Origin of the sequence: Proteiniclasticum aestuarii (assembly GCF_017368455.1) — a bacterium.
Classification (GTDB): domain Bacteria; phylum Bacillota; class Clostridia; order Clostridiales; family Clostridiaceae; genus Proteiniclasticum; species Proteiniclasticum aestuarii.
Map to the genome: position 1 here is coordinate 1 of NZ_JAFNJU010000006.1, position 230,686 is coordinate 230,686.

Genomic DNA, 230,686 nt, shown 5'->3' on the forward strand with positions numbered 1-230,686 from the left:
AATCCTCTCCTTACTCACAGTTTTAACCCTGGCTCAGCAAGCTCAGCTGAGGATAAAACCAATCCATTGAGAAGATTATCTCATAGTTTTATTTCACATAGAATCCATGCATTTATTGAACGCTTACGATTGATATTCTTTGTCCATTCCATACTCACGAAGAACGCTTCTAATAGAAGATGTAGGCAGAAATGAAGGTTGGCAATGGGTAGCATCCTGATCACCTTCCGACGCGACATCATCTGGATGCGGAGGCGTGGCTTCTTTCTGTTATTCACGGAAAGCTGAAGTGCATAGGTTGGAAATGCAGAAGGATTCCGAGAAGTTTTTGCGGTGCTTGAAACTGTCAAAATGAGAAAAATAATCCCTGAAAAATATGAAATTCAGTGATATCACCACTCTATGTTAAAGAATTATTGATGTGTGAACTATTCCTTAATTTTGTAAATGCCAACGATTACAGTGATTAATTGAATGAATTTCTTCCTGTCTGATTTCAATCTATTAAAAATTCTTGTGAATATTAAATACTCTTACAGTGATGTTATAATATAAAGGTATTGTTGAAAGAATGAGAATAATTTTATAAAATAATCATCACGCATCTTCCGATATCCGGAACAAACTCAAAAGTAATACTTTCTATGAAAAGAATAGAATTCTATTTGAGCTGGAGAGTAAAAATTATTTTTCCTATAGAAGTCGAATGGAACAATGGATTTCCAGGAAGAACAATACTACTCATTTTATTTCCTGCGCATTCAAACAGGAGATAAGAATGAATCTCAATTGCGAAAGTATATTCCTATGAAATATTTAACTTCTGCTTAAATTCATGGTGGATGGATGCAGATAATGTAGAGCAAAAGCTCAGGAATATAGCCGATAGTATGATATACTGATATTTCGACTGCTGCTTTTTCAAGCGGCACCCTATAATAAATCATGGATACTTTAAAGTAGAAGGAGCAGGTAATGAACATGAATGAAGAAACCATTGATCTTGGAACCCTTTGGCTGATCATACGAAAGAAGCTTGGTCTGATTATAGTAGTAACGATTCTCATGACCATGATGTCAGGAATCTTTACTTTTTTCTTTGTGGAACCGGAATACCGTTCCACTGTGTCGGTGTTCATCAGTGATGAAAGAACCGGCAGTCAGGTGATGGAAACCATCAATGACATCAACATGTACCAGAAACTGGTGGACACTTACGCGGAGATTGCAAAATCCAGAACCGTGGCTGAGGATGTCATGGCGAATCTGGAGCTGGATATGACCGTGGGTGAGATTCAGGATATGATCACCACTTCCCCTAAGGGGAACACTCAGTTTCTGAATCTTTCCATCACCTCCACCGACAGAGAGCAGGCGTACAACATGGCCAATCAGATGGCAAGAAGCCTCAAGGCTGTCAGCAGAGAACTAAGGGGTACAGACATCGTGCAGATTCTCGACCCTGCCAATGTACCTGGAGGACCCTCCTCCCCGAACATTCAGATGAATCTGGCCATAGGATTCGTACTGGGGCTGATGCTGTCGGTGTTTGTGGTATTCCTATTGGAATTCCTGGACAAGACCGTGAAGGATCCAGAGTTCATATCCAACGAATTAAGATTGCCGGTACTGGCTGCTATACCCTACACAGAACACGAATCCTTTAACTAATCAGAAAAAATAAAGCTAAGGAGATGATTCCTTTGATTCTAATGAAATTCAGACAATACAAGAAAATAGTGATGTTTGTCAGCGACATAGGAATCATTTTTCTCTCGTATTTTCTGTCCGCTCTCCTGATTCATGATTTTAGTCTCCCAGGGGGGGATGGGAATGGATTCTACGGGTATGTCTTGGTCATTTCGCTGATCTATGAATCAGTATTCTGTTTCTTCAGGCTCTATGGAAGCCTGTGGACAGTGGCAGGGTATTACGATTATATGAACATCGTTCTGGCCAATCTCATGGCAGCTGGCCTGGCGGCGATTTACGACTTCATTATTCTAAAAGGAGCGCTATCTCTGCCCCTGATCATCATTGCAGGCGGTGGGATTCTTCTAGGGACGCTGGGGAACAGGATGTTCTTCAGAATCTACAGGAGGCTGCTTTACGAGAAGAAGAACGTGAAGGGAGCAAATCCTTCCAGACGAAAGAATATTCTTCTTGTGGGAGCAGGAGAGGCGTCAGCACTTATCATCAAGGAAATCCGGAACCATCCGGAGCTTGCCATGAACATTGCAGGCCTGGTGGATGACTCTGAGTTCAAGCAGCATGCCAGAATCAGCGGACACAAGGTTCTCGGCAAGGTGAAGGACATTCCGTTTGTAGTGAAGGAATATGGGGTGGATGAGATCTTTCTGGCCATACCCAGCGCTACCCATGAGGAGCGAAGAATCATACTGGATGTGGCCAAGACCACACCAGCGAAGCTCAAGACTCTTCCGGGTGTCTATGAGATGGTGGACAAGGGACTGAGCATTAAGTCCATCCGAGATGTGGAAATATCAGATCTTTTAGGCAGAAAGGAGATTCATCTCAACAATGAGAAGATTTCCGAGTATATAGAAGGCAAGACGGTGCTTGTTACTGGAGGAGGCGGCTCCATCGGCAGCGAGCTCTGCCGGCAGATCGCAGCCCTTCATCCGAAACAGCTGATCATCGTGGATATCTACGAGAACAATGCCTATGCCATAGAGAATGAACTGAAGAGAAATCATCCGAAGCTGAACCTTCTGGTGCTTATCGCTTCAGTGAGAGATAAGAGAAAGATCAACTGGATCTTTGATGCCCACCGTCCGGAGACGGTGTTTCACGCGGCGGCTCATAAGCATGTGCCGCTCATGGAGACCAGCCCGGAGGAAGCCATCAAGAACAATGTGTTCGGTACGCTGAATGTATCGGAAGCGGCGCACAAATATGAGGCGGAAAAATTCATCCTTATCTCCACAGACAAAGCGGTGAATCCCACCAACATCATGGGGGCTTCCAAGAGGCTCTGCGAGATGATTGTGCAGACCATGGATGCAACCTCAGAAAAGACGGACTATGTGGCCGTGCGATTCGGAAATGTTCTAGGGTCCAACGGTTCCGTGATTCCACTTTTCAAGGAGCAGATCCGAAACGGTGGACCAGTGACTCTGACCCATAAGGACATCGTCCGGTACTTCATGACGATTCCGGAAGCGGTTCAGCTGGTGCTGCAGGCAGGTTCCTATGCCCAGGGGGGAGAAATCTTTGTGCTGGATATGGGAGACCCTGTAAGGATCTATGATCTGGCGGAGAATCTCATCCGGCTTTCCGGTTATGAGCCTCATAATGAGATCCAGATCCGAATCACTGGATTAAGACCTGGGGAGAAGCTCTATGAGGAGCTCTTGATGGCGGAAGAAGGTCTGGAGAGTACGCCTAATGAACTGATCTTTGTGGGCAGACCCAACGGGTTTGACAAAGAGGGTCTAAAGAAGACCCTGGAGCAGCTGGAGAAGGATGTTCATGATGAACAGATTTCAGGGGATATGCTGAAGGAAATCATTCATGGGATTGTACCTACATATAAACCGGACTTAAAGAAGAATGAACATTCCGCCGTGTAAAGCAATTGCTTAGAACGATGCTGGATGAATCGTGTTTCAGTAATATTTAAAGATGTGTAGAAGTGATCTGTTGACTTAGTTATTTCACTCAGAATTATGGAGTATCTCATTTGATTAAAAGAGGTGCGGTTTTTATGAGAAAAGTGATGAATGAAGACAATGGTCAGTCAAAAGTAGAATATGGACTGATTCTGATGCTCATTGCAGTATCTGTGGTGCTTATACTGAGTAGTCCAAGATTCAGATGCGCGATTAAAAGTTTGTATATGAATGCAGCATATAGCTTTTATCTTGCGGGATCTGGTGCGGAGGATAGTGAACAGCTGTTTAATCAGTTCATGATTGAAAATGGATTGGATTCATCAGAGTATGATTACAACGATGGGAAGATAAACTGTGGTGGTGCCCCTGGTAGCGGTGAACCTGATCCTGATCCTATACCGGACCCAGTTCCGTGGTTGTGATTGGATGAAGAGACCGACGTGAGTATACTAATAGGATTACAAGATATAGTAGCTCAAAAATATCGGACCACAACATGTAGTTACTAAGTTCTCACAAAAGTGGTACATAAAAAACTATCGACCACCGTTGAAAGTTAGTGATATCAATGGTTTCAGAAAAAGGTGGTAGATGGTGGTAGATAAAAACTCACAAACTGTGAGAATTATGTGTTTTCGACGTGAGTATATCAAAAGAATGAAACCACAATATATTGTGGGTCAAAAATATCGGACCACAATATGTAGTTTCGTAAAATTTGATTTTGTAGTCTATAAAAAAGTCAGACTACAGGCTCTAAGCCACTAAAATCAATGGTTTCAGTATTTTTGTAGTCTATGTAGTCTGAGAAATCGCAAACTTTTATGTATTTAACGCCGATTCGACGTGAGTATGGTGAAAGGATAAAGAGGCTGTAAGTCAGTGATATCAAGGGTTTCAGCATAACTCCAAAATGTACTAATGTTACGGAAGCATTATACGTAGTCTCATCCAATCAAAGTATACATTTATGCAAGATATAGTGCTGAAAATTAATCAAAACACTACATATAGATCAAGAAAATAAGGTGTTCTACACACCACAAACATACATAACCGAAGCAGGAGGAACTATCATGGTTTACTTAAAAATCAAAAGATTAATAGATATCATACTTTCAACTTTAGGACTTATCATATTATCTCCTGTATTTTTAATTTTAATCATCGCAATTAAATTAGACTCGAAAGGTCCAGTACTTTTCAAACAGAAACGTATAGGCATCCATAAGAGTCATTTTAATATATTGAAGTTTAGAACTATGCGTATTGATACACCGAAGGACACGCCAACACATCTTTTAGAGAATCCGGATCAGTGGATTACAAAGGTAGGTAAGTTCCTACGTAAGACTTCTCTAGATGAGCTACCACAAATCATCAATATTTTTAAGGGTGAGATGAGCATCATCGGTCCTAGACCAGCACTCTGGAATCAATATGACCTGATTGAAGAAAGAGACAAGTATGGTGCGAATGATGTGCCGGTTGGCCTTACTGGATGGGCGCAGATTAATGGTAGAGATGAGCTGGAAATTGATGTGAAGGCTAGACTTGACGGAGAGTACGCTGAGAAGATTGGACTTTTGATGGATATTAGATGCTTTTTTGGTACGGTGATAAGCGTACTTAGGACTGAAGGTGTTGTTGAAGGTGGGACTGGGACGAAAAAAGCTGATAAAGAATCAGTGAAACATTAGGGGTGAGCAGATGTTATTAGTGACAGGAATTACAGGACATACAGGCAGATATTTTCTACAGGAACTTATTAATCACAAATATGAAGGACCAATCCGCTGCATCGTTAGGGAAACATCTGACACTTCAATGTTGGATAACAGCGGATTAAATATTGAGAAGGTTTATGGAGATATCCATAATGAAGCATTCTTAGATGAAGTAACAATGGGTGTAGATGAAATTGTTCATATCATAAATATCAGACATACTTTAAGGGTTTTAAAGGCTGCAATTAAGAATGATGTGAAGCGTATTGTCAGCGTACATACGACTGGCATCTATTCTAAGTTTAGAATTGCATCTGAAGAATATGTAATCATTGAAAAGAAAATTAAAGATATTCTTTCTAAGAACGATATCAGCATGACAATATTGAGACCAACAATGATTTATGGTGATGTGTGTGATAGGAATATGAGCAAGTTCATAAAGATGGTTGACAGATTTAAAATCTTTCCTGTGATTAATCATGGTAAGAGCCTGATTCAACCTGTGAATGCTAGAGACTTAGGCAAGGCTTATTATGATGTGCTGATGATGCCGGTAGAAAAAGCTAAATCAGAATATATCCTATCTGGTGAAAAGCCTATCACAATGCTTGAGGCATTTAAATTGATAAGCAATAATCTCGGTAAAAAAACAACATTCATAAGTTTTCCGCTAGGTTTTGGTGTGATCATGGCGAGAGTTCTTAAAGGAATTACATTAGGTAAAATCGATTATGTTGAAAGAGTACAAAGAATGAGTGAAGATAGAAGCTTTTCACATGAAGAAGCAACTGCCGACTTTGGATATAAACCTGAATCTTTTGAAGTAGGCATTGCAAGGGAAGTTAAAGAATATCTTGGAAGATTGTAGGTGTAATGTAATGGGAAAGAGAATTTTGATTCTGTCAAATCATTTTATAACCTTATATAATTTTAGAAAAGAACTGATTAAAAGACTAAATGATGAAGGACATGAAGTTTATATCTCTATGCCAAAGTCAGATGATAATAACTTCTTTGAGGATATGGGCTGCAAGATTATTGAGACCCCTGTTGACCGAAGAGGAATCAATCCTGTAAGAGACCTTGGTTTGATTGTGTCATATACAAGGATCATGAAAGAAGTAAAACCGGATATAGTATTCTCTTATACCATTAAGCCAAACATTTACGGCTCTATAGCTTCTAATATTACAAAAAATAAGCAGGTTAATAATATCACTGGTACTGGCGGTACTTTCTTGAAAAAGAACTTTGTTAGTGAAGTTGCAAAGCTTCTATATAAGTTGTCAATTAAAAAATCTTACAAGGTGTTTTTTCAAAACAGTGGAGATAAAGATTTATTCGTCAAGAACAATATGGTTAAAGATAACTATGCTATGCTTCCGGGATCTGGCGTTAATTTAGAACAGTTCCAAGTAAGCGACTTACCCTTAGATGAAGAGATAAACTTTATTTTTATTGGAAGAGTTATGGCGCTAAAAGGTATAGATCAGTATCTAGAAACAGCAAAAGCAGTGAAAGCTGAATACCCAAACACTAACTTTTTCATTGCAGGCTTTATTGAGGAAGAAAAGTACAAGCCTATTATAGATGAATATGATTCAAAAGGAACTATAAAATACATAGGCTTTCAAAAAGATATTAAGTCTTGGATTGAGAAATGCCATTGCACAATTCTCCCGTCTCATGGTGGAGAAGGCGTGCCAAATGTTCTTCTTGAATCCGCAGCTATGGGAAGAGTATGTATTGCTTCAACAATTAATGGTTCTAAGGATGTTATTGAAGATGGATTGACTGGATACTTGTTTGAAACAGGAAGTGCTGAATCCTTAACAGATAAAGTGAAGAAGTTCTTAGACTTAAGGTTTGAGAATAAAGTCAGAATGGGGTTAGCTGGAAGAACGAAGGTTGAGAGAGAATTTGATAGGCAGATAGTTATTGATATGTATCTAGATGAGATTAACATACTAAATTAGGAGGTGTTGATGTGAATTATAAGAAGTTGATAAAGAGTCAAAAGTTGAGATTAAGACTATTAAAGGTTCTTGATTTTTTACCGGACAGATTAATGATAAAACTTCAATATAAAATCAGCACTGGAAGAAAATTAAATCTTAAATCTCCCATGAGATTTACAGAAAAAATCCAATGGTACAAATTGAACTATAGAGACCCGTTAATGGTTCAGTGTTCGGATAAGTATGGAGTCCGAGAATATGTAAAATCAAAAGGATTAGAAGATATTTTGGTTCCAATTTATGGTATTTATGACCGTGCTGAAGAAATAAATTTTGATGAGTTACCTTCATCTTTTGTTTTGAAAACGACTAATGGGAGCCATACCAATATCTTGTGCAAAAATAAAATTGATTTAGATATTAATAGTACAATACTAAATTTAAATCGCTGGCTAAATGCGTGGGACGGTAAGGTCGGGCGAGAATGGGCATATCACAATATAAACCCCAAAATAATATGCGAAAAATACTTAGAAAAAGACAAGAATGACGATCTTATAGATTATAAATTTTTTTGCTTCAATGGAGAACCATTCTATTTATATGTAATTACTGAGAGGTTTTTGGATGGTGGAGCAAAGTTGGGGGTTTTTGATTTAGAATTTAATCAATTACCTTATAAGAGAGTGGATATACCAAAGTTATCAAAGAAAGTTGAAAAGCCAGAAAATTTCAATGATATGATTGAAATAGCAAGAAAGCTATCAAAAGATTTTCCTCATGTTAGAGTGGATCTTTACAATATTGATGGAAAGATATATTTTGGAGAGTTAACGTTCTACAACGGCAGTGGATATAGGGGTTATGAGCCTGATGAGTTTGACTTAACTGTAGGCAAAAAATTTGAATTACCAGAAGTAAAGAGATAAATGAAATGAGAATCTTATTACATTTATTGTGTAATAATGAGATATTGAGGTGTTGAAAATGAAGATTGCGTTTATTGGTGATATAGCATTAATAGGAAAATATGATATTACTAAAAATCCGGAAGCTAAAAACAGATTAAATGTTTTAGCTGATAAATTAAAGGGATACGATTATATAATTGGTAATCTTGAGTCTCCATTAACAGAAGTTAATAGGACTTTGGTGTGTAAATCCATGCATTTAAGATCGCCAATGGAGAATGTTGAATTATTAAAACACCTAAATATTGATGCTGTATCATTAGCTAATAATCATTTATTTGACTATGGAAGGGCTGGATTGGAAGAAACAGTTGAAGTGCTTGAGAGAAATAATATTGCTTGGTTTGGAGTTGATAAGAAGAATATTGTAACAGTTATTGAAGGTGAGAAAATATCTATAAGTGGATATGCATGTTACAGTACAAATGGTTCTGGTTATGGGAATAAAAATCGCACATCAGGTATTAATCCACTTACTTATGAATCGATAGAGGAGCAACTAGAAGAAGATAGAAAAAATAGTGCATTTAGCATTTTGTCTTTCCACTGGGGGGATGAACATACTAATTACCCGAAGTATGAGCATATTGAACTAGCCAAAAAACTCGTTAACAATAAAGATGTAATTATTCATGGTCACCATCCACATGTAATTCAAGGAGTTCAGAAATTCACGAATTCGATTATATCGTATAGTTTAGGCAATTTTATTTTTGATGATTGCATTTCTATAAATGGCAAATTCATTTTAAAACAAAATGAACAAAACAAGAAATCATTTATTTTGGGAGTTGAAATTGAGAAAGGGACAATTATTGGGACTTCATTTATTGGATTCAAAGAAACTAATGATGATTTTGAATTTTTTGATATTAATGAAGAAATAAATGGAATTTCATCGAAACTAAATCAAATTAGTTCAATTGATGAATATGAGAATCTTAGATCAATGCAAATAAACAATGTAAGAAAAGAAAAGTTTGGTAAACGTGATTTTGAATGGTTAATGAGTAGACTAAATTACTATTCAATTGGTGCTAGAATTACAGCTATAATTCGAAAAAGAAGATATCATGAAATCTCCCAAAAATTCAAATAGGGGTTTATATCGATGAAAAAAATAATTTATATTGGCAATTTTGCATTTCCATTAGGAAATGCAGCCGGAAAAAGAGTATATGGAAATGGTAAGTTGTTTAAAGAACTTGGTTATGAAGTTGTTTTTATTGGAGTAGATCGAAATATTGAGAGCTATTGTAAACTTGAAGAAACTGAGAAAGAATATGATGGCTTCAAGTATTACAATTTTTCTTATCCTAATAACACTATTTCATGGATTAAATATAATAGGTTGTTCAAAACACTTGTTGAATTTATTAACGAGAAAATTGGTATTAAAAATATTGATATGATAATTTACTATGGTAGTCCGTCACTATCATTATTCATTTATAAATTAATTCGTTTTTGCAGACATAACAAAATTAGAATCATTTCTGATTGTGTTGATTGGCTTACTGTTAAGACGAGCAATCCAATTTTCAATTTAGTTAAATGGGCAGATAATACATATCAAAAGGCCTACTTAAATAAGAGAGTAGATGGTGTTATTGCTATTAGTAAATACTTAGGAGCATATTATAAAAAAGCTGGCGTTAAAACTGTAGTCGTACCTCCTTTATCCCCGGTTAAGTATGATTTTGTATATGGAAATAACCCAAGCAAAACAATTGTGTATGCAGGACTCCCATTTAGAAAAGGTGAAGTGATTAGAGATTTAAGTTCACTTAAAGATAGAATTGATATAACAATTTTTTTGCTTTATAAAGCAAAAAAGAATGGAGCCAAATTTGTCTTCAATATTTATGGGTTTACAAAAGAAGAGTATTTACATTCGATACCATCTCAAGCGGAATATGTAGAGGGGTTAGCAAATAGTATTAAATTTAATGGAATGAAAGCAAATAATGAAGTTACTGAAGAAATATCAAAAGCAGATTTCACAATATTAGTTAGAGATGTTAATCGCGATACGACTGCGGGCTTTCCAACTAAAGTTTCTGAAAGCATTAGTTGTGGAACGCCAGTTATAACAACTAAAACTAGTGATTTGGAAGATTTTATTATTGAAGGTGAATATGGCTTCTTCATAGATGCATTGAATTATTCTAAATCAGCTGATAGGTTAAAAGAGATTTTTGATATAGACAAAGATAGTATTTATGAAATGAAAATGAAATGCCTCAACTCAGGTGTTTTTAATTACAGAAATTATAAAGAAAGTATTAAGGAACTCATTGATTTATTCTATTAAAAGTTAGGAGATGAAAAAATGTTTAAAAATAAAACTCTATTAATAACAGGTGGCACAGGATCTTTCGGAAATGCAGTAATGAAAAGATTCTTAAATACAGATATTAAAGAAATTCGTATTTTTTCTCGTGATGAGAAGAAACAAGATGATATGAGAAAGTTATATAAAAACGACAAATTGAAATTTTATATTGGTGATGTTAGAGACCTTTCAAGCGTTAAAAATGCTATGCATGGAGTAGATTATATTTTTCATGCAGCTGCTCTTAAGCAAGTACCTTCTTGTGAATTCTTCCCGCTTGAGGCAGTAAAAACTAATGTATTAGGAACGGATAATGTATTATCTGGAGCTATTGAGATGGGAGTTAAAAAGGTTATTTGCCTTTCCACAGATAAGGCAGCCTATCCGATCAACGCAATGGGAATTTCAAAAGCAATGATGGAGAAGGTCTTTGTAGCTAAAGCAAAGACTGTTGATCCTGAAAGAACTCTTATTTGTGGTACGAGATATGGTAATGTCATGGCTTCAAGAGGCTCAGTAATTCCATTGTTTATAGATCAGATTAAAAACGGACAACCACTTACGGTAACTGATCCAAGCATGACAAGGTTTCTAATGAGCCTTGAAGAAGCTGTTGAACTTGTTGTATTCGCTTTTCAAAACGCTGAAGCAGGAGACATTATGGTTCAAAAGTCGCCAGCATCAACTATCGGGGATTTAGCACAAGCAGTTAAAGAACTATTTAAAGCTGACAATGAAATTAAAGTAATCGGAACTCGTCATGGAGAAAAGCTCTATGAAACACTTCTTACAAAAGAAGAACATGTAGTTGCGAAAGACATGGGCGGTTTTTATCGAGTTCCTGCTGATAAGAGAGATCTTAATTATGATAAGTATTTTGTTGAAGGAGATCAAAAGCTCTCTTCTGAGGATGAATACAACTCACATAACACAGAAAGGCTTAATATCGAACAGATTAAAGAGAAATTATTACAGCTTGATTATGTAAGAGAACAATTGGAAAGTTGGGATAGATAATGAGGATTTTAGTCACTGGGGCAAAGGGCTTCATAGGAAAAAATTTAATTGCAGAGTTGAGAAATAGAAAGTATGACGATATTTTTGAGTATGACAGAGATACAGATCCGTCATTACTTGATGAGTACTGTAAGGAAGCAGACTTTGTATTTCATCTAGCAGGGGTAAACCGACCAAAAGAGCAATCTGAATTTATGGAAGGTAACTTTGGCTTTACATCTGATTTGTTGAATTCTCTTAAGAACCATAAAAATACCTGTCCAGTGATGATTTCGTCTTCCATTCAAGCTGAGCTAGACAATCCTTATGGTGAAAGTAAGAAGGCGGGAGAGGAGCTCATATTTGCTTATGGTAAAGAAACTGGATCTAAAGTGCTTGTTTACAGATTTCCTAACGTCTTTGGAAAGTGGTGCAGACCAAACTACAACAGCGCAGTAGCTACGTTTTGTCATAATATCGCACATGATTTACCTGTTCAAGTAAACGACCCAAGTGTAGTAATGAACCTTGTTTATATAGATGATGTGGTTAATGAACTGATAAATACTTTAGAAGGAAATGAGAATAGAGATAATCTGTTCTGCAAAGTTCCGATTTTGCATACCCTAACACTTGGTGAGATAGTTGATTTGATTTTTTCATTTAAAAAAAGTAGAGAAGAAAAATCAGTTCCCAATATGTCGGATGCTTTTACTAAAAAGCTGTATAGTACATATTTAAGTTATCTGCCAAAGAATGAGTTTAATTATGATCTGAAAATGAATGTAGATGATAGAGGTTCTTTTACTGAATTTATAAAAACCCACGATAGAGGACAGGTTTCAGTAAATATATCTAAACCAGGTATCACTAAAGGTAATCACTGGCATCATTCAAAAAATGAGAAGTTCTTAGTTGTTAGTGGTATAGGAGTTATTCGATTTAGAAAAATTGATTCAGATGAAATACTGGAGTACTTTGTAAGTGGAGACAAGATGGAAGTCGTTGATATCCCAACGGGCTATACACACAACATAGAGAATCTTGGTGATACAGATATGGTCACGATTATGTGGGCAAATGAGCCATTCGATCCTGAAAAACCGGATACTTACTTTTTAAAAGTATAATTGAAGAAGAAATTACAATATGTGTCATAGGATATTAAGTTAGAGTCTAGAAGTAAATTTCGTGTTTTGCTCTAATAAAAGATGAGTATTTAGTAGTATTTCTAAAAAAAACGATATCTTTGATTAAGTAAACAATAAAATAGTGGGTTTCGAAATGTCTACATGTAAGATGTTCAAGCGTATATTCAAAACGTAGATTTTACAATACTTTGGAGAGATAAATTAAGTAATGATGGCATACTTTCCTACAAAGAGTTGGAAAACATCTTATTACGAACCACACTAATAACTACGAAAATGAGTAATTTATCATCATATATTATCTAAAGAAAAATGATTTTTTTGTGGATATAGATAATACTGAAATAATTATAAACCATTTGCTCAATATTTTGAAATACCAAGCGAACATAAAAGTTCATAAAGAATAGATGTAGTTCGAACGATGATTTTTTGTATACGAAGTTAAAAAAGCAGAGTAATTGCTTCTTGAAGAAAAGATTATAAATGAATTCAATATTTAATTATGTAGATATGTCATTTGAAATGGAGGAAAAGGTTTGTATTTGCAAAGAAATCAACTAAGCACAAAAATATTATATTTATTAATGTTTTTTGTCATCTTTTTTTATCCTACTTCTGCAGATGGGATTATTCTAAAATCTAATAGCTATGTGTTTATTTATTATGGAATTTGTATAATTCTTGTTATGTGGTATGTGATAGGAAAAAAAATCAACATAAATTCTATTTTAGGAATACTAGCGGTTATGGTTTATATGTTTGTTGCTTCTATCGTTTCATCAAAAGTTTTAGAAGGAACAATAGATATTGCTAGATTTGTATATATATTACTGCCATTAGTTATTTTTTTATTTAACTCTGATAAGAAAGTGCCTGCTAAATTTGTGCTGATTATTAATGAAGTGTTAACAATTATTATTATAGTTTGGAATAGTTTCCTTATTTTTAATGTTGAACTTATTCAAAACTTCACCACGAACTATTATTCACAATTCAACTGGTTTACTACAAGAACATTTGTTGAAAACAGTAAACCTGTGTTTACTTTCGGAATATATAGCTATGGTGCCTTCTTTTATGCTATGCTTTTTATATTTTGGGTGTATGTTATATTTTCTAAGATAAAGAAGAACGATCCCTTCAAAAACAGATACTATATATATGCTTTTTCGTTCATATTATTTCAAATCTTAATGAGAGGAAGTACAGCATTACTACTTGGAATTATTATGTTAGTAGCTTTCTTGAGAAGGATTGGAAAAAGTAATTGGAGTTTTTTAGTGGTTCCACTATTTATAGCTGTTGGTGTGTATTTTATATATGTGCAAGACTATGACTGGACCCGTTTAGTTATTGGAACTTCTACAAATGGGTTTGCATCAAGATACCTTTCAACTTGGTTTCAAAATAATTTCCAGGCTGTTAAAGAAACTATTCTAGGGATTGGATTTACAATCCCAGCAACTCGTAATTTGGTTTATTCAGATTCAGGATATGTTGTGCTGTTTACAATGGGTAATATTATTCTGCCAGTTGTTCTTTACGTAAATTTATACAAAAGTTTTAGAAGAAATTTGCCAAAAGAAATATTTTGGTTAACATGGATAGTTATTATGCTTTTTGAATTAGCTTTACCGGGATTACTATATTCAAAGGAAATAATATTTATAGCATATTTTTATATGTCTGTTCAAGCTGTTAGAGATAAAAATTATTATGATGCTATAAGCGACTAATAGTTAAATTGTTATTGATGGAGGATCGGAATGAAAGATATAAATATACTGTTTGTAGGTGGAATGTTTCCTAAAGAAATGGAAGAGGAAATTATTAGCAAGAGCCGGAATAATGTTCAGCTTGCAGCTAATAATTTTCAATGGGATCTTATTAATGGATTTGATGAAGTTCTCAGTAGTCCCGTTACAATTATGAATAAAATGTTTATTGGATCGTATCCTAAAAATTATAAAGACTGGGTTATTAAAGAGACTGAATTTTCGCATGTTACAAATGCTGTAGATACGAATCTAGGCTTTGTAAACATTACTATTCTTAAACAGTTACTGCACCCATTTCGTGAAAAAAAAATTATTAGACGCTGGTTACAAACTCATCCCGCTAATAATGCTGTTTTTATATATTCATTGGATATTAGATTCGTGCGAATAAGTCGCTACATTAAACAAATATCTCCTAAAACACCGATTGTTATTTCAGTTATGGATTTACCGGAGCATATAATGAAATCAAAAGAACGCAATATTGCGGTTAGAATTTGGAAGAAATATATCACAAATAAAGTTTATAGAGGGTTGAAGTTAATTGATGGCTGCATGATAGTGGCAGAAAATCAAATTAAAAGAATTTCAAAAAAGGATTCAGATTGTGTATTAGTCGAAGCTCTAACAAATCCCAAAAGTAGAAAATATGAACCTATTAGAGAGAAAGATAGAAAGCGAGTCGTATATGCTGGTACACTTGCCAGGCAGTATAATATTTTAAATTTGGTCCATGCATTTATGCAGTTGTCTAACGTAGATATAGAATTGGACATTTGTGGTGATGGAGATACAAAAGAAGAAATAATTAAAGCATCAAAAAATGATCCAAGAATCAATTATCTTGGAGTTTTAGGCAAGGATGAGGTTGTTTCGTTAATGAAAGAAGCTTGGGTCTTGGTTAATCCTAGAAAGAAAGGACAGGATTTTACTGGTTTTTCGTTTCCAAGTAAAACTATTGATTATTTATTAAGTGGAAGACCTGTTATATGTCAAAAATTAGAAGCAATCCCCAATGAATATGATGAGCATCTAATATATTTTGAAAATTCTGTTGATGATGCAGACTTATCAAGAAAACTTAATGAAGTTTTAAATTATGATTTAGACAAAGCAAATAGTGTTGGAAGAAAAAATTACTTGTTTGCTGCTAATGAAAAATGTTCAAAGAAGCAAATTGATAAGATTCTACAATTAATAGAACGAAAACGCAAAGAATTGGAATAGCGTTTTAGACTTGTGTTTTTTAAGGAGGTGATTATTATTGCAGCATAAATTAAGCAACAACGCACGTAATTTGCTTTCCGTTTTAGGAGCAAATTTTTTCGTTATGTTTGTTGGGATAATTCAATCTTTTTTGTTTCCAAAGTTGATGGGTCCTAATCAATATGGGTATTGGTCTATGTATTTACTGTATATAGGATATGCTGGTTTCTTCAATTTAGGTGTTTCTGATGGGATTTATTTATTATTTGGAGGGGAAAATTATAATGATCTTGAAAAAGGAAAATTCAAAGCATACTTTAATATTATTTTATTCTATTTATCAGTATTTTTAATAATTTGGGTTTTGTATTGTTTTTTTTCACAGCAAGTCACACAACAGTTGTTAATTATGCTTGCTATCGGGTTATCATCTTTTTTGGCATGCTTGATAAATTATGTAGTAATGATAGATCAGGCAACCTCAAGATTTAATATATATTCAAAAGGTCATATTATTGAAAAAATAGCTATTATGGCGGGAACAATAATATTAATTAAATTGAGAAATCCACTTGTAGTTATAATGGCTTCTATAATTGGTAGGATGATAACTGTATTTTATTATTATGCTAATTCAAAGCCTATTTTATATGCCAAACATAGTCCATATAAAGAAGCATTGAAAGATATGGCAACGTTTTTTTCTGCCGGAATTTGGATGACTTTAGCAGCAATTGGAACTACGGCTATGACTGGGATAGGGAGATTCTTTATACATTACCAACTAGGGGTGACAGAGTTAGGTTATTTTTCGTTTGTTTTATCAATTTCAGGATTGTTTACTATCTTTTTTTCAGCAATTGCAACGGTACTATTTCCTATGCTAAAGAGAAGTACTGGAGAAGCATATAGGAAGCAAATGATAATCTTAGATAATCTTTTGGACTGGGTTGGTATCTTGATTTTACTATTATATTTTCCAGCAAAAAGTATGCTAAGCATTTTGTACCCCCAATATGAATCTGCCCTCAAGATCTTAGTGGTTTTGTTTCCACTGGTTCTACTACAAGGAAGAACTTCAATGGTATATTATACAATTTATAAAGTTGAACGGTTAGAAAGACAGTATGTCTATAATTTAATAATAGCGCTACTGGTTTGTGTAATATTTAGTATGAGTTCACTAATGGTTGTAAAAGACATTACAAGTGTCGCAGTTGCTACATATGGTGCATTTGTAGTGTGGTGTATAGTTATTGTTGCACTATATAACAAAAATTCTGACATTAAATTAAAGTATCATTTTGGGAATTTATTGCTTTCAGTAATTTTTCTGACTATTAATCTTGTTGGTCTTCCAAATGGCCTAGATGTAATTGTGACTTATTGTGTTTATATTCCAATTGCAATATACTCAACGATTAAAGCGATTCCTGACATCAAACACTTGAGATACTATTTATAACAGAGAGGATAAAATAATATGTTTGTATTTACTAGAAAAACTGGGAGGTATACTAGATGAAGAAATTAAAAGTGATGACAGTAGTTGGGACTAGACCTGAGATTATCAGACTATCAGCTGTTATTAATAAATTAGATGAATCAGAAGCAATAGAGCATGTACTTGTTCATACAGGACAGAACTATGATTATGAACTTAATGAAGTATTTTTCAATGATTTTAAATTAAAGAAACCAGACTTTTTTTTAAATGCTGCAACTGGAACTGCTGTTGAGACGATTGGTAATATTCTAGTTAAGATTGATCCAATCCTTGAGGAAGTAAAGCCTGATGCATTTCTAGTGCTTGGAGATACAAATAGTTGTTTATGTGCAATAGCAGCGAAGAGAAGACATATCCCAATCTTCCATATGGAAGCAGGAAATAGATGCTTTGATCAGAGGGTTCCTGAGGAGACAAATAGAAAGATTGTTGATCATACAGCAGATATCAACCTAACTTATAGCGATATTGCTAGAGAGTATCTTTTAAGAGAAGGTCTTCCAGCAGATAGAGTAATAAAAACGGGTAGTCCGATGTTTGAAGTTCTTAATTCGAGAAAAGACGATATTGAGAAGTCAGATGTTCTGGATAGATTAAGATTAGAAGAAGGCAGGTATTTTGTTGTATCTGCTCATCGAGAAGAGAACATAAGTTCCGAGCAAAATTTTATGGATCTTATAGAAAGCTTAAACACAATAGCAGAAAAATATCAGCTGCCGTTAATTGTTAGTACACACCCAAGAACTAGAAAGATGATCGAATCAAAAGGAATTGAGTTTAATCCATTGGTTAAAACCATGAAGCCACTTGGATTTAATGAGTATGTGAAGCTTCAAATGCATGCTAAGGCGGTTCTTAGCGATAGTGGGACTATTAGTGAAGAATCTTCAATTCTTGGCTTTAAGGCACTGAATATTCGACAAGCACACGAGAGACCTGAGGCTATGGAAGAAGCTTCAGTTATGATGGTAGGGCTAAAGAAAGAAAGAATCCTTCAGGGGCTAGAAGTACTAGAGACACAAGAAAAAGATGCTTTAAGATTGGTTGCAGATTATAGTATGCCAAATGTGTCTGATAAGGTACTAAGGATTGTCCTATCTTATACTGATTATGTGAATAGGGTTGTTTGGGGGGAAATAGGATGAAAATACTAATAACAGGTGCAGCCGGCTTCATAGGATTTCACCTTTCAAAGAAATTACTAGATGAATCCTCTCAGATCATAGGAATTGATAACCTGAATGATTATTATGATCCAAGCCTAAAACAATCTAGGCTTGAAATCCTTGGTAAGTATAATAACTTCAACTTTCATAAAGTAGATTTAAAAGACAAGTCAGCGGTAGATCATATCTTTGAAACCTACCAGCCTACTCACGTCATAAATTTAGCGGCTCAAGCAGGAGTGCGATACTCCATTGAGAATCCCTATGCTTATGTGGATTCAAATTTAACTGGTTTTATGAATATCTTAGAGGCTTGTAGAAACTATCCTGTGGAACATTTACTTTATGCTTCTTCTAGTTCTGTTTATGGCGGCAATAAGGTAGCTCCATTCTCTACAAATCATAATGTGGATCATCCTGTGTCTCTTTATGCAGCAACCAAGAAGTCAAATGAGTTGATGGCCCATACCTATAGTCACCTTTATGGTATTCCGACAACTGGACTTAGATTCTTCACAGTTTATGGTCCATACGGAAGACCTGATATGGCTTACTTCTCATTCACAAAAGACATCTTAGCTGGTAAACCTATCAAAGTCTTTAACCACGGTAAGATGGAAAGAGACTTCACCTTTATTGATGATATTGTTGAAGGTATTGTGAAGCTGATTGAGAAAGCGCCTGTTGTTAATAAAGAGTGGGATGAAAGCAAAGACGATTTAAGTACGAGCTTTGCCCCTTACAAAATCTATAACATCGGAAACAACAACCCAGTACAACTAATGAGATTTATTAATGCTTTAGAGTCTGCACTTGGGAAAGAAGCCGAGAAAGTATATATGGATATGCAGCCTGGAGATGTTTTAAGAACTTATGCTGACGTATCTGATCTTGAAAGGGACATTAACTTCAAACCATCTACGAGTATTGAGGACGGACTTCAAAAGTTTGTGGATTGGTATGAGGCGTATTATAAAGTTGAGAAGTAATGCTCTGAACCGGGTATAGGGCAAATGATAATGAAAGCCACTATGGATTACAAACGGAGGTCTTCGAGTCTAAGATTTTACAGAAGTGAAAAGGGGGAATGTACACCATGAAAATAACAATAGCTGGAACAGGCTACGTTGGTCTGTCTAATGCAATACTTTTAGCACAACACAATGATGTCATCGCTTTAGATATTATCAAAGACAAAGTTGACATGATAAACAATAAAAAGTCTCCAATAATTGATCCTGAGATTGAGGAGTATCTAGCAACAAAAGATCTCAACTTAATTGCGACTACAGATAATTTTGAGGCTTATAAAGATGCAGAGTATGTCATCATTTCAACACCAACAAATTATGATCCAGAGAAGAACTACTTCAACACAAGAACAGTTGAAGCGGTAATTGCAAATGTATTATCGATCAATCCAGATGCTGTAATGGTAATTAAATCTACAGTGCCTGTTGGATACACAGAGAAGGTAAGAGAAATGTTTGATACTGAGAACATCATCTTCTCGCCAGAGTTTTTAAGAGAAGGAAAAGCTTTATATGACAATCTTTACCCATCAAGAATTGTAGTGGGGGAGCAATCTGAAAGAGCTAAAGTGTTCGCTGAACTGCTAGCTCAAGGCGCAATCAAGAAGGACATTCCTATTCTTTATACAGATTCAACAGAAGCAGAAGCTATCAAACTTTTTGCTAATACTTATCTTGCGCTACGTGTTGCATACTTTAACGAGCTTGACTCATATGCTGAAGTGAGAGGGCTGGATACTAAGCAAATTATTGAAGGAGTAGGGCTCGACCCACGTATAGGTACTCATTACAACAACCCTTCATTTGGTTATGGTGGTTACTGCTTGCCAAAGGATACAAAGCAATTATTGGCCAATTACCAGAATATTCCACAAAACATAATGACTGCTATTGTTGATGCTAATCGCACAAGAAAAGATCATATCGCTGACATGATCATTAAGAGACAGCCTAAAATAGTAGGAATCTATAGACTTACAATGAAGATGGACTCTGATAACTTCAGACAATCTGCTATCCAGGGAGTAATGAAGCGTATTAAAGCCAAAGGTATTGAAGTGGTGGTATTCGAACCTGCATTACATGAGGATGAATTCTACCACTCAAGAGTGATCAAAGACTTTGATGAGTTCAAGAAGATCTCTGATGTCATCGTTGCAAACAGACTATCTGATGAGATCAAAGATGTTGTGGACAAGGTCTACACAAGAGATTTGTTCAGTAGAGATTAATAGACTAGACTTGATTCCTGCTGTCCGGCTAGTTCCCTAGTCCCCAAGAAACTATTCCTCCACATGGGGGATTTGGGAATCTTATATGAGGCGTTAGAAGCAACAGTGGGATGAACGTGACATTCGAGATATGCAGAGATGATACTTCAAAGAGAATGGGGTATTTGAACTGATTCTGATTGATATCGTGACATCAAGATCGGTAGTGACGCTGGATTTTTCAGGTAGTGAATTTTGAGATACGCATGATTACTTTGACACCCAGATAAGCAGTGATGGTAACTTTTCAGATAAGCAGTGAAAGAGGACGGGCATTTTTAGAAGCAGAGATGTCCGTTTTTTTAAGAAGATGAGTTTACAGAATATTTTGTTGATGGGTATGGTGTGGAGAGGGGCTTTAATCAGAAAGGAAGTTGATGCTATGGTACATAACAGTTATATCAAATGTAGAGTTTGCAATAGCATCACTAGGGTGCGATTACAAGTAGGTTGGTTGGAACAACATCCGATAGTTATAGCCTGTGGCAAATGTGGTGTATCTCTTTCGGGTAAAGTAGACATCGGTCAAATGCAGCCTGGACTTAAATTTGAATTTGAGAATGCTGACATTCTTAATAATGACGAAAAGCCAGATTTTATTGTAGAATGCTCTGGAGAGTTTCCAACAAACAAGCAGAATGCAGAAGAACAATCCATCGCAAACATCACCACACCTTTCATGACGAATGTGTCGAGAATGTCGGATGACGGTTATAATAAGTTTACTAAGAGTGTACAGACTTTCATTCGAACAGCAGGTAGATGGAAAGATTTCAAACGCATTATCGATTTAGCTCAAAATGGAAATAGAGAATACCTTCTTCAAGAGATAAGAAAAGTATTCCCTGAAAATATCATGCCATGTAGAAATGAGTTCGAAATCATGAGAGCAATTCACATGGTAGAAGTTCATGGGTTTCTCTCGCCATTAAGAGGTGATCTTTTAGAAGATCTTTCGTTTAGCAGTGATATTCTAAAACTTAACAATATAGAACTGACAAAGCTTATTGATTATCTAAATAATCACGATGGATATGGCTTGGTTGATTTACAAGCTTTGATATACAAAGTGCTTGATGGTTTCATTAAAAATTACCAATCGCTTATTCCAGCATTTTCAATTCAGTTTTATCAGGAAGCTGCCATTATTGATTATGATGTTGAGGGATCCTCAACTAGCGATTTTGATTCTGTAAAACAGTTTTATCTTGATGCATACGAGGCGTTGGGGAACCTTATGATTTTGCCTGTTGCACTAGACAATATAAAGTATCGTGGTAATTTTGAATCAGTTCAACCCATTAACGAGAAGATAAAAAATCTTGATGGTTTTATAGCTGCGTCAAAAGGTACAAGGTATCATTACTGCAATAGTGATGAAATATACGTTGATAAGTTGAATTTACAGGTTAATTCAAAGTTGAGAAATGCAATAGGTCATAACGATGTTGAATACAACACCATAACACAGCAAATAACATATATACCTAATCCAAAAGATAGAAGCAAACAACTGACAAAGTATCTACTCGAATTCGAAAATGAAGCAATTCATTTGATTCAAGCTATTATTGTGATTTCTGAGTATTTATATAGACTACGAGAAATTGAGTTAATGATTAAGGGTCATATACCAATTATTCCACATGAGCCTAATAAAACGTCGAAAAAAATCGGCAGGAACGATCCATGTCCTTGTGGTTCGGGAAAGAAATTCAAAAAGTGCTGCCTGGGGAATCAGGAGTAAACTCATAAGTTGTTTGAATTGACTCTTTGCTTGAATTTGAAGTAGGGCTATTTAGAGACATCTAGGACGGACATGAAGAGATAAGTAGTGTCCGTTTTTAAGAAGAATAACTGTCAGAATATAGTATCAAAGGAAAAATATAATCATTTACTTAGGATGGATTTCCCTCAAGATCCAATGGATGGACGAAACAAGCCAGTGAAGCTTATGAAGGAGGGATGCCTTATGATAATTAGAGGTATTAAAGGTTTAATAAAATCGAACAGACTTACAGGCTATTCAATTAACTTAGGTTTTATTGGATTGAATTTTGCTGGAAGTTCATTCTAAGTGAATGATACAAATATTGGCTTAATAACTGAGGGAGGTGTTACTTGTGGATTATTTTGAGGCCTGTAAAGCAAGGTATTACTCAAAAGGAAATAAGAATGAAGTTATTCAAGAGTTAAACTCAAAGTTGAAATTGAACGTTAAACATATTTCCGATGAGTTCCTATGTCTATTTAATGAACTACTATTTAATGAACCAAATTATTATTGGAATCAGCAGATATTTGAACAAACATATAAAGAGCTAGAAGATGTGTTCAAATTAAATCAGCAACTGATTAACTTTGACGAGACTATTTTGGAACATTTTTTAATTGGATATCATACGTATTCTCAACTCTCTGATATTATAAAAGACCTCTCAGAACTTAATGACAGCCCGATTATTAAAAATAGATTGTATAGGATTCCTACATATATATCTATTGTAGAGGGGTGCCTCACAAATTTATTTCGAGGAATTTTATTAATCATCGATAAAACCACTTCAAAAGATTTCTCAACACAAAACAAGTTGAAACCAATCTGTGAAGCCTTGAGTAGTAATGGTTTTGAAAAGTTGGTACAGTATGTTGATATAGACATTAGAAATGCAATTAATCATGGCAATGTAGTTTTAAGAGACAATGGAAGAGATATTAATTTTACCTATTCAAAAAACAGGATAGTTGAATCCAAAACGCTGAAGACATATGAATTTGATAAATTGTTAGATAATGCATATGACACAGCAAGTGCAGTTCTTTTGGGCTTTGCTTTATTCATAAATAATCATATTGATAAAATAAATATAAATAGACATGAAGAAACTTTCCCGGCATTAGGACTATTTTCGATGGAGCTTAGTCTTCCCTCTATTAGGGTGACAAATGTTAATGGTGTTGATACTGCAGACCAACATAAGCAACTAAACATTGATGTATACATTGAAAACCTGGATAGAACATTTATATTGCAAACAGCTGTTGAAATTGGAATTCTTGCGTACAAAAGGTATTGTGATTACGACAAATACTTCATTTCATTTAGTAATGAAAGGTTACAAACGAGCTGGGTGCGTTTTACCCATGAAGAAATTGAAAGTGTTTTGACACATAGATGTGAAATTGTTGAGGCGGTTCAATCAGCTTTAGATCGCAATGATGTTATTGTATGGGATCCTGCTACACATGAAGTTGATATGCAGGAATATAAATACTATAGGTATCCTAATTATTCTACTGATAAGTTTAAAATCAATAATGTGCAAGATGCTAGTTTAGAAGATCGAAAAAGATTGAAAGCGCATTTATTTGTCGGAAACATAAATGATAAGAAAGAGCTTCTTGTGATGTTTGAAGAAGCGATTAACTGGTTAAAGTCTGTACGAAATATTCAAAACCCTACAATGGCAATCAAAAATGGATCGATGGAAGCAGATGCTCTGTATATCAATGTTTATAGGAATGATTCAAGAAGTAATAAGGAATTAATGCCTAAAAATGAGAACTTCGTGTGCTTTATTGATTATAATGCAAATGGGGAGACTACTCTTAAAAACGGAGGGTTGCCTGAGATCATTTGGCGGGATTTATACCATGAGAAAGTAAATAACATGGATTTAGCTTGGCGAGATGGAAAGCATGCAGTTGTAATGAAAGTAAAGCTACCAGGTAGAAATGATCCATGCCCATGCGGGAGTGGTAAAAAGTACAAAAAATGCTGCATAGACAAAAAGTAAGGTATTAGTTTGTCATGCAGAAGCAATATCTTCAGCAGGAATTGAGGTGAAGTAGTGGCAGAGAAAACAGACTTTTTGTTAAAATGCATAGACTGCGGAGCTGGTTTTTTCACAGTAGGAGAACAGGATTTCTATCTCAGTAAAGGTCTTGAAACGCCTAAACGATGTAAGCCATGTCGTGATAAAAAGAAGGCCGGGCTTAAGCGAGAGAAAGAAAGAGTAGAACTCGAAGAGGTTCTTTCCGCTTTACCATTTATGCCTATTGAAAAGGCAGAAATACCTTTGAATGATTCTGCTACCTCACTTTTCATAATAGGTAATGGATTCGATATAATGCATGGTGTTAAATCCAGCTATTACAATTTTAGAGATTCTATTGGTAGAAAAAACATATTGAGATTCACATTGGAAAACTATATCAGACAAGAAGATGTATGGGGTAATTTTGAGGATGGCTTGGCATACTTGGATCGAGAAATGATGCTAGGAACTCTTGATGATTGGCTAGATGATTTTGATGTGCCTGATGAAGACGATGATGATTTTTCAGCTGCGGATTACTTTGCTGCCCAAGATATCGCTACATCCCAAATATATATTTTAACTCAAGAGCTTCCTAAGAGATTCAGAAAGTGGATAAGCACTTTAAAACCACTTAGCCTCTCGAAGCCTGTAGATAATATAATCAAAATGGATGCTCGATATATCAATTTTAACTATACTGAGTTTTTGGAAACAATCTATGGAGTACCTCAAGAGAATATTTTATATATTCATGGGGATAGAAGAGATAAGAAGAACCAGCTTGTATTGGGGCATGGGCATGACATAGAAGAAGTCTTTGAAGAATGGTACCAAGCAAATAAAAACCGTAAGGAATTTCAGCCAAGACTGTTGGAAAAAGATCGACGATATGATCATAATGACAACCCAGTTTATTTAGGATATTTCTTAAAAGACGAAACAAAGGGGAATTGGAAGAGTCAAATGAGATACGATGCAATTAATAATACTGTTGGTCTCATTGAAGATTATTATGAAAACTCAGCCAAGAAAACCAGTGAAGTTATAATCAAGAATAAGTCTTACTTCAAATCGCTGGAAGGCATCAAAAACATTGTTGTAATTGGACATTCATTATCAAAGGTTGATTATCCATACTTTAAAGAGATTATTAAGTATAATACCAGTAGCGCTGATTTGAAATGGTTCATAAGCTGGTATAGTTCAGATGGATTAAGGAAAATAACTGAATTTGTGTCAGAGATGAAAATACCAAATGAGAATGTTAAGCTTTTTAGGGTATGATTATAATTGGAATATAGGGCAACAAATGAAATTGAAATGAACGGAGAGATGCAATGAACCAATTAATACAGTATATAATCGCATTAACAAATCTATATGGAATGGTCCATAAGGATAAAATTGTAGAAATCTACAATAGCCAGAATGAAGATCAGATCAATTGTAGCGCAGTTGATAAGATATTAGCCAATCCTCCGCAAGAGTTAGAGGACAATTTCGTATTCACTCACAAGGATTACTTTGTAATGGAAACCATCATTGATAACAATGAATTTGACTTGATGCTCAGAAAGAAAGCAGATAAGCCATACTATGTTCCTGCTAAAGAGGAGCTTCTTAACTATGTTGATGAAAGTTACTTTGAGAAATCAAAGCAATATAATAATCTGCTGAGTTATCTGCAGAAGAACTTCTTTAAGCCGGGAGATGAAAAGGCTGAATGGCTGGCTGAGGATATCCAAGGAATGTGTCAGTTTGGCGTGAACATGCAGGTAATATTTGATTCCTTCAACAAAATGAAGATAAGCTTTGAAGACATGAACCAGACTAATGAAGTCATGCAGCTCATTATGGATCTCTCAAATAACATTAGGATATGGGAAAACAACGGCCACACTCCAAATGAAATCTTTGAGAAGTTTGAAAAGCCAAACCTGAGACCACTTCCGGATAAGCCATTTGACTTTGGTGGATCTAATGTAATCGACATGAAGTCGAGACAGAAAATTGGCAGAAACGATCCATGCCCTTGTGGGTCTGGAAAGAAATATAAGAAGTGTTGTCTGGGGAAAGATGAAAGTTAGCATACATAAAGGAGGTGCCGCCAACAATGATCATACCAATCAAGACTGATGCAAATATAACTGTAGATGAAATGGATATAACAGAGACCAGTTTCAAGTCTTTAAATCTTAAAGAATCACATATCGAAGAGTTCATCAGGACAAATATTGAACTTCTTTTAACTGATGAATCTCTCCTAATTATCGGAAGCCAGGTCACCAATAGTGAAAAGGGACGAAGCGATCTCACTGCTATTGATGAAAATGGAAATCTTGTTCTTATCGAGATTAAGCGTGATGTTGAGGATATCAAGTCCAGAAAAGAAGAGTTAGAGTTTCAGGCCATCCGTTATGCAGCAGGCTATGCAAAGATTAAAACACCGGAAGAACTGGTGGATAAGATATTTGCTCCATATGTTATGAGATATGCACATGAATTCGATCTTGGTGGTTTGACACCTCACGAAAAGGCTACGAGGATCCTAGAGTCTTTCCTGGAAAAGAACAATGCCATGAAAACATTTAATAAGAAGCAAAGAATTATTTTGATCGCTTCATCGTTTGACCGTCAAACCGAATCGGCAGTCGCTTGGCTCATTGCCAATCATGTAGATATCAGCTGCTTTACTTTGAAGCCTCTGAAGGTTGGAGAAGGATTGTTTTTGGAGATAAATAGATTACTCCCACCACAACTGCTTGAGGATTTCTATGTTGAAATCAGTGAAAAGAAAACTGTTGAGGTTAGGACCGAAGGGGCTACCGGTATTACTAGAACCTATCTGCCAAGAATGGATAAGCTGTTTGAGTGGGGACTTCTTAAAGCGGGAGATACAATTGTTATTAAAAACTTCGATAATTCTGAGGCATTTGTAAAAGACTCTAGATCGGTTGAATTTCAAGGGATAGTGATGACCTTTAATAACTGGGCGGAAAAAGTTACTGGATGGTCAGCGGTTAATATTTATGAGTGGACTCTTATTAAAGGTGAAACTAAAACTCTAGATCAGAAGCGCCGAGAAAAGATGGCAGAGTTAGAGGAATAATTTAGAGCAGCTGAAATGAGTAAAATGCGATATTTGAAATTTTCGAATAAAAATATCTGAAAAATCTTCCATTTGGTAATTGACGTGGAAGATATTTTCATGATACAATGTTCGCATAGAAGCATACACGCAATCTTGAAAGGGGTGGTCGATTGATCTCACTGGATTTTAGAACCAAGAAAAATGGTGTGCCTATTCTCTCAAAAAAAGAGATTGAAGATATAGCAGAGCAAGTCTTATATTCATATAAACCTACTCTTGTTACAGAACCAGGAGCTTTGGACGTAGAACTTTTCGTAGAAAGTTATGCAGGGTTGGAGATGGACTATAAAGATTTGACGCATGATGGTTCAATACTGGGCATGATTGTCTTTAACGACTGTCACATACCTGTTTATGATGCCGAGAGAGAGAAGGCAAAACGAATACCTATCAACGAGAAAACAATAATCGTTGATAACAGATTACTTGAAGAGGACCAGTTAAGGCGTGGAAGATTTACATTAGCTCATGAAACTGCTCATTGGTTTCTGCATAGGCATCTGTATTTACAAGATAAGAGTCAGATTTCTCTTTTCGATGTAATGAAAATTGAAGATAAGAAATTACCACTAATCAAGTGTCGAACGTCAGATATTGAAAGTAACGGTAGGAAAGAACTAGGTACAGATGATGACTGGATGGAGTGGCAAGCTGATTATTTGGCTTCAACCATTCTTATGCCTCAGCGGGCGTTTAGTAGAGTTGTTAAAGGCAAATTTAAATTAGCAAAACTTAAGGAAGGTTGTTATCAATTAGGTACTGACTTTGAGAAAGACTTATGGGTAGATGTTATGGCTCGTGAACTGGCGGATTTGTTTGATGTATCTTTAGCAGCTGCAAAGATTCGCTTGAAGAGCCTGGGTTTTGTAAAAGAGCAGCAAGATCACCAACAGCATTTGTTTTAAATTGCGTGAAATGTGAGAAGGCTAATACCTATAATAAGGTGTTGCTATATAGAATGGAGGTGAATTTTGTGAGTCCTAATCAATTTGGAGAATTTGTTGCAAACAAGAGAAAAGAGAAGGAAATCAGTTTAAGAGGTATGGCAGAATTGCTAGATCTATCACCAGCTTATTGGAGTGATATCGAGAAGGGAAGAAGAAACCCACCTAACCTCAATACACTTCAAGAGTTAGCGAAAATACTAGGATTAACTAATGGTGAATTTGATGAGATGGTAGATATGGCATCAGTTGACAGAGACGAGATACCGATGGATTTACCAGAGTATATCAAAGACAGTGAACTTGCCAGAACTGCACTTAGAAAAGCTCGTAAAAAGAGCGAGGCAAGTGGTACTGATTCAACTAAGAAGGCATGGGAAGACTTTATTAAAGCGCTGGATGATGAAGAATAAGGAGGGCATCGGATGACGGAGATGTTCAAAGAAATATTGCAAAGAGATTTCTATCAAGAGATATTTGACGCGTTGAATGAAGAATTAACAGATAACTATGATGAGTATGATCTCACCATTCGTGCAAATGTTGTTAATGAAGTCCTGGAAGCATCCTTGGATGACATTCAGATACTGCGGGTTTTTAATTTTAACCAGGAAGATGACGAATTTGAGTTTGATGTCCTTGTAAATTGTGACGTAGAAATCGGTGACTATTTTGCAAAAGAATCAATTCAAGAGTCAGTTCCACAGTGGTTCCAGTTAAACTGTAGCGCAGTACTTGAAGGCCATTCATTTGATAACTTTTCAATCAACAGTATAGAAGTCTACAATAAGTAAGGAGGGGTTGCCTATGAAGTTGAACAGCGATTTTGTGCCGATTATCAGCAAGAAAGAGATGGATATAGAGGCCACAAAGTTTCTGCGTAAGTATTATCCAGAAGCATTAGAGCGTCCAATGCCGGTTCCTGTTGAAGATATCGCAGAGCTTAAAATGGAACTTGAGATTGATTATGTCAATATCGATGAAGCTTGTGAAACATTAGGTATGATGATATTCTCTGATGGAGCTGTCGAGTTATATGACCCTGAAAATGACCAATATGTTCTAAGACCATATAAGAGAGGTACACTACTTGTGGAGAGTAATATTGGTGATGTAAGTAATAGAGGTCGTGAGCGTTTTACAATAGCACATGAAATTGTTCACTGGCATATCCACAAATTACGGTTTACAATGATGGGATTGAAGGATAAGTCTTTAGCAAAGGCCTGTCGATGTCCGCAAGAAAAAGCCTACAGTCCTAAAACACCTGAAGAATGGATGGAATGGCAAGCCGACAATTTAGCCGCAGCAATTCTAATGCCTGCAGAGATGTTTAGAAAGAAAGCGATGGAGATAAAGGCGAACTATAAAGTGGGTAGTAAAATCAATGATCATATGTGGTTAGGATTTAGCCCAACTATTATCAATGAACTCATCATTGATGCCTTGGCTGAAGCTTTCCATGTATCTAAACAAGCTGCGGAAATTCGTGTGAAAACATTAGACATAAAGCTCATGGGATCATAACTGAATATTCTTGTTTAGATGTACCATGAATCCGGTGCGGTGGATACCGCTTGTCCTGACTCATGATACCGCTTAATGGATATTATTCACTGGCAGATTGGTCCAGGCCATATAGTTGTCTCATGGAAATGTCCTTTTCAGGGTCTATTGGCTCTATGTGTATTTTGTAGGCATCATGAACAATTCGGTCAAGGATAGCATCAGCGAGGGGGTTTTCATCTCCACTCAACTGTTCATACCAGCCTTGGTGACGATATTGTGAGCAAATGATCGTGGAAGATTTTTTCCTCCTATGATGCAGCAATTCGAAAATATCCACAATCTGGCTTTCTGTTGGTTTAGTCAACAACCATTCATCAATGATGAGCACAATGGGATTGGTGTATTTACTCATGACTTTCTTGTAAGTTCCATTGCTTCGAGCATATTCTAAGTCGATCAAGAAATCAGGAAGACGGACATATTTTGTTTTGTAATACTGTTTGCAGGCCTCCATGCCGAAGGCACACCCAAGATAAGTCTTCCCACTACCTGTAGCCCCTGAGATGAATATATTTCTGTTATCAGCTATATATTCACACGTTGCAAGTCTCATAATAAGATCTCTGTTCAATCTACGACCGGAATTATAATCTATATCCATGATATTGGCATCGGCCTGATCGAATTCTGCATTTTTGATTAAGCGATCTAATCGATTGTTCTTTCTTCTGGTGTACTCAATATCAACCATCATCCCAAATCGATCTTCAAATGCAACTTTATTCATATGTGGATCACTTAACTGATGCCGAAAGGCATCGGCCATTCCTACCAGTTTCATTTCAATAAGTTTCTCAATTGTGCTTCTATTTATCATTTCCATTACCTCCATAATATTTTGCTCCACGGGTCATCCCATAAACATTCTTTTTCGTCTCTGGAGGGTCTGGCGGTAAGGGTTTGTCATTCGATGTTGCTAGAATATTCTTTATGATTTTTAAACTCGGACTTCCTGTGAATCCCATCGCCTTTTCACAGGCAGCTTCCAGTCTTCTCTCTCCATATTTCTTGGAAAGCTGCAGAAGTCCCATACAGGATCTGTAACCTTGCTGTTCCACCTTATAGTAGGAAAGCATGGAGTTTATGACTATAAGAGTGTGAGGACCTATTTTTTCAGCCCATTTCCTGAATCTGTTTCCGTCCCATTCCACATATCGTTGATGATCAGGAGGCATATGTTCAGGAATAGTGCTGTATTGCCCTCTACGCCCGTAGAGGCGCCTGTGCGAAGCAATACGGTTCTGGTTGTAGAAGGCCTCAATGATAGTCTCTGTAATTCTTACATCCACTTTCTTCTTGATGTATTCAAAAGGAACGGAATATAGCATTCCCTCCACGGATATGTGATAATTGAACTGAACTGTAGCTTGTTTCCAAACTGCGAGTTCATATGGGGAAGTAGGAAGTGGGAGTAAGAACGGCATTTCTTCGTTACGGAAGAGACTTAACCTGCTTCCTTCTTTCTTTTGGAACTCTTTACGGTTCAGCGCATTCAGTTTCTTCATTATGGCACTGTTTAGTTCAGTCAAGGAGAAAAACTGCTCATTACGAAGCGCTCCTACGATCCATGTGGAAATATGGCCTACTGCGCCTTCTGCATTGGGCTTATCCTTGGGGCGTCTTACCCTTGCGGGTAGGATTGCTGCACCGTAGTGCTCCGCCATTTCGTGATAGGATCTGTTCAACTTCGGTGTATACCAATCTTTATTGTGATCTACTGCAGTCCGAAGATTATCAGGCACCAGAATTTTAGCCACACCGCCAAAATAGTTATACATGTGGATATGGGCCGTAATCCAAGCCTGCTGTTTCTCATTCAAGAATCCTTCAGCATAGGCATACTGACTATAAGACATGGTTGCAACGAAGATGGAAACATCTGTAATTTCTCCCGTGTCAGGATCAATGATGTGTGCTGGATCTCCAGCCCAATCAACTTCTATCTGTTCTCCCGGCTTGCGGCTGATGTGCATTGAAGCACGATGTTTCTGTTCCTCTTTCTGGATGTGGTGACAGAACTGAGAGTACATTAGTGGAGTCTGATTGTTCATCTTGCACTCTTCCATATACTCTACCCAGAGCAGCTTTTTCGTAACACCGCTTCTCATAAGTTCCTTACGAATATATGCGAAGTCGGGTTTGGGGCTGGCGTCTTCGGGCTTGCCCGAAGGAGTGGAAAACAGCTTTGCCAGGACACCATTGGTCTGGTTTTCATCAAGCGGCCAGACAATGCCAAGTTCCTTGGCTTTCTTAAGAACTCGGCTGACTGTGGTTTTTGAGGCATGACAGCTATAGGCAATGTTTCTTTGACTAAAACCCATAGAATGCAGTCTCAAAATTTCTCGATACTCGGTCATATATATGACCTCCTTATAATATATTTACATCTTACGATGTATGAATATATTATAAGTTAACGATTTCAAAGCTGATATACCGGTATCCCAACTCTGGAATGGTGGTACTCTATGACCGGAACTACGGTATCGTTACACCGGACAGGTGGGTCAATTTATCCCGGAATACCCAGTGAGTTTGAGCTACAAGTTATATTTCAGATAATAGGCCAAAGATTTAGAAATAAAATACCGATTATGATAACGTTCCCTCTTGACTGATGGAAACGTTATCGCTATACTTAGGTAAGTGGTTATATCAACATAATGACATAAGGATGTGATGTGTGAAATGGATAATACTTATGAAATGGCCCCGAAGTATTATGTGGTCAAAAAGAAACTGATTGAGCTGATTAATAGTGAAGCTTTTGCGGAGACTCAAATGATTCCCAGTGAACGAGAACTGATGAAGCAGTTTAATGTTAGCCGGATTACAGCTAAGAGAGCTGTAGATGACTTGGTCAATGAAGGATACCTGTACCGAGTCCAGGGAAAAGGTACGTTTCTACGAGAAGAAGAGGCAGAGCATGACTTAGTCTCTATTATGAGCTGTACAGAAGACATTATAAAAATGGGGATGACTCCCACGAAAGCATTGATTAAAGAAGAGGTTATAGAGGCGGATAAGACCAGGCAGAAAAGGCTGCATCTTGCGAATAATGAGATGGTCTACATGGTGAAGAGAGTGTACTACGCAGATAAAATACCGGTGAACTACACCACTACATATCTACCAATCAAATATTTTCCTGGCATCGAGGAGCATGACTTCTCGAAGGAATCCATCTACGATGTTCTGGAAAACATCTATAATGTTAAGATTACTTCAGCGAAAAGAACGCTAGAAGCAGTTTTGGCTTTAGATGAAGTAGCCACACTGCTAGATATCAATCAAAAGCAACCGGTTATACTTTTTAGAGCCATTACCTACGGTATCGTCAATGGTCGAGAGATTCCAATTGAAACCTTTAAAAGCTATTATCGATCTGATCGATTTAAGTTTTATATCAATCAAAACAAATAAAAAACAGGGGGGAAATCAAAATGAAAAAAACTAATCTTGTGAAAAAAATTGCTGCCACTTTTATGATGTCCATCATGCTTATGACTGCCGTTGCATGTGGGTCAGTTGATGATGAGAAAAAGGATTTGGGGGTAGCTTTAATCACATCTGCTGCTGGACCCAATGATAACGGCTACAATGCTTCTGCTATTGATGGACTTGAAAAGATGAAGAAAGATATGGGCATTGATTATCGAGTTGTGGAAACTACAGATATTCCAGGAAGTCTAGATGAACTAGCTAAAGCGGGATATAAGTTGATTTTTTCATTAGAATACAATTTTGATGCACTGATTAATGGTGTAGGAGGAAGCAAGCCTCTAGCAGAGCAATATCCCGATACCACCTTCGTAGTTTTCAATGAAAACCCTAATGTGAAGGAAGATGGTACCCCAATGCATGACAATGTGGTTTCCGTGCTTTTTGATGTTCATCAAGCATCTTTCCTAGCTGGAGCTTTAAGTGTTCTAGTCAATGAGAACAAAGACGAACTTTTTGAAGCAGGAGATTATTCTTTCACTGAAGGTGACGCAGGGCGTAAGGTTGGATTTTTCGGAGGAACCAAGTCCAATGGAATCACTGTATTCTCCTATGGTTATGCAGAAGGGATCAACTATGAAGCAGAAAAGCTGGATGTTAATTATAGCTTCATCACCGATTACAACGTAGGATTTAGTGATTCTGCTGCAGGGTCCACCAAAGCTAACACATTTTACTCTGATGGAGCCAATATTATCATATCTGTAGCGGGAGCTGTGGGAGATGGGGTTACTTCAAAGGCTAAGGAAGTTAAGAAACTAGCCATAGAAGTGGATGCAAATAAAGATGCAAACCAACCTGGACATATTCTAACCAGCGTTCTTAAGAATACAGAAGTTCCTGTTTACTCTATAGCCCAGAAGTTCAAGGACGGAAACCTAAGTGAGATTGCCGGAGAAGCGCTTTATTATGACCTAGGGTCTATGGCTACAGGAATTACAGACCTGGCTACTATTGAATCTTTCGTCAAAGCTTCCGGTGAAGCCAAGTGGGCAGAAATCAAGGCTGAGATTGAAGATGTAAAGAGTAAGATTGTCTCTGGTGAGATTAAAGTCACCAACGCCCAAATCGGAGAAGAAATTGACTTTGGAAGCCTCACTCATTTAAGTACCAGCGGGAATTAAGTTAAGAGAAGGAGAAATTATGTCTAAGATCGAAACCGTAAACTTGGTAAAGAAATTCGGAGAGTTTATCGCCAATGATCATATCAGCATGAAGATCCAGGAAGGAGAGATCACTGCCATAGTAGGGGAAAATGGGGCAGGGAAAACTACCTTGATGAACATGCTCTATGGATTATTAGAACCTACCAGTGGAAAAATACTCATCGACGGCAAGGAAGTGGTCTTAAAGTCTCCGGTAGATGCCATTGCTCATGGGATTGGGATGGTGCACCAGCATTTCAAACTGGTGCCCAGCCTGACCGTCTATGAGAATATCATGTTAGGTACGGAAATTACGAAGAGTATAAAGATTGGAGACAAAAAGCTGAAGGGCTTTTTTATCAACGAAAAGAAAGAGAAAGAGGAAGTCCAAAAAGTCATCGACTTCTATAAATTTGACCTAGACCCTGATGATGTTGTGAAAAACATTTCCATTGGGGCAAAACAGAGAATAGAAATCTTAAAGATGCTTTATCGGAATGTGGATATATTAATCTTTGATGAGCCTACAGCAGTACTTACCCCGCAAGAGGTGGATGAGCTGCTGGAGAGTTTCAGAGAGCTTAAGAAACAAGGAAAGACCATAATCTTGATTACCCATAAGCTGAGAGAAGTTATGGAAATAAGTGATCAGGTCATCATCATTAAACAGGGGAAGTTAATCAATACAATGAGAACAAAGGACACCAATGCCCAAGACATTGCAACCTCCATGGTGGGAAGAGAAGTGGTGGCGAGTATTAACACAGATAAGGATGCTTCTAAGAACTCAAGAGTAATCTATGAACTCAAAGACATCAGCACGGAGTCTTCTCCTGGAGTGAAATGCTTGAAAAAGATCAACCTGACCATAAAAGCAGGAGAGATTCTGGGGATTGCTGGAGTGGAGGGGAATGGTCAGAGCGAGCTGGTTAAAGTCATAACAGGACTCATGGAGTCCACTGAAGGAGCGATTCTTCTAAATGGGCTCGACATCACGAATACCTGGCCCAAGGAGATTAGAGCCTGCGGCATTGGTATCATACCAGAAGACCGATATGCTCAGGGGTTATGTGTAGACATGTCCTTAGATGATAACTTTATTGCTGGGCAGTATAAAGACAAGGATTATTTCAATAGAGGGTTCCTGAACTTTAAGGAGATTGAAAAGAAATCCTCAGAACTCATAAACAAGTATGATATCCGCATTTCCCAACGTAAGTCCAATGTATCTTCCCTATCGGGTGGAAATGCTCAAAAGATCATCATTGCCAGGGAATTTGAGTCGAATCCCAGCCTGCTCATTGCATCCCAGCCCACTCGGGGAGTAGATATCGGATCCATTGAGTTTATACATGGAAAAATATTGGAGTTGAGGGCTAAGGATAAAGGGATTCTGCTGATCTCGAGCGAACTGACGGAGATTATGAATCTCTCCGACCGAATTGCGGTTATGTACAAGGGAGAAATTATAGGGATAGTTAATGCTAAAGACACCAGCATGAGTGAACTAGGACTACTCATGGCAGGTATACGGGTGAATCGTCCTGAAGGGGTGGTGGAAGTTGATGGATAAGGGAAATCTAAGAAGAGTCTTAATATCTACATTCATTCCCATCTTCGCTGCATTTTTAGTTGGTGCGATCATGATACTTGCCATTGGAGAAGATCCGATTCTAACCTATCGGGTCATGGTTGAGAAATCCCTGTTGAATTGGGATGGCCTCCTTAAAACGCTGCATCTGGCTTCTCCTTTGATTCTGACGGGATTAGCTATTGCAATTACCTTTAAAGCGAATATTTTTAACATGGGAGTTGAAGGTGGAGCTATTCTGGGAGGATTCTTTGCCGGAATTGCAGGATTTACCTTTAATGGTCTACCGGCGCCCCTTCATATCTTCTTGTGTCTTTTAACAGGGGCAGTGGTTGGTATGCTCTATGCATTAATCCCTGCCATTCTTAAAGCCTATTACAAGATGGATGAGATGGTGGTAACTTTAATGCTGAACTACGCTGTGGTGGTTCTAGTCACCTTCCTGTCCCAAGGTGTCTTTAGGGATCCTTCCTCAGGATATGTGGCCACTTACGCCATTTATGACAGTGCCATGTTCACGAAGATACTTGGGACCAATCTAACATACTTCTTTTTCATCTCCATGGTGGTCTTTGTGATGCTGTACATTCTGTTCAAGAAGACTAAGCTGGGTTATGAAATCACCGCCATTGGTAAGAATACAGAGTTTGCGGAAGCTATGGGCATGAAGGTTAGGCAAACCATCATTAAGATCATGCTGATCAGTGGAGCCTTAAGTGGTCTGGCGGGAGCGGGATACTTAATGAGTGAGAAATTCAGGTTCACCTTGGATTTTTCAGGGAATCCTGGTCTAGGATGGGATGGTATGCTGATTGCACTTTTGGGAGGACATGACCCTATAGGAGTGCTGATTGCCTCCATCTTCTATGCAGCCTTGAAAACCGGTAGCGAGTACATAGGTATTTATACCAATGTGCCCAAAGATATTGTAGCCATCATTCAGGGCATTCTGATCCTCTTCCTGTCAGTGAAATTTATTTCCGCACGACTGGGACTGGTGAAAAAGTTTAAAAATAGCCGTACTAAGCGTAACAAGAATGGGGAGACCAAAAAGGTAGAGGAGGAGATATCATGAATTTAGTTCAAAATATTCTATATGATACCATCTATCATGCTACTCCATTATTATTAGCTGTTCTCGGTGGACTATTCGCTTATAAGGCTAATGTGCTGAACATTGGACTAGAGGGCATGATTATAACAGGGGCTTTCTCATCATCTTTAACCATTTATCTTACGGGAAGCTATTATCTAGGAGTGTTTGTGGGAATCCTATCTACTTTAGTTGTGGGGTTGGTGTTCTCCTTCTTTAGCATCACAATGAAAAGTAACTTTATTATTACAGGATTTGGATTAAATCTACTCATGGCGGCAATTGGAACATTTGTACTGAAGTACATGAATCTATCCAATATTAATCTAAGCCAGATGATCAACGTCAATGAAATGAAAATCAGTATACCGGTAATTAATGAAATTCCAATATTATCTTCCATCTTAAGCAACCACACATTGATTACCTATCTGTCGTTCGTTCTCATCTTTGTGGTCTATCTGGTCTTGTATAAGACCAGATTTGGTATCCATCTTCGAGTGGTGGGAGAGAGTGAAGAAGCAGCAAAATCTGTGGGACTAAAGAGTAACAGGATGAAATACGCTGCTATCTTAATCGGGGCTGTGCTGTGCGCATTGGCAGGAACGAATCTATCCGCAGAGAGGCTGGCGCTCTACACGGACAACATGGTGGCAGGGCGTGGATTCATTGCGATCGCAGCCATTTACTGTGGGAAGGCAGATCCAGTGAAATCTTCTGTATATGCAATTTTATTTGGCCTGGCTAGAGCGTTGGCCATAAACTTAAGTTTATATGCAGGACCCATATCAGGATTATTTGATATGATTCCATACTTGATGATTGTTGGAGTGCTATTTATTGTATCGTATATGGAATCTAAGAAGACGAAAGTTAGGGGGTTTGGAAAGTAATGACAAAAACAGCACTGTTGATTGTAGATATGGTGAAGGATTTTACAGACCCTAGCGGTCTGGTGTTCTATCCACAAAATAGAGAAGTTCTTCCACGAATAAAGAAGGTGTTGGACAAATGCAGGGAGCACGATGTACTCACTATATTTTTCAGACATAGTTATCGAAAAGATAAGTTTGATCAGAACTTAGTGAGTATGCGTCCTAACTGCATTTCCGGGACTGGAGGCGACGAGATTGATTCCATGTTGGACGTGGACCCCGTGAAGGATTATGTCATTAAGAAGAGAAGGTATAGTGGTTTTTTCGGGACAGACTTGGATCTGATTCTACGGGAGAATGGCATTGAGCATCTGATCATCGTGGGCACGAAGACCAATTGCTGCATCCGTGCAACGGTAACAGATGCCTACTACTTAACCTATAAGGTCCATGTGGTCTCTGATTGTGTGGCCACTAATGATGAGGTGGTGAATCAGGTGCACCTTACGGATATCAGGAAATACTTTGGTCAGGTTCACACTTCAGAGGAACTCTTTGAAATGCTTGATAAAGGGGAGTTGTAGTATGTTTGATATTGTCACCAGTGGATACATGAGTATCGACAGGATTATTAAGATTAAATCCCCTCTAAAAACAGGAGAAACATCCATAATTCGAAATGCAGACAATACTAAACCGTACTACGGAGGATGTCCTATAAATGTCTCTTACCTACTGGCAAAAATGGGGAAGAACCCATTGCCTATTCTGAGAGTAGGAGATGATGAAGAGACGAAAGGGTTTCTATCTTACCTGAAAGAGGCCAATGTGAGTTTAAAGGGCCTAGAAACGATAGAAAATGAATCATCATCTAACTGTTACCTGATATCAGATGAGAGTCATGACCATGTCACCATCTTCTACCCAGGAGCGATGGATTCGAAATATGCCGCTGAACCTTCAGATGAATTCTTTAAAGATGCAAAGATGGCGTTGATTACCGTGGGTTCGTACCAGGATAATAAGCAGTTTTACAGAAAATGTCTGGAGTATAATCTTCCCATTGTGTTTGGAACGAAACTGGATTTTGATGCTTTTCCTGAGGAGTTTCTCAAGGAGATTATCCTAAACAGTAAGATTATCTTCTCGAATGAGAATGAGAGGCAAGAAATCTTGGAACTGTTCGGTATTACAAAGATAACAGATCTCTTTCGCATGGGAAAGACGAAGATTATTGTTACCACGCTGGGAGAGAAGGGGAGTGAGTATTTTCAATATGTTGAAGGTGAAGATGGAGAAAGAGATAATCAACATCAAGGGAGATTGCCTATTTATCCGGTAAAACAAGTGGTGGATTCCAGCGGGGCTGGAGACGCCTATATAGCAGGATTCTTGTATGGTTACCTCGATGGCAAGCATACTAGCGCTTGTTGCGAAATGGGTAGTGTCATGTCTTCATTTGTCATTGAAGCCGTTGGTTGTACAACTGGAGCCCCCAGCAAGAAAGACTTTGAGGGGAGATTAAAAGAATTTAAGAACATTGTTGCGATGGACAGGATTAGGGAGGAAATATGAGCACATTATATTTGAAAGCAGATCAGGAGACGATATCGAAGTATGTTATTTTTTCAGGAGACCCTTGGAGAGTGGAGATGCTGCAAAAACTCTTAGATGACCCAAAACATGTAGCATTTAGTCGAGAATTCAATACATATACGGGTACCTATCAGGGGGTTCCAATCACCATATCTTCTACAGGAATTGGAGCACCCTCTGCAGCCATTGCCATGGAAGAACTTTATGACTGTGGTATGGAAGTGGCCATTCGTATGGGTACCGTCATGGGGCTTAAGGAAGGAATGCTGGGGAAAGTCTTAATCCCCAATGGAGCCATGAGACTAGAATCTACAAGTGATTCCTATGTGCCTAAGGGGTTTCCCGCTGTGGCCAGTATTGATCTCATTAATGTTATGAATCAGAGTGTGAAAAATAATAACAGAGAGTATCTTAATGGAATCTCCGCCACTATGGATGGATTCTACAGCCAGATGAGAGAATCCAGATTATCCAAGAAGATGAACACGGATATTCTGAAGACCTTTGATGACCTTGAAAAATTCAATGTGTCTGGAGTAGATATGGAAACCAGCTTAATGCTGGTGTTAGGTAATCTCATGGATATTAAAGTGTGCAGTGTCACCATGACCACAGTGCTCAGGAACCTGTCTAAGGTGCTAGAAGGGGAAGAGAGAACAAAGGCGGAGCAGGATCTATGTAAGATTGTACTAGACGGAATTGTACTGCTGGACCAAGGAGAAAAACAGTCATGAAGAAATTAGATTTTAATAAAAAACCCATCATTGGAATGGTGCATTGTCTACCCCTACCGGGAACCATGAAGTTTAAAGACAATTTACCGGAAATTACAACCCAGGCCATACATGATGCTAAGACGCTGGAGAAAGCCGGTGTGGATGCCATCATTATCGAAAACATGGGGGATGACCCTTTTGGAGTAAAGCTTGATATTGCTCAAGTGACTGCACTTTCAGCCATCAGTGCATTGGTGGCGAAAGAAGTGAGTTTGCCCATTGGCATCGATGCTGCCATGAATGATTATGAAACATCTCTATCTTTAGCTAAAGCAATAGATGCTGATTTTGTAAGAATTCCTGTTTTTGTCGATACCGTCGAGTTTTATGGAGGGATTATTAATCCGGTAGCAAGAGAAGCCACATTGTTTAGAAAACAGATTAATGCGGAAGACATTCTGATCTTCGCGGACATTCAGGTTAAACACACCCATATGGTTCTGTCTTCAGTGTCCATAGAGGATTCTGCTAGAAGTGCCATGGACTGCGGAGCGGATGCGATTATCGTAACCGGAACCCATATCGGAGTGGAAACCCCCATGGAGATCATCAAGAAAGTTAAAAGCATTGCCAATATTCCAGTGATTATTGGCAGTGGTGTAAAAGCCATGAATATAAAGAGTCAATTGGACCTGGCGGACGGAGCCATTGTAGGGTCTAGCATGAAAGAGGGTGGCATCATTAGTAATCCTATCTCATATAAATTAGCAAGAGATGTGGTGGAAGCGAGAAACAAGGAGAGTGAAGCATAATGATGAGACCTATGAAATTAGCGGGCGAAGAGCTTATTTTTGGTGCGGGATGTTTATCCCATTTGTCTACCATGAAGGGGAATAGGGCTGTAATTGTTACCGGTGGAAGCAGTATGGAGAGAAGCGGAATATTGCAAAAGGTGATAGACTATCTTAAAGATACTGGAATTGAGAGTAAAGTGTTCTCTGGAGTAGAACCAGATCCACTCTTTAGTACAGTGATGAGAGGTAGAGACGTGATGATAGAATTTCAACCGGACTTGATTGTAGGTCTTGGAGGAGGTTCAGCTATGGACGCCGCAAAAGCAATGTGGATCTATTATGAGAATGAAGATTTTACTAGCCTAGAGGATATCCTGCCCCCAAATAATTTTCCTGAACTAAGAAAGAAAGCGAAGCTGATCTGTATTCCATCCACATCTGGTACAGCAAGTGAAGTAAGTCGGTCCATCGTCATCACAGAAGATAGTACCCATACCAAATATGGGGTTGGAAACATGGAAATGATGCCGGACTTCGCAATACTAGATCCTGAAGTTACAGTAACTCTTCCATTAAGCATCACAGCAGAAACAGGTATGGATGCGCTAACCCATGCCATGGAGGCTTGGGTATCTAGACGGGCTAATTATCTCAGTGACATTTTGGCTGAAGCTGCCATTAAGGATATATTTGAGTATTTGCCTAAAGTAATGGAAGAGCCTAAGAATCTAGACTATAGAGAGGTCATGCTAAATGCTTCCATGACGGCAGGAATGGCTTTTACTAACGTATCTTTGGGGATTATCCATTCTATGGCCCATACTCTTGGCAGTGTGTTTGAACAAGCCCATGGAAGATTAAATGCTATTCTTTTGCCTTACGTCATTGACTTTAATAGTCAAGACGAAGATACCAGAATCAAGTATAATCACTTATCTAGGGATTTAGGTTTTGATGGAGATATGGCGACACTGGTAAGACGTCTAAATGAGCAGGTAAAGATTCCTAAGACCTTAAGTGAGATTATTCCAGACGAAAAGAAGTTTAAAGAAAACATGGAACGTCTTATTGATGCTGCCTTGGCGGATGGATGTACCAAGACCAATCCGATCATTCCTACAAGAGATGAGTTCAAAGTATTGTTTAATGAAGCCTATTTTGGCAGAAAAAGTGAGGTTTGAGATGAAACTGATTTGTTATCTATCTAATGGTTATCCTACTATTGACGAAAGCATAAGATTGGCTAAGGTCTATGGAGACGCAGGGTGTGATGTGATCGAAGTGGACTTTCCCTCAAGAGATCCGTATCTAGAGGGAGAACTTATCTCTAGTCGTATGAAAGAAGCGCTTAAGACATGTGCTGACTTTGAGAAATATATGGATGCCATTAAGATCATGAAAAAACAGAATAGTAATACGAAGATTCTTCTACTTGCCTATGACAATACCATTAAGGACATTGGAGAAGATAGGTTCATCTCTTTTTGTCAGAAAGAGAACTTGCTAGATATGATTTATGTCGGAGAGGATCAGGATCTTCAAGGTAGACTCATGGAAGCCGGTCTTAAGATTTCTTGTTACGTAGAATTTAGACTTCCTGAAGAACAAATTGAAGCTGCAAAAAATTCCAATGGTTTTGTCTATCTTCAGGCTGTGGCAGAAGATGGGAAGATTAATCCCAAGTTTCCTAAACTAGGAGACTGTGTAACTTATCTTAAAGAGCAAGGGATCACAAGAGAAATTTATGCGGGTGTAGGTATAAGAGGGGAAAATGAGATTAAAATGGCTAAAGATGCTGGATGTGATGGGGTCTTTGTAGGGAGCACTATTCTGAAGCTTTGGGACAATGAAGCAAAGCTGACTGAAAAGATTAAGGAACTGAAAGACGCAACGATTTAAGACTGAATAAAGTTTAACAATAGAGAGCCGGATCTGGAAGAGGGATTATGTATATTAAAATACATAATATAAACCAATGATGGTTAACTAAATCTTGAACGAAGACCTACGGGTCTTTTTTCTTTGCAGTAAATAAAGGAGAAAAAGGTTATGGCGGGTAGAGAAAGACCACTAAAACCCCGATTAGAAGGTGATCTGGCACTTATGAGGCACTGACTGACGCGGATATGGATGTTTTTGCCGACCGTGTACTGTGTAGTGCTTTAGGAGATGGAAAGAAGCTTAGGCGTTCATCTCAGACCTGAGTTCCTTTTCTCCTCATAACAGTTCGCAAGGACATCAGAACCATCAACTTATGTACGGGTACTTTGTCATGCTTGCTCGAAAACAAGACTCAAGAAATATCTTTAAGCATTCGAGGGATGACTTGTCTTATATTCAAGAATCACTTCGGTCGTTTTATAGTGGTTATGATCCGGTGGATGTAGAAGTTCAACTTACTGATTCGACTAGTGTACGTTTCAGTCCTGCTAAATACCTGAAAAAGCTTCAAGGTGAGTATGACATGACACCTGCTTCTTTCATTTTTGCAACTAAAGATGGAGATCCAATCTATTTAAAATCTGATGGTTCTAATACAAAGGAATACCTGGCTCTCCGAAATCGGAATAATCAACCAACCGCTGAATTAGAGATTTATGAAAGCAAAGGATACATAAAGAACTTAGAGTGTGATGTTATCATTGGCATACTCTAGGTCTGGCAGATTCGTCTGGATTCAAGACGTTACTATTTCGCTACAAGTGAAGCCATGATGAAATTCGTTACTGTTCATCCTTCTTTCTAGCTGCATGCTATTGCCATAGAACGTTCTCTTCTAGACTATAGCTATAATCTAGAAATACAGTACTTGTAGCTGGCATCTGTTTCATAAATTAAAATCGATGCTATGAATGAAGGGGTAAAAAGTGCAGTCAGGCAATCGGCTTATAAGGGAAGACAAGCGGATGGAATGAACACTCATTAACGCGAATTACACTAAGTCCAATAAGGTTCTTTCAAAACAGAATACACTAGTGCACATGGAGCTTCTCTGTTTCAAGATAGAGGAGCTTCTTTTAATGTGACAAACTGCTGATGCTATGAAGAAATTCTAGATTTGATTATTATTGAATCATAGTAATGTTATAAAATTATATCACTAAAGTCGAAAGCATATAGAATGATGTCATATTAACCGCGCAAAATCCAGACAATATGTCGAATAATTGTTAACAATTAGTGTATTACTTAAAAAATATTGCTGTATAATGTCGGATAAAGTAGAATAATAGTAATGAAAATAATAGCAATATATCATAGAGTGGCTTTATTCCGAATAAAGAAGAATGTGTAGTTGGCACATAGAACTTATATTAATTTGGAAGGTGGGTTTTTAATGAAAATTGAACGAATGATGCGGTGGTTTCTGAGTATTTTCTTATCGGTGCTGCTTGTTTCTCCGTCTGCTTTGAAGGTGCATGCGGAAGAAGGACCAGTCTATTCTCTGGAGGCAGGAAGTTCAATTGTGCTGGTTTCAAGTGATCCGGGTTCCACAAACAGTCTCACGACAGTCAGAGCAACCTGGACCAATGAAGGGTTCGCCTATCTTCTTATTGAAAGCTCAAAAGAGCTGACGAGCGTCAGCATGGATGGGATTACTGCAACAGGAGGGGATCTCAAAGAATATGCCAAAGGACATGCCATAACGGTTGGTGCAACCTTATTTGCTCCTGTAAAGAACAACTCGTTTCTGACCGTGGCAAGATTTCCTGTAGCTGCTGTAAGCAGTGCAGCAACCCATACCATTGCCGCCAGCGTTGTGGGGGATGGACATGAACTGGGTGAAGAGGTAGCATTTCTGGTCCCCAAACTGGAGATCACCATCACGAAAGAATGGACAGGCGGACCAAAGAATCCTGTAACGGTCCATCTGAACAGAGCCGGTTACAGTGCCCCCATCGGGACCTATGAACTGAGCACCGCTGATTCTTCTGAAGCGGTGACGGATCTGTATTATACCGATGGTCTCGGACGAGTGATTGATTACAGTGTCACAGAAGATCAGACTACAGTAGAAGATGGTTACTCTGTATCAGTGGGTAAAGACTATTCCTATGCTGAAGGACTTCATAAATACGCGTTCACCATCACCAATACCTACACCAGGCCTGCAGTGGACATTGTGGTGGAAAAGAAGTGGTATGGGGACAATAAAGTGGACAAACCTAATTTCATTACGCTGAATCTCTATTATCTCGATGATCAGGAAGTAAGAGTGGATGTAGCATCAACAGATGTATATCCCGATACAGACGGACTCTGGAAACATACATTTGAGAATCAGTATAAATACGATGAAAATTATAATGAGATAAACTATAAGGTGGAAGAGGAAGCTGTACCGGGATTCAGCACACATATTGAGAAAATCGATGCTGTAAGTTTTTTCGTGCACAATACAGAGCTCTTAACCATTGAAGGCATGAAAACCTGGATCGATGATCCGCAAACCAGCGCGACCACCAGACCGGATTCCATCACTGTAGAACTATATAGAAATAATGTGCTGTACAGATCCAAAACCGTGATGCCTGATGCATCAGGAAACTGGACCTACAGATTTGACTCCCTGAAGGAACTGGATGCCGAAGGAGGGGCCTATACCTATACCATCAAAGAAGCTGACGTGGATGGTTATACCAGCAGTGTCAACGGATACGACCTGGTAAATATCCAGACCATGGAAATCCATGGAACCAAAAGATGGCTGGATGAAATGGAAACGGAAATGAGACCGGACTATATTGAAGTGATTCTTCTTCAGAACGAAGAAGAATACAAGACAATGAAAGTCATGCCTGATGGAGAAGGAAACTGGAAGTATTCCTTCATAGATCTTCCGAAATACGATGCCAATGGTGCACTTTATAAGTACAGCATTGATGAAGTGGAAGTAGACGGGTATGAGACTGAAACAGACGGATACGATCTTACCAACATCAGAACAGACATCACCAGCGTAACAGGAACCAAAATCTGGATGGATGAACCAGAAACAGAGATGAGACCTGAATCCATTACAGTAGTTCTGCTTGAGAGCGGAGAAGAATATAAGACGATGGAAGTGACCCCTGATACAGATGGAAACTGGACGTACACATTCAATGATCTTCCTCAGTTCGATGAATATGGTGTGGTTTATCAATACAGCATCGATGAACTGGAAGTGGAAGGCTATGAAACTACAGTGGAAGGTTTTGATCTCATCAATACAAGAGTTGGAATGACTTCAGTATCAGGAACCAAGACTTGGATGGATGAACCGGAAACACAAATGAGACCGGAATATATTGAAGTGGTTCTGCTTCAGAACGAAGAAGAATTCACAACCATGAAAGTGATGCCGGATCAGCAAGGAAACTGGACGTACACATTCAATGATCTTCCTCAGTTCGATGAATATGGTGCGGTTTATCAATACAGCATCGATGAACTGGAAGTGGAAGGCTATGAGACCACAGTGGAAGGGTTTGATCTCATTAATACAAGAGTTGGAATGACTTCAGTATCAGGAACTAAGATCTGGATGGATGAACCGGAAACGCAAATAAGACCGGAGTATATTGAAGTGATTCTTCTTCAGAACGAAGAAGAATACAAGACAATGAAAGTCATGCCTGATGGAGAATGGAACTGGACCTATGCATTCAATGAACTTCCTCAGTTCGATGAATATGGTGCGGTTTATAAGTACACTATCGATGAACTGGAAGTGGAGGGCTATGTCACTACGGTAGAAGGATATGATCTGTTTAATACCAGAGTAGGAACGACATCGGTGTCAGGAACCAAGACCTGGATGGATGAACCAGAAACAGAGATGAGACCTGAATCCATTACAGTAGTTCTGCTTGAGAGCGGAGAAGAATATAAGACGATGGAAGTGACCCCTGATACAGATGGAAACTGGACGTACACATTCAATGATCTTCCTCAGTTCGATGAATATGGTGCGGTTTATAAGTACAGCATCGATGAACTGGAAGTGGAAGGCTATGAAACTACAGTGGAAGGGTTTGATCTCATCAACACAAGAGTTGGAATGACTTCAGTATCAGGAACCAAGACCTGGATGGATGAACCGGAAACGGAAAAGAGACCGGAATATATTCAAGTGGTGCTGCTTCAGAATGAAGAAGGATACAGGACCATGAAAGTACTGCCGGATGAGCAAGGAAACTGGACCTATGGCTTCAATGAACTTCCTCAGTTCGATGAATATGGTATGGCTTATGAATACGCTATAGATGAACTGGAAGTGGAAGGCTATGAGACCACGGTAGAAGGGTTTGATCTCATCAATACAAGAGTCGGAACGACATCTGTATCAGGAACCAAGACCTGGATGGATGAACCAGAAACGGAAATGAGACCGGAATATATTGAAGTAGTGCTTCTTCAGAACGATGAAAAATATGAGACGCTGGAAGTTATGCCTGATCCAGAAGGAAACTGGACATATACATTCAGTGATCTTCCAGAGTTTGATGCAGAAGGCAAACCTTACGCATACTCCATTGATGAATTGGAAGTAGAAGGATATCTTTCCACTGTAGATGGATATGATCTCATCAACACCAGAACAGGGAGCGTAAGCATCTCTGGAGAAAAAACATGGGATGATCTTTCTGATAGACCGGAAGAAATAACCGTACTGCTTCTAGAGAATGGGGTAGAAGTGGATAGAATGAAGGTAACGCCTAATGCAAGTGGAGCATGGCTATACACCTTCTTAAATCAGCATGAATTTGATGAGGAAGGCATTCCATGCACCTACAGCGTAGAAGAACTGCCCGTGGCAGGCTATGAAACCACGGTGGACGGTTATGACCTGCACAACAGACAGCAGAGAGGAATGATCAGGATTCTGAAGACCGATAACTTCAATGAGCCCCTGGAAGGTGGGGAGTTTGAAATCCATGATGAAAAGGGTGTGCTTGTCTATAGCGGTATTTCCGATGAAAACGGGATAGTGGAAGCCTTGCTTCCGCTGGGCACCTACAAGGTCATGGAAGTGGAAGCGCCGGAAGATTTCATTCTGGATGAAACACCCAAAATGGCAGTGCTGGATATAGATGGAGAAGTCATTGAGCTGTCCTTCGTCAATGATCCGGAGATCAATGAACTGCCGGATACGGGTGGTGACGAAGATCCGGAGGAGGAAGAACCGGAAGAGGAAGATATCAAGGACAAGACAGAGGATGAGAAGCCTGAGCTTCCAAAGACGGGTGGCATTCACTACAGCTTCTGGAGCCTACAGGGTATACTGCTCATCATGGGTGGACTGCTGCTTCTGAAGAGACGAAAAACCGCATAGCAATAACAGAAAAGCCTATTTTGGAGGCTGCTTGTGAAAGCGGCCTCTTTCCCATGTTCAACTGATTCTGGTTTTGTTTTCATTCTGAAAAATATAAAGGGGTCTGAATATTCATGCGGGACTTTGATATTTTTTTGTTAAGAGCCTGGTATTAAGATTGATAACTATAAGTAGCTTGTGGTATGATAAAAAAGACATTATATATAGAAGCATAACACTTTAAAATACACACAAGGGTATATAACTTTGAAACTGAGGTTGAAGGATGTTCATTTACATACTGCTGGCAGCTGTTGTGGCCAGAATCAAAGGATACAGCATAAAACCTGTCACAAGAGATTACTCCTTATACCCCTTGTTTCTGGCAGAAGCCATTTATCTGTTTCTGCAGATCTCTGTATTCATGGGACAGTATGATTACATTAAATATGCAGGGGTGTTCAAATCCATCTATCTCTATACCCTGATCGTTCCCATAGTCGTCCATCGATTATACAAGACAGGAATCTACGGGTCCATGATCTTAACCATCGGCTCCATCCTGAACAAGTTCGTCATGAGCCAGAACGGAGGAAAGATGCCGGTCTATGCGACCCTGTCAAAATACACAGGGTACTTTGATGAAAGCGTTCTGGGAACAGCAGATCAGATCCATGTCTTAGGCAATGAGGCAACAAAGTTCAAGATTCTAACAGACTACATCGATGTAGGGTACAGTATCCTCAGCATCGGAGATGTACTCATCCATGCATTCATATTTCTGGTGGTCTATGCCACCATCAAGGCAAACAATTCTAAATCGGATCCATATTCAATAGACAAAAAGGGGAAGGCATAAAATGGAATTTAGCACAATGATTCTGACAAAGTATATTCTTGGGTTCGCCCTACAGAGCTTTATTCTGGTTCTAGGCGTCTATATATTCAATAAGCAGAAACTGATTCTCAGAGATTATCTGATCACATCAGTACTTGTGACCTTCGTCACTTTCTTCATGAAATCACTGCCCATCTCCGTAGGTGTTCAGACCATCATGAATATGATCTTCATGTATCTGATCTGTGTGGTCTATCTGAAGATGCAGCCCTATATCACCATCAGGTCCACAGCCCTCTGTGTAGTCCTGATCCTTATATCTGAAATGATTGTCACAGCAGGTATCGTCATGATGTATGGTCAGACTCAGTTTCAGAGCATTGTGAGCAGCGGCTCCCAGAGACATTACATCGGAACCATGGCAAACATTGTATTTACCATCATCATCATAGCACTGTATTTCATCTTGGATCGAAAGGGTGAGTATCATAGAAGCATTAGCAAGCAGGATAGCTGACGGGCTCGCTTCTCAGCTGAATCTGGATCAGGAAAAACGCTCTGTCATCGCCTATGGACTCATCGGAATCCTTCAAGTCACATCGCTCTTTCTCATGATCACCGTCATCGGTCTGATGACAGGGACCTTGTACGAAAGTCTGATCATATTCTTCAGTGTAGGCTATATCAGGAAATCCACTGGAGGAGCACATTCAAGAACCATGTGGGGATGCAACACTGTAAGTGTGGCATCCATTACGCTACTAGCCATATTATCGAGATATCTGTTTGGCATCCCCCTTGACGTCTACGTCAATGCGGGTATCACCATGGCAGTGTTTCTTGCAGGATTCATCATTTTCCACAAGCGTGTTCCAGTGGATAGTCCCAACAAGCCCATTGTATCCTCTGAAAAGATCAGAAGATTGAGGAGAGAGAGCTTCGGTAAGCTTTGTCTGTTTCTTCTGCTGACAGGGGCTGCCATTGCACTGGCGGAGAGTTCTGAAAGGTTATACAGCATCGCCTCCAGTATCCGCATGGCCATGGTCTGGCAGGCCATCACACTGACTGAAACAGGAGGATCCTTATTGGCTAGAGTGGATCGCGCAATCAACTCTGTATTATAGAAATGAATACACCGCAGGGTGTCAGCCCTGCTTACGTAGCTGGATATTTAAAATATAACAATTCCTTACTGAAAGGAGGGGAGAAAAATGAAAAAGAAGAACTTATTAACACTAGTGGCTGCATTCGCAACAGTAATTGCAACGAGCATGGCAACTTCAGCTTGCATATTCTACTTCTACCAGCCAGAAGAACCAGAATCTCTAAGAGATAAGTAGTAGTTTAAAGCGAAAAGACTTGTTTTTAACAAGTCTTTTCAACATTTAGATAGAGAAAGCAGGGGTAACTATGTGGAACGAACTCCCATCTTTAAACAGCAGAAAAAGAGAACAGATCAGAATGATGTTCTTCACAGTGAAGATTCTGGCGCTTTTCTTCAGTGCCATTCCCATACTGGAGTACTTCAACATACAGAATCATGGATATGATCTCTTAAGCATATATTATATCGGTATCACGTTCAGTGCCTTCAGTCTGATCATGGTGTTTCTGCTATTCATATACAATCGAAAAGAACACAATCAGCTTTACTACATCGTGGAAGTCGTCACATTCATCATTGTGTTTGTCGTGTCCATCTATGTGAGCGGAGCAAATAAAAGCGAGAACAAGTACATCTTCCTTTTCATCATCATTTCCTATACCATCGAGTACGGTATGAAGACGGGACTTTTTGTTTCGGGTATCGCCACAGTGGTTATAGCAGGAATGGACCTGTTTCTGGGAAACAACAGCAATGTGAACATTCAGTTCCAGAACGATCTGGCTCTTTTTGCCATGTTCTTCCTGGTAGCCTGGACCATAGGACACTATGCGAGACTGGAACAGAAACACATCAAGGAACTGGTGGATTATGCTAATATTGATGGCCTCACCGGTGCATACAATCATCGCTATTTCTATGAGATCATAGAAAGGCTCTTTGACCAGCATAAGAAGAAAGGCACTCATCTTTCCCTGGTGATGATGGACCTGGATTATTTCAAGAAATACAACGACATCTATGGACATGCTCAGGGAGATGCCTTCCTCAAGGAAATCACTGGGGTGATTCAAAGCTCCATCAGAGAGCGGGATATCCTATGCCGATACGGTGGAGATGAATTCTGCGTGATTCTGCCAGATACAGATAAAGAACAGGCCTGCGAAATTGCAGATGAATTGAGAGAAGCCGTCTGCAGCTACGAGTATCGAGGCAAGGAGAATATGAACAATAGGGCCATGACAGCCTCCATAGGGGTTTCCACATCCGGCCCGCAGATGGAGAGGCACATGAGTCTCATCGAGAATGCGGATATGGCCCTATACAGGGCGAAGTTCCTGAGGCGTAACAAGGTAGAGGTCTACTCCTCCATCTTTGATCATATCATCGAAAGAGAACCCAACGAGAACCTTCTCGATGAAATCAAGCCGCTGAAGACCCTCATGACCGTCATCAACTCCAGAGACACCTATACATTCAACCATGTGGAACGGGTCTTCCACTACTGCAGAATCGTAGCGGATCATCTGAAGCTCTCATCAGAGGAGAAGCGGTCCCTGCTCTTTGGAGCCTACCTCCATGATCTGGGGAAGATCAATACGTCAAAGGAGACGCTGATCACCAATGCAAGACTCAGCAACGATCAGTGGGAGGAACTGAAGAAGCATCCTCAGGACAGTGCGGACATCGTCAGCCAGATCAAAGGATTCGAGGACATTGTTCCCGTGGTGCTTCAGCATCATGAAAAATACGATGGTTCCGGCTATCCTCTCGGCCTGAAAGGCAATGAGATCAATTATCTGGCAAGAATCCTCACCATTGTGGATTCCTTCGACGCCATGACCAACCAGAGGCCCTATCAGAAGACCAAATCCTTCCAGGAAGCCTTTGATGAGATTGAAAGATGCAAGGGCACACACTTTGACCCTGTCATTGCCGACGGATTCATGGAAGCGCTGAAAGAGATGTAGATGCATGGAGAAGAGCTTTATTCGTCTGCTTTGAAATTTAAAACACATCGTACAGAAATAGTGGAAAAGCTGGTATCAAGATCATAATGATACCAGCTTTTCTGCTTTCATTTTCTGTTGTAGACATGAATGGATCATCGTTGCTCAACGTTAAAGGCAAATCTGTCATGGACCATAGAAAGTGGTCAGATGGAGCCCACGCTGTTTCTTTTGATCAGCTGCGTGTCAATGATGATATTCTCTGAGTAGTGGGGATCTTTCAGAGATAGATCAATGACGCGCAGAACTTCATCCATGAGGCTGTTCATATCCTGATTCACAGTAGTGAGGCTGGGATTCAGCATTTCAGAAAAGATCACATTGTCATACCCGCTGATTGAAATATCATCTGGAAGCGTCAATCCTCTCTCAATGGCTCTATTCATGAGACCATAGGCCATCATATCGTTGGCTGCGATGATGGCCGTATAAGTATGCTGGTCATAAATCGCATCAAACAGAGCATAACCGCTTTCGAAGGAATAATCTCCATCGTAGATGTCCTTCTGATCCACAGCGCATCCATGGGCTTCCATGGAGGCCAGGAATCCCTGGATTCTGCCCGCGGTTCTAGCCATGTTCATATCTCCGTTGAGAAAGGCGATCTTTCTGTGATGGTTATCGATGACGTATTCCGTCAGCTTATTCATACCGGAGAAATCATCGAAGCGGATCTTTGACCCTTTGAACTCCTTGATGATTCGGTCGATCATGATGGCTGGTACGGAAAGATCCTCCAGCATGGAAAGATATTCCTCTGGGTGATTCTGCGCAGCGTTAGAGACCGAAATGGCCAGCAGATCAATACCTCTACTGACCAGAAGTCGTATGCCTTCCAGATCATTTCTGATTTCATCATTGGAAGTCACCACCAGCACAAAATACCCGCGTTCTCTCATCTTGGCCTGAAGCCTTGAAACCATGCTTGCAAAGAAATAGTTCTCAAGATCCGGTACGATAATGCCGATGGTGTTGGATTTATTGGTGGCCAGCTGCCTGGCGGTGTGATTGGTCACATACTTCTTTTCCCTGGCGATCTTCTTGATTTTCTCTCTCATGGCATCGGAAACACGACCAGGTTTGTTGTTCAGTACATGAGAAACGGTGGCAATGGATACCTTGGCCTCTTCTGCGATATCCTTCATTGTAATCTTCATAAAAATCAGTTCCTTTACTTTCTTCAATCTCGATATAGTGAATTATACGCTAAATATATGGAAATGTTAAGTTCCGGCAGAATCTGCACCATTTTACAGCTCGAGGCTTCTTAAAACACGAACAATGACTGCTATTTTATGAAAAAAAATATGTATATTTTTCATGGTTTCGTTTACAAAGTTCTTGACAGAAGGAAAAATGATGATATACTAATTTTAGTTAAACGCTTAACTTAGGAGATGTGAAATGAATAAACGAATCTTAGTCATTGGGAGCATCAATATCGATCTGAGCATCGCCAGCAGTTGCTTCCCGAAGAAGGGAGAAACGGTGAAGGGGAAAGATTTCTTCAAGACCGTCGGCGGAAAAGGGCTGAACCAGGCAGTGGCCGCTCATAAGTTCGGTCAGAACGTCTGCTTCTGCGGAAACATCGGATTCGATCATGATGCAGCCATGGTGTATGAAATCCTGGAACGGTATGGCTTGGGTACAGAGCATATCAAAAGGGATGGACAGACCCATACCGGCAGCGCCATAATTGTCAGGGCTGAGGAAGACAACGCCATCATCATCGATGAGGGAGCCAATGGAACGCTGGATTTTGGCAGTGTCAGAGAAACCATTGATTCCGTAGCACCGGACTATGTGATGCTGCAGTTCGAGCTGTCTCATGAAGTGAACATGAACATCATCCGCTACTGTTATGACCGAGGGATCAAAGTGGTTCTGAACACCGCTCCCGCATCGGACATGGAAGAAGAAGTGCTGAAGTGCATAGACACGCTGATTCTCAATCAGACGGAAGTAGAGTACTACACAGGAAACTATCCCTCATCAGAAACAGAAGCATTTGCTGCCAGCCAGTATTTCCTCGACAGAGGAGTAGTCCATGTAGTCGTCACATTAGGTGATCATGGAAGCATTTACGCCGGAAAGGAGAAGAGAATTTTCCAGAAGGCATACAAGAGCAACGTCATCGACAGCACCGGTGCAGGAGATGCCTTCACAGGAGTCTATGTCAGTGCCATCAGCAAATATGGTGATGTGAAAAAAGCCCTGCAGTTTGCCAACGCGGCAGGAGGGCTCACCTGTGAAAAAAACGGAGCCATCATAGCAAGTCCAACCTATCGTGAAATCGAAAATAAAATTCTGGAGGAAGAAAACAATGAAAAAAGCGTATAAACTCTTATCAGCCCTCATGGTGTCCATACTGGTTTTAGCCGGGTGCAGCACTGCCGAGACCGATTCTGATGCCTACAAAGTTCTTCTGCTCATTCCTGGAAATCTAGGCGATAAATCCTTCTTCGATGCAGCCAATAGAGGACTGGAAGAGCTTGCGGAAAAAGGATACGAGACAAAAGTCATCGAAATGAGCCAGGATGAAACCAAATGGGAACCTGCTTTCCTGGATGCCGTTGATGAGAACTGGGACCTGATCATCAGCGGAAACGCAGCCAGTCAGCTGATGAACAGCATCGCCATGGACAATCCGGATCACCGGTTTCTAAACTTCGATTTTGACAGCTCGGACATCGAAACGGCTGATAATCTGTACTCCGTATCCTATGCCACCAACGAAGGATCTTTCATAGCAGGAGCCTTTGCTGCCATGATCACTTCAGACACCTCCTTGGAGAATGTCAACGAAGAAAAGGTCATCGGATTCCTCGGTGGTATGGACATTCCTGGAATCAACGACTTCCTTGTAGGATATATCCAGGGGGCACTTCATGTAGAGCCTGAAATCAAAGTCCTCACAACCTATGCAGGATCCTTCGTAGACCCTGCAAAAGGAAAAGAGTTAAGCCTGGCCATGTATCAGTCCGGCGCAGACATCGCCTTCAATGTGGCAGGACAGACCGGTCTTGGTCTGATCGATGCTGCCTTTGAGTCTGAAAAATATGCCATTGGCGTTGACTCTGACCAGTCTGCACTCTATAGAGAAACCGAACCAGGTAAGGCAGACAGCGTATTGACCTCAGTGGTGAAGCAGATCGACAGAGTCATTGTAGACAGCGCTGAAAAAGCGAAGTCTGGTGAACTGGAATTCGGAAAACATGAGCTCATCGGATTATCCGAAGATGCCGTGGGACTTGCCGACAATGAAGTCTATCAGAATGTACCCGAAGCGATCCGAACTGAAATAGCCAGAATTTCTCAGGAAGTCATGGATGGTGCAATCGAAATCAAATCCGGTTTCGCCATGTCTGCCCAGGAAATCACAGAATACAAAGACAGCGTAAAGCCATAATCAAAGAAGGGGAATGCAGCTTGCATTCCCCGTTTGACTATCAGATGAACGAAAAGCATGATGAAATTATGTATGAGGCAGCAGATTTGAACGGAAAATCCGAATGTGGGGAGAAATTCATGAGTAAAGGGATATTGGAATTAAAAGATATTACAAAAGTCTATGACAACGGAATTGTTGCAAACAAGAAGATCGATCTGGAAATATGGGAGAATGAGATCCATGCCATCGTAGGAGAAAATGGTGCAGGGAAATCAACCCTTATGAAGATCATTTTCGGCATGGAGCAGCCCACCATGGGCAAGTATTTTCTTCATGGAGCCGAAACACAAATGAACAGCGTGGAGCAGGCCATCAGAAGCGGAATCGGCATGGTCCATCAGCATTTCATGCTGGTGGAATCCATGGATGTGGTGGACAACATCATGCTTGGCATCGAACCGAAAAAAGGAATGCTTATGGACAAAAAGGCAGCCAGGAAAATGGTCCAGGACGTGGCGGAGAAATACAGGTTTCAGCTGAACTATGATAAGCCGGTTTCTGAAATCTCCATCGGTATGAAACAGAAAGTGGAGATAATCAAAGCACTGATCAGAGGGGCGAAAATCCTGATTCTGGATGAACCCACAGCAGTACTGACACCTCAGGAGACCCAGGAACTCTTTGTTCAGCTGAAGATGCTTACAAAGCTTGGGCATACCATCTTGTTCATTTCCCATAAGCTGAAAGAAGTGAAGGAGATCTCAGACCGGATCACGGTGATCAGAAAAGGAGAAACGAGAGGCACCTTCCCTACGGAGGATCTGGAGATCAGAGAGATATCCAATCTCATGGTGGGAAGAGATGTATCTCTGAACTATGAGAAAACAAGGTCTCAGTATGGTGAAGTGCTGCTGGAGATGAAAAACGTCACCAGCAAGACAGACAGTGGAAAGATGCTCAAAAACATCAGTTTCGCGCTTCAAAGAGGCATGATTCTTGGCGTAGCCGGCGTGGAGGGCAATGGCCAGTCGGAACTGGTGGAGATCCTCACCAAAAGAGGGGAAAGCTATGATGGTGAAATCAGAATCTTTAAGGAGAGGCTGAAGAATCACTCCATAAAGTCTCTTAGATCCAGAGGATTGGGTTATATTCCGGAAGACCGGATGACCCAGGGCATCGCAGCGGAAGAAACCATATCGGACAACCTCATCAGTACCCGATTCCATAGCAGGAAGTTCGGGAAGCGTGCACAGCTGGATAAAAACGCCATCCTTTCCTATGCCGATGAAGCCATCCGAAGCTATGAGATCTCCTGCCATGGCAATGATCACATTGTCGGGTATCTGTCCGGAGGAAATATCCAGAAAGTAGTTGTAGGGCGTGAATGCGATGAGGATGTGGAACTGCTCATCGCAGAGCAGCCCACCAGAGGCGTAGACCTGGGGGCTGCAGAGCTCATTCATCATAAGCTTCTGGACATGCGGGAAAGAGGCGCAGCCATCCTTCTGATCAGCGCGGATATGAATGAAATCGTGGAACTGAGCGATCGGTGCCTGATCCTTTACGACGGCGAGATCGTTGCGGATTTCCATGAACCGAAGAACCACTCCGAGCAGGAATTTGGAGAGTACATGCTCGGACTGAAGAAGCAGGGAGAATAGAGATGAAGAAAGTACTTAAAAAATTTGAAACGATGCGGACACTGGCAGCGGTAGGTATTGCACTGGGCGTAGGCTTTGTGATCATTCTGCTGTTAAGCGATAATCCCATGGAGTCCATCTTCAATTTCATTGTGGGACCGCTCACGAAATTCAGATACATGGGCAACGTCATCGAAACCGCCATTCCACTGATTTTCTCAGGACTGGCAGTTTCGCTGCTGTTTCAGACGAAACTGTTCAACATGGGTACCGAAGGGATCTTCTACATCGGAGGACTCATCGCTGCCATTGCCGGAATCACCCTCACGCTCCCGGCAGGAATCCATCCGGTGGTGGCCATACTGGCATCAGCGGTCTTCGGGGCTCTGGTCATGGGAATCGTGGGCTATTTCAAGGCGAAATGGGATGTCAGCGAACTGGTCCTGTCTCTCATGTTCAATTCCATTCTCTATGGCGTCGGGCTTTACATCCTGAACTACTATTTTCGGGAAGAAAGCACAGTGGTACTGAAATCCGTTCCCATAAAGGAAACCGCCTTGCTGAATGATATTCTGCCTGGCACCAAAGTGCATTCAGGCATCCTTCTTGCTGTGGTGGCTGTTTTCGTCTGTGACTGGTTTCTGAACAAGTCCAAACTCGGTTATGAGATTCGTATGACCGGCGCCAACAAAAGTTTTGCGGAGTATTCCGGCATCAACACAAAAAGAGCGATCATACTGGTCAGTATGATCGCCGGGTTCATCGGAGGCATCGGCGGTGCCGTGGAAGTCATCGGCATGTATGATGCATTCAAATGGGTTTCTCTGCCAGGGCTGGGTTTTGACGGTGCGCTCATTGCCATGCTGGCCAAGAACAAGCCGAAAAATGTGATTTTTTCCGCCTTCTTCCTGGCCTATATCAGGATCGGGGCAGACCTGATGTCCAGACTGACAGATATTCCGGCTGAGATGGTCGGGATCATGCAGGGGCTGATTATTCTTTTCATATCCGGAAGAATGTTCCTGCAGTTCTATCGCAACCGACTGATACTCAAGGAGGCTGAAGTAAAATGAACATCATAGAACAGCTACTGACATCCACTTTCTTCTATTCTGTCATCCGAGTTTCTGTGCCTTTACTGCTGCCTGCTCTGGGGGCTCTGGTTACCAATCGTGCAGGCGTGCCCAATATCGGACTGGAGGGGATCATGCTCATGTCCGCCTTCTTTGGCGTTGTGGGCAGTGCCTTTTCCGGTTCCGCCATGGTGGGACTTCTGGCAGCCATATTCATGGGCATCGTCATGTCTTTGTTTCTGGCCTATTTCACACTGAAACTGAAAACCAATGTGATCCTCGGCGGAATCGCCCTGAATCTGTTCTCCTCCAGTCTGACGGTATTTCTCCTTTATATCCTTACCGGTGACAAGGGGACATCCGCTTCGCTGGCCAGCAAGACCCTACCCTCCATCAGGCTGCCCATCATTGAAGATATCCCCTTCATCGGAGCCGTGCTTTCCAACCACAATGTGCTGGTCTATGTCACCTTTGTGATTGTGGTGCTCGTTTATATCCTTCTTCAGAAGACACCACTGGGACAGCATATCAAAGCGGTGGGGGAAAATGAAAATGCGGCAGCATCCGTGGGAATCAATGTGAACCGGACCCGAATCATTTCATTTATCATCTGTGGCGTTGTGTGCGGCATAGCAGGAGCATTTCTTTCCATGGGATACGTTTCCTGGTTCTCCAGAGACATGACCTCTGGAAGAGGATGGATTGCCCTGGCGGCAGAAGCCATGGGCAGAAATACCATGGTCGGAACCGTCCTGTCCTCCATGCTCTTCGGGTTTGCCTCAGCACTGGCCAATATCCTGCAGCTTCAAGGCCTGCCCACAGAACTTGTGACCATTCTGCCCAATATCATTACTGTGGTGGCGCTGGTTTCCTATTCCGTCATGAAATCCAAAGGAGGTCGTAAGTATGAATAAGATGATCATCGACTGCGATCCAGGTCACGATGATGCCCTGGCCATTCTTGTGGCCTGCAGCGAAAAACACATCTTCGACATCAAGGGTGTGGGCACAGTGGGAGGCAATCATCATGTGGAGAGAATCACGGACAATGCTCGGCTGATTCTCCAGACCATCGAAGAAAAGATTCCTCTATTCCAAGGGTGTCATAAGCCCCTTCAGAGAGAACTGGAAGTGCAGCCCCATGCCCATGGCGACAGTGGCATGGATGGTCTTGCAGAGATACCTGAAATCATTTATCCGGTGGAAGAAAAACATGCTGTGGAAGCCTACAGAGATATTCTGAAGACACACAAGGACGTGACCATCGCAGCGCTGGGACCCTTGACCAATATCGCCATGCTTCTTCATCTGTATCCGGAAGTGAAATCCTCCATCCAGTGCATTTCCCTTATGGGCGGAGGAATTCATCATGGAAACATAACACCCTATGCGGAATTCAACATCTATGCGGACCCTGAAGCGGCAAAGATGGTATTCTCAAGTGGCGTGCCCATCATCATGAGCGGACTGGATGTGACGGAGAAAGCCTATCTGGAATGGAAGGACATCGAGCCGCTCAAGGATTGCGGGGCAGTGGGGTTTTTCTCCCATGAGCTTCTGAAGTTCTATCATGAGTCTGGAAAGCAGTTCGGATTCGATGTATCCGCGCTTCATGATATCTGTGCGGTGGCGGTGATCTCTAGACCGGATCTCTTCACCTGGGAGGATCTGCATGTGGAGATTTCATGCGAAGGCATTACAAGAGGCATGACCTGTGCGGATCGCCGCCTGAAACCTTCCCGGGAAGGGAAGGTCAGGGTCGTGATGGATGTGGACCAGAAGGCTTTCGCAGCTTATGTGCTGGACTGCATCCGGTCTTATGAAAGGAAGTGAGAAATTGGATGACCTACTAGAAAAGATCTATAGTGGTCTTCTGGGGAAAGCCATCGGGGTCCGCCTCGGTGCACCCATCGAGCCTTACCAGTGGGATTACGAGCGTATCAAGGAAAGTTTCGGAGACATCAGAGGGTATGTGAAAAACTCGGAGCGGTTTGCGGCAGATGACGACACCAACGGACCGGTTTTCTTCATACGCGCCATGGTGGACGAAGAAAACCTTGATATCACCACGGAAAAGGTCGCCAGAGCATGGATGAACTATACACGAGACGGCCAGGGCATGTTCTGGTGGGGCGGCGAAGGCGTAAGCACGGAACATACCGCATACAGCAACCTGAAGAAGGGGGTCTCCCCGGACAGGAGCGGTAAAAGCATACAAAATACCGTCTCCCTGTCGGAACAGGTGGGCGGACAGATCTTCATAGACAGCTGGGGCCTGATCCATCCAGGGGACATGGAGAAAGCCATGGATGCCGCAGAGACTGCCGCTGCCGTCTCCCATGACGGAGAAGCCCTTGTGGGGGCTCGATTCATCGGCGGACTCATCGCGTGCGCCTTCGTGGAAAAAGACATCGAAGTCCTTGTGTCCAAAGTGCTTACAAAGCTTCCTTCATCCAGTCTATACAGACAGGCCATGGAGGACATGAGGCGTTTTCACAGGGAGCATCCGCAGGACTTCAGAGCGGCCTATGACTACGCCCAGAACCGATACAGCTACGCTCATTTTGCAGGAATGTGTCCGGTGATTCCCAATGCCTGCCTTGTGCTCATCGGTCTCCTATACGGAGACAATGACTTTGCAAGAAGCATAGAGATCACCTGCATGTGCGGATGGGACACAGACAGCAATGCCGGTGTCGTGGGCACCATCATGGGTGTGCTGAAAGGCATCGATGGCATTCCGGAGCATTACAGAAGTCCGGTGAATGATCTGATCATCGGGTCCAGCATGAGCCCAACACTGAATGTGATCAATCTCCCTGTATTCGCGAAGTTTCTTGCGGGCATGGCAGAGGGACAGACGAATGAGGCACACGAGCTTTCTTTGGATTTTTCCCTGAAGGGCAGCACTTCCGGACTGAGGATCAGAAATGATTTCAGACTTCTTCGGGATCAGCGTTCTCGAAGAAGCAAAGGAAGCTACGACATTCTAGTGGACAATCTGGTCAAGGGAGATGAGGCTGCCTTATACTATCAGACCTTCTATCAGACGAAGGATTTCGGAGACAATCGCTATGATCCGGTGTTTGCACCTCTTGCCTATCCTGGCCAGAAACTGACTGTTGAGCTGGAGAGCGAAATCAGCTTTCTTGATGATCTCTGGATAGCACCCTATGTGCGGTATGCCAATGGAGATGAAACCACCGATGAATTCAGGCCGCTAACGGATAGAACTCTTGAAAAAGTGGAATACACTCTTCCAGAGCATGGTGGCCGCCTGATCAGAGAAGTGGGGATAAAGGTCAGAACAGACAGCGCGCCTGTGGATGGCAATGGTCTGCTGGGGCGCATTCGAATAAGAACCTTTAGCCTCACGGGAACTGCGTCGTATTCTCTGAATCAATTCTCCTTCGAAGAAGGTTTTCTTAGGAATGTGGCCCCCTTCTCCAATCACAGAATCACCACAGAGCTATTCCAGAGCCAGATCCGTTTCGAAGCGAAGGAAGAGCAGGGCATCAGTCTCACGGGCCACTATTTTGCAAAGGACGTGGAACTGTGCTTCAGACTGGAACAGTGCAAGGGTGGAAGCATCCTTGTGCCTTTCAGAGCGAAAGGGCTGGAGAACTACTACTTTGTGCGAATAGAAGAAAACGCTCTCTCCATCGAGCAGAGACTACATGGCAGCTATAGGGTGCTTCGAAAAAGCAAAACCTCGGTGAATTTTCATGAGTCCATGCATCTCCACCTGATCGTCAAGGGAGACCAGGTAATCTTCCTCCTCAATGATGGAGCCGCCGTCCTTACTTGCGAAGGCATCGAGAATGCTTATGGGCACTTCGGGCTCGGAGGAGAAAACGCTTCGTTCCAGATATCCAGCCTCCAGGTGACGGCAGAGACATAGCGTACAGCTCCTCCCTTCAGAACTAAAAACGGGCCATGGCGGCCCGAACAGAGATTTTCTTTTCCTTCAGATGAATTGCGTGAAAAGAGAAAAGAGAAGAAAGTCATAATCGAAAACAGGTCCCGGCAGATGGAATACACCCCTTCCACTGCCGGGACCTTGTCGACTGTACTGCTAAGGATTGGAAGAGCAAGAAGGGTATGATCCCGGATTCCCGTGAGCGCTGACCTGGGTTTCCGAAAGACACTGGTAATCCGGACAGGGAAGGGGCTTTTTTCAGGAAGGAAAAGAAGGAGCGCTCTTTCTCCTCACAGAAGACCACACTCCGTGCATCTTCTGCATCAGAAAGAAAAAACATGGTACAGAAGCTTCTATCTGGCGTATACTGAAGATAGATTCAATCAGTAGATGCAACTCGCCAATATATTCATCCGAAAGGAGCAAAGGAAATGAAAGCCATCCTGCAGGAACATTACGGAACCTATGAAGTCCTGACCATGGAGGAAACAGAAAAGCCCCAGATCCAAGAAGGAGAGGTTCTGGTGGAGGTCCAAGCGGTGTCCCTCAACGCACCGGATTGGAGACTGCTCAGCGGAAAACCCCTTCTCATGAGACTGGTCTCCGGCATTTTTCGGCCGAAACACAGAATCAGAGGAACAGATCTCTCTGGAACGGTGGTGGAAGCCTCTCCCGACTGCAGAAATCTGAAAGTCGGGGATGAAGTCTATGGAGACCTTTCCGGTGCAGGGTTTGGCGCTTTTGCTGAGTATGTGGCCGTGAAAGAGATGCTGCTTTCCCTGAAGCCGAAGAACCTGAGCTATCTCGAAGCCGCTGCACTGCCCATGACATCGGTGACGGCCCTCCAAGGCCTCCGTCAGGAGGGGAAACTGCAGCAAGGAGAAAAGGTTCTTATTCTAGGCGCATCAGGCGGTGTAGGTACCCTGTCCCTGCAGCTGGCTAGAGCCTTGGGCGCGGAGGTCACGGCGGTGACCTCCATCAGCCACATAGCCCAGTCCATGTCCTTAGGAGCCCACCATGTACTGGATTATCAGGAGACGGATTTTGACCGCTTGGAGGAATCCTATGATCTGGTTCTGGCCGTCAACGGCTATTATCCCTTCAGTACCCTTGGACATCTTCTGTCAGAAACGGGAAGAGTGGTCCTCATCGGAAGCAGCTCGGTCTACCAGCTGATGGCTGCTTCGGTACTGGGTGGGCTTCTGCTCGGAAGAAAGAGGGAAAGCCTCAAAGCCCTTCTGGCTAAACCGCGGAAAGAGGATCTGGACTACATCACGTCCCAGGTGGAACACAAAAACATCAAGCCGGTCCTCTATAAAGAGATTCCTTTCCAGGACATTCCAGAAGGACTGAAAGAACTGCACAAGGGTCATGCAGGAGGAAAGATTGTGGCCTGGGTGAAGCCTCAACGACTATAGCGGCAGAATAAGAACCGATGAAAGAACCCGGTAGATGGAAGGCACTACTTTCCATTTCAGGGTTCTTTGCTTCGAAAAATCTGAATGCTATATGAATAGTGCATCAGTAGAGAAAAACGGATCTGGATTTGAGAAAGGAGAAAGCCTCTGCATGCCCGTAAAGGGAAGTGCAGAGGCTTCGAAGCGGAGAATATATTCTTTTAGACTGCACCCAGAATCTTGGCTTTGACCTTCTTTCTGACGATGCGGACCTTACGCTTCATGACGTTCCGTACAATGAGAGGCTTCAGCTTGGGAAAATCCACTCCTTTGGCGTCATAGACCTTCGTAAGATTTATGGCATCGAACTTGCAGCGGGTGCTGCAGGCTCCGCAGCCCACGCAGAGAAACTCATCCACCACGGAGATGCCGCAGGAGAGGCAGCGCATGGTCTCCGCTTTGATCTGATCCTCCGAGAGAAGACCACGGGCATCGGTGAAGACTCCGGCCAGGGTATCGGAGTGGACCGTGTAGACCCGTTCCCTCTGCACCGTATCGTAGCCGCTGTAATCCACATTGGTAAGATCCACAGGGATGAAGGCTTTGTTGCTTCTGCCATAGACCAGGCTCTGTCCTTTGTTCACGAAACGGTGAATGGAGATGGATGCTTCTTTTCCGTGAGCGATGGCATGGATGGCATATTTGGGCCCCGTGGCAGCATCGCCGCCGGCAAAGATATCCGGTACACTGGATTGGAGCGTCTTGGGGTCCACCTTGATGGTTCCGTTTGGATGAAGGGCGACGCCCAGTCCCTCCAGAAGGCTTCCCCAGTGGATGGCCTGCCCCACGGACAGGAGAATCGTATCCGCTTCCACCAGGAGGTAGTCCTCTTCATCAAAGAGAGGGGAGAATCTACCATTCTCGTCCAGAGTGCGGATGCACTTTCGAAACTCGATGGCATAGGCTCTACCGTCTTTGGCCAGAATTCTTCTGGGACCGTAGCCGTTCGTTATGACCACACCTTCCTCCAGGGCTTCATGGACTTCATCCTGCAGTGCGGGCATGGCTTCTCTTTCTTCCAGACAGAACATGGAGACGCCTTCCTGGTCCATTCTCAGGGCGGAACGGGCCACATCGATGGCCACATTGCCGCCGCCGATGACTATGGTTCTGCCTAGGGACTTCTTTGGCGGCTCCACGGCGGATTCCCGCAGGAAGTCCACACCAGCAATCACATTCTCGGCCTGGTCTCCTTCAATGGAGAGGCTGCGGCCCTTCTGAGCGCCGATGGAAACATAGAAGGCTTCATAGCCTTGGCTACGCAGCTCCTTTATCGTCACGTCCTCGCCCACGGTCACACCGTTTTTGAAGATGACGCCCAGGGATTTCAGTACGTCGATTTCCGCCTGGATCACATCCTTCTGGAGACGGAAGGCAGGGATGCCGTAGCGCAGCATACCGCCCATGTCCTTCTCCTTTTCGAACACCGTCACCGGGTAGCCCTCTACAGCCAGATAGTAGGCGCAGGTCAGGCCGGAAGGCCCACCGCCGATGATGGCGATCTTCTTTTCGTGGGTTCTCCTGATTTCCGGGAGGAACCGGTCTTCCTTCTTCAGATCCAGCTCCGCGATGAACTTCTTGATGTCATCGATGGCCACGGAAGCATCCAGACCGTTCCTGGTGCAGGCGCTTTCGCACAGAGCCGGACAGATTCTTCCGCAGACGGCGGGGAAGGGGTTCTCCTTCTTGATCATTTCCAGCGCTTCATCGAAGCGCCCCTGGGAAGCCAGCTTGATGTATCCGGGAATGGAGATGTGCGCAGGACATTCGCTCTTGCAGGGGGCGGTCCCTGTTTCCAGAGTCTCTTTTCGATTGATCCGGTAATCCGGGTTCCACTTGTCCGGACCCCATTCCGTATCATGGGGGAAGTCCTTCCGCTTCAGCAGAGGCACTTCACTGTTTACGCAGAGGCGATGCCCCAGCTGGATGGCATTGGTGGGACAGACCTCCACGCACTCTCCGCAGCCCACGCATTTGTCCTTGTCGATGGTGCTCACGTAGTTGGAGCGCATCATGTCCGGGTTGTTGTACATGTTGGCGGCGCGCAGGGCATAGCAGCTGCATCCGCAGCAGTTGCAGATGGCGTGGGTATGTCCTTCGCCTTCGGTGTTGGGAATGGAGTGCATGAGGCCGTCCCGCTCGGCTTTCCGGATGATCTCAAATGCTTCCTCTTTGCTCACTTCTCGGCCGCGACCGGTGCGGATGTAGTACTCCGCCGCATCATCCAGCTGGAGGCACATGTCTTCCTTCAGATGACCGCAGCCCTGATTCATGACCTCCCGGGAGGTTCGACAGGAACAGTCGGACACGGAAATCAGACGGGCTCCCCGGATGTAGCCGGACACTTCCTCGGAAGAGGCTTTCCGGGAAGACCCGTCGATGGAGGACTCGATGGGGATGACCCGCATGAGGCCCAGTCCCACGGGAAAGTTCCCCGCTGCGATGGGATTGCGCATGAGGCCATAGTCATCAAAGGCTTTTCCGATCTGAGGATATTTCGCCACATTCTCCTTGTGGTTCACCACCAGCTCGAAAATACCCGGCACCCAGGTCTCATACCAGTAGGTGTCCACGTCTCCTCCCCGCTTGATGAGAGAAACGCCCACATCCACCAGCTGATCCAGGAGATGCTTTGTCTCCGCCAGAGGCTTGCCGCATTTTGCTGCAATCTCCTCCGCGGTGCGATGGCCACGGTATTCCAGGGACAGCGCCACCTCGGCCATCTCTTCTGTGACGATCTTCTCCAGCAGTTTAAACCGCGGGTCCTCTTCCGTCACGCCGTTTTTCGAGCCCATTCTCGTATTGGACACCTTATTCACAAATTCAAGCAGTCTGATCTGATCCGTCATTGATAGTCCCCCTTGTGGCTTCGTGGAAGCCGTAATATTTTTCAGAGTATTTCAGGACATGGTCCTTATTCCGATAGGTTTTGAACCAGTAGAAGAGGTAGCCCGCATGGAGAGCCAGATTCACCATGCCCCAGAGGTTCAGAAAGGATGCGCTGAACCAGGCGGTGGAGTCCATCACCGGGGTGAAGATGTCATAGGATGCCCGGATGAGAAGGTGCACCGCCAGGGTGTAGACTCTGGCCATGAGCCACAGATCCACGCGCTTTGTGACCAGCATCCAGATCTGAGGCACCAGCAGGATGCAGAGGCTGGAAGCGAAGTAGGCGATGTTCTCTCCGTAGACGAAAGCCGCATTCCAGGTCACATAGAGGAGACACCAGGCCAGGGGAAGATCCGCCAGGATTTCCGAAAAGGTGTTCTTTCCGTCGTTACCGCCCACCCGCCAGTGCTTCACAGGCAGCGGGATGGTGATGCATAGAATCAGTCCGCAGAGGGCATTGTAGTAGTAGCCCCCGCTCATGTCCTGGAGCATGGCTTCGATGATATTCAGCATGAGAATGGCATAAAGGATCCACATGGGCCATTTCTTCTTCAGAGCCATGAGGCGGTCCTTATGGTGTCCGTCATTGGATATACGGATGTAGTTGAAGAAAAGAAGCGGGATCAGGATGCTGATGGTCTTGGCCCATCGGAACCAGGAATCGATGTTCAGAAACCATAGAGGAAAAGAGCAGATGGCTACAATGGAAAACCATTTGTAGAACTGCTGCTTTTCTCTGGAATACTCCAGAAAAAGAAACAGAAAGAGCATGTAGAAGGCCATGGAGACAAAAATACTTAATAACGGCATGATATCCCTCCTAATATTGTTATGAATTTCACAATAAGAATACTAAATAAGTGGTAGCAATACAATAGCAATCCGGACAATTAACTTAGCTTGATTGTCATATTATTATCATGATAGAATGATGGGACAATGAAACCCCACAGGAGGAGACAGTGGATGAAGCAGGAATGCATCGATGTATTCAAAGACCATGACCTGCCCTTTGCGTGCTATTTCAACGCGGACATGAACCATGAGGAGACCACCCATGACGAGATCGAATTCGTCTGGCTTCTGGAGGGCAGTGCCACCATCTGGTGCGAGGGGGAAACCTACCATCTGCTGCCCGATACGGTATTCATCTTCTATGTGCATCAGCGTCATGCCATGCGCTCTGAGGATAAAACCATCTCCGCTTCCTTTCGGTTCCGGAAGGACTACCTGAAGAGTCTGCATCTCTATTTTGAACGACTACCCTTCCGGAATCGGGTGTTCTCCTTTGACGAACTGGCCCATAAATACCCGGAAGTGCCGCTGATCATGTATCAGCTCATTAAACTGATGCAGTCTCCGGGGTCTTCCATGCATACAAGATATCAGCTCATCGGATACTACAACATGTATGTGTTTGATCTCTACTCCGTCCGCCTCAAGGAGAAGTATCTGGACATCAAGAAGAAGAACTATGACACCTATCTGGACAGGCTTACGAGGATCAGCGCCTATGTGGAAAGCTGTTACAAAGAGAAGATCACCCTGGAGGCCTTGGGAAAAGTTGCGGGCATCAGTCCTTCCCGGCTGTCCCATTTCATCCGGGAAAGACTGGGTATCTCCTTCCAGGAGTACCTCTTGAAAGTCCGCCTGGAAAAAGCGCTCCATGCATTAAAGCATACGGAACTGCCCATCAGAGACATCGTCCGGGACTGTGGCTTCAGTGACCAGAAGTATCTCAACGCCATTATGAAGGAACTGTTTCACCTGACGGCTTATCAGTACCGGAAGATCATGAAGGACGAGATTCATTTCGGAATCAGGGATTTCAACTATCCGGACATGCTCCATGAATTCACGAAAAAACTGCATCAGATCCGAGATGGGGAAAAGAAATCTTCTACAGCTCATGAACAGGGCTCTGGCGCTTTGATGGAACAATAGCTGGAGTCAGTGGGAGACAGGAGCAGAAGCGTCGAAATGAAGAATTGGATTCACCCATTGTGCCGGTTGGCACTGATCCCATAGGCCACGGGATAACAATATCGGTTATTTAAGGAAAGGCTGATGAGCTTTGGCTGGTATCAGATCTTCTTTTCATGGAAGAGAACGGACTGCCCATCCTGTGATTGAATAAAGGAAGTCGCTTCAGTGACTACAGGAATAGGATAGATATTTCTTCAGGACCCAATGTGGAAGTCAGTATGTCCAGATTGCCATTTGGGACAGATCTGAGAAAAATACTGGGAAAATTGTCCGGTTGAGGGTAAAATAAGAGTAGGATGAATTGCCTGAATATTGGGAAATATGAAGGGGTTCAGAATCACATAAAGGGGAGGGAGTTCATGTACATTTCTGATATAGAAGAGATCCGCGAAAGCAGCAGGCCGTCCATAGAGGAAATCAGGACCCAGTGGTCCAGAACCTACAGCAGAGAAGGAAAGCCGGACTGGTCCCATATTTTTCCCTATTATCATGAGGACATCGTCTTTCAGGATTCCATCCAGAGGATTGAAGGGAAAGAGGACTTTGTGGCCATGTGCAGAAGACTCACAAAGCGGTGTCGAAGTCTTCATATGGAGATCCATGAAATGACGGAAGAGGGGAACACCATCATGATGGACTGGACTATGACCATGTCTTTCCGCATGTTTCCCTCCAGTCCCATCTATGGAGCCACGAAACTGCTTTTCAACGAGGAGGGGCAGATTATCCACCAGAGAGACTACTATGATCTCTGGGGAGACATCTACGACGGCATTCCATTCTATAAACCGTTTTATCGATGGTACATGAGAAAATTTTTCGGGTAAGGTGAGCAGTATGAGATTTGAACTACCAGAAGAACTGGTCTTTCTGAAAAACGGAAGAGCAAAGCAGAAAAAAAGCACCACTTCCATGAAGGGGAAAACGGCCGTGGTCACAGGCGCCACCTCCGGTGTCGGCTATGAAGCGGTGAAAGCCCTGGCTGCGGGTGGGTGCCGGATTATCCTTGTTGCAAGAAACGAGCGGAAAGCCCAGGCGGTGAAGGAAGAACTGGAGAAGAAGTATGCCGTCTCCGTAGCGTATTACATCGCAGACTTTTCAGACCTAGCATCCGTAAGAGCGGCAGCTGAGGAGATTCTGAAAGACCAGGAGAAGATCCATGTGCTGGTCAACAGCGCAGGCATTCATTCCACAAAGAAGACCTATACCAGAGACGGCTTTGAGAAGGTCTTCTGCGTAAATCATCTGGGCTCTTTTCTTCTGACTCGAATGCTTCTGGAGAGAATGAAGGCATCATCTCCATCAAGAATCATCCAGGTGAACTCCGAAGGACACCGGTTCAATGGACTGGACCCGGAGGATCTCAATTGGCACAGGAGAATCTATACAGGTCTTCGAGGCTACGGGGCTTCCAAGACCGCCCAGCTGTTGACGGTGTGGCAGATGGCAGAAGAACTAAAAGGCACCGGCGTCACCATCAACGCCATGCATCCGGGCGGAGTCCGGACCGGCATCGGCAGCAACAATGGCTTTCTGTACAGATGGTTTCTGCGCCATGTCACCTGGCATTTCCTGAAGGATCCTGTGATCTCCGGAGAAGCGGTCTATTACCTGGCTTCCGCACCGGAGATGGAGGATGTCAGCGGAAAGTTCTACAATCTCACCGTGGAAGAGAAACCGGCGAAACATGCCTTAAGCAGAAAGAATCAGAAAAAGATCTGGGAAAAGAGTCTGGACATGACAGGTCTGAGCGAAGAGAAAAGGACGGATGCGATATGAGATATGATGCGATCATTGTAGGAGGAGGCATAGCAGGTCTCACCAGTGCCGCCTTTCTGTCAAAGGAAGGCTACAAGGTGCTGCTTCTGGAAAAGGAGAAACAAGTGGGCGGCCTTGTGAATTCATTTACCGTAGACGGCTTTCTTTATGATGCAGGTGCCAGGGGCATCGTGGATTCAGGCATCGTGAAGCCCATGCTCAAGGCACTGGACCTTCAGGTGGAGTTTCAGAAAAGCATCGTGACCATCGGGATTGAAGATGCCTTTGTGAAGGTGGAGAATCTGGAGAGTCTCAAGGCGTACAGAAATCTTCTTGCAAAGCTCTATCCCGAAAGCGAAAATGACATCGATGAAATCATGAAGCGGATCCGCCAGGTCATGGACTACATGGATGTGCTCTATGGCATTGAAAATCCCCTCTTCAAGGATCTGAAAAAGGACAGGGAGTATCTCCTGAAGACCCTGATGCCCTGGACAGTAAGGTTTCTTCGAAAAGCCCGGAAGATCAAGAGCTACAATCAGCCGGTCTATGACTATCTGGATGCCATCACAGAGAACAAGTCCCTGGTAGACATCATCAGTCAGCATTTCTTCCAGGAGACGCCGGCCTCCTTTGCCCTCAGCTATTTCAGTCTGTATCTGGACTATGAATATCCCCTGGGAGGAACAGGCCAGCTTGCTGAAAGGATGAGAGAGCGGATCCTTGAATCAGGAGGACGCATAGAAACGGAATCGGAAGTGAGGAAAATCCATGTGGACAGCAGAACCCTTCTGGATCAGAAAGGGAGAACCCATGCCTACGACCAGCTCATCTGGGCGGCAGACCAGACGAAGCTCTATGAGGCTGTGGACATGAATAAGGTGGGAAAGGATGAGGTGAAGGGGAGAATCGAAGAGAGAAAAAGCCTCCTTGAAGGAAAACGCGGAGGCGACTCCATTTACTCCATGTTCCTGGCCGTAGACCTTCATCAGGACTTCTTCAGGAGAAGATCCACAGGTCATATGTTCTATACGCCCCGGAAGGAGGGGCAGTTTCAGGTGTTTTCAGGCCTTCAGGAAATCCGCGCTTCCAAGAAGAAAGAGGAGATTCTAGAGTGGATGAATGACTACCTGGAGTACACCACCTATGAGATCGCCATTCCATCCCTTAGGGATCCGCGCCTGGCTCCCGAAGGGAAAACGGGACTCATCATCAGCGTCCTCATGGACTACGACTTCATACGAAACATCAGAGACCTGGGATTCTACGAAGCGTTCAAAGACTTCTCGGAGAAGAAGATCCTGGACATTCTGGATCAGCATCTCTATAAAGGCATAAAGGATGCGGTGATTCATCGTTTCAGCTCCACGCCATTAACCATCGAGAGGCTCAGCGGAAACCACGATGGAGGCATCACGGGATGGGCCTTCACCAATGATGGGATACCTTCCGTCTCCGAAATGACGAAGATCACCCAGTCGGTCCTGACCCCCATACCGGATGTGCTGCAGGCAGGCCAGTGGACCTACAGTCCCTCGGGCGTACCCATCAGCATTCTTACAGGAAAGATCGCCGCTGACCGTGCATCAAAAGCCCTCACGAAAGGAAGAAAGAGATGAAAAACATAGTGCTCTATAAAAGCAGGTATGGCAATACGAAACAGTACGCAACCTGGATGGCGGAAGCCCTTCAGTGGGAACTGAGAGACTTTTCCGATTTCAGAAAGAGCGAAATCGGTGACTACGAAGGAATCATCTTCGCCACAGGCGTCTATATGGGGAAAATGAATGCCCTTGCCAAAGCGCTGCAGTGGTTCGAGAATAAACCCATCGTCATCGTTGCCTGTGGAGGCAACAACAATGACCCCGATGAGATCGAGGTCATCAGGAAGCGCAACTTCACCGAGTCCCAGCTTGCCTTTCACCGGTTCTTCTACGTGCCCGGAGGGGTGGACTTCTCCAAGGTGAAAGGACCCTTCCGTCTCATGCTGGGGGTGTTCCGAAAAGTCATGGAAAGGAAGAATAACAGGACAGCCGATGAGGACGCCATTCTGGAAGGATTCACAAACCCCACGAACTTTGTGGACAGGAAGTATATCGAGCCCATTCTGGAGGCTGTCCGGAATGCATCTTCCGGAGAAGGTAAAGTCTGAGACCGGTCTTTAAAATGTGAAATATTCATCACCTCCTGTTATTTTTTATCAAACCAGCGAAAATATGAACAAGAATCAGACGAAATATTATTGCAAATGTTTTCTGAATATTGTTGAACATATGGGCCAGTGATATAATAAGTTATGCTCGAAAAGAGCAGGAAGGAGCGTGTAACAATATGGAAGCCTTAAAACTCATCGGTGTTCTTGTGGTGGTTCTCGGATTCGCCTTCAAGAAAGACACCATCGCAACAGTTGTCGTCGCAGGCGTCGTCACAGGTCTTGTGGCAGGTATGACGCCCATGGAGATTCTGGAGGTGCTCGGAAATTCCTTCATCACCCAGAGAACCGCCACACTGTTTGTTCTGACACTGCCCGTCATCGGAATCAGTGAACGATACGGTCTCAAGGACAAGGCCGTGGATTTCATCGGCAGCATCAAAGGAGCCACCACCGGTAAGGTCCTGTCCATCTATCAGGCCATTCGTGCCGCTGCCGCCGCTTTCTCCGTAAGACTGGGTGGACATCCTCAGTTCATCAGACCGCTCGTCAATCCTATGGCTCAGGCTGCCGCCATCGCGAAGTACGGCAAGTTCGAGACCAAGACGGAAGATGAAATCAAAGGTGCTGCCGCCGCATCGGAAAACTACGGAAACTTCTTTGCGCAGAATGCCTTCATGGGTGCATCAGGAACTCTTCTCATCGTGAGCACCATGGCAGAGCAGGGGTACACGGAAGTCACAGCGCTGAACATCGCCCTATGGTCCATTCCAATCGCTGTGATCTCAGTCATTCTTGGTTTCATCAAGAATTATCTGCTGGACAAGAAGCTTGCCGCAAGACTTTCCAACAAGAAGGAGGTATAGCAGATGGATCTTAATACAGGAATCGGCGAATTTTTCTACATCATCATCGGAATCATATTCATCATCTGCGGAATCTACGCATTAAAGGACAAAGCACTGAAAACAAGAATTCCTACGGCCATCTTCTGGTTTATTCTGGCGTTCACCTTCATCGTGGGACCTCATATTCCTCGCTGGATCACAGGCGTCTGTATTCTCATCATCGCAGCCCTCACATCCACAAATCAGGTGAAGCAGCCCAAGACCGACGTGCCTACGGAAGAATTCACCCGTAAAAGTGCGGACAGAATCGGGAACAAGATCTTCATCCCAGCGGTTTCGCTGGCAGTGGTCGCCGTGGGCGTCGCCTATGTTCTGGTGGAACTGGGACTCAGCACGAACCATGCCATCGGTATTTCCGCCGCCATCGCACTGGTCATCGCTTTCCTCATCACCAAAGCGCCCGCCAAGTATGCGGTTGTGGATGGTACAAGGCTCATGATGAACGTGGGACCTGTGGGAATCCTTCCTCAGCTTCTGGCAGCACTGGGTGCACTGTTCACCGCAGCTGGCGTCGGAACCGTCATCGCCAGTGGCGTGGCCACGGTCATTCCTGACGGAAGCAGATTCATCGGCGTTGTGGCCTACTGCCTGGGCATGGCGCTGTTCACCATCATCATGGGGAACGGGTTTGCCGCTTTCTCCGTCATTACAGTGGGCATCGGTATTCCATTTGTCATCCTGCAGGGCGCAAACCCCATCGTAGTAGGTGCCCTGGGCCTTACAGCAGGATACTGTGGAACCCTTCTGACCCCTATGGCGGCGAACTTCAACATCATGCCGGCAGCGCTCCTGGAGACGGAAGACAAGTATGCCATCATCAAGTCCCAGGCACCTATGGCTGCAGTCATGCTCGTGGTCCATATCTTCCTGATGTACTTCCTGGCGTTCTAAAGAAAGAAAACTTTCACACTGACCAAAGGAGGTCGATAAACCATGAAAATACTCGTAACAGCTTTTGATCCGTTTGGCGGTGAATCCATCAATCCCGCTCTGGAAGCGGTGAAGCTTATGAAAGACACCATTGAAGGGGCAGAAATCGTGAAACTGGAGATTCCCACGGTGTTTCGAAAATCCATCGACAAGACCAGGGAAGCCATCGAAAAGGAAAACCCTGATGTGGTCCTCTGCGTCGGACAGGCAGGCGGACGCTTTGAGGTGACACCAGAGCGTGTGGCCATCAATGTGGACGATGCCAGAATACCCGACAATGAGAACAATCAGCCCATTGATGTGCCCATCTATGAAGATGGAGAGCCTGCTTACTTCTCCACCCTGCCTGTGAAGGCCATGGTGGAAGCCATCAGGAGTGAAGGGCTGCCATCGTCTCTTTCAAACTCCGCAGGAACCTTCGTCTGCAACCACATCATGTACGGAGTACTCTATACCATCGATAAGATGGGTAAAGACATCCGCGCAGGATTCGTCCATGTGCCGTTTATTCCTCAGCAGGTGGCAAGAAGACCTGCCCCAGCGCCTTCCATGTCCATGGAAGACATTGCCAGGGCGCTGGAAGCTGCCGTGTCCGCCATTGTGAAGAATGAGGAAGACATTGTGGCCGTGGGCGGGAAAATCGACTAGTATATATAATCATGATCGAATAAGAGGTTCGTCATTTCTTTGGAGTGACGAACCTCTTATTTTATTATCGCCATGAAACGTAGCTCCCCCTGGAGCTGCCAGCAATGTAACATCTTTTCAGAAATGTTCTTAGCTGAGTAGGTTTTGAGGGACTGTTTGTCATACATAGTTCAAGGTATTGTATCCATCAAATCGAGTGAAGCTAGACATTTTTATGATGTCAATGTGAAAGGAGCAAAAATAGGAATAACGAATCAGCTCAGTATCTTTCCACAGTAATTCGTTCTGTGCACAGTATCCATGGCAGAGTTTTCCTATAGCGTACTGACAAAGCCACCGCTTTATCTCTGGGACTCGATCATCACTCAGAGATGAGAAAGAAAGAGCTTCTCAAGAGGAAAGACATTCCGTCTGATGCGGAAAATGAAGATAAATAGAGGAACCCATATTATCGAATTTGGCGTAATTATTTTCAATTTACATACAAACGATTGTCTGAAGAAGGAAAGATTCTGGAATCGAAAGATGGAGAATATCGATGTATGAATACAGGTCTGCTAGAATCCGATTCTATCTGGGAAGAAGAAATTTCAGGTTGACTACGGGACAACATCACTATATAATAATTTAAGAAGACAGATTAATAAGATAAAAAATAAAATACATAAGAGAACAATAGAAAATAATACGCTAAAATGAAATGCAGAATAAAATACAAGATAATAATACAAAGTTTACGAGAGCAGAGACATCTGCTCTCTATTTATTTGATATGAATTTGGGTTCATTGACAATATCATATGAAAATAATGTATATTGATCATTACGGACATGCTTGTTGAGAAGATACTGGATCAGGGGGTCACTGCTTGAAGAATATCCTGCCATAAACATAAAATGCTCTGGAAGCAGCCATGTACTGCTGCTTCCAGAGCATTTTATGTGGTTAATCGCTTTGATTGCATAAAGAGGATGCAAGTATAGTATGCCTCCTGGAGAAAGCAGTCTAGATTCTCAAGAAGACTTCACCGCAGCTTAAGACTGAAGAGTGACTTCAGCCCTAGGCTGAGAAAATCTTCTGGTGATGAAGCCTATACTGCTGATGATGACGAACAATGATATCAGTGAATAAACAGATACCATGTAGTTTCTGCTGATCAGTCCGGATCCGATGATCACAATTCCGTCAAGAATGAACAGAATGACCGGCAGTTTCAGCTTTGTCATGACTTTGTTGATCAGCATAGCCAGAAGATCCGTTCCTCCAGTGGCGCAGCCTCTGATAATGGCAATGCCGATGGAAATGCCTACAAGAAGGCCCCCAAGTACTCCCGCAAGTAGAAGGTTACTTGTCACATGGGTCTGAGGGATGATTTTCAGAAATAGCGGCGCGGTGAGTGTGATATATAGTGTTTTAATCCCAAAACTCTTTCCGAGAAACAAGATCCCCATGATGAGCAGAGGTACAGATATGCCAAGGGAAACATATTCAACCGGGAATCCAGTCAAGGCATTTACCACGATGGACATTCCTGTGATTCCACCCGGAGCAAGCGTGTGCTCTTTGAAGAACAGCATGACGGCTAGTGCCATCAGAAGGCTTGAAAATGTGATGAGGATATAATCTAAAATGAACTCATTTTTTTGCATGATAGGATCTCCTTACTTGTTATGATCATCTGATTGCTGTGACATGGGCATATTTTCGCATCAATAGATTTTTATTAGCCCAATGTATTGGAGTAGATTTTTATCCTGAACCACTCCTTCACAGCGTCAACTGAAAACTGTGAAATTGAAATGCTAATTAATGATAACGTGGGTGATCCATGCAGTCAATGACCATGGTATACATCATATTTACCTTTTCAATATGGTGAAAAATACATTATGGGATGTCAGCGCCTTCAGGGCTGGCAGTACAGGAAGGACTGCTGTAACCAAATAGGAACATAGAATCAGAAAGATGCAAGGAAACCGAAAGGAAAACATAGAGGGAGACAGAGCAGATTGCTACGGTGCATTCTTCCTGCTGGTGCTGGAAGAATGCAGATTAATGTGAAGCAATAAGTGAAGGGGATGAAGAGGATGGTCAGGAGCCGTAATCCGGCAGAAGGCAGTTATGAGACACTTCTTGGGAACAGATACAAGCGAGGAGATAGAAACCACAGAATCATGGTGTTGTTCGCAATGAAATGGTCAAGGCCTGTATAGGATAAAAAGGGATGAGATGGCGGCAGATTGACTATAAATTGCTATATTGTTCAGGCAATGATTGTCCTTGGCATTCGGTTGAAAGTTCTGGAAATAGTTAATATAATCGTAAAGAAACCTATAAACGGAAAATATACCATAAATGGAGGCGAAGCAATTGTTTCATTACTTTCAACCAACAAGAATACATTTCGGACTGGGAGAGCTGGAAAACCTGGCAAAGATCTCTGCGCCCTATGGAAAAAAATGTCTCCTTGTCACAACGCCAAATGTCATGCCGCTGGATAAGCTCTTTGACAGAGTCAAGAATATCCTTTCCGGATCCAATATAGATGTGGTCCATTTCGATAAAGTACTGCCCAATCCCACCTGCGATATGGTGAAGGAAGGGCTTCTTCTAGCCAATGAAAACAAAGTCGATTTTGTATTGTCCGTAGGAGGCGGGTCCAGTATGGATACAGCCAAGATCATCGCCTTGAATTATGGACTAGATGATATCGATTGGGATACGCTTTTTGCTACAGGGTCCAGCCCTTTCAGCAAGCAGGAAGTTGTGAGTCAGAAGAAACGGTCATTACTTCTGGTTCCGACCACATCGGGAACAGGAAGCCAGGTGACACAGGCAGCGGTGATCACCAGAGGTTCTGAAAAGGTAACGATCTTCCATCAGGACAACTTTGCCGATGAGTGCATCATCGATCCGGAACTCATGAAAACACTTCCACCTAGAATCACGGCTTCAACAGGATTTGATGCGTTCACCCATGCTTTTGAAAGCTACATCAGCAGGAGAGCATCTGTCCTGACGGAAATCCAGGGAGTGAAGGCCATGGAACTTGTGATTGAGAACCTGCCCAAAGTACTGGCGGATGGACAAAATTCCGAATACAGAGAAAAACTCGCCATGGCCGATACCTTGGCAGGAAGCAGTCTGGCCAATGCAGGGGCAGCCGCTCCACATCCACTAGGAGAAATCATCGGCGGCCTGACAAACATTTCCCATGGGGAAACACTGGCCATTGTATTCCCTGCATTCATAAAGAGCAGCCGAGCGGCCAATGAAGAGAAGTTTGCCCATGTTGCTCGATTATTCAACAAGGAACTGGAGAAAGCAGATGACAGACAGGCATCGGAAGCCTTATATGATGAGATTGTAGGATTTCTTCAGACCATAGGTCTCTATAAGAACCTGAGAGACTTCGGGGTGAGTGAAGCACAACTTGAAGAAATCATGGATCATCCGGTTCTAGGCGTCCTGCCTTTCGCAGGGAAAGAGGAACTGCAGGAAATGCTCAGAAAGTCCTTTTAGAGGACGAAGGGATCATCAGGTCTTCAAAAAGGAACAGAATCGATAGATAACATCAGCATACGAGCCTGGACATGGCAGTGTCCAAGGTTCGTATGTTTTTATTGGAAGCAATATGGAACAAAAACCACACTGCATGATATGATAGAAAAAAGGTGTTCCACCTGGAAATGTGAGGGTAAGGGCCATTGCAGATCGAGCATTTATCATGCTGAAGATACATCTGCATTGAGAAACCTGTATCCTGAAGTCAGGACAGAAATAGACCGTGTCGATGTTACTACGTGTAAATAACACCATCAGAAGGAGTGAACCCGGAGAATGTTGAGGTTCAGCGCTTCTTGAAACAAATGGCGTACCTGGGAAGAAGGAGGACTATGTGAAAGAGGATCGGATCGTTAAGATATTGAAAATACTGATTGAAAATCAGGATTATATGACCATGCAGACTTTATCGAAGAAGCTCAGTGTATCCCCCAAGACCATTCAGCTGGATCTGGCAAAACTGGAAGACTGGCTTCAAGGAAAAGAACTGAAGCTCGTGCGTAAGACAGGTCAGGGGATTCTGCTGGAAGGAGAGATGAATAAAAAACTGGAAATCAGAAAAGACATTGAAATCGATCGTAAGATCGAATCCGACTATACGCCAAGCAGCAGAGTGAATTATATCGCCATGCGCCTTCTGGCGAGCTCCGATGAGGTGAGAATCTATGACCTGGCAGACAGTCTGTTTTCCAGTAGAGCCACCATTCAGAAAGACCTGGAAAGAGTAAGTAAGCTGCTGGCGCAGTTTGAGATTACATTAGTCAGGCAGAAAAATCGTGGTCTTCGCATTGAGGGGAAAGAGCGTAAAATCAGAAGCTGTCTTTTAGATCTTCTTCTGAACAGTGGTGAAATCAAGAATGTGGTAGACCTCATTACAGGGACAACAGACGGGAAGGATACAGAAAAGCCTTTTCAAAGTCTGGAGATGACAGGGGAGGATGTGAACCGTTTTATTCATGCCCTGAAAAGAGGGCAGTCAAGCTTCATTGAAGATCTGCCCCTTCAAGCTTTAATCACTGTTTTTCTGATGTCCTTTATCAGCTTTCAGCGCTATAACGAAGGAAAAACCGTGGTTCTTTCCGATCCGTTCACAGAAAGCCTCAAAGGGGATGCTTTCCGGAATGAAGTGGACCATCTGGCCCATGTCATCGACGAGGAATATGGCGTAAAGCTTCCAGAGGATGAAAAAAGCTTTCTCCAGGTTTATTTCCTAAGTCAGAGCAGATATGGAGAGCGGCATAAAGCGGATCAGGAAGAAGCGAAGAAGCTCTCAGGAAGCCTTGTCAAGTACTGGGAGCAATGCTTAGGGCATACCCTGGAACAGAAGGAAAAGCTCCTGGAATCACTCACTGCACACCTCATACCAGCGCTGACAAGGTTTCGTCATGGAATCTACATGGAAAACCCCATCCTGTCGGAAATCAGAGAGATTCATAAAAACACCTTTCAGATCGTAAAAAGCGGGAAAGAGATTATTGAAGCTCGTTATAAAAACCAGGTATCCGATGATGAGCTGGGGTTTCTTACCCTGCACCTGGCTGCGGCCATCGATCGGATGAAAACACCTCTTTCCGTACTCCTGGTCAGTCATCTGGGGCTTGGGGTAAGAAATCTTCTGGAAGAGCGGCTTTCGCGAAAGATTCCAGAAATTAGGATCGAGAAAACAGCCAGTTATTTCTCCATCTATGATCAGGACCTGGAAGGCATTGATCTTGTCTTCACCACCATCGAGCTGAAAGGCATAACGGAAGTGCCTGTACTGCATCTGAATCCACTATTTGACAGCAAAGATACGGACATACTGAGAAAGCTTGTGAAACCATTTTTCGACAGAAAGAATGATCCCTACCGGCTGAGATGATTACTTATTTTTTACCATATCATTACAGTATGCATTGCCGTGTTTCACCGGTTGCCATGGGCTTTTGTATGCTCTAAAATGGAGTTAATGAAACGGAAAAATGGAGGAACAGGAAATGAAACATATTAAAATTGCAGCAGGTCTTGCGCATGTCAATTACGGTCGTATTGCGGATGTGGTGAAGGAAGTCAGTGAAGCGGGTGTAGACATCATCCATTCAGATGCCGCAGACATGCATGATCTTCAGAACATGAAGCTCATGGGCGGGCATCAGATTGTGAGCGCCATCAGACCTGAAACGGAGCTGCCCATAGAAAATCACATCTATACCGTCAGCATGGACAAGATGTACATTGAACAGATGTATGATGCCGGGGCCAACATGATTATTATTCCCGCAGAGCATTTCATCGGAGCACAGCTGGCCTACATCATCAACTGGTGCAGAGAAAGAAACATGAAAGTGGGACTGACCATCGGCTGTTATGCACCACTCAGCTTTGTAGAAGAGTCCATCTATGACATAGACAGACTGCATATCGTCACCCACGGAGTGGATGAGACCGATGGACTGGACAACTGGGGATGGAGAAAGAGTGTACTAGACCTTGTAAGAAGAGCGAGGAAAATGATTGATGAGAAAAACCCGCGCTGTGAATTGGCCATAGATGGTGGACTGAGAGCAGACAACATGGACCTGCTCATTGAATGCAATCCGGATGTCATCGTCTTGTCTTCCGCGATCTTTAAAGATCCAGAAGGCTACAGCGCTGGCGTAAGAAGATGCAGAGCAGCCATCGATCAAGCGGCAAAAAAATTCAACCTGGAATAATAGAAGCAGAAATTGGGTTCCTTCGGAATCCTTTTTTTGCATGAAAGGGATGTGAGCATAAATATGAAGCAGCAGAGAAAAAGCAGGATTACCATGGTGGTATCGGATTTGGATGGTACGCTGTTGTCCTCAGATGGAACCCTCTCCAAAGAAAACAGAGATGCGGTAAGACGATTCCTGGCAAAAGGGCATCGCTTCTATCTGGCCACGGGAAGGCCATACGCCTTTGCCGAGGTCATTCGAAATGAGATTTCAAAAGAAGTCGGGATCATCTCCTATAATGGAGCCTGCATCGAGTATTCAGAGAAAGATGTGGTGAAATATCCCTTACCTGAAGAGACCGTCGGCATGATCGGAGAGAAGCTGAAAGGTTTCTCCGGAGAGGCCTATTTCAAAACCTTTTCCCGGATCTATGCATGGAAGGCCAAAAGTGGTCTGTTTCTCTACCCGGAAGAAATGATTCCGACCGTCCATATTGGCGCCATAGAAGAAATACCAAGGGAGGAGAAGATCCTGAAGATGCTGTTCTATTCCACAGAAAACGCAGAAATCCTGGCGCTCCGAGAGTGTCTTCAGAAGGAACATCACTTTACCCGAACCGATTACGGGAACCTGGGGTTTGAGATCGTCAGTGGAGACCATAATAAGGGGACAGCCCTTCTGGATGTGATGAAAAGGCTCCATGTGCCAAAAGAAGAAGTCCTGGCAGTGGGTGACGGCAGGAATGATGTGGACCTGTTTCACGCGGCCGGATACAGAGTTTCCATGGGAAATGGGGATGAGGTGCTGAAATCCATAGCAGATGAAGAAATCGGTCACCATGACCACGGTGGTATTGCAAAGCTGCTGGATGAGATCATGGCCTCTTCCTGATGCAGAGTAGAAAATGAGATGGTTTAAGGAGAAAGAACATATGAGCAAGATCAATCTGAACACGTTTAATGAAGAGGATGCACTGACAATCCTTGCATACATTCGGGAGATGAACAAGAAAGCGGCGGTGGAAGTTTATGTCAGAGGAAGAAGAGCCCTTCTCTTTATTCCAGATGCCATGGCGCAAGACAAGGAGGACTGGCTAAGAAGAAAACGCAATAGTGTACTTTATTTCGGGCTTTCCACCCAGGCTCTATTTGAAAAGCAGCGGGGGGACGAAGGGAAGATAGAAAGCAAGTATGGGAAATCCATAGCGGATTATACCTTCACACCGGGGGGAATTCCCATCGTCCTTCAGGATGGAGGCATTATCGGTGCACTTTCTGTCACGGGACTTCTTCCGGAGGAAGACCATGCACTGGCTGTATCCCTGATGGAGAGGCTCCTTAAGGAGAAATCCGATGGCTAGAAAGTACCAGAAGCAAATCGAAGGCTATACAGAAGAGTTTTTAAGAGATCTTAAGAACCTGGTGGGCGTGCGCTCCCATAGAGACCTTTCCACGGCGGGAGACAAGGCGCCTTTTGGCGCGGGCATCGCAGAGGCTTTCCAGATGCTGAAGGAAAGAGCGCTGGAGATGGGCTTTCAGGTCCAGGAAGAAGATGGTTATGCCATGGACATCCGAACAGGCGATGCGCATCCCTATATCGGCATTCTTTGTCATATCGACACTGTGGAAGCCATCGAAGAAGAAAAATGGAACAGTGACCCTTATACCCTTACGGAAAGGGAGGGGGTTCTCTATGGCCGCGGTGTCAATGATGACAAAGGACCATTGCTGGCCAATCTCTACGCCATAAAAATCCTTACCGAGGCGAAGAAGCTGAAGTATCCCATCAGGCTCATTGTGGGGGGCGCAGAAGAAACCACCTGGGAATGTATGGAATATTATTTTGCCCGCCACCCGCAACCGCTTTGGGCATACTCACCAGATGGTGATTTTCCCATCGTCAATGGAGAAAAGGGCATCCTCATGGTGGATCTCTGTTTTCCGGGGGAAGGATCCAATGCGTCCAGGGAGATCTCCATTGACCACACTTCAGAAGAAGGGTTCACATTAGAAGCCCTCAGGGTTTCTGGGCGCCTTCTTTCCACTACTGAAGAATTTATCGGAAAACGCGCCATGTCTCGTCACCCAGATCGAGGAGTGAGTCCTTTAAAGGACTTCATGGCCTGGTTTGATCAGGAAAAGCTGGATGCTGTCTTACCTGAGGAGAGTGTGGTGTTAAAGCTTTGCCGTGCTGCAGAGATTCTTTTCGATTCAGAACAGGATCTTCTCGGCTTGCAGGCGGAGGACCCGGAAATGGGGAATAGCTCCCTGGCGCTGACGGGTTTTAAAGGTGATTCAAATGAAGCGCACCTGTCCATAGATATAAGGTATACGAGGGCGCAGTCTCCGGAAAAGATGCTGGAAAACCTGACTACACTGGCAGAAGGCTTCGGTGGAGAAGTGAGGGTGAAAAAAGATCGAAAGCTTTTATATCAGGAGAAAGACTCCAGGCTCATTGCCACCCTGAAAGACGCCTATGAATCCGTCACAGGGGATGCGACGGAAGTGCTGACAAAAGGGGGCGCATCCTATGCCAGAACCTTAGACCATGGGGTGGCCTTTGGTCCTACTTTTCCAGGCGAGACGGCAAACTCCCATCTTGAGAATGAGAGACTGTCGTTACGTTCCATTCAGTGTGCCATGGAGATCTGGATCCAGTCTCTTGAAATCCTGACTGAAGCGAAGTCAGAATAAAATTAGGGTAGAGATGAGACGCATTACCGATCCCATTATTCCACGGTGAGCTGAATACTAAGAAGAAGCCAGAGAGAATGTCATTGACGGCTCTAGAGCATAGAGCCCTCATTAGGATTCCCCCTTCATGATGAACAGCGTTTTCCATATCACTGCTCATCATGAAGGGGGGCTTATTGTTGTAAAGAAAATCTACAGGTATCTCGTTTTCATCTCTTCCGGGAAGCTTTCCGATGGTTCCCTCTCACAGTGTCGCAGGGAACAGACAGACCCTTCCCTGTAAACATCATGGAAGGGAAAGAATAAGTAATAATTACCAGAATGATAAGGTGGTCTTCTTCCCGTTTCGCTATATGGTGCTTATGAAATCGTTATGATAAAATGAATACAAAATAAGGAGGAATGACTAATGAAAAACTTTCAAGCAAAAATTCAGACTTTTGCAGGCGCCATGATGGTACCAATTATTCTATTTGTCCTCGTTGGTTTCTATGTTGGTATCGGTGCTGCATTTACAAACTACATCGTTGAAGAGGGAAGTATCCTTCATACCGTGTTTTCACTGATCACCAGCTTAGGATTCATGTTCATGAACAATCTCCAGATCTGGTTTGCAGTAGGCATCGCATTTGTATTGGCGAAAAAAGAAAAAGGATGGGCAGCTTTCTCCGGAATCATTATGTATTTTTCGCTGCTTACCATCATCAAGACATTTGCTGGCCTACAGGGATTCACCGCTGATACCGTAACCGTGGAAGCGCTTATGAGTGCAGGATACGCGGAGAAAGCAGCGATGAACTTCAATGCGCTGTGGGGCACTGCCCAAGGGATCTTCGGTTACAATATGGGCATCTTCTCCGGCATTCTTTCCGGTATTGCAGCTGCGCTGATCCACAACAAGTGGGTAGACAAAGAGCTTCCTGCCATGCTCGGATTCTTTGCAGGAACGAAATTTGTAGTCATCATGGTTACGCTGATTTCAATCCCCTTTGGTGTTGCAGTATACTACGTCTGGCCTTTCATCGGGATGGCGCTCCAATCCATCACAGGATTCATAGGCGGGTCAGGACTGATCGGTACCTTCGTATTCGGAACCCTGGATAAACTCCTCCTTCCATTTGGCATTCATCACCTGATTGCCTTCCCCATTGAATATTCCAGTGTCGGCGGTACGCTGCTGGTGGATGGTGTGCTGTATGAAGGCGTAAGAAACATCATCAACGGGCAGGCTGCAAGTGCTGAAGCTACAGGATATCTGATTCGAAACTTCACATCAGGAAGAATACTATTCCAGCTTGCAGGACTTCCAGGCGCAGCGTTCGCCATGTATAAAACTGCACGTCCGGAAAACAGAAAGAAAGTCGCATCGATTCTGATCCCTGCAGTCATCACACTGGCGGTGGTAGGAATATCAGAACCCATTGAATATACATTCCTCTTTGTAGCACCTGCTTTATACTTCCTGGTTTATGCGCCATTGGCGGGATTAAGCTATGTAGTTGCAGAACTCGCGCAGATTTCAATCAATGGACATGCACTGCTCTTCATGGTTCCAAACCTGTTCCAGCCTCATAAGGTGCATGCGATTCATCTTCTGTGGTTACTGCCAGTCACATTCTTTGTTTACTTCTTTATCTTCAGGGCAGTGATCGTAAAGTTCAACCTGAAGACACCCGGAAGAGGAGAAAAGGAAGAATCAGTGAAACTCATCAGCAAGAAAGAGTATCGTGAATCTAAAGATACACCGAATGATGAATCTTTAGAAGTGAGAATCATCGAAGCACTAGGTGGCAAAGATAACATTGAAGCAATTTCTGCTTGTGCCACAAGACTTCGTGTAACAGTAAAAGATGAAAGCCAGGTTGCATCAGATGATGCGTTTAAGGATCACCTCGAAGCCATGGGGGTAGTTCATGGCAAGAATTCCATTCAGATCATTTATGGAGTTAGAGTAGGAACGATTCTGACTAAAATCAATGATATTGTGAAGTTTGAATAAAAACCTTACACCCTTATCTATCAGGTAAATGTTCAAACTTCAACAATAGATCCACAGCACTTCCAGACGGAGATGAATCCATCTGGAAGTGCATTTTTTATTGAAGCAAAGTATGAAATGATCAGTGGAATGATCATTCCTGCAGTTCTGTAGTGGCATTATTGCGACCACTTTGAATCCATCCGGTATAAGAGCATGTTCTTCTGGAACGCTGCTATTTTCACGCAAAAAGCCCCGCAGTATGGACAACCTCCACGTCTGTAGTACAATGAAAGCAAGAACAGAAGAGTTGGAAGTGAAGAAATCCATGAAGACGGACAGAATCCCATGCAGGGAATATTATGATTCTTAGAGGGAGATGAACGGGATGAATCAGCTCTATATCGTTACCGGTGCCAATGGACATCTGGGCAATGTGGTGGCCAGAAAGCTTATTGAAAGAAAAGAGCGGGTATGGCTCTTTCTTCTCTATGGAGAAAAGCCCGTGGTGGAGGGGGCGGAGAGAATCTATTATGGCGACGTGACAGAAAAAGAGACGCTTCTTCCGCTTTTTCTGGATGCGGTGGGGGAGAAGGTGGTCTTCATTCACTGTGCAGGCATCGTCTCCATCAAGTCTCCTTTCACAAGGCGCCTCTATGACGTCAATGTGCTGGGAACAAAGAATGTGGCGGATCTCTGCCTGGAATACAAGGTGGAGAAGCTTCTCTACGTCAGCTCTGTCCATGCCATACCGGATAATCTCCATGGAGAAACCATTCAGGAGACTGCAGTATTTGATTACAACAGGGTAGAGGGACACTACGCGAAATCCAAGGCCATGGCCACGAGGTATGTGCTGCAGACAGGCAGAAAAGGACTTCCTGTGAATGTGGTTCATCCCTCCGGGATCATCGGACCCTACGACTTCGGAAGAAGTCATACCACCACGCTTATTGAAGACTTTCTCAATGGCAGACTACGGGCGGTGATGGCTGGGGGATATGATTTTGTGGATGTGCGGGATGTGGCAGATGGTATCCTTTCCTGTGCGGAAAATGGAACACCTGGAGCGTGCTATCTTCTGACCAGCAGATATTACAGCTTGGGGGAACTCTTTGAGATGCTGGCTGAGATCACCGGAAGAAGAAAGCATCTTGCAGTTCTTCCCCTCTGGTTTGTGAAAGGCACGGCCTCCCTGGCGGAGCTCTATTACAAGATGCTGAAGCAGCCGCCCTTATATACCCGATACTCCATCTTCACCCTGGGCACGAATAACCGCTACAGTCATGCCAGGGCAACAAAAGAGCTGGGCTATGCACCCAGAGAGATGAAGGAAACCCTAGAGGACACCTGCAAGTGGCTCTATGAAAGTGGACGGATCCAGGCGACGGGGTTGATGCCGTCCCCTTGGAAGCGGAATGGATAGATTGATATTGCGTTGCTGATGAAGAGGAAGAGTCCACCACAAATCAGAAGAACAGTAGAAGGTTATAGCAGTGCGGAGTCAGGAACATCATCTTGTGAATCAGAGGAGGAAAGAAAATAAGGGAGTATAGAACCATGTATTTCGCTTACGCTTCTTTGTCTTCTGGAGCATCTGGATAGCACAATCCCGCCATCAGATTCGATTTGCCATAACCCATGCATTTATATCCATAAACAAGGCCCAAAATGGGTGCAATCTTTACGCATCCCCTGAAAGATCATACAGAAAGAAGTTTCAATGAGTCTGACATCTCACCTCATGAGTGTCAGGCTCATTTTTCATGGCGTTATTTATGCCTAATATGGTTCTACTCATCCAGGAGAACGTATCAATCTGCAGGTTGATAAGGCTACAAATTTACTGGTACTGACTCCTGAAAAAGGGGGCGATGCGTTGTGCTGAAGAAAAACACGTCATAAAATGGTGAATTATCAATATAACTGGTTAGATTAGTTATATTGATAAATAGACTTATACTGTTGTATTGATAACAAATTTCATGAATTTCGCTGCGAAATTCTTAGTGGATTTTGCTCTTCGTAGGAGAACAGATATGGATCATTGTTCGTGATTCAGGAGGATTCCTCAATATATGGATATCACTATGACTTTGAACAATATATATCAATCAAAAAATTCAGAGGATTCTATTATTGTTACGTAATTTAACTACAGAACAATCTGACACGATCTGTTGCTTGAAAACAGTCATTGCTGGGGGCATCAGATAATTTTCTGACAAAATAATCGTTTTCACTGAGAAGGGTATCCTTTACATGCGGACAAATGTGTTTATATGTGATTTTCAGAAAAGCGAATTGCACAAATGTGTTTTCTGGTTAAAATTTTAATCAAATTATAAAAAGCATCATACTGATGAGCGTGAATGAATATAGAGAGACTTTTGTGTATGTTGATAATTTAGCAAAATATAGACTCTATTATTATAAAATAATCATAAATAATTCTGTAATTTGCCTATGCAATCATAAAACAGCATGATATAATCGAAAATATTAAAATTTGAGCATCAAACAATCTGACGTATTATGAATGATTGATGAACGTGAATCTATAATATTTCAGAAAGTTTCTGTTTAAAATTACAAATCACTTAATCTAATTTGAAAACGGGAGGAAAACAAATGAAAAAGAAGAAAATATCAAAATTGTTCGCTGGCATTCTTGTATCCGCACTCCTTGCTGCCTGCGGCAGCAGCGCCGCAGAGACACCAGATCCTCAAGCAGCAGTATCGGGTGCAGGAAAAGAGGTCTTCCAGTATATTGCGCAGCAGCTCGTAGGCACCATTGATCCAGCTCAGATCAAGGATGAGACGGAAGTCATTGCCGCCATCAATCTTTATGATCCTCTTTTCTATCCCGATGTGGAAAACAGTTCCATGTCACCAGTACCTTTCGTGGCAGAATCCTATAAGGTGGATGATACTGCAAAAATCTACACCATAACCATCAGAGACGGCATCAAGTTCCAGAGCGGAAATCAGCTGACCGCAGAAGATGTGGCCTACACCATGGAAAGAATGATTGCCATAAACAAAGGTAATGCATGGCTGTGGAGTGATGTACTGGAGAAAGTGGAAGCAACCGATGAAAAAACAGTGGAATTTACCTTGAATAATCCATATGCGCCATTTATCTCCACACTCACACAGCTGTTTATTATAGATTCCCAGCTTCTCAAGGACAATCAGGCTGAGGGGGAGTTTGGTGACCAGGGCGATTTCGGCATGGCCTATATCGCCGAGAACAGTGCGGGTTCAGGTCCCTATAAGCTGGTGAACTGGGACAGACAGTCCTTCCTGGAATTCGAAGCTTTCGAAGACTACTGGAGAGGATGGAAGGAAGGGCAGCTGAAGAAAGTGAAGATGCTGACCATCACAGAGGAGTCTACAGTGAAAACACTTCTGGTTTCGGGGGAAGCGGACATGATTCATCAGTGGCTTTCCGTATCTGCCTATGAAGAACTGAAAGGGCAAAGTGGAGTCGTTGTGGAAGAAGATCCTAGTGCGAAACTGCAGTACTTTCCAATGAACATGCAGAAAGCACCGACAGATGATAAGAACGTCAGAAAAGCCATAGCCCTTGCCATTGATTATACAACTGCTCTTGAAGATATCCTGGGCAATAGTGCAGCAGCAGCTGGAGCCGTTCCGGTCATTGTGCCTGGGGCAAGCAAAGCAGTACTGCCAGTAAGTCAGGATCTTGAAGCGGCGAAGGCCGCTCTAGCGAAATCAGGCTATGCCGGACAGCCCATAAAAGTGTCTTTCATGTACCTGGGAGATACAGCGCAGCAGAGGCAGTTTGCACAGCTTTTCGCAGCAAATCTTGCGGAAATCGGGATTGAGGTGGAACAGACACCAGTGAACTGGGCACAGGTCGCAGAAGCAGCAGTTTCTCCTGAGACCACAGCCAACATCACCGTGATCTCAGACAGCCTGAAGTATCCACATGTGGACAGCCATACCTATGGAATCTATCATTCTTCCGCGAAAGGGTCTTATAGAACCATGAGCTGGTTCAGCGATCCGGTGGTGGACGAAATACTGGTGAATGCCAGAAAAGCAGCCACAGAAGAAGAGCAGATGGCTTTATACGAAGAGTCCCAGAACCTCGTAACAGCAGAATATCCTGCCATCTATATGGCAAACCCTACACACTATATCGCTTACGGAGACCATGTGGAAGGGTATGAGTTTGTTGGACTCATGGGTTATGATGTTGCATTCTACAGTCTCTCCGTAAAGTAACACAGCTTCCATTAATCAATAGAAAATCTGTCTTTGAAAGCGAAGATGTTTCATCTTTGCTTTCATTTACTCATAATCCGTAATCCGATTGAACAATTCAACAAGGAGGAAATCCGATGAAGAAATACTTGCTAAAAAGAATACTGGGGATCCTGCCGGCACTCATCGGGCTGTCGGTGCTGATTTTTCTGCTCACAAGGCTGATGCCGGGAGATTCCATCAGACTGGCCGCAGGAACAGACGCCACACAGGCGCAGATTGAAGCCCTTCGCGAGGAGATGGGTCTGAATAAACCTCTGTTTGTTCAGTATATCGACTATATGAAGGGTCTTTTCACGGGAGACTGGGGATACTCCCTTCGCACGAAGCGAAACGTGTTCCTGGACATCGGCGATACATTCGCCGCCACATTCGAACTGAGCCTTTTGGGCATGATCTTCGCTGTGGTCATCGGAGTTCCACTGGGGGTCCTCGCGGCAGTTAGAAACAACCGCTTTTCCGATCAGCTGATCCGTCTCACATCCCTTTCAGGCATCGCCATTCCCAGGTTTTTCCTTGCCATTCTCCTTCAGTTCGTCTTCGCCTATCTTCTGGGATGGTTTCCCGTCATAGGCAGAGGAGACATGGTGCCAGCAGACATCACGGGGCTTCGGCTTCTCGACAGTCTTCTGACACTGAATGGCCAGGCCTTTGCAGACAGCTTCCGTCATATTCTGCTTCCTGCTCTGGCTCTGTCCGTCGCTTCAGCAGCACAGATCATGAGACTGACCCGAACCAACATGATGGAACAGCTCAGCAAAGAGTATATTGTAGCGGCCTATTCCTACGGACTGCCGAAAAATCTCATATTCAACAGATACATGCTGAAAAATGCATTCATCTCCGTGCTGACAACCATAGGCATGCAGTTCAGCTCACTGATTGGAAGCGCATTTCTCGTGGAGACGGTGTTCGGATGGCCAGGAATGGCTTCTTACAGCATCGCTGGTCTTATGTATAAGGATTATAACGCCATCATCGGCGTGACACTGGTCATCGGTGCAATTTTCGCCATATCCAATCTTCTGGTGGACATCGCATACGGCATCATAGATCCCCAGATCAGACTGGGGAAAGCGTAAGGAGGAGAAAAAATGGAAAACATCATCGAGCAGACATCAGAAATGAACCATTCAAGCAGAAAGAAGATGAGAAAGAGATTCTTCCGAAACAAGATGACCATTGTGGGGCTTATCATTGTTACCGTCGTGGTGCTTCTTGCGCTCTTAGCTGAATTCATTGTGCCTTACCCTGATGCCAATACCATAGCGGTGAATTTCAAGGAAATGAACAAAGCGCCCAGCGCGCTGCACTTTTTCGGTACCGATGAAATCGGACGGGACGTTCTCAGTAGAACCATCTACGGTGCCAGGTATTCTCTTATGATGGCTGCAGTGGTACTCAGCATTGCGGTAGTCATCGGCGTTCCCCTGGGGCTTCTGGCTGGATATCATGGAGGCTTTGTGAATTCCGTCATCATGCGTATCACGGATATCTTTCTGGCCATTCCATCACTCATTCTTGCACTGACGGTGGCGGCGATCTTAGAGCCCAGTCTCATGAACTCCATGATCGCCATCTCTTTCGGATGGTGGCCCTGGTTTACAAGACTCACCCAGGCGGAAACCTTAAAGATCAAGAATGAGCAGTTCATTATTTCTTCGGAAGGGATCGGTGCCAGTGCGACGCGCATCATGTTCAAGGAAATTCTTCCAAACTGCCTGCCAACCATCATCGTTAAGATTTCCACAGATATCGGATTCGTCATACTCACCGGCGCAAGTCTTGGATTTCTCGGCCTAGGCGCACAGCCACCGACACCGGAATGGGGCACCATGATTTCCGAAGCGAGAGTGTATCTCCCCAGTATCTGGTGGTCTTCTGTATTTCCAGGTCTTGCGATTCTTGTGACCATTCTAGGGTTCAGTTTTCTGGGGGATGGAATCAGAGATGCTTTTGACGTGCGATCCCAGTAAGGAGGTTAGAACCAATGGAAAAAGAAAGACTGCTTGAAATCAACAATCTCTCCGTCAGTTTCAAGACCGACGAAGGGGTCATATCAACCATCGATCAGGTGAACATTCATGTAAACGAAGGAGAAATCATCACGCTGGTGGGAGAGTCCGGAAGCGGGAAATCCGTGACCATGCGTTCTGTCATGAGGCTGATTGCCACACCGCCAGCTGTTTATACGGGTGGAGAAATCCTCTACAGGGGCAAGGATATACTGAAGTCCTCGGAGGAGGAGATCAGAAAGCTTCGCGGAAGCGAGATCTCCATGATCTTTCAGGATCCCATGACAGCCCTGAATCCTGTATTCACCATCGGAAAGCAGATGGAGAACATCTATCTGTATCAGGGTCAGAAAAGCACCTATGCAAAACTGCCTAGAAGCAGAAAGGTTATGAAAATGGAAGCGAAGGAGCGTGCGGTGGAACTGTTTGAAAAGATGAGTCTGCCGAATCCGGAAAGACTGCTGCACATGTATCCCTTTGAACTTTCCGGTGGCATGAAGCAGCGTGTCATCATCGCCATGGCACTGATCAAGACGCCCAGACTGCTTCTGGCAGATGAACCCGGCACATCCCTGGATGTGACGGTTCAGGCCAGCATCAATGCGGAACTGAAAAGACTGGTGCAGGAGGAGAAGATATCCATGATTTTCATCACGCATAATCTGGGAGTCGCCAAACAGATCGGCGAGAGAACCTATGTGATGAAGCACGGACAGGTGGTGGAAGAAGGAAAAAGCGAGGACGTGTTCCTGCGCCCTCAGGTGGAGTACACCAGAAAACTTCTGGATGCTCTGCCAAGGATAATATGAAGGAGGTGCAGTATGAAAGAACCAATGATTGAATTTCAGAATGTGCAGAAATTTTTCCAGCTGTCTCAGAATGGATTCGGACGCACCAGGACCATGGTGAAAGCAGTGAATGAGGTGAGTTTTACCGTGCCACGGGGTCAGACATTTGCCGTGATCGGAGAATCCGGGTCAGGAAAGACCACCATGGCGAAAATGCTCATGAAATTTGAAGACCTGACAGGAGGGTTGATTCGAGTCGATGGACAGGACATCAGCAAGATCAAGGGGAAGGAAGCTCTGAAGGCCTACAGAAGAAAAGTGCAGATTGTACATCAGGATCCCACCTCTTCTCTGAACCCGCGAAAAACCATAAAGGAAATCATTGAAGAACCACTGATTGTCCATGGCATGGGCACCAGAAGCGAGAGACTGCAAAGGGTCAGAGAACTGATTCAGGTCGTGGATCTGCCCTTGTCCTATCTGGATCGGTATCCGCATATGCTGAGCGGGGGACAGAAGCAGCGTGTAGGAATAGCCAGAGCCATAGCGCTGAACTCCAAGCTCATCATTCTGGATGAGCCGACTTCTGCACTGGACGTATCTGTACAGAGTAAAGTCATGGATCTTCTGAAGAAGATTCAAAAAGAGTTTCAGCTCACCTATTTCTTCATCACCCATGATCTCGCACTGGTGAAAAACTTTGCGGATTATGTGATCATCATGGAAAAAGGAGCTCTGGTGGAAGAGGGGAAAACGGAGCAGCTGTTTCACAATCCTCGGAATCTCTATACAAAGAATCTGCTGAAAGCGATTCCTGTCATCGGAGAAGAGGAGCAGAGATTTCTGGACCGGATTCAGATCGAGGATACGACCTATTCAATTCAAGGAGGCTGAAAATGAAGCTAAACAAAGAAAACATAGAAGCTCTGGCTCTTGGTGGACTCATTCTGGGGGCAGGCGGAGGTGGGTCCTCTGAAATGGGAAAGGCAACGGGACTGGAGTCCCTCACCTATGGCGAGCCCATCATGATGAAAGCCTCTGAGCTGAATGAGGATGACATCGTCGTGACAATCTCAGGCGTAGGTTCACCAGCTTCCACGCAAGCCTATGTGGAAAATGAATACTACAACCGCATTCTGGAAGAACTGACCAAGGAACTGGGGAAAAGACCTGCCGCCTTAATCCCCAGTGAAATGGGCGGTGCATCCTCCTTTGGGCCCTTCATCGCCTCGGCGATCAATGGGATTCCCATTCTGGATGCTGCCTGCAATGGGAGAGCGCATCCCTTAGGAACCATGGGTTCCATGGGGCTCCATGAGAAAAGGGGATATCAGACGATCCAGGTGGCCATGGGTGGTGATCCGACGAAGGACAGGTTCATCAGAATGACTGCATCTGGCAGTGTAGGAAACACGGCATCCCTTGTTCTTTCCGCAGCCATCCGCGCAGGAGGACTAGTAGCAGTGGCAAGAAATCCTGTTCCGGCAAGTTATGTGAAAGAACATGCCGCCATAGGCTGCTACAGCCAGTCGCTTTCGATCGGAAAGGCGTTTCTTTCAGGCAGGACACCGGATGAGAAAATCGGGAAGGTGCTGGAAGTTCTTAATGGACGAATCATACGAGCGGGAAAGATTTTAGGGTATACACTGGAGACACGGAGCGGACTGGATGTGGGCTGGTTTACCATGGAAGGGGAGACTGAACTGAAAGTATGGTTCTGGAATGAATATATGGCCATAGAGGAAGATGGGAAAAGAATACATACTTTTCCGGATTTCATGATGACCTTTGAAAAAGAGGAAGGGACTCCCCTGACCACCGCAAACATAAGAGACGGGATTGAAGTGGTGCTGGTTGCAGCGGATCGGAAAAACCTCTTGCTCGGAGCTGGCATGCATGAAGCATCCGGGTATCGTGCAGTGGAAGAGGCACTGGGTATTCCTGTCTTGCCTTATGTAAGAGATCTGATCCAAGACGCAAATGAAGATACAAGGAGGAAAATACATGTTAATGAAGCAGATACTTGAGGTCTATGATATTCTGGACAGTCCTTCCGCCAGTGGAGAAGCAGTGCGGGACTATCTTCTTTCGGTGAAACCGGATGCAGATGTTGAGACCTATAAACTGGAAGGTCCCAAGGGGTCCACAGACATGCTGAAAGTGAGGGTTCCGGGTCGAAACGGAAAATCAGGAGGAGGCACTGCGCCCACCATCGGACTTCTGGGAAGGCTTGGCGGTCTTGGTGCAAGACCGGAGCAAATCGGATTTGTTTCCGATGGAGACGGCGCTCTGGCGGCCATCGCAGTGGCGGCAAAACTTCTTGATATGCAGAAGAAGGGAGATCTTCTGGATGGGGATGTATTCATCTCCACCCATATCTGTCCCGATGCACCCACCGAGCCTCATAAACCGGTTCCTTTTATGGGGTCTCCTGTGGAGATGGCCCAGGTGAACAAAGAAGAGGTGTCGCCTGAGCTGGATGCGGTGCTTTCCGTGGATACGACAAAAGGCAACAGAGTCATCAACACCAACGGATTTGCGATCTCTCCAACTGTGAAAAGCGGTTATATTCTCAAGGTGTCAGAGGATCTGCTCAGCATCATGCAGACAACAACGGGTTGCCTGCCTCATGTTTTTCCTCTTTCCACCCAGGATATTACGCCCTATGGCAATGAACTCTATCACCTGAACAGCATCCTGCAGCCAGCCACAGCTACAGAGGCTCCGGTGGTGGGCGTTGCGATCACGACGGAAATGATGGTGGCAGGCAGTGCAACCGGTGCAAGCCACTTTGGCCACTGCGAGTCCGCCGCAAGATTTATGCTGGAAGTGGCAAAGTACTACGGCAGAGGAGAGGTTCACTTCTATGATGCGTCGGAGTTTGAGAGAATCGAGAAGCTCTATGGTTCCATGAAGCACCTTCAGACCCTCGGAAAAGACGTGTCATGAAAATAGGCGCCATCACCGTAGGACAGTCGCCTCGAACAGATGTGACGCCGGATCTGTACCCGATTTTAGGAGAGAAGGTGGAAATCCTGGAAAAGGGAGCGCTGGATGGTCTCACCGATGAGGAGATTCAGGCTTTCCAGCCGGAAGAGGGAGACTATGTACTGGTGTCAAGACTCCGCGATGGAAGATCCGTCACCTTTGCGGAAAAGCACATCCTGTCAAGAATCCAGACTCAGATCACAAGTCTTCAGGAAGAGGGGGTGGAGCTGATCCTGTTCTTATGCTCCGGAAACTTTCCGGTGGCGTTTCAAGCGTCCATCCCGCTGCTTTTTCCAAAGGAGCTTCTTGGAGCCCTTGTCCCGTTATTCACGGTGAAAAGCCATATTACGGTACTTGTCCCATCAGAGCTCCAGATCCTGCAGGCCAGTGAGCGGTGGAGAAAGCTTGTGGATAAGGTGGATGTGATTTCCGCCTCTCCCTATAAGGGAATCGAAGAGATTCATCGGGTGAAAGAGCAGGTGAAAGCATCCCGGGGAGATCTCATTGTTCTGGACTGTATCGGATATACACAGGAGATGAAAGAGTATCTCGGCGCCACAGTGAGGAAAAAGGTGATTCTTCCTCGTACACTGGCAGCCAGAATCATTACTGAAATTACAGACCGGTAAATGGAGCGAGGAGATTCCTGCAAGGATCCTTCTCTGATTGTCAGATAACAAATAAAAAGGCGAATTAAAACGTTTTTAGAAAAAATTTCCAAAAAATATATTTTTTTGGAAATTTTTTCGTTTTTCTATTGAAGTTCACGTTTTCATATGGTAAATTGAGTGTAATAGTTTACAAGTTATTCACAAGAATGAAGTAAACAATAAGATCAAGGGGGAAAACAATGAAAAAAGTAGTAAGTCTTTTACTGGCATCCATGATGATGCTTGGTGTATTAGCAGGATGCTCCAGCAATGAAGATCCGGCCGAAACACCAGAAACACCTGGCGCAGAAACACCGGGGGAAACTCCAGAAGAACCTGCTGAAGGTGGCGTAATATACTCCAATGGGGGGCCAATTGAATTTTTCGAACATCCATGGCTGAATCCTGGTTCCTTCCTTTACAACAAGACACTGTTTGATCATCTGATTGTTGCAGATGAGAACCTGAATCCTGAAGAAGGACAGCTTGCAGCAGACTACAACATTTCCGAAGATGGTATGAATCTTGAATTCAACCTGAAGGAAGACCTCTTCTGGCACGATGGCGAAGCCATCACAGCAGATGATGTCAAGGAATCCATCGAATATGCACTGAAGATCTCCGGTCTGAATGCAGTATTCGCTTCCACCTTCAACGCCATCAAGGGCGCAGAAGAGTTCGTGGCAGGAACAGCAGATGAAATTGCTGGAATCGTGGTGGATGGAAACAACATCAAGATCGAATTCGCGAAACTTGCACCAGATGCACTGCTCACCTTCACACAGTTTGCACCACTGCCAATGAAGCATTTTGAAGGAGAAGATCCTCTGAACTTCCAGCAGTCCGCATTCTGGCAGAGCCCAGTAGGTAGTGGACCATTCATGGTGGAGGAAGTGAAGCTGAACGAGTACACCACCCTGAAGCCCTTCGACAAGTACCATGCAGGAGCACCAAGCTTCAGCATCTACCTGACACCAAGCCCTGGGGACTCCGATCCGAACCTTGTGACCAATGCACAGGCCGGCATGGTGGACTACGCCTTCACAAAGAGCGTAGAAGCAGCCAACAGCCTGAAGGAAGTGGAAGGACTCAATGTGACACAGGTAGACATCCGTTACACCAGACTTTTCTATCCAAACAAGTTCCCTAAGGCAGATGGAACCCCATCACCTTTAGCGGATGCAAAAGTAAGACAGGCCATCGCTTATGCCATCGACATGGCAGCCATCGCAGAGAACCTCTTCAAGGGTGCTGCAGTACCAGCGAACTCCCTGTCACCAAACGAAGCAACCAAGGCAACAGGCCTGAACGACTATGACTACAACCCAGAGAAAGCAAAGGAACTTCTTGCAGAAGCGAACTGGGATGAAGATTATGAACTGGATGTCGTGTACTACTACACAGACCAGCAGACCGTAGACTTCATGGCAGCCATCCAGTCCTACCTGAAAGATGTAGGCATCAAGATGAACTTCAGACTTCTTGAAGGAGATCTCGGATCCCTCCTATGGACACCACCAGCGGATCCAGTAAACGGACCAAGCGCAGTGGAATGGGACCTTGCTTATGCAGCAAACGCTGCACTGTCTCTGCATGAATACTATGACAGATACCAGACAGGTTCCTCCTCCAACTCCCATACACCAAGCGATCCAAAGCTTGACGAGCTGATCGAGGCAACCAACTCCACATTCGATACCGATGAAATCGTTGCTGCATTCCAGGAACTTCAGAAGTATGAGAATGAAACACTGTTCACCATTCCACTATACTATCAGCCAACATTCGTCATCGAATCTGATAAGATCGTGAAGGGTGCTCCAGCATACGGAAATCCTCAGTTCAACTACAACTGGGAAATCCAGAATTGGGAAGTCAAAGCAGACTAAAGATAAGTAGAGAATCTTATAGGATATAGCTGTGGTTCTCCACAGCTATATTTATTGAAAGGAGAATACCATGTTTTCATATGTTATCAGAAGGATCCTGTCTCTGATTCCCATGATCTTCATCATAACCTTCCTGATCTATTTCGGTCTGGAACTGACACCAGGAGACGCTGTTTCCCACCTTATTCCACCGGATGCACTGGCAAACGTCAGTCCCGAGCAGCTGGAGGCGGTGAGAGAATCCTTCGGCCTCAATGACCCTTTTCTTGTTCGTTACTTCAGATGGCTTGGAGAAATGCTCCAGGGGAACTTCGGTTTCAGTATTTCCTCCGGTGTGAGCATTTCGGAAATCGTCATGAGAAACCTGTCCTCCACCATCGAGCTGTCCGTAGCGGCGCTCTTCATCTCCACGGTCCTTGGCAGTATACTGGGTCTTCTCAGTGCACTGAAAAAAGGAACCCTGGCAGACAATGTGCTTACCGTGGCAGGTATGATCGGTGTGTCCATTCCGCAGTTCTTCTTCGGACTGGTGTGTATTCTGCTCTTCGTACTGAAGTGGAGAATCTTCCCCATCAGGCTTCTTCCCCATCAGACCTCCTTCGTGGATGAGATGAAAGTCCTCTTTCTTCCCGCCATGGTCCTTGGCATCTCCCTTACTGCAGGTGTCATGAGATATACAAGAAGCAGTATGCTGGACGCCCTGAATAAAGACTACATCAAGACGGCAAGAAGCAAGGGACTTTCCGAATGGAGAGTGAACCTGGTACACGGATTCAGAGTGGCCCTCACACCTGTGGTGGTTCTCATCGGATTCAGACTGCCCATGCTCATCGGTGGTTCCGTGGTCATTGAAAGCATTTTCCAGAGACAGGGCATCGGAAGCACCTTCGTCACAGCGGTGCGTGGACAGAACTATCCCCTGGTCATGATGATTGCACTCTTCAGCGTCATCGCAGTGCTTGTATCAAGTTTTGTGGTGGATATCCTGACAGCGGCACTGGACCCTCGAGTAAAGTTAGAATAGGTGATGAGATGATAAGCAGAAAATTAGATAGAAAATTTGACCGAATCCTTGAAAGAGAAGAGAAGGGGCTAAACGGCGGTAAAACCATGAACCGTTCTCTTAGAAAATTCCTGAAGAACAGACTGGCCATCGTGGGTGTCGTGCTCTTTGCACTGATCCTTCTGGCGTCCATCTTCGCACCGCTTCTCACAAGCTACGACCCGCTGGGGGTCGACATGTCTTCGGTGCTAGAGGCGCCTTCGAGGGAACACATTCTGGGAACGGATAAGATCGGAAGAGACATCTTCTCAAGAGTCCTCTACGGGGGAAGAATCTCCATTCTGGTAGGACTTGGAAGCGCTCTGGGCGCAGCCTTCATTGGCGTCCTTCTTGGGGCCTATGCTGGCTATAAGGGCGGAAAGATCGATAAGTTCATCTTAAGAGTGTCCGAAATCTTCATGTCCTTCCCTCAGATTGTACTGGTTCTTCTTCTTGTGACCATTCTGGGACAGAGTCTGACGAATCTTCTCATCATCTTCATCCTTACAGGGTGGGGAAGCGTATACCGTATGACCAGAGCAAGAATGCTCTCCATCAGAGAAGAAGAATACGTGCAGGCATTAAGAGCTTTCGGACTCAATGACTTCATTGTGGCCTACAAGCATATGCTCCCCAATGCCATTGGACCGATTCTTGTCAACATCACCCTGTCCACCGCCATGTTCATCCTGGAAGAGGCCGCATTGTCCTTCCTGGGATTGGGTGTGCCACTGGAAATCGCCACCTGGGGAAATATCCTAAACGCTGCCCAGGACCAGTCCGTGCTTCTGAACAACTGGTGGATCTGGCTCCCAGTGGGTGTCGTCATATCCCTGTTCGTCATGGCCGTGAACTTCATGGGCGATGGCCTGAGAGATTCCACAGACCCCACACAGCAAGGGTAGAAGGAGGTAAATTATGGAAAAAGAAACAAGAGAAAATGATGTCATCTTAAGAGTAAAAGACCTGAAGACCTTCTTTTACACCAACAATCGATGCAACCGCGCCATCAACGGCGTTTCCTTCGACATCAGAAAAGGAAAGACCTTAAGTATTGTAGGAGAATCGGGATGCGGCAAGAGCGTGACTGCTTCCTCCATCATGCAGCTGCTGCCCGAACTCTCCAGAATCGAAGAAGGGGAAATCACCTATTTCTCCAGCGACGGAGAAGTGAACATAGAGAAGCTTCCGAAGAACGGAAAGAAGATGAGAAGCCTTCGAGGCTCCGACATCGCCATGATCTTCCAGGATCCCATGACGGCGCTGAATCCTGTGTACACCATCGGCTTCCAGATCGTGGAAAACCTTAGAGCGCATATGAACATGTCAAGAAAAGACGCGAAGAAAAGAGCCGTGGAACTGCTGGCCCAGATGGGCATTCCCAATCCGGAGCAGAGAGTCAACGAGTATCCCCATCAGTTCTCCGGCGGAATGAGACAGCGTGCCATGATCGCCATGGCCATGAGCTGCAACCCCAAAGTGCTCATCGCCGATGAGCCCACCACGGCGCTGGATGTGACCATCCAGGCACAGATCTTCGAGCTCATGATGAAGCTGAAGGAAGATTTTGATACCGCAATACTACTCATCACCCATGACATGGGTGTGGTGAATGAGGTATCTGATGATATGGCCGTCATGTATATGGGCAACATCGTGGAAAGCGGAGAGACCAGAGATGTCATAAAGCATCCCGCTCATCCATACACCAAGGCCCTGCTCCAGTCCATTCCGATTCTCGGAAAAGGACGCAATCAGGATCTGGAACCCATCCGAGGATCAACACCGGATCCCTACAACAGACCCGTAGGCTGTCAGTTCAGAGACCGCTGCGACTACATGACCGAGAAATGCGGTGAAATGCCACCGGAAGAAATGGTCTCAGAAGACCATATGGTAAGATGCTGGCATTGGAAAGAGGTGCTGAAATGATGAAGAAAGAAAGAGAAGTATTACTGAGCCTTAATAATGTGAAGACCTACTTCCCCGTGAAGAAAGGCGTCATGAAAAAGACCGTGGGATACGTCAAAGCCGTGGATGACATCTCCATCGATGTGTACAAGGGAGAAACCCTTGGCCTGGTGGGAGAATCCGGATGCGGAAAGACCACCCTTGGAAAATCCATTCTGCAGCTGGTACCAGCCACGGACGGAGAAATGAACTACAACTTCGACGGCGATGTGAAGGACCTCCGAACCCTTGACAGAAAGAGCCTGGATGCGGCCAGAAAGAGAATGCAGATTGTCTTCCAGGACCCGCACTCCTCCCTGAATCCGTCCTTCACCATCTATCAGTCTCTCTCTGACCCTCTGAAGAAGTTCGGAGTGGAGAAGAAGGAAGACCGAAGAAAGATCATCGGTGATCTGTTGGAAGCCGTGAATATGAGAGCGGAGTACATGGACCGGTATCCCCATGAGTTCTCCGGCGGACAGAGACAGAGAATCGGCATCGCCAGAGCCCTCAGCGTCAATCCGGAGCTCATCGTCTGCGATGAGGCCGTAAGCGCACTGGATGTATCCATCCAGGCCCAGGTGCTGAACCTTCTGAAGAAGCTGAAGGAAGAAAGAGACCTGACCTACATCTTCATCACCCATGACCTTTCCGTGGTGGAATACATCAGTGACCGCATCGCGGTGATGTACCTGGGAAGAATTGTGGAACTGGCTGAAGCGGACGAGCTCTACAAGAACAAGCTTCATCCCTATACCCAGGCGCTCCTCTCTGCCATCTTCGTGGCTGAGCCGGACAGAAAGACCAATAGAATCATTCTGGAAGGGGATGTGCCAAGCCCCATGAACCCACCTTCAGGATGTTCCTTCCATCCACGATGCAGCTACTGCATGGATGTGTGCAAAGTGGAAAGACCAGCCCTCAAGAAATATGAAATAGACGGAACCGATCACTATGTGGCCTGCCACATGGTAGAACAGAAGAAAGAAGGAAAATATAATGGCGAAATTTAACTTTAAAGAAATCACAGGTGTCATCCCAGCGCTTCTGACCCCCTTCGACAAGGACGAGAATCTGGACGAGAAGGGCCTAAGAGCCCTCATCGCGAAGCTTCTTCAGGACGGTGTGCATGGACTGTATCTCACCGGCTCCACAGGAGAAGGCTTCCTCATGAGCCAGGAAGAGAGAAAGCAGGCGGTGGAAATCGCCATGGACGAAGTGGCAGGAAGAGTTCCAGTCATCGTTCATGTAGGCGCCATCTCCACAAGACTGTCTCTGGAGCTGACCCATCACGCCGCAGAAGCGGGAGCGGATGCCATCTCCTCCGTACCGCCTTTCTACTACAGATTCGCTGAAAAGGAAATCATCGAATACTACAGAGAACTGGCAGCAGCCACAGAGCTTCCCATGATCGTGTACAACATTCCCCTGGCAGGACTCATGGGCTATGACACCATCTTAAAGCTGGCAAAGCTTCCAAACGTCATCGGCATCAAGTATACCGCCACCAGCCACTTTGAGATCACAAGGCTCAAGAGTGATGTGGGAGAAGACTTCATGATCTATTCCGGTGCCGATGAAATGGCCCTGTCAGGTCTTCTGGCCGGAGCAGACGGCATCATCGGTTCCACCTACAATGCCATTCCCGACACATTCATGGACCTGTACAGTGCCTACACGGAAGGTAGACAGGAAGAAGCCAGAGACATCATGAAGGAAGCCGTGGCCGTGATCATGCAGATGCTCTCCTATGGCAGCCTCATGGCGGTATTAAAGGCCATCAGCAGATGGAGAGGTGCCGATGCGGGTTATGTGAGAAAGCCTTTCACAAACTTCAGTCTGGAAGAAGAAGAGGCCATGAAGAAGGACTTCCTTGCACTGAATGACAAGATGAACTTTAAGCACGTGGGCTTCATCGCGGAGCTGGCGAAGAAATGATCATGGAGAAACAGCCGGATACAGATGTTCTAGTCATAGGATCAGGCATCGCCGGTCTATCTGCCGCCATCTATGCGGCGAAAAACGGAACTCGTGTCACTTTAAGTGCTTCCGTGAATCTCTTTTCCGGTTCCACGTTTTTCCCCGGAACCTGGGGATTCGGCCTGGTGGGACCGGAAAACGAGAAAGACGAGAAAGACCTGATTGAAACCATCGAAAGACTCGGACAGGGTGTAACAAGCAAGCACCTGGTGGAGACCTTTGTGAGAAACCTCAATGAGAGCGTGGATCTTCTGGAGAAGATGGGCATCACCCTGGAGAAGCCATCAGAAGAAGCGAAGGGTCAGAAGGAGTACATTCCCTGCTTTGACCACAAGCACCGCAGATGGAGAGGTCTCACCAAGAAGAATCTTCTGGAGACCCTGCCGAAGATTCTGAAGGACCTGGGCATCCGCCTCCTTCCTGACTTCGAAGTTATTGAGCTTCTGAAGGAAGGGGAAAGGGTCACAGGGGCAGTGGGCATCCGTGAAGGAAAAACCATGGAAAGGATTCAGGCGAAAGCCGTGATCCTTGCAACAGGAGGCCTCGGAGGGCTCTACAGCTATAAACTCACAACCGATGACGTCAATGGAAGCGGTGTGGGTCTTGCTCTTCGGGCAGGAGCCAGTGCCATCAACATGGAGTTCATGCAGATCATGCTGGGCTTCGTGAAACCGGGATTCAAAACCGTCCACAACGAGAAGACCTTCTTCGCCTCACAGTTTCACACAAAAGAGGGAAGAAACCTGCTCGAGGAAAGACTGCCGGAAGGACTCACCCAAGAGGAAGTGCTCCGTGCCAGATCCCTTCACGGTCCCTTTTCCAGTGAAACTGTCAGCAGATACCTGGACCTGTCGGTCCATGAGGAGATCACAAAAAACAATCTTCCCGGTGTCCCCATGACCTATGATCTGGAAAAACTGAAGGAACCGGCGGAATTTGTGAAGACCTACTTCCGCTGGCTGAAGGAAGAGAAGCATGTCAGTATGGAAGAGGAGATATTAATCGCTCCCTTCATGCATGCATCCAATGGCGGCCTCTTCATCAGTGAAGAGGCGAAGACCCCTGTCCCAGGCCTTTTTGCTGCAGGTGAATGCACCGGCGGCATGCATGGCGCAGACCGCATCGGTGGACTGTCCACAGCCAATGGCATCGTCTTCGGGAAAATCGCCGGAGAAAAGGCAGCCCTGTATTGCAGCACAATAGAAGAAACTGAAACAAAAGAATCGGATCTACTGTTCAGACTGCAGACAACAGAGGAACCTGCAGAAAAGCTGAAAGAGATGAGAAAAATCATGTATCAGCATGCCTTTCTGAAACTGGAAGAAGAAAGCATCCGGTATGCAAGAAACTCCTGGGAAGAGATTCATTTCGAAGAAATGAACATTGGACAGGAGAAAGAGACCATGGGAATAAAAGAGCCTGAGATCAAGCACATCCGAGACAGCTACAGGCTGCTGAACGGAAAAGCGGCAGCTTCGGCGCTGCTCACCGTGCAGCTCATGAGAAAAGAGAGCAGAGGATCCTTCTACAGATCTGATTATCCGGTGAAGGACGAGGCGCATTTCAGAATGCCCCTTATGGTACGGCTCACGGAAAAGAAGAATGAAAAGATGGAAGAGCGGCTCTTTGAAGTCATGGTGGAGAAACCGGGAAGAGAGGAAGAGATAAAATGGTGAGAATCGGAATTGCTGGCATCGGCCAGATCGCGGAAGACTATATTTCTCTTTTTGCCGAGGGAAAGATCATAGAAGGAAAGATCACGGCCCTTTCCTCCAGAAACCAGGACAGAGTGAAAAGTATCATAGATGCCTACGATCTGGAAGAGGTCAGGACCTTCACCTCCCTGGAGGACATGCTGAAGGAGGATGCAGTGGATGCGGTGATCATCACAACGCCCCATACGCTGCACCCCACCATGGCAGAGCTGGCTTTAAATCGCGGAAAACACGTACTGGTGGACAAGCCTCTGGGCATCAAAGCCTCGGAGCTCACTGAACTTGTAAGGCTTGCGAAAGAGAAATCCCATCTGGTATCGGCTGTGATGCTGAACAGGCGAAGCAGCGACCTCTACCAGAAAGTGAAGGACATTGCAGAAAGTGGCCAGCTGGGCGAGCTTCGGCGGGCACTCTGGCAGATCACCAATCTCTACCGGACCTACGCCTACTATGGCACCAGCACCTGGAGAGGAAGCTATCTCACGGAAGGGGGAGGCGTGCTCATGAACCAGGCGGTGCATCAGCTGGATCTTCTTCTGTGGATCATCGGGATGCCAGAGAAGGCCCATGCTTTCATGAAGGAAGGCTTTCACCGGCCTATGACCACAGAGAACGATGTGATCCTGAACCTGTTCTATGAAAGCGGTGCCTCTGCCACGTTTCTGGCCTCCACCCATGAAAGCCCCGGAACCAACAGACTGGAGCTGTCCTTCGATAAGGGGCAGATGGTGGTGGAAGAGGACAGGGTCCTGACCGTAAGAAGACTGTCTGAATGCGAAGAGGACTTCGCGAAGAAGGAAAGCAGCTATTTCACTCATGTGCCCTGTGAAGTGGAGCAGTTTGAAATCCCTGTAACATCCAACAAGGTGGAGCAGGCCAGAACCATCAATAACTTCATTGCGAGCATCCTCGGTAAGGAAAAGATCCTGGCTTCTTTTGAAGAAGGCCTGAAGAGCGTTCAAGTGATCAACAGCGCCTACCTGTCCGCCTGGTCCGAGAAGACCGTGGATCTGGACTTTCTCCAGGAGGAATACGATCAGTACTGGGAAAGAAAGCTGGCACAGCAAGATCAAGACAACAGAAGATAAAGAAAGACCATACAGAAACTGAAGAAGAGGGGAAGCACAAGGGAACCTATGCTCCTGCTCGTAGTCCATAGGTCCTGTGCTTTTTGAGAGAGTACATGAGCATGACGAAATCTAGAAAGAGGAGGATGACTCATCAAGAGTCATAGACGAATATGAAGAGTAAAGAAGAAATACTTGAATCCATAAAGGGAGGTCTGGTGGTATCCTGTCAGGCTCTTCCGGAAGAGCCGCTTCACAGCTCCTACATCATGGGCAGAATGGCCTATGCGGCCTTTGAGGGCGGTGCCATCGGCATCCGTGCCAACACGGTGGAAGACATACAGGAAATCAGAAGAACCGTGGATCTTCCTATTATAGGGATCATCAAGAAAGTCTACGGAGACTGTCCCGTGTTCATCACACCGACCATGGTGGAAATCGATGCCCTGGCGGAAGAAGGCGTTGAGATCATCGCTCTGGATGCCACAGAAAGAGTAAGACCCGACGGGAAGCTCATCGAAGAAGTGTTTCCTGAAATCAGAAGAAAATATCCCGACCAGATCTTCATGGCGGACTGCGCCACCTATGAGGATGCAAAAAAGGCAGTAGAGCTTGGCTTTGACTGCATCGGAAGCACCCTGGCAGGCTATACGGAAGAGTCTAAAGAGAGAAGTCTTCCGGACTTTGATCTCATTGGGAGAATGGTCACAGATTTCGATGTACCCGTCATTGCAGAGGGAGGCATCTCCACTCCACAAGAGCTGAAGAAGGTTATGGACCTGGGTGTCCATGCGGCGGTGGTAGGCTCTGCCATCACAAGACCTCTGGAAATCACAAAGAAATTCGTCAGTGTAGTGAAATAGTTTGCATATTCCCTTATAATAAAAAGCAGGTGGTGATTCTATGAAAATCCTTTGCGCCGATATCGGTGGTACATCCATCAAGGCAGCGATCATTGAAGAGACAGGAAATACAATTGAATTTAAGGAAGCGCCCACGGAAAGCGCCCTGGGCGGAAGCCATGTGATGGAGAATCTCATCCGGCTTCTCCGAAGCTATGAAGAAGAGTACGAGGCCGTCGGCATCTCCACGGCCGGACAGGTGGACAGCGTGAAGGGGGAGATCATCTATGCCAATGAGAACATTCCCGGCTATACGGGGATGAAGGTGAAAGCCATGCTGGAAGAGGAATTCTCCCTGCCTGTAAGGGTGGAGAATGATGTGAACTGTGCAGCCCTCGGAGAAGCCTGGTTCGGGTCCGGAAAAGAATCCACGGATCTCATCTGCCTGACCTATGGGACAGGCATCGGCGGGTCCATCATCATGGATCGAAAGGTCTATGGAGGCGAGAGCGGCATCGCCGGAGAATTCGGCCATATGGTCATTCATCCGGGCGGAAGAGACTGCAACTGCGGAAAGAAAGGCTGCTATGAATCCTATGCTTCCGCAAGGGTTCTGGTGAAGGAAGCCATGAAGATGGATCCAGGCTGCGACAATGGCAGAAAGCTCTTCCAGAGAATCCAGGAAGGCGATGTGCTCATGACAGAACTTCTGGATGCCTGGGCCAAGGAAGTGTCCTATGGCCTGGTGAACATCATCCATATCTTCAATCCGGCACTGATTGTTCTAGGCGGTGGGGTTCTGGAACAGGACCTGGCCTTTGAAGCCATCAGGAAGCACACCTTCAGTCAGATCATGAACAGCTTCAAAAATGTGCGGCTTGTGAAGGCATCCCTTGGGAACAAGGCAGGATTACTTGGCGCAGCATCTCTTTTTCTAAACAGTTAATGGGGGAATATGATGAATAATGTAGACGTATTTGACCGTATCAGCACCTTGTACAATTCGTTCACCAAATCGGAAAAAAGACTGGCGGACTATATCCTGAAAGAGCGGGACCAGATCATGTTCATGTCCATCACGGAACTGGCAGAAAAGTCCAAAGTGGGCGAGTCCGGCATCTTCCGGTTCTGCAAGAATCTGGGACTGAAGGGCTATCAGGAGTTTAAGATTTCTGTGGCCCAGAGCATCAATTCCGAGGAGAATGACACCACAAGAAACATCGATACGGAGATTCTTTTAAACGATAGTCTGGAAGTACTGGCCGGCAAGGTGAAGCAGACCAATATCAGTGCCCTGGACCAGACCTATAATCTGCTGGATTATGAGGATCTGGACAAGGCGGTGGAGAAGATCATCACGGCGGATAGAATCCGGTTTTTCGGCATCGGTTCCTCGCTCATCACGGCCATGGAAGGGCAGAACAAGTTTCTTCGTGTAACCAATAAAGCGGAAGTCATCATCGACAGTCACTTTCAGGTCATGACGGCAGCCCAGATGAACGAGAAAGAAGTGGCGATTATCATTTCCTACTCCGGTCAGACCAAGGACTCCATTGAAGTGGCCAGGATGGCCAAGGAATCCGGAGCCTTCGTCATTGCCATCACCAGATTCTCCAAGTCGCCTATGACCGCCTACGCGGACGTGACGCTTCTGTGCGGAGCCAATGAGGGGCCTCTTCAGGGTGGTTCTCTTTCGGCGAAGATCTCCCAGTTGTATCTTCTGGATGTGCTCTACTTCGAGTATTTCAAGAAGACCTTCGAGGTTTCCAAGGAGAACAAGGAAAAGACCGCCAGAGCTGTCGCGGACAAGCTGGTATAGAACGTAGTAAAAGTGAAACGAATAACAGAAGAAAAGCGAGGATAAAAGAGATGATAACAGATCGTCTGGAGAACCTGACAAGATACCGTTTTGAAGATCCCAATATGGAAGAAGCCAGAAAGTTTCTTCTGACCTTCGATGTGATGAGTCTGGAGCGAAAAAGACATGACATCAAAGGGGATGAGATCTTCATGAATCACAGAGATGCGATGCAGATTCCACTTACAGAGGCGCGCTTCGAAGCCCATGAGAGGTATGTAGATATCCACATCACTCTGAAAGGCACGGATTTCATCCGAACCACGGAAAAGAGAAATCTTGTGCATACAACAGAGTATGACAGGGAGAATGATTTCATCCTGGGAGACTATGATGGTGCCCATTATACAGACAGCTACATCGGAGAAGGCTCCTTCGGAATCTATTTTCCTGAAGATGCGCATCTGGTGAATGCATCCCCAGGTGAACTTCAGAATGTGGAGAAGTTCATCGTGAAGGTGAAAATCAGATAGTTAAAAAAGAAGATCATCTTTATGATCCTTTAGCGGGGATTATGAAGATGGTCTTTTATTATGCTAAAGAAGATGTGAGGGTCACCATGAATGATGGAGCGGTTATATAGCCATTGTATACATCATGGTCTATAAGATTCTTGAGAGGCTCCATCTTAACTTTACAGCAAGAAATTATTTTGTGGCTGTAATGGACGAATGTTTTATATCTGGCTGTTCATATGAATTTATTAAGCGAATAGAAGTTCTTAATAAACAATAATGTAATTCACCTCATTAATGTAGATAAAATAATTCTTTATCAGATCTTTTGATATAGTGGAAGTCAAATTATAATAGAGTATATTTAATTATTTAGAAACTATGATATTATTAATACAAAAGATAAGATATCACATATATTTCTAAGAATTAGAATTATATTGATGTTGAATGAAACGAGGGAAATATGGAAATTAATAATGTGAAAATCGAAATTTCAGAGGAAATGCAGAAAGCTTTAGCAGAAATAGTAAGATGTGATATAGATGATTTGAGCGTAAAGCTTTCAAAAGTTGCATCGGCAGCAACTCAAGAATATGTAAAAATGATAATTGGAGAGAAAATATTTACTCGTGGTTCAGATATTAGAGAATATAGACTTTATTTATTGATTATTAATTATTTTGATGGAATTATTCCGGATGAGAGTACAATTTCAACCCTCTTTCAAACAACAAATTCTGAGAGTAAATCATTGTTAAGATCAACGCTGGCTAAATATCATTTTCTTCTAAAGCAGCCGATTAATGAGACTATCATTAAAATACTAAGTAGAATAAAACCAAAAGGAGATGAGAGTTTTTATGTCATAAAGAATATTCCAATTAATATGATAGATGAAATGAATAAGATAGTCAGTGAAATCGATGGGTCTCATGACCAAATTCGAAAACAGAGGGGAACGTTACAGGGGTATGAGATACCAAAAGCAACATATGATGAATTAATGAAATTTTTGGGGGTAACTAAATGAATGACATAGTTGCTGTTTTCGGTATATTATTAGCGGTATACACCTATATTGATTCACTCTATAGAAACGCCATTAATGCAATACTTGATGAAAAAGGATCACCCAAGGCTGCCAATAATGTATCACTTAGAAAAAAATTGAAGGATGAAAGGAATTATAAGGCAACACCACTGCTTATATTTTCTGCTTTGGTCCTATTGATGATGCTACCAGACACTTTGCGAATAATTAGTAAGTCAGCAAGAGGAATCTTCGTGGATAGTAGTTATGTTTACTCGATCAGTTCTGCGACTATAATATTTGTATTTTTTGTCTTTATCTATTGGTTTATAATCGATGTAAAGTTAATCTTAGATATTAATATGAAATTAGAAAACCTATCAAAAGATAGAGGATAGTCAAAGTGACAAACCAACATAATAACCTTATTTAATCATAATGCTAATATAAAGCGTGAATAAATGCTCAGCATTTATTAAACTAGTATCAACTTAAATCCGCGGTGCTCTTTAGACGGATTATCACATAACTATTATCATATTTAAAAATTATCGTTGATAATATCACAAAAATTTTCAGAATTATTGAACTGAGAGCATAATAGTGATATCATTGTACACAAGGAAACGGTTACATGAATCCACAACGGAGTGGTGTTATTGAATAGACGAGCAATGGGGCTTCAAGAGATAAACTTTATGTTTTATTTTTTGAGCCATTTTTTATAATGAAGGAGATGACGGGGTGGAGTCTAAAACAAGGATCATACAGGAATTCGTTCCTGGCAAGCAGATCACAATTGCTCATATCATAGCCAATCCCAGACAGGAGATCTACCGTAAAATGGGTCTTGTGGAGGAAAGCTCCGGTGCCATCGGCATTCTGACCATCACGCCTTCGGAAGCATCCATCATTGCCGCGGATGTGGCATCCAAGGCAGCGGGCATCGAAGTGGGATTCATTGACAGGTTCAGTGGAGCACTCCTCATCACAGGAGATGTGTCCAGCGTGGAAGCTTCCATCGTACAGATCGTGGAAGTTTTGACCAACGTCATGGGCTTTACACCATCCCCAATAACGAGGACATAGGAGGCAGCTACGTGAAGAAAATGATGCTTATTGGAAGAACAGACAGCGGGAAGACCACCCTGGCGGATGTTCTTCAGAAAGGGTATTCCGATGCAAGGAAGACCCAGTCCATCGAGAGAATCGGGACGGTGGTGGATACACCGGGGGAATTTGTGGAGAACAGAAGGCTCTACAGAGCACTGCTCATCACTTCCTATGATACGGATGTGGTGGCCATGGTCATGGATGCCACGGAAAATCACACACTCTTTCCACCCAACTTCGCCATCGCATTCAATAGAGAAGTCATCGGTATTGTCACCAAAGTGGATCAGGACGTGTCGACGGACTATGCTGTATCGAGTCTGAAGAAAGCAGGCGCGGAGAAAGTATTCATCGTCAGCGCTGTATCGGGAGAAGGACTGGAAGAACTGAAATCTTATTTAGCATGTGAGGGGGAATCCTGTTGAGACCTAGAATTGTTATCGCGGAAGATGAATCCATCACCAGGATGGATCTGGCGGAAATACTGACAGAAGCAGGCTACCAGGTGGTAGGCCAGGCCGCAGACGGCTTTGATGCCATCGAGATCTGCAAAAGACAGAAACCGGACCTTGTGATCATGGATGTGAAGATGCCGGTGATGGACGGGCTTCAGGCCACGGAAAACATCATGGAGGAGAACCTGGCCGGATGCGTACTGATGCTCACAGCCTACAACGACGGAGAATTCGTCAACAGAGCCAATGACCTGGGCGTCATGGGCTATCTGGTGAAACCCATAGAAGAGAAAACGCTGCTGCCTGCAGTGAAGATCGCACTGAGAAGAAATCAGGAGATGCACGAGTACAGAAACAAAGTCATCGAAGTGGAAAAGAAACTGGAAGAGCGTAAATGCATTGAGCGGGCGAAGGGCATACTGATGAAGAAGGACGGGTTTTCGGAAGAGGAAGCCTATGCGTATCTTAGAAACATCAGCATGAAGAAGCGCTGTAATATGGGTAAGATCGCAGATATGATCATACGCTCCACCGTATAGAGGAGAACATCATGCTGAGAAGTCTCTGTAAGACCCATACACAACTAAATGATGCCGAAATCACCTATCTGGAGACACTGGAAGGATTTCTTCCACTCATCGCGGAAATGGTGGATGCGGATATCTTCATCGACTGCATCACAAGAAATCCCGATGCGGCCATCGTCGTGGCGGAAGCCAACGCCAAGCATTCCATGTATCAGGACACCGTGGTGGGGCAGCTGGCCTACAGGAAAAACGAACCTGCAGCCCTTCGAACCCTTGATATCGGCATTCCCACCTTCGAACTGAAGGCCATCACCCAGGAAGACATCACCGTGAAGCAGAATGTGGTAGCCATCCGGTGGGAAGGAAAGGTCATCGGCGTGCTCATCATGGAAAGAGACGTCACTAGAGACTATGCGGATAAAAGAAACATGCAGATCCTGGCCGAAACGGCTGAGCAGCTGGCTCAGGCGCTGATGGTCCAGAATGCGACCCGAAATAATGCAAATCATATCACAAATTATGTGGCCGATGCCATCCTCATAGCGGACCAGACGGGACACGTGATCTACAGCAATCCCGGAGCACAGAAACTCTATGACTCCCTGGGATACAGAGAATCCATCGTAGGCATGCATTTTGACAATGTGGTGCTGGACAACAGCACACTGAAGGAAATCCGGGACAAGGAGTATCTGGAGATCGATGAAGTGCGCATTGGAAGCCTCACACTCAATATAAAATATTCCATCATGAAGCAGAACAATCAGGAAGTGGGTCTGGTGGTCCATATCCGGGACATCACGGATGTGAAGAACAAGGAAAAGGAGCTGATCCTGAAATCCGTGGCCATCCGGGAGATCCACCACAGAGTGAAGAACAATCTCCAGACCATCGCATCCCTTCTTCGGATCCAATCCCGAAGAATCACCGATGAGAACGCCAAGAAGGCCTTCACCGAAAGCATCAACAGAGTGCTATCCATCGCCGTGACCCATGAGCTTCTGGCTCAGAACGGGGTGGATGATGTGGACATCAAGGATATTCTGACGAATATCGTGAAAGGGGCCATGCTGTTCAGTAACTCCATGCATTTCCAGCTCAACGTGGAAGTGCGGGGCGACAGCGTAAGCATCAATTCCGAGAAAGCCACCTCCATCGCGCTGGTGGTCAACGAACTGGTGCAGAACTGTGTGGAATACGCCTTTGTGGGTCGTACGGAAGGCAATATCTTCATCGACATTGAAAAAGGGGAATACATCTCCACAGTCACCGTTGCCGATGACGGCATCGGATTCCAGACCGATAAGGTGAAGATGGGCAGCCTTGGGCTGAGCATTGTGGAGCAGCTCATCAAGGACAAGCTGAAAGGGGATTTTTCCATTGCCTCCGGCAAGGAAGGAACCAGCATAAGGTTCGACTTTATGCATTAAAATGATTGAAAACTTTCCGTAACCGGAAGGGTTTCTATATATACTTAAATGAAACACAACGGGGTGTTTTACAAGTGGCAATGGAGCCGCGAAAGAGCAAAGTATGCTTTTTTGCGGCTATTTTTTCGCTGAAAAGGGGGGAGCATAATGTGAGAGAAACACTGGTCAGTGTAGGGATTGATGTGGGTACATCCACAACCCAGATCATCTTCTCCGAGATCCAGGTGGAAAACATGGCATCCGGTGCAAGAGTACCTGAATTCACCATCGTGGACAAGAAAGTGATCTACAAAGGGGACATCTATTTTACGCCCCTGGCTTCCAGAACGCAGATAGATGCCGTGAAGCTCAAAGAGATCATCAGTGGGGAATACGAGAAGGCAGGAATTCAGCCCGAAACCGTGGACAGCGGCGCTGTGATCATCACAGGGGAGACGGCGCGAAAGGAGAATGCCAACAAGATCATGAACATGCTTGTAGGTTATGCCGGAGAATTCGTCGTGGCCACAGCTGGACCGGATCTCGAGGGCATACTGGCAGGGAAAGGATGCGGAGCGGCAAAAGCTTCCGACAAGGAAGGAAAGCATGTGGTGAACCTGGACATCGGCGGAGGAACCACCAACATCGCCGTCTTCAAAGACGGAGACCCGGTGGATACGGCGTGCCTGGATATCGGTGGTCGACTCATCTACTTCGATGAGGAGGGAAGACTGGACTACGTATCTGAAAGCATCCTGAAACTGGCAGAGCATAGAGGCATCGACCTCTATGAAGGCATGGTGCGAGACGAAAAGACCCTTTCATCCATCGTGAAAGCCATGGCGGATGTGCTCTATGAATCCGTCACCGTGAAGGTGAATAAGGCACTGGAACTTGTGGTCAGCAGGAAGGGGAAACTTCTGAAGAAGGAAACCCCCATCGAGATGGTAAGCTTCTCCGGAGGTGTATCAGACTACATCTACTTCAACGAAGAGGAAAAGGATGTCTACAGATACGGGGACATCGGCATCCTTCTCGGACGGGCCATCAGAAAGAGATTCGATGAAAGCGCTCTTTCAGTGATGATTCCGGAAGAAACCATCATGGCCACCGTGGTGGGGGCTGGTACCCAGACCATGGAGATCAGCGGAAGCACCATCACATTCACGGGCAATCTATTTCCCATCAAGAACATTCCCATCGTGGCGGTGACGCCCGAAGAGGAAAAATCGGGCAATCTCAAGGAAATCCTGAGAGAAAAACTTTCCTGGTACACCCTGGAAGACGGAAAGCAGTGGATTGCAGTATTCCTGAAAGGCGAGAAGAACATGCCCTACAGGAAAGTGCAGGAACTGGCTTCCATGCTTACGGAGGTTCTGGAAGAGCACTTCAAGGAGGAAGAACCCTTCCTGGTGCTGATAGAAGAGGACTTAGCGAAGGTTTTAGGCCAGAGCATACTGCTCAGCCTGAAGAAGAAGAGAGATGTGATCTGCATCGATGGCATAAGAGTGTCAGGAGGTGACTATATCGATATCGGGAAGCCCATCGGCAACGGATCTGTATTACCCGTCATCATCAAAACTATTGTATTCAATTATTGAAAGAGGTGAAAAAACACATGAATTTGAAAACCAAGTTGTTTGGGACCGTCTATCAGTTCAATTCTGTGAAAGAAGTCCTTGCGAAAGCCAACGAGGAAAAATCAGGGGATCAGCTGGCAGGCATTGCCGCTGAAAACACAACAGAACGTGTGGCTGCGAAAGAAGTTCTTTCCCATATGCTGCTCAGTGACCTGAGAAACAATCCTGTGGTGCCCTATGAGGAAGACGAAGTCACAAGGGTCATCCAGGACAGTGTCAATGAGACCATCTACAATGAGATCAAGAACTGGACTGTGGGAGAGCTGAGAGAATGGCTCTTAAGCTATGAGGCCACACCAAGAAAGATCAGACATGTGAGCAAGGGCCTCACCAGTGAAATGGTCGCCGCAGTCTGCAAGCTCATGAGCAATATGGACCTGATCTATGCAGCCAAGAAGATCAGAGTACCTGCAACCTGCAACACCACCATCGGACTGGACGGAACCTTAAGCATCAGACTCCAGCCCAACCACACCACGGACAATCTGGATGGAATCGCCATTTCCGTCTATGAAGGCTTAAGCTATGGCGCAGGAGATGCGGTCATCGGACTCAATCCCGTAGACGACACCGTGGACAACGTGAAGAGAGTGCTGGAACTGTTCAAGACCATCAAGGACAAGTGGGAAATTCCCACTCAGGCCTGCGTGCTGGCCCATGTGACCACACAGATGGAAGCCATCCGTCAGGGTGCGCCAACGGATCTGATCTTCCAGAGCATCGCCGGTTCGGAGAAGGGGAATGAAGCCTTCGGTATCGATGTGAAGATGCTGGATGAAGCAAGAGAACTGGTACTGAAATACGGTACAAGCCATGGCGAAAACGTCATGTACTTTGAAACCGGACAGGGCGCGGAGCTGTCCTCCGATGCCCACCATGGAGCCGACCAGGTGACCATGGAAGCTAGATGCTACGGTCTTGCCAAAAGATATAAGCCATTCCTGGTCAATACAGTGGTAGGATTCATCGGACCGGAATATCTCTATGACAGCAAACAGGTCATCCGTGCAGGTCTTGAAGATCACTTCATGGGCAAACTGACAGGAATCCCCATGGGCGTCGATGCCTGCTACACCAACCATATGAAAGCGGATCAGAACGACATCGAAAATCTGGCCATCCTTCTGACTTCCGCAGGATGCAACTACTTCATGGGTATCCCCAATGGAGATGACATCATGCTGAACTATCAGTGTACAAGCTATCATGATGCACCAAGCTTAAGAGAACTGATGAACCTGACACCAATCAGGGAATTCGAACAGTGGATGGAAAAAATGGGCATCCTGAAAGACGGCAAGCTGACAGAACGTGCCGGTGACGCATCCATATTCTTGGATTGAAAGGAGGGGGAATAAATGATAACTGATAACGAATTAAAAGTGCTGATCGAGAAAGTCATGAAAGAAATGAACAAGGAAGATGCTCCGAAGGCAGAGTCCAGAAACGACAATGACGGAGAAATCAGAGACATCACGGCGAAGCCCATCCAGGAAGTCTTCTATGTACCGAATCCCAAGAATCGCGACCAGTATCTGAAGCTGAAGAAGAAAACCGCAGCAAGAGTGGGAATCTGGAGAACGGGACCAAGAAACACCACGGAAACGCTCTTGAGATTCCGCGCAGACCACGCAGTGGCTCAGGACGCCGTATTTAGCTATGTGGATGAGGATTTCCTGAAGGAAATGAATCTCTTCACGGTAAAGACCAAGGTCACGGACAAGGATGAATACATCACCCGCCCGGACCTGGGCAGACAATTTGATGAGGAGAACACAAAACTCATCAAGGAGAAATGCAAAGCGAAACCCCGTGTTCAGATCATGGTTGCAGATGGACTCAGTTCCACTGCCATTGAAGCCAATCTGAAGGATATTCTTCCAGCCATCACATCAGGGCTCAAAGGATACGGCATCGATTATGGCACCACATTCTTCGTGAAATACGGCAGAGTAGGGTCCATGGATGCGGTCTCCCAGGCACTGGACGCAGAGCTGACCATTCTTCTCATCGGTGAAAGACCTGGTCTTGCCACAGGAGAGAGCATGAGCTGCTATATGACCTATAAAGGCTATCCAGGCATTCCGGAAGCGAAGAGAACCGTCGTATCCAACATCCATAAGGAGGGTACGCCAGCAGCAGAAGCAGGTGCCCATATCGCATCTGTCATCAAAGTGATACTGGAAAAGAAAATGACCGGTGTAGGTCTGAATCTATAAGGTTAAAGGAGGGAAAACGAAAGTGAAATATGACGCATTGAAACCCAGCATACTCAGTATGAAAATCATTCCTAACGTCAATCCGGATATGGTCACTGAATTCAAACTGCCAGAAGGACACATGAGCCTTGGGCTCTTCACATCAGACTGTGATGATGTTTCCTATACAGCACTGGATGAAGCGACGAAGAAAGCCGATGTGAAGGTGGTTTATGCCAGATCCTTCTATGGTGGTGCAGCCAATGCCAACACAAAGCTCGCCGGTGAAGTCATCGGAATCATTTCCGGACCAAACCCTGCAGAAGTCCGAAGCGGCTTAAATGCCATCGTGGACTTCATCGAGAATGAAGCCAGCTTCTACAGCGCCAATGAAGACGACACCATTGCCTACTATGCCCACACCATTTCAAGGTCCGGTTCCTATCTGTCCGAAGTGGCAGGGATTGCCGAGGGAGAGGCCATCGCCTATCTCATCGCACCACCTCTGGAAGCCATGTATGCACTGGATGCGGCCATGAAAGCCGCAGATGTGAAAATGGCCGCCTTCTACGGACCTCCATCGGAAACGAACTTCGGTGGCGGACTCCTGACAGGAAGTCAGTCAGCATGTAAGGCAGCTTGTGATGCATTTGCTGAGGCCGTCTGCTTCGTGGCTGACCAGCCTACGAAATATTAGTCGCCATAGGATGGTGATGATATGAAAAACAGCGCATTGGGGCTCATCGAGACATACGGATATGTGGGCGCTGTGGAAGCGGCTGATGCAGCCTTAAAAGCAGCGGATGTATCCCTGGTGGATCTTGTGAAAGTACGTGGAGGAATCATGACACTGACCCTCATGGGGGAAGTGGCGGCGGTGAAGGCATCGGTGGATGCCGGAGCGGCTTCCGCCGAAAGGCTGGGGGTTCTGCTCACCTCCCATGTCATAGCAAGGCTGGATGAAGAAGTCTGGTCCATTGTGGAGCCCGAGGGGGATGACCCTGAGGACGATCCGGACCCTTCCGATGAAAAGGAGAAGGAGATGGAGGAAGAGGAGTCGGAAGAAACTGAGCCGTTGACGGGGAAAGAAGCGGAAGAGCAGTCGCCCGATGAACCTTCACCACAGCTGGGGAATGAAGAGCCTACAGAAATGGAAAAGAATCTGCCGAAAGAAGAAGGCTTTTCCAGAGAAACACTGAAGAACCTGAAGGTGGTCGAGCTTCGAAGGATTGCTCGAAAACTTGACGGCATCAACATACCGAAAAATCAGATCAAATTCGCCAATAAAGCCGAACTGATGAGAGAAATCAGCGAGGCCCAGGAAAGGAGGAGTAAAGCATGACAACTTTAGACCGAGATCTGGCCTCCTTGCAGGAAATGAGAGACCTGGTGAGAAAAGCCAAAGCCGCTCAGAAGGAATATAAGAACTGTTCCCAGGAAAAGATCGACCAGGTTGTGAAAGCTCTGGCCATGAGAATGGAAAGAGAGTCTGAGAATCTGGCGAAGCTTGCGGTGGAAGAAACCGGATACGGAAATGTGCCGGACAAGACCGTGAAGAATCTTGTGGCATCGAAACTTCTTTATGAGAGCATCAAGGATATGAAAACGGTGGGATTCATCAATGAGGACGACGAGAAGAAGATCTATGAGATCGGCGTACCAGTCGGTGTCATTGCCGGACTTGTTCCTTCCACCAATCCCACATCCACAGCCATCTATAAAGCCATCATCGCTTTGAAGGCCGGAAATGCCATCGTTTTATCACCCCATCCTGCAGCCAAAGGCTGCATACTGGAATCGGTGAAGGGCATGAGAGCGGTGCTTGTGGAAGAAGGCGTGCCGGAAGATCTCATCGCCTGTATCTCCATACCCACCATGGAAGCCACAGATGGTCTCATGAAGCATGATGATGTGAATCTCATACTGGCCACAGGAGGCTCCGCCATGGTGAAGGCGGCTTACAGCTCAGGCACACCAGCCCTTGGCGTGGGACCCGGAAATGTACCTGTCTTTGTGGAAAGAACTGCGGATCTGCCGCTGGCGGCAAAGCGTATCGTCCAGGGAAAATCCTTCGACAATGGAACCATCTGCGCATCGGAACAGGCACTGGTAGTGGAAGGCGCTGTCTTTGAACCCATGCTGAAGGAACTGAAGAAGCAGGGATGTTACTTCCTGAATGCGGAGGAAAAGGCGCTCATGGACAAACTGGTCCAGAAGCCCCATGGAACTCTGAATACGAGAATTGTAGGAAAATCAGCTGTGGAAATCGCGGCCATGGCAGGCATCAAGGTGCCTGAAGACACCAAGGTGATTCTGGCGGAGGAGAAAGGCGTGGGAAAAGAGTTTCCGTTCTCAAGAGAGAAGCTTTCACCGCTCCTGGCCCTCTATGTGGAACCGGACTGGCAGAGAGCCTGCGAAAAATGCATCGAGATTCTGGAGTACGGCGGAGAAGGACATTCACTGGGGATCCATTCCAACAATGAAAAGATCATCCGTGAATTCGCCCTCAGAAAACCCGCTTCAAGAATTCTCGTGAACACATCCACCACGCATGGCGCCGTCGGTGCCACGACCAATCTCATGCCTGCACTGACCCTGGGCTGTGGAGCCATAGGCGGAAGTGCAACCTCAGACAACATCAATCCCATGCATCTCATCGACATCAGGCGTATGGCCTATGGCGTGAGAGAAGTGGAAGATGTGGTGGATCTAAGTGAAACACTCATCGGAAAAGAAGGACCAGAGGAAAACAGGGATTATGACCTGGAACAGGTTGTAAGAAAGATCCTTTCCGAAATGATCCAGTCCAAATAACAATCTGTAAGCAAACAACAATAATAACAAAATTTTAGGAGGAATAAAAAATGGCTAACACAAACGCATTAGGTATGATCGAAACTAAGGGACTCGTTGGAGCAATCGAAGCAGCAGACGCCATGGTCAAGGCAGCCAACGTCACACTCATCGGCAAGGAACATGTGGGTGGAGGACTTGTAACAGTTCTTGTACGTGGAGATGTAGGCGCAGTCAAGGCAGCTACAGATGCAGGTGCAGCAGCAGCAGAAAGAGTGGGAGAGCTGATTTCCGTTCACGTGATTCCAAGACCACATCAGGAAGTGGAACTGATTCTGCCAAAGAAAGCTGAACTTTAAGACGGGAAAAGGCGCGGACCGCTTCTCAGGCGGTCCGGTAAGTCCACTTAAGTAAGGATGTGAAAAGATGGCAGTACTAACGGAATCTCTGCTTAGATCTAAGTGGAAAAACGAAAAATTTACTGAATATGTGGCCAGAAAAAACGAAGTCATCACTCCATCTGCCCGTGAATTTCTGAAAGAAAAGGGGGTGGAGCTGAAGTTCGGTGAAGCCGCATCTTCAGACGAGGACAGAAAACACGTCCACAGAGTACCCCATCCTGTTCGTGAGAGAGAAGCCACTTCCAATGTGTCCGATGACCCGAAACGCTACAAGAACTACTATACAGACGAGTACTACAGCAAGAAACCGGAGTTCATGACCCAGATCAGGGCCGATCTTCTGGTCTTCAAGGATGATCCGAGGATCATCTTCCGAGGCAGAATCGATTCCCTGGAGGCGGAAATGCTCCGAGGCATGCTTCTCATGAGGCATGAAAAGAACGCGGACCTCTTCAAGGGACTGAAGGACATCTATCTTCACCTGAGAAAGATCATGCGTGCGGAAGTGCTGGGAGAACCCATCAAGAGTTTCAGCGTGCTGGGCAAGGATTATGAGGAGATCAGAAAAATCACCCACAGTCCCAGTGACCATTTCCCGGGAGGGCATCTGGTCATGACTGGAGAGGAAAAGCCTGCCGTGATCCATCTCAATGTGCTCCGAGCAGCCGTGAGAGAAGTGGAGATCGTGGGCGTCACCGCCTTCAAAAACGGGACCGAAGTGGAGAGAAATGATATCATCGAAAGTCTTAACAGACTTTCCAGTGCACTGTATTATCTGATGATGATCGCCCACTATGGAAATGGTCAGTAAAAGAAGAAATCTCATGGAAGGAGGGAGAAGATGCAGATTGAAGTCATCATGAAGAAGGTGCTGGAAGAGATCAGGAAGATGGAAAGCGCAGAGAAAGACCGGGAGAAAATGCTGGTCATCGGGGAAGCGCAGTGCTTCGAGAAAGAACTGAGAAATAGATACGATTCCCGCTATGAACTGGAATTCGCATGCTGTTTCGATGAAGATGTGCAGTTTGATGTACTGCTTCTAGCGGAAATCTCTCCCAATACCCTGCAGAAGCTGGCCATGGGGATGAATCCGAGAGTGGGACCTGTGATGGAAGCGCTCATGAGCGGAAAGGAAGTCCTCTATCTCAGTGAAGGTCTACTTCACCGGAAAATGGCGAAAACCTGTCCGAAGATGCTCTACAGACTCTATGAGGACTCGGTGAAAAAGATCGCCTCCTTCGGCATCCGGCCGGCAGAGACGAGAAACCCCAGAAGAGGGGAAACTCCACCAGCTGGAGCAGCGAAGAAGCGAGGACTCATCGGAGAGAAGGAGATCCTTTCGATGGTGGGGAGCGGAGAAAGAATCCTCTATACAGAAGGAACACCGATCATTACACCACTGGCCAGGGATCTCATGAGAAACCATGGCATCACACTAGAGAAACGGGAAAGGAGGGAATAACCATGCAGACAGCAAGAGTTGTCGGGAACGTGTGGGCAACGAGAAAAGAACCTTCACTGAATGGTTTGAAGCTCCTCATTGTGGAACCGTACGATCCCAATACGGGAGAAAAATCCAAAGCCATCGTGGCAGCGGATGCAGTCGGTGCAGGCATAGGCGAGCTGGTCATCGTGGTCAGCGGAAGCACGGCCAGAAAAGCGCTGAAGAAGGACGACATCGCCGTAGATGCCACCATTGTGGGCATCATCGACGAAGTGGAAGTGGAAGAAGGTGAGAAGGGTTGACTTTTCTTGAAAACATTTATGAGGCAGGCGTCATCGGAGAAGGAGGCGCAGGGTTTCCGACCCATATCAAATATGCGGCCAGTCCCAGGTATCTCCTGATCAACGCAGCCGAATGCGAACCCCTTCTTCATACGGATAAGTACCAGATGGAAATCTTCTACAAGGAGATGCTCGAGGCCATTCAGGAAGCGAAGAACTTTCTGAAGGCGGAGCGGGCGGTCCTTGCTACCAAGAAGAAATATCAGGATCTCATCGCGTTATTCGAACAGGAGATCCGGGATAAAAGCTATGACATCGAGCTGTTCTCCATGGATAATTTCTATCCTGCAGGAGATGAGCAGATCACCATTTACGAAGCCTTTCAGAAAGCGGTTCCGGCAGGGGGAATTCCCCTTCAGGTGGACATCGTGGTATCCAACATCGCCACCATGAAAAGCATCTATGATGCACAGAAAGGGCTGCCCGTGACGGAGAAGTACATCACCGTCACAGGAGAAGTGAAGGAGCCGAAGATCATCAAGGTGCCCATCGGCATCACCATCGCCAAGTGCATAGAAGCTGTGGGTGGAAGCACACTAGATAATTACATGGTCCTCACGGGAGGACCCATGATGGGCAGATTTCTGACCCAGGAAGAAGCGGAAATCGCCGTGGTCCGAAAGACCTCGGGGGGTATCATTCTGATTCCCAAGGATCATGCTCTGGTGGAAAGAGGGAACAAGTCTCTTTTAGCCATCAAGAATGAAACAAGAGCCGCCTGCATCCAGTGCAATTTCTGCACCCAGTATTGTCCCAGATATCTCATCGGACATCCCCTTCACCCCCATAAGATCATGCGAGCCTTCGGCGTGAATGATGTCTATGATGAGAAATTTGCGGAAGCGGCCCTATGCTGCGAATGCGGCATATGCGAACTTTTCGCCTGTCCCATGAACATTTCTCCTCGAATCGTCAACAGTTTCCTGAAAAAGGAACTGAGAAAAAACGGCATCAAGGTGGAATTTCAGACCGGACCGGCACTTCCTGAAAGAGAAAACAGATACGTGCCCATAGACAGGCTCTTATCCAGACTCGATATCAGGAAATACTATGACAGGGGAAAACCTTCCTACATGGAAGTGACCACGGACAAGGTGACCATTCCGCTGGGGCAGCATATCGGGAAACCCGCCACTGCCTGCGTAGCGGTGGGAGACTTCGTCACGAAGGGACAGGTCATAGGAGAAATAGAAATGAAAGACATGGGGGCACGTGTCCATGCGTCCATCACAGGTAGAGTAACCCATGTGGACCATGCGGTGACCATAGAATCCGAAAGGAGGGAAGAAGCTTGAAAACCATAGGAATGCTGGAATTCACCAGTATATGCAGAGGCATCGAGGCGGCAGATACCATGATCAAAGCCGGAGATGTGGAACTTGTCACAGCAAAGACCGCCTGTCCGGGCAAATACATGATCATCGTCACCGGCGATGTGGGCGCTGTGAAGGCATCCGTTGCAGCCGGGGAAGAAGTGGGTAAGCACTATATTGTGGACAGACTGGTTCTTGCCAATGCGCATCCTCAGACCATACGAAGCGTACAGGGTGTAAATGATGTGAAATTCTTTGATGCACTCGGCGTCATGGAGTTCTACTCACTGACCAGTGCCGTATGCGCGGCTGACGCTGCCGTGAAGTCCGGTCTTATAGAACTCATCGAGATCAGACTGGGCATGGCCATCGGTGGAAAAGCTTTCGTCACGCTCACAGGAGATGTGGGATCCGTCAAGGCAGCCATAGATGCCGGAAGGAGGGCTTCCATGAAGGAAGGACTGCTTCTTGAGTCTGTGGTGATTCCATCCCCAAACAAAGAACTGTATGACAAATTACTGTAGGAGACAAGGAGGTCTTTGAAATGAGCAGGACCCTCATTACCAGACAGAACTACAGGGAATTTTTGGCCCCCGATGGGAAATCCGTAAACATATGCAGCGGAATGATCCTTACACCGGGTGCAAAAGACTTTCTGAGAGAACAGCAGATCAGAATCATTTATGAGGATCAGAAGAAGGAAGAACCGGGCAGAAAATGTTCAGAGGAAGTGAAAGACTGTCCGCTGACAGACCGGGTCTACCGGATGATGAAAGAGGAATTTGGCACTGACGACCGTAACCTGGCACAGAAAATCGCGCGATTGATTACAATTGAATAGGGGGGAATAACAAATGCAAATCAACGACATTATCATCTATATCATGGTCATATTCATGGCTTTGGGGGCACTGGATAAAGTCATCGGCAACAAATTCGGACTCGGAGAAAAGTTTGATGAAGGTATCATGGCCATGGGTACACTGGCCGTAGCCATGATCGGTGTCATCTCCATTGCACCGGTCCTTGCGAAGATTCTCGGGCCGGTCATCGAGCCTGTGTATGCATTCCTGGGGGCGGACCCCGCCATGTTTGCCACCACACTGCTGGCCAATGACATGGGCGGATATCCTTTGGCCATGGAACTGGCGAAGACCCAGGAAGCTGGACTTTTCGCCGGACTCATCGTCGGCGCCATGATGGGACCCACCATCGTATTCACCATTCCGGTAGCCCTTGGAATCATCAAGAAAGAAGATCATCCATACCTGGCTAAAGGTGTCCTTGCCGGTATCATCACCATTCCCATCGGATCCTTTGTCGGTGGTCTGGTTGCAGGATTCAGCTTCGGTATGGTCGTAGCCAACCTGGTACCCATCATCATCGTGGCAGCGCTCATCGCAGTGGGGCTCTGGAAGATTCCGGATAAGATGATCCGTGGCTTCAACCGATTCGGTCAAGGCGTTGTCATCGTCATCACCCTGTCCACGGCAGCAATCATCATAGAAACATTGACAGGCGTTGTGGTCATTCCAGGCATGGCCCCTGTATGGGACGGTATCGAAATCGTCGGAGCCATCGCCATCACCCTTGCGGGAGCATTCCCTATGGTCTATGTGATCACGAAGGTTTTCAAGAAGCCCCTCATGGCAGCAGGCAGACTCCTCGGCATGGGCGATGTGGCCGCTGCCGGTATGGTAGCGACTCTTGCCAACAACATTCCGATGTTCGGCATGATGAAGGACATGGACAATCGTGGTAAGGTCATCAACACGGCCTTCGCCGTCAGCGCAGCTTTCGTTTTCGGGGATCATCTGGGCTTCACCGCCGGTGTAAACCGTGAAATGATCTTCCCCATGGTGGTCGGTAAACTTGTAGGTGGTGTCACAGCCGTGGCTCTGGCTATGCTGATCACGCCAAAGAACACCGCTGCGGATATACCTGTACCTGAAGAAGAAACAGCTGAAGTTTAGAAAGAAGGGATACTATGCAGATCAATCAGGAGAAACTGGAAGAGATTATCCGCAGAGTGCTTCTGGAAGAGATGGGTGGCGCAAAGCCACCCATAGAGAAGCATGTGGAGAAGAAAAGCGGCGTTCTGGTGGTCAAGGGGAAAACCGTGAAGCCGGAGCCCTTTGACACAGGAAAACCCGGTACAAAGGTTTTTCTGTCTGACATCATGACGCTTAAGGAAAGTCCTCGTCTCATGGCGGGCATCATGGAAATGGATGAATCCAGTTTTCCGTGGACCCTGGAGTATGACGAAGTGGACTACATCATAGACGGCGTGCTGGAAATCAAGATCAACGATTCTGTGGTGAGAGGAGAAGCAGGAGACATCATCTTCATTCCGAAAGGATCCTCCATTTCCTTCGTATCACCAGGAAAGTCAAGATTTCTTTATGTAACATATCCTGCCGACTGGGCAGAACAGGAGTAGAATCATGAGCAGGTATGAATTTCAGATCAAACCGAATATATGGTACGGGAAATACAGCCTGCGTAAGCTTTATAACGTTCCTTTCAGAAAGGTTTGTATAGTCACGGACAAGTCCATGGTGGAGCTTGGCATGCTGAAACCCGTCATCAGTATTCTGAACGATCTTAACATATCCTACAGAATATTTGATGAGGTGGAACCGGATCCTTCCCTGGAGACGATTCTAAGCGGCCTTTCGCACATACTGGTGACGAAGCCTGACCTCCTAATAGCCGTTGGTGGCGGATCTGTCATTGATGCGGCCAAAGCGATCATCTTCTTCTGCCTCAGGGTGAAGGAAGAAGTCATTAAGCCCGATAAGATCGTGAAGCCGTTTTTCGTGGCAGTTCCGACTACCAGTGGGACAGGGTCGGAAGTGACCTCCTATTCCGTGATCACGGACAGGGAAAACAACCTGAAAATCCCGCTGAAGGACAAGAGAATGCTGCCGGATGTGGCGGTGCTGGATCCGGTTTTCACCTCTACACTGCCGAAGAAGGTCATCGCCAATGCGGGGATCGATGTGATGACCCATGCGGTGGAAGCTTATGTATCCCGTGAACATCACGAGATGTCTGACTTCTATGCACTGGAGGCGGCAAGCAAGGTTTCCGTGCATCTTCGAAGGATGTATGATGATATATCAGACGATGAGGCGCGGATGGAGATGCACATGGCATCCTGCTATGCAGGCATCGCTTTCGAGAACAGCGGTCTGGGACTCAATCACGGCATGGCCCATGCTCTGGGAGCGAAATTCAGGCTTCCCCATGGACTGGCCAATGCCCTGCTGATGCCCCATATCATCCGATACAACAAAAGCGAACCCATCTACGGCGTTGAAGCGGAAAAGCGATATGCCAGTATGGCGGAAGCCATGAGAACTTCAGAAGGCATGGCAAAAGGGTGGGAAGACAGTCTCATCAATGAGCTGAAAAGCCTCATGAAGCATGTGGAACTGCCGGAGTCCATCAGGGACTGCGGCGTTGAGGAAAAGGAATTCATGGAGGCGCTGCCGGACATGGTGAAAAAGGCCATGAATGATTTCACCACGGGAAGCAATCCAAGAAAAGCGACGCCGGAAGATATTGTGAAAATCTATATCAGTGCCTATTACGGAACAGAGGACATCCCTTACTAATGGAAAGAGAAGAATGCAGACGAGCCACGCAGGAGGAATAACATGAGCAAGAGACTGAGCGCAGCCAATGAACGGATCAGGGAACTGGAAAAGGTTCTGAAGGAAACGAATCTGCCGGAGAAAAATGAAAAAGTGAGACTGGGTGTGGATTTGGGAACAGCCTATATCGTTCTGGTAGCGCTCGGAGAAGACGATCGGCCTCTGGCGCTGGAGCTGGAATATGCGGAGGTTGTGCGAGACGGGCTTGTGGTGGATTTCATGGGTGCAAGGTCCATTGTGTCCAGACTGAAGAGGAAACTGGAGGAGAGACTGGATCTCGAGCTCACGGAAGCATCCATTGCCGTACCACCCGGAACCCAGCCTGGAGACCAGAAAACCCATAAATATGTGGTGGAAGGTGCTGGGCTTGATGTGACGGAAATCCTTGATGAACCAACAGCAGCCAACGGCGTGCTGGGCATCACCGATGGAGCCATTGTGGATATCGGTGGGGGAACCACCGGAATCTCCATACTCCAAAACGGAAAGGTGGTCTATGTGGCGGACGAAGCCACGGGCGGTACTCATCTCAGCCTGGTTCTGGCAGGGCATTTCAGGATTCCCTTCGGAGAAGCGGAGAACATGAAGAAAGACCCGAAGAAGCAGAATGAAATCATGGGTCTTGTGAGACCTGTGGTGGAAAAGATGGCCAGCATCGTGAAGAAACATATCGAAGGATATGATGTCCACGATATCTACCTGGTGGGTGGAACCTGCTGCCTCGTGGGCATCGAGAAAGTATTCGAAGATGCCTTAGGGATTCCAGTGAGTAAGCCCAAGAATCCGTTTCTTGTGACCCCTCTGGGGATTGCAAAAGGGTCGGAAAAATCATAACAATACAAGCGTATATTGAATGGGAGAGGGACTGGTGAAGATCAGTCTCTTTTTCTTCGGATGGATTCTCTAATCTGGATATTGCCTGAACCGAAAGAGAAAAACGGAAGAGGGTTTTCGGAGAAGTGCTGAATAATGAACAAAAGTGCAGAATATTACATTGTTAAAGGTTTACAATGCCTTTACAATGAATTTATACCACATCATAGGAGGGAAATATGAAAAAGAAAATTAGTCTTTTACTTGTTGCTATGCTGGCTGTCACCGCTCTTGCAGGATGCGGAAATCAGGCGGACGGAGAAGAACAGGGAGATGGAAGCGTTGTGGTCTATTCACCACATAATGCGGAAGAAATCAATCCCATCATTAATGAGTTTACTGAAAGAACGGGAATCAGAGTAGATGTTGTGGCTGCCGGTACCGGAGAACTTCTTGCCAGAGTGGAAGCAGAAAGCGAAAATCCTCTTGGAGACGTCATGTGGGGAGGCGGAGCAGAATCCCTGGATTCCTTCAAGGACTATTTCGAAAGCTACACCATCGAAGAAGATGATAAGATTCCAGAAATGTTCAAGGATCCGGACAGAAAATGGTATGGATTCAGTGCACTGCCTATGGTCATCATCTACAACAACAAACTGGTATCTGAAGAAGAAGCACCAAAGTCATGGGAAGACCTTACCGATCCTAAGTGGAAAGGAAAGATCGCCTTTGCGGATCCAGCAAAATCAGGTTCCTCCTACACCATTCTGGCCACTATGCTGGAAGCGTTCAAGGATGATGGAGACGACGGCTGGAACACCATCAAGGCATTTGTCGACAATCTGGATAACAAGATTCTCGGAAGTTCCTCAGGAACCTACAAGGGTGTCTCCGATGGAGAGTATGCTGTAGGACTGACCCTGGAAAAAGCGGCTTCCAGATACATCATCGCAGGAAGCGACATGACAATCGTTTATCCTGAAGAAGGAACTTCTGCAGCACCAGACGGAATCGCCATGATCAAGGGTGCGAAGAATGAAGAGAACGCGAAGAAATTCATCGAGTTCACCTTCTCCAAGGAAGTACAGGATCTGGCTGCCAAAGACTTCAGCTGGAGATCCACCAGAACCGATGCCAACAATCCAGAAGGCTTAGGACCCATCGATGACATCAACCTCCTTGAGTATGATTTCAAGTGGGCAGCGGAAAACAAAGAACCCGTTCTGGACAGATGGAAGAACATCGTCACAGGACAGGAATAAAAGAAGAATAAACAGAATAGGGCAAGAAAACTTGCCCTTTCTTTTAATTTGGAGGTAAATGTGAGTAATTCAGTGACTTTTACAAATATAGAAAAATACTATGGAGATTTCCATGCAGTGAAGAATGCGAACTTCACGGTGAGTGAAGGGGAGTTCTTCACGCTCCTTGGCCCCTCAGGCTGCGGGAAGACGACGCTTCTCAGAATGATCGCAGGATTCAACTCCATTGAAGGAGGCACCATTTCCTTCGGAGAAAAAGTGATCAATTCCATCCCGGCACATAAAAGAAACATCGGTATGGTCTTTCAGAATTATGCGATCTTTCCCCATATGACCGTATTCAACAATGTGGCCTATGGACTGAAAGCAAGAAAGATCGATAAAAAGACAGCGGAAGAGCGTGTGCTGAAGGCGCTGCGACTGGTGAAGATGGAAGAGTATAAAGACAGAGAACCTTCCAAGCTTTCCGGTGGTCAGCAGCAGAGAATCGCCCTTGCCAGAGCCATCGTCATCGAACCCGATGTGCTCCTCATGGATGAGCCCCTGTCCAATCTGGATGCGAAGCTGAGACTGGAGATGCGAACCATCATCAAGAAGCTTCAGAGAGAACTGGGCATCACTACCATCTATGTGACCCACGACCAGGAAGAAGCTCTGGCCATATCAGACCGCATAGCGGTGATGAAGGCTGGCGTGATCCAGCAGATTGATGTGCCGGAAAAAATCTACAAACATCCGGCCAATGAATTCGTTGCGGGATTCATCGGCACCAGCAACTTCCTCCATGGCGTAGCTAGAAAAGAGGGAAGCTTAACCGTCATCTCCACACCTCAGGGAGATCTTCCACTGGAGCGGGATCTGGGTTATGAAGGGGAAGTGGTCGTTTCTCTGAGACCGGAAGAGGGAGAACTCACAAGAGAAGAGAATGTGATGGGACTTAAGGGGAGAATCACACTGGCCACGTTCCTGGGGGATTTCATGAACTATGAAATTGAACTGGAAGAAGACAAGATGATTGAAATCAATGAATACACCAAGGACGGAAAGACGCTGAGAAACATAGGAGAAGAGGTTGTAGTCAAGGTGAGTCCAAGATTCATAAGGGTCTACAGCAAAGAAGGGATGGTGATCTGACATGGCCACGAAACAGCAGAAGAAAAGGAAGTTTGATTTCAGGAACAGCCTGAACTTCTGGAATTACGTCTCCGTGGGCAGCTTCATCCTGCTCTTCATTTTCCTGATCTATCCCTTCTCCTCCCTGTTCCTGGAGAGCATGAAGACCAGTGAAGGGGCATTCAGTCTGAAAACCTACTTCAACTTCTTCAGACTGCCATACTACTTCAACACCCTGAAGAACAGCTTCATCGTCTGCACCCTGGCGACGATTTTCTCTGTACTGGTGGGACTGCCCATGGCATACATCACAAGCAGATTCCATGTGCCAGGGAAGAAATTCATTAACCTCATGGTCATTCTGTCGCTGTTGTCTCCACCATTCATCGGTGCTTATGCATGGATCATCCTGCTGGGAAGAAACGGTCTTGTGACCAATATCCTCGCGGCCATAGGCATCACGGCACCCACCATCTACGGACTGGGCGGAATCATTTTCATCTTCACACTGAAATTCTTTCCGTATGTGTACCTCTACGCTTCAGGCGCTTTGTCGAGCATTGATGCTTCGCTGGAAGAAGCAGGAGAGAATCTGGGCATGTCCTCCTTTAAAAGAATCATGACCATCACCTTTCCGCTGATCCTTCCCACCATCACCTCCGCAGCCCTTCTGGTGTTCATGACATCTCTTGCGGATTTCGGTACGCCGATGCTCATCGGAGAAGGATTCAAGACTCTTCCTGTAGTGGTCTACGACGAGTTCATGTCGGAACTGGGTGGAAATGCGGCCATGGCCAGCACGCTCAGTGTCATCATCGTGATGTTCTCTCTTTCCGTTCTTTTCATACAGAAGAAAGTGGTGGAAAAGAGAAGTTATATGATGAGTTCCCTGAGACCACCGGAAGTGAAGGAACTGCCAAAGGGAAAGAAGTTCCTGGCGACCCTGTTCTGCTACAGCGTAGTGCTACTGGCCATGGTCCAGCAGATCGTTGTCATCACCACCTCCTTCATGAAGACCAGAGGACCGATTTTCCTCAAGGAATTCAGTCTGGAGAACTACAACCTTGTGCTGAACAGATTGTCCCTTAATATCCGAAATACCTTCGTGTTTGCTGTCATCGCCCTTACAGTGATGATCGTCCTGGGTATTCTCATCGCCTACATCATCGTCAGAAGACGATCGAAATTCAACAATATGCTGGATACATTGATCATGTTCCCTTATGTCATACCGGGTTCTGTACTGGGTATCACCCTACTGGTGGCATTCAACAAGCAGCCGATGGTGCTGAGTGGAACGGCGGCCATCATCATCATTGCCTATATCATAAGAAAAATACCCTACACCGTGCGTTCCAGTGCCTCCATCCTCTACCAGATTGATCCGAGTATTGAGGAAGCTTCCATCAACCTCGGCGTATCCCCCATGAAGACCTTCTTCAAGGTCACTGCCGTCATGATGGCCCCTGGCGTGTTTTCCGGTGCGATTCTAAGCTGGATCACAACCATCAATGAGCTGAGCTCAACGGTCATACTCTATACGGGAAGAACGTCCACCATATCCGTGGCCGTCTATACGGAAGTGGTCCGAGCAAGCTTTGGTACTGCAGCGGCGCTGGCCTCCATCCTGACCTTGACCACCATCATTTCCATCATCGTGTTCAATAGAGTATCCGGTGGCAGGACCATATCACTATAACAGAAGCAGAGACTAGTAAAGGCAGGTGAAACCTATGATCAGATTCGGAACAGGTGGCTGGAGAGCCATCATCGGAGATGAATTCATCAGAACCAACATCGTCATCGTGGCGCAGGCTCTGGCACTGCTCATGAAGAGAGAGAAAGTGGCGGACCATGGCATCGTCATCGGATATGATAAGAGATTTCTGTCCGACAAGGCAAGCAGATGGATCGCCGAAGTATTTGCCGGCAACGGCATCGCAGTGAATTTCATCGAGAAAGTCAGTCCCACACCACTCATCATGTATACCGTGAAATCCTTCGCCTGTGATTATGGAATGGCTGTGACAGCCAGCCATAATCCGGCAGACTACAACGGTATCAAGATCTTCACCAAAGGCGGCAAGGATGCGGATCTTTCTGTAACGGGAAAGCTGGAAGACCTGGCCAATGGACTGACTCAGGAAGACATTCGGACCATTCCATTTGAAGAAGGGGTCCGTCGGGGCATCATCAGGCGGGTGAGCCCGTTCAATGATTATGTGGATACCATCATCTCCATGATCAATGTGGAGAAAATCAGAAACAGCGAGCTGAAGGTGCTAGTGGATCCCATGTACGGGGTCAGCAAGGCAGCCCTTCAGACTGTACTCATAACGGTCCGCTGCGAGGTGGATGTGATAAACGATCGCCATGACACAAGTTTTGGTGGCAGAATGCCTTCTCCCACCAAAGAGACTCTGGGTAAGCTCAGTGACATGGTAAGAGAAGGAAACTATGACGTGGGCATCGGTACAGATGGAGATGCCGACCGGCTGGGCATCATCGATGAGGAAGGCACCTACGTCACCAGCAACGACATCATGAGTCTTCTCTACTACTACCTTCTGGAATACAAGAACTGGAAAGGACCCGTGGTCAGAAACCTCTCCACCACCCATCTGCTGGACAAGATCGCAGTGGATTACGGACAGATCTGTTATGAAGTGCCTGTAGGTTTCAAGCATATCAGCAGCAAAATGATTGAATCCGGTGCCATCCTGGGAGGCGAAAGCAGTGGCGGACTGACCATCAAAGGACATATCAAGGGGAAAGACGGAATTTTTGCAGCTGCGCTCCTGGTGGAGATGATCAGTGTCACAGGCAAAAGAATCCGGGAAATGCTGACCCTGCTCCATGATAAATACGGAACCTTCTACATGCAGGAAGAGAATCTGGCACTGACAGCGGAAAAGGAAGCAGACCTCAAGAAGAGGCTCTTCGAAAACAGGGAGCTGCCGGTTGAAATGGATCCCATCGAGCGGGTCTCCTATGAGGATGGCCTGAAGATCTATTATGAAAACGGCGGATGGCTGGTGGCTCGTTTCTCCGGAACCGAAAAGCTGCTGCGTGTGTTTGCAGAAATGACCACCAGAAAAGAGGCCAGACGAGTGATAGATCACTTCCTGGATCATTTTGATATTTCCGAGTAGGGATGAGGCATCGATAGATCGGTGCCTTTCCTGCAGGACGAGAACCCAAGTACGTAAGCTGTTGAAGGAGGGAATGTTTTGATTGAAAACAAGCAGGAAAGAAACCAGGAGGAAGAAGAGGTAACCCTAATCTTTCTGGCAGCCGGCATGGGCAGAAGATTCGGCGGCAACAAGCAGCTGGCTGAGCTGGGCCCTCATGGACAGAGCCTCATGGCCTACAGTGCCTATGATGCGGTGAAGGCAGGATACAGGAGGATTCTGTTCATTCTGAGGGAAGATATGGTGGAGGAGTTCATGGATACCCTTGGGAAGAATCTCATGAGACATATAGAAATCGGCATCGTGATTCAGGACAAGAACATGATCCCAGGAGCAATCACGCTACCCATGGAGAGAGAGAAGCCTTTAGGCACAGGACATGCCCTCTACTGCGCAAGAAAAGAGATCAGGGGCCCTTTTGTGATTCTCAATGCAGATGATCTCTATGGAAGGACAGTGCTGAAGGATCTCCTGGAGGCTCTGCGCGGAAAAGAGGATATGGTCATTCCAGGATATAAAGTGCTAAAAACATTGTCTCATCAGGGAAAGGTCTCCAGAGGAATCCTTGAGATCAATGCACAGAATGAGCTGGTATCCATCCGGGAAGAGGAAAGAATCTGGGCTGAAAATCATGAAGTCTATTGTGAGAAAGACCAGGAAGTAAAGCGAATCTCGGAGGATACCCTGGTCTCCATGAACATCTGGGGTGCACAGGGGAATGTGCTGTGGGGGCTGGAGACGGTGTTTCAAGATTTTCTGAAAGAAGAGGGGAGAAATCTCCTGACCGACGAGTTCTACCTTCCAGAGGCTATGGATGCCCTGAGAAAGCTTCACGGCATCAGGCTCAGAGTCATAGAAGCCCGGGATGAGTGGATGGGAATGACCTACCAGGAGGACTTGAAGGATATCAGAAGGAAACTCCAGGAGAAAATCAGGGAAGGCATCTATCCGGACTCTCTATTCGGAGAATAAAGGAAGATGAACAGTTTCATCCATGGGCCTCATATACTATAATAAAAAGATGGAAGAAAATTTCTGGAAAAAGAGAAGGGGGATTCTATGAAAAAGCTGAGAAGTTCATTTTTCGCAAAACTATTTGTGACGTATCTTCTGGTTGCCATGATTCCCCTTCTTCTGATCAGTGCCCTTCTTTACGGTTTTTCCGAGAGAATATTCCGGAACAATATCGAAGAGGAAGCATCCACCTATCTCATGGAAGTCTCAAGAGATGTGGATGCGCTCTACGGATACTATGAACAGGCCGTCTCCCTTCTGTCCAGAGACCCTCTCGTCATGAAGATCCTCAGCGAGCAGGAAGTGAGCGAGGAAGAAACGCGGAATCTGTATGAAAAGATGTATTATCTTTTTTCAGGCAGAACCACCACCATGTCGCTTTATATTCTCGGCATGGATGGAAAGACTCTTTTTCAATCGGATGTGGTGCCCAGGCATTATAACACTCGGGATTACATCAACTGGGGTGTACTTAGAAAAGCATCATCAGAGGGAGAGGAAATCGTGTTTCATCCGGCGGGCTACAGAGAGCGTACGGAGAACGACAAGGTGCTCACTGCAGCCAAAGCCGTGAAGATGGAAGAGACGCTGAAGGGGTTCATCCTGGTTGACGTGCAGCGGGAGGAGATCTCCAAGATCATCCACGGGAAAACCCAGGGGAACATCTGGGAAGTGATGCTTCTCAATGATATCGGTAATGTGCTGTACAGTAAAATACGGCGGGAGAATGAAGCAAAACCCTACATCGATGCAGAGAAACTGGAGACAGCGGAAGCCGCTTCAGGTTTTCTGTCGACGGTGGAGGAAGAGTCCTTCCACACGTCCTTCAGAAAGAGCAGAGCCTATCCCTATCAGCTGATTTCCTACTCTTCCCTGAACGATGTGAAAAGCAATGCCAGTTATCTTTTAAGGACCCTTGGTTATATCGGTCTTCTCACACTGGTGATCTCTCTATTGGTAGCCTACAAGGTTTCTAAATCTGTGTCAGGAGCGGTGAAGGACCTGGTTTATTACATGAAGAAAGTGGAAAAGGGAGACTTCAGTGAACGATTTCCCGTGGAGCGGACAGATGAAATCGGGGAGCTCATGCAGCGGTACAACAAGATGGCCAAAAGGCTGGATATTCTCATCAGCAACATCATCGAGAGCAAAGACAGGCTGAAGAAATCGGAAATGAAGATGCTGCAGTCTCAGATCAATCCTCATTTTCTCTATAACACCCTGGATACGGTGAAATGGATGGCGAAGATGCAGAGAACCGAAGAAGTCAGCAGCCTCATCACGAACCTGGCCACACTGCTCAGGATCTCCATGGAGGATGCGGAAGAGTTTCAGACGGTCCGTCAGAGCATCCAATGGCTGGAAAGCTATCTGTCCATACAGAAAGCCAGGTATGATGATGATCTGACCTATGACATTCAGGTGGAAGAGGCACTCATGGATCATAAAATCCCGAAACTGATTCTTCAGCCCCTGGTGGAAAATGCCATTCTGCATGGAGTGGAAGGAAAAGGAAACATCACAGTCACCGGTTACAGAGAAGAGGAAAGCATGATCTTCGAAGTGAAGGACGATGGTGTGGGCATAGAAGAGAAGGTGGCCCTGAAGCTTCTTGAGGAAGGACCGGACAAAGGTATCGGCCTGACCAATGTCCATAGAAGAATCGAACTTCTTTATGGAAGAGGGTATGGGGTCAGAATCTTCTCTGAAGTTTCCCGAGGCACGACCATCCGCATCGCAATTCCTGAAAGGGGGCCTGTATTATGATTCGAGTTTTAGTTGTGGAAGATGAAAAGATGATCCGCAAGGGCATCATCATGACCACCGACTGGCAGTCTCTGGGCTGTCAGGTGGTGGGAGAAGCCTCCAATGCTCAGGAAGCCTTGAAACTTGTGGAGGAGAAAAGCCCGGAAATCATCCTGACGGATATACGTATGAAGGGTATGAGCGGGATCGAAATGATTGAAGCCCTGAAAAGCAAGGAGGACATCCACTTCATCATCATCTCCGGTTATTCGGATTTCGAGTATGCAAGAAGTGCACTCCGTCTAGGTGTGACGGATTATCTTCTCAAACCCTTCAGAGATGAGGAGCTTGAAAAAGTACTGAAGAAAGTGGTCCGAGAAATTCATGAATCAGGAACAGACAAAGAAGAACTCGTCCTGGATTTTTTCACGGAATACAGGTTAAGGGATGATGCTCAGCCCAATCGCTATGTGGCGCAGTGTGTGAAATGCATTGAGGAGAACTATATGAAAGAGATGACCTGTGCTAAGACTGCGGAAGAGCTTGGCATCAGCGAAAGCTATCTGGCCAAACTATTCAAACGGGAAACAGGATATACCTATGTGGATTATCTAACTCATTACAGGATGAAAAAGGCCATAGAAATCATGGAAGAAGATCACCCCAAAATCTATGAACTTGCTTATCTGGTCGGGTATAATGACGCCCACTATTTCAGCAACATCTTTAAGAAAGTCACGGGAAAAAGCCCAAGTTCATACATGAAGAAATTCACCATCTAAAGTGAATAGAAGGAGAGATAGATGAGAGAGATTAAAAATATCGTATTTGACATCGGAAATGTACTGATCAGATTTGATCCGACGGAATGGCTGGTCAGAAACTATGGTCAGGATGAACTGGCCATGAAAGTACTGTTCAAGGAAGTATTCGGAAGCGAGGAATGGAAGATGCTGGATCAGGGACTCATAAGTGATGAAGAGGCTGCAGAAAAGATCACAGCCCGTATTCCTGATTACAGGAAAGATGTGGAGAGGATCCTGTATGAATGGGAGAATTTTCTCATCGGAGAACTGCCCGTTTCCGTCTATTTTCTGAGAAAGTTCAAAGAGAAAGGATACAATCTGTATGCTTTGTCCAACTACCCTCAAAGAGGCTTTGAGAATACCGAGAGATATTATCCGTTCTTTGAACTTTTTGATGGAAAAGTGGTTTCCTATGCCCATCAGGAAATGAAACCGGAACACAGAATCTATGAGATTCTACTGGAACAATATGATCTGAACCCTGCTGAATGTGTGTTCATCGACGATACACTGGCCAATATCCATGCAGCAGAGGAACTGGGCATGGAGGGAATCCATTTCCATCACAACAATCAGCTCATGGAGCTGTACATGAGGCTCAGCAAATAGAAACGGATATGAATAGAAGAAAATCAGCAGAATGAATCAGAATACTGATTGAAACGAGCGAAAAGATCCTGAACCGGTCAACCGAATCAGGATCTTTTCGCTTTATCTAAAGCAGTGCTATTTCTTGGACGACACATCGATGAGGATTTCGTTTCGCCTGAAAAGGGGAGGAATGAAAGGCGGATTGTAGCGGGCAAGTCGGAAGGGTCCGGATGGGCTCAACCCCTTCTTATGGATCCAGTCCATCAGTTCTTTCTCATATTCTCTGATTTTTTTCTCTGTTGATGAACCGGAAAAAGTGACGGAAGCGGAAAGTCTGGGCTCGTTTCTTCTGATCTTCACCCTGGTACTGGAAGGCTTCGGCGGAGCATCTTCTGCATACTTCGACGGCATGACGAATTCCGTGGTGATCTTCTTTTCCTTCATTTCATTGAATACAGGCGTGGTCATGGAGATCTTCGTCTGGTCCTCATTGTTCCCGCTGATGTAATCGAAGATCTGACTGAAGCCGGAAGATCCTTCCAGGGTATCCTCTTCCACTGCTGCAGTGTAGAAGGCATCATACTGACGGATTTCAAAAGGTCCCTCCTTTTCCAGAACCTTATAGGGTGCAGTTTCATATTTTGACAAGGGATCACCTCCTGTGTTCCTGAGACAGGTGTCTTTGGGTTCATTATAGCTCTAATTTTCTGATCTGGAAATCGGTTTTGCAGTGAGCGGCTTGGAATATTTCCCGATGACACCAGCTTAAGATTCACATCCCCATACGCTCGTCTGAAAAATCATCAGCAGATGGGATCTTCCATTTCTGAGCAGGACAATTCATTATATCGGGTCTAAAGTAGGAAAATTCATATATCGGGTTTAAAATAGGAATAATATTTGATTTCTGAAGGGAATCTGCTATGATGTAGAAAAGGGGGTCATAGAAATGGGAAGTACAGAAAGCAGACTGCATGTAGAAGAACTGAAGGAGAAATTCAGAAATCAGAAGATGATCAGCGTCGATGATTTTCTGGCATTTTATGAGGAGCTTTTGGGCAGCATCGGGAAAAATACGGTAAGTTCCTATATCTATCAGCTGAAGAAGCAGGGCATCATCAGAAATGTATCCAGAGGCCAGTATACGCTGACAGGTGGAAAGAGTGAAGAAGGAAGCGAATATATGGTCATCACCATGGATATCATCAAGTCCACCAGGACAGATTACAGAAAGTTCAACCGGCTGCTTCAGGAGAAGATTGAAAAAATCAATGAAGCCATTGTCCAGATTTATGGACAGGATAGAGGGTATCATATTTCTCAGGGAGATGAGATTCAGATTCTGTTTCCATTTGAGGAAGGACTGGGAACCCTCATGATGCTCACACTGAGTCATCTGAGCCCCTATGAAGTCAGATACGGCATCAGCATCGGAGAAGTGGAGGAAGAACTGAAAGAGAACTCCTGGGAGATGAACGGTCCCATCTTCTGGAATGCAAGAGACCAGCTGGAAGCGGTGAAAAAGAAAAGCGGTTACAGCGGAGGAATCATCAGCGGATACAGTGAAACGGATCGGGTGTGCAATCAGCTTCTGCCGCTGGTAAACAGTGCCATCGACAGAATCACGGAAAAGCAGTGGGAAGCCATACGGTATGAGCTTTTAGGCGTGGAGCTGGAAGAGACGCTAGAGCACATCGGCATCAGCAAAACAAGTTACTATGAAAGACTAAGTGCTTCCAATCTGGAAGAAATTCTGCTTTCTTTCAGAGCTGTTTTCGACCTGATGAAGGCAAGGAGGAGGAACAACTGATGTTTACCCTGAGTATGCTCATTTCACACACCCTGACAGACTTTGTGATTCAGACAGATTCCATGGTGAAAGCGAAATCGGAAAGGAGACTCAGAGGGTTTCTTCTCCATGGAGGAGCTCTGCTACTGACCGCTCTTCCCTTTCTGATGCTTTTAGCTGGAAGCAGCTTCATCTCAGCTTCATGGAAAGTGCTGATCATCATCGCCTCCCATCTGGTCATAGATTATCTGAAGGAAGGGATTCATAAACATCTGGAGAGAAGAGCAGCACCGAAAATTTCAAGGCTTCAGCTGTTCCTGTCGGACCAGATTCTCCACATAGCGGTCATTCTGCTGGTCACTTCGGGAAGCTCCATGGAATATAATGGGCTAAGCTTGTGGCTCACGGATACCTTCATGAGAAATAGTGCAATCACCTATGAAAGTGCGAAACGGATCTTTCTTGTGCTCTACATCGCCTTTTCCGGTGCCTATTTCATCCCGCTGATGCTGGACAAGGTCTATGAGAAAGTGGAAGGTTATACAGATATCCTCAATATGATTCTGAAAGTGGGAGAAGATAAGGTGGCGCATGGCTTCATCGATGAAGTGAAGGCAGGCAAGTGGATCGGCATCATGGAAAGAATCCTCATGGTGATATTTCTCTATTCCAATCAGATCTCATCCATCGGATTCATTATTGCCGTGAAGTCCCTGGCCAGGTTCAAGATGATGGAGAACAAGATCTTTGCGGAATACTATCTGATGGGGACGCTGCTGAGCGTGGTCTACACCTTCATCGCCTATGGTGCACTGGAGAGCATACTTTAGCGCAGCTGTAAGAAGCTGAAAAGTGCGATAAATCGAAATGAGACATAGCATTGCATCACCATCAGGTGGCCTTAGGGTCACCTTTTCCACATCTGACAATTAGTAGAATACATGCTCCGGATAAGAAAGCTGCTTCAGAAAGAAGCTTTCAATCATGGCATCCTGGGTTATAATGGGATTAGGAAATAACGACAACTGAAGAACAAGTGAGGGATAACATGCAGGAAATACTGAAACTGAAACCCGTCTTCCAGGAGAGAATCTGGGGCGGGGAGAAACTGAGAACCTATTTTGATTACGATATTCCCAGTGATCACACAGGAGAGTGCTGGGCCATCTCCGCCCATAGAAACGGAGACTGCATCATAGAAAACGGCGGCCTGAAAGGAATGCATCTGTCTGAAGTCTATGAAAATCACAGAGCACTTTTCGGAAAAGCCGCATCACCGGTGTTTCCGCTTCTGACGAAGATTCTCGATGCCAGTGACGACCTGAGTGTTCAGGTGCATCCGGACGATGAGTACGCCATGCAGAACGAGGACGATTTAGGGAAAACGGAATGCTGGTACATCATTGACTGTGAAGAGGATGCGGAGATGATCTACGGACATGGGGCGAAGACCAGAAAAGAGCTGGAGAAAATGATCGATGAGGGTGAATGGGATGCGCTGCTTCAGAGAGTCCGTATCCATCCAGGAGACTTCTTCTACGTGCCGTCAGGCACCATCCATGCTCTGTGCAAGGGTACTCTGGTGCTGGAGACCCAGCAGTCCTCCGATACCACCTACAGAGTCTATGACTACGATCGAGTGGATGAAAAAGGGGAGAAAAGGCCGCTTCATATGAGCGATGCGAAAAATGTGCTTACAGTACCCCATAAAGACGCTACGGTGAAGCCTGTTACAGTGCGGGAAGGAAATCTTACTATAACAAGATACACTTCCACAAGATTCTTCACAGTGGAGAAATGGACAGTAAACGGGAAAGCAGAGAAAAAGCTTGATGTATTCACCCTGGTCAGTGTCCTGAAGGGAGAAGGAAGCGTCAATGGCCTACACATGAAGAAGGGAGACCACTTCATTCTCACATCGGTATGCAAAGAGGCTCATTTTACAGGAGATCTGGAAATGATCGTTTCCTGGATTGATCCCATACCCTGCTGATCCGGAAAACGAAGAAAATATCAGAATGAAGAAGGATAGCATAGCTTCAATATGCTATCCTCTTAATATGGAGCAGATGCAGAAGGTTAAGCTGTCTTTATCTGCTAAAGTGAAAAATCAGAATGGAGCGTGAAACAATGAAGGAAACCAGAAATATCATATTTGACATCGGGAATGTGCTGGTGAGATTCGACCCCCTGGATTATCTCATCAGAACCTATGGGGAAGATTTTGAAACCATAAAGATTCTCCACCTGAATGTATTTGCCAGTGAGGAGTGGAAACTTCTGGACCAGGGGCTGCTGACAACAGAGGAAGCTGTAGCTCGAATCGAAGAAAGAATACCACAGCATACAGATGCGGTGGAGAAGATCATGCGCACCTGGGAGACTTTTCTCATAGAAGAAATCAGCACTTCCGTCTGTTTTCTGAAGAAATTCAAAGAGATGGGTTTTAGGATCTATGCATTATCCAATTATCCTGAAAGAGGATTTCTCTACACGGAAAGAAGTTTCCCTGTCTTTAAGCTGTTTGACGGGAAAGTCATCTCCTATGATGTCAGAGAGGTGAAGCCAGGAAAGAGAATCTATGAGATTCTTCCGGAGAAGTATCAGCTGAAGGCAGAGGAATGCATCTTCATCGATGATACTCTGGTAAACATTGAAGCTGCTGGGGAACTTGGAATACAGGGAATCCATTATCTTCACAGTAATCAGCTCATGGAACTTTACTTGAGATTGTCTGCATCTAGAAAATGATCGAAAACTCGTAAAATCAGCTGATTTTGTTGAAGAATGACAATTATTGAGTGTTATCCCGATTTATCTTGGGATTCTATTTATTTTCTCTTTTTATCATTTTTGAAATCTGGAAGGCCTTATGTTATAACATAATTGTAATTTAGCACTCAGTGGGCGAGAGTGCTAACAATAGAAAAATATCAGTAAAGGAGTTGTAACAGATGGCAGGTTTGGTACCATTCAACAGAAAGAAAAATGATCTGATGAACATCGGGTTTGATGACTTCCACAGCATGCTGGATGACTTTTTTGCGGATGCATGGCCTACAAGAAGAAGCCTTCAGTCCGATACCTTCAAGGTGGATGTTCAGGAGGAGGATAAAGAGTATATCGTTCAGGCGGAACTTCCAGGTGTGAAGAAGGAAGAGATCAATCTCTCGCTGGAAGACGGAAGATTACGCATCGGTGTTCAGAGAGATGAACAGAAGGAAGAGAAAGAGAAGAACTACATCCACAAGGAAAGAAGATACTGCTCCATGGAAAGAAACATCTTCCTTCAGGAAGCAGACAGTGAAGGCATCAGTGCAAAACTGGAAGACGGTGTTCTGAAGATCCACATTCCAAAGACAGAGCATGTGGACACCTCAAAGAAGATCGAAATCGAATAGAAAACATAGAAAAACCTCATCGGTGTTCCTGCCCAGAATGCCGATGAGGTTTTATGATGACCTATTTTTTCCACTCTCGTTTCATTGTTCAGTGTTCACAGGTGGGTAGTTCAGACGATCCCCTCTGGTGTGAGATGATGTACATCCATCGGGTACCTGATAAACGGGTGAAAATGATCTCTCCAAACCGAGATAATCCCCGGAAGGTCTTTAAAAATCGGGGGAACTGTATGATAATAGAGAAGACAGTGTTTTACATGCAATCCTGAGTGAGTCAGTTTCTGGAAGGCAGCTGCGGATAAATGAAAGTGGTAGGTATTATTTTATGATGGAGTCGGGCGTGTTTTCGTTACTTTTCTATGGGTCTCTGATCCTTTATTTCTATACGGGTATGTACCTTCTGTCCCTGGACACCAGAGACCGAATTCATCGTGCCTTTTTTCACCTCTGTCTGTCCCTGAGCACATGGTCACTGACCTCTTCTCTTCTGGCTCACGTGGAGACCAGGGAACTGGCTTATGGTGCCCTCCTTTTCAGTGTCTGGGGATGGGGCTTCACCTACAGCTTCCTCCTGCATCTGGTGCTTCTTCTGACGAAGATAGACCGTTCACTGAAGAGATGGCAGTGGATGGCGGTCTATGCGCCGGTACCGGTCACCATGACGCTCTTCTATGCAAACATCCTCTACAGTGGGGTATCCGGGCGCATGCTCCTGAGCCATATGGGCTGGTCCTACGAGAGGATGGAGCTTCTGGCGTTCACCTGGATCCGCGTCGTCTATCTTGTGGTGATGATGCTCATTCTCTATCTTCTTTATACCAGCAGACCGGAAGAGACGGACGCATCCGATGTGAGGCAGTGGAGGCTCATGAAGGGCATGATGGTCTTCAGTTTCCTTCTAGGACTCCCCAAGATTCTGGGGTTCTATGAAGCCATGGGGTGGAATCTCCTGGGGCTTGGACCGATGCATCTTCTTCCCTTCAGCATCACCGTCTTTCTTGTGATGAGGCAGAAGCATCTGAAACGCCAGGACGGCATTGTCCTTCTTCCCAGAAGAGGCGAGCTCATGAGCGTCCGAACCCACGAAAGGATCTTCTTCTACATTTCTCAGGGATACATCTTTGGGGCGTTTACCGCCTTCGGCATTGAGGTGCTGCTTAAAAGGGAAGAGATCATATGGGCAGGCACTCTTTCTTTGACGCTCTTCCTGACAGGCATCATGATCTTTCTGATTCTCAAAAGCAGAATGAGCATCAGAAATAGAGACAACATCCTCTATCTCATCATCGCTTTAAGCATTCCCTACATCACCTTCTATCAGATCGAGAAGTCAGAAGCTTTCGCCTGGACGGTCCCGGTGATCTTCATCCTTATCGCCGTGATCTTCAATCATACGAGGCTTCTGATCTATATCAGCCTCATGACGATTCTCACCTCCATGGGACTGTGGATGGTGAGACCCGAATCCACCATCACATTTTCCTATGCGGATCACCTGGGCAGGCTCATCGTCTTTGGCATCATCATGACCATCGCCTTTCTCATTAATCGGGTTTACAAGACCCGGCAGTATCAGTTCGAGAAGCAGATCGATCATGAACGCTTCCTTTCTGAAATGGCTAGACTGCTCTCTTCTGCCCGGAACAGAAATCTGAAAAGCAATCTGGATGTGTTTCTGGAGCGGAGTCTGTTCTATATGGAGGCCGATTACGGTTCTGTCCACATCTTTCCGGAAAGGAAGAAGAGGATGCGTAAAGCCGAATACTACGGTCTCCATGACCTGCTGAATCCTCATATCAATCACAGATTCGCTGAGCGGTTCGATACAATGGTGGAGGAGCTGGTGCAGGAAAAGAGTCTGTATACGGAAAAGTTCTTCAACGCGCTGAAGGACTTCAAGGAGGAAGTGCAGGGTGAAGGGATCACGCTGATGATGACACCCCTTGTGGAATCCGGCAAGATTCTGGGGGTCATGTGCATGTGCTCCTTTGAGCGGAACAACTGGGATGAAGGATATCAGAACACCTTCAAGCTGGTGGCTGCGAGTCTCTCCAGCATGCTCTACAAGATCGGCAAGGAGGATGAACTCTACACCATGGCCTACTACGATCATCTGACGGGTCTTCCCAATCGTCTCCTCTATGAGAAGATCATCCGGAAGCAGATTCATGAAACCAGGAAAGACGAGATGCTGGCGCTGATCTTCCTGGACCTAGATGATTTCAAGAATATCAACGACATTCTGGGGCACAGCACAGGGGATCGCTTCCTGAAGGAATTTGCCAAGAAGCTGAAGTCGAAGCTGAAGGGCAAAGATCTTCTTTCCAGGTTTGGCGGAGATGAGTTTCTCCTGATACTGCCCCATGCAGCATCTCTTGAGGAGATTGAAGCCTTTGCGCAAGAGGTGCTACAAGAGATCATAAAGCCCTTCCTTCTGGATGAGCGGGAGGTGCGGACAGGAGCAAGCATGGGCATCTCCATCTATCCACAGCACGGGAGAACCGGAGAAGAGCTCATCAAGTTCGCAGACCTTGCCATGTATCATGCCAAGAGCCATGGTAAGAACCGCTACACCATCTGCAGTGAGGAGATCAAGGGAAAATTCGTCTACGAGAAGGAGCTGGAAGAAGATCTTCGTCACGCGGTGGAGAGGAATCAGCTAGTCCTTCACTATCAGCCCAAGGTTCACGGAAAGACAGAGGAAATCATCGGCGTGGAAGCGCTGATACGGTGGAATCACCCCACCAAAGGACTCCTTCCGCCTGGAGCGTTTCTTCCCATAGCGGAGCGTACGGGGCTTATGGAGACCATCGACACCTGGGTATTCATCGAAGCCTGCAGCCAGAACAAAGCTTGGCAGGAGAAAGGCTACAGGAAAATCAGCATGTCCATCAACATCACACCGGTCAGCCTGATGCAGGGGGACATGGAACGAAATCTCGCGGCGGTGTTTCGCCTAAACGGCTGGGATCCGAAATACATCGAAGCAGAAATCACGGAAAACAACATGGTTTTCTCCGTGGACCACATCCAGAACAAACTGAAGGCTCTGCAGGATATCGGCATCAGAATCTCCCTGGATGACTTCGGCACGGCCTATTCCTCCCTCAGCAGACTGCATGAGCTGCCCATCGACAAAGTGAAGATCGACCGTCAGTTTATCCTGAATCTTGACCATGAAGGACGGGGGAAGAATCTGTATGACGGTATCCTGGACCTGGCCAGATCCCTGGATCTCATGGTGATCATTGAAGGGGTGGAGACCAGAGAGCAGGCGGACTTTGTAAGAGAACGCGGATGCGATGAAATCCAGGGCTACTACTACCACAGACCCATGCCTTTTGAGGAGGTAGAGAAGCTCCTTCAGAGAATGGATGGAGGCTCCTTGGCCAAGGTCATGTCACCGGAGAACTGATCCGAGAAGGGGAGAAGCCTTATGAGAAAGCGCATATAGAGCGTCATGTAACGCCCGGATCTCAGGATCCGGGCGTTACATATCAGATAAGACCATAAATTCCATGGAATATGCGAACAGAAGCTTATCCGGATGTCTCTGGAGTGGTAAGATGGTTATAAGGAAGTGATGTATATGATTAAAGTAGGAATCGTAGGGATTGGAAGCATTGCAGAAGACTATATCGATATGTTTTCCAAGGGACTCATTAATGGAGCGGAGCTTTCCGCACTGGCGTCCAGAAATCAGGAAAGGCTTTCCGAAATCAGTGGGAAATATGCCCTTAAGGATACCAGACTCTTTACCACCCTGGATGAGATGATTGCCGGGGATACTGTGGATGCGGTGCTCATTACAACGCCCCATGCGCTTCATCCGTCCATGGCCATGAAAGCCATGGAAAAGGACAAGCATATGATGATTGAAAAGCCTCTGGGCATTAGAATCGGAGAGGTGGAAGAAATGGTCGCCGCAGCAGCAGGAAAGCCTCATCTGACAGCGGGGGTCATGTTCAACAACAGAAGCAGCGACATCTATAATTTTGTGAAACGCCGAATGGAAGGCAGTAGCATGGGCGAATTAAGACGTGTAGTATGGCAGGTGACCAATCAGTATCGAACCTATGACTATTACGAGAGAAGCACCTGGAGAGGCAGCTATGAGACCGAAGGAGGCGGTGTCCTCATCAATCAGGCCATCCATCAGCTGGATACCCTGCTCTGGATGACGGATCTTCCCCAAAGTGTCACGGCCTTCACCAAGGAAGGGTTCCACAGACCCCTCACAGCGGAAAATGATGTGATGATCCAGATGTTCTATCCGAATGGAGCCTCAGGTCAGTTCATGACCAGCACCCATGAGAGTCCCGGCACCAATCGTTTCGAGCTTTCCTTCTCCAAAGGACAGATCGTCATAGAAGATGACAGCGCAGTGAAGATCACAACCCTTACTCTAGATGAAGAGGACTTCGCTAGAACCATGAAAGGCGCCTTTCCGGAAGTTCCACATGCAGTGGAGCGGGTGAACTTTCCGAAGCTCCCCAACAAAGAGCTGCAGAGAAGACTCTTAAATAACTTTATTCAGACCATTCTAGGAAAGGAAGAGATTATCTGTCCTCTGAAAGAAGGGATGAAGAGCGTGCGGATGCTCAATGCCACCTACCTGTCCGCCTGGCAGGAAAAGAAGATTCCATTGGATTTTGACGCGAAGGTCTATGACCAGGCCTACGAGAAGAAGATTCAAAAGAAGTGACCTCTTTCCTAAGCACAACAGGTCAGTCCATGCATACCAGTGGAGGTCTATAATATGCGCAAGGAGAATCAGAGTCATGGAAGGCGTTCCATGGCTCTGATCCTCGTTGTAAGCGTTTCAAAAAAAACATTGACGAGCAGAAACTAGTATGGTAGTCTTTGTTTAGATAATAACAGAGTTTATGAAAAACAAGGAGGCGAGAGCGATAGTAGTACTAGAACGAATAAAAAAAGAACCGAATGAGTCCATCGGAGAATATGTCTACAATACGCTGAAGAAGAACATCATCAACATGAACATCAAGCCGGGCGACAAGATCAGTGAAAAGGAGATTTCAGGACTCCTGGAACTGAGTCGTACCCCCATAAGAGAAGCATTCATCAAGCTTTCCAGGGAAGGGGTGCTGTATATTCTACCTCAGAAAGGGACCTATATTTCCAAAATCAATCTGAAACAGGTGGATGAAGCGCGATTCATAAGAGAATGTCTTGAAAAAGGGGTCATGGGTATTGCCGTCCAGGGGATATCCGAAGAATATCAGAATGCGCTGGAGGAAAGCCTTCTCAAACAGAAGAATCATATCGACAACAAAGAGTATGAGAAGTTTCTGGAAGAAGATGAAGCCTTCCACAAGCTGATCTTCGAAGCCTGTGACAAGGAGCGCAGCTGGGAAATCATTGAAATGGTCAACACCCAGTATAAGCGAGTCCGGCTGCTGAGTTTTGAGCTCCATGAAAGTCTGGATAAAGTATACAAGCAGCATGTACAGATTTATGACACCATCGTGAACAAGAATCTAGGTCTTGCGGAGGAAATGGTGACAATACATGTGAAAAAGATTCTTTCGGATCAGATGCTTCTCCAGCAGAAATTTCCGGAGTATTTCGAAACGGAAGAGACCCTTTAACCTACGCTCTCCTTTGATTCTTCTTAGAAGCAGAACTGCCGGTAAATGATCAAACAATCCTTGCAGCGCCGTAACACGGCGCTGTTTTCTTTGCGGTAAATCAAAAAAACGACGTGATAAGGAAATAACAAGCGAAAATTCCATGATAAACGCGTTGATTATTAAAATGATTCAGCGGGAACAGTATGGATTCTCGACAAATGACCAGGATGAGAAAGCAGCAGGAAGAGAATTCAGGAGAAAGTTTAATGTATCTTACACGGCGGAATTCCATGAGAGGACCCAGGAAGAATAGGTTTTCAGGTAATCGTTGACATAAACCACACTAGTATGGTAGTATGGTGCATGTACTGATGAGAAGGGTTCTGAAAACGTTTATGAATCCATCCTTCAGCACAAATATAGAATCCAATATATTGGGAGGGAGAAACAAAAATGAAGAAATCAAGATTTTTAGCTCTAGGTCTGGTTCTGGCGATGTCTGTCACAGCACTTGTTGGGTGTGGCGCTGCTGAAGACAAGGAACCAGAAGGGGAAACTCCAGGTGTGGAAGAACCAGGTAATGGGGGAGCCGAAGAAGTTCAGGATATTGAATGGAAGCTTGGACACTTAGGAAATGATACACATATGTGGAATGTCACCGCACTGCACTTTGCAGAACTGGTGGAGGAAAAGACCGGTGGTCAGCTGACCATTAAGGTTTATCCAAACGAATCCCTTGGAAATGAAATTGACAACATCAACATGATCCAGTCGGGTGCTGCTGATATGGTTATATCAGGAGAATCCATGCAGAACTGGGCAGATAGAGCAGCACTGATGGCTGTACCTTATGCATTCAATAATCTGGACCATCTTCGTTCCGTTGTGGAAGGAGAAATCGGTGATGAAATCGAGGCCGAATTATCAGAAAAGATCGGTCTGAAGCCACTGTATTATCATGTGCGTGCACCAAGAAATCTTACCTCCAACAGACCGATCAGTACACCTGCGGATCTGGACGGTTTCAAGATGAGAGTGCCGAATGTACCGCTGTTTGTAGAAGCCTGGAAAGCAGCAGGAGCCAGCCCACAGGTTATGGCATTCAGTGAAGTGTTCACAGGACTGCAGCAGAATGTGCTGGAAGGTCAGGAAAATCCCTATGATCTGATCCACTCAGCAAACTTCAATGAAGTTCAGGAATATGCCAATGAGACAGAACACGTGTATGGATGGCTGTACGCACTGGTAGGAGAAAAGCAGTTCAGTGAACTGACCGAGTCCAATCAGGCGGCAGTGATGGAAGCGGCAGCTGAAACACAGACCTTCGCAGACAATCTGTTCGAAGAAGAGATCTCCAAATACAAGGAAGAGCTGATCGAAAGAGGCATGAAGATCAACTCTGAAGTGGACAAGGATGCTTTCCGTGAAGCAATGGCTCCAGCAGTCCAGGGCTTCCTGAACGAAACGCAGCTTGATCTCTACAACAGAATCGTAGAAGCAGGAAAATAAAGAACCCCCTCAATAGGATGTCTCAGATACCTGAGATATCCTATTTGAAAGTTGTCTCAGCACATCAGATGGAACTGAAGATTAGAAAGGAGGATGGCATTACTGCTACAAGCATATGGTAGATAGAGTGCCAAATAAGATGAAGAATAAAGACATCATCGAAACGATACTGAAAATCGGTACCCTTGCATCCTTCGTTGGATTAATTGTTACGGTATTATTACAGGTTATCACCAGATTTTTCATTCCCGGTATCACCCTGGTATGGACAGAAGAGGGGTCCCGTTTCCTCTTCAAGTTCGCCGTTGCATTCGGCGCACCCCTGGCCATGAAACACAATGAGTATGTCAACGTGGACATTGTTCTGAACATGATGAAAGGAAAGTCAAAAGATGTTCTGAATGTGATCATCCAGATCATGTCCATCGGACTTTTTGCGGTGGTGCTGAAAGAGTCCTGGACATTTGTCAAGATTGGACATGCTCAGATGTCTCCAACCCTGGGTATACCCATGTCCGTTTCCCATGCCGCCATTACAGTCGCCAGTCTGTTTATCATTCTCTATGGAGTGGTGAACCTGTATAAGACATTCACCGGATTCAGAAAGGGGGGTGAAGTGAAATGAGTGCACTGATCTTATTCATCGCATTCCTGTTCCTTCTGTTCTTCGGACTGCCCGTAGCCTTTTCACTGGGCGCATCGTCTCTCATCTATCTGCTCATCGAGGACATTCCCCTGACCGTCATGGCCCAGAAGATGTACTCCGGCATTGATTCCTTCACTCTGGTGAGCATCCCCGGATTCATCCTGGCTGGTAACCTGATGAACACAGGTGGAATCACCAAAAGAATCATCGCTTTCGCCAATTCACTTCTGGGATTCATCAGAGGAGGGCTTTCACTGGCGAACATCGGTGCATCCATGCTCTTCGCAGGGATTTCCGGAACTGCCCTGGCCGATACGGCAAGTATAGGTGCCATGCTGATTCCAGCCATGAAAGAAGAAGGTTACGAGGCTGATTTCTCAGCAGCGGTAACGGCATCTTCATCCACTGTGGGACCGATCATTCCACCCAGTCTGCCTATGATCATCGCAGGTACGCTGACTGGAATCTCTGTGGGAAAACTCTTCATCGCAGGTGCCATTCCCGGAATTCTTCTGGGGTTGTCCATGATGGTGGTTTCCTACTTCATCAGTGTCAAGCGTAATCACCCCAAGGGAGAGAAGCAGTCACTGAAAGTCATCTGGAAGACTTTCCTGGATGCCATCTGGGCCATCGGACTGACCCTTCTGATCCTGTTCGGTATCTTAAGTGGTGTGTTTACCCCTACAGAAGCATCCATCATGGCGGTGGTCTACGCAATTCTGGTCGGAAAGTATGTGTACAAGGATCTGAAATTCTCGCAGCTTCCCGGTGCCATCATCGAATCCGTCAAGGGTTCTGCAGCCATCATGATCCTTGTGGCATTCGCCAACGTTTTTGCATGGATCCTGGCAAGCGAACAGATACCGCAGATGATTGCCAGCGGAATTCTGTCCATCACCACGAACAAGATTCTGGTGATACTGCTGATCAATCTGCTTCTGCTGTTCGTCGGAACATTTATGGAAACCATAGCGGCACTGATCATTCTGTTCCCTGTGCTTCTACCCGTGGCCATCAGTGTGGGCATCGATCCGATTCAGTTTGGTGTCATGGCGGTCCTAAACCTTGTCATCGGTCTGACAACACCTCCGGTGGGGGTTTGCCTCTTTGTGGCATCAAGCATCGGAAATGTGTCGCTGACGAAAATATCCAAGGCGGTTCTGCCATTCCTGCTGGTAAGCTTAGGCGTGCTTATGCTGGTCAGCTATGTGCCTGCCATCAGCTTATGGTTGCCTAGCCTATTGAACTAAAGATGAAAGGAAGTATATAATGAAAGCAATACAGATTACAGAACCCAGAAAACTTGAGATTGTGGAAGTTGAAAAACCGATGCTGAAGGATTCCGATGAAGTAATGATAAAGGTCAAGGCAGCAGGGATCTGCGGATCAGATGTTCATATCTATCACGGTACCAATCCCATGGCTACCTATCCAAGAATCATCGGACACGAATTCACAGGCGAGGTTGTAGAAGTCGGTACCAGTGTTCAGAATGTAGCGATTGGGGATAAAGTTGTTGTAGAACCGATTCTTTACTGTGGTGAATGCTATGCATGCCGTAGCGGAAGACCTAATGTTTGTGAAAAGCTTGAAGCCATGGGGGTTCATGTAGATGGCGGTATGCGAGAATTTATTGTGGTACCATCAGCGAAGGCTCATAAAGTGAGTCCGGACCTTCCTTATGAAATGTCTGTAGTGGTTGAACCTTTCACCATTGCTGCGCAGAGCACCTGGAGAGGGGATGTGAAGAAGGGTGAAACCTGTCTCATCATGGGCGCTGGCCCCATCGGTCAGGCGATCCTGCAGTATGCGCTGCTCAAGGGAGCGACCTGTATTGTTTCCGACATTGATAACGAACGTCTTGATGATGCGAAGAAGCTGGGAGCGACCCATGTGATCAATCCGCTGGAAGTGGATGTGGTGGAAAAGGCAAGGGAACTTACTGGTGGATCCGGTCCCAACGTGACCATCGATTCAGCCTGTACGCTGAAAACCTTCGAACAGGCGGTAGAAATGACATCTCCTGCTGGTAGAGTTGTGGTTCTCGGGTTCAGTGTGGAGCCATCCAAGATCGCCCAGGTACACATTACAAAGAAAGAACTCACGATAGTCGGTTCAAGACTTCAGACAAACAAGTTCGGAGAAGTCATCGGTTATCTGAACACTGGAGCCCTCAATCCAGAAGGATTTGTTACACACAAGTTCCATTTCCTGGATGCACAGAAAGCCATGGATCTCGTGGAAGATCCATCCATCAAGAAGAACAAAGTGATTATAACGTTCTAGAACAATCAAAGTAAAACTCGTAAAGGAGGTATGCAAAAATGCAAATGACATGGCGCTGGTACGGAAAAGACAATGATGACATCACACTGGACCATATCAGGCAGATTCCAGGTGTTACAGGAATCGTCTGGTCTCTGCATGACAAGGTTGCCGGAGAAGTCTGGGAAGAAGCACGCATCAAAGAAACCATGGACTATATCCGTTCCAAGGGATTTAATGGGGATGTGGTGGAAAGTGTAAACATCCATGACGACATCAAACTGGGCAACGAAAACCGTGACCATTATATCGATATCTATATCGATACCATCAGAAAACTGGGCAGAGAAGGGGTAAAGGTTATCTGCTATAACTTCATGCCCGTCTTCGACTGGACAAGAACTGATTTATACAAGGAAGCGGAGGATGGAAGCAACGCACTCTTCTATGAAAAGAAACTGGTGGATGGCATCAATCCCCGAGAAGTTGCTGACAGAATTCTGAAAGGCGCAGCAGGCAAAACCATGCCAGGCTGGGAACCTGAAAGACTGGCAAAGCTGGAAGAGCTTTTTGACAAGTACAAGGATATTGATGAAGAGAAGCTTTATGAAAATCTCCAGTACTTTCTGGAGCGGATCATACCAGTGTGCGAAGAGGAAGATGTGAAAATGGCCATCCATCCGGATGATCCGCCATGGCCGATCTTTGGTCTGCCAAGAATCATCCGAAGCAGAGAGCACATCAGAAAGTTCCTGTCACTGGTAGACAGTCCTTATAACGGATTGACCTTATGTACAGGTTCACTGGGATCCAGTGCGGACAATGATCTTCCTTCCATCATACGTGAGTTCAGTGATCGCATTCACTTCGCACATATCCGTAATGTGAAAATCTTTGAGAATGGGGATTTCATAGAAACTTCCCATCGAGCACAAGACGGAAACGTGGATATCGTAGAAGTGCTGAAGGCATATCATGAAGCAGGATTCGAAGGATATGTACGTCCGGACCATGGAAGACATCTCTGGGGCGAGGAAAAGACCTGCAGACCCGGATACGGTCTCTATGACAGAGCTTTAGGTGTCATGTATATGTGGGGCGTCTGGGATCTTCTGGAAAAGCAGAAAGCTGAAAAAGCAGAATAAGTAAAACAATTGCAGGCCAGACCTGTGAAAAAAATGAAGAACCGCAGCAAAAGGAACCGTAGGATTTCGCTGCGGTTCTTTTGCGTCCTCTTTGATGCCGCTGAAGCCTGAAGAGAGGGCTCTGGTTAGGGGAAGGGAAGCAGTCTGGTCGATGGATATTTTGGAAGAGCGTATGATTTTCCTTTTTATTGGTCCTAAAATAAATTATACTAAAAGTAGATTATCAAGTAGCAAGATTATTTTGTCATTATATCTATTCCAAGAGAGATTCAGAAAGGAATGATTTTATGCGTATTTTTTTCATGGGTAAGCATGGAGGAAGTCATCCCAAGGAGAATAAAGAGAGAACTTCCCATCTTCCCATCACGGTGGCCAAGGTTCCAGGGGAACTGGTCTTTCCACTATCCATGCACATAGGCGCTCCGGCAAAGACTGTGGTGGAAGTGGGGCAGAAAGTGAAGATCGGCACCCTTCTTGCTGAAGCGGGCGGATTTGTGTGTGCACCGGTTCATGCATCCGTATCAGGAGAAGTCACAGCCATAGAAAAAAGACCCACCTTAAGCGGCCCTGCAGAATGTATTGTTGTAAAAAATGATGGGAAAGACACTTTTGAGGAGTCCATAAAAGAAAGAGAAGTCCCCGGGGACAACCAGGAGATTCTGGACATCATCCGAAACGCCGGCATCGTCGGCATGGGCGGCGCAGCCTTTCCCACAGCAGTGAAGCTGGATCCACCCAAGGGAAGCGTCATCGATACCCTCATCATCAACGGCGCGGAATGCGAACCTTATTCCACTTCAGACCATCGGGTCATGGTGGAAGAGGGGGATGAGATCATTAAGGGTGTTCAGATTGCCCGGAAGCTGTTTCCGAAGCTGAAGAAGGTCTTCATTGCCATTGAAGACAATAAACCTGATGCCATAGAAGCCATGAAGAAGGCGGCATCAGAAGAGAAGGACATTGAAGTGAGACCGCTTCATACCATGTATCCCAGAGGCTCTGAAAAGAATCTTATCAAAGATCTTACGGGCAGAGAAGTGCCTCCTGGGGGTCTGCCTGCAGGGGTTCGTTGTGTGCTCATGAATGTATCCACCACCCGAGCGGTTTATAGGGCAGTAGCCCTGGGAGAACCTCTCTATCAGAGAGTGGTTTCTGTTTCAGGGACACCGGTCAAGAATCCGAAGAATCTTCTGGTGAGAGTCGGTACGCCTGTGGAATCGCTTCTGGAGGAATGTGAAGGATTTACTGAGCCCGTTGAAAAGCTCCTCAGCGGAGGACCCATGATGGGCCGTGCGCTACCGGATGTGAAGGTGCCCATCATCAAGGCCATGACGGCCATTACGGCCCTGACGGAAGAAGAAGCGAGAGTAGGAGAGGAATCAGACTGCATCATGTGCGCCGAGTGCATTCATGTCTGTCCTGTGAGCCTTCAGCCCATTCTCATCAGTGAAGCCTATAACAGGGGCGATCTGGATGCGGCAAAGAAGCTGGGGGCCATGGACTGCATCGAATGTGGAAACTGCTCCTATATCTGTCCATCGAAGATTTCTCTTCTGGACAACATCAGAAATGCGAAGGCTGCCATAAAAGCCCAGCAGGAAAAGGAGGGAGCGTAGCATGATGGAGAAACTGAAAAACATGAAATCCGGTCCTTCCCCGCATATACGGACTCCGAGAACTACCCCCTGGGTCATGACCCAGGTGCTCATTGCCCTGATTCCGCCCGCAGCGGCAGCCACCTACTTCTTCGGCTGGAAAGTGCTTCTGCTCATCGCCCTTGGCATGCTTACCTCTGTGGCCAGTGAATATCTTTTCCAGAAGCTGACCTACAGAAAGATCACCATAAATGACCGAAGCGCTCTGGTCACCGGAGCTCTCCTGGGCTTAAGCCTGCCTGTGACAGCGCCCTGGTGGACCGTGGTCATCGGTTCCGTCTTTGCCATCGTCATCGTGAAGCAGCTGCCAGGCGGCATCGGAAAAAACACCTTCAACCCGGCGGTGGCGGCCAGAGTCATGCTGAAGGCCTTCTTCTCCCCCTGGATCACCAACTGGGTGCTTCCAGGCCCCGATGCGATGTCCTCAGCCACTCCCCTGGAATACATCGGTGGAGGCGTAAAGATCGTGTCCGAAAAGGTTCCGGATCTCTTTGATCTTTTCATGGGATTCAATCTGGGCGGAAATGCAGGAGAAACCAGCAAGCTTCTGATTCTTGTGGGGATGATCTACCTCATTGTCAGAAGAATCATAAACCCCAAGATTCCAATCCTCTATATCCTCACCGCCATGCTGGTCACCGGATTCTATTCCGGATTCAACCTGGAGTTCATGGCAAGCCATGCCTTTTCAGGCACTCTGTTCTTTGCGGCCACCTATATGGCCACGGACTACAGCTCTGGAGCTTTGACGCCGGAAGGCAAGACGGTTTTCGCCATCGGCGCAGGTGTGCTGACGGCTTTCTTCAGAATTGCCTTCACCTATCCGGGCGGTGTGGGATTCGCCATTCTCATCATGAATGCCCTGGCTCCTCACATTGACCAGAAGCTCATGCCGAGAATCTACGGACACAAGAGAAGGCCGGATGTGAAGTTCAACAGACAGAAAAGAGCATAGAAAAAGAGACCCTGCAGCATCGTCGCGGAAGTACTCTAAGTATCCGCAGCATAGGACGCAACAAAGAGACAGTATAAAAGGAGAGAGGAAGCATGAAATTTATCACCTTTGTCCATAAAGGCAAAGAGCAGATCGGCGTACTGAGCCTGGATGAGTCGAAAGTGCTCAAAATATCGAAGATTCTCGGTCATGAGCGGTATGAGGACATGAACCAGTTCATCGAGGAAGCCACGGAACTGGACCTGGATATCATCGCCCAGGTGCGAATCAACGAGAAAGATCTGGGGACACCCGTGGAAGAAATCCGTTACCTGGCACCCATTGTAAAACCCAAACATGACATCATCTGTGTGGGGGTCAATTATGAGTCTCATCTCAAGGAATCCACCCTGGCGCTGCAGGCGGATCTTTCCAGCCAGAAAAGTCCGGTGTATTTCTCCAAGAGGACCACAAGAATTCTGGGGCATGAAGAGGCCGTCAAAGGATTCTTTGAAATCGATGAAGAGCTGGACTACGAAGTGGAAGTCGCGGTGATCATCGGGAAAAGAGGCATCAATATTCCGAAGGATCAGGTGGAGGACTACATCTTCGGATACAGCATTTTCAATGATGTATCCTCGAGAACACTTCAGAAGGGCCATCTGCAGTGGTATAAAGGGAAGAGCCTGGATACCCACAGTGTGCTGGGACCTGTGATTCTGCATAGATCCGCACTGCCGCTGCCCTTGAAGCTGAAGGTGGAATCCAGGGTCAATGGAGAAGTGAGGCAGAGCTCGAGTACTGAGCTTTTCCTCCATGACATTGCCACCATCGTTTCCGATTTCTCACGAGGCATTACGCTGGAACCGGGTGACATCATCGCCACGGGAACACCTTCAGGTGTGGGCATGGGATTTGATCCACCGAGGTTCATGAAAAAAGGGGACGTGGTGGAGTGTGAAGTGGAAAAGATCGGTATTCTGAAAAGCAGCATTGTGGAGTAAGTGCTCTATCCTACTTAAGTGAATAAGCAATTAAAATGAAAGGAACCGGAAACAATCCTGAAGGATTACTCGGTTCCTTTTCTGATGCATTTTATTGCAGCGTTTCATATTCCATGACCAGAATATGTTAAATAAAATATTATCAATCTGGAAATATTTGTGCTTCATTATTTGGATTTGTTGAATTCTTCCATGAATTTTAGTTATTCTCTCATTAATATTATTGATGAAGTTTTTTAATTGACATATGTCATTAAAAGGGCGTATAGTATTAATAGTCAAGAAATTAACAAAAAGATTAATCTTGAGGATGGGCATCCGAGGTGGATGGGACCCGCCTTTGCAAAGATTTTCATCTATTGCAGCCTTCGAGCTGAACAATAAAAATTATGTATAAAAGGGGAAGAGAAAATGAACGAAGTCAAAGAAAAAGAAGTTAAAATGAGCGAAAAAGTCTATTCAAGACGTGACATGCTGAAGACAGCAGGAAAAGCAGCTGCTGGGGTTGCAGCTGTAGCGGTGCTTCCATCCTTCATCACAGGATGCGACAAGAAGACACCTGAGCTTCCTACAAAAGAAGTGCTGAACTATGAATACCTTGCGGCCAGCGAAGATGCACCACAGTATCCATATCCTTACCAGAAGCTGGATCCAGCCACAACCATGGAAAGAGCGTACGCTTCCTTCTTCAACAAGGGCGGATGCTGCAGAGCGGTCATTGACGGCGTCGTCGGTCAGCTGGGTGATATGGCTGGCTATCCCTGGAATCAGGTTCCAGTAGATGCCTTTGCCAACGGTGCAGGCGGATACGGTGCAGCTTCACTTTGCGGATCTCTTGCAGGTGCAGCCACAGCCATCGGGCTTGCCGTGCCACCAGAAGATGCAGGTGCAGTGACAGCTGAACTTTTCAAATGGTATACCAGCACAGAACTTCCAATCTACCAGCCTGAAGTGGAAAACGAGACGGTAGTTTCCGCATCCGTCAACTGCAAGGACTCTGTGGGTCAGTTCATGGAAGCTTCAGGATACGCCATGGGCGACCCTGAGAGAAAAGCAAGATGTGCGGGTGTTGCAGCGGACTGCGCTGGAAAGACTGCAGAACTTCTGAACGCATACTACAATCTGTAAGAAACAGATTTTTTAAACCATACAGGGAAAAATAAAGGAGAACAGAAATGGGAAAAATAGGAATCACGGAACTGGTACTCATTCTGACCATCGCACTGGTGATCTTCGGACCCTCTAAGCTGCCAGCCATCGGAAAGTCCATCGGGCTTGCCATCGGTGAATTCAAAAACAGCGCCAATAAGATTTCCGAAGATATCATGACCAGCACAGACGACGAGAAGAAAGATGAAAAGAAGAGCGAGTAGGGATAAGGAAAGAAATCTTACCCTGGTCGAGCATCTTACAGAGCTGAGAAACAGAATCATCTATATGGCTGCAGTTTTTGTTGCGGCCGTTCTTCTCAGCTATAGTTTCTCTGAAATCCTTGTAACAGATATGATCGGCATTGTGCCTGACATCAGTTTTGTATTCATATCACCGGCAGAACTGCTGCTGTCTTATATTAAAATCGCTGTGATCATCGGACTTTCTGTTTCTTCTCCCTTTCTGATCATGCAGATCTGGCTGTTCGTAAGCCCAGGTCTGGAGAAGAAGGAAAGAAGAACCATGCTGTTTTCACTGCTATTCGGTGGGGTATTTTTCATACTGGGAGCTGTGTTTGCCTACGTGGGTGTGCTTCCTCTGATCCTCGAATTCTTCATGGGATTTCAGGTGGAAGGCATTGAAGAGATGATCAGTTTCAGCAGCTATCTGTCTCTCATCGTCAACACCGTTCTTTCCTTCGGACTGATCTTTGAACTGCCGAGCATCATGGTGATCATGACGAGATTCGGCATTGTGAAAGTCCGCTTTCTGAGAAAGAACAGAAAATACATCATCCTTGTCATCTTTGTGGTGGCTGCGGTGCTTACACCGCCGGATATCATATCACAGACACTATTAGCCCTTCCCATGATTCTTCTGTTTGAACTGGGTATATTCCTGTCTCGTATTGTGGAACGCAAGAGAGACAAGGAAGAATAATATCACGGAAAACAGACGGAAGATCATACATGAATTCTCTGCACGGATGTAGGTACCCCCTAGATTCCTGCAGAGTTTTTTTAGCTTTCTGTTTTAAGAAAAGCTGAAAACAAGGGTATGCTCAAGATAAGACTATGCTTTGAAAAGGAGTTTCTGATGGAAGGAGGGCTCTCTGAGAAGAAATCCATTCTGTATGCGTTTCTGGTTGCATCGCTGACCACACCACTGGGGGCTTTTCTCATCTATCCTCTTCTCAGGAATTTCACAAGCTCTGTCATGGGGCTCCTTCTGGGATTTGTCACCGGGGTCCTCATCTACATCTCGGCTGCCCATCTTCTGCCTGAAGCCAGTGAGCATGAGAAGGACCATTCCTACATGTCTTTTCTTACAGGTGTGGCATTCTCCATCCTTCTGTATTTCGTTAAATAAGAAATAGATGGAAATGATTTCCTGTGATTTCAGGAAGGTTTCTGAATAATACGGTATAATGACTTCATACAGATGAGTGGACCTGCCCATTCATCAATAACAAAGAAAAAGGAAAGAGAAGGATGGAACTGCTAAACTTAAGAGAAGAGCGCGATCATTTTGAAAAAGAGCTTCTGGAGAAATATCATGGGACACTGCTCACGTTGAGAGCGAATTTCCCGGGAATGGACAAGCGTCATGAGAAGGCGGACCATGCCGTGGAGATCCTTCTTGAGGAAGCAAGAGGGCGATTCAGACCCGTCCATGAAGAAAGGCTGAATAATGCAGAAGGACTCCAATATTTCATCCTTCTCAAGGAAAGCCCTGCTGAAGTGAAACAGGCAACCCTTTCCCTGGAAGAGAATCATCCACTGGGGAGACTCATCGATATGGATGTTAGAGATGAGGAGAAGATCTGGTCCAGAAGAGACTTCTCTCTACCAGGGAGGAAGTGCTATCTCTGTGATGATCTGGCTGTGCACTGCGTAAGGTCGCAGAAACATTCCAGAGAGGAAGTGGTTTCCTATTTCATCAGCAAGGTGGATGCTTACATGAAAAGCGGAATCACCCAGAACCATGAGAAGTAGACGATGGTGTCATTAAGATAAGGAAGAAGGTACAGAGCGGAAAGAGAAAAAGAACTGAAAGCATGTCGGGGAAGCCCAGACATGTTTTTTTATGGGGGAATAATTACAGAAGGTTGGACTTTAGTGACCATCAGCCTACAGATCGGACAAAGAGGATTCGTGTATAGGTTTTCTGTCCAAACCAGATATGAAATGGTTTCATGAAATCTTTACATCAAAGCAACTTTGTGGTAAGATTAGAGTTGTCACTTATGCGAATAAGTCGATGTCAGACGCGAAATAATTTGATTTGTTATAAAGCAATGATGAAAATATTTAATATTCTAAAGGAGGAATTTGAGATGATTGAATTCAAGAATGTCAGCAAGAAATTCAAAGACGTCACCGTCCTGAAAGACATCACATTTGAAATCGAAGAAGGAAATCTCGTAGTGCTCATCGGCCTGTCCGGCTGCGGTAAGACCACTACACTGAAAATGATCAACAGACTCATCAAGCCGACCACAGGAACCATCACCATAAGCGGGGAGGATATTTCTACGAAGGATCCCATCGAGCTGAGAAGAAACATCGGCTATGTCATCCAGCAGACAGGACTCTTTCCACACATGACCATCCGTGAAAATACGGAAATCATTCCGAGAGTCGAAAAGCTGGATAACGAGAAGATTACGAAGAAGACCCTGGAACTCATGGAAATGGTGGGACTGGATGAGGAATTCCTGGACCGTTATCCCAATGAGCTTTCCGGTGGACAGCAGCAGAGAGTGGGCGTGGCCAGAGCTTTTGCCCTGGACCCTGATGTCATCCTCATGGATGAACCGTTCTCGGCGCTGGACCCCATCACAAGAAACTCCCTTCAGGAGGAGCTTGTGAATCTCCAGAGCAAGGTGAAGAAGACCATCGTCTTCGTCACCCATGACATGTCCGAAGCCATCAAGATCGCAGACAAGATCTGCATCATGGACAAGGGAGAGATCATTCAGTACGATACACCGGAAAACATTCTGAAGAATCCGGTGAACGAATTCGTTTCACAGTTCGTCGGAAAGAACAGGATCTGGGAATCCCCTGAATACATCCGTGCAGAGGACATCATGATTGAAAATGCCGTCTCCTGCGTATCCACACTGTCCCTGAACAAAGCCCTGGACAAGATGAGAGATGCCAAGGTCAACAGCATTCTTGTGGTGGACGACAAGACAAAGAAAATGGTGGGACTTGTGAAGCCCAAGCAGATTGCCAAGGTGAAAGATCGAACCGTTCCTGTGAAGGACATCATGGTCACGGACTTCCAATCGGCGAAGCCGGGAGACTCCATCGTCGACCTTCTGAAGGTGGCGGACGAAAACAATATTTCAGAAATCCCGGTTCTGGATGAATCCGGAAAGATTCTGGGTCTGGTGACGCAGAACAGCCTCATCACCACATTAAGCCAGCAGTATTTTGAAGACGGGGAGGTGCTTTAATTGAACGTATTAAATTACATAACGAATAATTCGGATCAGGTATTAAGGCTGACCCTGGAGCATATTGAGCTTACGGCCATCGCAGTAGGTCTGGCTGTACTCATCGGCGTACCGCTGGGTATACTCATCAGCTATTTCAGAAAAGCCAGCAAGACAGTGGTCGGTGGAGCAAACGTGGTGCAGGCCATTCCATCCATGGCCCTTCTGGGACTGGCCATTCCGCTTCTTGGAATCGGTTCAGTACCGGCGGTTGTCATCGTCATCCTGTACTCGCTGCTGCCCATCATCAAGAACACCTATACCGGTATTACAAGCCTGGATAAGGGAACCCTTGAAGCGGCCAAGGCCATTGGTCTGACCAAGAGCCAGGTGCTTACGAAAGTGCAGATTCCACTGGCGCTGCCCGTCATCATGGCCGGTGTCAGAATTTCAGCGGTAACAGCGGTAGGTCTTATGACCATGGCTGCATTCATCGGTGCCGGTGGACTCGGTTTTCTGATCTTCTCAGGAATCAGTACCACCAATAATGCACAGATTCTGGCAGGTGCCATACCCGCAGCGCTTCTCGCTCTGCTTGTGGATAACCTCTTCAGCACCATCGAGAAACTGGTGACGCCGATTTCCCTTCAGCAGACTGGAGATGCCTCCAAAGAAAAGCTGAAGAGTCAGCGAAAAATCCAGAAGGGAATCCTTGCCGTCACCGCAGCAGTCCTTGTAGTGCTCTTCACGATCACAGCATTCAGTGGTGCTGGAAACTCCAAAGAGACCATCACCATCGGTGGAAAGGACTATACAGAGCAGTTCATTGTGGTCCATCTCATGGCGGACATGATTGAAGACAGAACGGATCTTTCCGTCATCCGTAAGGATAACCTGGGCGGAACCCAGGTGGCCTTCAATGCGCTGAAGAGCGGAGACATCGATCTGTATCTGGAATATACCGGAACCATCTACGGAGACACCTTAGGGTATTCGCCTAATTCCGATATGGTGGAGGTCTATGAGACCAGCAAGAACGATCTCAAGGAACTCTTTGACATTGATGCCTTGACACAGTTCAACTACAACAATACCTACGTCCTTTCCGTGAAACCGGAAACTGCGGAGAGATACAATCTGGCGAAGATCAGTGATCTCAGAGATGTGGCGGACGAGCTGACCATCGGTTCCACGCTGGAGTTCCTCAATCGTGAAGATGGTATCATCGGCCTTGAAAAGCATTATGGATTCACCTTCGGAAACGAAATCGGAATCAACGGAGCCAACAAGTATCTGGCCATTGACAACGGAGAAACAGACATCACAGATGCTTTCTCCACTGATGGACTGCTGAAGAAATTCGGCCTCGTGATGCTGGATGATGATTTGAACTTCTTCCCGCCCTACTATGCAGTACCGATTTTAAGAAGTGGTCTCCTAGCAGAGCACCCTGAAATCGAAGATGCGCTGGATGCACTGGGAGAAGTGCTGACCAATGAAATCATGATTGAGCTGAACTATCAGGTGGATGAACTTCAGAGGCAGCCGAGAGCTGTTGCAAGGGAATTCCTTCTGGAACAGGGGCTCATCGAAGAATAGTATTTCGGATATTGAAAGTAACAGAATGACAGAAATAGGAACATGGAAGGATCAGAATCTCTTGAAGGGAGGCTGATCCTTCTTTTTCGCTTCTGCACATACAGTTTCTGGGGAATGGGACTTTCAGAGATCGCAAAAGAGATAGTATCCCGAATTGCTGATATTGGAAAATCATTGTCAAAGTATTTTGACAATGGATAGCATAATGCTATACTTAAAAAAACAGCGCATTTTAGAAAGGGGAGAACTGTATGAATAGAATCATCGCACTGAACTCCAACACCTATCATGGATACAGCCTTGAGGATGCCTTCGAGGGCATGGATCGGGCAGGCTTTGGTTATGTGGAGCTGACAGCCACAAAAGGATGGACGGAGCATGTCTTTCCCACCATGAGCCTGGAGGAGCTGTGGCAGATCAAAGCAGATATGGTCAGACGCGGCGTTACACCCTTTGCCCTCAGCGGACATACGAATCTCATGGATGAGGAGAGACTGGAGGATTTTCTCATGAACATGAGACTGGCCAAGTTCTTCGGCTGCACCTATATTCTTTCTTCCATCGGCGAAGCGCATCTGGAGGATAAGAAGGAAATTTCCGATGAAGAAGTGGCGGAGCGGGTGAAGGAGCTGGTACCATTTCTGGAGGATTATGAGCTGACGCTGTGCCTGGAAAATCATGGAAAGCATGGCACAGGTAGACAGCTGAAGGACATTGTCTCTAGAGTGGGCTCTGACAGAGTAAAAATCAACTATGATACGGCCAATGCCATCTTCTACGGAGATGTGAATCTGGAAGAAGATCTGCTCTCCTGCATTGATTATGTAGGTTTTGTGCATCTCAAGGACAAGAAGGGTGCTCAGAAAGAATGGAATTTCCCGGCCATCGGAGAGGGCAATCTGGATCTTCTCATGGTGATCCGTCATCTGGAGGAAAGAGGCAACGACAGTCCCCTGAGCATCGAGATCGAATTCACCAGTGACGGGCCCAAGGATCTGGAAGAAGTGCATCGGGCGGTGAAGACGTCCTATGATTACCTGACTTCCAGAGGCTATGAGATTCCCTAGAAGGAGGGAGATAGGATGATAAAGATCGGCATTGTGGGATTCGGCGGAATGGGAGAAGTCCATTTTCTGAACTACGAAAAAATAGCGGATGCCAAGGTTACGGCCATCGTAACCGGCAGTGAAGAAGGAAGAAGAAAAGCGGAGAAATACGGCCTTGCCTCCTACAGCAGCATACAGGAGATGACAGAAAAGGAAGACATAGAGTTGGTGGACATCTGCACACCCACTTTCCTTCATAAACCCCATGTGCTGGAAGCGCTCCGGGCAGGAAAGCATGTCATTGTGGAGAAGCCCATGGCACTTCATGAAACGGATGCGATGGAGATGTTCAGCGCGGCGGATGAAGCGAAGAAGCAGCTCTTTGTGGCCCAGGTGCTTCAGTTCACCAGGGAAATGGAGATCCTTCGTGACTATGTTAATAGCGGAGAACTGGGGAAACCCCTGGATGGATTCTTTCTGCGCACAGCAGGGAAACCCGGATGGAGTCAGGGTGGCTGGCTGTTCAACAAGGAGAAGAGCGGAGTTATTCCCTTTGACCTGCATATTCACGATCTGGATATGATCGTCAGCCTCTTCGGAGAGCCGAAAAGCTATTCCTATACCTCTTCGGGAAACATGGGCATCGGGTATGATGAGCAGTACCGCATGACCTATCATTTCGATGGACTCAGCGTGGCGGCAGAGGCTGCCTGGTATAATGCGGACTTTCCCTTCACCCAGAGGTGGCGGGTCTATTTCGAGAAAGGTCTTCTTGTAAGCGAAGGCGGAAAGCTCACCCTCTATCAGAAGGATGAAAAGCCGCTGGTCTTCAACACCGAAGAGAAGGTATTGGTCTCCACAGGCATCAATCTTCCCCCCACGGGCATGTTCTACAACGAACTGTCGCACTTTCTGGACTGCATCAGAAAAGGCGAGTCTTCACCTGTGGTGACCAGAAAGCAGATTCTCATCTCCATCCGGGTGCTGGAGGATCTGGTCTTCAGAGACAAGGATGAGACGGAAAAATAAAATAGAGAAGAGCCAAAGTCATAGAAGCATAGCGATGTGCTTCTATGACTTTTTCAATGGTGTAAGGATATTTCTGAAATTTGATAAAAGTGCCACGGAAAGGTTGACAATTGAAGATGGTTTATCTACACTAAAAATGTAATCCATTACATTTCAGAAAATTGGCTTTATTCACAAACTGCTCTGCCTGCAGAAGCAGAAAGCATGAAGGAAAGCACCTTTGGACAGGAACATGTTTGTGATTATGCAAAGAAAAATGGTGAGGAGGAGGGACCATGGCAACCATATCGGATGTGGCTAAGGAGGCGAGGGTTTCCGTGGCCACGGTATCCCGGGTACTGAACAACAAGGAATCCGTAAGGAAGGAAACACAGCAGCGTGTATATGACGCCATTGAGAAACTGAACTTTCAGCCCAATCTTCTTGCCCGTAATTTCAGAAGAAGCGAAAGCCGTGTGATCCTCATCATCACACCCAACATCACCAATCCTTACTATGCCCACATCCTTACAGGAATAGGAGAAACCGCCAGCAGCCTTGGCTACAGCGCACTGATCTTCAATACGGGCGGAAGCCTTGAAAAAGAGAAGGAAGGCATGGAAATGCTGAAGCTAAGGAGAGCCGACGGAGCCATTCTTCTTGCAAGCTCCATGGAAAGTCCGCATCTTCTGGAATACGTGGAAAGCCACCCTGTGGTCCAGTGCTCTGAATACGATGGTGCATCTGGCCTGCCCAGGGTGAGCATCGACAACCATCTGGCTGCAAAGGAAGTGGTGGAGTATCTCATAGACTCCGGTCATGAGAAAATCGCCACCATCAGTTCGAAGAACACCTACATTTCCACTAAGGAAAGGCTTGATGCCTACAGGGAAACCATGAAGGACCATGGCCTGAAAGTGCCCAGGAGCTACATTGCCCACGGGGATCCCGACTATTCCTTTAAAAGCGGAAAGAAAGCGGCCATGAAGCTTCTGTCTCTGAAAGAAAGACCCACTGCGATTTTCTGCATCTCCGACACGCTGGCTCTGGGGACCATCAGCGCCGCCATGGAAATGGGGATAAAGGTTCCGGAAGAGCTTACCGTTACTGGCTTTGACGATGTGGATGATACCACCATGTTTCATCCCTACATCACCACCGTCAAGCAGCCCTGCTACGATCTGGGAATGCGCGCCATGAAGCTTCTCTTTGACCGGATGATGAAGAAGGAGATCAGCGATAAAAAGGTGATCCTTTCCCATCAGTTTGTGATCAGAGAATCCTCGGCACCCTATAAACCCTGATGCCCATCTGGAGCATATCCAGATTCACTCATAGATCAAAAAAACACTAGGAGGATGTAAAATGAAAAAAGTTCTAGGTATCGTGCTGTCTCTCAGTCTTCTTCTGACACCGCTTCTAGCAGCCTGTGGCACCGATGAGGAAACCCCTTCTGAAACTCCTGCTGAAACACCAGCCGAGGAACCTGCAGAAGAGGAACCAGCCGAAGAGCCTGCTGCGGAAAAGCACAAGATCGGAATACTTGCTCCTGCCGTAACACATGGATGGGTCGCTGCGGTTGCATACAATGCTGAAGTAAGAAGCAAGGAACTGGAAGACAAGATCGAGTATCAGATTCAGACCAGCAGCAATGCGGAGGAAATGACATCTCAGCTGGATGATCTTCTGACCTGGGGAGCAGACGCCATTGTCGCATTCCCACAGTGGGAAGGCATGGAAGTGCCCATTCAGCAGGCCATCGATGATGGCGTTACTGTGGTGAACTTCGACATTGAAATCGCAGCCGATGGCGTATACAGAGTAGCCGGTGACAACGAGGACATGGGTGTCCAGGGTGCCAACTACATCGTGGAGAAGATCGGAGAAACCGGTACAGTGGTCATGCTGGAAGTGCCTACATCCGGTTCTGTGTCGGAACTGAGAAAGAAGGGCTTCGTGGATACCATGGCAGAAATCGCACCGGACATGGAAATCATCACCTATGCCACCAAGTTCACCCGTGAAGACGGACTCAAGGACTTTGCGGATATTCTGATCAGCAATCCACAGATTGACGCCGTCTACTCCATGGATGATGAAACCTCCATTGGTGTGCTCCAGGCCATCAGTGAAGCAGGAAGAACCGACATCAAAGTGGTCACCGGTGGTGGCGGCATGCAGGAATACTTCAGAATGATGCCTGAAAATGAAGACATCTGGATTCAGTCTGCGCTTTACAGCCCAGCCATGGTCATGGACGCTGTGGATATGGCAGTGGCCATTCTGGACGGAGAGATGGTGGAAGAAGTGAAGATCATTCCTACCACCATCGTAGACAGAGACAATTATGAGGATTTCCTGGATGAAAATTCACCATACTAGAAGGATTCCTGAAAACAGAATGTGAAGTAAAATCGAAGAGGTTATGGGGTTTCCATAACCTCTTCCTTGAAAGAACGGATGTGATGACAGTTGAAAATCGAAATGCGAAATATATACAAGTCCTTTGGAGACAATGAAGTGCTGAAAGATGTGAGCTTCCATCTGGAAGGTGGAGAAATTCTGGCCCTCATCGGAGAAAACGGCGCAGGAAAGTCCACGCTCATGAATATTCTGGGCGGGGTGCTTCCGGCAGACAGCGGAAGCATCGTGATCGACGGCAGGGAAGTCTTCTTCCATAAACCGGCGGATTCCCTGGAATCAGGCATCGCCTTCATTCATCAGGAGCTGAATCTCATCAATGACCTGCCGATCTATGAGAACATGTTTCTGGGCAGGGAGCTGAAGAACAGGTATAACCTGCTGGATCTTACTACCATGGAAAAAGAGACCCAGGAAGTCTTTGACCGAATGAACATCGAGCTGAATCCCAGAACCATGGTGGGGAGCCTGGATGCCTCCTACAAGCAGATTGTGGAGATTGCCAGAGCCATCATGATGAATGCATCCATCATCATCATGGACGAGCCCACCACATCGCTTACGGAAACGGAAATCACCAGAGTCTTTTCCATGATGAAGACATTGAAGGAGCATGATGTGGGCATCATCTTCATCTCCCACAAGCTGGGAGAAGTCATGAGCTTCTGTGACCGCTACATGGTCCTTCGGGATGGGGCTTTAGTGGGAGAGGGTCAGATTTCTATGGTGAACACCGATGCTCTGGCCAGACTCATGGTGGGCCACGAGGTGAGAACCGAAGCCCTTCAGCGAAACATCGAAAAGAGAGAAGAGGTTCTGCGCATCGAAAACTTCTCTAGACCCCATGCCTTCCAGAATGTGTCCTTCACTGCCCATAAAGGGGAGATTCTCGGTATCACGGGACTTCTGGGGGATGGAAGAAGTGAACTGTTTCTGTCCATCTTCGGCGCCGATGACTATGAGGAAGGAGAAATCTATCTGAACGGAAACAAGGTGAAGATCCACAGCACCTACGATGCCATGAAAAAAGGCATCGGCTATCTGCCGAGAAACAGGAAGGAGAACGGCATTCTTAAAGACATGGACATCTTCGATAACGGCTCCATCGTCACCTGGCCCATCTTTGCCAGAAGGGGCATCATTGATTTCAGAAGACAGGATGAGGAGTTCAGAAAGCAGGTGGATCGTCTGCGCATCAAGATGGGCAGGATGCAGGATTCCATCAATAGCCTTTCAGGGGGCAATCAGCAGAAGGTGGTCCTGTCCAAATGGCTCACAGCCAATCCGAAGCTTCTGGTGCTGGATAATCCCACTCAGGGCGTGGATGTGGGCGCCAAAGAGGATATCTACGACATCATCATGGATCTCATTGATGATGATATTGCAGTCATCGTCCTTTCCAGTGAAGCCCAGGAGATCATCAGGGTCTGTGACAGAGCTCTTGTGATGTACCATGGCCGAATCCAGGGAGAGGTATCCGGAGACGAAATGAACGAACATACTATCATGAAGCTTGCCACTGGCGGCACATTGAGCTGAAAAGGGACGGTGTAGTAGGAATATGAAGAAAGCACAAGAAAAGAGAAGCAGAAATCTTCTGACATGGTTTAGAGACAGCTGGAAAGCGAATCCTCTGTTCTCAACGGCTGTGGCGCTGATCATCATGATCATCCTGCAGACCTGGACACTGGGCTTTGACTATGACTCCTTCGGGGCATGGTTTCTGTCCTGGACCAACAACTGGATCAATATTCTGAGAAACAATGCAGGGGTCGGCATCATCGCCCTTGGCATGACTTTCGTCATCATATCGGGGGGGATCGATCTTGCGGTGGGCTCCACACTGGTGGCCACCGGAGCGGTGCTTATGATGCTCATCGACAGCGGTCCCAAAGGAATCCTTGGCGCCATCGGACTGACCGGAATAGCGGCGTTCATCGCAGCGATTCTTCTGAGTGTCGTCTTCGGAAGCATCCTGGGCGGCCTCATCGGTCTTCTGGTGACCAAGGGGAAGATTCCGCCCTTCATCGCCACCCTGGGCGCCATGAAAGTCTATCGGAGCGTCACCCAGCACTTCATGCAGGGGTATAATCCCACCGTGCCAAGACCGTTTCTTCAGATTTCAAGCTTTCGCATCGGCAGTTACATGGTGATGCCCATCCTGTACTGGCTGGTCATTGCAGCGGTGCTCTACTATATTTCCAAGCGGACCACCTTCGGTCGTCAGGTCATTGCCGTGGGGTCCAACGAAAGAGCGGCGAAGCTCTCCGGTGTCAACGTGCACAAGGTGAAACTGAAGGTCTATGCCCTCATGGGGCTTCTGGTGTCCCTTTCTGCCATCATCCAGGTATCCAGAATCGGTTCCATGGACTTCTCCAATGCGGGAAGCGGAAATGAGATGGATGCCATCGCGGCGGCGGTTGTAGGTGGAACCAGCATGAGTGGAGGGAAAGGGCTCATCATCGGAACCGTATTCGGGATGCTGATCATTGCCGTGATGAATAACCTTCTGAATCTCTTCGGCGTACCACCGTTTTTAAGAGAAGCCTTCAAGGGACTCATCGTGGTGCTGGCGGTGCTGCTGCAGAAGAAGGAATCCGTTTAGGGAAAGATCGGGAAGGCCAGAGAAGATGGAGAAAAGCCTTCCAGGAAAGATCAGCTGTGATCCATCAGAAAGAGGTGAAATAAATGGATAAAATCAGACTGGGATTTATCGGATGCGGGAAAATAGCCCAGGTCCGGCATATTCCTGAAGCACACAGAAGAGAAGATGTGATTCTGGCGGGATACTTCAACCGAACGAGAAAGAAAGCGGAAGACATGGCCTCGCAGTACGGGGGGAAGGTCTATGACACCTATCAGGAGATGCTGGAAGATGAGCATATAGATGCAGTGGTGGTCAGTGTAGCCAACATACTCCATGCGGATGTGACCATCGAAGCGCTGAAGAAAGGAAAACACGTGCTCTGCGAGAAACCCATGGCCATGACCCTGGAAGAGAGTGAGCTTATGGTGAAGACAGCAGAGGAAGAAGGGAAAGTCCTTGCCATCGGACATAATCAGAGACTGAATAGTGCCCATGAGAGGGCAAGGGAGCTCATTGAGGAAGGAGCCATCGGGAAGGTGCTCACCTTCCGTACCACCTTCGGACATGGAGGGCCGGAAGAATGGAGCTCCAGTCCAGGAAAGGATGTATGGTTTTTCTATGAAGATGCAGCAGGTATGGGCGCCATGGCGGACCTTGGCATCCACAAGACTGACCTCATCGAATTTCTCACCGGCCAGAAAGTGGTGGAAGTCAGTGCCATGATGGGTACCCTGGACAAAAAAGGGTCCAAAGGGAATCTCATATCCGTGGATGACAATGCCATCTGCCTGTTTAAAATGAGCGAAGGAGCTCTGGGAACCATGACTGTATCCTGGACCTACTATGGACCGGAAGACAACAGTACGGTGATCTATGGAAGTGAGGGCATCCTTTCGGTCTATGAGGATCCGGACCATCCGCTGAAGATCGTGAAAAAGAATGGAGAAGTGCTGACCTTTGAGGTGGATGAAATGCAGACCAACGATAATCAGACCAGTTCCGGGGTCATCGATGTGTTCATCGATGGTATCAGAAGCGGGGAAGATACAATTCTTTCCGGAAAGGTGATACTTTCCGCCATGCGGGCGGTATTCGCCTGCGAGCAGTCCTTTGATGAAGGAAAAACTGTGAAGATTGAAGAGAATGGAGGGATGAAAGCGTGAAGCTGGGATTTGTCAGTGCGATTCTACCAGATAAGACCTTTGAAGAAATGATCGATATAGCCAGCGAGCTAGGCTATGCCTGCGTGGAAGTAGCCTGCTGGCCCGTGGGAAAAGCCGAGAGAAGATATGCCGGGGTGACCCATATCGATGTGGAGCAACTGTCCGATGAAAAAGCGGAACATATCCTTGACTACTGCAGAAACAAGAAGGTGGAGATTTCTTCTCTCGCCTACTATCCCAATCCCATGGATGGCAATCTGGAGGCCAGAGAAAAAACCATTGCACACCTTAAGAAAGTCATTGAAGCCAGTGCGAAGCTGGGTATAAACATGGTGACCACCTTCTTAGGTAGGGATCAGGGTAAAACAGTGAAAGAGAATCTGGAACTCTTCAGGGAAATCTGGCCGCCCATCATCGCCCTTGCAGAAGAGAAGAAGGTGAAAATCGCCATCGAAAACTGTCCCATGCTCTTTGGGGAGGACCAGTGGCCTGGAGGACAGAACCTGTTCACCTCCCCAAAGATCTGGAGAGAGATCTTCGGCATTGCGGACAGTCCGAATCTGGGCATCAACTTTGATCCCAGTCATATGATCTGGCAGATGATGGATTATGTGGAGCCGGTCTATACATTCAAGGACAGGATCCTCCATGTGCATTTCAAGGACATCAGGCTGTTTCAGAAGAAACTCGATGAAGTGGGAACCATGGCGTATCCACTGGAGTACATGAGTCCCAAACTTCCCGGATTCGGGGATGTGGACTGGGGTGCACTTGTTTCAGCGCTGAACGAAATCGGCTATGACGGATATGCCTGCATCGAGATTGAGGACAGAGCATTCGAAGGAAGCGAAGAGAAGGTCCTGGACAGCCTGAAGATCTCAAAAAGATACATGGAGCAGTTTGTCATCTGAAAATCTGGGAACCATTTGATAATCAATAAAATGTAAAAGAAAGAGGCTGCACAGATCAGAAAATACCGTGCAGTCTTCTATTTGATTTCAGTAAATTTCCTTTGATTCCTTGATTGAAATGGTTTATTGTATAAGTAATGAAATTAAATTTCATCAAGGGAGTGGTATTTTGAGTAGTGTTTTTAGAATCAGAGAAGGATTTTCCACTTATACGGAAACAGAAAAGAGACTTGCAGAATATATTCTGGAGCATAAGGAGGAAGTGGTCAACTACAGTGCACAGGTACTGGGAGAGAAAGTGGATACTTCTGCTGCAGCAGTGGTCCGTTTTGCGAAAAAGCTTGGATTTAAGGGATATACCGCTCTGAAGGTGGAACTTGCAAGGGATCAGAGCGTGGATCAGGTTGATTTTGATGACATCATCAAAACCGAGGATAGCGTTTCAGTCATGGTGAGAAAAGCCCAGGCCATGAATATCAAGACCATAGAGCAGACCTATAAACTGATCAATTCAGATATGCTGGAAGAGGCCATCGGTAAACTGATAGAAGCGGAAACCATCTATCTTTTTGGAGTAGGAGGATCAGGCATCGTCTGTGATGACCTGGTGAACAAGCTGATCCGTATCAATAAACGGGTTGTGTTCAATAAAGATCCTCATATCCAGCTGGCGGCAGCTGCTCATATTACAGACCGGGATGTGGCTGTAGGTATCAGCTACAGTGGAAATACAAAAGAGGTCAATGCAGCCATGGCTCATGCCGAGCATGTGGGGGCTTATACGGTTGGCGTTACACAGATGTCGAAATCAAAGATGTCAAAAATCTGTGATGCGCTGCTTCATGTGCCGACGGAGGAAAAGGAGCTGAGACTCGGTGCAATTCAATCAAGAAACTCCTCGCTGGTCATAACGGATCTTCTCTATTTCGGCATCACCAAAGCAAATATCAGTCATGCCAAGGAGAGTCTCAGAAACACCAGAGACATCATCAACGAACTCAGATAACTAAATGAATCAGGTAAATTGAAGGGATTCTTAAATGGATCCCTTTGCTTTTTCTCTCATCATCTGTCTGGTCGATATTCATGCTTGCATGTAATTTAATTCTAATTTTTTGTAATTATTATTGAAATTTAATTTCAATAAGCATATAATGGGATTATAAAATCGAAAAGGAGAGTGAAGCCGTGATAGACTTAAATCTTCTAGACACAGAAGGTGTCAATGAAAATTCCAGAAATATTGACAAGAAGAGTACATTAGAAGTTTTAGAAACCATAAACAGAGAAGACCAGAAAGTAGCTGAAGTAGTTCGTGAAATACTACCGGACATTGAAAAAGCCATAGAAGCGATTTATGAAAAAGTCAGAAATGGTGGTAGAATCATTTATATTGGAGCTGGTACATCAGGAAGACTTGGTGTACTGGATGCATCAGAATGTCCACCAACCTATGGTGTGGATCCGGGACTTGTGAGAGGGATCATTGCGGGAGGATATAAAGCACTTCACAGCGCAATAGAAGGTGCAGAAGATGTGAAAGAAGAAGCGGTGAAGGATCTTGAGGACATCGGATTTTCCAATCAGGATGCCCTTGTGGGTCTTGCAGCATCCGGGAGAACACCCTATGTCATCAGTGCACTGGAGTATGCCAATAAGCTTGGTGCTGTAACGGCTTCCATCAGCTGCGTGAGGAATGCGGAAGTCTCAAAGACTGCTCAATACCCGATCGAAGCGATTGTAGGACCTGAAGTGGTAACAGGCTCCACGAGAATGAAAGCAGGAACTGCTCAGAAACTGATTCTCAATATGATATCCACCACAGTCATGATCAAACTCGGCAAAGTATATGGGAACCTTATGGTGGACGTCAAGGCAACCAACAGAAAGCTTATGGTCAGAGCGAAAAGAATCATTGAAATGACCACGGACCTGCGAGGCAGTGAGGCGGAAGAACTCTTTATAGAGAGCGGATTTTCAGTAAAGACAGCCATCGTCATGAACAAGACGGGGTCAACGAAGGAAGAGGCGGAAATTCTTCTGGATCTTAATGAGGGAAGAATCTCCAGAGCCATCGAATACACAGAGAAAAGTGAGGAAAAACACTATGAACAATGAAATGGAAATGATCATCTTCAACATCATCAATTATGCGGGCACTGCAAAAGGGCTGGCCTATGAAGCTCTGAATGAAGCGGAAAAAGGAAACTTCGATAAAATTCCTGAACTGATGAAAGAGGCAGACCAGAATCTGCTGGAAGCCCATAAAGTCCAGACGTCCATCATTCAGGCAGAAGCCAGAGGAGAAAAGCCTGAAGTATCAGTGCTTTTCGTCCATGCACAGGATCAGCTGATGACAGCCATGGAATCCAAGACACTGATTGAGTCACTGATCAGGATGCATAAGAAGATCGACGGGGTCAAGTAATGCTGGCGATCGGACTGATGTCTGGGACTTCTCTGGACGGAGTGGACACAGCATTGTGTGAGATAAAAGGACAGGGTCTGGATACTGATATCAGACTTCTTGATTTCATGACCTATGAGATCGATCCGGATCTGAAGGAAGAAATCAGATGTGTCATCCGAAATGAAGAACCGATAACAGACCTGATAACGTCACTGAATTTCAGAATCGGGAAGCTGTTTTCCCATGCGGTGAAGGAAATACTGCATAAAAACGGATTAAGTGGGAAAGACCTGGCGTTTATCGCCTCCCATGGTCAGACCATTTATCATATTCCGAAGGATACAGACAGGCTTGTCAGAAGTACCCTTCAGATCGGAGAACCCGCCGTCATTGCCTACGACCATGGTGTAGATGTGATCTCGAATTTCAGAACGATGGATATGGCTGCAGGAGGAGAAGGTGCCCCCTTAGTTCCTCTCAGCGAGTTCATCCTCTATGGAGAGAAAGAGAAGACCATCGCGCTTCAGAATATCGGTGGGATAGGCAATGTCACTGTGATGCCCAAAGGTCAGAAAGAGGAAGACGTTTTTGCCTTTGATACGGGACCAGGAAATATGGTCATTGACGAAGCCATGAAAGTCCTTTATGGCAGAAGCTATGATAAAGGCGGAGAGGTTGCTTTGTCCGGCCAGGTGGATGAGAAGGTGCTGGATTCATTGCTGACACACCCCTATCTTGCAATGAACCTGCCTAAGTCCACCGGTAGGGAAGATTTTGGAGAGCTCTATACAAGAGAGATTCTACGTAACTGGAACTGCTTGAAAAAGGAAGATCTCATCGCAACTCTGACTCTGTTTACAGCAAGAACCATTGCGGACAGCTACAGGAAGTTCATTATGGAAAAATTCGTGCTGGACAAAGTGATTGTTGGTGGGGGTGGCGCACATAATAAGGCTCTTATTCAGTATCTGAAGGAGCTTCTTCCAGAAGTAGAGGTTTTAACCCAGGATGAGATCGGATTATCCAGTGATGCCAAGGAAGCCATAGCTTTTGTCATTCTCGGTAATCAGACCTATCATAGAGCCTATGGTAATATCCTCGGTGCAACAGGGGCCAGGGAACAGGTGATTCTCGGCAATATTACTCCGAACCCGACTTCGTTTCGTAGAAAGGATGTGTAGTCATGGCGAATAAATGGCAGGTAAAGGAAGAGGAAAAGAAAGAATATCAGTCCTCCATCGGAAGGACGGATTATAACATTCCCATGATCGGATATAAAAGCGCTTTCTTTATCTTTGTATCAGGAATCACTACAGTTTTTGCAGTACCCTATCTGATGTCACTTCTCTTTAACGACTTCAGGCTACCCACGGTGATTATTTCGGGGCTCATCATGGGGTTTTCTGTAGCCTTCTCCCAGTATTACATTGAAAGAAGAAAACAGGCAGACAGGAAATTCTATTTGCTGGGAGGACTGCTCTCCCTGTTCATGGCGGGAGTGTTTTTCTTCCTGTACTACGCGGGTGTACTGTTTTAGATCATGAAACTTTAAAATAAAAATACAATAATAAAACAAAATATCTAAAATATTATTGCAAAAGTAAGCGTTTACGCTTATAATACAAATAAGAAAATGAAAGGAGAAAAGCTATGAAAGTATTATTTGTCTGTTCTCTTGGAATGTCCAGCCAGATTGCCGTGGATGCCTTACTGAAAGAGGCGAAGAAAAACGGTGTCGAGATGGAAGTAAAAGCGGTAAGCACACAGGAATTCGAGGAAGAAGTTTCTCAGAACTGGGATGTGGCCATGGTTGCACCTCAGATCAGACACAGATTCGATGTTCTGAAGGAACATGCTGTCAGCGCTGGTGTGCCTTGCGCACTGATCGAACCTATGGGGTACAGTCCACTGGGCGGCCCTAGACTATTGAAACAGGTATTGAGTCTCAAAAAATAACAATACAAAATAACATCAAAAGGAGAGTACTATGTTCGAGAAAATTTCCCAATTTATGGACGAAAAGCTTTCAACACCGATGGCAAAGCTCGCTGAGCAAAGACATCTGAGAGCGATTCGTGACGGTATCATTGCTACACTTCCTCTCATTATCGTGAGCTCCATGTTCATGGTCATTGCATTCCTCCCAAACCAGATGCCTGAGACCTGGGCCATCACCCAGTTCATCAAGGAAAATCAGTTCAAGATTCTTCTTCCGTATAGAATGTCCATGTATATCATGACCCTCTATGCAGTCTTCGGAATCGGGTACAGCCTGGCCAGATCTTATAAGCTGGATGGACTATCCGGTGGTATCATGGCAGAACTGGCTTACCTTCTGACCATTATTCCAAAGCTTGTTCCTCAGGCTTCCGATGCAGTGAAGGAACTTGCAGCCACATCCCCAGACCTTCAAGGCTACCTTGACAGTGTCGCCACAGGATTTGTCATCCCTATGGGCAGTCTGGGCTCCGGCGGGATGTTCATAGGAATCCTCGCTGCCATCTTCGCAGTGGAAGTATTCCGATTCACCGAGACCAAGAACTTCAAAATCTCCATGCCACCTCAGGTGCCTGCATCTGTGGCAAGATCCTTTGAAGCTCTGGTGCCAACAGCAATCATTCTAATCGTTGTTGCAACCATCACCATGTTTATTGGTGTGGATGTGCATGGCATCATGACCAAGCTTGTTGCTCCGCTTGTATCTGCAACAGATACACTGCCATCGGTACTGGTCATCATCTTCATCGGCATGCTGTTCTGGACTTTCGGAATTCACGGATGGTCCATCGTCGGCACCGTTGCAAGACCACTATGGCTGACACTGCTGGATAACAACTCCGCTGCATACGCTGCCGGAGAAGCCATTCCACATATCGGGCCTGAGCCGTTCTATCAGTGGTTCATCATGATTGGTGGATCTGGTACAACCATCGGACTTGCAATTCTGTTCCTATTGAAATCCAAGTCCGCATACGGTAAAGCGCTTGGTAAGACCGCATTCATACCAGCGATCTTCAACATCAATGAGCCAATGATCTTCGGTGCACCAATCGTACTGAATCCGATTCTGATGATTCCATTCATCATTGCACCAATGCTGAGCGCAACTGTCGCATGGCTGGCTACAAGTCTCGGACTTGTAAACAGAGTAGTTGCTCTGGCACCTTGGACACTTCCAGGACCTATAGGCGCATACCTTGCGACTGGTGGAGACTGGAGAGGAGCAGTACTGAATATCGTGCTGATTCTATTATCCATCGTGATCTACCTGCCATTCTTCAAAATCTACGACAACAAGCTGAAGGCTGAAGAAAGCGGAGAAGCGGCATCAGAAGAAATCGCATAATCAAATATTATTTGAAAGGGGGGTTCTACAATGTGTTTGTAGAGCCCTTCTTTATAGGAATTAGTAAGTGGAATCTGAATGGAGAATAATGACATTGAAAAGACGGACATAAATGAAGGAGGAACCATAATCAAATGAATAAATTGAAAGTTGTAACCATCGGTGGGGGATCCAGCTACACACCGGAGCTCATCGAAGGATTCATAAAAAGATATGAGGAGCTGCCCATCACTGAGCTGTGGCTGGTGGATATCGAAGAAGGCAGAGAGAAGCTGGAAATTGTTGGTAGCCTTGCTAAGAGAATGGTGAAAGCAGCAGGGATTCCGATGAAGATCATGCTCACTCTGAACCGCAGAGAAGCCCTCAAAGACGCTCATTTTGTGACCACGCAGCTGAGAGTAGGTCAGCTGCAATCGAGGATTCTGGATGAGAGAATACCACTTGAACATGGAATCATCGGCCAGGAAACCAACGGTGCAGGTGGGATGTTCAAAGCCCTTCGAACCATTCCAGTCATCATGGAGATCGTGAAGGATATGAAAGAGCTTTGCCCGGATGCCTGGCTGATCAACTTCACCAATCCTGCGGGAATGGTGACAGAGGCTGCCATGCGATACGGAGACTTTCAGAAAGTCATCGGCCTGTGTAATGTACCAGTAGGCATGAAGAAGACTATGGCAAAGCAGCTTCAGGCTGATGAAAAAGACATAGACATGGAAATCGTAGGACTCAATCATCATTTCTTCATGACAAATGTGTTTCACAATGGAGCGAGCAGAATGGAAGAGATTCTGAAAAAATATGAGTCTCTGACAGAAGAAGAGCAGACTTCTATGAAGAACATCATGGTTATTCCATGGTCAAAGGAACTCATTAGGGGATTGAAAGCCATTCCATGTCCCTATCTTTCCTACTACTTCTTCACTAAAGAGCAGCTGGAACATCAGCTGGAGCTTTTTGAAGAAAACAATGTAAGAGCGGAGTTTGTGAAAAATGTGGAAGATGAGCTCTTTGAACTCTATAGAAATGAAGAGCTCCATGAAAAGCCAAAACAGCTGGAGCAGCGAGGTGGGGCATTCTACAGTGATGCGGCGTGTAATCTCATCAGCTCCATCTACAACGATCGAGGAGATATCCAGTATGTGAATACAAGAAACGCAGGAGCTCTGGCGAATCTTCCTGATGACACCGTTGTCGAAGTGGCCTCCAGGATCACGAAGAACGGGCCAGTGCCAATTTCTGTGGGGGAAATTCCCTACGTCATCAATGGAACCGTTCAGAACATCAAGACCTTTGAAAGAATGGTCTGTGAAGCGGCGATTACCGGGAATAAAGATCTGGCCATAGCGGCCCTTACAGTGAATCCCCTTGTTCCATCTGATAGAATAGCTGTAGAAGTGTTTCATGACTTGTTGAAAGCCCATAAAGAGTATCTGCCCCAGTTTAAGGAGGAATTATAGCATATGAGAAAATTAGGTTTATCCATCTATCCCGAGAAATCATCCAAAGAAGAAATCATGTCCTATCTGGAAAAAGGGAAGCACTACGGCTTTTCCCGAATCTTCTCCTGCCTTATTTCCGTGACGAAAAGTCCGGAAGAAATCAAACAGGAATTTCTGGAAACCAATCGTTTCGCCAAAAGCCTGGGGTACGAGGTCATCGTGGATGTATCCCCCCGTGTCTTCAAGGAACTGGGCATCAGCTACAATGATCTGACATTCTTTCATGAGATCGAAGCAGATGGAATCAGGCTGGATCAGGGATTCACAGGTCTGGAGGAATCCCTCATGACCTTTAACCCTTTTGATCTGAAGATTGAAGTGAACATGAGTAACAACACCCATACCATAGACACGATCATGGACTATCAGCCCAATACAGCCAATCTCATCGCCTGCCACAACTTCTATCCCCATATCTATTCAGGACTTTCGGAAGAGCACTTTCTAAGCTGCACAGAAAGATTCAAGAAGCATGGCTTAAGAACAGCGGCATTCATCACTTCTCAGGTGGAAGGGTCCTTCGGACCATGGCCTGTGACGGATGGCCTGCCAACCCTGGAAGTGCATCGAGACAAACCCATGGCTGCCCAGGCTAAGCATCTGATCGCGCTGGGAGGGATTGATGACATCATCATCTCCAACTGCTATCCAAGTGCTAAGGAAATGGAATCTGTGGCTAAAATGAGACTGGATATGGTATCTTTCCTTGTAGAGCTGAGAGAAGATATTCCGGAAATCATGAGGAAAATTGTTCTGGAAGAGATGCACTTCAACCGTGGAGATGTATCAGGCAACTATTTAAGATCCACCCAGAGCAGAGTTAAATACAAGGGAGAGAACTTCGAACTCTTCCATGCTCCGGAAATGATTCGCAGAGGGGATGTCATCATTGAATCCAGTCTGTATGGTCATTATGCGGGAGAGCTTCAGATTGCCCTGGCAGATATGAAGAACTCCGGCAAGAGTAATGTGGTAGGTCATATTGAGGAGAGTGAACATTTCGTTCTCGATGCGATCAAGCCATGGCAGAAATTTAATTTTGTGGAAAAGTAGGGATTCATATGAAGTATATCTGCGTTGATGCAGGGGGAACAAAAACCAGGTTTGCACTATATAACGAGGATGGAAAAGTCCTGGACCAGGAGGTTCTACCCAGCTGTCACTTTATGAAAGTAGGCTATGAGGGAATGGTGGAGATTCTCCATGAAGGGTACAGCGTGCTGAAGGATAGAAACGATTTTTCTGAGAATGAACTGATCCTTTCATTGGGACTTGCCGGGTATGGAAGAGAAGAGAAAATCAGAAGAAGCATAGAAACAGCACTTGCGGACAAATTCAGAAACCAGAGATATGTGCTTCATAATGACATCGAAATAGCCATGGAAGCTGCATTTTCAGGAAGAGACGGCATTATGCTCATCGCAGGTACTGGGTCCATCGCTTTCTGCAGACATCAAGGAAAGATGAGAAGAAGCGGAGGATGGGGGTATCTCTTCGGCGATGAAGGCAGTGCCTACTGGCTTGGCAGAAAATTGCTCGAAGTGTTCTCGAAAGAGGAGGATGGAAGACTTGAAAAGAGTCTCATCTATGATCTTCTGATGAAACATCTGAAGCTTCAGCATGGACATGATCTGATTACTTATGTCAGAGAAACCCTTGGGAACAGAAGAGAGGATATCGCGAAACTTGCACTGATTCTTTACAAGGCCGCATCTGGAGGGGATAAGAGAGCGCTGGAGCTTTATGATGAGGCCGCTAAAGAACTGGCATCTCTTGTCATTGCTGCCGGTAGAGAGACCACCGGGGATGTGGATGTAGCTTATTTTGGCGGTGTATTTGAGGCGAAGGAACTCATATTAGACCCTTTGCGCGCATATCTTCCAGAAAGGTTTACACTGAATAAGCCTGAAGGCTCACCGGAATATGGTGCCTATCTGCTTGCGAAAAAAGATTGATAACTAAAATGCTTTATGGATCCGGAGATTCCCTGGATCCATTTTTTTTCAGCGGAAATCACTCCTGATTTCCAGTAGTTAATATGATTTAACATAATGGTTATGGTGTTTTATATTGATAATCATGCAGAATCAAACATTCGGGCTAAGCATGTCTACTAGTATACTAACATGGGAGATTTTAGGAGAAGTTCACCGTAGGCACTTTTCAGTTCCCGGATTTTAGACTATGATAGTACCATAAAGTGAAAACTGGATGATGAAAGGAAGAGTGAAATGAGTATAGTAAACGATGATTTCATGTTAAAGAATAATGTAGGGAAGAAGCTGTATCACGAGTATGCGAAAGACATGCCGATCTATGACTATCATTGTCATCTGAACCCCAAAATGATTGCAGAAAATGCCAGATTCAGAAATATCACCGACATCTGGCTGGGTGGAGACCACTACAAGTGGAGAGCCATGAGAAGTATGGGATTCAGTGAAGAATACATCACAGGCTCCAAATCCGATTTTGAGAAGTTCGAGGCTTTTTGTGAAACCATTCCCTACACCATCGGAAACCCTCTGTATCACTGGTCTCATCTGGAGCTGAAGATGTACTTCGGCATCGAAGACACCATCAACAAGGAAAACGCGAAGAAGATCTGGGACAAAGCCAATGCGGTCATCGCTGGAGAAGATTTCAACGTGAGAAATCTCATCAGAAAATCCAATGTGAATGTGATCTGCACAACAGATGATCTCGCCGATACGCTGGAACATCACGACGCCATTGCCAGGGATGCATCCTTTGAAACGAAGGTTCTCCCTGCTTTAAGACCGGACAAGCTTCTGAACATCGACAGAGAAGGCTACGCAGAGTACATAAAGATCCTGGGAGACCTGGTGGGATTTGAAGTGAAGGATGCAGATTCGCTGGTCAAGGCTGTAGAGAAGAGAGTGGATTTCTTCCATGAACATGGCGCAAGACTCTCAGACCATGGTCTGGATACGGTATTCTTTGCGGAAGCCACAAAGGAAGAACTGGAAGAGATCATTTCCGCTGCCTTATCCGGCAAGGTGATTTCCAGAGAAGACACAGAGAAGTATAAAACCTTCATGCTGCTGGAACTTGGAAAGATGTACAAGGAGAGAGGCTGGGCTCAGCAGTATCATCTTGGCGCTTTGAGAAACAACAATACCAGAATGTTCAAGAGACTGGGTGCAGACACCGGTTTTGATTCCATCAATGATGAACTCATTGCCGCTTCCCTTTCAAAACTCATGAACACACTGGACAAGGAAGACAATCTGCCAAAGACCATTCTGTATACACTCAATGCCAGAGACAATGATGTACTGGGTACCATGATCGGTAATTTCCAGGGAGAAACAGACGGCATCATGAAGATTCAGTTCGGTTCAGGCTGGTGGTTCAACGATCAGAAGGACGGCATGGAGAAGCAGATGATTTCTCTGGCCAACCTGTCTCTATTGCGCAAGTTTGTGGGTATGCTCACAGACTCCAGATCCTTCATTTCCTACCCAAGACATGATTACTTCAGAAGAATCCTGTGTAATCTCATCGGAAAATGGGTGGAAGAGGGAGAAGCACCAGAAGATTATGAACTGCTCGGCTCCATGGTGAAGGAAATCTCCTACCTGAATGCGGAGAAGTACTTCAATATGTAGGGCCTGTCCGAACATATCAATAAAATAAATCAGAGGACAAAGTGTGAGGGGAAGAGGGATCTTTTCCTCACTTTTCCTGTTCATCAAACACTGAGGAGAGGAAAGGGCATGCCATGATTGGATTCTTCTATGAGCGCTGAACGAAGTCAAGGGTTCACTATGAGAAAGCAGAGAAGGGTTTGGACAGAATGAGAAATGCTGACATAGTTACGCTGTGAAGTGTATAAGTATTTAAAGCTTCTGAAGGTAAAGCTGGAGGGGAAGTCTCTCAGTGAGAAAACGGTAAGAGGAAATGATTGAGCAGGATAGCTTTTTTATAGAATCATAAACGGCAGGGATCCCCATGAACAAAGCCATCCATGTATAATTATTATCCGCCTGACTTGAAATATTATGAATTCCTAATTGACCTACTAGTATACTAGTGGTAAAATTTACATAAAATGACTGCAAAGGTTATCATTTCTCGTAGAGGGATGAAGAGTCTTTGAAGAAGAGTGTAAGATCGGATGGTACCATGAGCATTTTCTTTGTTAAAGTTCATCAGGGGTTATGATGGGGCCGGTTTAGAATATGAGAAGATCTGATCCCAGAGAGGAGTTGCTCCATGGAAGTCAAGGCAAGGAATGTAAAAGAAACTGCGAGAGAGTATGCCTTTCGCACACTGAGAAGAAATATCGTCACGCTGAATCTTTCTCCTGGCAGCATGGTCAGCGAGAAAGAGCTGGCAATGGAAATGGGGATTTCAAGAACACCCACCAGAGAAGCCCTCATTGAGCTCAGTAAAAGTCAGATTGTAGATATATTTCCGCAGAAGGGCAGTTATATCTCGAAAATCGACTACGAGCTGGTGGATGAATCTAGATTCATGCGACTGGTCCTTGAGAAAGCTGTCATTGAGCTGGTCTGTGACAGGGCGTCGGAGAACGATCTGTATGAACTGGAGCGAATCATCAGCCTGCAGCGAAGCTTTTTGGAGGCAGATGCCATCGGGAAGTTCTTCCAGATGGATAACGATTTTCACAGACACCTTTTTGTGATTGCGAACAAGATGCAGGTGTATCATCTGATGGACAGCATGATGATTCACTTTGACCGGGTCAGGATGATGCGGCTTCATACAGACAAGGAGGTGGAGGAGCTGCTGGATGATCATACGGAAATCGTCGCAGCCATCCGAAAGAGAGACAAAGAGGAGGCATCAGAACTGATGACGAAGCACCTGTCCAGATACAAGGTGGATGAAGAACTCATCAGACGAGAGCATCCCGACTATTTCATCAAATGATCCGACCGGACTCAGAAATACATTTAATTGCTTATAAAGAATACTTCTTTATAGAATCAGAAGCCATATAGGGGGTGGTGCCTGGCGTCAGTGGGAAAGAGATACTGTTTTCAGAAGAAACATCTGATGGAAACACACCGTAGTATTGTTACCTATTAAAATATAAAATACAGGGGGACAAAATGAACAAGAAAAAAATTCTAGCAACCTTATCCAGTCTGGTACTCGTCGCTTTCTTCGCAGGGTGCGGACTGACCTCACCAGAAACTCCAGATGAGACTCCAGCAGAAACTCCAGCAGAAGAACCTGCTGAAGGAGAAGAAGAACCTTCAGATGATATGCCTGAAGTGACCTTGGTCTATGCTGAAGTTAATCCACTGGACACCATCGTAGGACAGACTGACACAGCATTCAAAGAAAAAGTGGAAGAGCTTTCCAATGGAAAGATCACCATCGAAATTCAGGCTTCAGGCGTTCTGGGATCTGAAAATGACGTGCTTGACACCATGCTTGGTGGAGGCGGAACAATTGATATGTCCCGTATCTCAGCCTTCGCGCTGACTTCCTATGGCGGAGAAAAGTCCAAGCTTCTTTCCATCCCATACACATTTGTAAACAGAGAACACTTCTGGAACTTTGCTACTTCCGATTTAGCTCCTGACTTCCTGCTTGAGCCATTTGAAAATGGAACAGGAGTAAGAGGACTATTCTACGGAGAAGAAGGTTTCCGTCATTTCTTCACTGTGGATCCTGTAAACAGCATTGAAGACCTGGCAGGCATGAAGCTGAGAGTGTCCAATGACCCTGTCATGAATGGTATGGTCAACGGTCTTGGCGCATCCCCTACAGTAGTATCCTTTGGTGAACTGTACTCAGCGCTTCAGACAGGTGTTGTTGATGGAGCAGAACAGCCCATCGCTAACTACAAGTCCAATGCATTCCAGGAAGTTGCTCCGAACATGATTCTTGATGGTCATACCCTTGGCGCAATCCAGGTCATCATCACCAACGAAGCATGGGACAGCCTGACACCAGAACAGCAGGATATCCTGATGGAAGCTGGCGAATATGCATCAGAGTTCAACAGACAGATTTCCGAAGAAGCTGAAAACGAAGTACTTCAGAGTCTGAAAGACGAAGGAATCAACATCGTTGAAGTTACCGATCCAGCACCATGGCAGGCAGCTGTCAAGGACGTTGTGGAAGCTGAAACAGAAGGCTTCGAAGAACTGTACCAGCAGATCCTCGACATGCAGCCTTAGTCTCTATGGAAATAAAACAGTAAAAGTGTAGGATGATGTAGGACACAAAGGAGCACATCCTTTGTGTCCTACTATTTTTATCAGGAAGAGCATAAGGTAAATCATTTACTTTGTGCGCTTCTTTCATCTATTTAGGAAGCACAAAGGAAATCCCCTCATATCATGTATTTTTAAGGAGGTAAGGTTAAGGTATGCCAAGTTTTTTTGAGAAATTCGATAAGATCAAGCCAGCCTATGATGCAATCTACAATGTAGTCCTGTTTCTCTGCAAGATCTTATTAATCATAGACATACTGATCACTACCATGGCTGTCACAGGTCGTTATGTGGAATTCATCCCCGATCCAGCCTGGAGTGAAGAAGTCGTATTATCCGCCATGTCCTACATGGCTGTGCTGGCCGCAGCGCTGGCCATCAGAAAGAACAGTCATATCCGTATGACTGCATTTGACAAGTACATCCCCGAAAAGGCACTAATTGTTCTGGATATCATATCGGATCTTTTTGTATTCGCACTGGCCATCGTCATGCTCGTGGTGGGCTGGCAGTATGCCGTACAGATCGGTTCAAGAGGTACCTATGTCAGCATGCCTTCCATCTCCAGATTCTGGATGTATTTCCCGATTCCTCTGGCAGGTGGAGCAATGATTCTGTTCCTCATCGAATCACTCTATAATCATCTGAAAAGATTCTATGTTGTAAAGGAGGCGAAGTAAATGAGTGAACAGAGTATGGCCATACTGATTCTTTTAGGCAGTTTCTTAGTTATGATTTTCCTTCGTTTCCCCATTGCCTACGCCGTTGCCATTTCCTCCATGCTGACACTTCTGTATGAGGGTCTTCCTCTTACAACCATAGCGCAGCAGATGGTCAAGGGCATCAGCTCCTTCAGCCTCATGGCGGTTCCGTTCTTCATCACCATGGGTGTGCTCATGGGGTCGGGCGGTATATCGGATAAGCTCATTGCACTGGCCAACTCCTTTGTGGGATGGATGCGCGGTGGTCTTGCCATGGTGAATATCGTGGCATCCTACTTTTTCGGAGGAATCTCGGGTTCCGCGGCAGCGGATACCGCTTCTCTTGGAAGCATCCTCATACCCATGATGGTGGATGAAGGGTATGATGCGGACTTTTCCACAGCTGTAACCATCACGTCTTCTGTGGAGGGACTCCTTGTTCCACCCAGCCACAACATGGTCATCTATGCAACCACTGCCGGCGGTATTTCCGTAGGAAGTCTGTTCCTTGCAGGATACATGCCTGGAGCGATCCTGGCGGTTTCCCTTATGGTCATGTCCTACATCATCTCTGTGAAGCGCAATTACCCAAAAGGAGATAAGTTCAACTTGATGAGTCTCTTGAAGCAGCTTCTGACATCCTTCTGGGCACTGGCAGCGGTACTCATCGTGGTATTCGGCGTTGTAGGTGGTGTATTCACGGCAACTGAATCAGCAGCGATTGCTGTTATCTATAGCCTCATTGTCAGCGTGTTCATCTATAAGGGTCTGGACTGGAAAGGGGTATGGAATGCCCTTGGAGACTGTGTCAACACACTTTCCATCGTCATGATTCTGATTTCCACATCCAGTATCTTCGGTTTCATGCTTACAAGGCTACATGTACCGACTTTGGCTTCCAATGCCATCATCGGATTAACGGACAATCCCATCATCATCGCACTGCTTCTGAACGTGCTTCTGCTGGTTCTGGGTATGATCATGGATATGGCACCGATCATTCTGATCGCAACGCCGATTCTTCTGCCTATTGCAGTATCCATCGGACTCACACCGATTCAGTTCGGTATCATGGTCATCTTAAACTGTGGTATCGGTCTACTGACCCCACCGGTTGGCGCGGTCCTCTTCATCGGTTCAGCGGTGAGTAAGCAGCCCATGGAAAAGATCGTCAAGGCAACGCTTCCGTTCTATGTGGCCATGCTCATAACGCTGCTGCTCATCACGTTCATACCGGCGATCAGCCTGTGGCTGCCATCCCTGTTTGCCAAGTAAAGGAGCCCTATGAAGTTTCAGTTTAATTATGAGACCAAGGCATCGGACCTGTGGCAGCTGTCCATGTATGGCATCTATAAGTCCATGGTGGGACTGGTCAATATCATATTCACTGCCGCCATGGTTCCACTGACCGTGAAATACTGGTCGGAAGTGAACGGGTATCTGAAAGTACTCCTGATCTTGGGACTTTCTCTCTTCACCGTGATTCAGCCGCTTCTGATCTACAGAAGAGCCAAGAGACAGGTGAGTGGAATGCACAAGGATATGGAGATCGGCTTTGACGAGCTGGGTGTTCATGTGAAATCCGGGAAGGAGAAATCCACTGTCAGATGGAAGAAGATGAAGGGAATCGTAAAACACCCCACGCTTCTGGTCATCTATTCCTCAACGAACAGAGGGTATATCCTGAACAATAAAGTGCTTGGAAAGCATCGGGACGCACTCTATGAATATGCGATCAGCAATCTGAAAAAGGTTAAATGACATAAATGAAGTCGTGTACTTGCATGGTGAGAAAGCGGCTTCATTTTTATTTGCGTATATAAGATATTTATATTCTACTATTTAAATGTTAGAATGAAGAAAAGAAAAGAATGGAGAGAATGGGATGAATCGAAACAGTTTAAGCGATATGGCTTATGAACATATCAAAAAGAAGATAATTTATGGGCAGTATCCGCCAAATGAGATGATCAGCGAAAAAATCATATGTGATGAAATCAACAGTTCAAGAACACCTGTGAGGGAAGCCATCAATAGACTGGAGCAGGATAATCTTGTTAAGGTCGTCTATAAAAAGGGGATCATGGTCAAGGATATCACGCTAAATGACATCAAGCTGATTTATGAGACAAGAATTCTCATCGAACCCTATGCACTGAGAAACTATGGTATGAACATCGATAAGGACTATCTGAAGATTCTATGGGAGAAAATGGAGAAATTTGAGAACAACGAAAAATCCTATCAGATCGATGATGAGCTCCATATGTATTTTGTGAATCAGACAGGGAACATCTATCTCATCAACACCATGAGAGCGATCTATGACCATAATATGAGACTTCGCATCTTAGCGGGTCAGAAAGTGGAATATAGAATAGAAAGCACTGTTTCAGAGCATGATGAAATCATATCCCATCTTCTGGAAAGCAGATATGAAGAAGCAGCGGTATCATTGAAAGCACATCTGGAAAAAGCAAGAGAAGCCAGCTATAAAATGATGCTGAGTGAATACAATCTGAATCTGTAAAATAATAATTTAACAGTCAAAGCATGATGAAATTATATTGAGACCGTTTAATTACAGATAATATATGATACCTTCGCTTTATCAGCCCCAATTAATTCTGAATTCTGTAATAATCACCCGAAATTCTGCAAAATAACATAAAATCGAAGAAAGACAATAATTCGGATTGACAACGGTTTCTTATCGTATTATCATTCATGTATACAACACGAATACTTTACGTAAACATATTGTGAGTGTATTTGTGTGATTATATTTTAGGGGGAACAAAAATGAAAAAAATTCTATCCATTGTCTTAGCAAGTATGCTTGCAATTTCCATCACTGCTTGCGGAACAAATGATACACCAGAGGAGACTCCATCAGAGACACCAGCTGAAACACCAGCAGAGACTCCATCAGGTGATGTGGTTGAAGTCCAGATCGGATTTGAAAACTCCATGTCAGAACCAATCGGACAGGCGCTGGAAAAGTGGCAGGAACTGGTTGATGAACAGGGAGATGGATCCATGAAGATCGTCTTGTATCCTGACAGTCAGCTGGGAAGCAAAAACGAACTCATTGACTCCATGCTGCTTGGAGAACCTGTCATGACACTGGCAGATGGTGCATTCTATGCAGACTACGGTGTGAAGGATTTCGGTATCTTATTCGGACCATTCCTTTTTGACACATGGGATCAGGCATGGACACTGACAGAGAGTGACTGGTATCAGGAACAGTCCGGTCTTCTTGAAGAAAAGGGACTGAAACTTGTCACATCCAACTGGAAATATGGTGACAGACATACGATGACAACTACTCCAGTTAATGGACCAGAAGACCTGAAAGGCCTGAAAGTAAGAGTGCCAAGCAATCAGATCCAGACAGAAGGATTTAATGCAATGGGTGCAACTGCAGTAGGACTTCCACTGGGGGATACTTACGAAGCGCTGACCACTGGCACAATCACAGGTGTTGAAAATCCACTTGCAACTTTATACGGAAGAAAGTTCCAGGAAGTAGCAAAGTATCTCATTCTTGATGCTCACGTGAAGAACTTTACGACTTGGGTAACTGGTACAATGTTCTTTGACAGCCTGACACCAGAACAGCAGGAGCTTCTTGTGAAAACAGGAGAAGAAGCAGGATTCTACAATAATGATCTGGTAGATGCTGCAGAAGCGGATTACCTTCAGAAATTTAAAGATGAAGGTGTAACAGTAACAGAAGTGGATGAAGCTACTCAGAAAGCATTCAAGGAAGCTGCCATGTCATTCTATGACCTTGGTGACACATTCGGATGGTCAGATGGTTTATATGAAACTGTCAGAGAGGCCATGGGAGCAGAATAACTTCAAATTTGAGAGGATTGGTGTAATAAATTGAATAATAAAAGAGTAGGCCTAAGCTGGCTTATTAATCTAGATATCATCATTGCAGGTATTGCATTAGTGGTCTTGGTTACACTCACATTATTCGGTGCACTGTCCAGATATTTTCTAAATAATCCATTTACCTGGATGGAGGAGATTCAACTCCTCCTCGAGGTATGGGTTGTTTTTTTAGGAGCTGGATATGCATTTAGAGCAGGAGGCCATGTTGCCGTAGAACTGCTTGTGGAATACTTACCTGAGAAAGTCCAGAAGATCATTGAATATTTCATTGCTGTAATTGTAATCGGAACAATCGGGTATCTCCTCTATCAGAGCATGGGGTACTTTGACTTATTCCAGAGCAGTGAAAGAACCACAAGTATACTGCGGATTCCCTATACACTTGTTTATGGGATCGTACCTATAGCCTGCGTCCTTATGCTTGTGAATTACATAGGTGTATTTATCGTCAATAACAGAAAAGTGGATGCTGTAAAGGAGGAAAAGAAATAATGGACTTAATATCAATCATATTTGTTTTGCTTCTTGTACTTCTGTTTCTGAAAGTACCTGTCTACATAGCCATCCTAGGCGCATCACTGGTTTACTTCTTGTTCACGCCTGGAGTGAACAGCATTGTATTTGCACAGCAGGCCATTGGCGGAACAGAAAGTATCTCTCTACTGGCAGTTCCATTCTTTGTGCTTTTAGGATCCCTGATGAACTACAGCGGAGTCACATCAAGAATATTTGATTTTGCTTCCATGCTGACTGGTAGAATGAAGGGTGGGTTAGGACACGTCAACGTGCTTTTATCCACACTGATGGGCGGACTATCAGGGTCGAATCTGGCTGATGCGGCTATGCAGTCTAAAATGCTGGTGCCTGAAATGGAAAAGAAAGGTTTTTCTAAGCCGTTCTCTACTGTGATCACAGCAACTTCTTCCATGATTACCCCATTGATTCCGCCTGGAATTGCGATGATCTTATATGGTAGCATCGCAAATGTTTCCATCGGAAAATTATTTGTCTCAGGAGTCGGGATCGGTCTTCTGTTGTGTCTAGCACTGATGAGTGTGGTGGCTATCATTTCTAAGAAGAGAAATTATCCTAAAATCAGAGAGAATCGATTGACTGTATCTGAATTTATAGAAGGCGCAAAACCTGCATTTTTTCCTATGCTGATACCGGTAGCTATCATTGGTGCTATCAGAGCAGGAATTGTCACTGCCACAGAGGCAGGATCCTTCGCCGTGCTTCTCGCCATAATTCTGGGCATTGCCTACAAAGAGCTGGATTTCAAGAAAGCTGTGCTTTCGGTGAAAGAGACTGTAAGTTCCACATCAGGAATCATGCTCATCGTTGCAGCTGCAAGTGTTTTCTCATGGGTACTGACCAAAGAGAGAATTCCACAGCAGTTGGCGGAATGGCTCATTGCCACAATCAGCAACAAATACGTATTTCTGTTCGTAGTGAACATATTCCTTCTGATTGTAGGGATGTTCATTGAAGGAAATGCGTCGATGATTATTCTGGTACCACTGCTGGCACCCATTGCCGCAGCCTTTGGAATCAACGAGATTCATTTTGCGATGATCTACATCTTCAACAATGCCATCGGAGCACTGTCTCCACCAATGGGTACACTGATGTTTGTCACTTGCGGTATTACCGGATGTAAGACAAAAGACTTCATAAAAGAAGCGGTTCCGTTCTATGGATTACTGTTTATCGTCTTACTGCTGGTAACCTATGTTCCATTCTTTTCAATGGGACTGGTAAATCTGATATACTGATTATGAGCAGGGGTGAAACCCTCTCATAATTCTTATTTGTGTCATGATGTATACATGATAAATACAAGATGCGAGGAGAAAATAATGAAAGCGATATATATAAACAAACCTGGTGAAGTAGAAATCAAAGAAATCGCACAACCTGTTCCTAAAGAAGGAGAAGCACTGTTAAAGGTATTATACGGTGGAATCTGCGGAAGCGATCTGGGTTCCTACAGGGGAACTTTTGCCTATTTCGAATATCCTAGAACGCCTGGACATGAGCTCAGTGCTGAAATCGTGGAAATCGGAGAGAATTCCTATGGCTTGAAGGAGGGAATGCACGTTACAGTGAATCCTTACTTCAACTGCGGAAAATGCTATTCCTGCCAGAGAGGACTTGTCAATGCCTGTACGACCAATCAGACCATGGGTGTTCAGAGAGAAGGTGGTTTTGCTGAGTACATTACGATGCCCGTTGAGAGAATCATAGACGGCAAAGGACTTACACCAAAAACACTGACACTGATTGAACCATTCTGCATCAGTTTTCATGGAGTGAAGAGAGCTTCAGTGAATGCCAAAGATAAAGTGCTGATTGTTGGAGCAGGTACAATTGGTGTTCTGGCTGCCATTGCAGCAAAATCATTTGGTGCTGAGGTTTATATTTCTGATATTTCCGAGAAGAAACTGGAGTTTGCCAAGAATTTCGGTGTGGAAGGAACAATCCTGAACGATACGCCTGAGAATTTTGAAAAGGGTGTAGCGGAAATCACAGACGGAAATGGCTTTGATGTGACCATTGAAGCAGTAGGTCTGCCATCCACTTTTCAGAATTGCATCGATGCAGCAACATTTGGCGGAAGAGTGGTACTGATCGGAGTTGGGAAGAAGAATCTTGATTTCAACTTCACAATCATTCAGAAGAAAGAACTCAATGTATATGGTTCAAGAAATGCGCTGACTTCAGATTTTGTTGAATTGATTGACATTGTCAAATCTGGTAAAGTGGATTTAGAGAAGATCATTACAGATATATACGATTTTGATGATGCTGCCAAAGCATTTTCGGATTTCGACCAGAATGCTGCCAATATGCTGAAAGTGCTTATTGAGTTTTAAAGATTTCAGGCAAAATAAGAAGCAGCCTCTGCTGGAATCTGCAGGAGCTGCTTTCTTTAAAGCTGTTTCTATTTCAGGTTCAGCAGTGCAAGATGCCTGCTGATGTGTTCATCCAGATGCTTGGTGTAGTCCTCCATATGGTCATCCAGGGCATCGAAGAAACGTTCTCTCAGGAGGAAGTTTCCGTGCTCGTCCTGGTCTCTCAGGATATATCCGTAGGTGATATGAAGAAGCTGCCGTGCATCATTGTTTTTGAGATACTCGGGAAGCTTATCGTCTTCCATATCATGAAGAGAGGGGATGTTGTTGAGATTGGTGGTCACATGGTAAAGGGCAGTGGCATCACTGAACCTGTCCAGCGCATGGGCGTGGACCTCGCGATAGAGCGCAGGCTCTTTTTCCGCCAGGACTTCCACAGCTTCCAGCCAGTTTGTGCCAGCGGTCTTCACATGGAACTTTCCATGGGTCTCTCTTGCCACAATGGGGAAGATGGAAAACTTGTCACTGCCTGAATGCACACTGATCCGGTATCCGAAATGCTCGGCGATGGCCACATGGGCTCTGATGTCCTGGGTGAACATATCCAGGTCACCGATATAGTCGATGCCTTTCTGGAATTCACCGATGAATCTTGGTGCCATGGTGGAGATGATGATGTTTCGGTCCTTCAGCTCCTGAGCGATGATGTAGTGGGAGATGGGATTGGTCGGTGTGGAGGTCTCATCGATGGAGATCTCAAAATCCAGAGGTAGTTTATAGGGCTTGATGATCTCTTCATAGACTTCCTGAATGAAGCTTATGGCTGCATAATAGGTGAGCACATCTCTCATGAGCTGGATTTTACTGATGGAAAGGCTCAGACCTTCGAATTTCACATCCGAATCCAGATATTTCTCTTCATAGTAGGAGCGGATGGAGGCATCCAGCACTTCATACTTGGTCAGAAGTTCTTCATCATTCAGATCCAGAATGGTGTTGTCGATTTTCTCGGAGGAATCCAGTGTGATCATGGTTGCGCCCAGATCCAGTTCTTTCAGGATATCTTCCTTGGTCTTCAGATGATCCCCATCTGCACCGAAGCCTTTCTTGTAGCCTTCCTGGAAGACTGCATAGGAAGCGGCATCAATGACATCCTCATATTTTCGGTGGGTCATATCCAGTTCCCTAACACTCTGCTGGGCAAAGATCGGGAACACATCGGTGTCTTTCACAGCGCGGATGTGACCAGGAGTCGCAAGACCGAGCCGATCGCCAAGGCCCACGGATGTTCTGTGCTCCGTGTTTGCCACGGGGGCAGTGTAGGGGAAGTATTTATTGAGGACCAGCCTGTTCTCATGGGTGGGAAAAGCCAGCTTGAAACCGTTGTTCTCGTATCCGATGAGATCCTCATAGAGTTCACCGGAGCCTGTAGCCACCAGAAACTTCTGAGCACCCTGGCGGATCAGGACGACCTTTGCGGCCAGATACTGCGAAAGAGAATCGGTGTAGACTTTTATACCTTCATAGTAAGGTTTGAGGGAATCCCCTTTAAGATCTTTAATCAGTTGTTTATACATAAAATAAGCCTCCTATAGATGGTCTGGAAACGGATTACAGACTGTAGTTGATACAATTAAATTATACATCATATGGAATCTGTTTTAAGCGCAAAGCCCTTAATACAAGGAAAGTTCGTGATTTATTCATACTTTTAACAAGGCCGTCACTGGAGAAACCAAAGAAACCATCTTAGCCCGTCACTGTCTATTACAAATGAAACCGGCGTAACGCCCAAGGAGGAAAAAATGAAAAACATCAAAGATACCATCCAGAAGAAAAACGGACATCTCAAGGAAAAGGTGCTGCAGTTCGGAGAAGGGAATTTCCTGAGAGCCTTTGTGGACTGGATGATCGACGAAGCCAACGACGAAAGACATTTTGATGGAAGCGTCGTGATTGTGCAGCCCATCGAGCGCGGCATGGTGGATAGGATCAACGATCAGAACGGAATGTACACGCTGATCATGAGAGGACTGGAAAACGGGGAGAAGACGGAGAAGGTCAAAGCCATCACATCCGTGTCCCGCGGAATCAATCCTTTTGAAGACTATGAAGGCTATATGGCCATGGCGGAAAGTGGCGACCTTCAGGTCATCGTCTCCAACACCACAGAAGCCGGCATCAGCTATGTGGAGGGAGACAAGCTGGAAGATCCGCTGCCAAAGGCATTTCCTGCCAAGATCTGCAAGTTCCTCTATCACAGATATAAGCACTTTGACGGAGACAAGGAGAGAGGCATTCTGCTTCTGCCGGTGGAGCTCATAGACAACAACGGAGGAGAACTGGAGAGAATCGTGAAGCAGTACGCTTCCGAATGGAACCTGGAACCTGCTTTCATCACCTGGCTCGATGAGGCCTGCTCCTTTGCCAATACCCTGGTGGACCGGATCGTCACGGGCTATCCAAGAGACGAAGTGGAAGCCTACAGCGAGAAGTTCGGCTATGAAGACAATCTTATGGTCACATCCGAAGTCTTCAATCTCTGGGTCATCGAAGCAGACAAGAAGTATGCGCAAATGTTCCCCATCCAGAAGACCAGTGCCAACGTCATCTGGACAGACGATGCACGTCCCTACAAGAAGAGAAAGGTGAGAATCTTAAACGGTGCCCACACCTCCACTGTGCTTTCCGCTTATCTCTCCGGATTTGATTTTGTCGGTCAGTTCATTGAAGATGCGGACTACAATACCTACCTGAAGGCGCTGATTTTTGATGAAATCATTCCGACCATAGACCTTCCCGATGACGAGCTGAAGGCCTTTGCCGATGCGGTGTTTGAGCGGTTCGGCAATCCCTTCATCAAGCACAGACTGCTTGATATCTCACTGAATTCCGTTTCCAAGTTCACAGCCAGATGCCTGCCGTCTCTCTTGGATTACAAGGCGGAGAAAGGGGTTCTTCCCGTGAGAATGACCTATGCGCTGGCGGCGCTTCTGAAGTTCTATGACGTGAAAGAAGAGGAAGAGGGATTCTTCGGCGTGAGAGAAAACGGAGAAAAGTATCCGGTGAAGGATGACCGCAAGAATCTGCAGTTCTTCGAAAAGATCTGGCAGGAAAAAGACATCACCATTCTGGTGGAAAGAATTCTAGCCAACAAGGATCTCTGGTATCAGGACCTGACGGAAGTGGAAGGACTTAAAGAAGCGGTGACCACGCACCTGCACAATATCCTGACCCTGGGCACGAAAGAAATGCTGAAGAGCTTATAGAAAGGAAATAGAAAGATGGAAAAAGAGAACAGACTCTATCTCATCACCGAGAAAGACAATGTGGCGGTGGCGCTCACGGATGTCAGTAAAGGAGAAGAGATTGAGGTAAACGGCATTACCTATACCGCCCTCAGTGACATCCCGACGGGACACAAGATGGCCCTAAGAGACATCGAAGGGGGAGAAGCCATTGTGAAATACGGCTTCTCCATTGGAAACGCCAGAGCACCCATCGCAAAGGGTGCGCATGTCCATACTTCCAACGTGAAGACAGGACTTCATGACCTGATGGAGTACAGCTACAATCCGAAGGAAGAAGACTACAAGGTCTTCGACGGACCGGACACCTTCAGAGGATACAGAAGGAAAGACGGAAAGGTCGGCATACGAAACGAGCTGTGGATCGTCCCCACCGTGGGCTGCGTCAACGGCGTGGCGGAGCTCATCATAAAGAAGTTCAGGGAAAGGGTCCAGCCGGAAGGCATCGACGCCATCGAAGTCTTCAATCACAACTATGGATGCTCCCAGCTGGGTGATGACCATGAAAACACCAAGACCATTCTGGCGGACCTGGTGAAGCATCCCAATGCCGGTGGCGTGCTGGTGCTGGGACTGGGCTGCGAGAACAATGTCATGGAGGATTTCAAGGTCGCTGTGGGGGACTATGATGAAAAGAGAACGAAGTTCATCGTGACCCAGCAGGTGGGCAACGAGATCGAAGAAGGCATAAGGGCCCTGACCAGCCTCTACGAGGAAATGAAGAAGGATCAGCGCGAGGAAGTGCCTGTTTCAGAGCTTTCCATTGGCCTCAAGTGCGGAGGGTCCGACGGATTCTCAGGCATCACAGCCAATCCGCTTCTGGGAAGACTTTCAGACTACCTGGTGGCAAAAGGGGGAACCACCATTCTGACGGAAGTGCCGGAAATGTTCGGTGCGGAAACCATCCTCATGGACCGGGCGGAAAATGAGGAGGTCTTCGGAAAGATCGTTCACCTCATCAATGATTTCAAGCAGTACTTCATCGACAACAAGCAGCCGATCTACGAGAATCCCTCTCCTGGCAACAAGGATGGTGGCATCTCCACTCTGGAAGACAAGTCCCTGGGATGTACCCAGAAGGGCGGCAGCTCCATGGTGACGGATGTGCTGAAGTATGGAGAGATTGCTGCGAAGAAGGGGCTGAACCTCCTCAGTGCGCCAGGAAACGATCTGGTGGCCTCCACTGCCCTGGGGGCATCCGGATGCCATATGGTTCTGTTCACCACCGGCAGAGGCACACCTTTCGGCAGCTTTGTGCCCACGGTGAAGATCTCCTCCAATTCACGCATCGCAGCCCTGAAACCCCACTGGATTGATTTCAATGCGGGACAGATGCTCGATGGAAAACCCTCCGATGACATGACGAAGGAATTCATCGACTACGTCATCGCAGTCGCCAGCGGAGAACTGGTGAACAATGAGAAATCCGGATTCAGAGAAATCTCCATCTTCAAGACCGGTGTGACGCTGTAGGGCGCGCCCGATACACTGCAAGCAAAGAGAGAAAAAGAGAGAGGCTGCACGGCAGCTGAATCTGGTGCAGCAGAAAAAAAGAACCAAGTAAAACCATCATAAAAGGAACACCCGCACGCTGATGGGCCTAGTCAGCAGGCGGGTGTTTCATCTTTTTCTCGACAGTAAAATCTCCCGGAAGACGGGGAAAATCTTCCAGGAGAAAATGAAAGGGTTTAGAACTTGCAGAAAATACTTTTGAAAGAAGGATCATTGGGATCATATCCTGCTCTCTTGTCATCGAATTTCTTGCCGATGAACTTCACTGTACTCATCTTTTCCACTTCGTAGATATCCCAGGTGTAGCTGTTGTCGTTGGCTTTGTTGAAGCCGCCGATCTGATAGCCTCTCAGGAGTCCTACACCGTTTATGTCTGTTCCATAGATAAAGGGTTCCACGATTCTGACGGCTCCTTCATACTCAAATTCAATGATCTCGCCATCTCTGATGGCATCGCAAATGGTCGTATTCAAATTATTTCACCTCACATGATATTTTCCACGAATGGAATGTGTTTCTATGGATATCATAGCATTAAAATGTTGATAAGCTTTTACGAAACCGTGAACTGTTTGACGAATCTGAATCGGAATCAGGATGGGAAGATGCGTCTGTAATTGAATTTTTATTGACATAAAATTAACGATAAAGTATAATCTGATAATTAAGTCAATTCGATGGTTCCATGAATCCGAATCAGATACAGATTTGTCATAATTATGAAATCTTATTCGAAGTGGGCCATGATAGAATTAGGTATGCGTGAACGGAAGATAAAAATGAACGGAAGGTGATATTATGGAATTCTTGTATGGCATTCTCGTGATTGTCGTCATTGCTCTTTTGATACTTTTACCAACCAAGATCAGAAAGATGAAAAGGAAACCGGAAGACGATCTGGATCGGTTCTTCCCGGATCAGGATGAGAAGAGCAAGGAGCAGTTCATCCGCTGATATTTCCCATAAGGAGGAGGAATATGGAAGAAAATAATAATCTGGGCAGGAAGACAGGAAAAATATGTAAGTCTTCACTCTGCAGAATTATGGTTCCCATATTGGTGATCCTTTTGCTGGGATTCGGTGCGGTATCACTCATCGACTCTTTCTATCACACCAGAGGAAAAAGTTTTGTGGTCCTTGCACAGCAGGGCATCGAAATTCAGCGTATTGCCATAGAGCCCTGGAAGGATAAGGTTTCTGAAGTGCCCGTATGGTATCAGGGCAGGCAGTATCATCTGAAGATCGAAGTCAACGGCGGTGCGGCAAGACTGATGGAGGAATCGAGGGGGAGAGCCCGGTATCAGGGTCAGGAGGATAGCCCGTGGATCTATGACAGTTCGGACAGCTATACCTATGAGCCCCTGAAGCTGAAACTCTATTTTGAATAAGTGATATCCGGTGGAGCCGAATCTCACAGGAAGCGTCTTATTGTGCTCAGTTTCAGAAAGAAGCTGAGCATTCTTATTTGCAGGCTGTTATGATAAAATAAAGTGGAAAGATTGTGCGTAGAATCAGAGGGATCCATCTGGTCTGCCTATGCAGAAAAAAACTCCCAGATCCTAGAGAGATGAAAAATAAACCGCTTAATCAGGTGAAAATATGGAACAGGAAGGGAAGGAAAGAATTATGGAAGAAAAGACCAGAAAGAAAAGGAAAGCTTATTATGTGCTTGCGGGTATTGTTTCCATCCTCCTTGTGCTATTTATCGGGGTTTATTATACACTGACCTCGCTGAACAGAACCGGAACAGAAATCGTGGATGGGGAAGCGGTCCTTCCTCCCGAAGAGGAACTGGAATCCATTGAAGGAACACCGGAGGATATAGACGAAGACTACATCTATGAGGTAAAGGATCCGGAGAGTGAAGCCATCTACCGAAAGATTCCCATTGACGAGAATGTCTTCAATGTCCTCCTGGTCGGCAGTGATGTGAGAGGCGATGAAGAGGGAAACGGGCGATCAGACAGCATGATGCTCGTAAGCTACAACAGAGAAACGAGTGACATCCGCATCGTTTCTTTCATGCGAGACACCTGGATCGCCATTCCGAACAGGGAATGGAACCGAATCAATGCGGCCTATGCCTTCGGCGGCATCGGTCTGGCGGTGAATACCGTCAATGAGAACTTTGAGCTGGACATCCAGAACTATGCCATTGTGGAATTTGAAGGACTGAAAAGCATTGTGGATACATTGGGCGGCATAGAGGTGAAGCTCACAAAAGCTGAAATCAGAAAGATCAACAGTGCAGGGGCAGGGGACAGGATTCCCCTAGAAGAGGGTATCTATACACTGAATGGAGAGCAGGTACTGATTCATTCCAGAAACAGAAGCACCGGCGATGGAGACTTCGGAAGAACCAGAAGACAGAGAGATGTGATGACCGGTATTCTGGCGAAGATGAAAGAGACCCTGAATCCTGTGAAGCTCACCAGATTCATCACGGAGTCCCTGAAATATGTGGATACGAACTTGAAAGCCGATACCCTGTTCACTCTGGGGCTGGAAGTGCTGGGCTCGGGCAGCAGCGGCCTCAGTCAGGCAAGGGTCCCCTTTGATGATACCTGGCGCTATGCGGACAAGGGCGGCAGAAGCGTCGTGACCATTGACCTTGAGGAGAACAGAAGGCTCCTGTACGAATATCTCTATGAAGAGAAGAACGACTAGAGTGAGAACCAGGACGATGCCTTCCTGGATTTGCAGAGCCAAGCACATCTGAATAGAGAATTCAGTAAGGGATTTCTTCAAGGTGGCTGCCCCTGGGGGCAATGGCCACCTTGAATCATGTAAAGGTGAACTGTTAATAGCACATAGCAGGAAATGAACCGGAAGGAATCATGAAGCATCAGAAGAGTGGAAGAGCGTGCGAGAAAGCACTGCCTTGCCGATCTCTATGATGAGGGTGAAATCCTGCCTGCCAGCCTTGGAGAGAACAGGGGGGCATAGGTGCTCTGGCTGTAGAGAAATTTAATATACAGAAGCGCTGAAAAGGGTACAAAAAGTAGTGGAATCTGTATTATAATAAGAATGTTGCGTAGAAGAACATGGATTGAATGATAAAGAGGGATGAAGGATGCCGGTTACAATGAAACATATTGCAGAGCTTTGCGGAGTCTCCGTTGCCACGGTTTCAAAAATCGTGAACAGAAAAGACGATGATGTCAAAGAGGAAACCAGACTGCGGGTGCTGAAGACCGTGGAAGAAGAAGGCTACTTCATCAATACGCTGGCCAGAAGCATGAAGACGAAGAACACGAAGACACTGGGACTCATCGTACCGGATATCAAGAATGCCTACTATACGGACACCTCAAGAGGAGCAGAAGATATGGCTGTGAGAAAAGGATACACCCTATTTCTCTGCAATACGGATGATTCCATCAACAAAGAGATCAGTTATCTTGTGAAACTCATGGAGAAGCAGGTGGATGGCATCATCATCATCGCTTCCATGGAACGGGACGTGGAGATGGAAGAGCTTCTGAAAATCAATGTGCCCTTTGCGGTGCTGAACAGTTCAACGAACTACAAAGACTACGCCGTAAAAGTCCAGGTGGATAATTATAAGGGCATGTACGAAGGTGTGGAACACCTCCTCGGTCTGGGCCACAAGAAGATCATGTATCTTCAGGGGGAAACCAGACTGAGCTTCGGAGAAGAAAGATTCCGCGGTTATAAGGATGCCCTGGAAAAGCATGGCATTGCCTATGATGATAACCTGGTGGCCACCACCACCTTCAATGTGGAGGGGGCCTATGGCTATCTCAGAGAAAACGGCCTGGTACCAGAGACCACAGCCATCATGTGCGGCAATGATCTCATGGCACTGGGGGTTCTCAACTGGGCGAAAGAGGAATGCATCGATGTGCCGGGCGATCTCTCCATCATCGGATATGATGACACGATCTTCAGCGTCATCTCTTCTCCGAAGATCACCACAGTGAATCAGCACTGCCACCTGGTGGGCGAGATCCTGGTGAAGGAGCTTCTGGAGAAGATCGATTCAGAGGATTTCACTCAGAGGATGATTCCGGTGGCATCTCACCTGGTGGTCCGTGAATCCACAGGGAAACCCATGATTCATTAGAAACCATTGATGATAGGCAATAATGAAAATAATTATATGGAACAAAAACAGGAAACTCATGTTATAATATTCGAATAGAATAAAAACAGAGAGTATCCTATAGGAAATGAACTTCGGAGGAACAAATGAGAGATTTATTAGTAACCTTGACAGACAGCAAGTCTGTAGCGGCAGAAGCGTATAGAACCCTGAGAACGAATATCCAGTTTTCATCCTTTGATGAAGAAATGAAGATCATCACCGTGACTTCTTCCAGACCCTCAGAGGGAAAATCCACTGTGGCCTGCAACATGGCCGTGACCTTCGCGGAGAACGGAAACAGAGTGCTGCTTATCGATGCGGATCTGAGAAGACCAACGGTTCACAAGAAATTCAAACTACCGAATTCTCTTGGTATCGTAAATCTGATTCTGGAGCCCCAAAGGATGAATGAAATCATCCATGAGGATGTCATAGAAGGGCTTGACATCGTGACTAGTGGAGCCATTCCGCCAAACCCTTCAGAACTCCTTGGTAGTAAGAGAAACAGAGCACTGCTCTCAAAGCTTAGAGAAGAGTATGATACGATTATCCTTGATACACCACCACTTCTGGCTGTGACCGATGCCCAGGTGCTGACGACCATTTCTGATGGTACTGTCATTGTTGCCCAGCATGGCGTGACTAAAAAAGATGAGATTCTTCAGGCCAAGAGTCTGCTGGAAAAGGTGAAAGGAAATATCTTAGGGGTAGTCTTGAGTCAGATTCCAATGGATGACAACAGTCACTATTACTATTATTCCTATGAGGAAAAGAAAACTGGTAGAAAAGAAAGAAGAACAAAGAAGTAATGGTGAGGAGCTGTTCGAAAGAACAGCTCCTTTCTGAAGAAGGAGACTAGATATGGTAGATCTGCATGCCCACGTGCTGTTTGACGTGGATGACGGAAGTGAAAATATGGAAATGTCCATCAGGATGATTGAGCAGTCCATGAAAGAAGGAGTGAAAATGCTTGCATTGACACCCCATCATATTCGCGATCTTTATACCGATGCCATGGACAGGAAAGAGGAGTACGAGGAGAAGTTGGGTTTTCTGAGGGAAAAGTTTGATGGGAAGATCGAGTTGGTTCCCGCTCTGGAAATCATGATCGATGAGAAGATCATGAGTGACCTGGAAGAAGGATACCTCATGGGTTACAACAGAAGCAAGACGGTACTTGTGGAGTTCAATCTCAAGGACTATCCTCTATACTCGGAAAATATTTTCTATAATCTGAAGAAAAAAGGATATCAGGTACTACTGGCTCATCCGGAGCGCAACAGAGCTCTGATGGAAGACCCTGAGAAGATGTATCATCTTCGTGACCTAGGGGTTCTTTTCCAGCTGAATGCCGGCAGTCTTCTGGGTCAGTTTGGAGAAAAGATACAATCCTTTGCCCGAGAACTGATTATGAAGAATCTGATTCACGGTATCGGCTCTGATGGACATAATGATCAAAGGCGTGACATGCGCATCAGACATGCCTATGATACAGTAAAGGAACTCAATGAAGCACTCTATGAAAATATTATGGAAAATGGCCCAAGACTCATTATGGGTGAGAAAGTGGAAGTGCTTCCCTATAAACCCTGGACAGAACCTGTAAAAGTTAAGAAAAAAAAGAAGAAGAAGAAAGGCCTCCTGAGTTTTCTGAAACACTAAATGGATAGATATCACAATAAGAAGTTTTCATGATGAAGGCTTCTTTTTTGAGCAGAAAAACAGCAGAATAATCAAGATATTTCAAAAGAGAAGCTCAGATCTGACCGTCCTGAAGAGACAGAAATAGCAATCCATATAGAACATCTCTTTAGATATAAATAATACATAAATATAGATTATAGTTTTGATATTGACAATCTTTATGAATGGAAATAGAATTAGATTATATATGTAATATATTTAAAAGGGGGAAACTATGATTAGAGGGTCAAGAAAATACGGAATCGTCCTACCGGCGCTTCTGGTGTTTGCCTGTCTGGGCACTGTGAAAGAAGCCTATGCGGAAGAAATCAGGTATACGACAACGGCAAATCTCAACATGAGGACGGGAGTAGGCACCAGGAACCGGATTCTGCTCACCATCCCGAAGGGCAGACAGATCACCTACGTTGCGTCGAAAAACGGCTGGTATCAGGTGCGTTATGGCGGAAAAGACGGATATGTGAGCAGCGCCTATGTGAAGAAGACGGTCACGACTTCAAGCACTCCGGTCATCAGCACTCCTGTCAGCGGAGCCGGACAGGTTAAAACCACCGGAGCGCTGAATTTCAGGACCGGCCCGGATAAGACCTACACCAGAGTAGGGACCATGCCGAAAAACACCATCGTGTCCTACAGCGAGATGAAGAACGGCTGGTATCTCATCACCTATAATGGAAAGACCGGCTATGCCAGCGGCAGATATCTGACGGTGCTTTCCCAGACCGCCACAGAACCTTCCACGCCGACTCCTGCGCCGCCGACGGAGACCGATCCGCCTGATGAGACCGCGGGAGACACGGCGTCAGCAAGAAGATACTTCACCACCACTAGCCTCAATATGAGAACAGGTCCGAGCACAGGCTACAGCATCGTCCAGGTCCTTCCTGCAGGAGCGGAGCTGACCTATCACGGCCAAAACGGGTGGTATCACGTGAGCTACAACGGAAAGACCGGCTATGCCAGCAATCGGTATGTGCGCGTGGAGGAGGCTGCTCCAGAACCTTCCACCGGGCCAGAGACAGCACCTGTGGAAGAGACCGTTGAGGCAGAGACGCCTCCGGTGAAGATTCCGGAAGTGTCTAAGCCGGAAGCAGCGACACCGGAGGTGACTGGGGTTCTCGTGAAAACGGATCTTCTTTATACCACTACGACTCTGAACATGAGAACGGCACCCGGAACCGGAAACAGTATCCTCCTGACCTTGCCGAAGGGGGTGCATCTCAGAAGCGAGGGTGTGGAAAACGGATGGCACAAGCTGACTTATGGGGGGAAGACAGGCTATGCTTCGGGAAAATATCTGGCAGCTCATTCCGTCTATACAGTGGATGGCACCATTCTTGTGAATAAAGGCCTCCCTCTGCCATCGGGATTCAATCCCGGTGAAAATCCGGAGGCCAGAGCAGCCTTCAACAGGATGAATCAGGCTGCAAAGCGTCAGGGCATCAGACTGAATCTCTTTTCCGGATTCAGAAGCTACACCTATCAGAAAAGCCTGTATAACCGCTATGTGAGGGAAGATGGCAAAGCCCTTGCGGAAACCTATTCCGCTAGACCCGGATTCAGTGAACATCAGACTGGACTGACCTTTGACATCGGCGGAGCAGACTCCTCCAAGTGGACCTCCTCGAGATTCGGAGCCACCAAAGAAGGAATCTGGCTGGCCCGGAATGCCCCGGACTATGGATTCATTCTGAGATATCCTGAAGGAAAACAGCACATCACCGGATATGTCTATGAACCCTGGCATTTCCGATATGTGGGCGTAGACCTGGCCAAGAAGGTCACCGCCAGTGGGCTGACTCTGGATGAATACTTCCAGGAAGTGCATCCGGCATATAAGTAGAGAATCACGATCCGACCAGGTAGACCAGCAGGAATGCTCTGCCGGAATGTGCACAGGTTTTATGCACGGCGAAAAGGGATCCCCAGATGGAGCAGTATACAAAGATACTGAACCTTCTGGGGATCTTTTCATTTCTTCAAGTCTGCTTATCCATGCCATCTGAAGTGCTATTCCTCTCTTTCCTTCTTTCGGGCAGGCCCAGTGGAGTTTCTAATAATAAGCTTATGCCGATAGAGTACACTGGTGGAGCTCAGCTTCTCCCGATTCTTCTGCTGGCGGCTGCGGATGATCTCCACGGCATCCTGTCCTTTATTCAGGATATAGTGCTCCACGGTGGTCAGGGAAATGCCTTTCAGTTTGGAGGGAAACAGATTGTCGAATCCGCAGACGGAATAATCCTCCGGAATGGAGAACCCGTTCTCCTTCAGGGCATCCATGACGCCATAGGCGATCATGTCCGTGGAAGCCACAATTCCTGTGATCTCCTTATAAGGCAGGATTTCATGGGCCAGCTCGAAACCTGTATCGTGTTCCAGGTCGATGTTCCGGATCTCATCCACTGGCCTGACACGCTTTGATTTCACAGTGACGGTGCCTTCAGGGCAAAGCTTGCGGTAGGTATCATTGATTCCTTCCAGGCGCCTGAGCCGTGCCAGATTCAGTGTGCTCAGCGCTGTGGTGAGATAGGCGATGTGCTTATGGCCGAAGCTTATCATGTGCTCGGCGATGAGAACGCCGGCGGAGTAGTTGTCCACTTCCACCGTATCCAGATCCGCGTGGAAGGACCGCTCGTTGATGATCACCACCGGAATGCTTTCATTGATTTCCTCCAGGAGCTTCGGATGATGAGGAAGCATGGTGAGGACAAGACCATAAAGGTTGCTGTCTCTGATCTGCTGCAGATACTTAAGCTCCTTTTCCTTATCCCGGAAAGTGTTCTGAATGATCACATGGATGTCGTGCTTGTCCGCCTCCTGCTCGATGGACTGGACAAGGGTCGTGAAAAAGGGGCTAGCGATGGTCGGTGCTAGGACCAGAATGGTGTTCTTGTTGAAGATGCTCACTTTCTGCAGTTTAGGCGTTTTCTTTGCATAGCCCAGCTCTTTTGCGGCTTCATGCACCTTTTCAATGGTCTCCTCTAGAAAGGTGACCCCCTGTTTTTCATTCAGAATCATGGACACTGCGGTTTTGGATACACCCGCCAGTGCGGCGATGTCATCCAGTGTAGGTTTTCTTTTCATGACTGTAAATGTTCCTCCGATCGATTGATACTTTAATTATAAATTAAATTAATGTTAAATATTGTTAGGTTTACGTTAAATATTCAGTGGCTGAAGCTGCATTTTTCAACCCTCAGGCCAGGTAAGGGACAGCTCTCTTTACAGATGGAGAAGCGCTACATGGAAAGATGAAAAAGAAGAGTCTATCCGGATGGGATAAACTCTTCTGGTGAAGCCAGTCCATTATAGGATGGAAATTTCCTATTTCACTTCAAATCTCTTTCGGGCACTTCCGTCTTCCCTCATCTTTGGCAGGTCGATGGTAAGCACGCCACCTTCATAGTGCACTTCCACCTTGTCCTCGTCGATGTCATCGATGTAGAAACTGCGATACACTTCACCGGTGGTACGCTCATTCATGATGAATTTGTCCGTCTCCGTTTCAATGATGGTGTCTCGATGGGCGGTGATGGTGAGGTTCTTGTTGTGATACTCCACTCTGATGTCGTCCTTGTCGTATCCGGGAAGATCTGCATACAGCACAAAGCCTCGGTCCGTTTCCTTCACATCCACATGGAATAGCTTTCTGTCAGGAACATTGGGAAAATCCCAGTTCAGTCCCGTCATGAATTCTTCAAAAGGGGCCATTCCTTTGTTTGAAAATCTGTTTCTCATGATTTTACCTCCTAGCGTAAGAAATCTTATTACAGCAGCGAGGGAATCCGATAAGGGATACTTCTATATCTTTATTGTACTCTGATTGGGGGAAAACTGAAAAAACAAGAGAGATAGAAAATAGAAGAGAAGTGCGTTCTATCCAGAAGAATCCATCCTATTTATCTCAAAGAAAGGCTTATGAGAAGAAATGGATGAATCTGAAGATATTTCGAGAAATCACCCTTGTACACAGATTGTTTACCACAAGATGGGGGCTCCTTAACAAATCTGCGTTATACTAAATGGAGTAACGTACAGAAAGGAGGCTTATACCATGCTGGAAATCATTGCAGAAACCCTCACAGACGCACTGGCCATTGAACAAAACGGAGGAGATCGGATCGAACTGGTTTCATCCTTGTCGGAAGGCGGACTTACACCCAGCTACGGGTTGGTGAAGCAGGTGATCAGTCAGGTATCCATCCCGGTGAATGTGATGATCAGACCACACAGCGCTTCCTTCGAGTATTCAAGAGAAGACCTGGAGGTCATGAGAGAGGATGCGCGCATCTTCAATGAGATGGGGGTGAAGCATGTGGTGCTGGGGATTCTGGATTATGAAGGTCTGCCCAATATGGAAGCACTGGATTACATTCTGGAGGATACCAATCTCACGGCCACGTTCCATCGTGCCATTGATGAGAGCAGCGACCTTGTAGCGGCACTGAATCTTCTCGAGACCAATAAGAGAATCACCCATATTCTGACCTCAGGAGGCCCGGGAAAGGCGGAGGATCATCTGGATATGATCCGAAAGCTCATAGAGGAAACCGAGGACATCACCCTGATTCTTGCCAGTGGCATCACCAAGGAGAATCTTCAGGCGATTAGAAACCATATGGATTTCGCGCTGGAAGGGGCGAAAGAAAAACCAAAGGACTATGACATTCATGTGGGCACAGCCGTTCGCGGCGGCAGCGCATTAAATGCCGTACGGGCAGAGGAAGTGGAGAAGCTTCGAGCCATCTATGACCTGCATCGGATGATCTAGGATCCGAAGGGTAAATAGTTTTCAATAGAGTTGTCTCTGGAAGTATATGATATAATCAGGGTATACGTATAGTATCAGCTATATCAGAAAAGAAATCAGGAGGAAGAGATTTATGAAGTATTTTATCGACACAGCCAACGTGGAAGAAATCAGAAAAGCAGCGGAACTTGGGATCATCGACGGGGTCACCACCAATCCTTCCCTCATCGCCAAAGAGGGCAGAGTCTTTGAGGAAGTCATCAAGGAGATTACAGAAATTGTAGATGGACCCATCAGCGCGGAAGTGGTTTCACTGGATGCGGAAGGCATGGTGAAGGAAGCAGATGAGCTGGTGAAGATTCACGAGAACATCGTCATCAAAGTGCCTATGACGGCGGAAGGTTTGAAAGCCACATCCATGCTCTCCTCAAAAGGCATCAAGGTCAATGTGACATTGATTTTTTCGGCAACTCAGGCCCTGGCGGCGGCCAAAGCCGGAGCAGCCTTTGTTTCTCCCTTTGCGGGAAGACTGGATGACATCGGAGCAGATGGCATGGCGCTCATTGAAGAGATTATGTATATCTTCAAGTCCTATGGAGTTCGTGCAGAGGTCATTGCGGCATCCATCCGAAACAGAAATCATCTGACCCAGGCAGCCATGGCGGGGGCGGATATCGCTACCATACCTTTCAAGGTCATCATGGATTCCCTGAAACATCCTCTGACAGACCAGGGCATCGAAAAGTTCCTGAAAGACTGGGAAGGCGCAAAGAAATAACGAAAAATGATATCATCAGCGGCGGAGCATGACTTTCTGGAAAGGCTCCGCCGCTTTCCACTACGCAGCACACTGAAGGAGGTTTTGGAGATTGAATCTTGAGATTGTATTTTTGAGACACGGTATTGCAGAGAATAGAGCCAAGGACGGAACAGACTATAACAGAAAGCTCACCAGAGAAGGAAAAGACAAACTGGAAAAAAGGCTACCTTATCTGAAAGAGCTTATCACCTACAAAGACCAGGTGGAAATCTGGTCCAGCCCGCTTCTTCGAGCAAAGGAGACAGCCGAGATTCTTGCTGAATCCGTATATACAGACAAGATCTTCTATTACGACTTCATCGGAGAAGGGGACTTTGACAACTTTCTCATGTCGGTGGTCAGAGAAAAAGAGGAGAAGACCATCTTTGTGGTGGGGCATGAACCCTATCTCGGAGAATGGGCCTATGAGCTGGCGGATCAGAGCATAGGGTTCAAGAAAGGCTCGGCGGCGGCCTTTACGGTGAAGCTTTACGACAACAGAATACCGGAAACGCAAGACATGATCGAGGAAGCTTCTTTCTCCTGGTATCTGACCTCCAAGGAAATGGAGAAGACAGGAAAGAAGAAAGACTGAGAACGTAAATTGTGAAAAATAGCAAAGAGAAAAGCGCTGTGCAGATGAATGCTGCAAAGCGCTTTTCTCTTTCAGATCATTTCAGAAACATGTCATAAAGGAGTTTGAAGAACACCACAAAGGACATGATGAGAAAGATCGGTTTGATGAACTTGGAACCGTTTTTAATGGCCAGCCTGGTACCTACAATAGAGCCCAGGACCATGAAGAGGGCGATGGGGACACCGATGAGGTAATCGATCTTGCCGTTTATGGCAAAAGCGATGAGAGAAGTGAAGTTCGAGGTGAAATTGATGAGTTTTGCATTGCCTGATGCGTTGGTGAAATCAAACTTCAGGAACCGGATGAAGATGAAGATGAGAAAGGATCCGGTGCCGGGTCCGAAGAAACCGTCATAGAAACCCAGGGCGAATCCCACCAGGGCGACGAAGATCACTTTCTTTTTCGTGATCACCGTGAAGGCGTTGACCTTGCCCAGGTCCTTCTTGAAGAAGGTGTAGAGTCCCACCACCAGGATGGCCACGCTGACAAGGGGATAGAGAAAATCCTGCGGAATCCGAAGGACCGAGTACACCCCCAGGACTGCGCCAAGGGCCGTCATGGGTACTGCAGCGCGCATGAGTCTGAAGTTCACCTTGCTGCTTCTGGCGTAGCCTGCTGTGGAGATGAAGGAACCCATGGTGGCGGCGAACTTGTTGGTGCCCAGGGTGAAGTGGGGCGGAACGCCGGCCAGAAGATAGGCTGGTATGGTCACAAGGCCTCCGCCTCCGGCCACGGAATCCACAAAGGCGCCGATGAATCCGGCAATGCAAAGAAAAATCAGTTTAAAATCCATAATCGTCCTCTTTCAGTTCTTATTCATGAGATGCTTGATAAGTGCCATGACAGTAGAGAAATAGTAGCCTCTCACTGCATGATTGACGAAATCCATTATATCACAGGGAGGAAGATTTGAAGAGAGCGGGTGTATAGAATTCTTAGGAAGCGTACAGAATTCCTTTCGTGAGAACTTCTGACTGGAGAAGATGCAGGGGAGATGTAACGGACTCAGAAAGAATTCATTCAACTCCAGGGGGATTTCTGTTATTATACTAGAAGGAGTTGATAAGTTTTGAAGAGAAATGAAGTAATAGAAGTAAAAATAGAGGATCATAGTTTTCCTGCCACGGGTATCGGCATGCTGGAAGGAAAGAAGGTGCAGATCAAAGGTGCTTTTCCTGGAGAGACGGTTTCTGCAAGAGCCCATCAGGTGAGAGCGGATCGTGCCAAGGGAAGATACCTGGGCATCATCGAGAATGCGCCTTATGCCGTGGAGCCATCCTGCATCCATTATGGAAAGTGCGGAGGGTGCATCAGCCAGCAGGTGCCTTTATCCCTGCAGAGAACATTCAAGGAAGAGGAAGTGAAGAAGCTCTTTATCCAGAACGATCTTTCCATGGGAGAATACTTAGGCATTACAGGAGATGAGGATCAGTACGAATACCGGAACAAGATGGAATACACCTTCGGGGATGAAGTGAAGGGAGGAGAGCTGAACCTTGGGATGCACCTGAAAGGGATGAAGAATTCCGTGGTGAATACCAATCGCTGCCTTCTCATTCATGAGGACTTCAGAAAGATTCACGATTACACCATCGCGTATTTCAGGGAAAAGGATCTGCCTTACTACCGCGTCATGAGACAGGAGGGATACCTTAGAAATTTCATCTTGAGAAGAGGCATCAATACCAGAGAAATCATGGTGAATCTTGTGACCACCACCCAGATTGATTTCAATCTGGATGAATACAGAGATGGTTTGACGCAGCTGGATCTGGATTACACGCTGGTTTCCATCCTCCATACGGAAAGCGACAGTCTTTCCGATGCGGTGGTTCCAGAGAAGCTGAATATTCTCTATGGCAGAGACTATATCTACGAGAAGCTTCATGGGCTGACTTTTAAGATTTCACCTTTTTCCTTCTTTCAGACCAATACAAAAGGGGCTGAAGTGCTCTATAGTGAGGTGAAGAGCTTCATCGGAGAGAAGAAAAGCGAGATCTTTGATCTGTACTGCGGTACCGGAACCATCGGCCAGATCGTTGCTGAAATGGCAGATAAGGTCACAGGCGTTGAGATCATTGAGGAAGCAGTCACTGCTGCCAACGAAAATGCCCAGATAAATGAACTCAGCCATGTGCATTTCATCGCAGGGGACGTCAAGGATGTCATAGCATCCCTCGAAGGAAGTCCGGAGCTGATCATACTGGATCCGCCTCGAAGCGGGGTGCATCCAAAGGCGCTGGAGTATGTGAAAGATTTCAATGCCAAGGAAATACTCTATGTATCCTGTAATCCGAAGACATTGGTCATAGATCTCAAGTATCTCCTGGAGCAGGGGTATGAAGTAGTGAAGACAAAAGTAGTGGATATGTTCCCGAACACCCCACATGTGGAGACAATAGTAGCACTATACAAAAAAGATTAATCATATTTGCTCATATACCGCTAAAAACCAAGCTTTTCATGTTTAAGACCGATATTGCGAATTACCGCAATAAAGAACTGAAAGACTTAATTGTCGTAAGGCTGGGCTTTTGGATGTGAAATGTAGGGATATAAGAAACTGAATAATAAAGCGAATAATAAATGTGAATCCACTGGTATAATATCGGTGGATTTTTCTTTGGAATAATTTTCAAATTATCGTATGAATATATTATAACATTTGTTATAATATAAAGTGACGAGCTGGAGGTGTATAAAGTGGAATTTGCTCAAATGGTTAAAGAAATCAGAAGTAAGCTGAATATGAGTCAAGAACAACTGGCAAGAGAGCTTCAAGTGAGCTTTGCCACGGTCAACCGCTGGGAAAATGGTAAGAACAGCCCCAACAGAATAGCAAAAAAAACGCTTTATGATTTTTGTAAAGCAAAGGGACTGGATGAAGAATTGATTAAGCATTTATTAGATTATTAAATTAAAATAGATGAAAGACTATGGGAGGAATAACAATGATTACAGGTGAATTACGAAGCAAGGTAGATAAAATATGGGAGATATTCTGGACAGGTGGTATTACTAATCCACTGTCTGTTATTGAGCAGTTTACCTACCTTTTATTTATAAAGGGACTGGATGAAAAACAAACGGATTTAGAAAAAAATGCTGAGCTACTTGGCATTGAAGTAGATAAGATATTCAGTGATGAACAAGAAAATCTGAGATGGCAAAAGTTTAAACAACTGAGTGCTTCTGACATGTATGATATGGTTTCAAAGAAAGTATTTCCATTTATAAAAACCATGCATGGTGATAAGAATTCAGCATTTACCAGATATATGGATGATGCCATCTTTATGATCCCAACGCCTCAAATGCTAGAAAAAATCGTAACGAATATTGATTTATTGCCATTATCCGATGGAGACACAAAAGGTGATTTATATGAGTACCTACTCTCTAAAGTAGCAACAGCAGGAACCAATGGGCAGTTTAGAACTCCAAGACATATCATCAAAATGATGGTGGAGCTGATGCAACCAACCCCAACAGATATTATTGTTGACCCTGCAGCAGGCTCAGCCGGTTTCTTAGTGGAAGCAGGCGAATATCTTAAAAGAAACAATGAAGATTTGTTTGCCATAAAAGAATTAAAAGACCACTATAACAATGATATGTTTTTTGGAAACGATATGGACAGAACCATGCTGCGTATTGGTGCTATGAACATGATGCTTCATGGTGTGGAAAAACCCAATATTGAATACAGAGACTCACTATCTGAAAAGAACATTGATGATGAAAAATACACATTAGTCCTTGCCAATCCACCTTTTAAAGGCTCGCTTGATCATGAAAGTGTGGCTGCTGGCTTACTTAAAATCACTAAAACGAAAAAAACAGAACTGCTCTTCTTAGCATTATTCCTTAGAACGCTTAAAAAAGGTGGTAGATGTGCGTCTATTGTGCCAGATGGTGTCCTTTTTGGTAGCTCTAATGCTCATAAATCCATTCGAAAAGAAATAATAGAGAACCATCATTTACATGGCATTATTTCCATGCCAAGTGGTGTATTCAAGCCTTACGCTGGGGTTTCGACTGCCATTATGATTTTTACTAAGACAGGTGCCGGTGGTACGGATAAGGTATGGTTTTATGATATGCAGGCAGATGGGTTGTCACTAGACGATAAGCGCCAACCAGTGGATGCCAACGATATTCCTGATATTATTAGTCGTTACCATAACCTTGAAAATGAAAAGGATAGAAAGCGTACTGAAAAGTCTTTCTTTGTTACAAAAAAAGAAATTAAAGACAATGGTTATGACCTTTCAATCAACAAGTACAAAGAAGTTGAATATGACAGGGTAGAATATGATAAACCTGTTGTAATAATGAATAGAATTGATGAAATTGATAGTGAAATTAATACTTTGAAAGCAGAATTGAAGACGCTGCTAAATTTAGATTTGTAGGGGAGATACGATGGATAAAAAATGGATATATATCCCAGAACTGTTGTATTTTCAAGAAGGTCCTGGGGTAAGAAAACACCAATATACTACAGAAGGTGTTAAATTACTTAATGTAGCCAATTTAGTTGATGGTAAAGTAGATTTATCTACTTCAGAACGGTATATTTCAGATGAGGAAGCCTATGGTAAATATAGTCATTTTCTAGCAGATGAAGGAGATTTAATTATTGCTAGTTCAGGTATAAAAGTAGACTATTTTGATAAAAAAATGGGTTTTGTGAAAAAAGAACACCTTCCTCTATGTATGAATACTAGCACAATTAGGTTCAAAAGCTTAGATGATAAGAAGCTAAATATTAATTATTTCATGTATTTCTTGAAATCTAATTCTTTTAAACATCAGTTATATAAGGAAATTACAGGTTCGGCACAGCTTAACTTTGGTCCTACGCATCTAAGTAAAATGAAATTCCCTTTGATTGATATTGACAAGCAGTTTTATATAGCAGATGTCTTAAGTAAAATTGAAAGAGTTCTTGAACATAAGAGACAACAATTAAATGAATATGATTATCTCATCAAATCCCGATTTGTCGAGATGTTCGGTGATGTTGATTCAAACTGGAATTCATTTCCAATAGTTACATTGAATGAGGTTTGTCGAAAAATAACTGATGGAAAACATGGTGGGTGTGGTAGAGAAGATGATTCGGGTTATTATTTTATAGGTGCAAGAGAAATATTTGATGGAGAAATGCATTATGACACTGCACCACAAATACCATACAGTGATTTTGAGAAAGATTATAAACGATGTAATATAGAAAATGGGGATTTAGTTATTGTTAATACAGGAGCCACAATTGGGAAAACAGCTATTGCCAATAGTGAATTAACTAAGAAAACACTATTACAAAAAAGTGTTGCTCTCATAAAGACAAATAGTGAGGTTATTCTACCTAAGTTCTTGCAATACTACTATATTTGCAATACGAGATTATACAAAGTGGAAAGTGCTTCTGCACAACCCAACCTTTTAATTTCAAAGATAAAGGAAACAAAAGTAATATTACCTCCCCTTCAACTACAGGATGAGTTTATATTGTTTACTGAACAGGTTGATAAATTAAAACTTGAAATTCAAAAGTCACTAGATGGAAACAAAATTTTATACGATTCATTGATGCAAGAATACTTCGGGTAAGTATATGTTAATTACGATTACGTAAAAGCAATGATTATTGAGACTTTTATTTCCAAAATGAGGGGGAAAAGAAATGTCAAAACTATATTCTGATTGGCTAAAAATAGATCTTCATATTCATACAGATTTTAGTAGGAAGACAAAGAACAATGATTATAAAGGCGTTTTTTCTATCGATAGCTTGTACACCAAGCTAAAAGAACAAGATGTTTCAATATTTTCGTTAACTGATCATAATATTATTAACATCGATGCGTACAAAGAATATTATGAAAAATATAATAGTGATACAGATCCTTTGCTTCTTGCGGGAGTGGAACTAGATATTTTAGGAAGTTCAACAACTTATCATTCACTTCTTATATTTAATTGCAATGATTATGATAACGTTAAAGCTATTTATGATAGTCTTGAAGCAAAATATGCTGAAAAAGGTAGTGATGCGTTTAATAGGAAACTAACGTTTGATGATATTATTTGTGCCTTTGATGAGTTGGACTACTTCTTTATACCTCATGCAGGAAATACATCAAGTATAATTCACGCTTTTAAGGATGATATTGCAGCTGCACAGAAAATGCTAATTTTACTCCAAAGTCCAATGGAAAAGGTACAGGAAAAAAGAAGACAAATATACAATGAGCATTTTGATGTAAGGTTAACTGAAGCCTTTCGAAATAAGGAGGACTTTGCGTATCTAGAATTCTCGGATAACCACAATATCGAGAAGTATCCATGTCGCCATATGGGAGATCAAGGAGATCATGAGTTCTATTATATTAAAGGTAGTAAGAATTATGAAACGCTTCGACTTTCTTTCATTGATCCAAAATCCCGTATAAAAACCACTCAAGAATTTCAGGAGATAAAAATACCAAGGGATTATTTGAGAGAGCTTAATATTAAGGGCAATATGCTCTTAACAGATAATAATTTGAATTTTAGCCCTCACTTAAATGTTATTATTGGGGGACGTTCGAGTGGTAAGAGTTTAATGATGGATATTCTTAAACGATCTATTGACGTTTTAGAATCAGAAGATAAGTATAATGCAGCGATTGAAGGCGCTACGACCACAGTAAGTTCAAGTTTAGATGCTATGCCTAAAGCAGTGACCCATTTAAATACTGATATTCTACAGATTAATCAAGGCGCAATAGCTAACTATTTTGAGAGAAATGAGCTGTCAAGCTTAGCTAGAAAAGCGGGTAAATTTGGAGAATACCAGATTGCAAAAACAAAATTTAACGAAATCCAGACTGAATTAGATAAAAGGATTTCTGATTTGCATCAAGTCTATGAAGACATTCATGAGATAAAGCCAGACCAAGCAATTATTTTGCATAATAATACTATAGATAAACTGTTAAATCCTGAATATCACTTAAAGATGAATAAGGATAAGTTGATAGAGTTAACTTTTTCTACAGAAAAATTTGATGAGACAATAAAAGTAGTTGAAGATATTGAAGTATTAATCTCAAAGCTGAAAAAAGCTCCAACTATAGATATCGAAGAAGCTGAAGAGACAATAATTGAAGGATTTGTAAGTTTACTTTCAACGTTGAAAGGTAAACAGAAGGATAAGAAGCTACTGCATGAATATATGACAAAATTTGTTGGAAATGCACACAATATTGTGACTAGTGCGAATGACAAATTAAATGCTGCTGGAAAAGAAAAGGCTTTAGCTGAAAAGGGTAAGCAAGAGATTATTAACAAAGTGAAAGGGCATTTTAAAGCATTTGTTCAACTGAATAGTAGTGTAAAGAGTGCATTGTCATTAAAGTTAGAGCATACAGAATTAATCGATTTAGACGAGGACAGCAAACTTTGTATTGAGCTTCTGCCAGAAAAGGAGATTAAGGAAAGTATACTTGATGGTATTAAGGGGTATAGAAAGGATGACTTATACAATTCACTTGTTGAACTCTTGTATAACGAAACAAGTCTCAAAAATTATGGAGACAATTCTGCTGATAATTTTGGTAAAAAGATTAAGAGCCAAATAAAGGCATTAGCAAGTTGCTTTGTTAAACTAACTGACTATCTAGAATATCGGGATGGAACTACATCAAAAAGCAACAGTCCAGGTTATAATTCTGAAAAATACCTGAAAGTAGTATTGAATAATCCTAAATGTGGTTTAGTAATTATTGATCAACCTGAGGACAACCTTGGAAACAAGTTTATTTCTGATCAATTAGTTGAACTAATAAGAAAAATAAAGTTTAAGAAGCAAATTTTCTTAATAACACATAACCCAGCAATTGTTGTCTACGGAGATGCAGAATCTATTATTATTGCAGAAAATCTTGATAATATGATTTCTTATAAGCAAGTGAAACTTGAAGATATTGAGTCACAGAAAAGAATTTGTGAAACTTTGGATGGTGGAGAATATATTTTTGATAATCGATCAAGAAAATACAATATACAACGATTATTACAGGAGGCTGGGAATGGAAAAAACTAAACTAACAGGACAATATTATTCTGATGAAAATAAAATTGTATTTAATTTTGAGGAAGGACAATCGCTAGAGCTAAATACTGAAAATGACATTGATTTTACAGACCTTGTTAAGCAACTTACTTTTCTTATAGAAACTGAAAAAGAAATTGATATTTCATTGGATGAGCCTGAAGACCCAAAACTAAAAATAATATATGAGACAATAACGGAGATAATTGAAACATATAATTTAAATTTGAAAGATTTTATGACTGCTCAAGATGTTGATAAGGATGAGGATTAAAGAATAATAAAATCAGTAAATGTAAATAAAAAGGGGGAATACCATGTGCTACAACTTTGATTTCCTAAAAAAAGAAGAAAAATATAAGGACTTTACATACGCCTGTATCGAAGCAGAAAAGAGCTTAGTGGTTTCCTATGCCAGTACAGCGATTCTTGCACGTAGAGCCTTAGAATTAGCTGTAAAGTGGGTGTTTTCGTATGACCATGAATTAGATGCGCCTTATCAGGATAACCTTGCTTCTTTAATTCACGATTACCGTTTTAAAGGCATTATTGATACCAAGCTTTTCCCGATGATTACCTACATTCAAAAGCTTGGTAATAAAGCAGTGCATTCAGCAACGCCAATTTCAAGAGACCAAGCTGTACTTGCCCTTCGTAATCTGTTTGAGTTTATTTCTTGGATTGACTATTGTTATTCAGATGAATATGAAGAGATTACCTTTGATGAGAGCCTACTTGGGGATAATGAAAAAGAAAGAAAAACTAGAGACGAACTAAAAGACTTATATGAGCGTCTGGGTTCAAAAGACCGTAAACTTGAAGAAATTATTAAAGAAAATGAAACCCTAAGACGTGAAAATGCTGCTAAACGTGTTGATAATAAGAAAAATCGTGATTTTAAGGTTGATGAAATTTCTGAGTTTAAAACCAGAAAAATGTACATTGATCTTGAGATTGAGTTAAGTGGGTGGACTATAGGCAAAGATTGCCTTGAAGAAGTTGAAGTAGATGGTATGCCTAATCAAGCAAAAATTGGTTTTGTAGATTATGTGCTTTATGCAGACAATGGCAAGCCACTGGCAGTAATTGAAGCTAAGAAAACCTCTGTGAATCCTAGAATGGGTCAAATTCAAGCTCAGCGTTATGCAGATTGTTTAGAAAAAGAACATAAATTTAGACCCATGATATTCTATACCAATGGATTTGAATATTATTTATGGGATGACCGCAGTTATCCGGAGCGTTTGGTATCAGGCATTTACACCAAGGAAGAACTTGAATGGCTTCATTTCAAGAGACAAAACAAATCGTCTTTAAAAGACCCTGTTATCAATGACGATATTACCAATCGTCACTATCAAAAGATGGCCATTACAGCTGTATGTGATACTTTGGATAAGGGGAATCGTAAGGCTCTTCTTGTCATGGCAACAGGTTCTGGCAAGACTAGAACAGCCATATCCATTGTAGATGTATTGATTAAAAGGGGATGGGTTAAAAACATTCTTTTCCTTGCAGATCGTACGGCCTTAGTGAAACAGGCTAAGAAGAACTTTAAGGCGTTGTTACCGGAGCTTTCCCTTTGCAACTTACTGGACAGTAAAGACAATCCAGAGAGTAGAATGATTTTTTCAACTTATCCGACTATGATGAATGCCATTGACGATGTTAAGAATAAACGAGACCAAAAGCTCTTTACCAGTGGGCATTTTGACCTCATTATTATAGATGAAAGTCACCGAAGTATTTATAAAAAATATCAGGATATTTTTAATTACTTTGATTCTATTTTACTAGGTTTAACAGCGACACCTAAAAGCGATCTTGATAAAAATACCTATACTATTTTTGAACTTGAAAACAATGTGCCAACCTATGCCTATGAGTTAGGTGAAGCCATAGAAGATGAGTATTTGGTTCCTTATCATACCATTGAGACAAAGATGAAGTTTTTAGAACAAGGTATTCATTATGATGACCTTACTGAAGAAGAAAAGGAACTGTTTGAAGAAACCTTTGATGATGATGTTAAAGACATTAGTGGCGAAGCTTTAAACTCATTCTTATTCAATGACAATACCATTGATACGGTTATACAGGAATTGATGGAAAAAGGCCTTAAAGTAGAAGGTGGCGACAAATTAGGGAAGACCATTATTTTTGCTAAGAATAAGAAACACGCAGATTTCATAGTAAAGCGCTTTAATGCACTTTATCCGGAATATAAAGGTGATTTTGCAAAACCAGTTTATACCGGTATTAATTATGTGGAAAGCACCATGGATGATTTTGAAATAAAAACTAAGCTGCCACAAGTAGCTGTGTCTGTGGATATGCTGGATACTGGGATTGATATTCCTGAGATTCTTAATCTTGTTTTCTTCAAAAAAATACGCTCTAAAACAAAGTTTTGGCAGATGATTGGACGTGGAACCAGACTGTGTGAAGATTTGTATGGTGTTGGCATTGATAAAGAAAGCTTTAGAATTTTTGATTACTGTGGGAATTTTGAATTCTTTAGAACCAATAAAAACGGTAAAGAAGCCAAGATGATGAAATCACTGACAGAAAATCTTTTCAATATCCGTATAGGCATTGTTAAAGAGCTTCAAATCTTGGATTATCAAACAGATGAGTATATAAATCACAGAAAGTCATTGATTGAGGGAATTTTGAAAGAAGTGAAGGGTGTTGATGAAACGAAATTCAATGCCAGAATGAAGCTTCAATTCCTTCATAAATTCAATCAGGAGAGTGCTTTTGAAAGTCTAACAGATGCTGATGTCAGAGAACTGGAAGAACACGTTGCCCCACTTGTACCAGCCATAGATGACGATGAACTGGCTAAACGGTTTGATTATTTGATGTACACCATTGAATATGCAGACTTAAAAAGAGTCCCTGCATCAAAACCGAAAAACCGAGTGGTAACAACAGCAGAGAAGCTAACTTTTAAGGGGACTATTGAAAAGGTGAAGAAACAGGAAGCCTTAATATATAAAGTTCAGACCAATGAACACTGGGAAGAAGCAGATATTTTTGATCATGAAGAAGTCCGTGAAGCCTTTAGAGAATTGATTAAATTCTTAGACAGCAAATCTGGTGAAATCTACTATACCAATTTTACGGATGAAATCATGGAGTCCAAAGAAAGCCCAGGCGAGTACTCTGTGAATGACATGCAAAGTTACCGCAAAAAGGTGAATAAGTATTTGATTGAGCATCAAAATGATCTGGTAATCTATAAACTACGTAATAATAACTCTTTAACGGAAGAAGATATTAAATACCTAGAAAAAGTATTATGGCAAGAGCTAGGAACGAAAGATGACTATGTCAAAGAATTTGGTGATGAACCACTACTTAAACTGGTGAGTAAAATTGTAGGCTTAGACCCACAAGCAGCCAATGAAGTGTTTTCAGAGTTCTTATCGGACGAAAGCCTTAATATCAATCAAATGGAATTTGTGAAGTTGGTGGTCAAATATATGATCAAAAACGGTAGCCTAGACAAGCGGGTTCTCAATGAACATCCCTTTAATAAGCGTGGCAATGTGATGAACCTTTTTGATGGTAAACTTGATGTGGCAAAGAGAATTATTGGTGCTATTGATCAGATTAATGGTAGGTTGAGTGTTTAAAAAGCCTAACAGTATTAAATGCCACAAAATGAGAGGTGAAAATCATGGAGTACTTTCTAATCGGAATAATAACAATCTTAATAGCTGCCTTGATTTTCGTTGTCCAAAAGAAAAGAACAGAAACAACGAGTTCAAAAAATGAAGGCGACAATGAAACAGGGCTTGTTGAGATAGATTTACTTGAAGAAGATCTATTTCAGCGTAGTAATATTGTTAAAGTAGAGCAACTGCCATTGACGCAATTCATTGATGATAAAGCACTATTTGAGATTAAAGACAAGAAGGTTGTTGCACGAATTTCTGAAACAATACCTACTGCTGCAGATAAGATTGCAAAAACAATGAATAATATGGCTTTAGATAAAGTTGAATTATATAGAGCGGTTATACCTAGTGGAGCAACGCTTGTTGATTCAAAACAAATGAAAGGTGCAGCAAGAGGATTTTATAGGGGTAAAAATAGCATAAAAGGACATGCTAATTTTGTTAAAACGAATCCTCAAAAAATCTCGAAAGTGAGCACTATGGCTAATGGAGTTGCAAACATAATGTCTGTGGGCTCTTTGGTCGTGGGACAATATTACATGACAGAGATTAGCTCAAAGCTTGAAAGTATTAGTAATAGCATTAGCCAGATTAGTGATTTTCAAAATCGTGAATTTAAAAGTCGTATTTTGTCACTGATTGCAAGAGTTGAAAAAATTTCTAATTATAGTATGGAAATTCTAGAGAATGATGAGTTGAGAATTCTTAAGTTGCAGACTTTGGACGACTTAGAAGGTGAAGGAACTCAATTACTCCAACAAGTGAACTTAACGATTAGCGAATTAATAAATAAAAATCATAAACTGGATTATAAGACCTATCAAGTGAAAGTAGATGAGTTCTCTATTTTAGCTGAATATCAGAGAATTCTAATCAATCTTTTAGAGGAAATATGCAAGTTGACATACTTATTAGGCAAAGGCGAAATATCAAATGAAATAAGTTATTCTATTTATAATACCTATTTAAACCAATCCAATCAAACGATGAAAATGCTAGAGGTATGGCATGAAGAACAAGTCGGGCAGCTTGGTATTGAAATTGATAAGAATAGAGTTATGAAAAAAGGATTTTTTGCAACTGCTCTAGGAGTTGTTAAGGAAGATTTGAAATACAAGGAGCTTGCAAACGGATTATTAGATAAAATAAATGGCCAAAGATCTGAAAACCGATTGGTAGTCAATAGTGCCAAGAATTTATACGATGAAGACGTTCAGATTATTATCAAAGATGGGAAATACTATTACTTGCGTGAGTCAACGGAGTAGGACATTTATAGGTTGAAATTGATTAATATCAAAATATGAAAAGATAGGAGGCGAGAGTTCTATGGCAATACCAAAATATCATGAATTTATGAAACCCGTATTGGAATTATTAAAGGATAATCAAATCCATAAGCGTGTGGATATGTATAAGGTTTTAGCAATGCAGTTTCAATTAACTGAGGAAGAACTTGAAGAGTGGCTGCCAAGTGGTAAACAATTGGTTTATAAAAACAGAATAGGCTGGGCACTGACGTATCTGAAAAAAGCTAAGGTGATTGAATCACCTGCCAGAGCCAGTTTTAGAATTACTGAACTTGGACATAAAGTACTGATTGAAAACCCAGAGGTTGTGGATCAAAATTATCTCAAGAAGTTTGAAGGTTTTCAAGATTTTATAAACAGTACTTCGAACAATACACTTCTTGACAATGATATTTCTGATATTGGTAGTGACGAGTCGCCTCAAGATTTGCTGGATAGAGCTTATAAGACAATTTCTAATACTTTGGCAGATGATCTATTAACAGAAGTTATGAACCAATCACCGGATTTTTTTGAAAAACTAGTAGTGGATTTGTTGGTTTCTATGGGCTATGGTGGCAGTAAGATTGAAAATAGCCAAGTTCTTGGAAAATCTGGTGATGAAGGTATTGATGGCGTCATTAAAGAAGATAAATTAGGTTTTGACAAGATTTATATTCAAGCGAAGCGTTGGGATACTGAAAAGACAGTTGGAAGACCTGAACTGCAAAAGTTTGTTGGTGCATTAACCGGACAAGGTGCATCCAAAGGTGCTTTTATAACAACAGCAAGTTTTACGAAAGAAGCTAAAGAATATGTAAGCAAGCAACATGCTTGTAAAATTGTCTTAATTGATGGCAAATCTTTAGCCGCACTTATGGTTGAACACGATCTTGGTGTTTCAGTAGAAAATACCTATTTAATTAAAAAAATTGACACAGATTATTTTAACGGAGAATAAAACAAAATAATTTCGGCACCCCCCTATCTATTTTCGGCTTATAGATAGGGGGATTTTTTTGTATTTTTTTTCGTACACCCCCTATGATTTTTCGGCTTAATAGTGAGGGGAAAAATAATCTTGAAAAAATTTCGCCCACCCCTCGTGTTTTTTCGGCTAATAAGTGAGGGGGAAAAATTAAAATACAAAATGTATAGACCAGACCCCTCGAAAAATCGGCTTATAAGTAGAGGGGAAAAAAGGAGGTAAACAATGGAGCATGAAAATGAACTAAAACTCATCAACATGAGTGATGTTGAGGTAACAGAAGTGAAATGGTTATGGAAGCCCTATATTCCCATAGGAAAAATCACCATTATTCAAGGTGATCCTGGGGAGGGCAAGACGACCATGATTTTGGCAATTGCATCAGCTTTGACGACTGGTGCTATATTGCCTTTAAGTGAGGAGGCGTTAGAATGTAGCAATGTTATTTATCAAACAGCAGAAGATGGCTTAAGTGACACCATTAAACCAAGATTATTGGCAGCAGGTGCTGATTGTACCAAAGTAATCGTTATTGATGAAAGTCATAAGGAGCTGACTTTATCAGATAAGAGAATTGAAGAAGCCATTATGGAGACGAGTGCTCAGCTACTCATCATTGATCCCTTACAGGCTTATTTAGGTTCTGGTGTAGATATGCATAGGGCAAATGAAATTAGACCCATTTTCAAAAATCTTTCTAGTGTTGCAGAGAGGACAGGCTGTGCCATTGTCATTATTGGTCATATGAATAAGGCAGGTGGTACAAAAGGGCTTTATCGTGGGCTGGGGTCTATTGATATTACAGCTGCCGCTAGAAGTGTTCTCTTAGTAGGGCGTGTAAGAGCAGACCCAACAATTCGAGTGATGGCGCAGATTAAATCAAGCTTAGCACCTGAAGGTAAGAAAATTGCATTTAAGCTGGAAGAAGAAAATGGCTTTGCGTGGATAGGAGAATATGACATTGATCTGGATGAATTGCTTGGTGGAAGTTCAACGGAAAGCGTTCTAAAACGAGCAGAAAAGCTGATTAAAGAAGTGCTTGATGATGGTGCGAAGGCCAGTGATTATGTTGTTGAAAGAGCAAAAGAGAATCAGATTTCTCAAAGAACACTGAAAACCGCTAAAAAGAATCTTGAAGTGAAATCCATCAAAACTAAGGAAGGTTGGAAATGGCAGTTATAAAATCAAGGGTGCAAGGGGGCAATGCTTATAACCTTTGCACGCTTGCACCCTTGAAAGGCAGGTGAAGATATGTTAGGCAAATTATTTGGTGTAGAAGAAGTAAAAGCAGAATTACAAGAAGCGAGGGAAGACATCCAAGTACTTGAACATAAGCTTGAGCTCAAGGAAAAATCTATAAAGCAACTTGAAAATGCGGTGAGGATATTGGAAGAAAATATCAAATCATTGCTTGATGAAAATGACCAATTAAAGGCACGTCCAGATCATTTTGGACGATCATCAAGAGCATCTGGTGAACATATGAGACTTCTTAAAATGTATCAGTGCAATCAATTATCCTATCAGGAAATTGCAGATAAAATGACGGAGTATACCGGTGAAAAATGGTCCAAAAGCACAGTTCATTATTTGCTGACCAAGTCATAATGTTTTTATCTTCAATATCCCAAATAAATCTGAAAGCGTCTAGTTTGTTACTGGACGGCAGCTGAAGCTTGAGGATTTATTTACCCTGTTTTAACAGGGGCAAGCTTCCACTTTGTACAGCCAAAGTGTTTAAAAGTGGGCATGCCCACACCCATTTGCAGGAGGAAAATTATGAGACAGCGAAACAAGCAAATCAATATACGCGTAACAGAAAAAGATAGAACAAAAATTATTAAGTTAGCAGCTAAGAGTAGATGTAAATCATTAACGGATTATATCCTAGATAAAGCTTTAAACAAAGAAATAATCCAGTATGATTTGCATGAAATAAATGCAAGGCTATCAAAGATTGGAGGTGAGTTAAATCATTTGGTGATGTTATGTCATCAAGGAAAAATTAAATTGGTGAATCTTACAAAATACACCAAAGAACTAGAAGAGCTACAGGAGGCTCTTAAGAACATAAAATAATATGAAATGAAGATCAAGCAGGAGGGTCAGATGGAAAACTTAATGAAGTTTACAATACAGTTAGCTATGCTTTCCAGCCTGCTTGATGAAAAGATGATTTCAGAAAAGGAATTCATCAAGATCAAAGTTGAGTTGGAAAGAAAATACAAAATAAAACGAGGTTTAAGTGGCACTTAATTATATACTGTGATAAAATTAAAATGATAATTGGGAACATAGATTGATGAACTATCCGGGATTACCGGATAGTTCACTTAAAACATCAGACGGTGTCTGATGAATTGATTAATAAATTACGGAAAAGGGGGATAATGTGGAAAACAAAACAGACATTCTTATTTACCAATTGGAAGACGGAAAAACCAAAGTTGATGTAAGACTTGAAAATGAAACCGTATGGATGACACAAAAGGCGATTGCAGAACTTTATCAAACAACGCCTCAAAATATAACACTTCACATAAAAAATATTTATGAAGAAAATGAATTAGAGGAAAATTCAACTTGTAAGAATTACTTACAAGTTCAAACTGAAGGAAATAGAAGAGTTCAGAGAAATTCACGTCACTATAACCTTGAAATGATTATTGCCGTTGGATACCGTGTACGTTCTAGCAGAGGTACACAATTCAGACGATGGGCGACAGAACGATTAAATGAATACTTAGTCAAAGGCTTTACCATGGATGATGAGCGTCTTAAAGGTATGCGTAACATCGGTGATGACTATTTTGATGAACTTTTAGAGCGTATTCGTGATATTAGAGCTTCAGAAAAAAGATTTTATAAGAAAATCACAGATATTTATGCCTTATCTATAGATTATGATGGAAAATCAGAAGAAGCTAAAAAGTTCTTTGCAACGGTCCAAAACAAGCTTCATTTTGCTATTCATGGTCATACAGCAGCAGAACTTATTGAACAAAGAGCTGATGCTTCAAAAGATAATATGGGGCTTACCACTTGGAAGGGTGACAAAGTGCGTAAAGGGGATATTACCGTTGCCAAGAATTATTTGACGGAAAAAGAAATAAAATCCCTCAACCGTATTGTGACCATGTATCTAGATTATGCTGAAGATCAAGCTGAAAGACGTAATCCGATGTATATGAAGGATTGGGAGGAAAAGCTCAATGCCTTCCTAAAATTTAATGAGCGAGATATTCTTACTGGTGCAGGTACTATTTCACATGAAGTAGCTAAGGAGCTGGCTGAAAAAGAATATGAGAAGTTTAATCAAAAACGATTAACTACAGCTGAAAAAGATGATTTTGATGTGTACTTAGAAGAGCATGAATGGACACATAAGAAGTAACCCTGTTTTGATTCCGCAAAGGAAGTGATTTCATGAAAGAAGTAGAAGTTATAAAACCTAAAAAGAATAAATTTGACCGAGCATCGGGCAAAGAACTTTCAAAAATAAGAGTTGCCCCATATTGTAGAGTCAGTACTGATTCTGCTGAGCAGATGGCTAGTTATGATTCTCAAGTAGCCTATTATGAGCAGAAAATCAAAGAAAACCCTAATTGGGAATTGGCAAAAATATATTCTGATGCCGGGATTAGTGGTACGAATATAGATAAACGCCTTGGCTTTCAAGAAATGATTCGGGATGCCATGGCTGGTGAATTTGATCTTGTTATTACCAAGAGTATCTCAAGGTTTGGTAGAAATACAAAGGATGTACTGGAATATACTAGACTACTTAAAAAACATAATGTTGCGGTATTATTTGAAAAAGAAAATATTAATACCTTCTCTATGCAAGGTGAAGTTGCCATGACTGTTCTAACTTCAATAGCCCAACAAGAAAGTGAAAGTATTTCAACCAATGTCAAGATGGGTCTAAAGATGAAAATGAAGCGTGGCGAACTGGTTGGTTTTCAAGGCTGTTTAGGCTATGACTACGACAAAGAAACCAAAGAGCTTATCATCAATGAAGAAGAAGCTGAAGTTGTACGATTTATCTTTGATGCTTATAATCAAGGTAAGGGTGCTAGGCTTATTGGTAATGAACTAAAAGTAAAAGGCTATAAAACAAAAAGAGGCAGTACCAATTGGCCGGATAGTACCATTAGGGGCATATTAAAGAATGAAAAATACATGGGTGATTTACTCCTAGGGAAGACCTTTACCGTTGATCCAATTACTAAGCAGCGCCTTGACAATATGGGTGAAGAAGAAAAGTATTACATCAAAGACCACCATGAACCCATTGTCAGTAAAGAGACCTTTGAAAAAGCTCAAGCCATAAGAAATAAACGTAATTGCAACATGGAAAAAGGACGGTTAAAGCGTTATAGCAGACAGTATACTTTCAGCAGTAAAATCGAGTGTGGCTTTTGCGAAACTACTGTTGGCAGAAGAGCATGGAACTCAGGCACCAAGAATAAAAAAGTTGTGTGGCACTGTATCAAATCCAGTAAGCATGGTAAGAAACATTGTCCTGATAGCAAGGGTATACATGAAGCTGTTATTGAAGAAGCCTTTGTCAAAGTTTTTAATGAAATGTGCCAGCATAACAGAGTGATCATAGAAGAGTTTATATCAACCATTGAAAACACATTAAGTGAAAGTACCAGTAAAAAAGAGCTAACAACACTTAATAAAGAACTGAATAGGGTGGAAGAAAAAATCAAGAAGTTAATTGATCTTCATCTTGATGGTGCAATTG

211 protein-coding genes (1 of these 211 cut by a window edge) are annotated in these 230,686 nt (G+C 44.7%); 199 read left to right on the forward strand and 12 right to left on the reverse strand.

All coding sequences use genetic code 11. From position 1 onward, the window contains the following. Nucleotides 1-975 precede the first annotated feature (975 nt). The 26 genes from J3A84_RS08495 (at nucleotide 976) to J3A84_RS08625 (ending at nucleotide 30,181) form a co-directional block, all read left to right on the forward strand. On the forward strand, nucleotides 976-1,671 hold the full coding sequence (locus J3A84_RS08495) for a YveK family protein (protein WP_207599591.1): 696 nt from the start codon (nucleotides 976-978) through the stop codon (nucleotides 1,669-1,671). A 41-nt stretch (nucleotides 1,672-1,712) separates the two neighbouring features. Further along, the gene (locus tag J3A84_RS08500; RefSeq protein ID WP_242694117.1) at nucleotides 1,713-3,593 is read left to right on the forward strand and encodes a polysaccharide biosynthesis protein; all 1,881 of its coding nucleotides are present in this window, start codon (nucleotides 1,713-1,715) and stop codon (nucleotides 3,591-3,593) included. Between the two features lie 110 nt (nucleotides 3,594-3,703). Continuing rightward, nucleotides 3,704-4,057, forward strand: coding sequence for a Flp family type IVb pilin (locus J3A84_RS08505; protein ID WP_207599593.1), 354 nt, complete (start codon nucleotides 3,704-3,706; stop codon nucleotides 4,055-4,057). A 654-nt stretch (nucleotides 4,058-4,711) separates the two neighbouring features. After that, on the forward strand, nucleotides 4,712-5,335 hold the full coding sequence (locus J3A84_RS08510; RefSeq protein ID WP_207599594.1) for a sugar transferase: 624 nt from the start codon (nucleotides 4,712-4,714) through the stop codon (nucleotides 5,333-5,335). A 10-nt stretch (nucleotides 5,336-5,345) separates the two neighbouring features. Next, nucleotides 5,346-6,233: an NAD-dependent epimerase/dehydratase family protein gene (locus tag J3A84_RS08515; RefSeq protein ID WP_207599595.1), complete on the forward strand. Its 888-nt coding sequence runs from the start codon at nucleotides 5,346-5,348 to the stop codon at nucleotides 6,231-6,233. Nucleotides 6,234-6,243: 10 nt separating this feature from the next. Next, nucleotides 6,244-7,341 (forward strand): glycosyltransferase family 4 protein, encoded by a 1,098-nt coding sequence (locus J3A84_RS08520; protein ID WP_207599596.1) that lies wholly within the window; start codon nucleotides 6,244-6,246, stop codon nucleotides 7,339-7,341. Between the two features lie 11 nt (nucleotides 7,342-7,352). Beyond that, nucleotides 7,353-8,252 carry an ATP-grasp fold amidoligase family protein gene (locus tag J3A84_RS08525; protein WP_207599597.1) on the forward strand — a complete coding sequence of 300 codons (900 nt, stop codon included), beginning with the start codon at nucleotides 7,353-7,355 and terminating at the stop codon, nucleotides 8,250-8,252. A gap of 58 nt (nucleotides 8,253-8,310) precedes the next feature. After that, entirely contained in the window at nucleotides 8,311-9,393 is a 1,083-nt protein-coding gene (locus tag J3A84_RS08530) for a CapA family protein (protein ID WP_207599598.1), read from the forward strand. Between the two features lie 12 nt (nucleotides 9,394-9,405). Then, the gene (locus tag J3A84_RS08535; RefSeq protein WP_207599599.1) at nucleotides 9,406-10,608 is read left to right on the forward strand and encodes a glycosyltransferase; all 1,203 of its coding nucleotides are present in this window, start codon (nucleotides 9,406-9,408) and stop codon (nucleotides 10,606-10,608) included. An 18-nt stretch (nucleotides 10,609-10,626) separates the two neighbouring features. Further along, on the forward strand, nucleotides 10,627-11,646 hold the full coding sequence (locus J3A84_RS08540) for a polysaccharide biosynthesis protein (protein ID WP_207599600.1): 1,020 nt from the start codon (nucleotides 10,627-10,629) through the stop codon (nucleotides 11,644-11,646). Beyond that, nucleotides 11,646-12,755 carry a capsular polysaccharide biosynthesis protein CapF gene (locus J3A84_RS08545; protein ID WP_207599601.1) on the forward strand — a complete coding sequence of 370 codons (1,110 nt, stop codon included), beginning with the start codon at nucleotides 11,646-11,648 and terminating at the stop codon, nucleotides 12,753-12,755. The genes J3A84_RS08540 and J3A84_RS08545 overlap by 1 nt, the downstream gene beginning before the upstream one ends. 560 nt (nucleotides 12,756-13,315) lie before the next feature. Then, a complete protein-coding gene (locus tag J3A84_RS08550; protein ID WP_207599602.1) occupies nucleotides 13,316-14,515 on the forward strand; it encodes a hypothetical protein in 1,200 nt (399 codons plus the stop codon). 30 nt (nucleotides 14,516-14,545) lie between these two features. Next, entirely contained in the window at nucleotides 14,546-15,784 is a 1,239-nt protein-coding gene (locus J3A84_RS08555) for a glycosyltransferase (protein ID WP_207599603.1), read from the forward strand. Nucleotides 15,785-15,821: 37 nt separating this feature from the next. Further along, complete coding sequence (locus J3A84_RS08560) at nucleotides 15,822-17,228, forward strand: oligosaccharide flippase family protein (RefSeq protein ID WP_207599604.1); 1,407 nt, start codon at nucleotides 15,822-15,824, stop codon at nucleotides 17,226-17,228. Between the two features lie 56 nt (nucleotides 17,229-17,284). After that, a complete protein-coding gene (gene wecB / locus J3A84_RS08565; RefSeq protein WP_207599605.1) occupies nucleotides 17,285-18,415 on the forward strand; it encodes a non-hydrolyzing UDP-N-acetylglucosamine 2-epimerase in 1,131 nt (376 codons plus the stop codon). Beyond that, nucleotides 18,412-19,425, forward strand: a complete 1,014-nt coding sequence (locus tag J3A84_RS08570; RefSeq protein ID WP_207599606.1) for an NAD-dependent epimerase — start codon at nucleotides 18,412-18,414, stop codon at nucleotides 19,423-19,425. Before wecB ends, J3A84_RS08570 begins: the two co-directional genes overlap by 4 nt. A 107-nt stretch (nucleotides 19,426-19,532) precedes the next feature. Then, nucleotides 19,533-20,699: a nucleotide sugar dehydrogenase gene (locus J3A84_RS08575; RefSeq protein ID WP_207599607.1), complete on the forward strand. Its 1,167-nt coding sequence runs from the start codon at nucleotides 19,533-19,535 to the stop codon at nucleotides 20,697-20,699. 421 nt (nucleotides 20,700-21,120) lie between these two features. After that, nucleotides 21,121-22,485 carry a YecA family protein gene (locus tag J3A84_RS15400; RefSeq protein ID WP_207599608.1) on the forward strand — a complete coding sequence of 455 codons (1,365 nt, stop codon included), beginning with the start codon at nucleotides 21,121-21,123 and terminating at the stop codon, nucleotides 22,483-22,485. A 376-nt stretch (nucleotides 22,486-22,861) separates the two neighbouring features. Further along, nucleotides 22,862-24,535, forward strand: a complete 1,674-nt coding sequence (locus J3A84_RS15455; protein WP_342590952.1) for an SEC-C metal-binding domain-containing protein — start codon at nucleotides 22,862-22,864, stop codon at nucleotides 24,533-24,535. A 54-nt stretch (nucleotides 24,536-24,589) separates the two neighbouring features. Beyond that, nucleotides 24,590-25,843: an AbiH family protein gene (locus J3A84_RS08595; protein ID WP_342590953.1), complete on the forward strand. Its 1,254-nt coding sequence runs from the start codon at nucleotides 24,590-24,592 to the stop codon at nucleotides 25,841-25,843. 53 nt (nucleotides 25,844-25,896) lie between these two features. Then, complete coding sequence (locus J3A84_RS08600) at nucleotides 25,897-26,646, forward strand: YecA family protein (RefSeq protein ID WP_207599609.1); 750 nt, start codon at nucleotides 25,897-25,899, stop codon at nucleotides 26,644-26,646. A gap of 26 nt (nucleotides 26,647-26,672) precedes the next feature. Further along, nucleotides 26,673-27,668 (forward strand): PDDEXK family nuclease, encoded by a 996-nt coding sequence (locus tag J3A84_RS08605; RefSeq protein ID WP_207599610.1) that lies wholly within the window; start codon nucleotides 26,673-26,675, stop codon nucleotides 27,666-27,668. A 152-nt stretch (nucleotides 27,669-27,820) separates the two neighbouring features. Continuing rightward, entirely contained in the window at nucleotides 27,821-28,615 is a 795-nt protein-coding gene (locus tag J3A84_RS08610) for an ImmA/IrrE family metallo-endopeptidase (protein ID WP_207599611.1), read from the forward strand. Nucleotides 28,616-28,683: 68 nt separating this feature from the next. Then, complete coding sequence (locus J3A84_RS08615) at nucleotides 28,684-29,067, forward strand: helix-turn-helix domain-containing protein (RefSeq protein WP_342590954.1); 384 nt, start codon at nucleotides 28,684-28,686, stop codon at nucleotides 29,065-29,067. A 12-nt stretch (nucleotides 29,068-29,079) separates the two neighbouring features. Beyond that, nucleotides 29,080-29,448 carry a hypothetical protein gene (locus tag J3A84_RS08620; protein ID WP_207599613.1) on the forward strand — a complete coding sequence of 123 codons (369 nt, stop codon included), beginning with the start codon at nucleotides 29,080-29,082 and terminating at the stop codon, nucleotides 29,446-29,448. A gap of 13 nt (nucleotides 29,449-29,461) precedes the next feature. After that, nucleotides 29,462-30,181 (forward strand): ImmA/IrrE family metallo-endopeptidase, encoded by a 720-nt coding sequence (locus J3A84_RS08625; protein WP_207599614.1) that lies wholly within the window; start codon nucleotides 29,462-29,464, stop codon nucleotides 30,179-30,181. 82 nt (nucleotides 30,182-30,263) lie between these two features. On the opposite strand, the gene J3A84_RS08630 is transcribed toward J3A84_RS08625, so the two are convergent. Both J3A84_RS08630 and istA read right to left on the reverse strand, forming a co-directional pair. Then, on the reverse strand, nucleotides 30,264-31,040 hold the full coding sequence (locus J3A84_RS08630; protein WP_207599615.1) for an ATP-binding protein: 777 nt from the start codon (nucleotides 31,038-31,040) through the stop codon (nucleotides 30,264-30,266). After that, a complete protein-coding gene (gene istA / locus J3A84_RS08635) occupies nucleotides 31,030-32,580 on the reverse strand; it encodes an IS21 family transposase (protein ID WP_207599616.1) in 1,551 nt (516 codons plus the stop codon). Before istA ends, J3A84_RS08630 begins: the two co-directional genes overlap by 11 nt. Before the next feature lie 331 nt (nucleotides 32,581-32,911). On the opposite strand from istA, the gene J3A84_RS08640 reads away from it, so the two are divergent. From J3A84_RS08640 to J3A84_RS08725, 18 genes are all read left to right on the forward strand, one after another. Further along, on the forward strand, nucleotides 32,912-33,646 hold the full coding sequence (locus tag J3A84_RS08640; protein ID WP_207599617.1) for a GntR family transcriptional regulator: 735 nt from the start codon (nucleotides 32,912-32,914) through the stop codon (nucleotides 33,644-33,646). Between the two features lie 20 nt (nucleotides 33,647-33,666). Beyond that, a complete protein-coding gene (locus J3A84_RS08645) occupies nucleotides 33,667-34,848 on the forward strand; it encodes a BMP family lipoprotein (RefSeq protein WP_207599618.1) in 1,182 nt (393 codons plus the stop codon). A gap of 19 nt (nucleotides 34,849-34,867) precedes the next feature. Further along, complete coding sequence (locus J3A84_RS08650) at nucleotides 34,868-36,442, forward strand: ABC transporter ATP-binding protein (RefSeq protein ID WP_242694105.1); 1,575 nt, start codon at nucleotides 34,868-34,870, stop codon at nucleotides 36,440-36,442. Then, nucleotides 36,435-37,535, forward strand: a complete 1,101-nt coding sequence (locus J3A84_RS08655) for an ABC transporter permease (protein ID WP_207599619.1) — start codon at nucleotides 36,435-36,437, stop codon at nucleotides 37,533-37,535. The genes J3A84_RS08650 and J3A84_RS08655 overlap by 8 nt, the downstream gene beginning before the upstream one ends. After that, the gene (locus tag J3A84_RS08660; protein ID WP_207599620.1) at nucleotides 37,532-38,446 is read left to right on the forward strand and encodes an ABC transporter permease; all 915 of its coding nucleotides are present in this window, start codon (nucleotides 37,532-37,534) and stop codon (nucleotides 38,444-38,446) included. The genes J3A84_RS08655 and J3A84_RS08660 overlap by 4 nt, the downstream gene beginning before the upstream one ends. Further along, complete coding sequence (locus J3A84_RS08665; RefSeq protein ID WP_207599621.1) at nucleotides 38,446-39,012, forward strand: cysteine hydrolase family protein; 567 nt, start codon at nucleotides 38,446-38,448, stop codon at nucleotides 39,010-39,012. Before J3A84_RS08660 ends, J3A84_RS08665 begins: the two co-directional genes overlap by 1 nt. 1 nt (nucleotide 39,013) lies before the next feature. Beyond that, on the forward strand, nucleotides 39,014-40,003 hold the full coding sequence (locus J3A84_RS08670; protein WP_207599622.1) for a carbohydrate kinase family protein: 990 nt from the start codon (nucleotides 39,014-39,016) through the stop codon (nucleotides 40,001-40,003). Beyond that, nucleotides 40,000-40,758, forward strand: a complete 759-nt coding sequence (locus tag J3A84_RS08675) for a nucleoside phosphorylase (RefSeq protein ID WP_207599623.1) — start codon at nucleotides 40,000-40,002, stop codon at nucleotides 40,756-40,758. Before J3A84_RS08670 ends, J3A84_RS08675 begins: the two co-directional genes overlap by 4 nt. Next, nucleotides 40,755-41,552, forward strand: coding sequence for a BtpA/SgcQ family protein (locus J3A84_RS08680; RefSeq protein WP_207599624.1), 798 nt, complete (start codon nucleotides 40,755-40,757; stop codon nucleotides 41,550-41,552). The genes J3A84_RS08675 and J3A84_RS08680 overlap by 4 nt, the downstream gene beginning before the upstream one ends. Further along, nucleotides 41,552-42,715, forward strand: coding sequence for an iron-containing alcohol dehydrogenase (locus J3A84_RS08685; RefSeq protein ID WP_207599625.1), 1,164 nt, complete (start codon nucleotides 41,552-41,554; stop codon nucleotides 42,713-42,715). The genes J3A84_RS08680 and J3A84_RS08685 overlap by 1 nt, the downstream gene beginning before the upstream one ends. Nucleotide 42,716: 1 nt before the next feature. After that, the gene (locus J3A84_RS08690; protein WP_207599626.1) at nucleotides 42,717-43,433 is read left to right on the forward strand and encodes a tryptophan synthase subunit alpha; all 717 of its coding nucleotides are present in this window, start codon (nucleotides 42,717-42,719) and stop codon (nucleotides 43,431-43,433) included. 427 nt (nucleotides 43,434-43,860) lie between these two features. Continuing rightward, nucleotides 43,861-44,190, forward strand: coding sequence for a hypothetical protein (locus J3A84_RS08695; RefSeq protein WP_207599627.1), 330 nt, complete (start codon nucleotides 43,861-43,863; stop codon nucleotides 44,188-44,190). 681 nt (nucleotides 44,191-44,871) lie between these two features. Then, the gene (locus J3A84_RS08700; RefSeq protein ID WP_207599628.1) at nucleotides 44,872-48,852 is read left to right on the forward strand and encodes a Cna B-type domain-containing protein; all 3,981 of its coding nucleotides are present in this window, start codon (nucleotides 44,872-44,874) and stop codon (nucleotides 48,850-48,852) included. A gap of 265 nt (nucleotides 48,853-49,117) precedes the next feature. After that, entirely contained in the window at nucleotides 49,118-49,690 is a 573-nt protein-coding gene (locus J3A84_RS08705) for a DUF5317 family protein (protein WP_207599629.1), read from the forward strand. Nucleotide 49,691: 1 nt separating this feature from the next. Then, nucleotides 49,692-50,186: a hypothetical protein gene (locus J3A84_RS08710; RefSeq protein ID WP_207599630.1), complete on the forward strand. Its 495-nt coding sequence runs from the start codon at nucleotides 49,692-49,694 to the stop codon at nucleotides 50,184-50,186. After that, nucleotides 50,149-50,793, forward strand: a complete 645-nt coding sequence (locus J3A84_RS08715; RefSeq protein ID WP_207599631.1) for an accessory gene regulator B family protein — start codon at nucleotides 50,149-50,151, stop codon at nucleotides 50,791-50,793. The genes J3A84_RS08710 and J3A84_RS08715 overlap by 38 nt, the downstream gene beginning before the upstream one ends. Nucleotides 50,794-50,880: 87 nt before the next feature. Next, nucleotides 50,881-51,009 (forward strand): cyclic lactone autoinducer peptide, encoded by a 129-nt coding sequence (locus tag J3A84_RS08720; protein ID WP_207599632.1) that lies wholly within the window; start codon nucleotides 50,881-50,883, stop codon nucleotides 51,007-51,009. 70 nt (nucleotides 51,010-51,079) lie between these two features. Continuing rightward, a complete protein-coding gene (locus J3A84_RS08725) occupies nucleotides 51,080-52,744 on the forward strand; it encodes a bifunctional diguanylate cyclase/phosphohydrolase (protein WP_207599633.1) in 1,665 nt (554 codons plus the stop codon). Between the two features lie 185 nt (nucleotides 52,745-52,929). Here the strand turns inward: J3A84_RS08725 and J3A84_RS08730 are convergent, their stop codons facing one another. Then, the gene (locus tag J3A84_RS08730; RefSeq protein ID WP_207599634.1) at nucleotides 52,930-53,940 is read right to left on the reverse strand and encodes a LacI family DNA-binding transcriptional regulator; all 1,011 of its coding nucleotides are present in this window, start codon (nucleotides 53,938-53,940) and stop codon (nucleotides 52,930-52,932) included. Nucleotides 53,941-54,187: 247 nt separating this feature from the next. On the opposite strand from J3A84_RS08730, the gene J3A84_RS08735 reads away from it, so the two are divergent. The 8 genes from J3A84_RS08735 to J3A84_RS08770 all read left to right on the forward strand — a co-directional run bounded on the left by J3A84_RS08735 (nucleotide 54,188) and on the right by J3A84_RS08770 (nucleotide 64,224). After that, entirely contained in the window at nucleotides 54,188-55,123 is a 936-nt protein-coding gene (locus J3A84_RS08735; protein ID WP_207599635.1) for a ribokinase, read from the forward strand. Then, nucleotides 55,107-56,192: a BMP family ABC transporter substrate-binding protein gene (locus J3A84_RS08740; RefSeq protein ID WP_207599636.1), complete on the forward strand. Its 1,086-nt coding sequence runs from the start codon at nucleotides 55,107-55,109 to the stop codon at nucleotides 56,190-56,192. Before J3A84_RS08735 ends, J3A84_RS08740 begins: the two co-directional genes overlap by 17 nt. Nucleotides 56,193-56,311: 119 nt before the next feature. Continuing rightward, nucleotides 56,312-57,835, forward strand: a complete 1,524-nt coding sequence (locus J3A84_RS08745) for an ABC transporter ATP-binding protein (RefSeq protein WP_207599637.1) — start codon at nucleotides 56,312-56,314, stop codon at nucleotides 57,833-57,835. A 2-nt stretch (nucleotides 57,836-57,837) separates the two neighbouring features. Continuing rightward, nucleotides 57,838-58,887 carry an ABC transporter permease gene (locus tag J3A84_RS08750; RefSeq protein WP_242694106.1) on the forward strand — a complete coding sequence of 350 codons (1,050 nt, stop codon included), beginning with the start codon at nucleotides 57,838-57,840 and terminating at the stop codon, nucleotides 58,885-58,887. Continuing rightward, nucleotides 58,884-59,801, forward strand: coding sequence for an ABC transporter permease (locus J3A84_RS08755; RefSeq protein ID WP_207599638.1), 918 nt, complete (start codon nucleotides 58,884-58,886; stop codon nucleotides 59,799-59,801). The genes J3A84_RS08750 and J3A84_RS08755 overlap by 4 nt, the downstream gene beginning before the upstream one ends. Further along, nucleotides 59,794-60,720: a nucleoside hydrolase gene (locus J3A84_RS08760; protein WP_207599639.1), complete on the forward strand. Its 927-nt coding sequence runs from the start codon at nucleotides 59,794-59,796 to the stop codon at nucleotides 60,718-60,720. The genes J3A84_RS08755 and J3A84_RS08760 overlap by 8 nt, the downstream gene beginning before the upstream one ends. A gap of 4 nt (nucleotides 60,721-60,724) precedes the next feature. Continuing rightward, nucleotides 60,725-62,788 (forward strand): ADP-ribosylglycohydrolase family protein, encoded by a 2,064-nt coding sequence (locus J3A84_RS08765; protein WP_207599640.1) that lies wholly within the window; start codon nucleotides 60,725-60,727, stop codon nucleotides 62,786-62,788. A gap of 449 nt (nucleotides 62,789-63,237) precedes the next feature. Next, nucleotides 63,238-64,224, forward strand: coding sequence for an NAD(P)-dependent alcohol dehydrogenase (locus tag J3A84_RS08770; protein WP_207599641.1), 987 nt, complete (start codon nucleotides 63,238-63,240; stop codon nucleotides 64,222-64,224). A 200-nt stretch (nucleotides 64,225-64,424) separates the two neighbouring features. Here the strand turns inward: J3A84_RS08770 and J3A84_RS08775 are convergent, their stop codons facing one another. Further along, on the reverse strand, nucleotides 64,425-67,112 hold the full coding sequence (locus tag J3A84_RS08775) for an FAD-dependent oxidoreductase (RefSeq protein WP_207599642.1): 2,688 nt from the start codon (nucleotides 67,110-67,112) through the stop codon (nucleotides 64,425-64,427). Beyond that, nucleotides 67,087-67,962 (reverse strand): hypothetical protein, encoded by an 876-nt coding sequence (locus tag J3A84_RS08780; protein ID WP_207599643.1) that lies wholly within the window; start codon nucleotides 67,960-67,962, stop codon nucleotides 67,087-67,089. The genes J3A84_RS08775 and J3A84_RS08780 overlap by 26 nt, the downstream gene beginning before the upstream one ends. A gap of 156 nt (nucleotides 67,963-68,118) precedes the next feature. On the opposite strand from J3A84_RS08780, the gene J3A84_RS08785 reads away from it, so the two are divergent. From J3A84_RS08785 to J3A84_RS15515, 9 genes are all read left to right on the forward strand, one after another. Continuing rightward, nucleotides 68,119-69,096 (forward strand): helix-turn-helix domain-containing protein, encoded by a 978-nt coding sequence (locus J3A84_RS08785; RefSeq protein WP_207599644.1) that lies wholly within the window; start codon nucleotides 68,119-68,121, stop codon nucleotides 69,094-69,096. 401 nt (nucleotides 69,097-69,497) lie between these two features. Continuing rightward, nucleotides 69,498-69,965 (forward strand): nuclear transport factor 2 family protein, encoded by a 468-nt coding sequence (locus J3A84_RS08790; RefSeq protein WP_207599645.1) that lies wholly within the window; start codon nucleotides 69,498-69,500, stop codon nucleotides 69,963-69,965. Nucleotides 69,966-69,975: 10 nt separating this feature from the next. Continuing rightward, the gene (locus J3A84_RS08795; protein ID WP_207599646.1) at nucleotides 69,976-70,917 is read left to right on the forward strand and encodes an SDR family oxidoreductase; all 942 of its coding nucleotides are present in this window, start codon (nucleotides 69,976-69,978) and stop codon (nucleotides 70,915-70,917) included. Beyond that, nucleotides 70,914-72,515 (forward strand): phytoene desaturase family protein, encoded by a 1,602-nt coding sequence (locus tag J3A84_RS08800; protein ID WP_207599647.1) that lies wholly within the window; start codon nucleotides 70,914-70,916, stop codon nucleotides 72,513-72,515. The genes J3A84_RS08795 and J3A84_RS08800 overlap by 4 nt, the downstream gene beginning before the upstream one ends. Beyond that, nucleotides 72,512-73,048 (forward strand): flavodoxin domain-containing protein, encoded by a 537-nt coding sequence (locus J3A84_RS08805; RefSeq protein ID WP_207599648.1) that lies wholly within the window; start codon nucleotides 72,512-72,514, stop codon nucleotides 73,046-73,048. The genes J3A84_RS08800 and J3A84_RS08805 overlap by 4 nt, the downstream gene beginning before the upstream one ends. Nucleotides 73,049-73,227: 179 nt before the next feature. Next, the gene (locus tag J3A84_RS08810; protein WP_207599649.1) at nucleotides 73,228-73,914 is read left to right on the forward strand and encodes a DUF969 domain-containing protein; all 687 of its coding nucleotides are present in this window, start codon (nucleotides 73,228-73,230) and stop codon (nucleotides 73,912-73,914) included. A 3-nt stretch (nucleotides 73,915-73,917) separates the two neighbouring features. Then, nucleotides 73,918-74,847, forward strand: coding sequence for a DUF979 domain-containing protein (locus J3A84_RS08815; protein WP_207599650.1), 930 nt, complete (start codon nucleotides 73,918-73,920; stop codon nucleotides 74,845-74,847). A gap of 42 nt (nucleotides 74,848-74,889) precedes the next feature. Continuing rightward, the gene (gene pcp, locus J3A84_RS08820) at nucleotides 74,890-75,534 is read left to right on the forward strand and encodes a pyroglutamyl-peptidase I (protein WP_207599651.1); all 645 of its coding nucleotides are present in this window, start codon (nucleotides 74,890-74,892) and stop codon (nucleotides 75,532-75,534) included. Between the two features lie 455 nt (nucleotides 75,535-75,989). After that, nucleotides 75,990-76,133, forward strand: coding sequence for a DUF3825 domain-containing protein (locus J3A84_RS15515; protein WP_207599797.1), 144 nt, complete (start codon nucleotides 75,990-75,992; stop codon nucleotides 76,131-76,133). Between the two features lie 436 nt (nucleotides 76,134-76,569). On the opposite strand, the gene J3A84_RS08830 is transcribed toward J3A84_RS15515, so the two are convergent. Continuing rightward, complete coding sequence (locus tag J3A84_RS08830) at nucleotides 76,570-77,184, reverse strand: YitT family protein (RefSeq protein WP_207599652.1); 615 nt, start codon at nucleotides 77,182-77,184, stop codon at nucleotides 76,570-76,572. Between the two features lie 721 nt (nucleotides 77,185-77,905). Here J3A84_RS08830 and J3A84_RS08835 point away from each other — a divergent pair. From J3A84_RS08835 to J3A84_RS09125, 59 genes are all read left to right on the forward strand, one after another. After that, nucleotides 77,906-79,057 (forward strand): iron-containing alcohol dehydrogenase, encoded by a 1,152-nt coding sequence (locus J3A84_RS08835; RefSeq protein ID WP_207599653.1) that lies wholly within the window; start codon nucleotides 77,906-77,908, stop codon nucleotides 79,055-79,057. A gap of 376 nt (nucleotides 79,058-79,433) precedes the next feature. Further along, nucleotides 79,434-80,960 (forward strand): PRD domain-containing protein, encoded by a 1,527-nt coding sequence (locus J3A84_RS08840; protein WP_207599654.1) that lies wholly within the window; start codon nucleotides 79,434-79,436, stop codon nucleotides 80,958-80,960. Between the two features lie 115 nt (nucleotides 80,961-81,075). Then, nucleotides 81,076-81,792, forward strand: coding sequence for a ribulose-phosphate 3-epimerase (locus J3A84_RS08845; protein WP_207599655.1), 717 nt, complete (start codon nucleotides 81,076-81,078; stop codon nucleotides 81,790-81,792). Between the two features lie 63 nt (nucleotides 81,793-81,855). Continuing rightward, nucleotides 81,856-82,665 carry an HAD family hydrolase gene (locus J3A84_RS08850; RefSeq protein ID WP_207599656.1) on the forward strand — a complete coding sequence of 270 codons (810 nt, stop codon included), beginning with the start codon at nucleotides 81,856-81,858 and terminating at the stop codon, nucleotides 82,663-82,665. Between the two features lie 40 nt (nucleotides 82,666-82,705). Then, nucleotides 82,706-83,134 carry a heme-binding protein gene (locus tag J3A84_RS08855; RefSeq protein ID WP_207599657.1) on the forward strand — a complete coding sequence of 143 codons (429 nt, stop codon included), beginning with the start codon at nucleotides 82,706-82,708 and terminating at the stop codon, nucleotides 83,132-83,134. Beyond that, nucleotides 83,127-84,467, forward strand: coding sequence for a M20/M25/M40 family metallo-hydrolase (locus J3A84_RS08860; RefSeq protein WP_207599658.1), 1,341 nt, complete (start codon nucleotides 83,127-83,129; stop codon nucleotides 84,465-84,467). The genes J3A84_RS08855 and J3A84_RS08860 overlap by 8 nt, the downstream gene beginning before the upstream one ends. A 409-nt stretch (nucleotides 84,468-84,876) precedes the next feature. Next, nucleotides 84,877-86,466: a PTS transporter subunit EIIC gene (locus J3A84_RS08865; protein WP_207599659.1), complete on the forward strand. Its 1,590-nt coding sequence runs from the start codon at nucleotides 84,877-84,879 to the stop codon at nucleotides 86,464-86,466. Between the two features lie 367 nt (nucleotides 86,467-86,833). Next, on the forward strand, nucleotides 86,834-87,871 hold the full coding sequence (locus tag J3A84_RS08870) for an NAD-dependent epimerase/dehydratase family protein (protein WP_207599660.1): 1,038 nt from the start codon (nucleotides 86,834-86,836) through the stop codon (nucleotides 87,869-87,871). Nucleotides 87,872-89,076: 1,205 nt separating this feature from the next. After that, nucleotides 89,077-90,699, forward strand: coding sequence for an ABC transporter substrate-binding protein (locus J3A84_RS08875; RefSeq protein ID WP_207599661.1), 1,623 nt, complete (start codon nucleotides 89,077-89,079; stop codon nucleotides 90,697-90,699). Between the two features lie 116 nt (nucleotides 90,700-90,815). Further along, nucleotides 90,816-91,820, forward strand: coding sequence for an ABC transporter permease (locus J3A84_RS08880; protein ID WP_207599662.1), 1,005 nt, complete (start codon nucleotides 90,816-90,818; stop codon nucleotides 91,818-91,820). 12 nt (nucleotides 91,821-91,832) lie between these two features. Beyond that, entirely contained in the window at nucleotides 91,833-92,714 is an 882-nt protein-coding gene (locus J3A84_RS08885; protein WP_207599663.1) for an ABC transporter permease, read from the forward strand. 14 nt (nucleotides 92,715-92,728) lie between these two features. Next, entirely contained in the window at nucleotides 92,729-93,562 is an 834-nt protein-coding gene (locus J3A84_RS08890) for an ABC transporter ATP-binding protein (RefSeq protein WP_207599664.1), read from the forward strand. A 12-nt stretch (nucleotides 93,563-93,574) separates the two neighbouring features. After that, on the forward strand, nucleotides 93,575-94,435 hold the full coding sequence (locus tag J3A84_RS08895) for an ATP-binding cassette domain-containing protein (protein ID WP_207599665.1): 861 nt from the start codon (nucleotides 93,575-93,577) through the stop codon (nucleotides 94,433-94,435). 2 nt (nucleotides 94,436-94,437) lie between these two features. Then, entirely contained in the window at nucleotides 94,438-95,568 is a 1,131-nt protein-coding gene (locus tag J3A84_RS08900) for an S-methyl thiohydantoin desulfurase domain-containing protein (RefSeq protein ID WP_207599666.1), read from the forward strand. After that, entirely contained in the window at nucleotides 95,546-96,490 is a 945-nt protein-coding gene (locus tag J3A84_RS08905; protein WP_207599667.1) for a DUF1177 domain-containing protein, read from the forward strand. The genes J3A84_RS08900 and J3A84_RS08905 overlap by 23 nt, the downstream gene beginning before the upstream one ends. Then, a complete protein-coding gene (locus tag J3A84_RS08910) occupies nucleotides 96,487-97,158 on the forward strand; it encodes an AroM family protein (protein ID WP_207599668.1) in 672 nt (223 codons plus the stop codon). Before J3A84_RS08905 ends, J3A84_RS08910 begins: the two co-directional genes overlap by 4 nt. Before the next feature lie 221 nt (nucleotides 97,159-97,379). Further along, entirely contained in the window at nucleotides 97,380-99,068 is a 1,689-nt protein-coding gene (locus J3A84_RS08915; RefSeq protein WP_207599669.1) for an ABC transporter substrate-binding protein, read from the forward strand. A gap of 70 nt (nucleotides 99,069-99,138) precedes the next feature. Then, entirely contained in the window at nucleotides 99,139-100,092 is a 954-nt protein-coding gene (locus J3A84_RS08920) for an ABC transporter permease (protein WP_207599670.1), read from the forward strand. Nucleotides 100,093-100,100: 8 nt separating this feature from the next. Next, the gene (locus tag J3A84_RS08925) at nucleotides 100,101-101,015 is read left to right on the forward strand and encodes an ABC transporter permease (protein ID WP_242694108.1); all 915 of its coding nucleotides are present in this window, start codon (nucleotides 100,101-100,103) and stop codon (nucleotides 101,013-101,015) included. A gap of 13 nt (nucleotides 101,016-101,028) precedes the next feature. After that, nucleotides 101,029-102,042, forward strand: coding sequence for an ABC transporter ATP-binding protein (locus J3A84_RS08930; RefSeq protein ID WP_207599671.1), 1,014 nt, complete (start codon nucleotides 101,029-101,031; stop codon nucleotides 102,040-102,042). After that, nucleotides 102,042-103,073, forward strand: a complete 1,032-nt coding sequence (locus J3A84_RS08935; RefSeq protein WP_207599799.1) for an ABC transporter ATP-binding protein — start codon at nucleotides 102,042-102,044, stop codon at nucleotides 103,071-103,073. Before J3A84_RS08930 ends, J3A84_RS08935 begins: the two co-directional genes overlap by 1 nt. Further along, nucleotides 103,060-103,998 (forward strand): dihydrodipicolinate synthase family protein, encoded by a 939-nt coding sequence (locus tag J3A84_RS08940; RefSeq protein WP_207599672.1) that lies wholly within the window; start codon nucleotides 103,060-103,062, stop codon nucleotides 103,996-103,998. The genes J3A84_RS08935 and J3A84_RS08940 overlap by 14 nt, the downstream gene beginning before the upstream one ends. After that, nucleotides 103,995-105,716: an FAD-dependent oxidoreductase gene (locus tag J3A84_RS08945; RefSeq protein ID WP_207599673.1), complete on the forward strand. Its 1,722-nt coding sequence runs from the start codon at nucleotides 103,995-103,997 to the stop codon at nucleotides 105,714-105,716. Before J3A84_RS08940 ends, J3A84_RS08945 begins: the two co-directional genes overlap by 4 nt. Beyond that, nucleotides 105,710-106,843, forward strand: a complete 1,134-nt coding sequence (locus tag J3A84_RS08950) for a Gfo/Idh/MocA family protein (RefSeq protein WP_207599674.1) — start codon at nucleotides 105,710-105,712, stop codon at nucleotides 106,841-106,843. The genes J3A84_RS08945 and J3A84_RS08950 overlap by 7 nt, the downstream gene beginning before the upstream one ends. Nucleotides 106,844-106,995: 152 nt before the next feature. Next, the gene (locus J3A84_RS08955; RefSeq protein ID WP_207599675.1) at nucleotides 106,996-107,685 is read left to right on the forward strand and encodes an N-acetylmannosamine-6-phosphate 2-epimerase; all 690 of its coding nucleotides are present in this window, start codon (nucleotides 106,996-106,998) and stop codon (nucleotides 107,683-107,685) included. Nucleotides 107,686-107,725: 40 nt separating this feature from the next. Next, nucleotides 107,726-108,610: an ROK family protein gene (locus J3A84_RS08960; protein ID WP_207599676.1), complete on the forward strand. Its 885-nt coding sequence runs from the start codon at nucleotides 107,726-107,728 to the stop codon at nucleotides 108,608-108,610. Between the two features lie 12 nt (nucleotides 108,611-108,622). Beyond that, nucleotides 108,623-109,483 (forward strand): MurR/RpiR family transcriptional regulator, encoded by an 861-nt coding sequence (locus J3A84_RS08965; protein ID WP_207599677.1) that lies wholly within the window; start codon nucleotides 108,623-108,625, stop codon nucleotides 109,481-109,483. A gap of 50 nt (nucleotides 109,484-109,533) precedes the next feature. After that, the gene (locus J3A84_RS08970; protein ID WP_207599678.1) at nucleotides 109,534-109,995 is read left to right on the forward strand and encodes a NanQ anomerase/TabA/YiaL family protein; all 462 of its coding nucleotides are present in this window, start codon (nucleotides 109,534-109,536) and stop codon (nucleotides 109,993-109,995) included. 448 nt (nucleotides 109,996-110,443) lie between these two features. Further along, complete coding sequence (locus J3A84_RS08975; protein WP_207599679.1) at nucleotides 110,444-111,010, forward strand: hypothetical protein; 567 nt, start codon at nucleotides 110,444-110,446, stop codon at nucleotides 111,008-111,010. Further along, nucleotides 111,007-111,408: a hypothetical protein gene (locus tag J3A84_RS08980; protein WP_207599680.1), complete on the forward strand. Its 402-nt coding sequence runs from the start codon at nucleotides 111,007-111,009 to the stop codon at nucleotides 111,406-111,408. Before J3A84_RS08975 ends, J3A84_RS08980 begins: the two co-directional genes overlap by 4 nt. Nucleotides 111,409-111,754: 346 nt before the next feature. Next, a complete protein-coding gene (locus J3A84_RS08985) occupies nucleotides 111,755-112,099 on the forward strand; it encodes a BMC domain-containing protein (RefSeq protein WP_342590959.1) in 345 nt (114 codons plus the stop codon). A 20-nt stretch (nucleotides 112,100-112,119) separates the two neighbouring features. Next, nucleotides 112,120-112,548 carry a EutP/PduV family microcompartment system protein gene (locus tag J3A84_RS08990; protein ID WP_242694124.1) on the forward strand — a complete coding sequence of 143 codons (429 nt, stop codon included), beginning with the start codon at nucleotides 112,120-112,122 and terminating at the stop codon, nucleotides 112,546-112,548. Continuing rightward, on the forward strand, nucleotides 112,545-113,117 hold the full coding sequence (locus J3A84_RS08995) for an ANTAR domain-containing response regulator (RefSeq protein WP_207599682.1): 573 nt from the start codon (nucleotides 112,545-112,547) through the stop codon (nucleotides 113,115-113,117). The genes J3A84_RS08990 and J3A84_RS08995 overlap by 4 nt, the downstream gene beginning before the upstream one ends. Nucleotides 113,118-113,128: 11 nt before the next feature. Further along, entirely contained in the window at nucleotides 113,129-114,535 is a 1,407-nt protein-coding gene (locus J3A84_RS09000; RefSeq protein ID WP_207599683.1) for a sensor histidine kinase, read from the forward strand. A gap of 149 nt (nucleotides 114,536-114,684) precedes the next feature. Then, the gene (gene eutA / locus J3A84_RS09005) at nucleotides 114,685-116,115 is read left to right on the forward strand and encodes an ethanolamine ammonia-lyase reactivating factor EutA (protein ID WP_207599684.1); all 1,431 of its coding nucleotides are present in this window, start codon (nucleotides 114,685-114,687) and stop codon (nucleotides 116,113-116,115) included. A 17-nt stretch (nucleotides 116,116-116,132) separates the two neighbouring features. Then, nucleotides 116,133-117,497, forward strand: a complete 1,365-nt coding sequence (locus J3A84_RS09010; protein WP_207599685.1) for an ethanolamine ammonia-lyase subunit EutB — start codon at nucleotides 116,133-116,135, stop codon at nucleotides 117,495-117,497. A gap of 15 nt (nucleotides 117,498-117,512) precedes the next feature. Then, on the forward strand, nucleotides 117,513-118,373 hold the full coding sequence (gene eutC / locus J3A84_RS09015) for an ethanolamine ammonia-lyase subunit EutC (protein WP_242694110.1): 861 nt from the start codon (nucleotides 117,513-117,515) through the stop codon (nucleotides 118,371-118,373). Nucleotides 118,374-118,395: 22 nt separating this feature from the next. After that, a complete protein-coding gene (gene eutL, locus J3A84_RS09020; RefSeq protein WP_207599686.1) occupies nucleotides 118,396-119,049 on the forward strand; it encodes an ethanolamine utilization microcompartment protein EutL in 654 nt (217 codons plus the stop codon). Between the two features lie 21 nt (nucleotides 119,050-119,070). Further along, nucleotides 119,071-119,694 carry a BMC domain-containing protein gene (locus J3A84_RS09025; protein ID WP_207599687.1) on the forward strand — a complete coding sequence of 208 codons (624 nt, stop codon included), beginning with the start codon at nucleotides 119,071-119,073 and terminating at the stop codon, nucleotides 119,692-119,694. Then, complete coding sequence (locus J3A84_RS09030) at nucleotides 119,691-121,166, forward strand: acetaldehyde dehydrogenase (acetylating) (protein WP_207599688.1); 1,476 nt, start codon at nucleotides 119,691-119,693, stop codon at nucleotides 121,164-121,166. Before J3A84_RS09025 ends, J3A84_RS09030 begins: the two co-directional genes overlap by 4 nt. 50 nt (nucleotides 121,167-121,216) lie before the next feature. Further along, nucleotides 121,217-121,504, forward strand: a complete 288-nt coding sequence (locus J3A84_RS09035; RefSeq protein WP_207599689.1) for a BMC domain-containing protein — start codon at nucleotides 121,217-121,219, stop codon at nucleotides 121,502-121,504. 67 nt (nucleotides 121,505-121,571) lie between these two features. Further along, a complete protein-coding gene (locus tag J3A84_RS09040) occupies nucleotides 121,572-122,357 on the forward strand; it encodes a hypothetical protein (protein ID WP_207599690.1) in 786 nt (261 codons plus the stop codon). Nucleotides 122,358-122,387: 30 nt separating this feature from the next. Then, a complete protein-coding gene (locus J3A84_RS09045; RefSeq protein WP_207599691.1) occupies nucleotides 122,388-123,008 on the forward strand; it encodes a hypothetical protein in 621 nt (206 codons plus the stop codon). A 2-nt stretch (nucleotides 123,009-123,010) separates the two neighbouring features. Beyond that, nucleotides 123,011-123,292 (forward strand): EutN/CcmL family microcompartment protein, encoded by a 282-nt coding sequence (locus J3A84_RS09050; RefSeq protein ID WP_207599692.1) that lies wholly within the window; start codon nucleotides 123,011-123,013, stop codon nucleotides 123,290-123,292. Continuing rightward, on the forward strand, nucleotides 123,289-124,626 hold the full coding sequence (locus tag J3A84_RS09055) for a 4Fe-4S dicluster domain-containing protein (protein WP_207599693.1): 1,338 nt from the start codon (nucleotides 123,289-123,291) through the stop codon (nucleotides 124,624-124,626). Before J3A84_RS09050 ends, J3A84_RS09055 begins: the two co-directional genes overlap by 4 nt. After that, entirely contained in the window at nucleotides 124,623-125,168 is a 546-nt protein-coding gene (locus J3A84_RS09060) for a BMC domain-containing protein (RefSeq protein WP_242694112.1), read from the forward strand. The genes J3A84_RS09055 and J3A84_RS09060 overlap by 4 nt, the downstream gene beginning before the upstream one ends. 20 nt (nucleotides 125,169-125,188) lie before the next feature. Beyond that, a complete protein-coding gene (locus J3A84_RS09065) occupies nucleotides 125,189-125,485 on the forward strand; it encodes a hypothetical protein (RefSeq protein ID WP_207599694.1) in 297 nt (98 codons plus the stop codon). A 13-nt stretch (nucleotides 125,486-125,498) separates the two neighbouring features. Then, the gene (gene eutH / locus J3A84_RS09070; protein WP_207599695.1) at nucleotides 125,499-126,617 is read left to right on the forward strand and encodes an ethanolamine utilization protein EutH; all 1,119 of its coding nucleotides are present in this window, start codon (nucleotides 125,499-125,501) and stop codon (nucleotides 126,615-126,617) included. A 14-nt stretch (nucleotides 126,618-126,631) separates the two neighbouring features. Next, a complete protein-coding gene (locus J3A84_RS09075; protein WP_207599696.1) occupies nucleotides 126,632-127,084 on the forward strand; it encodes a cupin domain-containing protein in 453 nt (150 codons plus the stop codon). A 4-nt stretch (nucleotides 127,085-127,088) separates the two neighbouring features. Further along, nucleotides 127,089-128,264 carry a 1-propanol dehydrogenase PduQ gene (locus J3A84_RS09080; RefSeq protein ID WP_207599697.1) on the forward strand — a complete coding sequence of 392 codons (1,176 nt, stop codon included), beginning with the start codon at nucleotides 127,089-127,091 and terminating at the stop codon, nucleotides 128,262-128,264. Nucleotides 128,265-128,306: 42 nt separating this feature from the next. Next, nucleotides 128,307-129,137, forward strand: a complete 831-nt coding sequence (eutJ, locus tag J3A84_RS09085; protein WP_207599698.1) for an ethanolamine utilization protein EutJ — start codon at nucleotides 128,307-128,309, stop codon at nucleotides 129,135-129,137. A 218-nt stretch (nucleotides 129,138-129,355) separates the two neighbouring features. Next, nucleotides 129,356-130,378: an ABC transporter substrate-binding protein gene (locus J3A84_RS09090; protein ID WP_207599699.1), complete on the forward strand. Its 1,023-nt coding sequence runs from the start codon at nucleotides 129,356-129,358 to the stop codon at nucleotides 130,376-130,378. Between the two features lie 60 nt (nucleotides 130,379-130,438). Then, the gene (locus J3A84_RS09095; protein WP_207599700.1) at nucleotides 130,439-131,512 is read left to right on the forward strand and encodes a polyamine ABC transporter ATP-binding protein; all 1,074 of its coding nucleotides are present in this window, start codon (nucleotides 130,439-130,441) and stop codon (nucleotides 131,510-131,512) included. Between the two features lies 1 nt (nucleotide 131,513). Then, nucleotides 131,514-133,190 carry an ABC transporter permease gene (locus J3A84_RS09100; protein ID WP_207599701.1) on the forward strand — a complete coding sequence of 559 codons (1,677 nt, stop codon included), beginning with the start codon at nucleotides 131,514-131,516 and terminating at the stop codon, nucleotides 133,188-133,190. 34 nt (nucleotides 133,191-133,224) lie between these two features. Continuing rightward, complete coding sequence (locus J3A84_RS09105) at nucleotides 133,225-134,643, forward strand: phosphoglucomutase/phosphomannomutase family protein (RefSeq protein WP_207599702.1); 1,419 nt, start codon at nucleotides 133,225-133,227, stop codon at nucleotides 134,641-134,643. Between the two features lie 78 nt (nucleotides 134,644-134,721). After that, nucleotides 134,722-135,654: a nucleotidyltransferase family protein gene (locus J3A84_RS09110; RefSeq protein ID WP_207599703.1), complete on the forward strand. Its 933-nt coding sequence runs from the start codon at nucleotides 134,722-134,724 to the stop codon at nucleotides 135,652-135,654. Nucleotides 135,655-135,741: 87 nt separating this feature from the next. Beyond that, entirely contained in the window at nucleotides 135,742-137,463 is a 1,722-nt protein-coding gene (locus J3A84_RS09115; protein WP_207599704.1) for a cache domain-containing sensor histidine kinase, read from the forward strand. Further along, nucleotides 137,460-138,224, forward strand: coding sequence for a response regulator transcription factor (locus J3A84_RS09120; protein WP_207599705.1), 765 nt, complete (start codon nucleotides 137,460-137,462; stop codon nucleotides 138,222-138,224). Before J3A84_RS09115 ends, J3A84_RS09120 begins: the two co-directional genes overlap by 4 nt. 21 nt (nucleotides 138,225-138,245) lie before the next feature. After that, nucleotides 138,246-138,857, forward strand: a complete 612-nt coding sequence (locus J3A84_RS09125) for an HAD family hydrolase (protein WP_207599706.1) — start codon at nucleotides 138,246-138,248, stop codon at nucleotides 138,855-138,857. A gap of 117 nt (nucleotides 138,858-138,974) precedes the next feature. Here J3A84_RS09125 and J3A84_RS09130 read toward each other — a convergent pair whose 3' ends face one another. Beyond that, nucleotides 138,975-139,487, reverse strand: a complete 513-nt coding sequence (locus tag J3A84_RS09130) for an SOUL family heme-binding protein (protein ID WP_207599707.1) — start codon at nucleotides 139,485-139,487, stop codon at nucleotides 138,975-138,977. A gap of 301 nt (nucleotides 139,488-139,788) precedes the next feature. Here J3A84_RS09130 and J3A84_RS09135 point away from each other — a divergent pair, with 301 nt between their 5' ends. The 52 genes from J3A84_RS09135 to J3A84_RS09390 all read left to right on the forward strand — a co-directional run bounded on the left by J3A84_RS09135 (nucleotide 139,789) and on the right by J3A84_RS09390 (nucleotide 195,069). Further along, nucleotides 139,789-140,649: a SatD family protein gene (locus J3A84_RS09135; RefSeq protein WP_207599708.1), complete on the forward strand. Its 861-nt coding sequence runs from the start codon at nucleotides 139,789-139,791 to the stop codon at nucleotides 140,647-140,649. Then, entirely contained in the window at nucleotides 140,649-141,458 is an 810-nt protein-coding gene (locus J3A84_RS09140) for a DUF3307 domain-containing protein (RefSeq protein ID WP_207599709.1), read from the forward strand. Before J3A84_RS09135 ends, J3A84_RS09140 begins: the two co-directional genes overlap by 1 nt. 218 nt (nucleotides 141,459-141,676) lie before the next feature. Then, nucleotides 141,677-142,621: a mannose-6-phosphate isomerase, class I gene (gene manA / locus J3A84_RS09145; protein ID WP_207599710.1), complete on the forward strand. Its 945-nt coding sequence runs from the start codon at nucleotides 141,677-141,679 to the stop codon at nucleotides 142,619-142,621. Nucleotides 142,622-142,758: 137 nt separating this feature from the next. Beyond that, entirely contained in the window at nucleotides 142,759-143,379 is a 621-nt protein-coding gene (locus J3A84_RS09150; protein ID WP_207599711.1) for an HAD family hydrolase, read from the forward strand. Nucleotides 143,380-143,582: 203 nt separating this feature from the next. Further along, on the forward strand, nucleotides 143,583-144,029 hold the full coding sequence (locus J3A84_RS09155; RefSeq protein ID WP_207599712.1) for an Hsp20/alpha crystallin family protein: 447 nt from the start codon (nucleotides 143,583-143,585) through the stop codon (nucleotides 144,027-144,029). Between the two features lie 340 nt (nucleotides 144,030-144,369). Next, nucleotides 144,370-147,444: an EAL domain-containing protein gene (locus tag J3A84_RS15460; protein WP_207599713.1), complete on the forward strand. Its 3,075-nt coding sequence runs from the start codon at nucleotides 144,370-144,372 to the stop codon at nucleotides 147,442-147,444. A 174-nt stretch (nucleotides 147,445-147,618) separates the two neighbouring features. Then, nucleotides 147,619-148,734: a Gfo/Idh/MocA family protein gene (locus J3A84_RS09165; RefSeq protein WP_207599714.1), complete on the forward strand. Its 1,116-nt coding sequence runs from the start codon at nucleotides 147,619-147,621 to the stop codon at nucleotides 148,732-148,734. 181 nt (nucleotides 148,735-148,915) lie between these two features. Next, nucleotides 148,916-149,641, forward strand: coding sequence for a GntR family transcriptional regulator (locus J3A84_RS09170; protein WP_207599715.1), 726 nt, complete (start codon nucleotides 148,916-148,918; stop codon nucleotides 149,639-149,641). A 435-nt stretch (nucleotides 149,642-150,076) separates the two neighbouring features. Next, nucleotides 150,077-151,132 carry a TRAP transporter substrate-binding protein gene (locus J3A84_RS09175; protein ID WP_207599716.1) on the forward strand — a complete coding sequence of 352 codons (1,056 nt, stop codon included), beginning with the start codon at nucleotides 150,077-150,079 and terminating at the stop codon, nucleotides 151,130-151,132. 139 nt (nucleotides 151,133-151,271) lie between these two features. Then, complete coding sequence (locus J3A84_RS09180; RefSeq protein WP_207599717.1) at nucleotides 151,272-151,757, forward strand: TRAP transporter small permease; 486 nt, start codon at nucleotides 151,272-151,274, stop codon at nucleotides 151,755-151,757. Further along, nucleotides 151,754-153,028: a TRAP transporter large permease gene (locus J3A84_RS09185; protein WP_207599718.1), complete on the forward strand. Its 1,275-nt coding sequence runs from the start codon at nucleotides 151,754-151,756 to the stop codon at nucleotides 153,026-153,028. Before J3A84_RS09180 ends, J3A84_RS09185 begins: the two co-directional genes overlap by 4 nt. Nucleotides 153,029-153,047: 19 nt before the next feature. Further along, a complete protein-coding gene (locus J3A84_RS09190) occupies nucleotides 153,048-154,064 on the forward strand; it encodes a zinc-binding alcohol dehydrogenase family protein (protein WP_207599719.1) in 1,017 nt (338 codons plus the stop codon). Between the two features lie 38 nt (nucleotides 154,065-154,102). Next, nucleotides 154,103-155,188 (forward strand): mannonate dehydratase, encoded by a 1,086-nt coding sequence (gene uxuA, locus J3A84_RS09195; protein ID WP_207599720.1) that lies wholly within the window; start codon nucleotides 154,103-154,105, stop codon nucleotides 155,186-155,188. A 287-nt stretch (nucleotides 155,189-155,475) separates the two neighbouring features. Next, the gene (gene rsxC / locus J3A84_RS09200) at nucleotides 155,476-156,804 is read left to right on the forward strand and encodes an electron transport complex subunit RsxC (protein ID WP_207599721.1); all 1,329 of its coding nucleotides are present in this window, start codon (nucleotides 155,476-155,478) and stop codon (nucleotides 156,802-156,804) included. A gap of 1 nt (nucleotide 156,805) precedes the next feature. Then, nucleotides 156,806-157,798 carry an RnfABCDGE type electron transport complex subunit D gene (locus J3A84_RS09205; RefSeq protein ID WP_207599722.1) on the forward strand — a complete coding sequence of 331 codons (993 nt, stop codon included), beginning with the start codon at nucleotides 156,806-156,808 and terminating at the stop codon, nucleotides 157,796-157,798. 92 nt (nucleotides 157,799-157,890) lie between these two features. Beyond that, the gene (locus tag J3A84_RS09210; protein ID WP_207599723.1) at nucleotides 157,891-158,781 is read left to right on the forward strand and encodes a fumarylacetoacetate hydrolase family protein; all 891 of its coding nucleotides are present in this window, start codon (nucleotides 157,891-157,893) and stop codon (nucleotides 158,779-158,781) included. A gap of 411 nt (nucleotides 158,782-159,192) precedes the next feature. Further along, nucleotides 159,193-159,909, forward strand: a complete 717-nt coding sequence (locus J3A84_RS09215) for a C-GCAxxG-C-C family protein (RefSeq protein WP_207599724.1) — start codon at nucleotides 159,193-159,195, stop codon at nucleotides 159,907-159,909. A 47-nt stretch (nucleotides 159,910-159,956) separates the two neighbouring features. Beyond that, on the forward strand, nucleotides 159,957-160,154 hold the full coding sequence (gene tatA, locus J3A84_RS09220) for a twin-arginine translocase TatA/TatE family subunit (protein ID WP_207599725.1): 198 nt from the start codon (nucleotides 159,957-159,959) through the stop codon (nucleotides 160,152-160,154). Next, complete coding sequence (gene tatC / locus J3A84_RS09225; protein WP_207599726.1) at nucleotides 160,135-160,872, forward strand: twin-arginine translocase subunit TatC; 738 nt, start codon at nucleotides 160,135-160,137, stop codon at nucleotides 160,870-160,872. The genes tatA and tatC overlap by 20 nt, the downstream gene beginning before the upstream one ends. A gap of 156 nt (nucleotides 160,873-161,028) precedes the next feature. After that, nucleotides 161,029-161,301, forward strand: coding sequence for a ZIP family metal transporter (locus J3A84_RS09230; RefSeq protein WP_207599727.1), 273 nt, complete (start codon nucleotides 161,029-161,031; stop codon nucleotides 161,299-161,301). 122 nt (nucleotides 161,302-161,423) lie between these two features. Further along, nucleotides 161,424-161,927 (forward strand): citrate lyase holo-[acyl-carrier protein] synthase, encoded by a 504-nt coding sequence (gene citX / locus J3A84_RS09235; protein ID WP_207599728.1) that lies wholly within the window; start codon nucleotides 161,424-161,426, stop codon nucleotides 161,925-161,927. 341 nt (nucleotides 161,928-162,268) lie between these two features. Continuing rightward, entirely contained in the window at nucleotides 162,269-163,396 is a 1,128-nt protein-coding gene (locus tag J3A84_RS09240) for a betaine/proline/choline family ABC transporter ATP-binding protein (protein ID WP_207599729.1), read from the forward strand. After that, nucleotides 163,397-164,974: an ABC transporter permease/substrate-binding protein gene (locus J3A84_RS09245; RefSeq protein WP_207599730.1), complete on the forward strand. Its 1,578-nt coding sequence runs from the start codon at nucleotides 163,397-163,399 to the stop codon at nucleotides 164,972-164,974. A 251-nt stretch (nucleotides 164,975-165,225) separates the two neighbouring features. Continuing rightward, on the forward strand, nucleotides 165,226-166,041 hold the full coding sequence (locus J3A84_RS09250; RefSeq protein WP_207599731.1) for a sugar phosphate isomerase/epimerase family protein: 816 nt from the start codon (nucleotides 165,226-165,228) through the stop codon (nucleotides 166,039-166,041). 15 nt (nucleotides 166,042-166,056) lie between these two features. Then, entirely contained in the window at nucleotides 166,057-167,049 is a 993-nt protein-coding gene (locus tag J3A84_RS09255; protein WP_207599732.1) for a Gfo/Idh/MocA family protein, read from the forward strand. Nucleotides 167,050-167,324: 275 nt separating this feature from the next. Then, nucleotides 167,325-168,332 (forward strand): LacI family DNA-binding transcriptional regulator, encoded by a 1,008-nt coding sequence (locus J3A84_RS09260; RefSeq protein ID WP_207599733.1) that lies wholly within the window; start codon nucleotides 167,325-167,327, stop codon nucleotides 168,330-168,332. Between the two features lie 61 nt (nucleotides 168,333-168,393). Then, entirely contained in the window at nucleotides 168,394-169,410 is a 1,017-nt protein-coding gene (locus J3A84_RS09265) for an ABC transporter substrate-binding protein (RefSeq protein WP_207599734.1), read from the forward strand. A gap of 90 nt (nucleotides 169,411-169,500) precedes the next feature. Then, complete coding sequence (locus J3A84_RS09270) at nucleotides 169,501-170,988, forward strand: sugar ABC transporter ATP-binding protein (protein WP_207599735.1); 1,488 nt, start codon at nucleotides 169,501-169,503, stop codon at nucleotides 170,986-170,988. Between the two features lie 22 nt (nucleotides 170,989-171,010). Then, on the forward strand, nucleotides 171,011-172,054 hold the full coding sequence (locus J3A84_RS09275; RefSeq protein ID WP_207599736.1) for an ABC transporter permease: 1,044 nt from the start codon (nucleotides 171,011-171,013) through the stop codon (nucleotides 172,052-172,054). Nucleotides 172,055-172,137: 83 nt separating this feature from the next. Next, a complete protein-coding gene (locus J3A84_RS09280; RefSeq protein WP_207599737.1) occupies nucleotides 172,138-173,199 on the forward strand; it encodes a Gfo/Idh/MocA family protein in 1,062 nt (353 codons plus the stop codon). Then, on the forward strand, nucleotides 173,196-174,110 hold the full coding sequence (locus tag J3A84_RS09285) for a TIM barrel protein (RefSeq protein WP_207599738.1): 915 nt from the start codon (nucleotides 173,196-173,198) through the stop codon (nucleotides 174,108-174,110). Before J3A84_RS09280 ends, J3A84_RS09285 begins: the two co-directional genes overlap by 4 nt. 169 nt (nucleotides 174,111-174,279) lie before the next feature. Beyond that, nucleotides 174,280-175,116, forward strand: coding sequence for a MurR/RpiR family transcriptional regulator (locus tag J3A84_RS09290; protein WP_207599739.1), 837 nt, complete (start codon nucleotides 174,280-174,282; stop codon nucleotides 175,114-175,116). Nucleotides 175,117-175,298: 182 nt separating this feature from the next. Further along, complete coding sequence (gene murQ / locus J3A84_RS09295; protein WP_207599740.1) at nucleotides 175,299-176,228, forward strand: N-acetylmuramic acid 6-phosphate etherase; 930 nt, start codon at nucleotides 175,299-175,301, stop codon at nucleotides 176,226-176,228. Continuing rightward, nucleotides 176,218-176,538 carry a PTS lactose/cellobiose transporter subunit IIA gene (locus J3A84_RS09300; protein ID WP_207599741.1) on the forward strand — a complete coding sequence of 107 codons (321 nt, stop codon included), beginning with the start codon at nucleotides 176,218-176,220 and terminating at the stop codon, nucleotides 176,536-176,538. Before murQ ends, J3A84_RS09300 begins: the two co-directional genes overlap by 11 nt. Continuing rightward, a complete protein-coding gene (gene anmK / locus J3A84_RS09305) occupies nucleotides 176,538-177,701 on the forward strand; it encodes an anhydro-N-acetylmuramic acid kinase AnmK (protein WP_207599742.1) in 1,164 nt (387 codons plus the stop codon). Before J3A84_RS09300 ends, anmK begins: the two co-directional genes overlap by 1 nt. A gap of 2 nt (nucleotides 177,702-177,703) precedes the next feature. Beyond that, the gene (locus J3A84_RS09310) at nucleotides 177,704-178,057 is read left to right on the forward strand and encodes a hypothetical protein (protein WP_207599743.1); all 354 of its coding nucleotides are present in this window, start codon (nucleotides 177,704-177,706) and stop codon (nucleotides 178,055-178,057) included. A 113-nt stretch (nucleotides 178,058-178,170) separates the two neighbouring features. Further along, nucleotides 178,171-178,476, forward strand: a complete 306-nt coding sequence (locus tag J3A84_RS09315) for a PTS sugar transporter subunit IIB (RefSeq protein WP_207599744.1) — start codon at nucleotides 178,171-178,173, stop codon at nucleotides 178,474-178,476. 31 nt (nucleotides 178,477-178,507) lie between these two features. After that, entirely contained in the window at nucleotides 178,508-179,866 is a 1,359-nt protein-coding gene (locus tag J3A84_RS09320; protein WP_207599745.1) for a PTS sugar transporter subunit IIC, read from the forward strand. A 134-nt stretch (nucleotides 179,867-180,000) separates the two neighbouring features. Further along, nucleotides 180,001-181,326, forward strand: coding sequence for a 6-phospho-beta-glucosidase (locus J3A84_RS09325; RefSeq protein ID WP_207599746.1), 1,326 nt, complete (start codon nucleotides 180,001-180,003; stop codon nucleotides 181,324-181,326). A gap of 3 nt (nucleotides 181,327-181,329) precedes the next feature. Further along, nucleotides 181,330-182,421 (forward strand): DUF871 domain-containing protein, encoded by a 1,092-nt coding sequence (locus J3A84_RS09330; RefSeq protein WP_207599747.1) that lies wholly within the window; start codon nucleotides 181,330-181,332, stop codon nucleotides 182,419-182,421. A gap of 8 nt (nucleotides 182,422-182,429) precedes the next feature. Beyond that, nucleotides 182,430-183,323 (forward strand): N-acetylglucosamine kinase, encoded by an 894-nt coding sequence (locus J3A84_RS09335; protein WP_207599748.1) that lies wholly within the window; start codon nucleotides 182,430-182,432, stop codon nucleotides 183,321-183,323. 276 nt (nucleotides 183,324-183,599) lie between these two features. Continuing rightward, nucleotides 183,600-185,000: a glucuronate isomerase gene (uxaC, locus tag J3A84_RS09340; RefSeq protein ID WP_207599749.1), complete on the forward strand. Its 1,401-nt coding sequence runs from the start codon at nucleotides 183,600-183,602 to the stop codon at nucleotides 184,998-185,000. Between the two features lie 607 nt (nucleotides 185,001-185,607). Continuing rightward, on the forward strand, nucleotides 185,608-186,288 hold the full coding sequence (locus J3A84_RS09345) for a GntR family transcriptional regulator (protein WP_207599750.1): 681 nt from the start codon (nucleotides 185,608-185,610) through the stop codon (nucleotides 186,286-186,288). A gap of 182 nt (nucleotides 186,289-186,470) precedes the next feature. Next, on the forward strand, nucleotides 186,471-187,550 hold the full coding sequence (locus J3A84_RS09350; protein ID WP_207599751.1) for a TRAP transporter substrate-binding protein: 1,080 nt from the start codon (nucleotides 186,471-186,473) through the stop codon (nucleotides 187,548-187,550). 191 nt (nucleotides 187,551-187,741) lie between these two features. After that, nucleotides 187,742-188,266: a TRAP transporter small permease gene (locus J3A84_RS09355; protein WP_207599752.1), complete on the forward strand. Its 525-nt coding sequence runs from the start codon at nucleotides 187,742-187,744 to the stop codon at nucleotides 188,264-188,266. Continuing rightward, complete coding sequence (locus J3A84_RS09360) at nucleotides 188,267-189,562, forward strand: TRAP transporter large permease (protein ID WP_207599753.1); 1,296 nt, start codon at nucleotides 188,267-188,269, stop codon at nucleotides 189,560-189,562. A 9-nt stretch (nucleotides 189,563-189,571) separates the two neighbouring features. Then, complete coding sequence (locus tag J3A84_RS09365) at nucleotides 189,572-190,048, forward strand: YcxB family protein (RefSeq protein WP_207599754.1); 477 nt, start codon at nucleotides 189,572-189,574, stop codon at nucleotides 190,046-190,048. A gap of 124 nt (nucleotides 190,049-190,172) precedes the next feature. Beyond that, complete coding sequence (locus tag J3A84_RS09370; RefSeq protein ID WP_207599755.1) at nucleotides 190,173-190,817, forward strand: GntR family transcriptional regulator; 645 nt, start codon at nucleotides 190,173-190,175, stop codon at nucleotides 190,815-190,817. Nucleotides 190,818-191,089: 272 nt separating this feature from the next. Then, nucleotides 191,090-192,151 carry a C4-dicarboxylate TRAP transporter substrate-binding protein gene (gene dctP, locus J3A84_RS09375; protein WP_207599756.1) on the forward strand — a complete coding sequence of 354 codons (1,062 nt, stop codon included), beginning with the start codon at nucleotides 191,090-191,092 and terminating at the stop codon, nucleotides 192,149-192,151. Between the two features lie 30 nt (nucleotides 192,152-192,181). Next, entirely contained in the window at nucleotides 192,182-192,685 is a 504-nt protein-coding gene (locus tag J3A84_RS09380; RefSeq protein WP_207599757.1) for a TRAP transporter small permease, read from the forward strand. Beyond that, nucleotides 192,685-193,968, forward strand: coding sequence for a TRAP transporter large permease (locus J3A84_RS09385; RefSeq protein ID WP_207599758.1), 1,284 nt, complete (start codon nucleotides 192,685-192,687; stop codon nucleotides 193,966-193,968). Before J3A84_RS09380 ends, J3A84_RS09385 begins: the two co-directional genes overlap by 1 nt. An 84-nt stretch (nucleotides 193,969-194,052) precedes the next feature. After that, a complete protein-coding gene (locus J3A84_RS09390; protein WP_207599759.1) occupies nucleotides 194,053-195,069 on the forward strand; it encodes a zinc-binding alcohol dehydrogenase family protein in 1,017 nt (338 codons plus the stop codon). Between the two features lie 68 nt (nucleotides 195,070-195,137). Here J3A84_RS09390 and J3A84_RS09395 read toward each other — a convergent pair whose 3' ends face one another. After that, nucleotides 195,138-196,625 (reverse strand): tagaturonate epimerase family protein, encoded by a 1,488-nt coding sequence (locus J3A84_RS09395; RefSeq protein WP_207599760.1) that lies wholly within the window; start codon nucleotides 196,623-196,625, stop codon nucleotides 195,138-195,140. A 228-nt stretch (nucleotides 196,626-196,853) separates the two neighbouring features. Between J3A84_RS09395 and J3A84_RS09400 the strand changes: the two genes are divergently transcribed. Together J3A84_RS09400 and J3A84_RS09405 are read left to right on the forward strand one after the other, a co-directional pair. Beyond that, nucleotides 196,854-198,317: a tagaturonate reductase gene (locus J3A84_RS09400; protein ID WP_207599761.1), complete on the forward strand. Its 1,464-nt coding sequence runs from the start codon at nucleotides 196,854-196,856 to the stop codon at nucleotides 198,315-198,317. A 15-nt stretch (nucleotides 198,318-198,332) separates the two neighbouring features. Continuing rightward, a complete protein-coding gene (locus J3A84_RS09405; protein WP_207599762.1) occupies nucleotides 198,333-199,829 on the forward strand; it encodes a UxaA family hydrolase in 1,497 nt (498 codons plus the stop codon). Between the two features lie 215 nt (nucleotides 199,830-200,044). Here J3A84_RS09405 and J3A84_RS09410 read toward each other — a convergent pair whose 3' ends face one another. Beyond that, entirely contained in the window at nucleotides 200,045-200,341 is a 297-nt protein-coding gene (locus tag J3A84_RS09410) for a hypothetical protein (RefSeq protein WP_207599763.1), read from the reverse strand. A gap of 325 nt (nucleotides 200,342-200,666) precedes the next feature. Between J3A84_RS09410 and J3A84_RS09415 the strand changes: the two genes are divergently transcribed. From J3A84_RS09415 to J3A84_RS09445, 7 genes are all read left to right on the forward strand, one after another. Continuing rightward, a complete protein-coding gene (locus tag J3A84_RS09415) occupies nucleotides 200,667-200,822 on the forward strand; it encodes a hypothetical protein (RefSeq protein WP_207599764.1) in 156 nt (51 codons plus the stop codon). 23 nt (nucleotides 200,823-200,845) lie between these two features. Then, nucleotides 200,846-201,256, forward strand: a complete 411-nt coding sequence (locus J3A84_RS09420; protein WP_207599765.1) for a hypothetical protein — start codon at nucleotides 200,846-200,848, stop codon at nucleotides 201,254-201,256. A 238-nt stretch (nucleotides 201,257-201,494) separates the two neighbouring features. Further along, nucleotides 201,495-202,535: an LCP family protein gene (locus tag J3A84_RS09425; RefSeq protein WP_207599766.1), complete on the forward strand. Its 1,041-nt coding sequence runs from the start codon at nucleotides 201,495-201,497 to the stop codon at nucleotides 202,533-202,535. A 418-nt stretch (nucleotides 202,536-202,953) separates the two neighbouring features. Next, complete coding sequence (locus J3A84_RS09430) at nucleotides 202,954-203,955, forward strand: LacI family DNA-binding transcriptional regulator (protein WP_207599767.1); 1,002 nt, start codon at nucleotides 202,954-202,956, stop codon at nucleotides 203,953-203,955. Nucleotides 203,956-204,080: 125 nt separating this feature from the next. Then, nucleotides 204,081-204,785 carry a CpsD/CapB family tyrosine-protein kinase gene (locus J3A84_RS09435; RefSeq protein ID WP_207599768.1) on the forward strand — a complete coding sequence of 235 codons (705 nt, stop codon included), beginning with the start codon at nucleotides 204,081-204,083 and terminating at the stop codon, nucleotides 204,783-204,785. Nucleotides 204,786-204,837: 52 nt separating this feature from the next. Continuing rightward, nucleotides 204,838-205,638, forward strand: a complete 801-nt coding sequence (locus J3A84_RS09440; protein ID WP_207599769.1) for a tyrosine-protein phosphatase — start codon at nucleotides 204,838-204,840, stop codon at nucleotides 205,636-205,638. Nucleotides 205,639-205,894: 256 nt separating this feature from the next. Next, nucleotides 205,895-207,523, forward strand: a complete 1,629-nt coding sequence (locus J3A84_RS09445; RefSeq protein WP_207599770.1) for an SH3 domain-containing protein — start codon at nucleotides 205,895-205,897, stop codon at nucleotides 207,521-207,523. A gap of 167 nt (nucleotides 207,524-207,690) precedes the next feature. On the opposite strand, the gene J3A84_RS09450 is transcribed toward J3A84_RS09445, so the two are convergent. After that, nucleotides 207,691-208,764 carry a LacI family DNA-binding transcriptional regulator gene (locus J3A84_RS09450; protein ID WP_207599771.1) on the reverse strand — a complete coding sequence of 358 codons (1,074 nt, stop codon included), beginning with the start codon at nucleotides 208,762-208,764 and terminating at the stop codon, nucleotides 207,691-207,693. Between the two features lie 240 nt (nucleotides 208,765-209,004). After that, on the reverse strand, nucleotides 209,005-209,418 hold the full coding sequence (locus J3A84_RS09455) for an Hsp20/alpha crystallin family protein (protein ID WP_207599772.1): 414 nt from the start codon (nucleotides 209,416-209,418) through the stop codon (nucleotides 209,005-209,007). A 316-nt stretch (nucleotides 209,419-209,734) separates the two neighbouring features. On the opposite strand from J3A84_RS09455, the gene J3A84_RS09460 reads away from it, so the two are divergent. From J3A84_RS09460 to J3A84_RS09470, 3 genes are all read left to right on the forward strand, one after another. Next, on the forward strand, nucleotides 209,735-210,451 hold the full coding sequence (locus tag J3A84_RS09460) for a copper homeostasis protein CutC (RefSeq protein WP_207599773.1): 717 nt from the start codon (nucleotides 209,735-209,737) through the stop codon (nucleotides 210,449-210,451). A 112-nt stretch (nucleotides 210,452-210,563) separates the two neighbouring features. Then, nucleotides 210,564-211,208, forward strand: coding sequence for a fructose-6-phosphate aldolase (gene fsa / locus J3A84_RS09465; RefSeq protein ID WP_207599774.1), 645 nt, complete (start codon nucleotides 210,564-210,566; stop codon nucleotides 211,206-211,208). Between the two features lie 91 nt (nucleotides 211,209-211,299). Continuing rightward, nucleotides 211,300-211,824 (forward strand): SixA phosphatase family protein, encoded by a 525-nt coding sequence (locus J3A84_RS09470; protein WP_207599775.1) that lies wholly within the window; start codon nucleotides 211,300-211,302, stop codon nucleotides 211,822-211,824. Between the two features lie 76 nt (nucleotides 211,825-211,900). On the opposite strand, the gene J3A84_RS09475 is transcribed toward J3A84_RS09470, so the two are convergent. Next, nucleotides 211,901-212,659 (reverse strand): TSUP family transporter, encoded by a 759-nt coding sequence (locus tag J3A84_RS09475; protein ID WP_207599776.1) that lies wholly within the window; start codon nucleotides 212,657-212,659, stop codon nucleotides 211,901-211,903. 276 nt (nucleotides 212,660-212,935) lie between these two features. On the opposite strand from J3A84_RS09475, the gene rlmD reads away from it, so the two are divergent. From rlmD to J3A84_RS09550, 15 genes are all read left to right on the forward strand, one after another. Next, nucleotides 212,936-214,291, forward strand: a complete 1,356-nt coding sequence (gene rlmD / locus J3A84_RS09480; RefSeq protein ID WP_207599777.1) for a 23S rRNA (uracil(1939)-C(5))-methyltransferase RlmD — start codon at nucleotides 212,936-212,938, stop codon at nucleotides 214,289-214,291. Between the two features lie 278 nt (nucleotides 214,292-214,569). Next, a complete protein-coding gene (locus tag J3A84_RS09485) occupies nucleotides 214,570-214,782 on the forward strand; it encodes a helix-turn-helix domain-containing protein (RefSeq protein ID WP_342590960.1) in 213 nt (70 codons plus the stop codon). A 35-nt stretch (nucleotides 214,783-214,817) separates the two neighbouring features. After that, complete coding sequence (locus J3A84_RS09490; protein WP_207599778.1) at nucleotides 214,818-216,281, forward strand: type I restriction-modification system subunit M; 1,464 nt, start codon at nucleotides 214,818-214,820, stop codon at nucleotides 216,279-216,281. A 10-nt stretch (nucleotides 216,282-216,291) separates the two neighbouring features. Continuing rightward, complete coding sequence (locus J3A84_RS09495) at nucleotides 216,292-217,485, forward strand: restriction endonuclease subunit S (protein ID WP_207599779.1); 1,194 nt, start codon at nucleotides 216,292-216,294, stop codon at nucleotides 217,483-217,485. 73 nt (nucleotides 217,486-217,558) lie between these two features. Further along, entirely contained in the window at nucleotides 217,559-219,961 is a 2,403-nt protein-coding gene (locus J3A84_RS09500; protein ID WP_207599780.1) for a PHP domain-containing protein, read from the forward strand. Continuing rightward, nucleotides 219,948-220,244, forward strand: a complete 297-nt coding sequence (locus tag J3A84_RS09505) for a hypothetical protein (RefSeq protein ID WP_207599781.1) — start codon at nucleotides 219,948-219,950, stop codon at nucleotides 220,242-220,244. Before J3A84_RS09500 ends, J3A84_RS09505 begins: the two co-directional genes overlap by 14 nt. Nucleotides 220,245-220,287: 43 nt before the next feature. After that, nucleotides 220,288-223,611 (forward strand): DEAD/DEAH box helicase family protein, encoded by a 3,324-nt coding sequence (locus tag J3A84_RS09510; RefSeq protein WP_207599782.1) that lies wholly within the window; start codon nucleotides 220,288-220,290, stop codon nucleotides 223,609-223,611. A 44-nt stretch (nucleotides 223,612-223,655) separates the two neighbouring features. Next, nucleotides 223,656-224,924, forward strand: a complete 1,269-nt coding sequence (locus J3A84_RS09515) for a topoisomerase IV (protein WP_207599783.1) — start codon at nucleotides 223,656-223,658, stop codon at nucleotides 224,922-224,924. A 61-nt stretch (nucleotides 224,925-224,985) separates the two neighbouring features. Then, nucleotides 224,986-225,906, forward strand: a complete 921-nt coding sequence (locus tag J3A84_RS09520; RefSeq protein WP_207599784.1) for a restriction endonuclease — start codon at nucleotides 224,986-224,988, stop codon at nucleotides 225,904-225,906. A gap of 252 nt (nucleotides 225,907-226,158) precedes the next feature. Continuing rightward, a complete protein-coding gene (locus J3A84_RS09525) occupies nucleotides 226,159-227,115 on the forward strand; it encodes an AAA family ATPase (protein WP_207599785.1) in 957 nt (318 codons plus the stop codon). 69 nt (nucleotides 227,116-227,184) lie between these two features. Next, a complete protein-coding gene (locus J3A84_RS09530; RefSeq protein WP_207599786.1) occupies nucleotides 227,185-227,541 on the forward strand; it encodes a hypothetical protein in 357 nt (118 codons plus the stop codon). 171 nt (nucleotides 227,542-227,712) lie between these two features. Continuing rightward, a complete protein-coding gene (locus tag J3A84_RS09535; RefSeq protein WP_207599787.1) occupies nucleotides 227,713-228,012 on the forward strand; it encodes a plasmid mobilization protein in 300 nt (99 codons plus the stop codon). A 30-nt stretch (nucleotides 228,013-228,042) separates the two neighbouring features. Continuing rightward, nucleotides 228,043-228,189, forward strand: a complete 147-nt coding sequence (locus J3A84_RS09540; RefSeq protein ID WP_207599788.1) for an SHOCT domain-containing protein — start codon at nucleotides 228,043-228,045, stop codon at nucleotides 228,187-228,189. A gap of 136 nt (nucleotides 228,190-228,325) precedes the next feature. After that, on the forward strand, nucleotides 228,326-229,327 hold the full coding sequence (locus J3A84_RS09545; protein ID WP_207599789.1) for a RhuM family protein: 1,002 nt from the start codon (nucleotides 228,326-228,328) through the stop codon (nucleotides 229,325-229,327). 32 nt (nucleotides 229,328-229,359) lie between these two features. Further along, on the forward strand, nucleotides 229,360-230,686 hold the 5' portion of the coding sequence (locus tag J3A84_RS09550) for a recombinase family protein (RefSeq protein WP_207599790.1). Its footprint extends 419 nt past the window's final position; only the first 1,327 of its 1,746 coding nucleotides appear in the window; its start codon is at nucleotides 229,360-229,362; its stop codon lies beyond the right edge, outside the window.

Coding starts and splice junctions, on each gene's coding strand:
- J3A84_RS08495 (WP_207599591.1), top strand. CDS start 976: ATGAACATGAATGAAGAAACCATTGATCTTGGAACCCTTTGGCTGATC.
- J3A84_RS08500 (WP_242694117.1), top strand. CDS start 1,713: ATGAAATTCAGACAATACAAGAAAATAGTGATGTTTGTCAGCGACATA.
- J3A84_RS08510 (WP_207599594.1), top strand. CDS start 4,712: ATGGTTTACTTAAAAATCAAAAGATTAATAGATATCATACTTTCAACT.
- J3A84_RS08515 (WP_207599595.1), top strand. CDS start 5,346: ATGTTATTAGTGACAGGAATTACAGGACATACAGGCAGATATTTTCTA.
- J3A84_RS08520 (WP_207599596.1), top strand. CDS start 6,244: ATGGGAAAGAGAATTTTGATTCTGTCAAATCATTTTATAACCTTATAT.
- J3A84_RS08530 (WP_207599598.1), top strand. CDS start 8,311: ATGAAGATTGCGTTTATTGGTGATATAGCATTAATAGGAAAATATGAT.
- J3A84_RS08535 (WP_207599599.1), top strand. CDS start 9,406: ATGAAAAAAATAATTTATATTGGCAATTTTGCATTTCCATTAGGAAAT.
- J3A84_RS08540 (WP_207599600.1), top strand. CDS start 10,627: ATGTTTAAAAATAAAACTCTATTAATAACAGGTGGCACAGGATCTTTC.
- J3A84_RS08545 (WP_207599601.1), top strand. CDS start 11,646: ATGAGGATTTTAGTCACTGGGGCAAAGGGCTTCATAGGAAAAAATTTA.
- J3A84_RS08555 (WP_207599603.1), top strand. CDS start 14,546: ATGAAAGATATAAATATACTGTTTGTAGGTGGAATGTTTCCTAAAGAA.
- wecB (WP_207599605.1), top strand. CDS start 17,285: ATGAAGAAATTAAAAGTGATGACAGTAGTTGGGACTAGACCTGAGATT.
- J3A84_RS08570 (WP_207599606.1), top strand. CDS start 18,412: ATGAAAATACTAATAACAGGTGCAGCCGGCTTCATAGGATTTCACCTT.
- J3A84_RS08575 (WP_207599607.1), top strand. CDS start 19,533: ATGAAAATAACAATAGCTGGAACAGGCTACGTTGGTCTGTCTAATGCA.
- J3A84_RS15400 (WP_207599608.1), top strand. CDS start 21,121: ATGGTACATAACAGTTATATCAAATGTAGAGTTTGCAATAGCATCACT.
- J3A84_RS08600 (WP_207599609.1), top strand. CDS start 25,897: ATGAACCAATTAATACAGTATATAATCGCATTAACAAATCTATATGGA.
- J3A84_RS08605 (WP_207599610.1), top strand. CDS start 26,673: ATGATCATACCAATCAAGACTGATGCAAATATAACTGTAGATGAAATG.
- J3A84_RS08620 (WP_207599613.1), top strand. CDS start 29,080: ATGACGGAGATGTTCAAAGAAATATTGCAAAGAGATTTCTATCAAGAG.
- J3A84_RS08625 (WP_207599614.1), top strand. CDS start 29,462: ATGAAGTTGAACAGCGATTTTGTGCCGATTATCAGCAAGAAAGAGATG.
- J3A84_RS08630 (WP_207599615.1), bottom strand. CDS start 31,040: ATGATAAATAGAAGCACAATTGAGAAACTTATTGAAATGAAACTGGTA.
- istA (WP_207599616.1), bottom strand. CDS start 32,580: ATGACCGAGTATCGAGAAATTTTGAGACTGCATTCTATGGGTTTTAGT.
- J3A84_RS08640 (WP_207599617.1), top strand. CDS start 32,912: ATGGATAATACTTATGAAATGGCCCCGAAGTATTATGTGGTCAAAAAG.
- J3A84_RS08645 (WP_207599618.1), top strand. CDS start 33,667: ATGAAAAAAACTAATCTTGTGAAAAAAATTGCTGCCACTTTTATGATG.
- J3A84_RS08650 (WP_242694105.1), top strand. CDS start 34,868: ATGTCTAAGATCGAAACCGTAAACTTGGTAAAGAAATTCGGAGAGTTT.
- J3A84_RS08655 (WP_207599619.1), top strand. CDS start 36,435: ATGGATAAGGGAAATCTAAGAAGAGTCTTAATATCTACATTCATTCCC.
- J3A84_RS08660 (WP_207599620.1), top strand. CDS start 37,532: ATGAATTTAGTTCAAAATATTCTATATGATACCATCTATCATGCTACT.
- J3A84_RS08665 (WP_207599621.1), top strand. CDS start 38,446: ATGACAAAAACAGCACTGTTGATTGTAGATATGGTGAAGGATTTTACA.
- J3A84_RS08670 (WP_207599622.1), top strand. CDS start 39,014: ATGTTTGATATTGTCACCAGTGGATACATGAGTATCGACAGGATTATT.
- J3A84_RS08675 (WP_207599623.1), top strand. CDS start 40,000: ATGAGCACATTATATTTGAAAGCAGATCAGGAGACGATATCGAAGTAT.
- J3A84_RS08680 (WP_207599624.1), top strand. CDS start 40,755: ATGAAGAAATTAGATTTTAATAAAAAACCCATCATTGGAATGGTGCAT.
- J3A84_RS08685 (WP_207599625.1), top strand. CDS start 41,552: ATGATGAGACCTATGAAATTAGCGGGCGAAGAGCTTATTTTTGGTGCG.
- J3A84_RS08690 (WP_207599626.1), top strand. CDS start 42,717: ATGAAACTGATTTGTTATCTATCTAATGGTTATCCTACTATTGACGAA.
- J3A84_RS08700 (WP_207599628.1), top strand. CDS start 44,872: ATGAAAATTGAACGAATGATGCGGTGGTTTCTGAGTATTTTCTTATCG.
- J3A84_RS08705 (WP_207599629.1), top strand. CDS start 49,118: ATGTTCATTTACATACTGCTGGCAGCTGTTGTGGCCAGAATCAAAGGA.
- J3A84_RS08710 (WP_207599630.1), top strand. CDS start 49,692: ATGGAATTTAGCACAATGATTCTGACAAAGTATATTCTTGGGTTCGCC.
- J3A84_RS08720 (WP_207599632.1), top strand. CDS start 50,881: ATGAAAAAGAAGAACTTATTAACACTAGTGGCTGCATTCGCAACAGTA.
- J3A84_RS08725 (WP_207599633.1), top strand. CDS start 51,080: ATGTGGAACGAACTCCCATCTTTAAACAGCAGAAAAAGAGAACAGATC.
- J3A84_RS08730 (WP_207599634.1), bottom strand. CDS start 53,940: ATGAAGATTACAATGAAGGATATCGCAGAAGAGGCCAAGGTATCCATT.
- J3A84_RS08735 (WP_207599635.1), top strand. CDS start 54,188: ATGAATAAACGAATCTTAGTCATTGGGAGCATCAATATCGATCTGAGC.
- J3A84_RS08740 (WP_207599636.1), top strand. CDS start 55,107: ATGAAAAAAGCGTATAAACTCTTATCAGCCCTCATGGTGTCCATACTG.
- J3A84_RS08745 (WP_207599637.1), top strand. CDS start 56,312: ATGAGTAAAGGGATATTGGAATTAAAAGATATTACAAAAGTCTATGAC.
- J3A84_RS08750 (WP_242694106.1), top strand. CDS start 57,838: ATGAAGAAAGTACTTAAAAAATTTGAAACGATGCGGACACTGGCAGCG.
- J3A84_RS08755 (WP_207599638.1), top strand. CDS start 58,884: ATGAACATCATAGAACAGCTACTGACATCCACTTTCTTCTATTCTGTC.
- J3A84_RS08760 (WP_207599639.1), top strand. CDS start 59,794: ATGAATAAGATGATCATCGACTGCGATCCAGGTCACGATGATGCCCTG.
- J3A84_RS08770 (WP_207599641.1), top strand. CDS start 63,238: ATGAAAGCCATCCTGCAGGAACATTACGGAACCTATGAAGTCCTGACC.
- J3A84_RS08775 (WP_207599642.1), bottom strand. CDS start 67,112: ATGACGGATCAGATCAGACTGCTTGAATTTGTGAATAAGGTGTCCAAT.
- J3A84_RS08780 (WP_207599643.1), bottom strand. CDS start 67,962: ATGCCGTTATTAAGTATTTTTGTCTCCATGGCCTTCTACATGCTCTTT.
- J3A84_RS08785 (WP_207599644.1), top strand. CDS start 68,119: ATGAAGCAGGAATGCATCGATGTATTCAAAGACCATGACCTGCCCTTT.
- J3A84_RS08790 (WP_207599645.1), top strand. CDS start 69,498: ATGTACATTTCTGATATAGAAGAGATCCGCGAAAGCAGCAGGCCGTCC.
- J3A84_RS08795 (WP_207599646.1), top strand. CDS start 69,976: ATGAGATTTGAACTACCAGAAGAACTGGTCTTTCTGAAAAACGGAAGA.
- J3A84_RS08800 (WP_207599647.1), top strand. CDS start 70,914: ATGAGATATGATGCGATCATTGTAGGAGGAGGCATAGCAGGTCTCACC.
- J3A84_RS08805 (WP_207599648.1), top strand. CDS start 72,512: ATGAAAAACATAGTGCTCTATAAAAGCAGGTATGGCAATACGAAACAG.
- J3A84_RS08810 (WP_207599649.1), top strand. CDS start 73,228: ATGGAAGCCTTAAAACTCATCGGTGTTCTTGTGGTGGTTCTCGGATTC.
- J3A84_RS08815 (WP_207599650.1), top strand. CDS start 73,918: ATGGATCTTAATACAGGAATCGGCGAATTTTTCTACATCATCATCGGA.
- pcp (WP_207599651.1), top strand. CDS start 74,890: ATGAAAATACTCGTAACAGCTTTTGATCCGTTTGGCGGTGAATCCATC.
- J3A84_RS08830 (WP_207599652.1), bottom strand. CDS start 77,184: ATGCAAAAAAATGAGTTCATTTTAGATTATATCCTCATCACATTTTCA.
- J3A84_RS08845 (WP_207599655.1), top strand. CDS start 81,076: ATGAAACATATTAAAATTGCAGCAGGTCTTGCGCATGTCAATTACGGT.
- J3A84_RS08850 (WP_207599656.1), top strand. CDS start 81,856: ATGAAGCAGCAGAGAAAAAGCAGGATTACCATGGTGGTATCGGATTTG.
- J3A84_RS08855 (WP_207599657.1), top strand. CDS start 82,706: ATGAGCAAGATCAATCTGAACACGTTTAATGAAGAGGATGCACTGACA.
- J3A84_RS08860 (WP_207599658.1), top strand. CDS start 83,127: ATGGCTAGAAAGTACCAGAAGCAAATCGAAGGCTATACAGAAGAGTTT.
- J3A84_RS08865 (WP_207599659.1), top strand. CDS start 84,877: ATGAAAAACTTTCAAGCAAAAATTCAGACTTTTGCAGGCGCCATGATG.
- J3A84_RS08870 (WP_207599660.1), top strand. CDS start 86,834: ATGAATCAGCTCTATATCGTTACCGGTGCCAATGGACATCTGGGCAAT.
- J3A84_RS08875 (WP_207599661.1), top strand. CDS start 89,077: ATGAAAAAGAAGAAAATATCAAAATTGTTCGCTGGCATTCTTGTATCC.
- J3A84_RS08880 (WP_207599662.1), top strand. CDS start 90,816: ATGAAGAAATACTTGCTAAAAAGAATACTGGGGATCCTGCCGGCACTC.
- J3A84_RS08885 (WP_207599663.1), top strand. CDS start 91,833: ATGGAAAACATCATCGAGCAGACATCAGAAATGAACCATTCAAGCAGA.
- J3A84_RS08890 (WP_207599664.1), top strand. CDS start 92,729: ATGGAAAAAGAAAGACTGCTTGAAATCAACAATCTCTCCGTCAGTTTC.
- J3A84_RS08895 (WP_207599665.1), top strand. CDS start 93,575: ATGAAAGAACCAATGATTGAATTTCAGAATGTGCAGAAATTTTTCCAG.
- J3A84_RS08900 (WP_207599666.1), top strand. CDS start 94,438: ATGAAGCTAAACAAAGAAAACATAGAAGCTCTGGCTCTTGGTGGACTC.
- J3A84_RS08905 (WP_207599667.1), top strand. CDS start 95,546: ATGTTAATGAAGCAGATACTTGAGGTCTATGATATTCTGGACAGTCCT.
- J3A84_RS08910 (WP_207599668.1), top strand. CDS start 96,487: ATGAAAATAGGCGCCATCACCGTAGGACAGTCGCCTCGAACAGATGTG.
- J3A84_RS08915 (WP_207599669.1), top strand. CDS start 97,380: ATGAAAAAAGTAGTAAGTCTTTTACTGGCATCCATGATGATGCTTGGT.
- J3A84_RS08920 (WP_207599670.1), top strand. CDS start 99,139: ATGTTTTCATATGTTATCAGAAGGATCCTGTCTCTGATTCCCATGATC.
- J3A84_RS08925 (WP_242694108.1), top strand. CDS start 100,101: ATGATAAGCAGAAAATTAGATAGAAAATTTGACCGAATCCTTGAAAGA.
- J3A84_RS08930 (WP_207599671.1), top strand. CDS start 101,029: ATGGAAAAAGAAACAAGAGAAAATGATGTCATCTTAAGAGTAAAAGAC.
- J3A84_RS08935 (WP_207599799.1), top strand. CDS start 102,042: ATGAAGAAAGAAAGAGAAGTATTACTGAGCCTTAATAATGTGAAGACC.
- J3A84_RS08940 (WP_207599672.1), top strand. CDS start 103,060: ATGGCGAAATTTAACTTTAAAGAAATCACAGGTGTCATCCCAGCGCTT.
- J3A84_RS08945 (WP_207599673.1), top strand. CDS start 103,995: ATGATCATGGAGAAACAGCCGGATACAGATGTTCTAGTCATAGGATCA.
- J3A84_RS08950 (WP_207599674.1), top strand. CDS start 105,710: ATGGTGAGAATCGGAATTGCTGGCATCGGCCAGATCGCGGAAGACTAT.
- J3A84_RS08955 (WP_207599675.1), top strand. CDS start 106,996: ATGAAGAGTAAAGAAGAAATACTTGAATCCATAAAGGGAGGTCTGGTG.
- J3A84_RS08960 (WP_207599676.1), top strand. CDS start 107,726: ATGAAAATCCTTTGCGCCGATATCGGTGGTACATCCATCAAGGCAGCG.
- J3A84_RS08965 (WP_207599677.1), top strand. CDS start 108,623: ATGAATAATGTAGACGTATTTGACCGTATCAGCACCTTGTACAATTCG.
- J3A84_RS08970 (WP_207599678.1), top strand. CDS start 109,534: ATGATAACAGATCGTCTGGAGAACCTGACAAGATACCGTTTTGAAGAT.
- J3A84_RS08975 (WP_207599679.1), top strand. CDS start 110,444: ATGGAAATTAATAATGTGAAAATCGAAATTTCAGAGGAAATGCAGAAA.
- J3A84_RS08980 (WP_207599680.1), top strand. CDS start 111,007: ATGAATGACATAGTTGCTGTTTTCGGTATATTATTAGCGGTATACACC.
- J3A84_RS08990 (WP_242694124.1), top strand. CDS start 112,120: ATGATGCTTATTGGAAGAACAGACAGCGGGAAGACCACCCTGGCGGAT.
- J3A84_RS09000 (WP_207599683.1), top strand. CDS start 113,129: ATGCTGAGAAGTCTCTGTAAGACCCATACACAACTAAATGATGCCGAA.
- J3A84_RS09010 (WP_207599685.1), top strand. CDS start 116,133: ATGAATTTGAAAACCAAGTTGTTTGGGACCGTCTATCAGTTCAATTCT.
- eutC (WP_242694110.1), top strand. CDS start 117,513: ATGATAACTGATAACGAATTAAAAGTGCTGATCGAGAAAGTCATGAAA.
- J3A84_RS09025 (WP_207599687.1), top strand. CDS start 119,071: ATGAAAAACAGCGCATTGGGGCTCATCGAGACATACGGATATGTGGGC.
- J3A84_RS09030 (WP_207599688.1), top strand. CDS start 119,691: ATGACAACTTTAGACCGAGATCTGGCCTCCTTGCAGGAAATGAGAGAC.
- J3A84_RS09035 (WP_207599689.1), top strand. CDS start 121,217: ATGGCTAACACAAACGCATTAGGTATGATCGAAACTAAGGGACTCGTT.
- J3A84_RS09040 (WP_207599690.1), top strand. CDS start 121,572: ATGGCAGTACTAACGGAATCTCTGCTTAGATCTAAGTGGAAAAACGAA.
- J3A84_RS09045 (WP_207599691.1), top strand. CDS start 122,388: ATGCAGATTGAAGTCATCATGAAGAAGGTGCTGGAAGAGATCAGGAAG.
- J3A84_RS09050 (WP_207599692.1), top strand. CDS start 123,011: ATGCAGACAGCAAGAGTTGTCGGGAACGTGTGGGCAACGAGAAAAGAA.
- J3A84_RS09065 (WP_207599694.1), top strand. CDS start 125,189: ATGAGCAGGACCCTCATTACCAGACAGAACTACAGGGAATTTTTGGCC.
- eutH (WP_207599695.1), top strand. CDS start 125,499: ATGCAAATCAACGACATTATCATCTATATCATGGTCATATTCATGGCT.
- J3A84_RS09075 (WP_207599696.1), top strand. CDS start 126,632: ATGCAGATCAATCAGGAGAAACTGGAAGAGATTATCCGCAGAGTGCTT.
- J3A84_RS09080 (WP_207599697.1), top strand. CDS start 127,089: ATGAGCAGGTATGAATTTCAGATCAAACCGAATATATGGTACGGGAAA.
- eutJ (WP_207599698.1), top strand. CDS start 128,307: ATGAGCAAGAGACTGAGCGCAGCCAATGAACGGATCAGGGAACTGGAA.
- J3A84_RS09090 (WP_207599699.1), top strand. CDS start 129,356: ATGAAAAAGAAAATTAGTCTTTTACTTGTTGCTATGCTGGCTGTCACC.
- J3A84_RS09100 (WP_207599701.1), top strand. CDS start 131,514: ATGGCCACGAAACAGCAGAAGAAAAGGAAGTTTGATTTCAGGAACAGC.
- J3A84_RS09105 (WP_207599702.1), top strand. CDS start 133,225: ATGATCAGATTCGGAACAGGTGGCTGGAGAGCCATCATCGGAGATGAA.
- J3A84_RS09115 (WP_207599704.1), top strand. CDS start 135,742: ATGAAAAAGCTGAGAAGTTCATTTTTCGCAAAACTATTTGTGACGTAT.
- J3A84_RS09120 (WP_207599705.1), top strand. CDS start 137,460: ATGATTCGAGTTTTAGTTGTGGAAGATGAAAAGATGATCCGCAAGGGC.
- J3A84_RS09125 (WP_207599706.1), top strand. CDS start 138,246: ATGAGAGAGATTAAAAATATCGTATTTGACATCGGAAATGTACTGATC.
- J3A84_RS09135 (WP_207599708.1), top strand. CDS start 139,789: ATGGGAAGTACAGAAAGCAGACTGCATGTAGAAGAACTGAAGGAGAAA.
- J3A84_RS09140 (WP_207599709.1), top strand. CDS start 140,649: ATGTTTACCCTGAGTATGCTCATTTCACACACCCTGACAGACTTTGTG.
- manA (WP_207599710.1), top strand. CDS start 141,677: ATGCAGGAAATACTGAAACTGAAACCCGTCTTCCAGGAGAGAATCTGG.
- J3A84_RS09150 (WP_207599711.1), top strand. CDS start 142,759: ATGAAGGAAACCAGAAATATCATATTTGACATCGGGAATGTGCTGGTG.
- J3A84_RS09155 (WP_207599712.1), top strand. CDS start 143,583: ATGGCAGGTTTGGTACCATTCAACAGAAAGAAAAATGATCTGATGAAC.
- J3A84_RS09165 (WP_207599714.1), top strand. CDS start 147,619: ATGATTAAAGTAGGAATCGTAGGGATTGGAAGCATTGCAGAAGACTAT.
- J3A84_RS09170 (WP_207599715.1), top strand. CDS start 148,916: ATGAAAAACAAGGAGGCGAGAGCGATAGTAGTACTAGAACGAATAAAA.
- J3A84_RS09175 (WP_207599716.1), top strand. CDS start 150,077: ATGAAGAAATCAAGATTTTTAGCTCTAGGTCTGGTTCTGGCGATGTCT.
- J3A84_RS09180 (WP_207599717.1), top strand. CDS start 151,272: ATGAAGAATAAAGACATCATCGAAACGATACTGAAAATCGGTACCCTT.
- J3A84_RS09185 (WP_207599718.1), top strand. CDS start 151,754: ATGAGTGCACTGATCTTATTCATCGCATTCCTGTTCCTTCTGTTCTTC.
- J3A84_RS09190 (WP_207599719.1), top strand. CDS start 153,048: ATGAAAGCAATACAGATTACAGAACCCAGAAAACTTGAGATTGTGGAA.
- uxuA (WP_207599720.1), top strand. CDS start 154,103: ATGCAAATGACATGGCGCTGGTACGGAAAAGACAATGATGACATCACA.
- rsxC (WP_207599721.1), top strand. CDS start 155,476: ATGCGTATTTTTTTCATGGGTAAGCATGGAGGAAGTCATCCCAAGGAG.
- J3A84_RS09205 (WP_207599722.1), top strand. CDS start 156,806: ATGATGGAGAAACTGAAAAACATGAAATCCGGTCCTTCCCCGCATATA.
- J3A84_RS09210 (WP_207599723.1), top strand. CDS start 157,891: ATGAAATTTATCACCTTTGTCCATAAAGGCAAAGAGCAGATCGGCGTA.
- J3A84_RS09215 (WP_207599724.1), top strand. CDS start 159,193: ATGAACGAAGTCAAAGAAAAAGAAGTTAAAATGAGCGAAAAAGTCTAT.
- tatA (WP_207599725.1), top strand. CDS start 159,957: ATGGGAAAAATAGGAATCACGGAACTGGTACTCATTCTGACCATCGCA.
- tatC (WP_207599726.1), top strand. CDS start 160,135: ATGAAAAGAAGAGCGAGTAGGGATAAGGAAAGAAATCTTACCCTGGTC.
- J3A84_RS09230 (WP_207599727.1), top strand. CDS start 161,029: ATGGAAGGAGGGCTCTCTGAGAAGAAATCCATTCTGTATGCGTTTCTG.
- citX (WP_207599728.1), top strand. CDS start 161,424: ATGGAACTGCTAAACTTAAGAGAAGAGCGCGATCATTTTGAAAAAGAG.
- J3A84_RS09240 (WP_207599729.1), top strand. CDS start 162,269: ATGATTGAATTCAAGAATGTCAGCAAGAAATTCAAAGACGTCACCGTC.
- J3A84_RS09250 (WP_207599731.1), top strand. CDS start 165,226: ATGAATAGAATCATCGCACTGAACTCCAACACCTATCATGGATACAGC.
- J3A84_RS09255 (WP_207599732.1), top strand. CDS start 166,057: ATGATAAAGATCGGCATTGTGGGATTCGGCGGAATGGGAGAAGTCCAT.
- J3A84_RS09260 (WP_207599733.1), top strand. CDS start 167,325: ATGGCAACCATATCGGATGTGGCTAAGGAGGCGAGGGTTTCCGTGGCC.
- J3A84_RS09265 (WP_207599734.1), top strand. CDS start 168,394: ATGAAAAAAGTTCTAGGTATCGTGCTGTCTCTCAGTCTTCTTCTGACA.
- J3A84_RS09275 (WP_207599736.1), top strand. CDS start 171,011: ATGAAGAAAGCACAAGAAAAGAGAAGCAGAAATCTTCTGACATGGTTT.
- J3A84_RS09280 (WP_207599737.1), top strand. CDS start 172,138: ATGGATAAAATCAGACTGGGATTTATCGGATGCGGGAAAATAGCCCAG.
- J3A84_RS09300 (WP_207599741.1), top strand. CDS start 176,218: ATGAACAATGAAATGGAAATGATCATCTTCAACATCATCAATTATGCG.
- anmK (WP_207599742.1), top strand. CDS start 176,538: ATGCTGGCGATCGGACTGATGTCTGGGACTTCTCTGGACGGAGTGGAC.
- J3A84_RS09310 (WP_207599743.1), top strand. CDS start 177,704: ATGGCGAATAAATGGCAGGTAAAGGAAGAGGAAAAGAAAGAATATCAG.
- J3A84_RS09315 (WP_207599744.1), top strand. CDS start 178,171: ATGAAAGTATTATTTGTCTGTTCTCTTGGAATGTCCAGCCAGATTGCC.
- J3A84_RS09320 (WP_207599745.1), top strand. CDS start 178,508: ATGTTCGAGAAAATTTCCCAATTTATGGACGAAAAGCTTTCAACACCG.
- J3A84_RS09325 (WP_207599746.1), top strand. CDS start 180,001: ATGAATAAATTGAAAGTTGTAACCATCGGTGGGGGATCCAGCTACACA.
- J3A84_RS09330 (WP_207599747.1), top strand. CDS start 181,330: ATGAGAAAATTAGGTTTATCCATCTATCCCGAGAAATCATCCAAAGAA.
- J3A84_RS09335 (WP_207599748.1), top strand. CDS start 182,430: ATGAAGTATATCTGCGTTGATGCAGGGGGAACAAAAACCAGGTTTGCA.
- uxaC (WP_207599749.1), top strand. CDS start 183,600: ATGAGTATAGTAAACGATGATTTCATGTTAAAGAATAATGTAGGGAAG.
- J3A84_RS09345 (WP_207599750.1), top strand. CDS start 185,608: ATGGAAGTCAAGGCAAGGAATGTAAAAGAAACTGCGAGAGAGTATGCC.
- J3A84_RS09350 (WP_207599751.1), top strand. CDS start 186,471: ATGAACAAGAAAAAAATTCTAGCAACCTTATCCAGTCTGGTACTCGTC.
- J3A84_RS09355 (WP_207599752.1), top strand. CDS start 187,742: ATGCCAAGTTTTTTTGAGAAATTCGATAAGATCAAGCCAGCCTATGAT.
- J3A84_RS09360 (WP_207599753.1), top strand. CDS start 188,267: ATGAGTGAACAGAGTATGGCCATACTGATTCTTTTAGGCAGTTTCTTA.
- J3A84_RS09365 (WP_207599754.1), top strand. CDS start 189,572: ATGAAGTTTCAGTTTAATTATGAGACCAAGGCATCGGACCTGTGGCAG.
- J3A84_RS09370 (WP_207599755.1), top strand. CDS start 190,173: ATGAATCGAAACAGTTTAAGCGATATGGCTTATGAACATATCAAAAAG.
- dctP (WP_207599756.1), top strand. CDS start 191,090: ATGAAAAAAATTCTATCCATTGTCTTAGCAAGTATGCTTGCAATTTCC.
- J3A84_RS09385 (WP_207599758.1), top strand. CDS start 192,685: ATGGACTTAATATCAATCATATTTGTTTTGCTTCTTGTACTTCTGTTT.
- J3A84_RS09390 (WP_207599759.1), top strand. CDS start 194,053: ATGAAAGCGATATATATAAACAAACCTGGTGAAGTAGAAATCAAAGAA.
- J3A84_RS09395 (WP_207599760.1), bottom strand. CDS start 196,625: ATGTATAAACAACTGATTAAAGATCTTAAAGGGGATTCCCTCAAACCT.
- J3A84_RS09400 (WP_207599761.1), top strand. CDS start 196,854: ATGAAAAACATCAAAGATACCATCCAGAAGAAAAACGGACATCTCAAG.
- J3A84_RS09405 (WP_207599762.1), top strand. CDS start 198,333: ATGGAAAAAGAGAACAGACTCTATCTCATCACCGAGAAAGACAATGTG.
- J3A84_RS09415 (WP_207599764.1), top strand. CDS start 200,667: ATGGAATTCTTGTATGGCATTCTCGTGATTGTCGTCATTGCTCTTTTG.
- J3A84_RS09420 (WP_207599765.1), top strand. CDS start 200,846: ATGGAAGAAAATAATAATCTGGGCAGGAAGACAGGAAAAATATGTAAG.
- J3A84_RS09425 (WP_207599766.1), top strand. CDS start 201,495: ATGGAAGAAAAGACCAGAAAGAAAAGGAAAGCTTATTATGTGCTTGCG.
- J3A84_RS09430 (WP_207599767.1), top strand. CDS start 202,954: ATGAAACATATTGCAGAGCTTTGCGGAGTCTCCGTTGCCACGGTTTCA.
- J3A84_RS09435 (WP_207599768.1), top strand. CDS start 204,081: ATGAGAGATTTATTAGTAACCTTGACAGACAGCAAGTCTGTAGCGGCA.
- J3A84_RS09440 (WP_207599769.1), top strand. CDS start 204,838: ATGGTAGATCTGCATGCCCACGTGCTGTTTGACGTGGATGACGGAAGT.
- J3A84_RS09445 (WP_207599770.1), top strand. CDS start 205,895: ATGATTAGAGGGTCAAGAAAATACGGAATCGTCCTACCGGCGCTTCTG.
- J3A84_RS09450 (WP_207599771.1), bottom strand. CDS start 208,764: ATGAAAAGAAAACCTACACTGGATGACATCGCCGCACTGGCGGGTGTA.
- J3A84_RS09455 (WP_207599772.1), bottom strand. CDS start 209,418: ATGAGAAACAGATTTTCAAACAAAGGAATGGCCCCTTTTGAAGAATTC.
- J3A84_RS09460 (WP_207599773.1), top strand. CDS start 209,735: ATGCTGGAAATCATTGCAGAAACCCTCACAGACGCACTGGCCATTGAA.
- fsa (WP_207599774.1), top strand. CDS start 210,564: ATGAAGTATTTTATCGACACAGCCAACGTGGAAGAAATCAGAAAAGCA.
- J3A84_RS09475 (WP_207599776.1), bottom strand. CDS start 212,659: ATGGATTTTAAACTGATTTTTCTTTGCATTGCCGGATTCATCGGCGCC.
- J3A84_RS09490 (WP_207599778.1), top strand. CDS start 214,818: ATGATTACAGGTGAATTACGAAGCAAGGTAGATAAAATATGGGAGATA.
- J3A84_RS09495 (WP_207599779.1), top strand. CDS start 216,292: ATGGATAAAAAATGGATATATATCCCAGAACTGTTGTATTTTCAAGAA.
- J3A84_RS09500 (WP_207599780.1), top strand. CDS start 217,559: ATGTCAAAACTATATTCTGATTGGCTAAAAATAGATCTTCATATTCAT.
- J3A84_RS09505 (WP_207599781.1), top strand. CDS start 219,948: ATGGAAAAAACTAAACTAACAGGACAATATTATTCTGATGAAAATAAA.
- J3A84_RS09510 (WP_207599782.1), top strand. CDS start 220,288: ATGTGCTACAACTTTGATTTCCTAAAAAAAGAAGAAAAATATAAGGAC.
- J3A84_RS09515 (WP_207599783.1), top strand. CDS start 223,656: ATGGAGTACTTTCTAATCGGAATAATAACAATCTTAATAGCTGCCTTG.
- J3A84_RS09520 (WP_207599784.1), top strand. CDS start 224,986: ATGGCAATACCAAAATATCATGAATTTATGAAACCCGTATTGGAATTA.
- J3A84_RS09525 (WP_207599785.1), top strand. CDS start 226,159: ATGGAGCATGAAAATGAACTAAAACTCATCAACATGAGTGATGTTGAG.
- J3A84_RS09530 (WP_207599786.1), top strand. CDS start 227,185: ATGTTAGGCAAATTATTTGGTGTAGAAGAAGTAAAAGCAGAATTACAA.
- J3A84_RS09535 (WP_207599787.1), top strand. CDS start 227,713: ATGAGACAGCGAAACAAGCAAATCAATATACGCGTAACAGAAAAAGAT.
- J3A84_RS09540 (WP_207599788.1), top strand. CDS start 228,043: ATGGAAAACTTAATGAAGTTTACAATACAGTTAGCTATGCTTTCCAGC.